Raw genomic sequence first — 226774 nt, 5'->3', positions numbered from 1 at the left:
TGCCCATCGCGAAGGAGACGCCGCTTCGCGCGAACATCGGCAGATCGTTCTGCATGTCCCCGATCGTGGCGACATTCTCGAGCGACACGCCAAGGCGTTTCGCGATGCCTTCGACAAAGGTGCCCTTGTCGTGGCCGGGCGGGGTGACGTCGAGATAGTAGGTCTGCGAACGGACCGCGGTCGCATCATTGCCGACCATCTGCTGCATCTCCGCCTCGCAGCGTTGCAGCAGGGGCGCGTCCGAGCTCGCGCCGACGATCTTGCAGGCCTGGTCGAGATAGGGCGTGAAATCGCTGACGATGGTCGGATCATGCTTGATCGTGTGCTGCTCATGGGCGGTGTATTCGCCGTCCGGATTGCGCGTCAGCCAGCGGTCATTGGTGAACAGCCAGATGTCGACGCCGCGCTCGCGGAGCAGATCGACGCAGCGCTTGGCCACGGCCGCGGGGATCAAATGCTGTTCGATCGGCGTGAACTGCGGATCGACGATCGAGGAGCCGTTGAAGGCGCCGATCGGCAGACTGATCGCGAGCGGCGGGACGAGGAAGCTCATTCCGATCGTCGGGCGGCTGGAAACGATGGTGAAGCCGATGCCGGCCTCATGCAGCCTGCGCACCGCTGCCCGGGCGCCGTCGGTCAAGGTCTTGTCCTTGGTGAGCAGCGTGCCGTCGACATCGGATACGACAAGGGCGATGCGGGGCGCGATACGGGTCATGGGCGGTCCAGTTTCAGTTGACTGACAATGTCTTCGACGATGGTCTCGACCGGACGGTCGATCGCGACCCTGATCGGGCGTTCCTCCGGGGTCGGCCGCTCCAGCGTCTTGAACTGGCTGGCGAGCAGCCCCGGCGGCATGAAATGGCCCTTGCGCGCGGCGAGCCGCGCGGCGATCAGCTCCTGCGTGCCGTCGAGGAAGATGATGCGGATATCGTCGCGGCCATGCACCAGGATGTCGCGATAGGCGCGCTTCAGCGCGGAGCAGGCGATGACGGCGCGCTCGCGGAGGCCGCAGGTGCGGTCGATCTCGGCGGCGATCGCGCGCAGCCAGGGCCGGCGATCCTCGTCGGTCAGCGGCTGGCCCGAATGCATCTTCGCGACATTGCTCGGCGGATGAAAACTGTCGCCGTCCTCGAAGCGCCAGCCGATCCTGATCGCGAGACGGTCGGCGATGGTGCTCTTGCCCGAGCCGGAGACGCCCATCACGACCAGTGCGCAGGGGTTTTGCCCTTCACCCAAGAAAGTCACCCGACAAAATCATCCAGTAAAATCCTCCGGCAGCGCGGCCTGATCGATCAGCCAGACGGTCTCACCCAGCGATCGCGCGCGGTTTGCCGGCAGGTTCTCGCCTGCGAACAGGCGCGTCAAGATCGCGCGCTTGTTTTCGCCTGATACTCCGAACAGCATCTCGCGGCAGGAGGCGAGGACAGGCAGCGTCAAGGAGACTCGCGGCACGAACGGCTCGACATTGGCCTTGGGCACCCCGACCACCCAGCGCTGGGTTTCCTCGACCGCGGGGTAGCCGGGAAACAGCGAGGCGGTGTGGCCGTCGGAGCCGATGCCCATCAGCACCAGGTCGAACAGCGGCCGCTGCGGATCGAGCTGCTCGGCGCCGTAGAACGCCATCAGCTCGTTCTCGTACAGCGCCGCGCTGACGTCGGGATCCCTGAGATCGGCGGTGTCGGTCGCGATCGGGTGAACATTCGCCGCCGGGGCGCAGCGGTCGAGGAAGGCCTGGCGCGCCATGCACATGTTGTGCAGTCTGTCCTTGCGCGGCACCAGGCGCTCGTCGCCGATGAACCAGTCGATGCGGTCCCACGGAATCCGCCCGCGATAGTCCGGCGTCGCCAGCAGTTGGTAGAGCGCCTTCGGGCTGGAGCCGCCGGTGAGGCAGACCGCGATCCGGCCGGGGTTCTCGTCGATCCTCGCGATCACCCGCTCGGCGGCCGTCGTCGCCAGCGCCGCCGGATCGGCGACGGTGATGATCTTGCGCTCGCCGCTCGTGGTCATGTCAGCCCAGCTTTCTCCAGCTGCGGCCGTCGCGCGTCAGCAGCGCGTTGGCGGCCTCCGGGCCTTCGCTGCCGGCCTTGTAGGGTTGCAGGCCGCGGCCGCCGGCATTCTTCCAGGCGTCGAGGAAAGGCTGCACCGCCGTCCATCCGGCCTCGACGCTGTCGGCGCGCTGGAACAGCAGATTGTCGCCGATCATGCAGTCATAGATCAGCGTCTCGTAGCCGGTCGACGGCTCGGCCTTGAAGTAGTCCTTGTAGCGGAACTTCATCTCGACGCCGTCGATGTTGATCGCCGGGCCCGGCACCTTGGTGTTGAATTGCAGCTCGATGCCCTCGGTCGGTTCGGTCGAGATGACGAGGTAATTCTGCGACAGGCGGTCGACCGCGGTGTCGCGGAACATCGCGAACGGCGCCTGCTTGAACTTGATCGCGATCTCGGTACGCTTGGTGGTCAGCGCCTTGCCCGTGCGCAAATAGAACGGCACGCCGGCCCAGCGCCAATTGTCGATGGTCAGCTTCAGCGCGGCATAGGTCTCGGTCGAGCTGTCGGGCCTGACGTCCGGCGTCTTGAGGTAATCCTCGATCTCGGCGTCGCCGATCCGTCCGCCGCGGTACTGGCCGCGCACCGAATTGGACAGCGCCTCCTGCTCGCTCTGGGTCTGGATCGCGCTCAGCACCTCGGCCTTTTCCGAGCGCACCGCATGGGCATCGAACCGCGCCGGCGGCTCCATCGTCACCAGCGACAACAGCTGGAACAGATGGTTCGGCACCATGTCGCGCAGCGCGCCGGTGGCGTCATAGAAACTGCCGCGATGGCCGACGCCGAGCTTCTCGTCGACGGTGATCTGGATATGGTCGATGTGGTTGCGATTCCAGATCGGCTCGAACATGCCGTTGGCAAAGCGCAGCACCAGGATGTTCTGGACGGTTTCCTTGCCGAGATAATGGTCGATCCGGTAGATCTGGTGCTCGTCCATCAGCTTCAGCAGCGCTGAATTCAGCGCCCTGGCCGACGCCAGGTCGGTGCCGAACGGCTTTTCGATGATCAGCCGCCGCCAGGCGCCGTTCTCCTCCAGCATGCCGGTGCGTCCGAGCTGCCGGCTGATCGGCAGGAAGGCGCTCGGCGGGGTCGCGAGATAGAACAGCCGGTTGCCGCCGGTGCCGCGCGCGGTCTCGAGCTTGTCGAGCCGCTCGTTCATGGCGTCGAACGACGCGGGATCGCTCGGATCGGCCTCGATCGAGGTGACGCATTCGAACAGGCGCGTGACGACCGCCTCGTCCATCGGACGGGTCGCGAACTTCCGTAGTCCTTGCAGCAGGCTGTCCTTCATCTGGTCGCTCGACATGCCTTTGCGGGCGATGCCGACGACGCAGAATTTGTCCGGCAGCAGATTGCCGGCGGCAAGATTGTAGAGGGCCGGGATGACCAAACGGTGCGTCAGATCACCGGTGGCGCCGAAGATGATGAAGGAACAAGGGTCGGGTTTCTTCTGCACGTGACCTCTTCAAGATTTTTTCGGCGGCTCCTTGTGGCCGCCGAAACCTGCGCGCATCGCCGAGAGGATCTTCTCTGCGAAGGTATGATCCTTGCGCGAGCGGAAGCGGGTGTAGAGCGCGGCCGTCAGCACCTCGGCCGGCACCGCCTCGTCGACCGCGGCATTGACGGTCCAGCGGCCTTCGCCGGAATCCTCGACAAAGCCGGAATAAGTGTCGAGCGTGTGGTTCTGCGCCAAGGCCGACGCGGTAAGGTCGAGCAGCCAGGACGGGATCACGCTGCCGCGCCGCCAGACTTCCGCGATGTCGGCGATGTCGAGATCGAAGCGATGATCCGGCGGCAGCGCGTCGATATTGGCGTTCTTCAGGATGTCGAAACCTTCGGCATAGGCCTGCATCAGGCCGTATTCGATGCCGTTGTGGATCATCTTGACGAAATGCCCGGCGCCGACGGGACCGGCGTGGATGTAACCCTGCTCGATCCTGACATCGCGGCCCTCGCGGCCCGGGGTGCGCGGGATGTCGCCGATGCCGGGCGCCAGCGCCTTGAAGATCGGGTCGAGCCGGTCGACGACACCCTTGTCGCCGCCGATCATCATGCAGTAGCCGCGCTCGATGCCCCAGATGCCGCCGCTGGTGCCGACGTCGACATAGTGCAGCCCGCGTTCCCTGAGCGACTTGCCGCGGCGGACGTCGTCCTGCCAGAAGGTGTTGCCGCCATCGATGATGACGTCGCCGGGCTGCATCAGCTTCGACAGCGCCTCGATGGTGGCTTCGGTGATCTTGCCGGCCGGCAGCATCACCCAGGCGGTGCGGGGCGGTTCCAGCTTGAGGACGAAATCCTCAAGCGACGAAGCGCCGGTGGCGTTGTCGGCGACGAGCGCCGCGACCGCCTTGGGATCCTTGTCGTAGACCACGGTGGTGTGGCCCTGGGTCATCAGGCGGCGGACGATGTTGCCGCCCATCCGCCCGAGGCCGATCATGCCGAGTTGCATTTTGGCCTCCGTCAGTTCAGTGCGGCCGAGATCGCGGCATCGAGCGCCGCGAGGCCTGAGGTGAGATCGCCCTTGAGATGCACCCGCAGCGCCCGCCGGCCGCGCTCGGTGAGCACGTCGAAATCGCCGCGCGCCTGCGCCGCCTTGATCACGCCGAAGCTCGCCTTCTGGCCGGGCACCGGCAGGTCCCTCGTATCGTCGGTCGTGACCTGGAGGAACACGCCGCTGTCGGGGCCGCCCTTGTAGGCCTGCCCGGTCGAATGCAGGAAGCGCGGGCCGAACTCGGCGCAAGTCGCAAGGTGCTTTGCGTCACGCAGCTTCAGCCGCATCGCCTGCATGGCGTCGATGGTGTCGCCGTCGCGCTCGATATAGGCGAGCAGGGCGACATAGTCGCCGCGGCCGGAACGCGACAGATGCGCCCTGATCCAGGAATTGAGATTGCCATTGGCGCCGGCCTTGCGCAGCTCCTCGGCATTCTGGGTATCGGTGTAGAGATCGACGCCGTCTGCCGACACGACAGGCTCTTCCGTCGGCAGCGACCCGGTCTTCTCGAACGCCGCCGTCAGCTCGCGGGTCTTGATCTTGGCCGCCTCGACGTCGGGCTGGTTGAATGGGTTGATACCGAGGATCGAGCCCGCCACCGCGGTCGCGATCTCGAAACGGAAGAACTCCTGGCCGATATGATCGATCGACTTCATCACGATCCGGACCACGGGGTGGCCGGCGCCTTCGAGCGCCGCGAGTTTCGCCTCATGCGCGGCGTCGTGCTCGCTCTCGGTACGGAGGTCGATGAAGAAGCGGTCGTTGCCGTAGACGGCGGCGTCGCCGATCGTCTCGCCCTCGATCGGGATCAGGCCCTTGCCGTCCTTGCCGGTCGATTCCGCGATCAGCTGCTCGGCCCAGGCGCCGAAATCGGCGACCTCGGGCGAGGCGAAGATAGTCACCTTGTCGCGGCCCTCGAGCCCGGCGATGCCCATCGCCAGCCCGAGCTGGACGCCCGGGTTTTGCTGCGGCGGCACGTCGGCGCCGCAGGAGCGCACCATCGCGAGCGTATGGCCGAGCAGGCTGCGGACGTCGATGCCGGCGGCCGCCGCCGGCACCAGGCCGAACGGCGACAGCACCGAATAGCGGCCGCCGATCGCCGGGTCGCCGTAGAAGATGCGGGCAAAGCCCTGCTTGATCGCGACCTTCTGCAGCGACGAGCCCGGATCGGTCACCGCGATGAAGCGGTGGCCGGCCTTGTCCCTGCCGATCGCCTTGGCCACCCGGTCGAAGAAATAGTCCTTCATCACGTTCGGCTCGGTGGTGCCGCCGGACTTGGAGGAGACGATGAACAGCGTCCTGGAGATGTCGACATACTCCTCCATCGCGCGCACCTGCGCCGGGTCGGTGGAGTCGAGCACGTGCAGCCGCGGGAAGCCGGATTTGTGCGGGAAGGTCTGCGCCAGCACCTCCGGCCCGAGGCTCGATCCGCCCATGCCGAGCACGACGGCGTCGGTGAAGTTCTGGCCCTTCACGCGCTTCGCGAAATCCTCGTAGTCGGCGACGTCGGCGGAGGCGGCGCTGGTCAGCCAGCCCAGCCACTTGTCCTCGTCATCGCCGGTCCAGACCGACTTGTCCTTCTGCCACAGCCTGCGGATCTTGGCCGTGGCGCGCCATTCCTCGGTGCTCTTGCCGACCGCCTTCTCGATCTCGGAGCCGAGCGCGAGCTTCTGGTGGTCGATGCCGCCGCCGAGCGAGGTAGCGCGCTTGTGGGCGACCGCGCCGTACAGCTTGTCGGCCGCGTCGGCGAACAGCTTGACGCCGTCCTTGACCAGCTCCTCGGTGATCGCATCGAGCGAGATGCCGGACTTCTCCAACTCCTCCAGCACGCGGCGGGCGTCCTCGACGTTCTCCTCGAGGCTGTCGCGGACCTTGCCGTGGTCGCGGAAGGCGTCGAGCGTTGCCGGCGGCACGGTGTTGACGGTGTCGGGGCCGATCAGCTCCTCGACATAGAGCACGTCGCTATAGTCCTTGTTCTTGGTGCCGGTCGAGGCCCACAGCAGTCGCTGCGGCTTGGCGCCCTTGGCCGCGAGCTTGTCCCAGCGCGTACCCGAGAACAGCCGCTTGTAATCCTGATAGGCGAGCTTTGCGTTGGCGATCGCGACCTTGCCTTTCAGTGCCGCGAGCCGTTCCTTTTCGTGCGGATCGTTGGCCTTGGCGATCTTCTCGTCGAGCTGCTTGTCGACGGCAGAGTCGATGCGGCTGACGAAGAAGCTCGCCACGCTCGCGACATGGGATGGATCGCCGCCCCTGGCGACGTACTTCTCCAGGCCCTTGAGATAGGCTTCGGCGACCTGGCGATAGACCTCCTGCGAGAACAGCAGCGTGATGTTGATGCTGATGCCTTCGCCGATCAGATGCTCGATCGCAGGCAGGCCCTCCGGCGTCGCCGGCACCTTGACCATCAGGTTCTTGCGGTGGACGTCCTTCCAGAGCCGCTGGGCCTCCGCGATCGTGCCCTTGGTGTCCATGGCGAGATAGGGCGACACTTCGAGGCTGACGAAGCCGTCGCCGCCATGGCTCTGGTCGTAGACCGGGCGCAGCACGTCGGCCGCGTGCTGGATGTCCTCGATCGCGAGATGCTCGAACAGGTCGGCGACCGAGCGGTCGCCCTTCCGGAGGGCCTGGCCGATCGCGCCGTCATACTCGTCCGAACTGCCGATCGCCTTCTCGAAGATCGAGGGGTTGGACGTCACGCCTTTGACGCCGTCGGTCTCGATCAGCCGCTTCAGGTCACCCTTGGCGACGAAGCCGCGGGCGAGGAAGTCCAGCCAGACGGCCTGGCGGTGATTTTCGAGTGCTTTGACGGGGTTCATGGGTGCCTGTTCTCGTTCGATCGAGGGTCGACTTTTGGGTTCCCGGGCAGCTTTCGGGGGCGGGGACGGATTGTCAACATGGGTGGGCCCGGGCGGAATATCAGCATTCCCAAGGGATAACGCCATTCACAACCGTTCGATCCCCCTGGACGCGGTCCGAGCAGACCCCGAACTCAGCACATTTTTATGACGCGTCTTTATGACGCGTCGCGGTGCGCGAGGCGCGTCAGGGCCGCAGGTAGAGGTAACCTTGGGATTGCAGCTCGGCGAGGCGGACCACGCCGCCGCGCTCGGCGGCGACGAAGCCGGGGAGCAGGTCCTTTAGCCCGATGTTCTGCGATTTCATGGTGTTGCGGCAGGCGGCAAGCTCGATCCCGTCCTTGCTCAACTGCCCGACATGCTTCGACATATCCGGGTTGGCGGCGGCCGCATGAAACGCCTTCAGCGCCTGGCCGTGCACCACCAGCGCGATCGTGACATTGCCGGGGCCGCCGACGCCGTCGAGGTGGTTCTGGATGTTGCCGATCACGAAGTTGACCTTGTCGAGGTCGTCGAGGTGATAGACCACCTTCAGCTTCTGCGGCGGCGCCTCGGTGGCGGCGTTCGCCCGTGACGCCGCGAAGGCGGCGCCGATCGCCGAGAGCGTGCCCCACAGGATGCTGCGTCGATGCATGGCGCGTCCCTTGCGCAATTCTTGTTGTTGACCGGGGGCGAGCCTATCACTTGTGGCGGAGAGCAGCGAGTTCCTTGCGGTCGGTCACAAGTTCGGCGCATTCGCTGGCGTCCACGCGGTCGACGCGAAAGATCTTGTCGTCGGCGCCGGCGAGCAGCGCTTCTTCCGCATCGTCGTCGGGCTTGTTGCGATTCCACACCCTGATGCGGCCGAGGCGTGCGATCGCGGATTTGTCGTCCTTTGACAGCGCCACGGAGATGCCGCCGCCTTCACAATCCACGCCGCATTCGAAACCCATTTCATGTCCGGAATCTATCGCGATCGCATGGTTGCAGAAGCCGCTGGAGTCGAAATTGCCGGAGCGATGGCGGTAGGTGACGCCGAGCCGGAACGAGTAGTTGGTGGTCTTGTCCTCCGGCGCGTCTTCGGCCGCGACCAGGAGCTTCATCGCGCGGACCTTCTGCTTCGGATGCTGCGCCAGATGATTTGCATCGTATCGCCGCACGAAGCAGGCATAGGCTTTCGCGCCGGGCGGGCCTGCGAACATCCTGTTGTCGAAGGCCGCGGCCTTCGCCTTGTCGACGCCTTCCTCCGCCTGGACGGTTGACGCCGCGCCGACACAGGCCGCGGCTGCGAGTGCGACAACGAGCAGCGTCTGCTTCATGACCGGCCTCGGGAATAGCCGGCGCCTCCCAGGTGTCATCTTAAGAGCTGTCATCTTCAAAGCGCGGCAATGGTGCCGCGCGGAACTGCGCGGGCTTGCTGCCTTAGTCGCGGCGACAAGGAGGCACGTTCAACGCTGTCTGTCAGTTTGTTCATGCAGCTTGTGAGCTGCGCATCTTGACGCCACGGCTGGACGGTCACACCTTTTCAGGGAAGCCCAACGTTCATCTTCCGGACGGGGAAGTCGCCCCGCTCGGATGTCCGCTTCGGAGGCGTGTTTGGAGGCCTGGGCCCCGGTAAACCACGGATGTGGCGAAGGGGCTACAACCGTCAAAAACAGGCCACCAACGGGGGATATTGATGAACCATTAAGCTTCCTGCCTGTTGATAAGGCAGAGGCTGCACGCGCCGTGCATTGCCGAAGGGAGTCGGTCGAGTGTCCAATGGACCCAGCGTGCCGACGCTGATTCGATCCTAGGACGCTCTTGTTACGACTCGTGTCAGTCGTGCGGCGATACATATCGTGGAGAGAGGGATCATGTACAACGATTCTTTGTTCAACGCCTTCGCAAGGTCGTTTGAAGCGCGAAGCCAGACCGACATGTCGATGGCCGAGTATCTGGAGTCGTGTCGAAGTGATCCGATGCGATATGCCAACGCGGCCGAGCGGTTATTGGCGGCAATCGGTGAGCCCCAGATGATCGACACGGCCAAGGACCCACGCCTTGGCCGTATCTTTTTGAACCGTACGATAAGGTCGTATCCGGCCTTCGCCGGCTTCCACGGCATGGAAGATACGATCGAGCGCATCGTCGGCTTCTTCCGTCACGCCGCGCAGGGTCTCGAGGAGCGCAAGCAGATCCTCTATCTGCTTGGGCCGGTCGGCGGCGGCAAGTCATCGCTCGCCGAGCGCATCAAGTCGCTGATGGAAATCCACCCCATCTACGTGCTGAAGGCCGGCGATGAGCTCTCGCCCGTGTTCGAGAGCCCGCTCGGCTTGTTCGATCCGGAAACGCTCGGACCGATCATCGAGGAGAAGTACGGCATTCCGCGGCGTCGCTTGAGCGGGCTGATGTCTCCATGGGCCTACAAGCGGCTTGAGGCCTTCGGCGGCGACATCTCGCAATTCCGCGTTGCGCGCATCCAGCCCTCGCGGCTGCGCCAGATCGCGGTTGCCAAGACCGAGCCCGGTGACGAGAACAACCAGGACATCTCCTCGCTGGTCGGCAAGGTCGACATCCGCAAGCTCGAGACCTACGCGCAGAACGATCCCGACGCCTACAGCTACTCCGGCGGCCTCAATCGCGCCAACCAGGGCGTGCTCGAGTTCGTCGAGATGTTCAAGGCGCCGATCAAGATGCTGCATCCGCTGCTGACGGCGACGCAGGAAGGCAACTATATCGGCACCGAGAACATCGGCGCGATCCCGTTCACCGGCATCATCCTGGCGCACTCCAACGAAGCCGAATGGCAGAGCTTCAAGACCAACAAGAACAACGAGGCCTTCATCGACCGCATCTGCGTCATCAAGGTCCCCTACGTCCTGCGGGTGACCGAGGAGCAGAAGATCTACGAGAAGCTGATCGAGAGTTCCGAGCTGGCCACCGCGCCGTGCGCGCCGGCCACGCTGGAAACGCTGGCCCGCTTCTCGGTGATGTCGCGGCTGCGCAAGCACGAGAACTCGACGCTGTTCGGCAAGATGCGGGTCTATGACGGCGAGAGCCTCAAGGAGTCCGATCCGAAGGCGCGCAGCGTGCAGGAGTACAAGGACGCGGCCGGCGTCGACGAAGGCATGGACGGCGTCTCCACCCGCTTTGCCTTCAAGGTGCTGGCCTCGACCTTCAACCACGACACCACGGAGGTCGGCGCCGACGCGGTGCATCTGATGTACGTGCTGGAGCAGGCCATCCGCCGCGAGCAACTACCCGACGAGACCGAGAAGCGGTATCTCGAGTTCATCAAGGCCGACCTTGCGCCGCGCTATGCCGAGTTCATCGGCAACGAGATCCAGAAGGCCTATCTGGAATCCTATGCCGACTACGGCCAGAACCTGTTCGACCGCTACGTCGACTATGCCGACGCCTGGATCGAGGATCAGGACTTCAAGGATCCCGACACCGGCCAGCTGATGAACCGCGAGCTCTTGAATCAAGAGCTGACCAAGATCGAGAAGCCGGCCGGCATCGCCAACCCGAAGGACTTCCGCAACGAGGTCGTCAAGTTCTCGCTGCGCTCGCGGGCGCACAATGGCGGGAAAAACCCGAGCTGGACCTCCTACGAAAAGGTTCGCGACGTGATCGAGAAGCGGATATTCTCGCAGGTCGAGGATCTGCTTCCGGTCATCTCGTTCGGCTCCAAGAAGGACGGCGAGACCGAGAAGAAGCACGGCGAGTTCGTCGAGCGGATGGTGGAGCGCGGCTATACCGAGCGCCAGGTCCGTCGCCTCGTCGAGTGGTACATGCGGGTGAAGCAGGCCGGCTAGTGCACGATCCGGAAAGCCGGTATCGGCTTTCCGTTTCGTCCCGTCCCGTCTCGTCCAAGAAAAATGCGATGCGACTGGTGATGATCGCATCCGGCGTGAGGCAGATGCAACGTGGTCATGCACATCGTCGATCGGCGGCTGAATCCGGGTAGCAAGAGCCTGGAGAACCGCCAGCGCTTCCTGCGGCGCGCCAAGGCGCTGGTTCAGGGGGCCGTCAAGAAGTCGTCGCAGGACCGGGACATCAAGGATGTCCTGGAGGGCGGCGAGGTGACAATCCCGCTGGACGGCATGGATGAGCCGCGGTTCCGGCGCGAGGGCGGCACGCGCGACATGGTGCTGCCCGGCAACAAGAAGTTCGTCGAGGGCGACTGGCTGCAGCGGCCGAACCAGAGCGGCGGCAAGGGCTCCGGCGCGGGCGAAGGCGACAGCGAGGATGCGTTTCGCTTCGTGCTCAGCCGCGAGGAGTTCGTCGACCTCTTCCTCGACGATCTCGAATTGCCCGATCTTGCCAAGCGCAAGCTCGCGGAAACCGAGAGCGAAGGCCTCCAGCGCGCCGGCTATGCGACCTCGGGCTCGCCAGCCAACATCTCGATCAGCCGCACGGTGAGCCGGGCGCTGGCGCGACGCGTTGCGCTACGCCGGCCGCGCAAGGACGACATCGAGGCGCTCGAGGCGGAGCTTGCGGAGTGCGAAGACGATACGCGCCGCCGCGAGCTGCTGGCACTGCTCGAAGCGCTGAAGGCCAAGGCCAAGCGGATTCCGTTCATCGATCCGATCGACATCCGCTACCGCCGCTTCGAGACGGTGCCGAAGCCGGTGGCGCAGGCCGTGATGTTCTGTCTGATGGACGTCTCGGGTTCGATGTCCGAGCACATGAAGGATCTGGCCAAGCGGTTCTACATGCTGCTCTACGTCTTCCTGAAGCGGCGCTACAAGCACGTCGAGATCGTGTTCATCCGGCATACCGACCGCGCCGAGGAGGTGGACGAGGATACGTTCTTCCACGGACCCGCCTCCGGCGGCACGCTGGTGTCGAGCGCGCTGGTTGCGATGAACGACATCGTCCGCACCCGCTTCCGCCCGGCGGACTGGAATATCTATGCCGCCCAGGCTTCGGACGGCGACAACATGACCTCCGACAGCGCGCTGACCGGTCATCTCCTGACCGAAAAGATCCTGCCGGTCTGCCAGTTCTTCGCCTATCTCGAGGTCGGCGAGGCCGCCAACTACACCTTCGACATGCCGGACTCCTCGCTCTGGACGCTCTATGAGCGCCTGCGCAACGAGGGCGCGCCGCTGTCGATGCGCAAGGTGAGCGAGCGCGGCGAGATCTTCCCGGTGTTCCAGGACCTGTTCAAGCGCCGCAGCAAGCAGGAGAGGGTGTAGCGTGATGGGTTCTTCCGACGACCGGCTGTTCGAGGGCGCCGACTGGGATTTCCAGATCTTGCAGCGGATTCACGACGCCTGCGAGAAAATCGCGCGCACCGAGCTCGGGCTCGACGTCTATCCCAACCAGATCGAGGTGATCACCGCCGAGCAGATGCTCGACGCCTATTCCTCGGTCGGCATGCCGCTGTTCTACAAGCACTGGTCGTTCGGCAAGCAGTTCGCCTTCCAGGAAGCGTCCTATCGCAAGGGTCTGATGGGCCTCGCCTATGAGATCGTGATCAATTCCTCGCCGTGCATCTCCTATCTGATGGAGGAGAACACGGCGACGATGCAGACGCTGGTGATCGCGCACGCGGCGTTCGGGCACAATCACTTCTTCAAGAACAATTATCTGTTCAAGCAGTGGACCGATGCCGACGGCATCCTCGACTATCTCGAATTCGCCAAAGGCTACATTGCGGTTTGCGAGGACCGTCATGGCCGCGAGACGGTGGAGCGCACGCTCGATGCCGCGCACGCCCTGATGTCGCACGGCGTCGACCGCTATCCCGGAAAGAAGACGCTCGACCTGCGCGCCGAGGAGAAGCGGGCCGGCGAGCGCCGTCAGCACGAGGAAGCCGTGTTCAACGATCTGTGGCGAACGGTGCCGAACACCAAGGCCAAGAGCAAGGCCACGCTCTCCGCCGAGCGCCGCCGCGCGCTGCTCGGTCTGCCGCAGGAGAACATCCTCTACTTCCTCGAGAAGACCGCGCCGCGGCTTGCGCCCTGGCAGCGCGAGCTCATTCGCATCGTGCGCCACATCGCGCAGTACTTCTACCCGCAGGGCCAGACCAAGGTGATGAACGAGGGCACCGCGACCTACGTGCATTACCGGATCATGAGCCGGCTGCATCAGCAGGGCCGGATCACCGACGGCAATTTCCTCGAATTCCTGCAGTCGCACACCAATGTGGTGTTCCAGCCCGAGTTCGACGACCGCCGTTATTCCGGCTTCAACCCTTATGCGCTCGGCTTCGCCATGATGCAGGACATCGAGCGGATCGTGAAGTCTCCGGAAGACGAGGATCGCGAGTGGTTCCCCGACATTGCCGGCAAGGGCGACGTCGAGGGCGTGCTGCGCGAGATCTGGAGCAACTACCGCGATGAGAGCTTCATCAACCAGTTCCTCAGCCCGGCGCTGATCCGGCGCTTCCGCATGTTCCATCTGCACGATGATCCCGCCGAAAGCCAGGGGATCAAGGTCGATGCGATCCATGACGAGCGCGGGTACCGGCGGGTGCGGCGCGAGCTGGCGCGGCAATACGACGTCGGCTTCGTCGATGCCAATATCGAGGTCATCGACGTCGATCTCGACGGCGATCGCCGCCTGATGCTGCGTCACACCACCGTGAAGGGCGCACAGCTCAACGAGACCGACGCGCGGCGCGTGCTGCAGCATCTCGCCGACCTGTGGTCCTATGACGTCGCGCTGACCGAAGTCGACGGCACCGACAAGGTGCTGAAGGAATACGTCGTCAGCCCGCGCGCGGCTGCGGTCGCAGCTTGAGCATCACGTGATCGAGAACATCTGCGCGCGGCAACCGCCGCGCGGAATGAGTGTCTCGCTTGGTGAACCTTCATTTCTATCGAAGGCTCACATCATGAACATCACGGCAACATTCCGGATTTGAAAGCGCATCATGTTCCCTGCGCGAACGTGATTGCCGGCGTGCGGAAATCGTCTTGGTGATTGCCTGCGCGGTCGCGATTGATAATGTGCGCCGCGTCAAGAAGACCAAGAAAAGGATATGCTCTTGTCAACTCGCTCTCGCCTGGCGGGCCTTCTCGCCTTTACCGCGCTCACGGCCGTGTCGATCTCGCCATCCATCGCAGCCGAAAGCGCAATCAAGATCGGAAACACCGCACCCTATAGCGGCCCCGCGTCCGCCTATGGCACGATCGGACGCGCCGAAGCCGCGTACTTCCAGATGCTCAACGATCAGGGCGGCATCGGAGGCCGCAAGATCGACTTCGAGAGTCTCGACGACGCCTATTCGCCGTCGAAGACCGTCGAGCAGACCCGCAAGCTCGTCGAGCAGGATGAGGTGCTCGCGATCTTCAGCGCGGTCGGCACCGCGCCGAACATCTCGGTGCAGAAGTATCTCAACATCAAGAAGGTCCCCCAGCTGTTCGTGTCATCAGGCGCGACGCGCTGGAACGATCCGAAGCAGTTTCCCTGGACGGTCGGTTTCAATCCGACCTACGAGCTCGAAGGCAGGCTCTACGCAAAGTACATCCTGAAGACCAAGCCGGATGCCAAGATCGCGGTGATCACGCCGAACGAGGATGCCGGCAAGGACTATCTCAAGGGGTTCAAGGACGGGCTCGGCGAACATGTCGGCCAGATCGTCGCGGAGACCACGTATCTCACGACCGACCCGACCATCGATTCCCAGATGGTGACGATGCGCGAGTCCGGCGCGGACGTGTTCTTCGCCGAAGCGACACCGAAATTCGCCGCGCAGGCGCTGCGCAAGGCGGCGAGCATGGGCTGGAAGCCGCTGATCATCCTGCCGAGCGTCTCCAACTCCGTCTCCGCGGTGCTCGAGCCGGCCGGGCTCGAGAACGTCATCGGTGTCGTGACCGGGCTCTATCTGAAGGATCCGACCGATCCGCGCTGGGCCGACGATCCCGCGCAGAAGGAGTTCTCGGCCTGGATGAAGAAGTATCAGCCGAATGCGAGCCCGGGCGATCTCTTCAACGTGCAGGGATACACCGTCGCGCAGGTGATGACTGCGGTGCTGAAGAACTGCAACGGCGACTACAGCCGCGCCAACATCATCAAGCAGGCGACCAATCTGAAAGCGCTGGAATTGCCGATGCTGCTGCCCGGCATCAAGGTGCAGACCGAGCCCGACAATGTGACGCCGATCCGCCAGATCCAGATGGCGCGGTTCGACGGCAAGTCCTGGGCGCTGTTCGGTGACGTGCTGAGCGACAAGTAGCTGTCACCAACTCCGCTGTCGTCCCTGCCTAGTGCGCAATTGCGCACGGGAGCAGGGACGACGCAGAGTTTGTTGGGCATCCCTCCCGCCTCATTATGACGGCGAGAATAGGTGCTTACCGCAGGCTGGCGTTGATCTTGTCCAGCACGGCTGAGCCGGGGCACAGCGCCTGCTCGCCCAGCGTGTTGAGCGGCGTCTCGACGGTGTCGAGATGGGTGTGCAGGTCCTCGGCATCCGGATCGACATAGAGCAGACCGGTGACGATCTGGCCCTTGGCCGCATGCTTCTGCAGGAAGGTCATCGCGCCCAGCCGATCATGCGGATCGTAGTCGGCGTCGAGCTTGCGCAGCGCGAGCCTGGAGCCGTCATGCTGCTCGACCACCTGCACGGTGCCGGGCGCATAGTCGACGCTGATCGGCTCCCGGCCGACCAGTACGTCGAGCCGGTTCACCGCGTCATTGTGCTCGCGGACGTAGTCGAAACTCTTGGTCGAGCCGGCGTGGTTGTTGAAGGCGATGCAGGGGCTGATGACGTCGATGAACGACGCGCCCTTGTGGCGGATCGCGGCGGCAATCAAGGGAACCAGCTGCGTCTTGTCGCCGGAGAAAGAGCGCGCCACGAAGGTGGCCCCGAGTTGCAGCGCGATCGCGACCAGGTCGATCGCATTGTCGGTGTTGGTGACGCCCTTCTTCGATTTCGAGCCGCGGTCGGCGGTCGCCGAGAACTGGCCCTTGGTCAGGCCGTACACGCCGTTGTTCTCGACGATGTAGGTCATGTTGACGGCGCGGCGGATCGAATGCGCGAACTGGCCGAAGCCGATCGAGGCGCTGTCGCCGTCGCCGGAGACGCCGAGATAGATCAGGTCGCGGTTGGCGAGGTTGGCGCCGGTCAGCACCGACGGCATGCGGCCGTGCACCGAGTTGAAGCCGTGCGAATTGCCGAGGAAATAGTCCGGCGTCTTCGACGAGCAGCCGATGCCGGAAATCTTCGCCACCCGGTGCGGCTCGATCGAGAGCTCGTAGCAGGCCTCGATGATCGAGGCGGTGATCGAATCGTGGCCGCAGCCGGCGCACAGCGTCGAGATCTTCCCCTCGTAGTCGCGATGAGTATAGCCCAGCTCGTTCTTCTTCAGGCCGGGATGATGAAACTTCGGCTTTGCAATGTAGGTCATGTCACGGCCTTGCGGAGAGGGGTCACCTTGAGATGATCCTGGTGGTCGCCGATGGCGTTGGCGATGAAGCGCGCGGTGATCGGCGTTCCGTCATAGTGCAGGATCGGCACCAGCCTGACGGGGTCGATGCCGTTCTCGTTGACGATCAGCTGGCGGAGCTGGGCATCGCGGTTCTGCTCGACCACGTAGACGAAGTCGTGGTCGGCGATGAAGCTCGCGACGCTGGAGTGGAACGGGAAGGCGCGGATGCGCATGCGGTCGAGCTGATGGCCGCGCGCCTCCAGAATCCCGATCGCCTCGTCCATCGCGGGCGAGGTCGACCCGAAATACAGCACGCCATACTTGGTCGGCTTCGCTGCATTGGCCTGCAACGGCCGCGGCACCGTGTCCTGCGCGGTCTCGAACTTGCGCACCAGGCGCTGCATGTTGTCGGCGTAGACGGCGCCTTCCTCGGAGTAGCGCGCATAGCGGTCGCGCGACGTGCCGCGGGTGAAATAGGAGCCCTTGGTCGGATGCGTGCCGGGATAGGTGCGGTAGGGGATGCCGTCGCCGTCGACGTCGAGATAGCGGCCGAAGTCGCGGCCTTCTTCCAGCATCTCCGCCGTCATCACCTTGCCACGGTCGTATTGCTTGGCGTCGTCCCACTTCAGCGGACGGCACAGCCGGTGATTCATGCCGATGTCGAGATCGAGCATCAGGAAGATCGTGGTCTGCAGCCGCTCGGCGAGATCGAAGGCGGCAGCGGCGAACTCGAACGCCTCTGCCGGATCTTCCGGGAACAGCAGCACGTGCTTGGTGTCGCCGTGCGAGGCATAGGCGCAGGCGATCACGTCGCATTGCTGGGTGCGGGTCGGCATGCCGGTCGAGGGACCGGCGCGCTGGATGTTCATGATCACGGCCGGGATCTCGGCGAAATAGGACAGGCCGATGAACTCGGTCATCAGCGAGATGCCGGGACCCGAGGTCGCGGTGAAGGCGCGGGCACCGTTCCAGGAGGCGCCGATCACGATGCCGATCGAGGCGAGTTCGTCCTCGCCCTGCACGATGGCGTATTTCGCCTTGCCGGTCTCGGGATCGTGGCGGTACTTGTTGCAGTGGCTAGTGAAGGCTTCCGCCACCGAGGATGACGGCGTGATCGGATACCACGCGCACACGGTGGCGCCGCCATAGACGGCGCCGAGCGCGGCGGCGCTGTTGCCCTCGATGAATATGCGGTCGCCGACCTTGTCTGACTTCTTCACCCGCAGCCCGAGCGGGCATTTCAGGTTCTGCAGCGCCCAGTCGCGGCCGAGATGCAGCGCGTGGACGTTCGACGAGAGCAGCTTCTCCTTGCCCTTGTACTGCTCGCCGATCAGCTGTTCGACCAGCTTGGGATCGAGATCGAGCAGCGCGCAGAGCGCGCCGAGATAGATGATGTTCTTGAACAGCTGGCGCTGCCGTGGATCGGTGTAGGTCGAGTTGGTGATTGCGGTCAGCGGCACGCCGATGACCGTGATGTCCTCGCGGAATTTCGACGTCGGCATCGGCTTGGTCGAATCGTAGAACAGATAGCCGCCTGGTTCGATCGAGGCGACGTCCTTGTCCCAGGTCTGCGGGTTCATCGCCACCATCATGTCGACGCCGCCGCGGGCGCCGAGATGGCCGTCCTCGGTGACGCGCACCTCATACCAGGTCGGCAGGCCCTGGATGTTGGACGGGAAGATGTTGCGTGGTGAGACCGGTACGCCGTGGCGCAGGATCGAACGCGCGAACAGTTCGTTGGCGGAAGCCGAGCCCGAACCGTTGACGTTGGCGAAGCGGACGACGAAGTCGTTTACGCTGCTGATCGGGCTTTGGACTGACATGTTGATCCCGCTTGAACCATATCGATGAGGTACTTCTGCATGTCCCAGGCGCCGGTCGGGCAGCGTTCGGCACACAGCCCGCAATGCAGGCAGACGTCTTCGTCCTTGACCATCACGCGGCCGGTCTTCAGGTCGCCGGAGACGTACAGCGCCTGGTCGTGATGCGGCGACGGCGCCTTCAGGCGCTGCCGCAAATCATCCTCCTCGCCGTTCTCGGTGAAGCTGATGCAGTCCATCGGACAGATGTCGACGCAGGCGTCGCATTCGATGCAGAGCGGCGCGGCAAACACAGTCTGCACGTCGCAATTCAGGCAGCGCTGCGCCTCGCCGAGCGCGAGCTTGAGGTCGTAGCCGAGCTCAACCTCGGCGCGGATGTCCTTCAGCGCGACCACCTTGTCGCGATGCGGCACCTTGAAGCGCTTGTCGCCGGAGATGTCGTTGTCGTAGCTCCACTCGTGGATGCCCATCTTCTGCGAGGAGACGTGCACCTCGGGCAGCGGGCGCTCGTTGATATCCTCGCCGGACAGCATCTTGTGAATGGAGAGCGCGGCGTCGTGGCCGTGCGCCACCGCCCAGATGATGTTCTTCGGCCCGAACGCCGCGTCGCCGCCGAAGAACACCTTCGGATTGGTCGAGACGAACGTCTTGGGGTCGACCTTCGGCATGTGCCACTTGTCGAATTCAATGCCGCAATCGGCTTCGATCCAGGGGAACGCATTCTCCTGGCCGACCGCAACGAGCACATCGTCGCAGGGGATCGTCTCGTCGGGCTCGCCCGAGGGCACCAGATTGCGCCGGCCCTTGGCGTCGTATTCGGCCCGCACCTTCTGGAAGATGACGCCGATCAGCTTGCCCGCCACGTGCTTGAACGCCACCGGCACCATGTAGTTGAGGATCGGGATGTCCTCATGGATGGCGTCTTCCTTCTCCCACGGCGAAGCCTTCATCTCCTCGAAGCCGGAGCGGACGACCACCTTGACGCTTTCGCCGCCGAGGCGGCGGGCGGTGCGGCAGCAATCCATCGCGGTGTTGCCGCCGCCGAGCACGATGACGCGGCGCCCGATCTTGTCGACATGGCCGAACGACACGTTGGCGAGCCACTCGATGCCGATATGGATGTTGGCGGCGGCCTCCTTGCGGCCGGGAATGTCGAGCTCGCGGCCGCGCGGCGCGCCGCTTCCGACGAAGATCGCGTCGTAGTTCTCGGCGAGCAACTGCTTCAAACTGTCGACGCGCTGGCCGCCCTTGAATTCGACGCCGAGGTCGAGGATGTAGTCGGTCTCCTCGTCGATCACGCTGTCGGGCAGGCGGAATTTCGGAATCTGGCTGCGCATCATGCCGCCGGCCTTGGGATCGCCGTCGAACACGGTGCAGTGATAGCCGAGCGGCGCGAGATCGCGCGCCACGGCGAGCGAGGCGGGGCCGCCGCCGACCAGCGCGATGCGCTTGCCGTTCTTCGGTCCCGGCTTCGGCAGGCGATGCTTGATGTCGTCCTTGAAGTCGGCCGCGACGCGCTTCAAGCGGCAGATCGCGACCGGATTCTCCTCGACCCGGCCGCGGCGGCACGCCGGCTCGCACGGACGGTCACAGGTGCGACCCAGAATTCCCGGGAACACATTGGACTTCCAATTGATCATGTAGGCGTCGCTGTAACGCCCCTCAGCAATCAACCGGATGTACTCAGGAACAGGGGTGTGTGCGGGGCAGGCCCATTGGCAATCGACTACTTTATGAAAGTAATCCGGCGCCGAGATATCAGTCGGTTTCATTCCTACCTTTGACCCGCGCGAAAATGCCTACCCGCGCGGCCTTATCGTTGACGACGAACGCTCACGTGGCGTTGTTCTGGTTTTTGAATTGGATCATAGGCTTATCTTATTAGAGCCATTCCAGAGAAGGCAAAGGCTAAATTGTCCGATCATCAGCTTTCGCGCGGCTGATGCGCGTGTAGCGTTAATCTCGATTGCGTTATGTGGCGGTGCAGCATGCGGCGCACCGCCGCGCGTGTTGGAGCATGATCTTTCTCGGAAAACCGCTTCGCACTTTGCGCTAACGCGGCCGTGCCGGTCCGGATCATGCTTTAGTCGCGCGGAAGATCGCTCTTCGCGATATCCCACAACAGCCTGTAGACGCCGCTGGTGACGACCAGCGGCTTCAAGGCTGCATTGCCGGTGATGGCGGCCGCGGCTGCGGGGACCGCGCCGACGTCGGTGGCGTCGATCAATGCGAACCAGTCGCCGGCGCCGGGATCGGCTTTGTCGGCGTCCGGTGTCAGCGGTTTCGACAGCACCGGATCATTCTCGAGCAGATGCGTCGAGATGATGCCGTCGCGTGCGGCCGGATCGAGTTGTTCCCGCAATGCAGCGCGGAGTTTGTCCGCTCCGTCGGCCGGCGGGCGCAGGCGGATGATGCCGAGCGCTGCGCCTCGGCCGACGCCGCGGCTGATCGTGATGCGCGCCACCCCGCGGATCATGTTCTGGAAGCGCGCGATGTTGGCCTTCGACCAGTCGGTCTGGTTGGCGAGTGCCGTGCGGTAGGCCGGGCTCTCCAGCACGTCGAATGTCGCGGTCGAATAGAGGCTGAGATATTTCGGCTTGCCGTCATGGGCGACGTAGCGGCGGGCTTCCAGGAAGCCGTCGATTGCTACGCGTTCTTCGAGATGCTCGCGGTCGTACCAGCGGTTGAATTCAGCCTCATGTAAGCTGTCGATGTCCATCGATGTCAGCAACATGCCTTGTCCGGCGATCGGCATCGCGTGCTCCTTTTTTGCGTGTTTTGTCGGCGTAATATCGCCTGATAGCGCGGGCCGGGGAAGCCGGTTCCGGGCGCCGCTGATGGTTCAGACCAAGGATTGCCACAATTGCCGCAATCCTGTTCAGCGCGGGTTCACGGAGGTAGCATTTCCATGCAACTCGCTAATTGCTGAAGAGAAAAGGACGGCCGCCATGGCGCGCATTTTGTGGGCATTGATCGTCGGTCTGGTGTCGTTCGCGTCGCTCCCCGTTCATGCTGAGGATCAGGAGAAGCGTCTCGCGCTCGTGGTCGGCAATGGCGCCTATGAGGCCGGCGCGCTGCAGACCGCTGCGAACGACGCCGGATTGATCGCACAGACATTGCAGGCCGCCGGCTTCGACGTGATCGGGGCACGCGATCTCGACGGCGAGACGCTGCGCAAGTCGTTCCGCGATTTTATCCAGAAGGTGCAGGACGCCGGTCCCAACACCGTCGCCTTCGTCTATCTCGCCGGCTACGGCGTGCAACTCACCGGCGAGAACTACTTCGTGCCGGTCGACGCCAAGATCGCCCGCGACACCGACGTGCCGGTCGAGGCGATCCGCATCTCGGATTACAGCCATCAGCTGTCGGCGCTGCCGATCAAGGCCGGCGTGATCGTGCTCGACGCGGCGCGCAGCAATTCCTTCGCCAAGGACAGCCAGCCGCTGGCCGGCGGTCTTGCGCTGGTCGATCCCGATCCGAAGATGCTGATCGCCTTCAACTCCGCGCCCGGCACCGTCGCCCCCGACGGCGCGCCGCCTTACGGGCCTTACGCGCAGGCATTGGCGGAAATGATCCGCGCCGGCGGCTTGACGCTGCCCGAAGTGTTCGACCGCGTTCGCCTGCGCGTCAACGAGATGACCAAGGGCGCCGAGATCCCCTGGAATGCGCAGAAGATCGACACCCCCTTCACGTTCTTCGAGCGTAAGCCGGATGCACCGCCGCAGCAGGTCGATGCCGGGCTGCGCACCAAGCCGATCCGCGATTTCCCGGCGCAGGATGCCTACGCCGCGGCGCTGGAGCGCGACACCCTGCAGGGCTACGAGGATTATCTGCAGGCCTATCCGAACGATCCGCTGGCCAAGCGCGTGCGCGCGATCGTGGCGGCGCGGCGCGAGTCCATCACCTGGCGGCGCACCTACAACGCCGATACGCCTGATGCATATTGGTCGTATCTGCGGCGTTATCCGCACGGGCCGCATGCCTACGACGCGCGGCGCCGGCTCGCTTATCTGTCGGCCGCGCTGGAGCCGCCGGCACAGTTCACGGCGCTCGATTACGACGTGCCGCCGCCGCCGCCCGACGAGGTCGTCTATGTCGACCGTCCGGTGCTCTACTACAGTGATCCGGTGTTCGACTTCGCGCCGCCGCCACCGCCGCCGGTGTTCTTCCTGCCGCCGCCGCCGCCGGACTTCGTCGTGTTGCCGCCGCCGCCGCCGCCGATCGGCCTGTACGTGCTGCCGACGCCGATGTTCGTGGCGATGCCGGCCTATGTCGCAGCACCGGCCTATGTGGTGCCGCCGCAGAACAACATCGTGTTCAACAACATCCACAACACGACAGTGATCAACACCGTCATCAACAATCCCAACCCGACGCCGGCACAACTCCACGCGGCCGGCGTGACGGCGGCGATGGGCGGCGCGCCGGTCACGGCGGCACCGCAACTGCCGGCCGCGGCGATGCAGCGCGCCAATCTGACGCGGCCGGGCGCTCCGCAAGGCGCGACGCCGGCACAGGGCGCGGCCATGGGAGCGCCCGCTGCTGCACCGAACGCAGCCATCGCGCCGAATGCGATGGGGGCGCCGGGTGCGCATACCTTGCCGGGCGCCAAGAACGGCCCGCCGCTGCCGCAGTCGGCGACCGCGCCGGCCACGGCCACGCCGCAGCATGGCGCCGTGCAGCCGGGGGCCGCGCAGCCTGGTGCCGGTGCAAAGCCGAATGCGGTCACGCCCGGCAAGCCGGCAACAGCCATGGCGCCCGCCAACGCGCAACCGGCCACTGCGGCCAAGCCAGGCGCTGCGCCTGCGACAAACGCGCCGGCCCCACCCGCGACCGCCGGCAAACCGGGCACGCGGCAACAGCTCAACCATGCCGCGACCGCGCCGACCACAAACGTGAAGCCCGCAACGGCGCCGTCGCCGGCGAGCCGCGCGACCCCGGCACGGCCGACGCCGGCTGCACGTACGGCGCCGGCGCGTGCCGCGGTGTCGCCGCCGCCGGTCTCCCGGCCCGCGCCGGCGCATGTCGCAGCTCCGCCGCGCGTGGCCGCGCCGCCGCCGCGCGCCGCAGCCGTTGCGCCGCGTCCGGCACCGGCACCGGCGCCGGCACCGCGCGCCGCGCCGCCGCCGCCACGGCCGGCGATGCAGGCGCAACGCGCCGCGCCGCCGCCGCGAATCGCGGCGCCGCCAAGGCCCGCCGCACCACGAGCAGCGGCGCCGGCATGCCCTCCCGGCAAATGCAAACACTGAGGGCACGACACCATGCGCCGAGCAGGTCAGCCTTCACGAGCATCACGGCTTCCGCAGGTGCGCGGAAGCCACCGATCTTTCAGGGAATCCGACTAGCCATCAGGAGCAAGGCAGCAAAGCAACCGATCGGTGCGAGATGGGAAAACTCCCGATGTCGCAGGACGGTCAAGGCTGCGGCCGTGAGAATGACGGCGCAGAGGATCAGACCTGCTGCACGGGTTTCCGGTATAGCGACCAGGATTGCGGCCGATATTTCCAATCCGCCCGTGACTCGGCACCACCACGCAGGATACCCCCATCGAACAAAGTTGCTCCGCGTCGTCGATGTCGCGATCGCATTGAACAGACCTGCACTGGCGAAGGCTGCGGCAAGCAGCCTAATGAATATGATGTGCATGGCTCAAGCGATCGCCAACGAGGAACGCAACTCGTCGATGATCGATGCCCGCGAGGGATTCCAGCCGAGTTCGCGCTTCGCCTTCTCGCCTGAGATGATCTGATCGGAGGCGATCGCATCGGCGAGGCCCCAGAGGACCTTGCGCGCCTCGTCGAGCGGCCATGCCGCTACTCGGCCCCCGGCGCCGCCTAACTCGCTCGCTGCGCGTGCGATCTCGACGAGCCGCGGCGCCGAACCGTGCGCGCCATTGAAGACGGATCGCGCCGGTGCCCGCTCGAGCGCGAGCGCATAGAGATCGGCCAGGTCTTCGGCATGCACGGTCGACCAGCGATTTTGACCGTCGCCGACATGAAGCGCCGCACCATGTTCCTTGGCCGCTGCGACCATCATCATCGCGGCGCCGCCCGAGTTGCCATATACCCAGGCAGGGCGGATGACGACCGGATGGACGCCCTCGGCTCCGGCCGCGAGGATCTCGTGTTCCAGCGCCTGGCGCCAGCGGACCATCTCCACCGGGTTCAATGGAGTGTCCTCGGTCGCTGGCGTGTCGCCCGTGGAGCCGTAGACCAGGCTGCCACTGGTATAGATGAAGCGCTTACCCGTTCCGTGCTGGGCTTCAAGGATTGCACGCGTCGCAATCTCGTCGAGAAACGCTGCGTTCTGGTCGTTGGGCGAAGCGGCATGGATGACGGCGTCCACGCCCCGCACCGCCGAGGCCAAGCTCACCGGGTCGGCAAGCTCACCTATCTCCGCCGCGAAGCCTCGGTCGAGCAGCTTGGCCGCGCTCGCTTCCGACCGGGCGAGCCCCACGATTTCATGACCTCCTTCTTTCAATCGATGCGCTACCGCACCGCCGATCAAGCCGGTCGCGCCTGTTACCAAAACTCGCATGTCGATCACCTCTTCAATTTCGGTGAAGCCAACAGAGCGGAACGGCAATGCGGATGGAAATCGCGAGTCCTGATGTGGCGCTATCGATCGCGCCGATGGCGTCAAGCCGAGGCGGCGATTTTGGTGATGGTGCCGCGCAGCCAGGCGATAGCCCCATGCGTATCCGCCCGCCGGTGCCACATCAAGTGGAGCGGCCAGGTGGGCAGTTCGAGCGGAGGATCATACATCGCTATGCCAACTCCGGTATCAGCGAACCTTCGCGCGACCCGGGAGGCCAACGTCGCGACGAGGTCGGTTCCGGCGATCACGAAGGGGGCGGCCAGAAATTGCGGCAAGCTCAGCACGACGCGGCGTTCGAGGCCGAGATCGGCAAGCCTTAGATCGACGATCCCGGAGTGGTCGCCTTCCGGAGAGACCAGGAGATGGGGTGCCGCTGCGAAGGCCTTGAGGCTCGGGCCACCTGCGAACGCCGGGTGTCCCTCCCGCACGACGCAGGCAAAACTCTCAAAAAACAGCGGGCTGCTGATAATGCGCGCCGACGTCTCGACGGGGAAACCGATCGCGAGGTTTGCCTCGCCGCTGTCGAGCAGCGTGATAGCTTCGTCTCGTCCGAACATCCCGCAGACGCGCACGTTGATGTACGGGGCATCGATGCTGAGGCGGGCCATGAGCGGCGGCAACAAGACGAACGCCGCATAGTCGGTCATCGCGAGCGTGACGGTATTGTCGGCCGTCGCAGGGTCGAAGCCATCGGCCTGTAGCGCGCTCCGGAGAAGCCGGAGCGCATCCGAGACGGGACCAGCAAGGTCATGGGCGCGGGGCGTCGGTTGCATGCCTGAAGGCGTTCGCACGAAGAGCTCGTCCCCAAGGAGCTCTCGCAAGCGCGTGAGTGCCCCGCTCATCGCCGACTGGCTGAGGCCGATCCGCGATCCGGCGCGCGTCACGTGACGCTCCGCGTACAGCGCATCGAAGGCCTTCATCAAGTTGAGGTCGAAGCCGGCTATGTCCATGTGGCCGATCATAAGCGGATGCGCTGAACGGGGATAGCGGCCTTACGTCAAGCGCACACCCCTCGACGGCCCCGGTTGCCGCGTGGCCAGCGAACCGATCCAGGCCGGGGGCGACACTGGTCCAGAACCCGCGACTATCCTGCCCGAGCGCGCAGGCGAACGATGTCGTCACCGACCTGGTGAACAACGTCGTTCTTGACTTGACCTGGGGCTGGTCAAGCAAACGGCGCTAGTCAATAGAGCGTCGGGACGGCTGGGGCGTGTATTCATAGATCCGCCCACCGAACGACCGTCCGCATTTCCGTCAGAAGCGGACAAGAGAGGCGCACTTCGCAATGTCAGCTAGAGCATGATCCGGAAAAGTGGAAACCGGTTTTCCGAAAAGATCATGCTCAAACAAAGAGATGAGATCATGATGCGATTCCGTGGAAACGCATCATGATCTAACGGCCAATTGCCGGCATTCAAACTGAAATCAGTCCCAGGGAATGCTCACGATTTTCGGCTGCGCGGCGTTGCCGCTTTGGAATGAGCCGTGATGCGATCGAGCAAGGCCCCGGCCTTGATCAGGTCCGAGCGTTCGCGGGCTGTGAGGCATGCGTCTATGGCTTCGGTGAGCCAGCGCTCGCCGCGGGCGCGGCTGTCATCGAGAAATCGCTGCCCGGCCGAACTAAGCCGAAGCCTGACCTTACGCCGGTCCTTCTTGTCCGGCGTCCGCACGATCAGCTTGCGCGCTTCGAGGGAGCGCAGCGCTGCAGCAGTATTTGAAGAGCGCATGCCTTCGTCGGCCGCGAGCACCGAAGGTGTGGCCGATTCGCCGTGGCGATCGATCGCACCCAGCACCAGCAACCGCGCCCAGGATCGATCGTCCGCGGTGGCTTCACGCCGCAGCCGGCGGGAAGTGTCCATCAACTGCTTTCGCAATTGCGTGATGTCGCGGTTCCGGCGTTGAATTCCCATATTGCTACTATCAAATAGCTATTGCCGGATAGCAATAGAGACGCAACGCGGTCTCGATGAGGCGGTCCGGCGTGGCGAAGCCTATCGCATTGATTTGGTTTTCAGGAGATGTGGGCTTTCGAGAAGAAGTACGCCTCACTTGCAGTGGATTGAGCCGCGACGCGACCGACCCATCTGGAAGTCAGCCGGAAGTCTATGACCGCACGACGATCACGCTGCACTGGGCGACCGCAATTCTCGTTGCGATCCAGTTCCTGATCGGCAGGACAACTAACCTTCTGCAGCGTGGCCCGCTTCGGGTCGACATCTGGTCCGTCCACGTCCTGTTTGGTTTTGCGTTCGCGAGCGTAGTGATCCTGGGAATATTCTGGCGCGCCACACGCGGCCGTAGATTGCGGCCGATCAGCCGCGGCGTCTTCCACGTGGCGGCGGTGGCAATGCACCGGCTGCTCGATCTGCTGCTCTTGATCATGGTCGCACTGGGCATTGCCAATGTGTTTGCGCATGGTTTCCCACTGTTCAACATTCTGCACTTTCCGAAATTCGGCGGTGACGAATTCATGCGCAGCGTCAATGCGTGGCACGGATTGCTCGCAAATATCATCGTCGCGGTGGCACTGCTTCATTCCGCGGCCGCGCTTTTTCACCGCTATGTGATCAACGACGGAGTTTTGCGCAGGATGTGGCCAACGCAGACTGAGCGGTGAGCGGCGCTATGCTGGAAGTCCACGCGCACTCGTGATGCGCTGCTAGCATGCAGGGCTGGCGATTCAGTCCCCCGCGCCGATCACGCCGGTCGCGTTAATCTCCACCTTGAGCGGCGGGCTGGCCTTTGGCGAGCCAACTCGTTTCACCTCGATTAAGGTCGAGCAGGGAAAGTCGCCAGTGAAGAACTCCCGCCGCGCGCGCCATACCTCGGTGTTTTCGTCGAGGTTGGTGACGTACACCGTGATCGACATGATGTCGTTCATCTTGCCGCCCGCGGCCTGCAGCAGGTCCTTGAACGTCTGGAATATCGACTTGGCCTGCGTGTACATGTCGTCGCCGGGATGCTCTCCCTTCGGCCCCGAGCCGGTCATCCCCGCGATGTGGAAATGACCGTTCACGACTTTCATGTTGGACCAAGTCTGCGGCGGCGCCTCGGCCACCTTGGGCGAGTGGATGGTTTTCATGCTCATGGGTCTCCCTCCTATGAAGCGGGTTGCATCGCGACAGCATAACGGGACCGTGTTCAGCTGCGCCCGAAGGTCGGAAACGGCATGTCGCCTTAGCGTCAATTGCGTCGATCTTGCCTATGCTCGGTGGGGCCGGTTTACCCTCGTCAGCCGACGTGCGGAAGAATGCCGGATTTCGTCGGTATGGGCCAGCAGCAAAACCTGACCTTTCCAAGCGCTTCCTCTGAAACGCTCCTTAAATGGAGCAAAGAAAACGGCGGCAAAATGCTTGAGCTTCTTGTTGACGGCCAGGTTGTTCATCGGGCGATGTTGAGGGAGCCGTTATACGGTGGGCATCTTCAATTCAATAATCCTGACTGGACGGACGAAGCGGCAAACGCCCTCGTGCGACAAATCTCAAAGACCCCGAACGGACAGGTTGAACTCCGGTCGTCATCAAAGTCCAATTAGTCCGACATGCGGGCGTTCCGGTTTATGAGTACGCACCCCAGTCATTGCAGCCAGATCGGCGATCGACTTCATCACGGCGTTGCGGATGCCGGGATCGTAGAGGATGTGGCCCGCGCCATCGACGATGCGGACCTCGCTGCCCGGCCAGCGCGCGGCGAGCGCGTGCGATGTCGCGGGCGGGCACAGCAAATCGTAACGGCCCTGCACCAGGATGCCGGGAATGCCGGCGAGCTTGCCGGCCTCGCCCATCAGTTGGTGCGGCCGCAGGAAGCAATTGTTGGCGAAGTAGTGCGCCTCCATGAACGGCGTCGAGGGCAGGGCGCCTGCGGCCTTGAGGTCGAGCCGCGTCTGCTTCGGCGTGTGTTCCGACAGTACGCGTTCGGTGTCGTGCCAGGCGCGCGCGGCCGGTGCGTGCACGGCGGCGTCGGGATCGAGGATGCGGCGGTAATAGGCCGCAAGCGGCGCCGCTCGCTCGTGCTCGGGCAGGAAGTTGAGGAAGTCCTCCGAGAGGCCGGGATAGAAGCGAGGCAAGGCGCGCAGGAAGACGTCTTCCAGCTCCTCGGCGGTGCCGAGAAAGGTCGCGCGCAGCGCGAGGCCACTGACCCGCTCGGGATGGGCCTCTGCATAGGCCAGCGCCAGCGTCGCACCCCAGGATCCGCCGACCACCATCCAGCGCGCAAAGCCGAACCGCTCACGGATCTTCTCCATGTCGGCAATCAGGTGCTGCGTCGTGTTGTTGTCGCGGCTGCCCTTCGGCCGGCTGCGGCCGCAGCCGCGCTGGTCGAACAGCACGGCGTGAAACCGCTCGGGATCGAACAGCCGGCGATGATCGGGCTGGCAGCCGCTGCCCGGGCCGCCATGCAGATAGACCGCAGGGATGCCGCCCTCGCGCCCGACGCTCTCGACGTGCAAATTGTGGCCGTCGCCGACATCGAGCCATTCCGACGTCAGGGGAGCAAACGGATCGGCGCGCCTGGCGGCCTTGCCGGCGTCGGCATCAGGAGCCATTAGGTTTTTCCTGGCGTTCGTCCGTCTCCAGCGTGCCGCCGGCGAAGTTGCGATACAGGAAACGGTTCTGCGTGCCGGCGGATTCCTGCTGGGCCTGCTTGAAGATCTCCTCGTGCCGCGGCGACAGCGCGCAGGCCGGGTCGGTGTTCCCTGCATCGCCGGTCAGCGCAAAGGCCTGGCAGCGGCAGCCGCCGTAATCGACTTCGCGGAATTCGCAGCTCTTGCAGGGCTCCGGCATCCAGCCTGTGCCGCGATAGCGGTTGAAGGCCTCCGAGTTCTGCCAGATCCAGGCGATCGAATGGTTCGAGCGCACCGACTCGAATTCGAGCCCGGTGATGCTCTCGGCGGCGTGGCACGGCAGCACCTTGCCGGCCGGCGAGATGTTGAAGAACTGGCGGCCCCAGCCGCCCATGCATTTCTTCGGCCGCAGCGCGTAGTAATCCGGCACGACATAGTCGATCGCGAGCGTGCCCTTCAGGCGCGCCTGGGCCTCCTCCACGATGCGGCTGGTCTCCTCGATCTGCGCGACCGTCGGCATCAGCGCGGCGCGGTTCTTCAGCGCCCAGCCGTAATACTGCACGTTGGCGACCTCGAGCCGGTCGGCGTCGAGATCGACCGCCATCTGGATGATGTCGGGGAGCTGATGCAGGTTCTGCCGGTGCATCACCGCATTCACCGTGAGCGGCAGTTCCAGCTCGCGCGTCCATTTCGCGACCTCGAGCTTCTTCCTGTGCGCGTCCTTCAGGCCCGCGACGCGGTCGGCAACCACGGGCTCATTGCCCTGGAAGCTGATCTGCACATGGCTGAGGCCGGCATCGGCCAGCGCCGAGAGCTTGTCCCTGGTCAGCAGCACGGCCGAGGTGATCAGGTTGGAGTAGAGCCCGACATCGGTCGCGTGCTGCACCAGCTCGACGATGTCCTTGCGCGCGGTTGGCTCGCCGCCGGAGAAATGGACCTGCAGCACGCCGAGCTCGGCAAGCTCGCTCAGCACCTTCTTCCATTCCTCAGTGGTGAGCTCGGTCGAGCCGCGGTCGAGCTCGACCGGGTTGGAGCAATAGGGGCATTGCAGCGGGCAGCGGTGGGTGACCTCGAGCAGCACCGCGAGCGGGATGCCGTAGGTCTCGGCTGCCGAGCGCGCTTGCTCGAGCACCGCGAGCCCGTCGGTTGGGCCTGCTGTCGTCGTCTTGTTGTCGGCGAGCGTGTCACTCATGCTGTGCTCTCGCGCGCTTCGGTGAGAAAGCCCTTGTCGGCCAGATCCTGCAGCATCGCGATCACATCGGTTGCGATCGCCTCGCGCGGCGCGGCGTATCTCTCCACGAGCTGGTCGACCATCTCGGCGACACTGCGCACGCCGTCGCAGAGCTGCAGCACCTCGACCGCGATCTCGTCCGGCGCCAGCACGCGCTCCGGCGCCAGGATCACCCAGACCTGCCGCGTCTCGTCGAATTTCAGCTTGGTGTGGCGCGGCAGTTTCGGCCGGCTGGTTTCGCTGACGCTGATGTTGCGGCTGGCCATGATGCTGTCTCTAACTCGTCTTCGGCACGAAGGCGCCCGGCGGAATCTGGCCGTCGACATAGGCGTGATAGAGCGCGTCGAGCTGCACCCACAAGACGTTGGTCTTGAAGATCAGCGCGTTGCAGACCGACTCGCGTTCGGCCGGCGTCTTGGCGTGCTGCTTGACGTATTCGAGCGCGAAGCCGGCGTCGCGCGGCGCCTGGGTCAGGCGGCGGCTGAAATAGCTCATGATGTCGGGGTTGACGAAGTCGTAGTGCTTCAGCATCCCCGAGATGCGCTCTTCATGCAGGTTCGGCGCGAACAATTCGGTGAGCGAGGAGGCGATCGCCTCCAGCGGCGTGCGGTCGCGGCAGAAGTGCACATAGGCTTCCACGGCAAAGCGCGTCGCCGGCAGAATGCCCTCGGTGGATTCCACATAGGCGGTGTCGAGGCCGAGCCCTTCGGTCAGCTTCAGCCAGCGCTCGATGCCGCCTTCATTGCCGAGATCGCCGTCATGATCCTCGATGCGGTGGCGCCATTCGATTCTTGTGTTGCGGTCGCGGAAGCGCGAGATCACCATCGCGTCCTTCAGCGGGATCGTGCTCTGGTAATAATAGCGGTTCAGCGCCCAGGCCTGGACCTGGCCCTTGTTGAGCTTGCCGCCGTGCAGCAGCCGGTGGAACGGGTGCAGGCTGTGATAGCGCGTCGCACCGATCGTGCGCAGCACAGATTCCATCTCCTCGGCGCTGTCGAGCGTGATGCCCTTGCCGATCGAGAGCGCGGTCATTCCTGAGGTCAGCATGACATTCACAGCACGATCTCCGTTCCGTCGGAGGGAATCTGCCAGCCCGCCTGTTCGGCCGCCTTGCGTTCGGCCGAGGTCCCAAGCAACGCCGGGTTGGAGTTGTTGATATGCAAAAACACTTTTTGCCCGATGTCGAGCCCGGCGAGGCTTGCGATCGCGCCCTGATCGCCGGACATCGCGATATGACCCATGCCCTGGCCGGTCTTGTTGCCGAGCCCCGCCGCGATCAGCTCGTCGTCGCGCCACACCGTGCCGTCGAAGAACACCAGCGGCGCGCCTTTCAGCCGTGATTTCAGGTCGTCGGTCACCCGGGCGCAGGCGGCCAGAAAGTAGAAATATTTGCTGCTGCGCTTGTCCGCAATACGCAGGCCGAGCGTATCGCCGACGCCGTCGGCGCCCGCCGGATGCGCCTTGCCCTCGAGATACCAGGCGCCCTTGCCGGGAACCTCGAACGGCAGCACCTCGAGGCCCGACGGCGATCCGTCGGACAGGGCCGGTTCGAAGGCCTGGTCGACCGCAATCGGCCGGCGGGCGACATTCTTCTCGCTCAGCACGTTGAAGATGCTGTTCGAGCGCAGGATCGCCAGCACCCGCTCATGCCCATAGATCGCAAACGGCGAGCCCTCGCGCATCGACAGCAGCCCGGCGACGGCATCGATCTCGCCATTGGTGAGGATGACGCCGGCGATCGGGCTATGGCGCAAGGCGCCGTGCTTCGGATGCAGCTGGGGCGTCGCGATCAACTGCTGGCGCAGATCGGGGGACGCGTTGACCAGGAACCAGTGCGCGCCGTCGCCGCTGACGGCGATCGAGGCTTGCGTGCTCTGCAGTTCGGGATGATCGGTTCGTGCCGTCCTGCAGACCGCACATCCGCAGTTCCACTGCGGAACGCCGCCACCCGCCGCGGCACCCAGGACGACGACACGAAGCATGATCCGTCCCCTGGAGAAGTTTAAACTCGGACCCAAAAACGTTACGAGGTGGACGCCGGATTTGAAACACGCCCCCCACCTTCGGGAACGCGTTACGCCCGGATGTCCACCTGCGCTAAAACGCTAAACGTGTATAGGCGCTGCCGCTTACTTGCGGGTCGCGCACATATACATGTTGATTTCCATGCCGACCGACACTTCAACGATCTTCGGTGCTTTCCAGGCCATTTGGCTCTCCTTGTTGCAACCGGACGAACTTTCCGCCCTGCACAGTAAATTACTGCGGTTGGAAAAGTTCGCCACTTAAATTTTTCGCAAGTTGCCCTGTGGAAACGCCATGCTGCACTGCGGAAGACAGCGGCGGCCCACTCACAAATTTGTGCGCGCGTTTCCGGTCAAAACCCGGTGGCATCAGACCTTTTTCCTGTTGTTCGCCACACGGTGAATGGTGATGTTGGATTAAGAAGCAGGGGCCGCGCGGTCCTCCGAAGGTCCTGGTGACGATTCCGTGCTTCCCGCGAAGGGGAGCGACTAACCGAGCCGAGTTCAGCCGATGCCACGCTATTTCTTCAATACCCGTATCGGCGACGAGCTGATTTCCGACCCCGACGGCGAGATCCTGCGGGATCCGGATCGTGCCTGGGAAATGGCGCGGGCGATGATTCGCGAACTGCTCAAGACCGAGGGCGCCGACGGCGCGCTGCTCAGCGCCGTGATCGAGGTGACCGACGACGAGGGCGAGATCGTGCTGGAGTTTCCATTCACCGAGGCGATCCTCGATCGCCCGGATCGCTCGATGACAAGGCACTGACGCACGCCGACACGGATGCATGGTCACAACCATGCGTTGGCCGATGTCGGCATGTTTCCGATTGCAATTGTCCGGACAAATTCGCAAGACTATGAACGGAAAGCCTGATAGCGCCGATCGACCTCAATGGCGCAAGCAACAACGGGCTTCCACCCAGGGGAGATCATCATGAAAAAACACTCATTCGCACCGCGCAGCCTGCTGCTTGCCGGGGCCATGCTGGGGGCGTTCACGCTCTCTGCTGCGGCGCAACAGCCCGCCGCGCCGGCCGCCGGTGCTGCGCCCGCCGCCCAGCCGCTGCCGCCGGGCTCGCCCTTGATCGGCCGTCCGGACAATGAAGCCGCCGCCAAGCTCGCGCCGGTGGCGCCGCCGCCGCTGCCGTCCGCGCCCGACAAGCTGCCGCTCGCCAAGCTCAAGGTCCCAGCCGGCTTCAATGTCGAGGTCTATGCCGCTGGGATGGCCAATGCGCGCTCGATGGCGCTCGGCGACAAGGGCACCGTGTTCGTCGGCAGCCGGCTCGTCGACAAGGTCTATGCGATCGTCAACAAGGACGGCAAGCGCTCGGTCAAGGTGATCGCCTCCGGCCTCTATCGCCCGAACGGCGTCGCCTTCAAGGACGGCACGCTCTACATCGCCGAGCTCTCGAAGGTCTCCAAGATCGACAAGATCGAGGACAATCTGGACAACCCGCCGAAGCCGACCGTGATCTACGACAAGCTGCCGAAGGACGAGGCGCATGGTTGGAAGTTCATCGCCATCGGTCCCGACAACAAGCTCTATGTCCCGGTCGGCCAGCCCGGCAACAACGTGCTGCATGACGCCGACCACGGCCAGATCCGCCGCATGAATCTCGACGGCTCCGGCGCCGAGGTCTATGCGCTCGGCGTGCGCAACTCGGTCGGCTTCGACTGGAATCCCGAGAACAAGCAGATGTACTTCACCGACAATGGCCGCGACTGGCTGTCGGAGACGGTGCCGGAGGACGAGCTCAACCGCATCACCAAGGCGGGCGAGGATTTCGGCGCGCCGTTCTGCTACCAGGGCAACATCATCGACCAGGAGCTCGGTTGGGGCAAGAACTGCAAGGACTACACCGCGCCGGTCGGCCTGATGGGCCCGCATACCGCCTCGCTCGGCATGCGCTTCTACACCGGAAGCCAGTTCCCGAAGACCTACAAGAATGCGATCTTCGTCGCGCGTCACGGCTCCTGGAACAAGTCGCAGAAGCAGGGCGGTGACGTCGTCGTGGTCAAGCTGAACAAGGACGGCACCGTGAAGTCGATGGAGCCGTTCCTGACCGGCTTCCTCGAGGACAACAAGTATGTCGGCCGCCCGGTCGACGTGATGCTGCTGAAGGACGGCTCGCTGCTGGTCTCCGACGACTGGAACGGCGCGGTCTATCGCGTCAGCTACGGCAAGCCGAAGGTCGCCAATCAGTAAGCCAGAGTAGCTCAGCCATCGTCATTGCGAGCGAAGCGAAGCAATCCATTCCTCCACTTGCGGAGAGACGGATTGCTTCGTCGCTTCGCTCCTCGCAATGACGGAATTTGCCCGGAGAGGCCAATGTACAAAACCATCACCGCAGCGCTGGCATTGGCCTTAATTGCGTTTCCGGTCGGCGCCGAGACCATCCAGGAGCGCGCCGTGGCGTGCTTTGCCTGCCATGGCGAGCATGGCACCTCGGAAACCGAGAACACGCCGTCGCTCGGAGGCCAGCAGGCGCCCTATGCGCTGATCCAGCTGTTCATGTTCCGCGAGAAGCTCAGGGTGTTCGACCCGATGAACGAGATGACGAAGTCGATGACCGACGACGATCTGCGCAGCTTCTCCGATTTCATCGCCACCCTGCCGAAGCCCACGCCGCCCACGGACGCCGGCGATCCGGCGCGGATGGCGAAGGGCCAGGCGCTGGCGCAGCAGAACCGCTGCAACAGCTGCCACAACACCGATTTCTCCGGCAAGGAGAACGTCCCCCGCATCGCCAACCAGCGCGAGGACTACCTCGCCAAGACGCTGGCCGAATACAAGGACAACAGCCGCCACGGCTACGACGCCACCATGGCCGACGTGATGCAGACCGTCACCAAGGAGCAGATCGGCGACCTTGCCTACTACATCGCTCACGTGCGCTGAAACATCAGGCGGCCGGCCGCTGGCCTTGTTCTCCGGGCGGCGCTAAAAAGCCTGCGTCATACGGAGTATCTCATGCAGGATCTTTGGCGTCTGTCGGCAGCCGAGCTCGCCGGCCTCATCAAATCGAAGAAGGTATCGGCGAAGGAGGCGGCCGAGGCCGGGCTCGCCCGGCTCGATGCGGTCAACCCGAAGATCAACGCGGTGGTCGATCACCGGCCGGACGACGTGCTGGCGCAGGCGGCATCGATCGATGCGGCTATTGCGCGCGGCGAGGCGGTCGGTCCGCTTGCCGGCGTGCCGATCACGATCAAGGTGAATGTCGACCAGGAGGGCTACGCCACCACCAACGGGTTGAAGGCACAGCGCGACCTGATCGCCAAGGCCGACAATCCGGTGGTCGCCAACCTGCGCAAGGCGGGCGCGGTGCTGCTCGGTCGCACCAATTGTCCGGCGGTCTCCTATCGCTGGTTCACCACCAACCTCATTCACGGCGATACCAAGAACCCGCGCGATCCAGCCATCACCCCGGGCGGCTCGTCGGGCGGCGCGGGCTCCGCGGTCGCGGCCGGCATCGGCCATATCGCGCACGGCACCGATATCGCCGGCTCGATCCGCTATCCGGCCTATGCCTGCGGCGTGCATGGCCTGCGGCCCAGCATGGGGCGCATCCCCGCCTTCAACGCGGCGCTGCCGGAGCGTCCGATCGGGCCGCAGATCAGCGCGGTGTCGGGCCCGCTGGCGCGCACCGTGAACGATCTGCGCATCTCGCTCGCGGCGATGTCGGCGCCCGACTATCGCGATCCCTGGTACGCGCCGGTGCCGCTCGAGGGACCGCCGCGCGAGAAGCGCGTTGCGATGTGCCTCAATCCCGATGGTCTCGACCCGGTGCCGGAGGTGGTCGCCGCGGTCGCCGACGCCGGCAAGCGCCTGCAAGCCGCCGGCTGGATCGTCGAGGAAATCGCAAACACGCCCTCCTTGCGCGAGGCGGCCGAGATCCAGACCCGGCTCTGGCTCGGCGACGGCTACGAGGCCCAGCTCGCCTTCGCCGAGCGCGAGGGCGATCCCGGTGCGCTGGCCTGCCTGCGCGGTGTCCGTGCCCGGGTGCATCCGTTCGACCTGTCGCAGGCGCTGACCCGCCGCGCGACGCTGACGCGGGAATGGTTCGCCTTCCTCGATAAATATCCGGTGCTGCTGATGCCGGTTTCCGGCGAGCTGCCGTTCCCCGATCATCTCGACCGCAAGGACGAGGCGTCGTTCGCGCGCGTGTGGCACGCGCAGCTGCCGCAGATCGCGATCCCCTTCATGGGGCTTCCCGGGCTTGTCGTCTCCACCGGCCTCGTCGGGCGGATTCCGGTCGGCGTGCAGCTAGTGGCCGGCCGCTACCGCGAGGATCTCTGCCTCGCCGCGGGCGAGGCGGTCGAGGCCGGCGGCACGCCGTCGGCTGCCATTGATCCGGTGAGCTGAGATGGCATCGGTCTACGATTTCACCGCCAAGTCGCTCGCCGGCGAGGACATGCCGTTGCGGCAGTTCGAGGGGCAGGTGCTCTTGATCGTGAATACGGCGAGCGCCTGCGGGTTCACGCCGCAGTACAAGGGCCTCCAGGAGCTCCATGCCGGACTGTCGCCGCGCGGCTTTGCCGTGCTCGGCTTCCCCTGCAACCAGTTCGGCGCGCAGGAGCCGGGGACGGCCGCGCAGATCGCCGCGTTCTGCGAGACCAACTATTCCGTGACGTTTCCGATGTTCGCCAAGATCGACGTCAACGGCAGCGGCGCGCATCCATTGTACGAACACCTGAAACATGAGAAGTCCGGCCTGCTCGGGCCGGCGATCAAATGGAACTTCACCAAGTTCCTGGTCGATCGCTCCGGCAAGGTCGTGGCGCGGCATGCGCCGACCGCCAGGCCCGAGGGATTGAAGAAGGAAATCGAGGCGCTGCTATGAGCGACGACAACGACACCAACGACCAATTCCCCGACCGCCTCTCGGTCGATCCGAACAGCCCGTACTACAACGCGGATATTCTCGCCCGCGATGTCGGCATCCGCTTCAAGGGCGTCGAGAAGACCAATGTCGAGGAATACTGCATCAGCGAAGGCTGGGTGCGCGTCACCGCCGGCAACGCCAAGGACCGCTACGGCAATCCGCTGACCATCAAGGTGCACGGGCCGGTCGAGCCGTATTTCCGGGATAAGGCGAAGTCCTGAGCCGACTCCACCACCGTCATTTGCGAGCGCAGCGAAGCAATCCATTCCTCCGCTTGTTGAGAAATGGATTGCTTCGTCGCTTCGCTCCTCGCAATGACGGTGCGCAGAGAAGCGGGCAGCCAAAATAGAGAGCAACAACAGCATGTCCGTCCGCATCGTCGACGTCCGCGAGGTCACAAAACCGATCTCCTCGCCGATCCGCAACGCCTATATCGACTTCACCAAGATGACCTCGAGCCTGGTTGCCGTGGTCACCGATGTGGTGCGCGACGGCAGGCGGGTGGTCGGCTACGGATTCAATTCCAACGGCCGTTACGGGCAGGGTGGTCTGATCCGCGAGCGCTTTGCGCCGCGCCTCAAGGAAGCCGATCCGAAATCGCTGCTCGATGCCAGCGGTGACAATCTCGATCCGGACAAGGTCTGGGCGACGCTGATGTCGAACGAGAAGCCGGGCGGCCATGGCGAGCGTTCGGTTGCAGTCGGCACCATCGACATGGCGGTGTGGGACGCGGTGGCGAAGATCGCCGGCAAGCCGCTGTTCCGGCTGCTCGCCGAGCGCCATGGCGTGAGCGCCAACCCGCGCGTCTTCGTCTATGCCGCCGGCGGCTACTATTATCCCGGCAAGGACCTCGGCGCGCTGCGCAGGGAGATGCGCGGCTATCTCGACCGCGGCTACAACGTCGTGAAGATGAAGATCGGCGGCGCGCCGCTCGCTGAGGACCGCGAGCGCATCGAGGCGGTGCTGAAGGAAATCGGCAGCGCAGCGCAGCTTGCGGTCGACGCCAACGGCCGCTTCGATCTGGAAACCGCGATCGCCTACGCCAAGATGCTGCGGGAGTACCCGCTGTTCTGGTACGAGGAGGCCGGCGATCCGCTCGACTACGCATTGCAGGCTGCGCTCGCCGAATTCTATCCAGGCCCGATGGCGACCGGCGAGAATCTGTTCAGCCACCAGGACGCGCGGAACCTGATCCGCTATGGCGGCATGCGGCCGGACCGCGACTGGCTGCAATTCGACTGCGCGCTGTCCTACGGGCTCTGCGAGTATCAGCGCACGCTCGAGGTGCTGAAGACCCACGGCTGGTCGCCGAGCCGCTGCATCCCGCATGGCGGTCACCAGATGTCGCTCAACATCGCAGCCGGCCTCGGCCTCGGCGGCAACGAGAGCTACCCCGACCTGTTCCAGCCCTATGGCGGGTTCCCGGACGGCGTCCGCGTCGAGAACGGCCATATCGTGATGCCCGATCTTCCCGGCATCGGCTTCGAGGGCAAATCCGACCTCTACGCAGAAATGAAGGCGCTGGCCGACTAAACAGCCGGGCCCGTGCCGATCCGGCGGTTCGGGGCATGCCTGAGTTCGCTCGCAAATTCCTGTGAGCAACGCTCAAGAAAATATTGAACGTTGCTCATGTTCGGTTATACTCATGAGGGAGAGACGCCATTCCGGGTCACCTGGACGGCGCTGAACCGATCATGAGGATAGCCGCATGCCATATTCGGCGAAGGATCTCCGCCAAGCCGCAGATGCCGGGGCGATCAGCCCGGCTGATCTGGAACGCCTGCTGGCCTTCCTGGCGAGCAGCGAAGGGCAGGGGGCGGCCGGCGACGCAAGCCCGGCCGCCAGGTTCGATGCCGCACACGTGCTCTGGTACGCCGGCGCGCTGATCGTGATCGGCGCCATGGGCCTGTTCTCGACCCTGGCCTTCACCCAGATGGGCGGCCGGGCACTGACGGTCTGCGCGCTGGCCTACGCCACCGCCTTCACGATGGCTGGCCACTATCTCTGGCACCGCAAAAACCTGCGGGTTCCCGGCGGCCTCTTGATCGCGATCGCGGTCTCGATGGCGCCGCTCGCGGTCTACGGCATCCAGGACGAACTGGGTTGGTGGGGCAAGTTCGGCAAGCCGGGGACCGTGCAGGATTTCTACATCTGGGTGAAGGGCAGCTGGATCTTCATGGAGATCGCAACGATTGCCGCCGGCGTCGTCGCGCTGCGTTACTTCCGCTTCGCCTTCATCGTCGCGATCATCGCGTTCGCGCTGTGGTTCATGTCGATGGATCTGGCGCCTTGGTTCAGCGGCACGGCTCATGCCGACTTCGAGACGCAGCGCCGGGTGTCGGTCTGGTTCGGACTGGCCGTCCTTGCGGTGGCATGGACCGTCGACTATCGCAGCCGCAATGCCGACTTTGCGTTCTGGCTGCATCTGTTCGGTCTGATGGCGTTCTGGGGCGGGATCACCGCGTCCTCGGGTTCAACCGAACTGGGCAAAGCGGTCTACTGTCTGCTCAATGTCGGCCTGATCGCGATCGCCGTGATCCTGATGCGGCGCGCCTATGCGGTGTTCGGCGCGTTCGGCATCTGCCTCTATCTCGGTCATCTCGCCGACGTCGTGTTCAAGGACTCGCTGTGGTTTCCGTTCTCGCTGTCGCTGATCGGGATTGCCGTGATCGCCGCAGGCCTGCTCTACCATCGCAACGAGCGTGCGATCGCCGGCTGGATCGACACGCATCTGCCGGCGGGGCTGCGGCCGCGATCCGCAACGGCGTGAGGGCATCCTCACGGCTTTAGAATCGATACAATCTGGAATCCCTACAAGGAGAGCGGTGCGCGAGCGCCGCTCTTCGTTTCCGGGCGCAAATCCGGAAGCCGACTGAAACCATTTGTATCCTTGACTTTTCCGACCGTGCGCTCGCTGCGAGCAGAACCTGCGGGCTTTCGTCGCGATTTTATTCCGTCGTCGCGCAAAAATTTTGTCAGGCCCGTCGTCTGGACGCACGGCACCTCACGTCTCTAGAGGACGACGCATCGCCTTTGGGCAAGGCGAGAGTTGCTTGGGGACGACGTCATGACATCAAGATCACAAAACAACCGTCGCACGGTTCTGCTTGCGAAACTCTCGCTGCTCACGGCGAGCTATCTCGCGCTGAGTGTTCCGCTCGTAACGTCCGCGGCGCAGGCGCAGTCGGCCCCGGCGCAAGGCGGCGCATCGTCGCTGCCGCCGGTCACCGTCACCGCGCCGGCCACGCAACGCCGCCGCAGCGCGCCGTCGTCGTCGCGCAACACGGCCGCCGCACGCGGCCGCCGTACCCAGACCGCACGGCGGATCGAGCCCACGGCCGCGCCGAAGCCTTTCACGGAATCGCAGGATGCCCGCACCGGCACATCGGGCTACTTCGCCAACAGCACCTCGGTTGCGACCAGGACCAACACCGCCATCGTCAACATCCCGCAATCGCTCAACGTCATCACGCGGGAGCAGATCCGCGACCAGAACTACCAGGGCCTCACCGACGTCACCCGCTACGTCCCCAGCGTTGCCGTGCATCAGGGCGAGGGCAATCGCGATGAGCTCGTGATCCGCGGCGTGGATTCCAGCGCCAACTTCTTCGTCAACGGCTTTCGCGACGACGTGCAGTATTTCCGCGACATGTACAACGCCCAGAGCATCGAGGTGCTGAAAGGGCCGAGCGCGCTGACCTTCGGCCGCGGCGCCGGCGGCGGCCTGCTCAACCGCACGCTGAAGGAGGCCGACGGCAACCGCGTCTACGAGGCGACGGCGCAGACCGGCTCGTGGGGCGATCGCCGCGTCACCCTCGATGCCGGACAGGCGATCAACGAGAACGTCGCAGCAAGGCTCAACGTGTTCTACGAGGGCGCCGACGCCTTCCGCGATTTCAATCATCTCGAGCGCTACGGCATCAATCCGACGGTGACGCTGAAGCCTGACGACAACACCAGGATCAAGCTGAGCTACGAGTATTTCCACGACGGGCGCACCGCCGATCGCGGCAATCCCTCACAGGGGCTGCCGGGTGGGGCGACCCGCTTCAACCCGACCACGCCGTTCGCGCCGAATGGCGACTTCTCGACCTTCTTCGGCAGTCCGGCGCTGAACACCGCGCAGGCGACGGTGCAGACCGGCATGGCAATCATCGAGCACGATTTCGAGAACGGGCTGACGGTGCGCAACGGCACCATCGCCGCCGACTACCAGAAGTTCTATCAGAACGTCTATCCGACCGGCGGCGCGCTCGCGGGCGCGGTCAACCCGGCGGACACCGCGGTCAACCTCGGCGCCTACCAGCACACGACGAACCGCGACAATTTCTTCAACCAGACCGATTTCACCTACAAGACCTGGACCGGTCCGCTGTTCCACACTGTCGGCTTCGGCACCGAGTTCGGCCGCCAGAGCGGTGTCGACATCCGCAACACCGGAATCTTTCCCAACGGCACCAACACCATCGTGCAGAATCCGTTCGCGCCGACTTACTTCGGCCCGGTGACGTTCATTCACCATTTCACCGGCACCAACACCGACGGCGTCACCACGCCCGACTCCAACAGCCGCTACGCGCTGAACATCCAGTCCGGTTATGTCAGGGACACCATCGAGATCTCGCGCGGGATGCAGATCGTCGCCGGTGCGCGGTTCGATCGCTTCGACATGTCGGCGACCGACATGAACACCAACATCAACCGTAATCGCGTCGACAATCTGGTGTCGCCGCAGGGCGCCCTGATCATCAAGCCGATCGATTCGATGTCGGTCTACACTGCCTACAGCATCTCCTACCTTCCGGCCTCGGGCGACCAGTTCAGCGCGCTGAACGACGGCACGCTGATCCTGCAGCCGCAGCGCTTCGAGAATGTCGAGCTCGGCATGAAGTGGAACATCAATCCGAAGCTGCTGTTCTCGACCGCGGTCTACAATCTGAACCGCACCAACCAGCCGATCGCCGACGGCAACAATCCCGGCTTCTTCTTTCCCTCGGGCAGCACGCTGACGCGCGGCGTCGAGGCGAGCCTGACCGGCTACATCACCGAGCAATGGCAGTCGTCGCTGGCTTATGCCTATACCGATGCGAAGATCACCGGCGCGACCTCGGCGACGGTGGTGCCCGGCAACCGCGTCCAGCTCGTGCCGTACAATCAGTTTGCCTGGTGGAACAAGTATCAGTTCACGCCGACGTGGGCGGCGGCGCTCGGCGTGATCTATTTCGGCGATTCCTTCGCCTCGTCCGACGACACCGTGCGGCTGCCGGGCTTCGTCCGCTTCGATGCGGCGGTCTATGCCAAGATCGACGAGACCTGGAGCGCGCAGCTCAATGTCGAGAACATCTTCGACAAGGGCTATTGGGCGTCCGCCGACGGCAACAACAACATCTCGCCGGGGCAGGGCCGCACGGTGCGGCTGACGGCGCGGGCGAGGTTTTAGGACGCCGAGGCGTCGAACGCCGTGCCGTCATTGCTATCGATGTTCATTGCCCCGTGACCCTGAGGAGCCGCGAAGCGGCGTCTCGAAGGATCGACGGCCACCGGCCGGGCCGTGCATCCTTCGAGGCTCGCTCCGCTCGCACCTTAGGATGACGGTGTTGGAATGCGGACGCTCTATGACGGGATAGAGCTGGGTCTCGTCACCCCAGCCGCATGTCTAGCAGCCGCCGGCCTTCGCCCTTCAAGAGCTTCTTCACCGCGCTCGAGGCGATCACCTCGCCATTGTTGGCGTAGGCTTCGTGGTTCTTCTCGATGTCGTCGAGGCGGTAGAGGTAGTTGACCATGACGCCGGCGGATTCGCGCAGGCCCTTGGGCGAGAGGTCGCCGAGCCAGTTGATCCGCTCCAGCCGCGCGCCGTTGCCGAGATGGAAGCGCGCGACCGAATCGATCAGCCGGCCCTTCGGCGTGCGCGCCTTCAGGAAGTAATAGGCGGCGAGCGGCTCCAGCAAGGCGCGGAGTTGCGTGGCGAGCTCGGCATTCTCGAACCAGTCGGGCTTGCCGAGGCTTTCCAGCAGCTGGCGGTCTTCCTCGGTCAGCGGCGCGTCATCGGCCTGCTTGACCCACTGCATGAAGCCCGGCACCGGCGACAGCGTCACGAAGTTGTCGAGCTTGGGCAATTCGCGGCGCAGCTCCTCGACCACCTGCTTGATCAGGAAGCTGCCGAAGGAGATGCCGCCGAGCCCGCGCTGGGTGTTGGAGATCGAGTAGAACACCGCGGTGCGGGCCCGCTCGACGGGCACCGGCTCGCGCTCTTCCGCGAGCAGCGGCGCGATCGCGCCCGGGATGGCTTCGGTCAGCGCGACCTCGACGAAGATCAGCGGCTCGTCGGCCAGCGCCGGATGGAAGAAGGCGTAGCAGCGGCGATCGATCGGATCGATACGGCGGCGCAGGTCGTCCCAATCGCGGATCTCATGCACGGCCTCATAACGGATGATCTTTTCCAGAATATTGGCCGGCGACGACCAGTCTATCCTGCGCAGCACAAGAAATCCCCTGTTGAACCAGGACGAGAGCAGGTGCACCACGTCGCGATCGAGCGCGGCGAGGTCCTTGTTGCCCTTCATCAATGAAAGCAGATCCGATCGGATCGACACCAGCTCGCCGGTGCCGCCGGGCGCACGATTGAGCCGGCGAATCAATTCCTGGCGGCGCGGCTCGGAGGCGAAGTGCAGGTCGCTGGCATCGTCGCCATTGGCTTTCGCGCGCCAGCTTTCGATCGCCTGCGTCAGTCTGGCCCGATCGGGTCCGAAATCGCGCGCCAGCGTCTGGAAGAACGACAGCCGGCCGGGCGCATCGAGGTGGTGGTAGCGATCGAGCACTTCGCGCGCCATCGCGGTGCCAGAGGCCTCGCCACGGCCGGACAGCAGCGCCTCGCACAATTCCAGCAGCTCGGACGCATCCTGCTTGTCGTTGGCCGGGCTGGCGCGGCCGAGCAGGACGCGGCCACGTTCGGAAATCGTCGAGAGCAGATCGGAGAAAAAGGCGTTGGCCATGAGCAGGTCGTATCCAGCGGGTCGTATCCAGTGAAGCCGGACCTTACACGGGATTTAAGGTCGGGAGCACTGCAATCAAGCGCAGGGATCGTACGGAAATATGTCGCAGCGCGACAACGGTATGATTCGTCGCTGCTGCGCCCGTTGACAAATCCCGTTCACCTTTTCTCGCACGTTTTCTCCGCGAACGCGGTCGGTGTCTTGCCGGTGACCTGGCGGAACGCATGGGAGAACGCCGGCACGCTGGCATAGCCGAGGTCGGAGGCGACCTGCTTGACCGAGACGTTGGCGTTGGTCGACAGGCGCTCGATCGCGGCCGCGATGCGGGCGCGCTGGCGCCAGCTCTTGAAGGAGAGCTGCGTCTCCGCCGCGAACAGGCGCGACAGCGTCCGCCCGGAGGTGCCGACGGTGCGCGCCAGCGCGTCGATCTCGTGGTCCTTGGTCGGATCGGCCAGCACGATGTCGGCGGCGCGGCGGCAGCGCGGCTCCTGCGGCAGCGGGATGAAGGTCGCGGAGTCCTCGGCCTGGTGCAGCTCCAGCATCACGAGCCGGATCAACAGGTCGGTGCGCTCGCGCCCGCAGGACGTGTCGAACAGCGCGAGGATCGCCTGGTGCACCAGCGGCGAGACCCGCACCACGAATTCGTGCTTGAGGCTGTCGCTGCGCTGCTCGCGCGCAAGCCAGGCCTGGTCGAAATACAACGTACGCATCTCGATATCCGCGAGCACGTCGATCGCGTGGGGAAGCAGGGCAGGGACCCACACCGCGCGGTCCGGCGGCACCAGCCAGCGGCCCTGCGGCGTGGTCACCTGCATGGTGCCGCTGGCGGCATAGACCAGCTGAGCCTCGCGGTGCATGTGCGCCTCGAGACGGACGCCTTTCTGGTAGCTGCGCGCGACCATATGGACGCCGTCGCCGGTGACGCGCCGGTCCTTGTGGAGGGCTCTTATTGGCGGTTCAGCGATAGTCATTGGCGACATCCCGTCAGGACAAGCACCTATAACCTATTTTGGAGCAATTGAAGAATCGCGTGAGAGACGTGCCCATGAACAGCCCCAGGAACAGTTCAAGCAACAGTCCCGGCCGGGTGATCACCTTCGTCAACGCCGCCCATTTCATCGACCACTATGCGATGCTGATCTTCGCCGCCGCGGTCATCATCATGGGCCCGGCACTCGGCATGGCCTACTCGGAACTGCTGCCCTATGCGACGCCGGGCTTCATCGCCTTCGGCGCCGGCTCGCTGATCACCGGCTGGCTCGGCGACCGCTGGAGCCGCCGCCACATGATGGTGATCTTCTTCGTCGGCATCGGGCTGTCGATGATCTCGGTCGGCTTCGTGCAGACGCCGCTGCAACTCGGCGCGGCGCTGCTTTCGATCGGCATCTTCGCCTCGATCTACCATCCGGTCGGCACCGCGATGATCGTGTCCTATGCCGAGAAGCTCGGCGCCCAGATGGGAATCAACGGCGTCTGGGGCAATCTCGGGGTCGCCTCGTCGGCGCTGGTCACCGGCGTGATCGGCCAGTATCTCGGCTGGCGCTGGGCCTTCATCGTGCCCGGCACGGTCACCGTGCTGATCGGCATCGCCTTCGCGATGACGGTGGTGCACGAGGACCGCAAGGGCTCCAAGCAGGCCGCTGCCCAGGTGCGCGTCGCCAAGGAGGACATGTGGCGCGTGGTGCTGTCGCTCCTGATCGTGGTGATCGCGATCTCGACGACGTTCAACGCGGTGACGGTGGCGCTGCCGAAGCTGTTCGCCGAACGGCTCGCCGACCTGACCAGGAGCCCGGCGCTGCTCGGCGTGATCGCGGCCGGGGTCTATGTATTCGGCGCGATGACGCAGTACACGATCGGCAAGCTGCTCGACAGGTACTCGCTGAAGACGGTGGCGCTGCCGCTGTCGTTCCTGCTGGCGCCGTTCCTCTATCTGGCGGCGAGCCTCTCCAACCTGCCGCTGATCGTGGTCTCGATCGGCATCGTGATGGGCGCGTTCGGCCAGGTGACGGTGAACGATGCGATGGTCGGCAAGTACACCACCGAGGAATGGCGCTCGCGCGCCTATGCGGTGCGCTATTTCGTCGGCTTCACCGCGGCGGGCGCCTCCGTCGGCCTGGTGGCCTGGCTGTACGACCAGGGCGGCTTCTCGATGATGCTGCGCGCGTTCGCCGCGCTGTGCCTGCTGGCAATTGCGGCCGCGATCATCCTGCCGCGCGAGATCCGGACCCCCGCGACGCAGACGGGCTGACGCAATAGTGTTTTGCCACCCGGTTTGCGGCTGAGATAGTACCCTCCGGCTCCTCGGCGGGTACGCGGCTCCTGCGCGGGCGGCAATCCGTGAGCTTGGTCACGCTTCGCGAACTTTGTTCCAATCCGCAGGTGTGGTAGGTTTGGCTGGGCCTCGGGGACGTGGCGCCGGTTGCGCCTCGAGCACACATCTCTTTGGAGCAACCGGAGCGCTATGGGAGAACTTCGCGACTTCAAGTCAGGTCGGTCACAGCCCGACAATACGCAGCCTCCTGGCAACTCAATGCCGCGGCGGCTCGCAGCGATCGTTGCTGGCGATATCGCCGGCTACAGCCGGCTGATGCAAATTGATGAAGAAGGCACGCATACGCGCGTCAAGCGGACCCTGCGCGACCTGATCGAGCCCACCATTGCCGAGCACCATGGCAAGCTGGTCAAGACCACCGGCGACGGCTTTATCGCGATGTTCGACAGTCCTGTCGAGGCCGTCCGTTGCAGCATCGTGATCCAGCAGAACATGATCGGCCGCAACGCGGCGATCGCGCGAGATCACTGGATCGAGTACCGGATCGGCGTCAATCTCGGCGACGTCATCATCGAGCCGGACGACATCTATGGCGACGGCGTCAACGTGGCCTCGCGTCTGGAAGGGATCGCGGCGCCGGGTGACGTCTTCATCTCCGGCGGCATCTATGAGCAGATCAAGCACAAGATGGTCTGCGGGTACGAATCGCTTGGCGACAAGAAGGTCAAGAACATCACCGATCCGGTCCGGGTCTATCGCGTGCTGCCGGACGCTGCCGCGTACCAGAGGACGCGCAGGCGTCGCGAGTCCATCCTGCTCACGCTGCTCGGATTGGCGGTCGCAATCATCGCGGGGGGCGTGCTGTGGTACATGCTGGCGCAACCGCGCGGCAAGCCCGCCGATTTGGCACAGGCGCCTCCGTCGCCGGCGGCGTCGCCTGCCGTTCCGCAGCCGGCACCGAGCCCGGCTCCAGGCCAAGCTGCAAGTCCGATCCCGCGCGCCGCACCGACGCAGCAAGCGTCGCCTCAAGCGGCGCCCTCCGCAAGTCCCGCCGTGTCGGTGCCGGAGCCTGAAATGGTCTCGCTGCAGGGCGGCAGCTTCTCGATGGGAAGCAATGACGACCCCTCGGAGCGGCCGATCCGCAAGGTGACGGTCAAGCCGTTCGCCATGGGCAAGTATCCGGTCACCGTGCGGGAATGGAATGCCTGCGCGGCGGCCAAGGCCTGCGGCTTCACGGCCAGCGGCAAGGACGACGTTCCCGTCACCAATGTGAGTTGGAGCGATGCGAAGCAATATCTGACCTGGCTCGCCGAGGCGACGAAGAAGGCCTACCGGCTTCCAAGCGAAGCCGAATGGGAATACGCGGCGCGCGGCGGCACGTCATCGAAATATTGGTGGGGCGACCAGATGCAATCGGGCAACGCCGGTTGCAAAGATTGCGGCGGCGACGCTGCCGCCGATCAGCCGGTCAAGGCCGGCAGCTTCAAGCCGAATCCGTTCGGCCTCTACGACATGGGCGGCGGGGTCGATCAGTGGGTCGAGGATTGCTGGCACAGGAACTACCAGGGCGCGCCGGCCGACGGCGCCGTGTGGTCCGGCGGCGACTGCGCCTCCCATGTCATCCGCTCCGGCTCCTGGAAGAATGACGCGCGCTATGTGCGTCCGGCCAATCGCGACAATTACGACACCAATGTTCGTTATCCGACCCACGGTTTCCGGGTCGCACTGTCTCCCTGAGCGGTCATCCCTGATCGCCAGGCTTCATGGAGGGGCTATGAAAAGTGCAGGCTTGATCATGCTCGCCGCGGCGCTGACGCTGTTCGCGGCTCCGGCCGACGCGCAGAACAAGCCGGCCGGCAAGGACACCAAGCTGTATTTCATCTGGCCACGCGACGGCGCCAAGCTCAAAAGCCCGTTCTGGTGCCGCTTTGGGCTGCGCAACATGGGCGTCACCCATGCCGGCGACGACTACCCGAACAGCGGCCATCACCATCTTCTGATCGACGTGAACGAGCCGCTGAATCCGAATGAGCCGATCCCCTCGGACAAGTCTCATTTGCACTTCGGTGCGGGCCAGACCGAGACGCAGCTCGATCTGGCGCCCGGCAAGCACACCTTGCAGCTCGTGCTGGGCGATGCCAAGCACTACCCATTCAACCCGCCGGTCGTCTCCGAGAAAATCACCATCCGGGTCAAATAGGCCGATACGGATGGCTCCCTTGCGCGAACCGCCGCTTGCGCAAGGCGGCCTCGTGCGGTTTGTTGCGCGCCGCCGGGCGCAAGACTTGGTGCAAGCAAGACCCGGTGTGGAGGGCCTCCGATGTTGTCTCGATTGCTGCGTCTGGCCGGCCTCGTTCTGGGAGTGATTGTGATGGCCACATCAGCCGACGCCGAAGCCTTGAAGGATCAGATCGCGCCGACCGGAAAGCTCCGGGTCGCGATCGCGATCAGCCCGGCGGGCGGCGCGTTCTGGTCGACCAAAACCGGGACTGGCTATGCCGGCGTTCCAGTCGATCTCGGCCGCGAGATGGCGGCGCAGCTCGGCGTGCCCGTCGAATACGTCGTGCACCAGAATTCCGGCCAGATTACCGACGCGGCGTCGAAGAACACCTGGGACGTCACCTTCCTGCCCAAGGATCCCGAGCGCGAGACCAGGATGACGTTCGGGCCGATCTACGAGGTCGCCGACGCCACCTACATCGTCAGGCCGGGCTCGAAGATCACCAATTTCGCCAGCCTCGACCAGGACGGCGTCAAGGTCGCCGCCGTCAACAACACTACGACCATGCGCGGCGCGATCGCGCATCTCAAGCGCGCCAAGGTCACCGGGTATCAGACCTATGACGAGATTTTCCATCTACTGGAGAATGGCGAGGTGGACGCCTTCGCACTGTCGCGCGACCAGCTGATGGCGATGGCGAAGAAGATTCCAGGCACCTGCGTGCTGGACGAGACCTTCAAGCAGACCGTGACCGCGGTTGCGGTGCCGCTCGACCATCCGCTCGCGGCCGCCTTCGTCACCAAATTCATGACCGAGGCGATCGCCAACGGCACGCTGCGCAAGGCCTATGACAGCAACGGGCTGAAGGATTCGCCGGTCCGCACCGAGGTGAAGTGAAGTAGCGGCGCGTATCGACGACCCTATCCCCGTGATCCTGAGGCGCGAGCGGAGCGAGCCTCGAAGGATCGACCGCCACCAGCCGGGGCCGTGCATCCTTCGAGACGGCCGCGATGCGGCCTCCTCAGGATGACGGGGAATAGAGAAGGGGCGCCGCAATGAGTGACATCTGGGCAAGCTGCATAAATCGGCGCCATTGTGCCGGTCGGCTCCCATGCCGAATGGATAAGCAGTTGTATTAGAATGGTTTTTTGTTCTGGCGCCGGCATCACCGGTTGGCATATCCATTGCTTTTGATTGCACCAGTCAATGACGACTGCCGTCCTCCGGATTGCCGAAGCCAGCGAAGGCCGAGGTGAGGGGATCAAGGCGCCCCGCCGGGGCGTCTCGAGCAATCGTTGCAACCCATCTTCCCCGGACGGACGAGCATTTCAACCAACCCGCGTCGCTTCCGGCAGGCAACCGGCGCGGCCGAATTGCGCAAGGGGACTTTATCAATGGCCTATCTCGCACCGTCCGAATTCGTCACCAAAATGGTGGACGCCGGCGAATCCAAGATCTTCATGTCGACGCGCGACACCGTGATCCGCGCCTACATGGCCGGTGCGATTCTCGCGCTGGCGGCCTGGTTTGCGGTGACGATCAACGTCAACACGGGCCAGCCGATCATCGGGGCGTTGTTGTTCCCGGTCGGCTTCGTCATGCTCTATCTGCTGGGCTTCGACCTCTTGACCGGCGTGTTCGTGCTCTCGCCGCTCGCGCTGCTCGACAAGCGCCCCGGCGTCACGCTCGGCGGCGTCCTGCGCAACTGGGGCCTCGTCTTCATCGGCAATTTCGCCGGCGCGCTCACGGTGGCGTTCATGATGGCGTTCGTGACCACCTTCGGCTTCACGCAGGAGCCCGACAAGGTCGGCATGACCATCGGCAACATCGGCGAGGGCCGAACGCTGGGCTACGCGGCGCATGGCGCGGCGGGCATGGCTACGCTGTTCATTCGCGGCATGCTCTGCAACTGGATGGTCTCGACCGGCGTCGTCGGCGCCATGATCTCCACCACGGTGCCCGGCAAGGTGATCGCGATGTGGATGCCGATCCTGGTGTTCTTCTACATGGTGTTCGAGCATTCGGTGGTGAACATGTTCCTGTTTCCGTCGGGACTGATGCTGCATGCCAAGTTCTCGATCATGGACTATTTGATCTGGAACGAGATCCCGACCGTGCTCGGCAACCTCGCCGGCGGCCTCGCCTTCACCGGGCTGACGCTCTACACCACCCACGTGAAGACGGCGCCGAAGCGCCAGCGCCTGGCCGCTTGATCCTGGCCGGCTGATGGGGCTCTCCTGTCGCGGAGGGCCCCATTCGCATCGGGACGGTCGATGCCGCGCGCGCTGAAAATATCGGTCGGGCAATTCTCTGATCAGGGCCGCAAGGACGCCAATCAGGATTTCCACGGCGTGCTGATCCCGGGCGAACCGCTGCTCGGCCTGAAGGGCATCGCCGTGGTGCTCGCCGACGGCATCTCCTCGAGCAGCGTCGGCCGCGTCGCTGCGGAGTCCGCGGTCAAGAGCTTCCTGACTGACTACTACTGCACCTCGGAATCCTGGTCGGTGAAGAGCTCGGCGCAGCGGGTGCTGGAGGCGACCAATTCCTGGCTGTACGCGCAGACGCGGCGCGGCCAGAATCCCTACGACAAGGACAAGGGTTACGTCTGCACGCTGACCGCCTTGGTCATCCGATCGACCATTGCGCATCTGTTCCATGTCGGCGACAGCAGGATCTATCGCGTCGCCGGCAACAGCCTCGAGCAACTGACCAACGACCACCGCGTCGTGATCTCATCGCAGCAGAGGTATCTCGGCCGCGCGCTCGGCGTGAGCCCGCAGCTCGAGATCGACTACCAGAATCTCCCGCTCGAGCGCGGCGACATCTTCCTGCTGGTGACCGACGGCATCTACGAGCACGTCCCGGCGCGGCAGCTGGCGAAGACGATCAAAGACGGCGCCGCCGACCTCGACGCTGCCGCGAAGGCGATCGTCGCCCAGGCCTATGAGAGCGGCAGCCCGGACAATCTCACCGCGCAGATCGTCCGGATCGACGAATTGCCCGACGGCGATGCCAGCGAGGTGTTCGGCCAGCCCAGTGAATTGCCGCTGCCGCCGCTGCTCGATGCGAGGATGCTGTTCGACGGCTACCGCATCGTGCGCGAACTGCATGCCTCACACCGCAGCCATATCTATCTCGCGGTCGACGAGGAAAGCGGCACCACGGTCACGATCAAGATCCCCTCGATCGACCTGCGCGACGACGGCGCCTATCTGAAGCGCTTCATGATGGAGGAGTGGGTCGCCCGGCGGATCGACAGTCCGCATGTGCTGAAGCCGTTTCTGCCGCAGCGCAGACGCAATTTCCTCTATGTCGCGATGGAATATATCGACGGCCAGACCCTGACGCAGTGGATCACGGACAATCCCGCGCCGGCGCTGGAGACCGTGCGCGACATCACTGAGCAAATTGCAAAAGGGCTGCGCGCGTTCCACCGCAAGGAGATGCTGCACCAGGACGTCAGGCCCGACAACATCATGATCGACAAGACCGGAACGGTGAAGATCATCGATTTCGGCTCGACGCGGATTTCGGGCGTCGCCGACGCCGCGCCTGTGGGCGTCGAGGACATTCTGGGCACCCAGCAATACACCGCGCCGGAATATTTCCTGGGCGAGGGCGGCACGGCGCGCTCCGACCTGTTCTCGCTCGGCGTCGTCACCTATCAGATGTTGACGGGACGCCTGCCCTATGGCGCGCAGATCGCCCGCGCCCGCACGCGATCCGACTTCAACCGGCTGGTCTACCGTCCGGCCGCGCATGGCGGCCGCGAGGTCCCGAACTGGGTCGACGGCACGCTGGAGCGCGCCGTGCACGCCAATCCGCTCAAGCGCTACGACAGCTTTTCCGAATTCCTGTTCGACCTGCGCAATCCCAACGCAAAGTATCTGACGAATTCATCGACCCCGCTGATCGAGCGCAACCCGGTGCTGTTCTGGAAGTCGACCACGCTGGTGCTGGCGGTCGTCGTGGTGCTGCTGCTGGCCTACGGCGCGCATCATTTGCGGTAGCGGGTCGGGTTGCGTTGACCTAACCCCGTCATCCTGAGGTGCGAGCTCTTGCGAGCCTCGAAGGGTGAATCGGCCCCGCTGGTGGCCGTGCATCCTTCGAGACGCGCGACGCGCTCCTCAGGATGACGGGGATAGAGGCGGAGGCGGTGCGCTGCTAATGCGTCGCGCCCGCGACGATCGGATCCAGCCCGCTCTTGACCAGCGCGTCGTGCGCGTCTGATGAGGCGAGGAAGCTGATCAGCGCCTTGCCGGCCTCACGCTCCTTCGAGACCGTCGCGATCCCGGCGGAGAACACCGTGATCTTCTGCAACGGCTCCGGCAGCGGACCGACGATGTCGATGCCGCTAACCGGCTTCAGTTCCGAGATCTGCTGCAGGCCGATCTCGGCCTCGCCCTTGGCGACGATTTCGCCGACCGGGGTCGCCGGGATCATCCGTGCCTTGTCCTTCATCTGGTCGGCGATGCCGAGTTTCTGGAACATCTCGGTCGAGACATAGACGCCGCTGGCGCTGTCGGAATAGGCGACCGATTTCGCCGCCAGCAGCGCCTGCTTGACGCTGTCGACCGAACTGATGTCCGGCTTCGGTGCGCCTGATTTGACCGTGATGCCGATCGGCGACTTCACGAGGTCGACGCGGCTGTCGGCCACCACCTTGCCCTGCTTGACGAGGTCGCCGAGCGCATAGCCGACCATGATCAGCACATCGGCCGGCTCGCCGCGCTCCAGCCGCACCGGAATGGCGTTGGTGGTCGTCCCCATCGACGGTCCGAAGGCGGTCACGACCTTGTGCCCGGTCTTGCGCTCGAACTCCGGTACCAGCGCCTTGTAGGCGGCGGTCAGCCCGCCGGAGATCATGACGTGGACTTCGGCGGCAGATGCGGCTGAGGTGAAGGCGAGGGCGCCGATGACGGCAAGCGTGAGGGCACGGAAGGCTGAGGCTGATCGCATGGAGTTTCTCCCTGGACGATTCTTGGGAAACGGGGTCGTCGTGGCCGGGAACACTACTGCGCGAGGGGATGCGTGGCTAGCCAACCACGGCCATCGCGAGGAGACGGAGCAATATGGGGAAAGGTGAGAGTTCGTAGCCCGGATGGAGCGAAGCGCAATCCGGGACCGGCTTCTCCGCGGAAGCACTTCCCGGATTGCGCTGCGCTTCATCCGGGCTACGGGATCCCGTCACGAATTCACATGCACGAAATCGCGCAGCAGCGGGTAGATCTCGTTGTTCCAGCGCTTGCCGGAGAACACGCCGTAATGGCCGACGCCGGCCTGCATGTGATGCACCTTGCGATAGGTGCGCACGCCGGTGCAGAGATCCTGGGCGGCGAGCGTCTGGCCGATCGAGCAGATGTCGTCCTTCTCGCCTTCCACCGTCATCAGGCCCATGCGCCGGATCGCCGCCGGGTTTACCGGGCGTCCGCGATGCATCAGCATGCCCTGCGGCAACAGGTGCTCCTGAAACACGTCGCGCACCGTCTCGATATAGAATTCCGCCGGCAGGTCCATGACCGCGAAATACTCGTCGTAGAAGGTCTTGATCACCTCGGCCTTGTCGGTCTCGCCCTTGGCGAGATGGTCGGCGAGATCGATGTGCTGCTTGATGTGACGCTCCAGGTTCATCGACACGAAGGCCGTGAGCTGCACGAAGCCCGGGTAGACCTGACGCAGCGCGCCCTTGCACTGCATGGGCACGTAATTGATCAGATTGTCCTCGAACCACTTGATCGGCTTGCTCTTGGCGAATTCGTTCACCTTGGTCGGCTGGATCCGCGTGTCGATCGGCCCGGCCATCAGGGTCAGCGACGCCGGCCGCGCCGGATGATTATCCTCCGACATGATCGCAGCCGCCGCCAGCGCCGACACCGAAGGCTGGCAGATCGCCACCATATGCGCGCGCGGGCCGAGCTGGCCGAGGAAATCGATCAGATGGTCGGTGTAGTCCTCGAGCCCGAAGCGGCCCTCGCTGCGCGGGATGTCGCGCGGGTTGTGCCAATCGGTGATGTAGACGTCGTGGTCCTGCAGCAGCGTCTTCACGGTGCCGCGCAGCAGCGTGGCGAAATGACCGGACATCGGCGCCACCAGCAAGAGCCGCGGCTGCTCCGGGCCGTCCACCTTCCTGAAATGCAAAAGCGAGCCGAACGGCGTCGCATAGGCGATCTCCTCGGTCACCTCCAATTCCCTGTTGCCGACGGTGACGCTGCCGATGCCGTAGTCGGGGCGGGCGTAGCTCAGGCTCGAGCGGGAGATCAGCTCGAGCGCGGCGGCGAGCCGGCCGAAGGTCCGGTCGGAGGTGCCCCGCGGCACCAGATTGAGATAGCGCAATGCCGCCGCGGCGCCGGTCCGCCACGGCGCGGTGAGGTCCATTTGGTTCTGATAGGCCTGGTACAGCATCGACATCATACGCATCCACCCGGTGGCCTGGTCTGCCAAGCAATATCGAGGCCAGAGGCGGGCCGGCTGCCCGGCAAATTGGCACGTGGCTTGCTGCAAAATGAACGGCGCCGGGGAGCGCGGCGGCTGGACCGGCGCGCGGCGCGGACGCGTTCAGGCGTGAGGAAACGATATGGCGAAAGCGACACTCACCATCAGCAGCAAGAACTATTCGTCCTGGTCGCTGCGCGGCTGGCTGCTGGCGAAATTCGCCGGGCTGGAATTCGAGGAGGTGGTCACCGCGCCCGATGATCCCGCGGCGCGGGCCGAACTGCTGCTGCTGTCGTCGTCGATCCTGGTGCCCTGCCTGCGCCACGACGGCGCGACGGTCTGGGACACGCTGGCGATCGGCGAGTATCTCAACGAAGTCATGCCGCAAGCCGGGCTGCTGCCGGAAGACCGCATCCAGCGCGCGCATTGCCGCTCGATCTCGGGCGAGATCCATTCCGGCTTCACCACGCTGCGCTCCTCGCTGCCGGTCAATCTCAAGGGGCATTTCCCCGGCTTCAAGATCTGGTCGCGGGCGCAGGCCGATATCGACCGGGTCTGCACCATCTGGCGCGATTGCCTCGGCGCCTCGGGCGGGCCGTTCCTGTTCGGCGCACGCCGCACCATGGCCGACGCGATGTATGCGCCGGTCGTGACCCGCTTCATGACCTATGACGTTAAGCTCGATCCTCTGCTGGCGGCGTATGCCGGGACCATCATGGCGATGCCCGAGATGCAGCAATGGATCGAGGCCGCGAAGGCGGAGCCTGCCGACGTCGAGGAGCTCGAGGTCGAATATTAGGCAGACGCGCCCCGGCCTGCCTGCGCCGGCGGCTCAAGCTCAAGGCAAGGCCTGCTCAATGGACATGCCGTCGGCGTCAGGCGTCGACGCGGCGCGACGATCGGGCGCAGCACGCGCCGAACGCAAATTCGCGCCGCGCGCCAGATGCTTCCGCTGCGATATCAGCACATGGCGAGACCGATCGCCGCAGCACAAGCGGGCTGGCAAGGATTTCGCATGGCGATGATCGAGCTGTGACCGCGACGATGCGACGCTGCCGAAAATTTGGACGCCGAGCCACGCCGCGATCTCGCGAACACGAGAACCGTGGAGGCTTGAATGAACCAGCACGCCGTCGTCAGCAAATTCTCCCACGTCAAACCCGGTGACACCGAGTTCAAGGGCGGAGGTCTGCGCGACTTCTTCCTGTATCGCGATCTTGGCATCGCTGATGCCACCAGCGGGCAGGTGATCTGCCATCTGGTCAAGGCCAATCCCGACATGCCGCCGGAGCAGGGCACCGGCTGGCACAAGCATCTGTGCGATTTTCAGATCGTCATCATGACCAAGGGCTGGGCGCGCTTCATGTACGAGGACAAGGAGACGCTGGTCGAGGCCGGCGACGTCATCCACCAGCGTCCCGGCATCACCCATTATCTGTTCGATTACTCGAAGGACATGGAATACCTCGAGATCGTCAGCCCAGCCGATTTCAAGACCGTGGATGTGCCGCCGGCGACCGAGACCGTGCCGCCGATCACGCCGTGGAAATGATCGCGAGGAGGAATAGCAAATGTCGTCGGCGGAGGAATTAACTTATGTTGTCGGCCGCTGGCTGCGGCCGATCGTCATGCTTCTGTATGTGGTGCGCCGGCTCGGGCTAATGACCACATCTAGCCGTGAACAACGGAGTACATAGCTCAATCAGTGATTCGGACGCGGTTCGTTCTATCCGCGTTCCAAATCTTAAGGAACGGCGTCTGCGCGTCGCGTTTTGAAACAACGCGCGTGCATGATCCTGAAGAATCATGTGCGCAAGCGCCTCCTGATCGGCTCAGGCCATGCCCGGTTGCTTCTCGCGCGGCTTCCGCCAGGCAATGACGTTGGCTTCCAGCGCACCGCCTGTCGTGTCATTGCGCCACTGGCCGTTGACGAAGCGGCAGGCGAACGGCAGCTGATACGTCCCGCTGTGATCCTCACAAAGCACTTCCACGCGTTGTTCCGGCGAAGGTTCGCCATTGCCATCGAATTGCGCCAGCCGTTTTTCGCGCGTTGCCATGCGATCTGTCTCCACTGCCCAAGGTCGAGCCAAAAGGGGTCGAACCAAACAAAGTTCCGAAGGCCCCCGTCCCCACGAGTAGTCCCCGTAATAAGTGAAGCACACCGCTCGAATACGGTTTCAGTGTGGTATGTGTGCCGTGCTTTCAGCGTCGCGAGCACAAAACTGTGAATGACGCATTTGCTTGGGGATGCCGATGATCGCTCGTTTCGCTCCTGTTCTGCTGATACCGCTTGCGCTCGGCGCCGTTGGAACCGCGCATGCGCAGGACGTGCCCGGCATCGAGATCTGCACCGTCGAGAAGACGATGGAGCGGCGCACGAGCTGTCTGCAGAGCAATGTCGATTTCCTGCAGAAGACCATCACCAAGCTCACATCAGATCATCAGCAGAAGCTCGACGCCGCCAACCGGCAGATCGAAAGCCTGAAGAGTTCGGTCGCGGGCTTGCAGAAGCTCGTCACCGATCTGCAGGCGGCGCAGGTCAAGCTGACGGAGGATCCGAAGAAGAAAGCCGACGCGCCGCCGGCGAAGGATGCGGCGCCTGCGGCAAAGGACGGGACGAAGTAGCAAATCGTCATTGCGAGAAGCTCGCGACAAAATTGCGAAGCAATTTTGCGCTGAAGCGACGAAGCAATCCATCTCACCGCACGCGGCACTATGGATTGCTTCGCGGAGCCTGTCATCGGGCGCGCGTACGCGTGACCCGTTGGCTCGCAATGACGGTGGAAAGAGTCGGGCTCGTCACGCCACCCGATACTTCTCCATCACGTCGCGATCCGGTTCGTAGCCGAGCCCGGGGCCCTGCGGCACGGCGACATGGCCCTTGGCGTCGACATTGATGCGGTCGCCCCACAGGCAGGCGGGGCGCTTCATGAAGAACACCTCGATCAGGCCTTCGTCGCGGATCGCCATCAGATGCAGCGTGGCGAGGAAGCCCGGTCCGAAATAGGGCGAGTGTGGAATCACCTGGACGCCGAACTCGTCGGCGAGCACGGCCACGCGCAAAAATTCGGTGACGCCGCCGACCTTGATCACCGACGGCTGCGCGTGACTGACCGCGCCCGCGGTCATCATCTGGCGGAATTGGTGCACGGTGCAGGCGTTCTCGCCGGCCGCGATATCGAGCCGGCCCTCCCTGCGCACCTCCGCGAGCGTCGTAAAATCTTCCGGCGGCCAGACCGGCTCCTCCAGGAACATCGGCGCGGCCTGCTTGCAGTCGCGGGCGAATTGGATCGCCGCGGGCCCGTCCAGCGGACAGTTCATGTCGACCATCAGCGGCACGCCGGGGCCGATCGCCTCGCGTGCGGCCGTAACCGCAGGCACGGTGGTCTCGTGCAGCTTGATCGCGGAGTAACCGAGCTTGATCGCCTTCTTGCATTCGGTCGCGATGTGCGAGGGATTGCCGATCCGCATCAGGCTCGCATAGGCCGGGATCGTGCTGCGCTTGGCGCCGCCGATCAGTTGATGCAGCGGCACGTCCTTCACCTTGCCGGCGAGATCCCACAGCGCAATGTCGAGCGCCGAGATCGCAAACATCGTGATGCCGTAGCGGCCGAACAGATGCAAGTTGCGCTGGATCTGCTCCATCGCGGCGGGGATCCTGGCGGCATCGGGCACCTCGAGGCCGCGTGCCTGCGGCGCGATCATCTCGGTCACCGCCGTGCAGCTCGTCTTCGGGCAGACATAGGCGAAGGCATCGCCCCAGCCGGTCAGGCCGGCATCGGTCGACACCTCGACCAGCACCATGTCGAGCGCCGAAATCGCGGATGCTCCCTGGCGGAAGCTCGCGGGCCCGGCGTCATAGGGAATGCGGATGTGGTGGGCGCGGACGTCGGTGATTTTCATTGTTGTTGTCCTTCCGATCGCAGGATGTGCCTGGGATTCGTGATGGCCGGACATTTTAACCTGAGTACGACTAGCTCGCCTGCGGCGTCGCTTCGGCTTGTCTGGGTTCCGGCCGTTCCAAGTCCTGTTCCTGACAAGTCTTGCTTGCAAAAACCTTGCGCGTGAATCGTGTCGAAGGCGTGGATGCCCGGCGCAGGGCCGGGCATCATGAAGCCCAAAGTTGTGGAGGAAAGCCCTAGCTGCTCTTCTCGCCGCTCATGATCGGGCCGAACCGCTCCCAGCTCTCGCCCTTGAAGCGCATCATCTGCAACTGCTCGATCGGTGCGTAGTCGTCCGCTCCGGTCTTGATCTTGGTGCCGGGCAGATAGATGCCGATCTCGAAGTTGAGGCTGGCCGCCTGCTTCATCAGGTTCTCGCGAGTGAGATTGTCGCCGCATTGCCGCAACACCTGCTCCAGCCCCTTGGCGACGCCGTAGCCGAACACGGTCGCCGCATCGTCGAGGTCGCCTTCAGGATACCACTTGGCCATGAAGGCGCGCCATTCATTCATGGCGGGATCGTTCTTCCATTCGGCGTCCTTGGGGTCCTTGAGGTACTGCGTGGACAGCACGCCCTGGCTTGCCTCATAGCCGGCCGGATGCATCACGCCGCCGATCGAGGCCGAGACGTTGGTCAGGAACTGGACCGGATGCCAGTCCAGTTCGGCGACCTTCTTGATCGCCTGCGCCGCGAATTTCGGCGTTGCGATGTTGATGAAGATGTCGGGGTTGGCGCCCTTGATCTGCACGATCTGCGAATCCACCGTCGGCGAGGAGGTCTCGTAGGAGGATTCGACGATGATCAGTTTCTTGGCCTGATCGCCGAGCCCGTCATGCAGGCCGATAAGATAGTCCTTGCCGAAATCGTCGTTCTGGTAGAGCACGCCGATGGTCTTGCCGGGATAGTTCTGCAAAATGTATTTGGCATAGATGCGCGCCTCGACCTGATAGCTCGGTTGCCAGCCCATGGTCCACGGGAAGTTCTTCGGATCGTTCCACTTGGCGGCGCCGGTGGAGACGAACAGCTGCGGCACCTTCTTGGCGTTCATGTATTTCTGGATCGCCGTGTTGCCCGGGGTGCCCAGCGGATTGAAGATCAGGAGCACCTCGTCGCTCTCGACCAGCTTGCGGGCCTGCTCGACCATCTTCGGCGGGCTGTAGCCGTCGTCGTAGGAGATGAACTTGACCTTGCGGCCGTTGATGCCGCCTTCGCTGTTGAGCTTGTTGAAATAGGCGGTTTCGGTCTTGCCGATCGTGGCGTAGGAGGACGCCGGGCCCGAATAGGGCATGATGTTGCCGACCTTGATCTCGGTGTCGGTCGCACCCGGATCGTATTTCTTCTGCGCGTTGGCGGCGGTTGCGACAGCGATCGTCAAAAGGGCCGCAAGCGCCGCGGACTTGGCGCAGTTGGCATAGCTCGAGCGGTGGTGGTGCATCATGGTCCTCCCTGACATGCTGGCCGCGGCTCGTGCAGTCTTGATTTTCGGGCAGCTTGATGAGCCGTCGGATCGATGCGTCAGCGAGTATGCACGATTGCAACGGTGTTGCCAGCGACGGCTTTGCGGTAAAATTTCGCAGAGCGGAACCGCGGTTTCGTCGCGCGCAGCAAGGACTGTCAAATGCCGCGCGTCGCAGCCGTGCATGATGCCGGAGCTTTGCAGGAGAGCCGTCGTCCATGAATCCAGCCCAGAAAGCGCTCTGGTACATCGAGGGCCACCTCCACAGGTCGCTGACGCTCGACGACATCGCTCTGGTCGCCGGGGTCTCGCGCTTCCATCTGGTGCGGGCGTTCGCGGAGGCGACCGGGTTCTCGGTGATGCGCTATTTGCGGGCGCGCCGCCTCAGCGAGGCTGCGCGCGAGCTCGCGGCCGGTGCGCCCGATATTCTCACGCTCGCGCTGGATGCGGATTATGGCTCCCACGAAGCATTCACCCGCGCGTTCCGCGACCATTTCGGCGTCACGCCGGAGACCGTGCGCGCAACGACGTGCCTGACCAAGCTCAAGCTCCAGGAGCCGATCTCCATGATCTCGACCGCTCTCGATCACATCGATCCGCCGCGCATTGCGACCGGCAGGGCCTTTCTCGTCGCCGGCATCGGCGAGCGCTACAACCACGCCAATGACAGCACCGCCGGCATTCCGAACCAGTGGAGTGGCTTCCACCAGCAATGCGCGCACATTCCCCGCCAGGTCGGCGATGTCGCCTATGGCGTCTGCTGCAACGGCGACGATGCCGGCAATTTCGACTACATCGCCGGTGTCGAGGTCGCCGATTTCTCCGACCTGCCGCGCGAGTTCGCGCGCGTCCGGATCCCGGCGCAGAAATACGTGGTGTTCACCCACACCGACCACATCTCCACCATCCGCCGCACCGTCAACACGATCTGGAATCGCTGGCTGCCGCAATCCGGCATGAAGGTCGCGGACGCGCCGAACTTCGAGCGCTACGACGAGAAGTTCGACGCGACGACCGGCAATGGCGGGCTGGAGATCTGGGTGCCGGTGGAGGGGTAGTCGCGCTCGGACAAGTCATGTCGCGAGAATGCGAAGCTGTGTTCACACTACAACCGTCATCGCCCGGCTCAATGCGCGGGTGATGGCACCCGCCATTTGATGGCTTGAATTGCGCCACACACTCACTGTCGTCCTGGCGAAAGCCAGGACCCATTACCCCATGTGTCGGTTGTCGTGCGACGCTGGGGCCATCTCCCGTTCGCAAGCAAACTCGGTGGCTGTGGGTCCTGGCTTTCGCCAGGACGACACCGTCTTTGGTGCTCGCAGGTGCCTAGATCAGTGCGACCTTGCCAGGCAGAACGCGACGACCTCTTCCAGCGCCGTCTTCATCGGCGAGGGCGGGAACAGGGCCAGTGCGTCGACCGCCATCGCGCCGTAGTGCTGGGCGCGGCTGATGGTGTCTTCCAGGGCGCGGTGCTTGGTCATCAGCCCGATCGCGTGATCGAGATCGGCCGCACCGATCTCGCCGCGCTCGAGCGCGCGGATCCAGAACTTGCGCTCGGTATCATTGCCGCGGCGGAAGGCGAGCACCACGGGAAGCGTGATCTTGCCCTCGCGGAAATCATCGCCGACATTCTTACCGAGTTTTGCGGATTTGCCGCCATAGTCGAGCACGTCGTCGACGAGCTGGAAGGCGATGCCGAGATTCATGCCGACCGAGCGGCACGCGGTCTGCTCGGCCTTGGGCCGGTTGGCGATCACGGGGCCGACCTCGCAGGCGGCTGCGAACAGCTCCGCCGTCTTGCCCCTGATCACGGCGAGATATTCGTCCTCGGTGGTCGCGGTGTTCTTGGCGGCGGCGAGCTGCATCACCTCGCCCTCGGCGATGGTGGCGGCGGCCGCAGACAGGATATCGAGCGCGCGCAGCGAGCCGACCTCGACCATCATCCGGAACGCCTGGCCGAGCAGGAAGTCGCCGACCAGCACGCTGGCCTCGTTGCCCCACAGCATGCGTGCGGACAATTTGCCGCGGCGCAGCTCGCTCTCGTCGACCACGTCGTCATGCAGCAGGGTCGCGGTGTGCATGAACTCGACCGCGGCGGCGAGCTTGATATGGCCGTCGCCTGTGTAGTCGGCGAGCTGGGCCATTGCCAGGGTCAGCATCGGGCGCAACCGCTTGCCCCCGGAGGAGATCAGGTGGTTGGCGACCTCGGGGATCATGGTGACCTCGGAGCCGGTCCGCGAGATGATCGTCGCGTTGACGCGCTCCATGTCGGCGGCGACCAGTCCCACCAGCCCGTCGATCGAAGCATTGGACGGGCTTTCGAAGGGTACAATAACCGCCACGCTGGTCTCCAATTTTGCCGAATACGCATTATGCTCAGCTATAACAATAGAAACTGCGCGGTGCAGCGGCAAGGCCTCGAAGTTGTTGACATGTGAGGCATTCGCTGCACTGCCGGGGCGACAGGAGAGCGTATTTTGCGGGAATTGGTACGGACCAATGACATTGTGCTGGTCTCCGCCGTCGGCGCGCTGCTCGACAGCGCTAACATCCATCATCTGGTGCTGGACCAGAACATGAGCGTCGTCGAGGGGTCGCTCGGCATGCTGCCGCGGCGGATCCTGGTGCATGAGGACGACAACCACGAGGCCCGCCAGCTGCTGACCGATGCCGGACTCGGCCACGAATTGCGCGCCGATGACTAGAGCGTTTTCAAGCCAAGTGGACCCCGGTTCGCGTGAAGAAAACGCGTCAAAAAGGGAGTCTCCGGCCGCCGAGATCACCGAAGATGGATTCCTCGGTGGGCAATTGCGCCTGCGGCAGCCCAAGAGCGGCCACCGCGCCGGCCATGATGCGATCCTGCTGGCCGCGGCGACGCCGGCTCGATCGGGCGACCGCGTCGTCGATCTCGGCTCCGGCGTCGGCGCGGCCGGGCTTTCGGTGGCGCGGCGGGTGAGCGGGGTCGATCTCCTCCTGGTCGAAATCGACCCTGCCTTGGCCGAGCTCGCCCGGAATAATGCCGGCGCCAACGCGATCATGGCCGAGGTGATCGTGCTCGATGTCGAGGCCGGCGCATCCGCGTTCGACGACGCCGGCCTTACGCCCGACAGTGCCGACGTCGTGCTGATGAACCCGCCGTTCAATGATCCCAGCCGGCATCGCGCCTCGCCGGACGGCGTGCGCGAGCGTGCCCACGTCGCGACCGCGACCACGCTCGCGGCCTGGGTTCACGCCGCGCGGCGGATTCTCAAGTCGAACGGCCAGCTTGCGTTGATCTGGCGGGCCGACGGGATCGCTGACGTGCTGGCCGCGCTGGAGCGCGGCTTCGGCAGTCTCGAGATCCTGCCGGTTCACGGCGAGTCGACGGCGCCGGCGATTCGAATCCTGGTGCGCGCCACCAAGGGCGGCCGGGCGCCGACGCGGTTGCATGCCGCGCTGCTGCTCAATGAAGAGTCAGGTGTGCCCAATAAATGGGTACAGGAGATTTTGGCTGGGAAGGGAGAATTGCCGCTGGCGCGGCGCTGACGGGCAAGCGCTGCCCGCCGTCACTGGCACCAAATCACTGCGAAGCCGTTTCCGACTGGCGCTCCGGCCTCGACGTGAAGCGGATCGCCGTCAGAAGTGTACCGATCAGCAAAATCAGCAGATAGATCTTCATGAGTCCCTCTCCGCCGCGAATTGCAACCCCAATGACAAAGCCCCAATGGCAAAATGCAAAACGCGTTCCACGGAATCCAATGACAGTGGCGTGATAAAAAGTGGTTAATTCGAGGTAACGGCATGAGTGAACAAATAAGTGATCGCCAGGGACATTCCGGAGCAGATTCCGGAGGACGTTCGGGAGTGCTCGATCGCGTGCAGGGAATGCTGCCGATGCGCTTCCGGCGTGGCGCGGCGGTCGTGCCAGTCGTGCGGTTGTCAGGCGTGATCGGTGCGGTGACGCCGCTGCGGCCGGGCATGACGCTCTCGGGTGTCGCCAAGATGCTGGAGCGCGCCTTTGGCACGCGTAATGCCAAGGCGGTGGCGCTGGTGATCAATTCGCCGGGCGGTTCGCCGGTGCAGTCGCGCCAGATCTATCTGCGCATCCGGCAGCTGGCGTCCGAGAAGAAGCTGCCGGTGCTGGTGTTCGTCGAGGACGTCGCGGCCTCCGGCGGCTACATGATCGCCTGCGCCGGTGACGAGATCTATTGCGATCCGTCCTCGATCCTCGGCTCGATCGGCGTGGTCGGCGGCAGCTTCGGCCTGGAGGGGCTGATCAAGAAGATCGGGGTCGAGCGCAGGCTCTATACGGCGGGCAGCCACAAGGCGATGCTCGATCCGTTCCTCCCCGAAAACCCCGACGACGTCGCCCGCCTGAAATCGATCCAGCGCGAGATCCACGCGATCTTCATTGCGCTGGTGAAGCAGAGCCGCGGCAGCCGCCTGAAGGGCGCCGACGACGTGCTGTTCACCGGCGAGTACTGGGCGGGCGAGACCGCGATCGGGCTCGGGCTGGCCGACAGCATCGGCGATCTCCGCTCCACGCTGCGGGCCCGCTATGGCGAGAAGGTGCTGACCCCGGTGATCGCGCCCGCGAGCGGGATGCTGTCCGGCCTGCTCGGCCGGCGGGCGGCGGGGGCGGGATCGCTGGCGACACTGGATGGACTGGCGGGCCTGCCGGACGATCTGATCTCGGCGCTGGAAACACGGGCGATTTGGGCCCGATTCGGGCTCTGAACACGGGGATGTGAGCGCGCCATTTAGCCCTAAAAGCGCGATTGCGGCGCAGGCCGCCTTGCGCGAGAATAGCGCCATTGGGGGCCTGACAGACGTGAACGACAAGGATCGACCGATGCCGCCGCTGATTGCATTCGCAGGCGTCCTGGGTGGCTTGACCGTGGTCCGCTGGGCTTACAAGACGGCCGTCCGGATCAACCAGGAACTGGAAGAGGCGCGATTGTCCCGCGTGGCCGAGGCCGCGCGCGCGAGCGAAATCAAGACCCTGCGCCGCGACCCCGTGACCGGGGCCTATCGCCCGGGCTAGGGCTCGTTCTCACTCCGGGGCGATGCGCCAGCATCGAACCTCAGATGCGCAATTGCGCATCTGAGAATCTCGAGATTCCGGGTCTGGTCCTTCGGACCATCCCGGAATGACACCAAACATCCCCCATCGCCTTGATTCCATTGGCTGCCGCCGATACGGTCCCGCGCGCTTCAAACCCCCTCGCGAGACCTGTACTGACGATGGACGCCCTGCCTGACCACATGCGCCCGGAACGTTCGTTCCAGGGCTTCATCCTGGCTCTCCAGCGGTTCTGGGCCGAGCAGGGTTGCGTCATCCTGCAACCCTACGACATGGAAATGGGCGCCGGCACTTTCCATCCCGCCACCACGCTGCGCGCGCTGGGGCCGAAGCCGTGGAACGCGGCCTATGTGCAGCCCTCGCGGCGGCCCAAGGACGGCCGCTACGGCGAAAACCCCAACCGGCTGCAGCACTACTACCAGTTCCAGGTGATCATGAAGCCGTCGCCGCCGAATCTTCAGGAGCTGTACCTGAAGTCGCTGGCCGCGATCGGCATCGATTCGGCCATCCACGACATCCGCTTCGTCGAGGACGATTGGGAGAGCCCGACGCTCGGCGCCTGGGGCTTGGGATGGGAATGCTGGTGCGACGGCATGGAGGTCAGCCAGTTCACCTACTTCCAGCAGGTCGCCGGCGTCGAATGCGCGCCGGTTGCAGGCGAGCTCACCTACGGCCTGGAGCGCCTCGCGATGTATGTGCAGGGCGTCGACCGGGTCTACGACCTCAACTTCAACGGCCGCGAGGGCGCCGAGAAGGTCACCTATGGCGACGTCTTCCTGCAGGCCGAGCAGGAATATTCGCGGCACAATTTCGAGCATGCCGACACCGCGATGCTGTTCGAGCAGTTCAGGATGGCCGAGGACGCCTGCCGCAAATATCTCGCCGCCGGCTGGCAAGAATCTAGGAGCCCGGGGGGCAATCAAAAGGAACATCTGATGGCCTTGCCGGCCTACGACCAGTGCATCAAGGCGAGCCACGTGTTCAACCTGCTCGACGCCCGCGGCGTCATCTCGGTGACGGAGCGGCAGAGCTATATCGGGCGCGTGCGCGACCTGGCGAAGGCCTGCGGCGAGGCATGGATCCACACTGAAACGGGCAGGGCGGTCTGATGCCCGATCTTCTCCTCGAACTGTTCTCCGAAGAAATTCCCGCGCGCATGCAGGCGAAGGCGGCGGACGATCTGCGCCGCTTGGTGACCGACAAGCTCGTCGCCGAAGGCCTGGTCTATGAGGGCGCCAAAGCGTTCGCGACCCCGCGCCGCCTTGCGCTCACCGTGCACGGCATTCCCGCACGCCAGCCGGACCTGAAGACCGAACGTCGCGGCCCGAAGATCGGCGCCCCTGACGCGGCGGTGCAGGGCTTTCTGAAAGCGACCGGTCTCAAGTCGCTGGATGAAGCAAAGATCCAGAAAGATGCGAAGGGCGACTTCTACATCGCGCTGATCGAAAAGCCGGGCAGCGCTGCGATCGACGTCATCGCCGAAATCCTGCCGGTCATCATCCGCACCTTCCCCTGGCCGAAGTCGATGCGCTGGGGCGCGCGCTCGGCCAAGTCGGGCTCGCTGACCTGGGTGCGCCCGCTGCACGCCATCACCGCGACCTTCGGTCTGGAGACCGAGGAGCCTGATATCGTCAAGTTCTCGGTCGACGGCATCGAGGCCGGGCAGACCACCTACGGCCATCGCTTCATGGCACCGGGCGCGATCTCCGTTCGCCGCTTCGAGGATTACGAAGCCAAGCTGAAAGCGGCCAAGGTCATCCTCGACCCGCAGGCGCGCAAGGACATCATCCTCGAGGACGCCAAGGAGCTGGCGTTCGCGCAGGGCCTCGAACTGGTCGAGGACCAGGTGCTGGTCGACGAGGTCTCCGGCCTCGTCGAATGGCCTGTGGTGATGATGGGATCGTTCGAGAAGGAATTCTTGTCGATCCCGGATGAGGTGATCCGCGCCACCATCCGCAACAACCAGAAGTGCTTCGTGGTCAGGGATCCCAAGACGGGCAAGCTGACCAACAAGTTCGTGCTCACAGCCAACATCGAAGCGCCCGATGGCGGCAAGACCATCGTCGCCGGCAACGAGCGCGTGATCCGGCCGCGGCTGAGCGATGCGAAATTCTTCTACGAGACTGATCTGAAGACCAAGCTCGAGGACCGGCTGCCGAAGTTCGAGCAGATCGTGTTCCACGAGAAGCTCGGCACCCAGGCCGCGCGGATCAAGCGGATCGAGCGTCTCGCCGCCGAGATCGCGCCGCTGGTCGGCGCCGACGTCGAAAGGACCAAGCGCGCCGCGCGCCTTGCCAAGGCGGATTTGCTGACCGAGGTCGTCGGCGAATTCCCCGAGTTGCAGGGCCTGATGGGCAAGTATTACGCGCTGGCGCAGGGCGAGGATGCGTCCGTCGCCGCGGCGAGCGAAGAGCACTGGAAGCCGCAGGGGCCGACCGATCGCGTGCCGACCGATCCGGTGAGCGTCGCGGTCGCGCTGGCGGACAAGCTCGATACGCTAGTCAGCTTTTGGGCAATCCTTGAAGAACCGTCCAGTTCGAAAGATCCGTTCGCGCTACGGCGAGCTGCGCTAGGCATTATTCGCATAATCGAGTCAGGTATACGGCTGAAGCTTGAGTCAGTATTTCTTGATCATCTCGGGAAGACGGTTAGGTATGAGACTGCGATTACTCCTGCGGGCAACGCAGTTGAGATCGTTATGATGTATCAGAACTTTGAGATGATCCGCGCGCACAAGGCAATTGATCGACCCATAACGGATGAAAAGATTTCCGCGAAGATCGCCGAATGCCAAATCGACTTCCGTAAGATTCTGGAAAATCGATCTAGTAGGCTCCTCACTTTCTTCGCGGAACGCCTGAAGGGCCAACTCCGCGAGCAGGGTGCGCGTCACGATCTCGTTGATGCGGTATTCGCACTTGGGGACCAAGATGATTTGTTTCTTGTCGTCCATCGTATCGCGGCGCTGAGCAAATTCCTTGAGACCGACGACGGTAGAAACCTGCTCGCAGGTACCAAGCGCGCGAACAATATTCTTGCCATTGAAGAAAAGAAGGACCAACGGAAATTCGACGGCGCTCCCGACCGCGCGCTTTATAGGCTGGAGGAGGAGGCTACGCTCGCATTTGAAATCGCTAGAGCCAAGCAAAGCACTGTCCGTGCCATCCAGGCTGAAGACTTTGAAGGTCTAATGACACATTTGGCGAGGCTGCGTCCGGCGGTCGACGCGTTCTTCGACAAGGTCAAGGTCAACGACGACGACCCGAAGGTGCGCGAAAACCGCCTGAAGCTGCTCAACGAGATCCGCGCCGCGACGCGTGCAGTGGCGGATTTCTCCAGGATCGAAGGCTGACCGATGGACCGCGCAACGCTCGCCGCTTACGACAAGGAGGCGGCGGCGTTTGCGCAGGACTGGCACGAGCAGCCGGCGCCAACCGATCTGCAGGAGATCGTCGGGCAATTCTTCATCAAGGGTGGCGCAACCGCCGATATCGGCTGCGGCAGTGGCCGCGAGGTAGCGTGGCTCAATGCCAATGGCTTTCCGGCCGAAGGCTATGACGCCTCCGAGGGCCTGCTCGCGGAAGCCCGCGCCCGCTATCCGGCGCTGCGCTTTGCGCGCGCCGAGCTGCCGGAACTCTCAGGGATCGCGGCCAACAGCTTCGACAATGTGCTGTGCGAGACCGTGATCATGCACCTCGATCCCGCGTGTCCGTAGCGGGTGAAGATGTCGTGTTTTTGTAGCTCGTGATCTGTCGCCTTCGTTTTGGAGTTTTAGGCGCCCCCGGAAGGCGTGGACGGGTGCGCCGAGTTTGTCATGCCATGGATAGAGGGGTCTGGTCAGCCCTGCGGGTCGGTTTCTTTGTTCGATTTGAAGCCCGTTTCTCCGTCCCGACCCGCGCTTTCTCGACGGCGGCGCGCGCAGGAGCGGTCAAGGACGCGCGCTTGCGCGCCCGCCAGGGCTTGTCCTTGACGGCTCCGAGCACGCTGCCAGGCTGAGGCGCGTCGGGGCTGAGCTGCTGTCCGTCAGGCGCAAACCTTGCCAATCGATGCGGGCCAAAGAACACGCTGAGGGTGCCATCGGGATACTCATGCACTCGCACCAAGGCCCTGACGAAGTGAGGCCTGAGCCGGCTCTGCGGCAGCTGCAGCCGCCGACCGTTCCATGCAACGGTATTGTCGTTGGCGACGGTTCGCTCCTCGATCACGCACAGCGCCTCGCGCCAGGCCTCGTGGCGGTCGGCCACGAAGGCGGTGCCTTGCTGTTCGGCCTTGATCGCAAATGCGGCGTTGTGCTCGGCGATGTAATGCGCCTTCAACCACGCATTGGCGGCTTCGACCGTCCTGATCCCGGCGAGCCGCAGCTCCTTTGGCAGGCGGTCCTGCAGCGTACCAAACAGCCGCTCGGAGCGCCCGCGCGCCTGCGGCGAATAGGCCGCAATATGCTCGATCCCAAGATGCGATAAAGCCCGTCCCACCTGGGTTTGTTGCGTCTTCGAGACCTTCTCGCCAGCTTTTGGGGTAAGGAAATAATGGCTGCCGCGATCGGTGTAGAGCGCACAGAACAAGCCACGCTCGCCAATCACTTCGCGCAAGGCCTGGAACGTCGAGGTCGTGCCTTCTTCCTCGACCAGCAGCATCGAGTAGACCTCACTGGTCGCATCGTCCATCGTCACGATCAGGTCCATCGCCGGCAGATCCTCGATCCAGACGTGGCGCGACCCGTCCTGGTGCAACAGCATCCCCGGCAGCGGCCGGCGTGGGCGCTTCTTGCGGTGCGCCGAACGCTTCGGCGCCTTCCGTACCAGGCCCGCCGCCTGCAGGGCGAGCTTCGTCACCGTATAGCCCAGCATATAGTCATGCCGCTTTTGCAGCTGCTCGTGGAAGTGCTTCACCGTGAAGTCCGCGTACTTGTCCCGGAACAGTCCCAGCATCCGCTCCAGTTCTTCCTCTGGAGCCCGCCGCGGCGATCGCCGTCCCATGCGTCGGTCGACCAGCCCCTCATCGCCCTCCGCCTCATAACGCTCCGCCCAGCGTTGGAAGGTCCGAACACTGATCCCGAGAACCTCCGCAGCAGCCTCCTGCGTCAGTTCCCTCGCCTCCGTCCGTTCCAGCAAATCTGAAAACCGCATCCGTCGTACACCCTCGTGAATGGATGCCGTGCCCATCGTGCCCCCCTCGTTCCGGGGCACCGAAAACACGACACTTCACGAGCTACAAACAGGCGACAGATCACGAGCTACTGACAGCACCTCGATCCCGCGTTGATCGCGCCGTCGGTGCGCCGCATGTTCGAACTCGTGAAGCCGGGCGGCGTGCTCTATCTGAGCTGGCGCGTCACGGCGGGTGACAATACGCGCGATGCGCACGGCCGGCTCTATGCGGCCTTCGATGCCGCGCAGGTGCGGGCTGAATTGGCGTCGGCCGAATTGCTGCTCGACGCGGAGGTCGTCAGCGCCTCGTCCGGCAAGGTCATTCACCGCATCGTGGCGCGCAAACGCGGCTGATCGGGCTGCCGGAAATATTTGGACACAATTTGCAATTTGTTAACCATGCCCTGCGAAGGTCGCACCGGGTCAACGATTTCTTAAGAAATCGCCCTTTGCGCCAATGCAGGGACCTCCCCGATGACCTCGATCGGCACCACGCCCAATCCCTACGCCCAATTTGGTTCGGCCTATGCACGGGCCGCCGCGACGCCGTCGCTGGCGGCGACCTTGTCGGGCGACGGCACGGCCGGCGATCTCTCGGCGTCCTCGACGTCTACGGCTGCGACCAACCTCACGTTGTCGGACGCCGCCCGCGCGCAGCTCGCCAAAACGCCGCTGCCGGATTTCGCGACCGTCACCAGCGACGTGCGCGTCACGCTCGACCGGCTCTACACGGTCGCCGGCGTGACGAAGCCTATCGTCGACGGCAAGACCACGATTGATCTCTCGACACTTGATCGCCGGTCGCTGTTTGCGATCTCGACCAACAATGGCGGCAAGTTCACGCCGGACGAGCAGGCGGTTGCCGCCACCGAACTGAAGCAGCGCTTCGACACGGCCTTGGCACCGTCGCTTGCGACCACGCGCCTGACCGGCGACTACAGCGTCAGCTACAAGGCGGCGCTCGACTATCTCGATGGCGCCAGCGACGAGGAGAAGGCGACCGCGACCTGGGCCAGCCAGCGCGCCGCGGTGCTGAAGGGCTATCAGGCGACGCAGCAGGATCCGAACACGGTGCCGACAGGGATTTCCGGAGACCCGATCGCGTCTGCGCTGGCGGGAACCACATCGCCCACGACCGGTAATACGCGCGACTTCTCTAGCGTGGCGAGCGACGTGCGCGCCTTCCTGGATCGGCAGAAGAGCGAGGCGGCGAAGAGCGGCAAGGAACTGGTCTATGATGCCAGGCGCAAGACCGGGCAGCTCGCCGACCTGTCCTCGCTCGACAACCGCTCGCTGTCGGCGATCTCGCTGAACCAGGACAAGAAATTTTCAGGCGAGGAGGTCTTCGCGGCCAAGCAGGAGCTCAGCACGCGGACGCGCCTTGCGGTGCTCGACGCATTGAAGCAGAGCCAGTCCGCCGGCGATCCGCGCCAGTTCTCGCTCGGCATCCTCAAGCAGTATTCCTCGATGAGTGCGGAGGAGCGGCAGGCGACCAACTGGACGCAGGATTTCCAGGACGCCGCGATCAAGAGCTACAAGTCGACCTCGACGCTGCTCTCGATCCTGAAGTCGTAGGGGCCGCAGAGCACAACAGAAAAGCCCCGCCTGGAGGGGAGGCCAGGCGGGGCTTTCTGGTCCGGTCGATCTTCGCGCACATCCGCTTGCGCGGCGCCCGGACTGTTCGTTCAGGCTATCGCGCTGGAAATGCTCTAGTCGACCACCTGAACGATCCGTCGCGAACGCGGCTCGACCAGGACGGTCTCACCATTCACGACGGTGTAACGATAGGGCGTCGCGCCGAACCGTTGCGGCACGTCGTAATAGGTCACGCCGGCATCCGGCAGCACGGTGCCGACCACGACGCGATCCGGAATGGTGTAGTCCGGTACGCGCTCGCGCACGATGTACTCACGGAACGCCGGCCGCTGTTCGGCCGCGATTCCTCCATCCTCCTCGACTGCGACCGGAGGACCACCGCGGACGATGCCGACGGTCTGGGCCTGTGCGGCAACAGCGGGCACCGTGATCGCGGCAGCAACCGCTGCAACGGTAAGAAATCTGTTTCGCATGGCTCGCTCCATTCTTTATGGCGCGCGCCGGCCTTCGCCGATGCGCACGTCGGGCCAATGCATCGGCCGCGGTGATGTTCCGGAAAAACCGCCGTCATATACGCGGCAATTTGGAGCAATTTTCATGAGTTGCGGGAACTCTCGGGCCGTGCGGGCGTCTTGATGTGGGAACCTCCTCAGCGGATAAACTGCCGCTCGATTCGCACCTCCAAAAACTGCCGGAGAAAACTTCAATGACCATCACCGCTGGGCATCTGCCTGCCATCGTGGCTCTGGTTGCAGGCGTCCTGATCCTGATCATGCCGCGGCTGCTCAACTACATCGTCGCGATCTACCTGATCTTCGTCGGGCTCGTGGGAATGGGGCTGCTGCGCTGGCTGCACCTGTAACTGGAAAGCGGGGTTTCGCGGCTTGCGCGGAACCCCTCAAAATGGTGTAAGGCGCGCATCTTCGACCCCTCTTTTCGGATTGTTGTCTGACATGGCCAAAGCCGTCGCGAAGTCCAAGAAAACTGTCGTGAAAACTGCCGAGAAAACTGCAGCGAAATCAAAGCCCTCCGCCGCAGCCCGCAAGGCCGCTCCGGCGCGCAAGGCGCTGAAGAAGAGCGCCCCGAAGGCGGCGCCGAAAACCGCCCCGAAATCGTCGGTGAAGCCGGCCGCAAAGCCCGCCGGCAAGGCGCCGGCGAAGGCCGTTGCGAAGAAAGCGGCCCCGGTGGCTATCAAGGCCGGCAAGTGGGTCTATACGTTCGGTGACGGCAAGGCCGAGGGTCAGGCGACCCTGCGCAATCTGCTCGGCGGCAAGGGCGCCAACCTCGCGGAAATGGCCAATCTCGGCCTGCCTGTGCCTCCCGGCTTCACGATTCCGACCTCGGTCTGCACCTATTTCTACGAGCACGACAAGACGTATCCGAAGGAATTGAAAGCTCAGGTTGAGAAGGCGCTCGACTATGTCGGCAAGCTGACCGGCAAGACCTTCGGCGACGCCAAGAATCCGCTGCTGGTCTCGGTCCGCTCGGGCGCGCGCGCCTCGATGCCGGGCATGATGGACACCGTGCTCAATCTCGGCCTCAACGACCGCACCGTCGAAGCGCTCGCCGAGCTCTCCGGCGACCGCCGCTTCGCCTATGACAGCTATCGCCGCTTCATCACGATGTATTCCGACGTGGTGCTCGGCTTCGAGCATCACCACTTCGAGGACATCCTCGACACCTTCAAGGATAGCCAGGGCTATTCGCTCGACACCGACCTCACCGGCGACGATTGGGTCGAACTGGTCGGCAAGTACAAGGAGGCGGTCGCCAAGGAGACCGGCCACGACTTCCCGCAGGATCCGCACGACCAGCTGTGGGGCGCGATCGGTGCGGTGTTCTCATCGTGGATGAACGCGCGCGCGGTGACCTATCGCAAGCTGCACGACATCCCGGAATCCTGGGGCACCGCCGTCAACGTGCAGGCGATGGTGTTCGGCAACATGGGTGAGACGTCGGCGACCGGCGTTGCATTCACCCGCAACCCCTCGACCGGCGAGAGCAAGCTGTACGGCGAGTTCCTGATCAACGCGCAGGGCGAGGACGTCGTCGCCGGCATCCGCACGCCGCAGGACATCACCGAGGAAGCGCGCCAGGAATCCGGCTCCGACAAGCTGTCGATGGAAGCTGCGATGCCGGCTGCCTTCAAGGAGCTGACGCGGATCTACACGCTGCTCGAGAAGCACTACCGCGACATGCAGGACATGGAGTTCACGGTCGAGCAGGGCAAGCTGTGGATGCTGCAGACCCGCGGCGGCAAGCGCACCGCGAAGGCGGCGCTGCGCATCGCGGTCGAGCTCGCCAATGAAGGTCTGATCTCGCGCAAGGACGCGGTGACGCGGATCGATCCGGCGTCGCTGGATCAATTGCTGCACCCGACCATCGATCCGGCCGCTAAGCGCGACGTGATCGCGACCGGCCTGCCGGCCTCGCCTGGTGCTGCCTCGGGCGAGATCGTGTTCTCGTCGGACGAAGCGGCCAAGCTGCAGGCCGACGGTCGCAAGGTCATCCTGGTCCGCATCGAGACCAGCCCGGAAGACATCCACGGCATGCACGCCGCGGAAGGCATCCTCACCACCCGCGGCGGCATGACCTCGCACGCGGCGGTGGTCGCGCGCGGCATGGGCAAGCCCTGCGTCTCCGGCTGCGGCACCATCCGTGTCGACTACGGCCGCGGCACCATGAGCGTCGGTTCGCGGACCTTCAAGACCGGCGACGTCATCACCATCGACGGCTCGGTCGGCCAGGTGCTGGCCGGCCGCATGCCGATGATCGAGCCGGAACTGTCCGGCGAGTTCGGCACGCTGATGGGCTGGGCCGACGAGGTCCGCAAGCTCGGCGTCCGCGTCAACGGCGACACGCCCGATGATGCGCGCACCGCGGTGAAGTTCGGCGCCGAGGGCATCGGCCTCTGCCGCACCGAGCACATGTTCTTCGAGGAGACCCGCATCCGCACCGTGCGCGAGATGATCCTCTCCGAGGACGAGCAGTCGCGCCGCGCCGCGCTGTCGAAGCTGCTGCCGATGCAGCGCGCCGACTTTGTCGAGCTGTTCGAGATCATGAAGGGCCTGCCCGTCACGATCCGCTTGCTCGATCCGCCGCTGCACGAGTTCCTGCCGCACACCCAGGCCGAGATCGAGGAAGTGGCGCGCGCCATGAACACCGATCCGCGCAAGCTCGCCGACCGCGCCCGCGAACTGTCCGAGTTCAACCCGATGCTCGGCTTCCGGGGCTGCCGTCTCGCGATCGCCTATCCTGAAATCGCCGAGATGCAGGCGCGCGCGATCTTCGAGGCCGCCGTCGAGGCCGGCAAGCGCACCGGCAACCCGGTCGGTCTCGAGGTGATGGTGCCGCTGATCGCGACCAAGGCCGAGTTCGATCTGGTCAAGGCCCGGATCGACGCGACCGCCAGCGCGGTGATGAAGGAAACCGGCGCCAAGTTGACCTACCAGGTCGGCACCATGATCGAGCTGCCGCGCGCCTGCCTGATGGCGGGCGAGGTGGCGGAGACCGCGGAGTTCTTCTCCTTCGGCACCAACGACCTGACGCAGACCACCTACGGCATCAGCCGCGACGACGCCGCGAGCTTCCTCGGCACTTATGTCGCCAAGGGCATTCTCGAGATCGATCCGTTCATCTCGGTCGATCGCGACGGCGTCGGCGAACTGGTCAAGATCGGCGTCACCCGCGGCCGCAAGACACGGCCGAGCCTCAAGGTCGGCATCTGCGGCGAGCATGGCGGCGATCCCGCATCGGTCGCGTTCTGCCACGAGGTCGGGCTCGACTACGTCTCGTGCTCGCCCTATCGCGTGCCGATCGCGCGCCTCGCCGCGGCGCAGGCCGCGCTCGGCACGGAGATTTCCAGCCAGGCGTAAGCGATCGTGCTGGTTCAGAGAGTGCAATGGCCGGGACCAATTCCCGGCCATTTTCGTATCTTGAGCGCTGTCAAAAGCCATCGTCATTGCGAGCGAAGCGAAGCAATCCATGTCTCCAATTGTCGGGAGATGGATTGCTTCGTCGCTGTCGCTCCTCGCAATGACGGGTGAGCGACGAGTAACGTCTCGTTCACCATCTCCGTTGACCCCGCGTTTACGACTCTCGTGCGCCGGGCATTTACCAAGGCGCGCGATCTGTCGCTCGAACGCATTGCGATCGCTTGAGTGTAGCGCGCGGGCAACGCCGATTAACTCCGCGGCAACCTAAACAAGTTAGCAACGAGAAAGGTCGAATTGCGCGGAAGTACCGCGTTCGATTGCACTCAGTAAGCGTTGCGTGAGCGTACGATGTTTGTGTCGCGTAACCAGCCGAAGGGCGCACGGCTCGCGCTCTTCGGTCTCGGTCTTGGCATCTTCGCACTGATGCCGACCGAGCTCGGATATCAGGATATTGCTTCGCTGCTGGCCCGCCAGCCCGGCGTCGCCGAGCGCTGGCAGAAGCGCGTATTCGCGTCCGCGGTCGGTTCCATCCAGGTCGCGACCTACAGCTTCGGCCGTCCGATCGGAACCTCCGCGCCGCAGGACCCGCAGATCCTGCTCGCGCGGCTGGACAATTCGAACGTCGACATCACCGGTGCGGTGACGCGCAATCCGATCACAGCACCGCCGCCGCGCTATCAGGCATCCGATTTTCCCAAAGTCGATCGTACCCTGAAGGGCGATCGCCTCGTCGTCAGGCGGCCTGACCAGGGCGATCCCGCGCAGCCCGCCAACACAACTCCGGCGAACGAAGATCCCGCGACATCCAATTCGTCTGTCAAGGGCATGAAGACCGCGACCGGGCCGGTCGACAACGCGCCGCTCGATCCCGAATTGCAGGAAGCGCTGCGTGCGCCGCCCTTGCCGCAATATGCGAAGCCGTCGCCGCAGCAATACGACGTGTCGATGTCACTCGAGGCCAATCCGCTCGACGATCTGACGCCGGCGCCCGTCAAGCCTGCTGCCGCGCCCGCCGATGCGGCGCGCGAGCGCGACCCGTTCGCATTCAAGACCGCGAGCCTGTTCTTCGGCTCGTCGCTCGGCACGCCGGAAAATCTCGAGCGCTGGCAGCCCGGCGAGGCGCCGGTCGTCGTGACGCCGGCTGCACAACCCGATCCCGACATGAAGGTGATGGCCTCACTGCCGGTCGATGCGGACGGTCCGGTGAAGGCCGGCGAGATGGGCGAGAGCATCGCGCCGAAGGGCGAGGTCAACGCCGACGACCAGCACTCCAAGACGCCGGCGGAGCGGCTCGGCCTGTTCGACGAGAAGTCGCGCGCCAAGTCGGAGAAGTGCCTCGCCGAAGCGGTCTATTTCGAAGCCCGCGGCGAAGCCGTGCGCGGCCAGATCGCGGTCGCCCAGGTGGTGCTGAACCGCGCCTTCTCCGGCAAATATCCGGAGACGGTGTGCGGCGTGGTCTATCAGAACAAGCACCGTCACTACGCCTGCCAGTTCACCTTCGCCTGCGACAACATCCCTGATGTGGTCCGCGAGCCGGACATGTGGGATCGCGCCAAGAAGATCGCGAAGGCGATGCTCGATGGTGAATTGTGGCTGCCGGAAGTCGATCGCTCGACCCACTACCACGCCTATTGGGTGCGGCCGTCCTGGGTCAGCGAGATGAAGAAGACGTACAAGTTCGGCGTCCACACCTTCTATCGCCCGCGCGCCTGGGGCGACGGCAGCGACGCGCCGAGCTGGGGCAACCCGGCCGAGACCGCCAAGATCTCGGCGCAGCTCGCCGAAGCGGCCCGGAGCTCGGCCGAGCAGGCCAGCGCCAAGCGATAGGATCGCCGACCCGAACCGTCATTCCGGGATGGCCCGCAGGGCCAGACCCGGAATCTCGATGAAATGGGCAATTCGCTAAAACCTCGAGATTCCGGGTTCGCGCTCCGCGCGCCCCGGAATGACAGTCGCTTAATCTGCAGGGCAGCCCTGCGGGCGAATATTTTTCTCCGGGCCCTCTTGGGCTTTTCATGCACATGCATTAACTCCCCGTAACGTTCAGCGGGGCGGTTCTCCCGCAGCAGTTGCGGGGGAAGGCAACATGTCCGTTACGACAGGGGATCTCCGACCGGCATCGGGCAGCTGGCGCACGCCGCTCGTGATCATCGTCTGCGGCTGCGCGATTGCGCTGCTGAGTTTCGGTCCGCGCTCCAGCCTCGGCTTCTTCGTGCAGCCGATGAGCCACGAATTCGCCTGGGGCCGCGACGTGTTCGGCCTCGCGCTGGCGCTGCAGAACCTGCTGTGGGGGCTCGGCCAGCCGATCGCGGGCGCGATTGCCGACCGTTTCGGCCTGTTGCGCGTGATGGTCGTCGGCGCGCTGCTCTACGCCGCCGGCCTGCTGCTGATGCGCTATTCGACGACGCCGCTGTCGCTCGACATCGGCGCCGGCGTCCTGATCGGTTTCGGCCTGTCGGGCTCCTCGTTCAATCTGGTGCTGTCGGCGTTCAGCAAGCTGTTGCCGCCTGCGCAGCGCGGCCTTGCGCTCGGCGCCGGCACCGCCGCGGGCTCGTTCGGCCAGTTCCTGTTCGCGCCGTTCGGCGTCGCGATGATCGACAATTTCGGCTGGCAGACCGCGCTTCTCGTGTTCGGCGCGCTGATGCTGCTGATCGTGCCGCTGTCGCTGGCGCTCGCGACACCGCCGGCGGAGACGAAAGATGACGCGCCCGCCGATCAGCAATCGTTCAAGACCGCACTGGCCGAGGCGTTCGGCCATCGCTCCTACGTGCTGCTGGTGCTCGGCTTCTTTACCTGCGGCTTCCAGCTCGCCTTCATCACCGTGCATCTGCCGGCCTATCTGGCCGATCGCGGCATTCCGGCATCGACCGGCGGCTGGGTGATCGCGGCGATCGGCCTGTTCAACATCGTGGGCTCGCTCAGCGTCGGCTGGCTGCAGAGCATCTTCCCGAAGCGCTACATCCTGTCGGTGATCTATTTCACCCGCGCGCTGTCGATCATCGCCTTCATCTCGTTTCCGATCACCACCTTCTCGGCGATTGCGTTCGGCGCGATCTCTGGCCTGACTTGGCTCTCCACGGTGCCGCCGACCTCGGCGCTGGTGGCGCTGATGTTCGGCACGCGCTGGTTTGCCACGCTCTACGGCTTTGCCTTCGTCAGCCATCAGGTGGGCGGCTTCCTCGGGGTCTGGCTCGGTGGCATCGTGTTCGAGCAGTTCGGTTCCTATACGCCGATCTGGTGGCTGTCGGTGCTGTTCGGCGTGCTGTCGGCGCTGATCAACCTGCCGATCGTCGAGGCGCCGGTCGCGCGCCCGGTTGCGCAGCCTGCCTGATGGGTTAAAAACCCCCGAAACCAAGATTTCGGGGAGTGCGCATCGTGGCAACGTTCAAGGCAATCAGGATCGACAAGGCGGACAAGGGTACCACCGCCGCGCTCACCCAGTTCGACGAAGCCGAACTGATGGATGGCGACGTCACCGTTCGCGTCGAATGGTCGACGCTGAACTACAAGGACGGCCTGGCGCTGACCGGCAAGGCGCCGGTGGTGCGCCGGTTCCCGATGATCGCCGGCATCGATTTCGCCGGCACCGTCGAGCAATCCAGCCATGCTGACTGGAAGGCGGGCGACAAGGTCGTCTGTAACGGCTGGGGCATGGGCGAAACCCATCTCGGCGCCTATGCCGAGAAGGCCCGCGTCAAGGGCGACTGGCTGGTGCGGCTGCCCGACGGCATTTCGGCGCGCGACGCAATGGCGGTCGGCACCGCCGGTTACACCGCGATGCTGTCGGTGCTGGCGCTGGAGAAGCACGGTCTCACCCCGAAGAGCGGCCCGGTCGTGGTGACGGGCGCCGCCGGCGGCGTCGGCTCGGTCGCGATCGCGGTGCTGTCGAAGCTCGGCTACCACGTCATCGCCTCGACCGGGCGGATGTCGGAGGCCGACTACCTCAAGGGTCTCGGCGCCACCGAGGTGATCGACCGCGCCGAATTGTCGGGTGCCCCGAAGGCGCTTGCCAGGGAGCGCTGGGCCGGCGGCGTCGACAGCGTCGGGTCGACCACGCTCGCGAATCTGCTTTCGATGACCAAGTACGGCGGCGCCATCGCGGCCTGCGGTCTGGCGGCCGGTATGGACCTGCCGTCGTCGGTCGCGCCCTTCATTTTGCGGGGTGTGTGCCTTCTCGGTATCGATTCAGTGATGTGCCCGATCGAGCTTCGCAGAACCGCCTGGCGGCGCCTTGCCAGCGATCTGGATAAGGACAAACTGGCTGATATCACTCACGAAATCGCCTTGGATGACGTCATGAATTATGGCGCGAAAATCCTTGGCGGTCAGGTCCGCGGGCGGATCGTGGTAAAAATAGTCTGAGGACGTTCAGACTTTACCAACCAACCTGCTCCAATCTTGCCACGGTTGATATGGTAAGCAGCGGGTAAAGAGACTTGCAGCATGATCCGGGGGGCCGGGTGTCCTCGCGCAGACGTCGAGAAGCGTTGGTGCGGGGATCATGCTCAAGAGGGAGCGGGTGCCCGCGCTCGTAAGTGGAGTAGCTCATGCTTGCGCGTTTGGTGTTGGGGGCCGTTACGGCCGGAGCAATGGTCGTCCCGGCTTTCGCGGGCAGTATGAACGCCGACGAGGCCCGCAGGTTCGTCGCCGGCAAGGTGTTCGCGTTCACCTGTTTCGATGGCACCCGCGGTGCCGGCCGCATCCTCGACGATTTGGGCGCGACGGGCTCGATCCAGTTCTCCGGCTCCGGTCCGATCCGCCACGTGCGCCTGCCCGGCAACACGCTGCAAATCCGCGGCCAGAGCGTTTGCGCTTCGCTGAAGGGCATCCCGTTCGAACCGTGCTTCAATCTCGACAAGCAGGACGACCGCTCGTTCCGCGGCTCGGTCTCCGGCATGGGCTTCGCCTATTGCGATTTCCGTCACCAAGGCGGCCAGCAGATGCTGATGGCGCGTGCGGTGGCCCGTCCGCACAGGCTGCACCCGCGTACCCGATCCGCCGATGCCTCGCAGACCGAAGTCTCGCGCGTTGAGACACCGCAGGTCGGAAGCTCGAAGCTCGAGCCGATCAAGGCCGAGCCCGCGAAGGTCGAGAGCGCGCCGGAATTGCGCCGCTCCACCGACTAAAGCGCGATCAGATTGGGACGAATCGTCATCGCGCTTTAGCTCCTTGTTTGAGCATGATCTTTTCGGAAAACCGCTTCACACTTTTCCGGATCATGCTCTGACGTTTCATCTGCGCGCTAACGGGAATACGCACCAAGCCGTAGTCATACGGATGGCGGTCTCCACGCGTTGATCGCTACTCAATAGCCTAGCGTTTCGCCGAGACGCCGGATGGTGGAGACACCGATTTGAGTAGTGATATGGCGCAATATTTTTTCCGCATCAGCGATGGCGATTACGCGGGTGCATCCGATCACGCGACCGAGTTCGAGAGCCGCGACGTGGCCTGGGCCGAGATGACCAAGGTCTGCGGTAATTTCCTCGGCAGCATTTCGCGCAACATGAAACAGAACAGCGAGTGGCACATGGAGCTGCTCGACGAGGGCAGAAAGCCGGTGTTCAGGATTCGCCTGGTCGCTGAATCCGTCGATCGATAGAAGCCGTTCGCCGCCACTGCGACCCAAAGCGCGATGAGATCAGATTGAATCATCATCGCGCTTTGGCTCTTTGTTTGAGCATGATCTTCTCGGAAAACCGCTTCGCACTTTTCCGGATCATGCTTTAGCTCCCGCCTGCGGTGCAGGCGGAGTGGCGCGCCTGCGAAACAGGATCCGCTGATACAGCCAGCCGATCGCGACCAGCACGACGCCGAGGCACATGAACGACAGCGCCCGGTAGACGCCCGTGAGCGTCGACATGTCGACAAGGAATGCCTTCAGGATCGTGAGCCCGATCACGACAGCGGATGCGAGCCGCGCCCGCTCCGAATTCACGACGATGCCGATGCCGAGCAGCGCAACGCCGAACATCAGCCACGCGATCGAATAGGTGTATTGCTCCGCGCCCGTCGTCTCGCCGCGCGACAGCACCGGTCCGTGATAGAGCCTGCGGATTTCGAACGTGACATAGGCCAGCGCAAGCACCAGCGCACCGGCTGCGATCGTGTTGCCGTAGGCAGCGGGACGATGCCCCGCCACCGCATAGGACAGCAGCAGCGCCAGCACGGCCGGCAGTGCGTAGCCGAGCAGTAGCAGATTGATGAAGCCGCCGCCGACGTCCTGCCACCACAGCATCGGGTTCTCCAGCCCCAGCAGCCCGAACAGGCTGGCAAGCCCGGCGAAGGCGGTCAGCAGGATCGCGCCGACATTGTGCACGATGCTGCCGCTGCGCAGGCGCAGCCGCTCCAGCCCGATCGCCATCGCCAGCGTCACGCCGACCTGCAATGCGACCTCGGTCAGCCCGGCGCTGGCATAGTAGACGTCGCCGCGATTGACCGCATGGCGGATCTCCATGAAGGCGAGCAGCACCGTGAACAGGATTGCGGCGGACTCGACCACGCGCAGCGGGACGTCGTCGCCGTTGCGGCGCAGGAAATAACTGCCGGCCCAGAATGACAGCGCCGGAATGCCGTAGCCCCACAATAGCCAGTTGAAGATCGGCGTGGTGCCGACGGCGTCGCCCGCGATCCGCGGCTCATAGCCGATGCGCAGCACCACGATGCCGGCGAGGATCGCGGCGAGCCAGCGCAGGAACGGGATCGGCCGCCGCACCGACAGCCACGCCGTGCCCATCGACACCAGCGCGAGCGCAATGGTGAGCCAACCCTTGTCGAGCGCAAACGTCAGCGCCAGCGCCAGCGAGGCGAGGGCGCCGGTCGCCGACAGCGCGATCGAGGGCGACAATTCCGGCCGCTCGCCGCGCCGGGTCAGCGCTTCGGTCGCAGCCGCATAGGCCGCAGCCAGCAGCACGGCGAGGATCGCGAACGGGATCGAGCGGTCGAGATGCGCAATCCGCGCATAGAGCGCGACCAGCAGCGCGACCGGCGTGAACACGGCCGCCGCGGCCCAGGTCACCGTGACCTTCGTGGTGGCAAAACGGAATTGCGCGAAAAGGCCGGAGATGCCGAAAGCGGCCGCGAACAGCGCCGCGGTGACGAGATGCAGCGACACCGAGCCGTCGGTCGCCGACGGACCGATGCCGGGGATAGCGCCGCCCGGCAGCACCAGCATGTCGACGTTGCGGCGGACAGCCCATTCGCCGAATACGATGAAGACGAAGATCGACGCGGCGCCGATCGCGCGGGTCGCAGCCGGCGCGCGCCAGGCGACGAAGAGGCTGCCGGCCGTCAGCAGCGCAAAGCCGATCATCGCGACATCGGCGTGCGCGCTGTTGAGCACGATCAGCATTGCGCCGAGCAGATAGGCCGCGAGCGAGCCGGACGAGATCGGCTCGATCTCCTCACCATCGCCGTCGGGCCCAAACATGAAGCCGCAAACCACGAGCAGCGCCGCCAGCACGAAGCCTGCGATGACGTGGAAGACGTGCGGCGCGATCATCTCCGGCCCGCATTGCAGGCAGGGCAAGGTCCACAGCAGCGCGAATGCGATCGTCGTGACCGCGAGCCAGCGCCACAGCCGGATGCGCGCGAGGCCGAACGCCGCCGCCGTCACGATGGCGAGGTAGATGTAGAGTGACCAGAAATCGGGCTTGTCGGAAGAGACCAGGATCGGCGTGGCGAAGGCGCCGACGATGCCGAGCCCTGCCAGCGCCGGCCCGTGCAACAATGCGGCCGCCAGCGTGCCGAGTGCGACCATGCCGAGCAGGATGAAGGCGGTCGCGGGAGCGAGGAAATCGTAAAGCGCGTAGGCGGCATAGACGGTGGCGAAGGCCACCGCGGTGCCGGCGGCGGTGAGGATCGCCGGGATGTTGGCGATCGGCAGCGACGCGATGCTGGAGATGCTCTCCTTGCGCCGGGTCCATTCACCGGCGCCGAGCAGCGCCAGCGCAAACAATCCGCCCAGCATCGTGCGTACGCCGGGGCCGAGCAGCCCGGCCTCGATCGAATAGCGCACCATGAAGAAGCCGCCGAGCGCGAGCGTCAGGCCGCCGATCCACACCACCCAGCGCGTGCCGAGCGTCTCCTCGAAGCCGGGCGCCGGCTGCGGCGGGGCCGGCGGTTCGGGCAGGGGCGGTGGTGCAGCGCTCGGCGCGTCCGCGGCCGGTTCTGCCTGCGCTTCGGGCTCGCTCGCAACGGCTTCCGGGAGCGGCGGCGGCGCGATCGGAGGCGCCGTCGGCAGCGTCTGCTCGAACTCCTGGAGCGGGGCCAGCGGCGGCGGCACGGCGGTCTGGGCGGCGGCAACGCCTGCGGCCTCGATCGCATCCAGCCGGCGCTGCAGCAGCGAGATCTGGCCCAGCGCCTTGCGCGCGAAGATGATCGCGACAATGGCGATGACCAGCGTCAGGAAATCGAACGGCGAATCGAACATTGGGCCTCCGGCGGGACGCGCCGGAGCATCGGCCAGCCAGTGACCCGTCGCAACCTAGTAGTGCAGTTGAGAGGACCGGAAGTTCAAGCCATCGTGCATGGCACGTTCGCGCTATTCCAGATCGATGCTGAAGGGCCGGCCTTCGACGCTCATGCTGCCGGGACCCATCGCATCGAGCGCGCGAAGCATCCGGCCCTCGCGCCCCAGCGCCTTGTCGGCGAGGCTCACGATCAGCCGGTTCGGTGCCGCGATCGGCGAGGCCTCGCGGATCAGCCGGGCGATGGACATTTCGTCACGGTGTGGATTGAGCGCGCAGACGGTGGCGAAGGCGCTCGCGGTCGAACGGCTGATGCCGGCGTAGCAATGCACCACCAACGGCGCGCTGCGATCCCAGCCGCGCACGAAGCTCAGCACCCGCTCGATATGCGTCTCGTTCGGCGCAACGAACCCGTCCATCTGTTCGACGATGTCGTCCATCGAGACCTTGAGATGGTTGGCCGGAAGCACAGAGGGCGGCCGCTGCACCTGGTCGACATTGGCCATCACGGTCAGCACATGGCTGGCACCGGTGGCACGAACCGTGTCGGAGAGCGCGGCAAGCGAGCAGACGTGAAGCATGATGGTCCTTGGCTGGCGGATGCGTCCGATTATAGCGGCTGCTCCCGGACGGGGCAAAGGCGCACGGCGCCATGGCCTTTGTTCGTTTTGCGGCGCAACCGCGGCAGGTGTGGCGGCGCCGCGCTTATGACGCGTGCAATGCGCTGAAGCGCTCGAGGAACTGCTTTTCGGCCCGCGCTGCGGTCCATGGCGTCAGATAGTCGCGCTCGGTCGCTTCGGGCAATTCCGGATCGCGGCCGAACAGCCGCTTGGCTTCGGCTTGCGAAAATCCCGCCAGATGCGTGGCTTCGAGATAGGCGGCGCCGCGATCGGCGGCCTTGATCTGCTGGGTGATCTCGTCCGCCAGCACCGCGGGCAGGCCGAAGCGGATATGGATCGCCGACAGCAGCCGCTTTTCCACCGCCTTGTACTCGCCCGCGAGCACCGCCTTGAACGGCGAGATCATGTCGCCGATGACATATTCCGGTGCGTCATGCAGCAGCGCAGCGAGGCGATGGCTGATGTCGACGCGCGGGATCTGCTGGCGCATCACGGCTTCGACCAGCAGTGTGTGCTGGGCCACCGAGAAGATGTGCGCGCCTGAGGTCTGGCCGTTCCAGCGCGCGACCCGCGCCAGCCCGTGCGCGATGTCGACGATCTCGATATCGAGCGGCGACGGGTCGAGCAGGTCCAGCCGGCGCCCCGACAACATGCGCTGCCAGGCGCGGGTTGTCTCGGTCGATTTGCGCGCCGTCATTTCTTCTTGAGCCGCGGCGTGCGGAGCTTGCCGCTGCAGGCCTCGTGGCAGAAGCAGGTGACGAGATGATCGTTGACCATGCCGGTCGCCTGCATGAAGGCATAGACGATGGTCGGGCCGACGAACTTGAAGCCGCGCGCGCCGAGCTCCTTGGAGACCTTGATCGAGACCGGCGTCGAAGCCGGCACGCTCGCGGTGGTCTTGAACTGATTGACCTTCGGCTTGCCGTCGACGAAGTCCCACAGGAATTTCGAGAAGCCGGGGCCTTTCTCCATGATCTCGAGATAGCCTTTCGCGCTCAAAATCGCGCCCTCGATCTTGGCGCGGTTGCGGACGATGCCGGCATCGTTCATCAGCGCGTGCACCTTCTTGTCGGTGTAGCGCGCGATCTTCTCGGGCTGGAAATCGTCGAAGGCTTTGCGGAAATTCTCGCGCTTGCGCAGGATCGTGATCCAGGACAGGCCGGCCTGGAAGCCGTCGAGGATCAGCTTTTCATAGAGCGCGCGGTCGTCATATTCCGGCACGCCCCATTCATTGTCGTGATAGGCGACGTAGAACGCGTCCTCGCCCGGCCAGGGGCAGCGCGTCTTGCCGTCGGGATGCAGTTTCGCGGTACGGCTCATGCGACGGTCTGTTTGGGGGTGGTGCGGACAGCGGTGGGATCGGCGAGGTGAAGCGACAGGCCGCCCGCGGTCAGCGCGAGGCCGGCGTCGAGCGCGTCGGCGACGCGGTCGATGCGGACCAGCGCCAGGCCGCTCTGTCCTGCGGTCGAGCCGATCGTGCCGACCTGCTTGTCGCCGGCGAGGATCGTTGTGCCAGCCTCAGGCGAGGGACCATCGAGAATGATCTTCACCGTGCGGGTGCGCGCCGTGCCGCGGTGCTGCATGCGCGACACCACCTCCTGACCGACATAGCAACCCTTGTCGAAATCGACGCCGTTGAGGCGGTCCATGTTGGTCTCGTGCGGGAAGGCGTCGCCATACATGAAGTCGAGCCCGCCGCGCGGCACGCCGGTCGCGATCCGGTGCGCCTCATAGTCGCTGGAGTCGACGAGATTGGCGCCGATCAGATCAGCAAGCTTCTGCTTCAGATCTTCCGGGATCAGGATGCGCCAGCCGAGCGCTGCGTTGCGCGGGTCGGCGAAAGCAAGATCAGGCGTCGCCGCCGGCTCGCCATCCCAGGCGGCCAGCACGCCGAGGCTGTCGGAGAGGTTCTCGACCACGACCTTGGCGCGCAGCTTGTAGAAGCCGAGCTTGTCGGCGAGCCCTTTGGCGAGCGCGCGCGGTGCGTCGATCAGGAAGCCGCCGCCATGGCCTGATGGCACCTCGGTGATCAGGAAATCGACGATGATCTTGCCCTGCGGCGTCAGCAGCGCGCCAAACCGGGCCTGACCCGGCTGCAACTGTTCGACGTCGGTCGTAATGAGGCCGTTGAGGAAGTTGCGGGCGTCCTCGCCAGAGACCTTGATCACGCCCCGATCTGGAAGAAACGCTGCTTTCATTCGCAAAATTGGCTCTTTTTCCAAGTTCTTCCAAGTTCCTTGGGAAACGCGCCGCTCGCGCATATCCCCTGCCAAGCTAAGGCGCTAGAGTGCGCCGAACAAGGCCCGTACGACTGTGGAAAGCGGGCGTCGAGGACCGATGAATCAGCATTTTGACACCATTCTAAAATCCGGCACCGTGGTCAATCAGGACGGCGAGGGCGTCCGCGATATCGGTATCGTGGGCGGCCGCATCGCCGCGATCGGCTCGTTCGGTCAGGTCTCGGCCGGCGAGGTGATCGACTGCAAGGGCCTGCACATCCTGCCCGGCGTGATGGACACCCAGGTGCATTTCCGCGAGCCCGGCCTGACGCAGAAGGAAGATCTCGAGACCGGCTCGCGTAGCGCCGTAATGGGCGGGGTCACCGCCGTGTTCGAGATGCCGAACACCAACCCGCTGACGGTCACCGAAGAAGCATTCACCGACAAGATCAAGCGCGCTCATCATCGCATGCATTGCGATTTCGCGTTCTTCATCGGCGGCACCCGCGAGAACGTGCAGGATCTGCCGGAGCTCGAGCGGGCGCCCGGCTGCGCCGGCGTCAAGGTATTCATCGGCTCCTCCACCGGCGCGCTGCTCGTCGAGGACGACGAGAGCCTGCGGCGGATCTTCCAGGTGATCAAGCGACGGGCGGCGTTCCACGCCGAGGACGAATATCGCCTCAACGAGCGCAAGCCGCTGCGGATCGAGGGCGATCCGCGCTCGCATCCGGTGTGGCGCGACGAGACCGCGGCGCTGATGGCGACCGAGCGGCTGGTCAATCTGGCGCGCGAGACCGGCAAGCGCATCCACGTGCTGCACATCTCGACCAAAGAAGAGATCCTGTATCTGCGCGACCACAAGGACGTCGCCTCCTGCGAGGCGACGCCGCATCACCTCACCATGGCCGCGCCCGAATGCTATGAGCGGCTCGGCACGCTGGCCCAGATGAACCCGCCGGTGCGCTCGGCCGATCACCGCGCCGGAATCTGGTACGGCATCGAGCAGGGCATCATCGACGTGCTCGGCTCGGACCACGCGCCGCATACGCTGGAAGAAAAGCAGAAAACCTATCCGGCCTCGCCGTCGGGGATGACCGGCGTGCAGACGCTGGTGCCGTTGATGCTCGATCACGTCAACGCCGGGCGGCTGTCGCTCGCGCGGTTCGTCGACCTCACCAGCGCGGGTCCGGCGCGCCTTTACAACATCGCCCGCAAGGGCCGCATCGCGGCGGGCTATGACGCCGACTTCACCATTGTCGATCTGAAGCGCAGCGAGACCATCACCAACAAATGGATCGCCTCGCGCGCGGCCTGGACGCCCTATGACGGGGTGCGGGTACAGGGCTGGCCGGTCGGCACCTTTGTGCGCGGCAAGCGGGTGATGTGGCAGGGCGAGGTGACGACGCCGTCGCTCGGCGAGCCGGTCCGTTTCCTCGAGACGCTGAAGGCCTAGCGCATCACATGCGCTAGTTTCTTGTTTGATGCGTTTTCTTCACGCGAACCGGTGCCCGCTTCGCTCGAAAACGTTTTGGGATTACTGCCGGGCCAATGCCAGCGAGAACTCGCCGTTGCGCACGCGCGCGGCGAGGCCTTCGGCGAACTTCGCCACCGCGTCCTCGCCATAGGTGCCGACGAGCTCGGCGAGCGCCGCAAACAGGCTCGCCTGCGCGAGGCAGTCGCCATCGACGCCGTCATGACGCGCCTCGGCCCAGGCCTCGTTCAAATAGCCCAGCGCGGCCTGCTTCTGCTCGTGGTCGGGACGGGGGTCTTCTTGATGATGGGGGAAGGACGCTGGATGGCGCATGAAACTCTGCAATATGAATGCGCGCGGTCCGAGGAGCGAACCACTGCGACGCGTGAGATGTATCACGCATGCGGATACCGCCTAGCCCACTTCTTTCGAAAAGGTTAACGGCCGTTTCGGCATTTAAAGGGGAATTCGGGATATCCCCGCCGCGGTCAGCCAAATGAGCTGTGGATATGGTCCAGCACCGCGCGCGGTGAGGCACAGAGCTGGCTGGCGCCGGCCTCGATCAGCTCCTCCGCCGTGCCATAGCCATAGGTGACGCCGACCGCGCGGATGCCATTTCGAGCAGCGCCGATCACATCGTGGCTGCGATCGCCGATCATGACGGCCCGCGCGGGATCGGCCCCGGTCTGCTCCAGCGCATAGGCGAGCAGGTCGACCTTGTTGACGCGGGTTCCGTCGAACTCCGAGCCGAACACGTGGTCGAAATAGCTGCCGAGGCCGAAATGCGCGATGATCCGGGTCGCGAACACGTGCGGCTTCGAGGTCGCCACGAACATCCGGCCTGGCCGCCCGCGCAGCTCGGCCAGCACCTCCGCGATATCGGGATACACGGCATTCTCGAACAGCCCGACGTCGCCGAACCGCTCGCGGTACAGCTCGACCGCGCGGTCCGCGAGTTCCTCGCCGCCGAGCAGCAGCGCGAAGCTCGCCCTGAGCGGCGGACCGATGCACCAGGTCAGCTCGTCCTGCGAGGGAACCGGCCGGCCGAGCTTTTCCAGCGCATACTGGATCGAGCCGGTGATGCCGGGCTTCGGGTCGGTCAGGGTGCCGTCGAGGTCGAAGAAGATCGCGCGGTCAGTTGGCATAGCGTGCCGTCAGGTCGCGCGAGATCTTCGAGCCTTCCTCGATGTAGCGGCGGATCGCGACGCTCGCGGCCGGCGTGCAGGTCCGGTAGGTCTGCTGGAAGCCGTTGTAGCCGCGGTTGAAGCCGGCGACCATGCGGGCGCGGCGGTCGCCGGAGGGGGTTTCGGCGTCGATCAGCGCCTGCATCTCGTTGCGCCATTTGGCGCCCTCATTGGCGTTGCAGATGCCGCGCAGGTAGTGCAGGGCGCCGAGGATCTCGGCCAGCCGCTGCAAATCGCCGTCGAACGGCGCAGCCGCGTCCTGCGCCCGGGCGGGCGTCGCAAGGCAAGCCGACATAAGGATCACAACGGCGAGAAAGGCTTTGATCATCAGGGGTTCCGGAATGGCCGTGGTATGCCCCCTCAATGCGCCCGAGGCAAGGCGGACGAGGTCCCCAAAGCACCCCGGAATCGGCCTCAAACCAGCCGCCGGGCGGCCGCAATCACCTCATGGAGACCGCCGGTGACCTTGAGGTCGCCGATCGCCTCCGGAGCCAGCCATTTGAAATCGTCGTGCTCGTCGTTCAGCACGGGGTCGCGGGAGGCCCACTTCGCCGCGAACGTCATGATCAGGTAGTGCCCGGTGCCGGGGCCGGTCGGCAGCACCTCGCGCCAGCCGGCGAGGCCGAGGATTTCGACCCGCAGCCCGGTCTCCTCGTCGATCTCCCGGTGCAGGGCGACGTGCAGGGTTTCGCCGAACTCGACCCGCCCCCCGGGCAGCGAATAGAAGCCTTTTCCGGGCGAGCGGGCGCGGCGCACCAGCAGCACCTTGCCGTCGCGGAAGATCACGCCGGAGACGGCAAGCTGGGGGCGGATCGGAGGTTCGGGAGAGGTCAAGGCAATCGGCAACCGGTTTCAGGACTTCATCTTGCCCGATATCTCAGGCGCCCGCCATGATGCTGTCGACATCGGCCTCTGCGGCGCCGTTGATGACGCCGGCGGTCTGCATCACCAGCGGCTTGACCCAGACGATCGCCTGCTCGGCGAGCGCGACCCGGCTCTTGTCCTGCTGCAATTGCCGCATCGCCGTGCCGACCTCGGTCAGGATCTTCGTCATGCTGTCGGTCAGCTGGTCGAATTCGGCCCGGATCCCGGCGTTCGCCATCTCATAGGCCTCGATCGCGAGGTCGCGGGCCTTGAAATTGGACGCGGTGAAATGCTCGGCATAGGACAGGGGCTGCCATTCCAGGAAATCGTCGGCGCATTCCGGCAGGTCCGGCACCATCTCGAGCAACATGATGGCTTCGTTGAAGTGATTGAGGTAGTCGGTCGCAAGCCCGGTGCGGGGATTGATGTTGGCGGCGCGCAACAGCGCCGCCCGCGCCTCGTCGGGGTACGTCGGTCGCGGGGAAGAGCCCGCTATGGCGGCCGTTGAGGTCATTGAGCGCAGTCTTTAACGGTCCAAGTTAAGGCTGAATAAACGGATACCACTCTGGACGGGATATGTGCGGACGCTTTGTCATAACCTCGCCGCCGGCGGCCTTGCGTGAGATGTTCGGCTATATCGAGCAGCCGAATTTTCCGCCACGGTACAATGTTGCGCCGACCCAGCCAATCCCGGTGGTGCTGCTGCAGAATGGCGGCCGGCATTTTCAACTGATGCGCTGGGGGCTGATCCCGTCCTGGGTCAAGGACCCCAGGACGTTCTCGCTGCTGATCAATGCGCGCTCCGAGACGGTGCGCGAGAAGCCGGCTTTCAAGAATGCGATCAAGCGGCGCCGCGCGCTGATCCCGGCCGACGGCTATTACGAATGGCAGGATGCCGGCGGGCGCAAGCGGCCGTTCTTCATCCACCGCCGCGACGGCCATCCGGTCGCCTTCGCCGCGCTCGCCGAGACCTGGATGGGGCCGAATGGCGAGGAGCAGGACACGGTTGCGATCGTCACCGCGCCGGCGAGCCCCGACCTCGCGCAACTGCATCACCGCGTGCCCGTGACGATCAGGCCCGATCAATTCGCGCGCTGGCTCGATTGCTTGCCGAACGATGTCGACGACGTGATGCCGATGCTGAGGGGACCCGACGTCGGTGAGTTCGCCTGGCACCAGGTGACGACGCGGGTCAATGCCGTCGCCAACGACGATGCGCAACTGCTGCTGCCGATGAGTGCGGAGGAGATCGCGGCGGAGGAAGCGCCGGCGGCGAAGAAGGCCGCACCGCGCAAGGCGACGCCGCGCGAGGACGACGGGCAGGGGTCGTTGTTTTGAGGGCGCACTGAAGCCGCGTGTGCGCGGCGAGGATAGCGCAAGTCCCTCTCCACATCGTCGTCCCGGCCTTCGCCAGGACGACGGCGATGGAAGGTCACCCCTTCACGTGCGCCACGCCCTCGATCTCGATCAGCATCTTCGGATTGGGCAGCGCGACGACGACGCAGGTGGTGCGTGCGGGATAGGGTGCGGGGCCGAACGCGCCGGCATAAAGTGCGTTCATCGCGGCGACGTCGCTGGCACGTGTCAGCAGGACGTTGACCTTGACGAGATCGCGCATCGTCGCGCCCGCTTCATTCAGCACGCGCTTGAAATTGGTAACGACATTGGCGAACTGCGCCTCGAAACCGTCGGGCAACTCGCGGTTGGCGTCGAAGCCGGGAATGCCTGATATGAACAGGAGATCGCCGACGCGGGCGCCGAACGAAAGTGGCGGCGCCTGGATGCCGGGCGGAGGAGGGAAGTGCTTGATCGTTGTCGTTTCAGTCATTTGGGTCACCCGTCTGCACGAGATGGAAGGGGAGAAGTTTCGATGGTGTGCGGCGCCGTCGTGCGCCGGCGCCAGAGATTCTTGCCGAACAGATTCTGGCCGATCATGCCTGCCAGCATCGCGATGACGAACACCACGATCGGCAGCGAGAGCCCGGCGAGGTTGACCAGCGCCGGGCCGGGGCAGATGCCGGCGAGGCCCCAGCCGATGCCGAACAGCACGGCGCCGGCAACCAGCGGTGGATCGATGTCGTTGCGGTCGGGCCAGAGGAAGCGCGCCGAGAGCGCGGGCGCAGCGCGCCGCCGCGCGAGCGCGAAGCCGGTTGCTGCGACCGCGACCGCACCCGCCATCACGAAGGCGAGCGTCGCGTCCCACGCGCCGAACAGGTCGAGGAAGCCGAGCACCTTCTGCGGGTCGGTCATGCCCGAGATCAGAAGGCCTGCGCCGAAGATCAGGCCGCAGATGAAGCTCGCGAGCACCGGCATGGCTAGCCTCCGATTCCGTGCCTGACGATCGCAACCGTTGCGACCGCCGCTGTCATGAAGATGAACGTGGCCACGATCGAGCGGCCGGACAGCCGCGCGAAGCCGCAGACGCCGTGGCCGGAGGTGCAGCCATTGCCCATCCTTGTGCCGAACCCGACCAGTACGCCGGCGATCGCGATCACGGCAAGGCTCGCGTTCATCGCCGGCCGTGGCAGCGGCGCACCGAACAGCGCCGCAATCAGGGGCACCGCGATCAGTCCCGCGATGAACGCGACGCGCCAACCACGGTCGGCGGTATCGGGCTGGAGCAGGCCGCCGACGATGCCGGTGACGCCGGCGATCCGCCCGGTCAGCAGCATCAAGAGCGCCGCGGCGAGCCCGATCAGCGCGCCGCCGGCGAAGCCTGACCATGGGGTGAAATCGTGCATCGATGCAGATACCTGTTGCGCAAACTCCTCAGCGGTCAGGCAAAGCGGTGGGCGTGCATGCGCCAATGGTCGCGCGACCGCACCGGCGATGATAGACTTTGCGATTGCAGGAACAAGCGCAATTCCGCATGTTTCGCAGGCATTTCAACGATGCCTGCCCGTCGGCTGGATTGGCGCGATTCGTTTCTCGCCTCACTTCGTTCGGAGAACACCCCATGAGATTGTCGTCCGCCGCCCGTGCCGCGCTGCTCGCGCTGGCGCTGCTCACCGGATCGTCCGCCGCGCTGGCTGACGAGGGGGCGGTGACGCTCGTGATCTTCAAGGGGGGCTGGGTGTTCGGCGGCTCCGCCGGCAAGGGCGTCATGACCTTCCACGGCAAGACCTACGGGCTCACCGCCGGCGGCCTGGACTATGGCCTCGTATTCGGCGGCTCGCAGACCACGCTGCAGGGGCGGGTGCGCAACATCCGCCGGCCCCAGGACATCGCCGGCGTCTATGCCGCGGCAGGCATGGGCGTTGCGTTCGGCGCCGGCGTGCGCGGCATCCTGCTGACCAACCAGAACGGCGCGGTGCTCGAGCTGGCCGGCAAGCAGGTCGGGCTGATGGCCAATGTCGACCTCAGCGGGCTCGCGATCACGTTGAAGGAATAACCGACCCTACGATCCGGCAATCCACTCGGCCAATTCGCGCCACGGCTGCAACGTCCAATGCCCCGACGCCGCACCTGACGGCGACGGCAGCACGAACACGTCAGGAAAACCGCTCATCGGCGGCTGCCGCCCGAACGCAAGCGCGCTGGTCGGCCTGTTGTAGAACAGGCTCGCCGCTTTCTTGCTGGTGAAGGCGATAGTCTTCGGCCGAAACGTCTCGATCTTCGTCCTGAAGCCGATCACATCGAACGACAGCCTGTTGATCTCGTGATCCATCCCGGCGCCGGTCTTGGAGAGATCGGTGAAGCCGATGCCGAGTTCGAGCAGGGCGGCGAACTCGTCCGGCCGATAACGCCGCGGCGTGATGCCGGCTTCATGCAGCGCGCGCCAGAAGCGATTGCCGGGATGCGCGTAATAGTGCCCGAGGGCCGCTGACCGCGTGCTCGCCGCGGTGCCGACGAACACCAGGCGGAGGTTGGCACGAAGCTGGTCGGGCAGGCGGTGGGAATTGTGATCGGGCATCTGACAGGAGACCGGGGAGAGCATGTGCGCGTTGCCGTGTGATGCGATCAGGTCGAATAGCGATGCGCGGGACCAAAATAGCGAAAACAACCCCATGCAAAGGAGCTGGCGGCTGCCGCCGTCCGATACGCACCTTGACACGTCGGGCAAATCAGGGGTACATTTCCAATATTCCGAAATCGTGGAAGCGCCCCCTCGCCCGCCAGGCTGGCGCATTGGCGTCCCAATACGCGTTACCGTGCCGGCTCCTTGATCTCTTCCTCCGCCGTCACCGCCTGCGCCGGCCCCGTCGAACGCACCATCAAAAAGTTTCCCGAGAACCGTGTGCCGCGGATGCTCCAGCGGCCGTCGATCTCGGTCGCGTCGGCATTGACCACGCCTTCATAGTGCACGGTGTCATAGCCATAGCCCGGCGGCTCGTAGCGTTTGACGAACGTGACCGCGCTGCCGGAGCGATGGCCCGCAAGCGATGCATTGTGGGTGCTGAGCGGGCAGCCCGGCGCCATGCAGGGCTCGGTCACGCTGCCGCCGAGCGCGCCGCCGGCGTCGATCAGCGTCGCCAGGAACGTGACCATGCCGCTTGGCTGAACATAGCTGCCGTCCCAGACGCCGGTGAGATTGTCGGTCATGTCGTTCGTGCGGGCTGCGCGTGTTGAATGGTAACGATCGATGTGGTGCAGGCAGCGCCTCAACGCAAGTCGCACCTGCCCGCGAGCGGTTGCCTGTACTGTCAAAAGGGTCTGTAATCCCTCCAACAGATCAAGAAGAATTTTGGAGCTGATATGACGGGAGAGGCGAAAACCCATTTCGAGGTGATTGTCGTCGGCGCCGGCGTCGCGGGCATCTACCAGATCAAGCGGCTCGCCGATCTCGGCATCGACGCCACCGTGCTCGAGGCCGCGCCCGATCTCGGCGGCACCTGGTACTGGAACCGCTATCCGGGCTGCCGCTTCGATTCCGAGAGCTACACCTACGGCTTCTCGTTCTCGCGCGAGCTGCTCGACGAATGGCACTGGAAGGAACGCTTCTCCGGCCAGCCGGAGAATCTGCGCTATCTCAATTACGTCGCCGACAAGTTCGACCTGCGCAAGCACATGCAGTTCAACTGCAAGGTCGAGACCATGCAGTTCGACGAAACGCGCGATCTCTGGCAATTGAAGCTTGGGGACGGCCGCGAACTGACCTGCCGCTTCGTGGTGCTCGCGATCGGGCTGCTCTCCGCGCCGACCATGCCGCGCGTCGAAGGCATCGACGACTTCAAGGGCCGCTCGTTCCACACCTATTACTGGCCGCATGAGCCGATCGATCTCACGGGCAAAAAGGTCGCCGTGATCGGCACCGGCGCCACCGGCATCCAGTTGATCGGCGAGATCGCGGACAAGGTCGCCGAGCTCACCGTGTTCCAGCGCCGGCCGAACTGGAGCGCGCCGCTCAACAACAGCGCGATCTCCGAAGCTGAGATGGCCGACATCCGCGCGCGCTATGACGAGATTTTTGCTGCCTGCGCGCTGACGCCCGGCAGCTTCGTGCACGGGCCAGACAAGCGCGGCTTCTACGAGGTGAGCCGCGAGGAGCGGCTGGCGCTCTGGAACAGGCTCTACGACGAACCCGGCTTCGGCATCTGGCTCGCGAACTTCCGCGAGATCTTCATGGATGAAGCCGCCAATGCGGAGCTCTCGGAGTATATCGCGGGCCGCATCCGCGGCCGCGTCAACGATCCGAAGGTTGCGGAAAAACTGATCCCGCGGGATCATGGCTTTGGCGTGCAGCGCCTGCCGCTGGAGACGCGATATTTCGAGGCGTACAATCGCGACAATGTGCAACTTGTCGACCTCTCCGAGACACCGCTGGTGCGGATCACCGAGACCGGCCTGCGCACCACGGCGCGCGACTACGACTTCGACATCATCGTCTACGCCACCGGCTTCGACGCCATCACCGGCGCCTATGATCTGATCGATATCCGCGGCATCGGCGGCGAGAAGCTCGCCGACAAATGGAAGCACGCGCCGTCCACCTTCCTCGGCATGCTCGTGCACGGCTTCCCGAACCTCTTGATGCCGACCGGCCCGCAAAGCGCATCGGCCTCGACCAACTTCCCGCGCGGCATCGAGAACGGCGTCAACTGGTGCACGAACCTGCTGCAATACATGTGGGACCGCGGCCTGACCCGCGCCGACGCCACGCTGGCGGCGCAGGAGCGCTGGACCGCGCATGTCGTCAAGATGTACGAGATCATGCTGATGCGCAAAGCCAAGGGCTGGTTCACCGGCTACAACTCCAACGTCCCCGGCCACGAAGAGGGCACGGTGCGATACTTCGTCTACAACGGAGGGACGCCGAAGTTCTTGGGCATCATCAACGGCGTGGCGGCAGGGGGATATCAGGAGATCGAGTTTGGCGCGGGGGCGCGGGGCGACGCCCAAGTGGCTGTTGGCGCGACGGCGTCGTAGGGCGGGTTCGCCAACGGGTCCGCGCAAAGCGCGACCCGATCATAAACTCCGCGTAACCCTCCATCTTCTCGCGGTCGAAGAAAGGGGCGAAGGACGGACGATGAGAAGCAATCCGGTGGAGTAGACGGCCATCTACAGCGTCCGCACTTAGGACCTTCGATGGCCGGATCATCCACTTTGGTCTCAAATCGTCGCCACCGCTATCACATCGAGCAGCGAACATACGGCGTTTCCACGGGCACCGGCTCCTTGGAACTGAGTATGATCTTGTTCTCGCCGGAGAGCTTTATGTCGAATGCCATGTCTGAAACGGCGACGCCGTCCGAGCACGCCGCAATCACGCGGACATTCTGCCCGTCATCATGCAGCGATTTGACGGTGCATTTCTGAAACGTGCCGGTGATTTGCTTGCCCTGGACGATCAAGCCGCCCGCGTTGAGATCGGCATCTTTCCTGAACGCGAGCTTGTTGTTCTCCTTGATGAAGACCTGGTTGCAGGCCGAGGCGTCGATCGTCCAGGCTCCGTTCAAATCCGCAGCCTGTGTCGAGGCCGATTGCGCAACGAGAAGTACGAATAGCACGGCGTTGAAGGTTCTCATGAAACTCTCCAATCAAATGGTCAATGGGCTGCTGGACTCTCTGCGAAACGAGCGTGGAATGGCGCTCAATCGTCTATTTGAGGGGAGCCATGATAACATGTCCGACGCGGCTTTCATCGCTTTTTGAGCATCGCAGCATGCGATGAGATGAAGGTTTTCGTTGATCCAGGTCAATGGTTCTGCGGGGCTCTTGGGCCGGTCGCTGTCGTGACCGGGCCATCCAGACACGCGCGATGGATTGAGTGAGTGCTCCAGAAGCAAAAAAGGCCGGGCTTTCACCCGGCCTTTCGTTTTCGATGGATGCCCAGGTTTTTGCCCGGGCATGACGAGCGCGAGGGTCAAAACACCCTGTTGCTCTCCTTCACCTTGTCTGCGTCGAGATACACGTTCTCACCCATTTCCTTGAACTTGGCGCTCATCTGCGCCATGCCCTGTTCTTTATCATTGAGCGTCGCGGCGTAGTCGCGGACGTCCTGGGTGATCTTCATCGAGCAGAATTTCGGGCCGCACATCGAGCAGAAATGCGCGACCTTGTGGGCTTCCTTCGGCAGCGTCTCGTCGTGGAAGTTCTTCGCGGTGTCGGGATCGAGGCCGAGGTTGAACTGGTCCTCCCAGCGGAAGTCGAACCGGGCACGCGACAGCGCATCGTCGCGGAGCTGCGCGGCGGGGTGGCCCTTGGCGAGGTCGGCGGCGTGGGCCGCGATCTTGTAGGTGATGACGCCGGTCTTGACGTCGTTGCGGTCGGGGAGGCCGAGATGCTCCTTCGGCGTGACGTAGCAGAGCATCGCGCAGCCGAACCAGCCGATCATCGCCGCACCGATGCCCGAGGTGATGTGGTCATAGCCCGGCGCGATGTCGGTCGTCAGCGGCCCGAGGGTGTAGAACGGCGCCTCGCCGCATTCCTTGAGCTGCTTGTCCATGTTGATCTTGATCTTGTGCATCGGCACGTGGCCGGGGCCCTCGATCATGACCTGGCAGCCCTTGTCCCACGCGATTTTTGTCAATTCGCCGAGCGTCTCCAACTCGGCGAATTGGGCGCGGTCGTTGGCGTCCGCGATTGATCCCGGGCGCAGGCCATCGCCGAGCGAGAATGAAACGTCGTATTTCCGCATCAGATCGCAAATCTCGTCGAAATGCGTGTACAGAAAACTCTCCTTGTGATGCGCGAGGCACCACTTCGCCATGATCGAGCCGCCGCGCGACACGATGCCGGTAACGCGGTTGGCGGTGAGGTGGATGTAGGGCAGCCGCACGCCGGCGTGGATCGTGAAATAGTCGACGCCCTGTTCGCACTGCTCGATCAGGGTGTCCTTGTAGAGCTCCCAGGTCAGCTTGACGGGATCGCCGTCGCACTTCTCCAGTGCCTGGTAGATCGGCACGGTGCCGATCGGCACCGGCGAGTTGCGCAAAATCCATTCGCGGGTGGTGTGGATGTTGCGCCCCGTGGAGAGGTCCATCACGGTGTCGGCGCCCCAGCGGATCGCCCACACCATCTTGTCGACCTCTTCCTCGACCGACGAGGTCACCGCCGAGTTGCCGATATTGGCGTTGATCTTGGTCAGGAAGTTCCGGCCGATGATCATCGGCTCGAGCTCGGCATGGTTGATGTTGGAGGGGATGATGGCGCGGCCGCGCGCGATCTCGTCGCGGACGAATTCCGGCGTGATGAAGGCCGGCACCGACGCGCCGAAGCTCTCGCCGTCGGCAAGCGCCGCCTCGGCACGCTCGAGCTTAAGCTTGCGGCCGAGGTTTTCGCGCTCGGCGACGTAGATCATCTCCTTGGTGACGATGCCGGCGCGGGCGAATTCGAGCTGGGTGATCTTGTGGCCGTCGAGGCCGCGCAGTGGCTTGTGGTGCGCGGTGAACGCCTTGGCGGCATGCGACGCGCCGACATTGCCGTTGTCCTCCGGCTTGATGGTGCGGCCGTCATATTCCTCGACGCCGCCGCGCTCCCTGACCCAGGCGAGCCGATTGCGCGGCAGGCCGGAGTTGACGTCGATCGTGACAGTCGGATCGGTGTAGGGGCCCGAAGTGTCATAGACCGGCAGGTTCGGCTCGCCGGCGCCTTCCGAGAGGATGATCTCGCGCAGCGGCACACGGACATCGGGTGCGGCCTCCGGCGTCGCAAAGAACTTGCGCGAGGCGGGCAGCGAACCTGTCGTCACGGCGGGGCGCGTGGTGTCGGGGTTGGAGCGAATGTTCATGAGGGGTCCTCCGTTGATTTCCTGTCAGTTGTTGTCGTCATTGCGAGGAGCGAAGCGACGAAGCAATCCATGCGTCCGCATATGCGGTGCCAATGGATTGCTTCGCTTCGCTCGCAATGACGGTGGAGAGAGTTGTCTGCATCACGCGGCCTCCGCGCTGAGGCCGAGCCATTGCCGCACCCGCGCATCGGGGTCGGCGTTCTGGGTGACGTCTGAGACGACGGCGATCGAATCGGCGCCGGCGGCGAAGATCTCGGCCGCGTGCTCGAACTTGATGCCGCCGATCGCGACAAGCGGGATCGCGCCGATCCGCTTCTTCCACTCGGTGATCTTCGCAATGCCCTGCGGCTCGAACCGCATCGACTTCAGCGTGGTGAAGAAGATCGGGCCCAGCGCGACATAGTCCGGCTTGGCGGCGAGCGCGGTGGCGAGCTCGGCATCGTCATGGGTCGAGATGCCGAGCGTCAGCTTGGCTTTGCGGATCTCGGCGAGGTCGGCTCCCGCGAGGTCCTCCTGGCCGAGATGCAGATGCTCGGCGCCGGCAACGATCGCCGCGCGCCAATAGTCGTTGACGACGAGTTTTGTCGGCGTGCCCTTGGTCACCGCGAGCGCGTCGCTGACGATCTGCAGGGCGCCTGCATCGTCGAGCTCCTTAGCGCGCAGCTGGATGGTGCCGACGCCGAGTTTTGTCAGTCGCTCGACCCATTTGACGCTGTCGACGACGGGATAGAATGGATCAGGATACGGCATGCCAGAACGGGGTCCCAACGACAGGGGTGGAGGGGGAGGCGAAGTCGCGGGCTTCCATCAGCCCGGCTTCATAGGCGGTGCGGCCGGCCTCGACTCCGAGGCGGAAGGCATTGGCCATGGCGACGGGATCGGCGGCCTTGGCGACTGCGGTGTTGAGCAGCACGGCGTCATAGCCGAGCTCCAGTGCTTCGGCGGCATGCGACGGCGCCCCCAGGCCGGCGTCGACCACCAGCGTGATGTCGGGCAGACGGTCGCGCAGCAGCCTCAAGGCGTCGCGGTTGGTGATGCCCTTTGCGCTTCCGATCGGCGCGGCCCACGGCATCACCACCTTGCAGCCGGCATCGACCAGCCGCGCGGCGACCGAGAAGTCCTCGGTGCAATAGGGGAACACCTCGAAGCCGTCCTTGATCAGGATCGTGGCCGCCTCGACCAGGCCGACCACGTCGGGCTGCAGCGTGTCGTTGTCGGCGATCACTTCGAGCTTGATCCAGGGCGTGCCGAACAATTCGCGCGCGAGCTTCGCGGTGGTCACCGCCTCCTTCACGCTGCGGCAGCCCGCGGTGTTCGGCAGCACGGTGACGCCGAGCTCGCGGATCAGCGACCAGAACGCATCGCCGGTCTTGCCGCCCGCCGCCTCGCGCCGCAGCGCCACCGTGACGATGCTGGCGCCCGAGGCCCGGATCGCGTTCTGCATGATCGCCGGCGAGGCGTAGAGCGCCGTGCCGATCAGGAGGCGGGAAGGGAAGGATTTGCCGTAGAAGGTGACCATGGTGTCAGTGTCTCTCCGCTCTCAGCCCTGCACTCAACTCGTCGTCCCGGCGAAAGCCGGGACCCATAACCACGACCGGCAATTGTCGGATGGAATGTCTCCCCGCGTGCTTCACGGACGGGCCGCGGAGTATGGGTCCCGGCTTTCGCCGGGACGACGTGGGGAGAGAGCCTGCATGAAACGGCATCACATCACCCTCCCTGCCGCGGCGTGATGATCTCGATCTCGTCGCCGGCTTTCAGCGCGGTCTCGGCCCAGCGGCCCTTCGGCACCACGTCGTAATTCACTGCGATCGCGAAATGGGTGCCCTCGTAGTCGAGCTCGGCCAAGAGCGCGTCGACGCTGGCTGCGTTGATCTCCCGCTGCTCACCGTTGACGATCACGCGCATTGCATCACCTCATTGTCGATTTCGCCGCGCGAAAGATAGGCGAGCGTCAGCTCGGCCAGCGCCGGCGCCAGCAGGAAGCCATGACGGTAGAGTCCGTTCACCGTGATGCGTTCCTGCTCGATCCTGATTTTGGGCAGATTGTCCGGAAACGCCGGACGCAGGCCGGCGCCGAATTCGACGATGCGGGCCTCGCCGAACGCCGGATGCACGACATAGGCGGCACCCAGCAGCTCCAGCGCCGAGCGCACGCTGACGCCATTGTCCTCGGCCTCGATCGTGGTCGCGCCCAGCATGAAGCGGCCGTCGCCGCGCGGGATCACGTAAAGCGGCCAGCGCGGATGGATCAGCCGCACCGGGCGCGACAGCTCGACCTCCGCGGTCTCGATGATGATCATCTCGCCCTTGACACCGCGCAGGCTCGGCTCGCGGTCGCGCGCGGCGAGACCCCGGCAGTCGATGACCAGGCCGTCGAGATCCTCTGCCTTGGCGTCGCTGCCAAACTTGATGGCACCGCCGGCCTTGGCGATCGCGGCATGCAGCCGCGGCAGCACGCGGCGCGGCTCGACGTGGCCCTCCTCGGGGTAGAACAGCCCCTCGCGGAAGCGGCCCTCGAGCGACGGCTCGAGCGCACGGACGCCTTCGGCATCGAGCCGGCGATGGCCGGTTGTGAGGCGCGCAAAGCGCTCGAAATCGGCGCGGTCGCGCGGATGCGCCACCACCAGCGAGCCGTTGAACGGCGTCTGCGGGAAATGCTGCCGCCAGAGCGCGAGCGAGCGGATACCGAGGCGGGTGATTACGGGCTCGGCGGCCTCCTCCTCGCACCACGGGGCCAGCATGCCGCCGGCGAAGTGGCCTGTGGATTCCGTCATCGCGGCGTCACCGCGCTCATGCAGTGTGACGGCACGTCCGGCCTCTGCGAGCAGCAGCGCATGCCAGGCGCCGGCTATGCCTGCGCCGATGATGGAGACGGGGGAATCCCCCCGCGGTCTTGACGTCTGATACATCCCTGTCCCTTCGCCGGCATGACCCGGATCAGGTTCAAAGGGTCACCGCGGTCCCGGACCAATCGCCATGATGGCGAAATCCAAGCTTGCGGTATCTCAGCTCCTCCTTCGGAGCACCCCTCGGAACGCCCCTAATGTAAGCGGATGGGCTTGCGTGTCAACGTGTATGCCAGGGGCTGCACCGCGGCGGGCGCAAAACTCTCGTGCGCCGGACGCAGCGCGACAGCGGTGCGCTGCTGAGCCGGGGGTTACCACCTGTCGAACATGGGTCCCGGCTCTGCGGAGCAACGCTGCGCGTTGCACCGCGTCCGGGACACGTAAGCACCTATTTATCGGCCTGTTCCGGCTTCGGTTCGACGGTATCGGCCGCCATCCGGTCCGACTTGGCGAGCTCCTTCGGCGGTGCACCCGAGCCGCCCAGTTTCGCCTCTTTCAGGTGATCGCCGCGCTGGCGCTTTGCGACGTAGTAATACCCGCCCGCGAAATAACGCACGGCTCGATCGAAATCGCCGTTGGCGGCGCGGTAGGCGCCGGCGAGGTATCTGATGCCGTATCGGAGGTTGGTCGCGGCGTCGCGCAGACCTTCGGCGGTACCGGTGTAGCCGACCCCGCGGGCGGTCGCGAGCTTGATCTGCATCATCCCGATGGCGCCGCCGCGCCCGATCAGCCGTGGCTGATACTTGCTCTCGCGGACGATGACGCGATGCACCAGCTCTTCCGGCACCAGATTGGCCTGGGCCTCGGCCGCCACCAACGCCTCATATTGCGCGCGCGATTGCGCGGCTGCGCTGCCGCAGGACGCCAGTACCGCGATGGCGGCGAGGCAGCTAAGGCTCTGAACGGTCTTCATCTCGGGTCGCTCGGGGTGATCAACGCGCGTCGGCTCTGCGGTCTCAATGGTACGGCGAGCGGGCAGGAATGTGGCAAAACCTTCGCATCAGCGAACGTTCTGCGTCCGTGAAGGTCCCGGTGCCGGTGAAGCGGATGACGTGATTGCGAGACAGATGCTTCAAATTGTTTGGTTCAATCGTCGCAGCCGAAAATTGTCGTCGACTCAAATCTGGCCGCCAATTTTCTCGATCGATTTTGCCGCACGCTATCCACAACAGTTTTTCGTGCAAACGACGGAGCGAAGGTTTACACTTCGTCTCACGGCAGAGTGGGCGCGTTCAGTCAGCACATCTGTCCAGTCCAAAGCACGCAAAAAACAACATCACTCGGGAGATGCGCCATGGTCCGTCAGGACACAGGCTATATGCCTCGCGAAAATCCCTGTGCGCAATGCGGCAAGCCGATCGCCCGGCCTGATTGGGTCGAGCACAGCGAAGGCCGCACGTCCTATCTCTGGAATTGCCGCGCGTGCAATTACCGCTTCGAGGCCATCGCGATCTACGAGCAAGCGCAGGTTACGCCGCTCGCCGCCTGATCAGGCCGCGGATTTCTGCAACGGCAGCTGACGCACCGGCAATTCGATCCGGACCACGAGCCCGTGCGGCTTGCGATCGTGCAGCGACAACGTGCCGGCATGTGCGAGCACGATGGCGTTGGCGATCGACAGGCCGAGGCCGAAGCCTTCGGCCTCGTCCATGTTGCGCGCCTGGTCGCCGCGCACGAACGGCTCCAGCACGCTCGCCTTGTGGGCGTCGGAAATGCCGGGGCCATCGTCCTCGATGTCGACGACGAGGCGATCGGGCTGGACGTCGAGACGGACGGTCACTTCGCCGCCGAACCGCGCGGCATTGTCGACCAGATTGGTGATGCAGCGGTGCAAATCGGCGGGCCGCGCGGTCGCCATCGCGTGCTGCGGGCCCTCGTAGTTGACCTTGTGTCCCATGTCGACGAACTGGTCGGTGACGAGGTGCAGCGTGCTCGCGATGTCGACCAGCGTCATCTCCTCGAGCTTGCGGTCGTTGCGCAGGAACGACAGCACCGATTCCAGCATCGAGCGCATCTGGTCGAGGTCGCGCAGCATGCGGTGGCGATTGGTCTCGTCCTCGATGAATTCGGCGCGCAGCCGCATCCGCGTGATCGGCGTGCGCAGATCATGGCTGATCGCGGCCAGCATCTTGGTGCGGTCGTCGATCAATGTGGTGATGCGCTCGCGCATCCGGTTCAGCGCCTTGGCCAGCGAGCGGATCTCCTCGGGGCCGCGTTCGGGCAGCGGGGCGGCGGCGCCGTTCAGGCTGAAGGTCTCGGCGGCCTTGACGAAGGACGACAGCGGCGCGGTCAGCGCCCATGCCGCCCACAGGCCGAGCAGGGTGACGCTGATGACGGCGAACAGCACCGTCATCATCCACGGCCCGCCCCAGAACGGCCGCATGTGCTGATCCGGCATCAAATTCGCGGCGAACATCGCGCCGTCGGGCAGGCGGATCGCGACGCGGCGAATCTCGCCGTCACGCGGCGCGCTGCCTGCCTCGCGCGGCAGCTGGAAGACGCGATAGCCGGCGCCGAGCCGGCGCAGCGCGTGCAGGCTCGGCGTGTCGGTCTCGGGTGAGCGCGCCGGTATCGGCCGTAAAGTCGCCGATCGCAAGCTGCGGGAAGGCGCTGATGATGTCGGCCTGGAGCCGCGGCCGCTCCAATGCCGGGGCATGTCCCAGCAGTTGCGCGGCGGCGGCGAGCTGGGTGTGCCAGCGATCGGACGGCTCAAGCCGGTCCGGGCGATGGATCAGGAAGGTCGCCGTGATGATCAGATGCAGCGCGATGATCGAGACGACGACCAGCGCCGCCATCTGGGCGCCGATCCCCCGCAGACTCAGCACGCGCGGCAGCTTCATCAGTTGCTCGTGGCGGCAACCGCCTCCACCCTCGGAGTGAACACATAGCCGCCGGAGCGCACCGTCTTGATCATGGTGGCTTCCTGCGGATCGGGCTCGATCTTGCGTCGGATGCGGCTGACCAGCACGTCGATCGAACGCTCGAACGAGCCGGCGCTGCGGCCCTGCGTCAGGTCGAGCAGGCTGTCGCGCGACAGCACGCGGCCGGGCCGTTCGCAGAAGGTGCGGAGCAGGTCGAACTCGGCGCTGGTCATGGCGACGCGCGCGCCTTCGGGGTTGCGCAGCTCGCGCAGGCGGATGTCGATGCGCCAGCCGAGGAAGGTCAGCGTGGTCGCGCCCTCGATTGCGCTGGCGTTGCGCGCGGCGGCCTGCCGGCGCAGCACCGCGTTGATCCGCGCCAGCAGTTCGCGCGGGTTGAACGGCTTTGCCAGATAATCGTCGGCGCCCATCTCGAGGCCGAGGATGCGGTCGACGTCCTCGCCGCGTGCGGTGAGCATGATGATCGGCGTCTGCGACTCCGCCCGCACCTTGCGGCACAGGCTGAGGCCGTCCTCGCCGGGCAGCATGACGTCGAGCACCAGCAGGTCCACACGGTGGTCGGTCATTGCCTTCGCCATCTCGCGGCCGTCGGAGGCGGTCGTGACATGACAGGAATTGGTCCGGAGATATTTTGCGATCAGAGACCGCGTTTCGCGGTCGTCCTCGACGACGAGGATATTGGGCGCAGCCTGGGTCATACCGATCTTTTGTCCGTGATTCGGGGAAAGCGGCTCAGGAATTTTGTTTCAGTGTATTTCTGAAATCTTGCCCGGCAGACCGGTTAACAGGTCGCCGCGGCGGTGAAAAGTTATCGTTCTGTCATCAAGCTAATGCGTTGAAACTCAGGCCGAACTCTTCCGGGCCGGGACCCCTCGGGGGAACGCATTCGCGGCAGCCGGGAAAGGGAAGGCTGGTTGTCGTACCTGGCCCGGAACCGGTTTCCCCGGCGACGCGTTATTTCCCTTTCAGGCCAGGGAGGGTGAGATGGCTGTCGACGCCAGAACCAGACCGCATCAACTCATTGCAAGCGACCGGGTCGAGGGGACGGCGGTGCGCCGGCCCAATGGCGACATGATCGGCCACATCGAACGGCTGATGATCGACAAGACCTCCGGCAAGGTGTCCTACGCGGTGCTGAGCTTCGGCGGATTCCTCGGGATCGGAACCAACCTCATTCCGCTGCCGTGGGGCCGGCTGCACTACAACCCGAAGTTCGAGGCTTACGAGCTCGACATCGAGGATGATGAGTTGAAGCGCGCACCGTCGTTCCGCGCCGACAAGGATTTCGACTGGGGCGATCGCTCGCAGGAAGTCGAGCTGCATCGCTTCTACGGCGTGCCGCCCTATTGGGGCGGCTTCTGATCGCGCGTCGGCAGGCGCGCAGGATCGACGTGTGTCGATCAATGATGTGGTAGCGGCGAGCGCCGTGCGGCGCGGTTCGCCGGAACGACTTGGTGAGCCAAATATCGTCCATCAGGGACTGCGCGTCCGGCGCAGTGGTGAGGCTCAACCGCAGCCTGCTCGAAAAGCGGCGAGCGTGTTCGTCAGGGACCAGCGCTTCATTGTCGGAAAGTCCCGCCCTGCCGCATCGCGGCCATGGCGTTCCTCCGTATGGAGCGGCCTTTGAGCGCACGTTCCGCTAGGAACGGTTGCGAAGATGACGGGTTCTCCTTGCATCTGATTCTGCGAGAGGAGAGCCATCAATGTTGGTCAAATCCGTCATCGCCGGCCTCGCCGGCACCGCGCTGCTTGCAACCGCAGCCTTCGCGCAGACGCCGACCGAAAAGGGCGACAAGATGTCTCCCGCGGCGTCGACGTCGACATCAACCACATCGTCGAGTGAGTTCAAGGGTAACTGGCGCGCGTCCAAGGTCGTCGGCCTCAGCGTGTACAACGATAAGAACGAGAGCGTCGGTTCGATCAACGATCTCCTGATGGACAAGGGCGGTGCCATCAAGGCGGTCGTGATCGGCGTCGGCGGATTCCTTGGCGTCGGCGAGCATCTCGTCGCCGTGCCACTCGACAAGGTGAAGTTCGTCAGCGAGCCGATCGCCTATACCGGTGCCTCGAACACCGGCGCCGGCGCCAGCAGCACCAGCAAGACGACCACCACGGGCGCGGCGCCAGCGGCACCAGCGGCGACGGCGAAGCCGAATCCCTGGTACCCGGATCACGCCGTGTTCAATGCGACCAAGGATGAGCTGAAGGCGATGCCCGAGTTCAAATACGCGACCGAGTAACGCGCATCGCATGCGAAAGACCAACGCGCCCGGTGCCGCCGGGCGCGTTGGTTTGCGCGGATCAGGCCACAAGACCGATGCGAAAGACCACGAACTGCGTTGAAGGATTCCTAGTTGAGCCAATGCGGGACGGGCAGGTTTTTCCCGCGCAGGAAATCCGGATTGAAGAGCTTGGACTGGTAGCGCTGGCCGCCGTCGGCGAGGATCGTCACGATCGTCTTGCCCGGGCCGAGATCGCGCGCCAGCCGCATGGCCCCTACGATGTTGATCGCGCTTGAGCCTCCCAATATCAATCCCTCATGCGCGATGAGGTCGAACAGCACGGGTAGCGCCTCCTCGTCGGTGATCTGATAGGCGATGTCGATCGGCGTGCCGTCGAGATTCTTCGTGACGCGCACCTGACCGATTCCCTCGGTGACTGAATCACCCTCCGCCGTCAGCTCGCCTCTCGTAAACCAGCTATAGAGCGCGGCGCCCATCGGATCGCTGAGCGCAATCTTCACGTCGGGATTGCGTTCCTTGAGCGCGCGGGCGACGCCACCCAGCGTTCCGCCGCTACCGACGGCGCACGTGAAGCCGTCGACCTTTCCGTTCGTCTGCTGCCAAATCTCGGGACCGGTCGTGCGATAGTGTCCATCGCGGTTGGCGACGTTGTCGAACTGATTTGCCCAGAACGCGCCGAGTTCTTCGGCGAGGCGACCCGAATAGCGCGCGTAGTGGCCGGGATTGGAGGAGGGCACGGCGGGTATCAGGCGCAGATCGGCGCCGCATAACCGCAGCATGTCCTGCTTCTCCCGGCTCTGCGTGTCAGGCATCACGATGATGGAGCGATAGCCGCGGACGTTGGCTACCAGCGCGATACCAATGCCCACATTGCCGGCCGTACCCTCGACGATCACGCCGCCCGGCTTGAGCAGACCGCGTCGCTCTGCGTCGTCGATGATGGCGAGAGCCGCGCGATCCTTGATCGAGCCGCCGGGATTGAGAAACTCGGCCTTGCCGTAGATATCGCAACCCGTGACATCCGATGCCCTGCGGAGCTTGATCAAGGGCGTATTGCCAATCGCTTCCAGAAGACCCGACCGAACATTCATGGCGCCCCGCCTTTCGTTCCTTCTGCCATTCTACGCGAGGCTGTTCAGCGCGTTGATGCTGTTCTCATGGCGATTTCGGCAACATCCTTGTCGCTTGGGTTGCGATATTGGCGGCCTTGTTCTTTTTCCGGCCGGGAGTCGTGCGTCTGCTATCGCTTGAGATGACAGCGCGGATTGGAGCCGGGGATTGCTTCAACCCGCGCTCGTTTCACATTGCTTGCGGCATCACCAGCCGAGTTCACGCAAGTAAGCCGCGCGGGCGGCAACGCCGGTGTGGGTGAAATCGGTGAAGACGCCATCGACGCCGAGACGGAAGAACTTCAGATATTCCTGGGCCGGGTCGCCGCGATAGTCGGCCGCGAGATATTTCTTCTCGTTCCGGAACGTGAAGACGTGCACGAACAGGCCGAGCTTGTGCGCGTCGGCAATGACGCTGGTTGCGTCCTGCGTCGAGGCATCCGCCGTCGATCCCTTGTAGGGCTTGCCGTCGGCGCCGGCGTCCTTCCAGGGCGAGACCTTGTACGGCACGATGTAGGCCTTCCACGGACCGATGCCGTCGGCATAGGTCTTGATCTCGGCGAGGCCGTCGGGGGTCAGCATCGCATCGAAGGTGCGGCCGTCACCGGCGATGGTCCAGTCGTAGGGGCGGGAATTGGCGATGTTGTTGAGCAGGACCTTGCCGGTCTTGAAGTCGACGCCATTGCCGTCGATGAGCTGGACCTGCCGCGTCTCGAGGCCATGGCTGCGCATGTATTTCAGGCTGCCGGGCTCGAAGCTCTGCACGATGATGGGAGCGTCCTTCGAATTGAGGCCGTTGTCCCTGATGATCTTGATCAGGGCGTCCTCGAGCGGGCGGCTGCCGGGCGCGCCGCAGCCATTGGCAATGGCCTGGGCATTATTCCAGGTCGGGTTCTTGGTTTCCGGATAGACCGAGATCGTGCGCCCCGTCGCCTTGCTCTTGGCCTTGGCGATGTCGATGATGTCCTGGAAACTGATGATCGGAAACTTGCCGTTGAACAGTTTCGGCCGCTCGTTGGCCGCATCATAGGTCGTGCCGGCGATCCACTGCCTCAGCTCGTCCATGGTGAAGTCGGTGATCGACCAGTCGTTGGTATGGTCGTCGCCGTCGACGATCAGCGCTTTCAGCACCGACTTGGGATCGGCCGGATCGATGAGATCGGTGGGGTATTCCGCAGGTCCGCTGCCGGTGGTCTGCGCCCATTTCACCTTGACCGGGACGCCCGGTGCCGTGCGCTTGCGGGCTGCGACTTCCGGGTTGGTCTTCGCCACCTCGGCGACGTTGGTGTTGTCGCCGAGCCATGGATTGTGTCGCGCCACCAGCACGCAATCCCTGGTCAGATGCAGGTCCTCTTCGAGCGAATCCGTGCCGAGGTCGGCGGCGAGCTCATAGGATGCCTCGGTCTCCTCGGGCACCAGGCCGGGCACGCCGCGATGTCCGATCACGAGCGGCAATTTTCCATCAACGGTCAGGAACGGCTTGGCGCCGGCCGGCGCCGGGCCGGATTGCGCCGACGCCAGCGACGGTGCGAGGACCATCAAGGCCGCCGCACCGAGCAGCATCGCTCCAACATGTACCTTCCGTCGTGAACGAATCTGCTTCACCGCCAAGACTCCATCTTATGTGCAGTATCAGGTCGAATGCCACTGGGGCGGAGCCGGATCAGGCCGGCCCGGCCGCCTTCTTAGTCTCAATCTCCTGACAGGCGGATGACTGCCGGGCGCCGCACGTTTCAGCGCTCGATCTGGACGCTCATGCCGGGTTCGAGACCTTCCGCGGCGCCGTCGGGATCGAGGCGCAGACGCAGCGTGTTGCGGTCGTGATCGCCGATCACGCGCTCGGCCTGCCAGGTGGCGAAGACGCCGAGCGGGCGCAGCTCGGTGACGAGCGCCTTGGTCGCGCCGCCGGCGGCATTCCGCATCACGCTCACGGCCTTTCCGATCGCAAGACCGTCGAGATGGTCCTCACGCACGTTGAACGAGAGCCATTGCTTGCCGGCCGCAGCAATCGCCATGATCGGCTGACCCGCGCGAACGTTCTCGCCCACTTCCGCGGCGATCACGCTGACTATGCCGTTGGCCGGCGCGCGCAGGACCATCTTGTCGAGCCGGCGCTCGAGCACTGCGACCGCGGCCGCGGCGGCCTGCGCCTGCGCGTCGGCGATCGCGCGCTCCTCCTTGGTCGGCCCGGCCAGCGCGGCATCGTAATTGGCCTGCGCCGCCGCTACGCCGGCGCGCCCGCTGGCAACGTCGTTCTCGGCCTGGTCGAGCGCCTGCTGGGTTTCGAAATTCTGCCCCGCCAGCGTGCTGATCCGCTTGAGTTGGGTCTCGACATATTCGAGGCGCGAATTGGCCTTGGAGATCGCCGCCTCCAGCGAGGCGACCTGCTCGCGGCGGACGCCGGCATAGACATTGTTGCGGTTCGCGACCGCGGCGGCGAGCGCAGCCCGCGCCTGGTCGGCCTGCGCCGTCAGTTCGACGGCGGAGAGCCTGGCGAGGACATCGCCGGCATGCACCTGCGCGCCCTTTGCGACCGCGATCGACACCAGCTGGCCGTTCACTTCCGGCTCGATTCGGACCTCGGTCGAACGGACGACGCCGACGATTGCGGGGGCCGGCGTCCCGCGGCTCTCTGCATAGATCAGCGCGCCGGCGACGAGTACGAGCGGGATCACGATGAGGCCGACGCGCCTAGCGTTGGACATGTTGCTGTTCTCCCTTGAGCAGCCGCGCGGAGATCACGGCAAGCGCGAAATAGCCGAGCGCAAGACACCACAGCCAGAGCCAGTCGTGCCCGACCTCCCAAATGCTTGCGCCGAGCTGGTTGACGCGCACCAGGCCGTCGATCGCGGAGTCGGCGGGGAACAGCCGCCCAAGTGCCTTGGCCGCGTCGGGAATGGCCTCGCGCGGCCATGCGAAGCCGGCGGTGAAGAATTGCGGCAGGCTGGTCGCGAGCAGCAGGATGGTGGCGTTCTCCGGCCGCGTGAACCAGGCGCCGATCGCCTGTCCAAGAAAGCTTGTCGCCAGGATGAAGACGGCCGCCAGCGCGAACAGTTGCGGCAAATGCCCAAGCGCGGAAAAACCGTAGACGCGCGGCAGCACGATCAGGTAGAGCGCGAGCGCCGGCAGATAGATCGTCAGATGGGCGATGCCGCGTCCGAACACGCCTGACAATGCGCCGCCGGAGCCGGCCAGCGCAGCGCGGGTCAGCATCGCCGCGCCGATCAGCAGCGTCTGCTGCAGGATCAGGATGAAGGCCGCCGGGACGATGTAGCTCGCGTAGCCGCCGACCGGATTGAAGATCGGTTGCAACAGGACGTTGCCCGGGCTGAGGCTCGCCAGCCTTGCCTTGGCAAGACTTCCCTCGGAACGGCCGCCGCGCGAAGCCAGCTCCGACGTCAGCGTGCCGATCGCGGTGGCGACGCTGCTCGCGGTCGATCTGAAGACGAACAGATAGGTGGCATCGGCATAGACCGGGATGTGAGCGGTGATGCCCTTGAGCACGTCGCGCTCGGTGCCGGGCGGGATCTGGATCGCGGCCAGCGCGTCGCCGCGATCGATCGCGGTGCGCGCCTCCGCAAGCGTGCGGGCGCGCACTTTCACGCTCAACGTTCCGCTGGCATCGAGCGTCTCGACGATCTGGCGAGACAGTTCGCTCAGATCGTCGTCGACGATCGCGATAGGCAGCTTGCGGAGGATCTGGTTCAGATAGGGCTGCGGATAATAGATGCCGTAGATCAGGGGGGCCAAAAACAGCAGGGTGAAGGCGCTGCGCGTTCCGAGCACGCGCCGCCACTCCGCCAGGAAAGCGCCGCCGACGCCCGGCGGTGTCGGCTCACTCGCGGGCTCATCGGCGGGCCGCGCCGTCTCGAACCAGCCCCTGCGCGTGAGGCTCGCCATGCGCAGCCATGCGAGGCCGGCAAACAGCAATGTGAGGCCCGCGAGCGCCGCAAAAGGCATAGCGGATTCCGAAACCGGCAAGCCGCGCGCCGCCTGTCCCATCAGGACCGCCATATACCACCGCAACGGCAGGATCGTGCTCCAGACCTGCGCAAACGTGTTCATGCCGATGGTCGGGAAGCCGACACCCGCATAGCCGAAGGCAGGGGAGGCGATCAGTCCGGCAAGTCCCAACCCCGTCGCGAGGTCGCCGACCAGAAGCTGCAACAGCGCGCCGATCGACAGATAGGCGATGATCAGGAGCGAGCCGGCGGCGATCATCAGCAGCGCGTCGCCTTTGAAGGGGATTTGCAGCACGCCCTCCAGCGCAAGCGTCACTGCCAGCATGATCACGACGAAGATGCCAAACAGCGGCGCCAGCTTGCCGGCCAGCGCTGCGACCGGATCGCCGCCGGCGCTTGCGAGCCACTCCCTTGCGTTGCGGCGGCGGAATTCGGAGCCGACCGAATAGCCCGCGGCGAGCGTGATCACGACGTGGATGATGGTCGGCAGCAGCGCGCGCAGCAGGAATTGCGCGTAATTCTTCTGCGGATTGACCAGCGCGATGGTCTCCGCGCTCAGCGTGCCGATGGAGGCCGGCGCTGCCGCGGCGCGCCGGGCGGGCGCGGCCGCGTTCGCCGCTGCGGTCAGTCCGTCGCTCAGCCCCGAGGACGCGATGCCGGCGGCAGTCAGGAATTGCTGGTTGTAGAAGCCGACGACCTGCGGGCGGCGATCGGCCTTCAGGTCGCGCTCGAAATTCGGCGGGATGAAGATCGCCGAAATCGCCTTGCCGGAGCGGATGTCCTGCACGGCTGTCGACAGCGATCCGGAGTCGTCGACGATTCTCAGGTTCGGCGACGCCGCCACGAGCTGCGTCAGCGCGCGCGAGGCATCCGACTTGTCGGCGTCGACGATGGTGACGCCGAGGCCCCGGATCACCGGCTGGCTGAACACCGTGGTGAGCACCACGAAGGCAAACAGCGGCACGCCGAAGATCAGCAGCAGTGCGACGCGGTCGCGGAGCAGCCAGCGGCACTCGCGCTGCGCGACCCGCCAGAATCCGGGCGCCGACGCCGGCCTCATTGGCGCGACCGCCAGTCGAGATAGGCGCTCATGCCCGGCCGCAGCTCGGGCACCGGCTGAACCGGATAGGCGCGGATCGAGAACGTTCTCAGGTCGAAATCGCCGGTGGCGCGCGTCGCCCGCCAGCTCGCATATTCGCCCTTGGTCGCGATCAGCTTGACCTCGACCGTGACTTGGCGGTCGTCGAGCGCGGGAATGCGGACATCGAATTTGTCGCCGACCTTGAGGCCCTTGACCAGATCCTCGCGCAGATCGAAATGGACCCACAGATCGGCCAGATCGATCAGCGTCACCAGCGGCACGCCCGGCGACACATATTCGCCCGGCTCGACGTTGCGCTGATAGATCTGCGCGCCGACCGGCGCGTAGACCGCGAGCTGGTCGATCACCGATTGGACGCTCTGGATGTCCGTTTCGGCCTTCTCGACGTTTGCTTTCGCGATTGCGCGTTCTTCCTTGGTGTAGCCATTGACCGCCTGCTCATAGGCCGACTTGGCCTGGTCGAGCCCGCGCTCGGCCTCGTGCAGCGCATCGGTGGTCTGGTCGAGGCGGGCCTGCGGCGCGTTGCCTTGCTCGGTCAATGTCTTGGCGCGATCGAAGGTCTTCTTGGCCAGCACCTGCGCCGCCTCGGCGCGCTCCATCTCCGCCTTCCGCGCCGCAATGGTTTCGACGCGCGTTCCGATCAGCACATTGGCGAGCTGCGCATCGGCCACGGCCTTTGCTGCACGCATTTGATCTTGTTTTGCCAGCGTCTCCGGGTTGTCGATGCGCACCAGCACGGCGCCCGCGGTCACGTTTTGTCCGCGCTCGACCGGAATCTCCTTGACCCGTCCGTCGACGCGCGCCGCGATATCGAGCCGCGTCGCATCGACCTCGCCCTGCACGAGCAGCGGCTCGGGCCGCAGCAGATAATAGGCGGACAGCGCGACGATGACGGCTGCAACGACGCCGACAATGATCGCGGGTGTGCGCGTCGCAGCGTGTGCGTTCTCCTGGCGCACAGGCTGTGGCGGCTCCGACGTGCTTTGGTTCTCGCTACCAGAAGGTGACACGGCTGACCCCACATCGGCTCACGACCCAGGATAGTCGTTCACTATGGCGCGGATGTTAAATCCTGCCAACCTCGGCAGCTTGTCCGATCTTGCTCGAATTTGACCGGTTCGAAGGCGAGCGCATCCGGAGCCGGCGAAGCAATCTCGTTCTCGATCTCGATGTACCGGTCTCCTCACGTGATCGCCGGCACGCGAGCTGACGCGACGTTGGCGGCAGCACCGCCGCGCGAACAGGCCGGCCTTGCCGGCCGCGCATGGCCGCGCTGACGACACGGATATTTGAAGCCATGCGCCCGAATAAATCGCATCCGATTAAATCGGGATACTTGAAGCCGGGCGGTTCCGTGCCTTCATCTGGCGGGAACGAATTAATCGTATGCGATGTAAATCGCGGGAGCGTTACCATGACGACCAGGATTTCCCATTTCGCAAGTACCTTCAAAGCCATCGCGCTGGCTGCGGCATTGTCCGCCGTCACGGTGACGGCGGCCTCGGCCCAGGCCGCGATTTCCGAGCCGGCCGCCTACCAGGCCCTCTATCCATATCGCGACGTGCTCAACAACGGCGCGCCGACGCCTGCCGCCAAACTGGTGCTGGAGCCGCCCGCGGTGCTGCAGGCGCTGCAGGCGCAGGAGAGCGGCATCGGTGTCGTTCACGGGCCGCGCCACCGTGCATATCGCGCCGGCCGTTGAAGCTCTCGCGCCTGTTATTAAATGACCATCATCATTCTACTGACCGCAGGCGCGCCTCGACTACGTCGAAATACAGCGACTTTCATTGACGACGGAGATGGACCATGACCAAGCAGTTCGACGACCTCTCAAGGTACTATCGCTATGAGCTGGTGCACGGCGACCATGCCGATTTCATCGCCTATCAGCGCAATCTCGGCGATGGCGTCTGGCAGACCTATTCGACGTGGATGATCCCGGGTGCGAACGGCGAATAGCGCGCCTCGACGCGGCCATCACCGGGATCTGCCGAAGAAAAAGAAAACGCGCCCGGTGTGGCCGGGCGCGTTTTTGTTTGGCTGCTATTCGGGTGATCCGGCCGCTCGCAGCGGCGCGCGTCAGTTCGACTTCACCAGCGGGCAGCCGCCCTTGTCGATCGGACGGAACGCCTCGTCGCCGGGCACGGTGGCGATCAGCTTGTAGAGATCCCACTCGCCCTTGGATTCCTCGGGCTTCTTGGTTTCGAACAGGTACATGTCGTGCACCATGCGGCCGTCGATGCGGATATGGCCGTTCTTGGCGAAGAAGTCGTTGATCGGGGTCTTGCGCATCTGCTCCATCACCTTCGGCGCCTCGTCGGTACCGATCGCCTCGATCGCCTTCAGGTAATGCATGGTGGCCGAGTAGAGGCCGGCCTGGATCATGGTCGGCATGTGGCCGACCTTCTCGTTGAAGCGCTTCGAGAAGGCGCGGGTCTCGTCGTTCATGTCCCAGTAGAAGGCGTCGGTGACGATCAGGCCCTGCGTCGCCTTCAGGCCGAGCGAATGCGTGTCGGTGATTTCCTGCAACAGCGCGATCATCTTCTGGCCGCCCTGGGTCAGGCCGAACTCCGAAGCCTGCTTGAGCGCGTTGGTGGTGTCGCCGCCGGCGTTCGCCAGCGCCACGACCTTGGCCTTGGAGGCCTGCGCCTGCAGCAGGAAGGACGAGAAATCCGACGAGTTGAGCGGATGACGCACGTCGCCCAGCACCTTGCCGCCGCTCGCCTTCACGACATTGGCGGCGTCGCGCTCCAGCGCCTGGCCGAAAGCGTAGTCGGCGGTGACGAAGAACCAGGTGTCCTCGCCGCGCTTGACCATCGCCTTGCCGGCGACGTTGGACAGCGCATACGTGTCATAGGTCCAGTGCACCGTGTTGGGCGAGCATGCGGTGCCGGTGATGTCGGACGAGCCGCCACCGGAATTGATGTTGATCTTGTTCTTCTCGCGCGTCAGCGCCGAGATCGGCAACGCGACCGAGGAGGTCGGGACGTCGAAGATCGCATCGACCTTGTCGTTATCGTACCAGTTGCGCGCGATGTTGACGCCGACGTCGGGCTTGTTCTGGTGATCGGCCGCGATCACCTGCACCGGCTTGCCCTTCACCTTGCCGCCGTAATCCGCAACCGCCATCTCGACGGCGGCGACCGAGCCCTTGCCGGTGGCGTCCGCATAGAGGCTCGACATGTCGGTGAGCACGCCGATCTTGACGACGTCGTCGGAGATCTGGGCGTTCGCCGCGGTGCCGGAGGCCGCAAGCGCGAGGCCGGCCGCTGCTGCGGCCAAGAGCGATTTCATCGTGTTCTCTCCCTTATTGTTCTTGGGGGTTGCTTCCACGGGGCACCTTCTATCCGGTGCGGCAAGCTGTCGCAAAGACGACTTTTTGGGCATGCAAGGGCCGAGCGGGCGGATGGAACGGCGGGATCCGCGGCCCTTACAGCGCCGGTAATGCGGTGACGGCGGCCTTGATGGTGCCTTCGGTTTCCACGATCACCCGGAGCGTCTTCGAATCGAAGTCGATGCCGGCAAGGCGGATGCTGGTGACGTCGGCGTCGATGCGGATGCCTTCCTCGTTCTTCTGCAGGTCGGCGATGGCGGTGGCGATCTTCCGCTGCGCGTTGGTCGCGAACGGCTTCAGGTCGACGACCAGCCGGTCGCTGAGAGCCTGCTGCATGTGGGGAATCGCCGCGCGCGCGGCGGCGCCGAGCAAGCCGAACGCGGCCTCCGACTCGACCGCCAGCTCGACGTCGGTCAGCCGCAGCGTCTGCGCCTGCTGGTCGAGCCGCGGCCGGCCCCAGACATGCACGGTCGCTTCGGCGCCGAGACCGAAGAAGCTCTTCTTCTCCTTGGCGTGCACCAAGAGCGAGATCAACAGCCGGTCGCCGGAGGCGGCGATGCTCGCGCTCTTGACGGTCACGTCGACCGGGCCGGAACCGTCCTCGGGGAAGGTCTTGCCCTTCAGCTGCGCCTCGACGAGCTGCGTCAGCGTGGTGAAGGACATGTCGACGGGCAGGCCGACCGAGACCTGGCTCGGCATCGGCGGAACGATCGAGAGCTTGTCGGGGAACGGGCAGTTCGGGGTGGTCTGGGTCTCCGTGATCCGGGTCTCAGCCTCGATCCCCATGGTCAGGATCACCGAGGACGCGTCGACCTTCGGCTGCGCGGCGATCGCGCGGGTCGGCCGCAGCTCGAGCCACATCGGCGGCATCGACGCGGTGCCGCCGGTGCCTTGCAGCGGGATCGAGCGGCAGGCCTTGGCCCATTGCGCGCGGGCGCTGTTCTGGAACACCGGGTCGTTGTGCAAGCGCGCTTCGAGCGCGGAAATCTGGTCGGCGACGGCCTTGTCGATGACCGGCTTGACCTGCGCCGGCACGCTGATGCGGACGCCGGCGGCCGACAGGCCGGTGTCGCCGAGATTGACCTGCGCCTGCAGGTTCGGCTCGATCCGCCAGGACGCGCCGAGCTTCGGCCGCGCGGTCAGGGTGATGTTGCCCTTGATGTCGGCATTGGCGTTGACGTTCTTGATGTTCACAGAGCCGATCTGCTTGGCGACATTGCCGCCGAGCAGGCTGCCGAGCGCGTTGGTGACGGCGCCGGTCGCCTTGTCCGACAGCGAGCCGGTAACCTTGAGCGTGCCGTTGATCGGGGTCGTCAGCGTCAGCACGTCCTGCGCGCCGGTGGCCGCGATCGGCCCGCGCGATGCGGTCCAGCCGATGTCGGCATTTTGCAGGATTTGCTGGACCGGGTTGTCGGCCTTGCCGCTGAAGGTCTTGGGTGCGCCGCGCTCGGCGGCATCGCGGATCGCCGACAGTGCGACCGAAACCTGCGCCACGATCGTCGAGGAACGCGGCGCCGGCGCCAGCGGCGGCAATTCTGCGAGCTGCGGTTTCTGCACGGTGACGCTCGGTGCGAGCCAGTCCATGGCCTTGAGGCTGATCACGAACGAGATCAACACCACCGTGAGCCCGAGCGCGATCGTCCTTGGATGCATCGGTAGACGCATCATTCCCCCGGATGAAAATCAAACTTGACGGGTTGTACAGGCCCCCCGACGAGGGCGCCAGTATGGCGGGATCAAGCTGCTTCGGGGGCGGAAGCAGGCCGTTCGCCCGCGATCACTCAGACGTTAACGATCCGGCCGTTAACAAACATGAACGCGACAACGGCCCCGGCACGCTGCCGGAGCCGTCGTCATTGCCTGGATGTATCGGCCTAGCGGACGGCGGAGCCGAGGTCGGCGCGGCGGTCGGTCATCGGCAGCACGATCACCTTGGTGCCGACGCTGACCCGCGAATACAGGTCGGTGACGTCCTGATTGGTGAGGCGCAGGCAGCCCGAGGACACGCGGGTGCCGATCGTCTCGGGCGCGTTGGTGCCGTGGATGCGGTAGATGGTGCCGCCGAGATACATGGCGCGGGCGCCGAGCGGGTTGCCGGGGCCGCCGGCCATGTGGCGCGGCAGATAGGGCTGGCGGGCGATCATTTCCGGCGGCGGGGTCCAATCCGGCCACTCTGCCTTCTTGGTGATGGTCTGGGTGCCCGACCAGGTGAAGCCGTCGCGGCCGATCCCGATGCCGTAACGCATCGCCTGACCATTGCCGAGCACCAGATATAGATAGGTATTCGGCGTATCGATGATGATGGTGCCGGGGGCCTCGCGGGTCGGATAGTTGACGACCTGGCGGCGGAGGCGGGCGGGCAGCTCGACCGAGCGGTCTTCCTCCTGCGCCTGCGGCATCGACTGCACCGGCGGCTGCACCGCCTGGGTCGGCGGCGTCAGGATGAAGGGGAAGATCGGCAGCGGAGCGGCCGCGGCGGAATTCGAGAAAGCAACGGTGCCAATCGCCAGCGCACCGAAGGCGGCGGCAGCGAGACGCGAGTTCAGCTTGATGGAATTGAACATTGTCGACCCCTGTTGTTTGCGCCCTGCGCGCCAGTTCCGGCGCGTCGTTGGGTCAAACCAGTACAGGTGAGGCGTTTCAGGACGTTTGCACGAAATCGCCAAAATGGTTTCGTGGCGTTAGGGAATTGTTTCGTGCCTGTTTCGTCGCGCGGTTAACGACACATTGCCGGAACGGGCCGTCCCATCCCAAGACATCATTCCTGGCACAGCGCTTGCTGTCCGAAGCCGTTGTCTCGGAATGGAGTGGAAAGGATGCCAGCGCCTTCGATCGGGAGCATGCTGGATCGGCAGAAAGGCTTTGGTCCCGGGTTTGATTTTCTCCGTATTGCGCTTGCAGTCTCCGTGGTCGCAGGACACACGTCCTATGTCGCCACCGGCGCCGGCAACTCCGATCAGATGGCGATCCTCTGGTTTCCGCAATTCGCGATCCTCGTGATGTTCTTCGCGCTGAGCGGATTTCTGATCGCCGCCAGCGGGCTGCGGCTCAACCTGAAGGAATTCCTGATCAATCGCGCGATGAGGATCATGCCGGCGCTCACGGTCGAGGTTCTGCTGTCGGCGTTCATCCTGGGACCGATCTTCACGAAGCTGCCGATTGCCGACTATTTCGCCAGCGCCGGCACCTACAAATATTTCACCAACGTCGTCGGCCTCGTGAACTACACCCTGCCGGGCGTGTTCAGCGGCAATCCGGCGCCCGAGGTCAACAGTTCGCTTTGGACCGTGCCGTTCGAATATGCCTGCTACGCAGTGATGGCGGCCATCATGATCCTGGGCCTGCTGCGCAGGCCGGGACTGATCGTGGCCGGTGTCGTCGTGCTGGTGGGCTTCGGCCTCGCGCTGGACTTCACGGGGCATGTTGCTGCTCCGTCCCAGCTCCCCGCCGGCGTCGCGGGCTCGTTGCATGACAAGATCTTCAGCACGGCGCCGTTTCTCGGCCGCGGTGCAAAATTGCCGGTCGGCTGCCTGCTCGGGATCGCGATCTATCTTTACCGCGACCGCATTCCCTATGACGGGCGCATTCTCGCTGTCTGCTGCGCGCTCTGCCTCGGGGCCGCCGTACTCGGGCCGGCAGATTGGATGACGCAGCCCGTCCTCAATGCCGTGATTGCGCCGGCGCTGGTCTATGTCACCGTGTTCCTCGGCGTATCGAAGTTGCCGCGGCTGCCGCTGTTTTCGAAGGGCGACTATTCCTACGGCATCTATCTGTATGGCTTTCCGATGCAGCAGGTGGTGAAGGTGTGGCTGCCGAACGCATCGCTGATCGTCCAGTTCGCAGTCGCCCTGGTGTTGATCACGGCCTTCGCGGCGTTCTCCTGGCACTGGATCGAGAAGCCGGTCCTGAGGCTGCGCAGCCGCTTCTCCTTCGTCGCGCGGACGCGGCTTGCCTCCGATGATGCGGTCGAGCCGCCGCAGGGCAGGGCACCGCTTGGCGTTGCTGCCGACCGCATCGCGGTCAAGCGCTCCGCCGGCGCCTGACGGCAACCGGCATGCGCGGAAGATGTTGCAAGAGCCTTAGAGCCGGATATATCCGGACAATCCGTCCCACAGCAGCTTCGCCGCGATGATGACGAGGATGGCGTAGCAGAGGCGGTACAGCGCGCGCTGATCGAGGCGCTCGTGCAGCCGCCATCCGGCCCAGACGCCCACCGGCACCGCCGGCACGCAAAGCGCCATCAGGATCCACAGGCTGCGCGACGGCGTGGCGAGCACGAGCCACGGCCCGGCCTTCAGGAAGTTGCCGACCGTGAAGAACAGGCTGGTGGTGCCCGCGTAAAGCGCCTTCGACATGCCGAGCGGCAGCAGATAGATCGCAAGCGGCGGCCCGCCCGAATGCGCCACCATCGTCGTGACGCCGGAGGAGAGGCCGGCGAACGTCGCCTTGATCGTCGAGCGCGGCCGCGGCTTGATCTCGCCGCCGCCGAGAAACCACAGCGCGGCGAACACCAGCGTCACCACGCCCATCACGATCTCGACGGCATGCCGGTCGAGATCACGCAGCACGAAAAAGCCGAGGCCGACGCCGACGACGAGCGCGGGCAGCAGCATCGTGAGGTCGACGCGCGACCATGTAGCGGGACGCCAGAACCGCAGCGCCGTCACGTCCATGACGACGAACAATGGCGCGAGCAGCGCGCCTGCCGTGATCGGATCCATCGCCAGCGAGAGCAGGGGGATGCCGACGATGGCAAAGCCGCCGCCGAACGCGCCCTTCATGAAGGCGATCAAGAAGACGCCGGCCAATGCGACCGCGAGCACATACGGCGCGGGCATGTCGGTCATGGCGGAGGCGATCATCTTGGGTCGTCGTGGCTGGTGTTGGGATTGCGTGCACCATGGCGGCGGGTACATCCGCACGCAATCCAAACATTGCTCTCGGTGCACCAAGCATTGCTCTCGGTGCAATCGAAGCGAGTGGGCTTGCGCTGTGAGTCTTCGTTTCAAGCGAAGCGGCTGCCGGTTCGCTCGAAAATGCCCTAGCCGGCGCGCATCCTCGGCAGGCCGGCCCTGTCGCCGCTGATCACGGCGCGGCGGTCGGAGACGGCGTGGTGGAATTGCTCGAGCGTCAGGCCGATCACCGAGAGATCGCCTTCCTCGATCGCGCCGTCGTCGTAGCAATCGAGCGCCTCGCGCAGCAGCGCGTCCGCATCGCCCTGCATCGCCGCGAGTTGTTCCGGCGTCTCGGCGCTGCGCACCCGCGCGATCAGCGTCAGCAGATTGTCGCGATGGGTGATGTAGTGCTCGCGCTCGTCGCGCTTGAGATAGTGGCGCAGCCAGGCTCCCGCCGAACCGAGGCCGGAGATCAGCAGGATGCCGCCCCAGATGTAATCGGAATATTTCTCGAGGAAGGTGCGTTCGGTGCCGTCGATATAGGCGGCCGCGCCCTGATGCGCCGGCAGTGCCGCGTCCTTGTCGGTGTCGGGCTTCTCGATCCTGGCCGCCGCCGGTACGTCGCGCGCGACCTGGAGGCGCTGCGTGAACAATTGCCGGTCGAGCTCGCCGACGGTCGCTTCCTCCAGCCTGTGCTGCGCGATGATCAGGTGGTTGACACTGACGGTCTCGACCTTGTCCTCGGGCCGCGCCGGCGACGACGAGAAGATGCTGCCGGCGATCTCCTCGGACTCGTAGCGCGGATGCTTCTGCGCGATCGCTTCGGAGACATCGACCGGGAGGAAGACCGGTTCGCCGCGCGTCGCCGCCGTCGCGGTGATCGCGTCCGCCGTCACCTTGCTGTCGAGCGGGCCGACCGTCATGTAGGCGTCGAGCGAGGGATCGCGCGCGAGGTCGGCGATCTGGTTGGTCTTGAACTGGCTGACCGCAACCTTGTCGGGGGCGACGCCGGACTCGGTCAGGATCACACGCAGCAGCGTGACATTGGCCTGGGTGCTGCCGACCACGCCGACCTTGTGGCCGGCGAGATCGTCGATGCTCTTGATCTTCGCGGACCGCCGCTTGCCTTTGCCACCGGAGGGCGCCCAGAGCACGACGACGTTCTTGCGCAGGATCGCCACCGACTCGGCGCTCGCAGGCAGATCGAGATCGCCGCGCACGACCGCGAGGTCGACCTTGTTCGCGGTGAACAGCGCGATGCTTTCGGCCGAGCCCTGCGTCGTCACCGGCTTCAGCCGCACCGAACTGCCGTCGTGCGCAAAGGCCTGTGCGAAGCCCTGGATCAGCTTGACGTCCTCGCTGCCGGTCGGGCCGACCGCGATCGAGAGCGTCACCGGACGCAGCGCATAGAACAGCACGCCGGCGGCAAGTCCGAACAGGAGCATGCCGACCGCGAGAATCAGCAGCGAGGAGTTTCGCCGTCTCAGTCTGCGGCGCGTGACGCCGGGATTTTCACTCTGCTCTGACATCTGATTGTCATCTTACACGAGAAACCGGCCGGTTGCCGCGAAAAACAACCTAACATTTCGATGACGTCATACGTTTGAAACATCCATGTCAGAACGTCGTGCGAGCAGAATCGAAGATTAACGATTTGGATCTCCTGCGATGCGCATTCTTGTTGCGACCGATGCCTGGCATCCGCAAGTCAACGGCGTGGTCCGGACGCTGACGTCGCTCGCGCGTAGCGCAGCGACCCTCGGCGCCGAGATCGAATTCCTCACGCCCGACGGTTTCCGTTCGGTCGGCGTGCCGACCTATCCGGGGCTGCGTATGGCCTTGCCGAACCGCCGCGAGATCGCGCGCCGGATCGAGGAGGCCGCGCCCGAGGCGATCCACATCGCGACCGAAGGGCCGATCGGCTGGGCGGTGCGCGGCTATTGCCAGCGCAACAAGCTCGCCTTCACCACATCCTACACCACGCGCTTCCCCGAATATGTGTCGGTACGCACCGGCATTCCCGACAGCGTCGGCTACGCGGTGCTGCGCCACTTCCATGCGGCCGGATCCATGACGATGGTCGCGACCGACTCGTTGCGGTCAGAGCTTGCCGAGCGCGGCTTCCGCAGGCTCGGGTTCTGGACCCGCGGCGTCGACACCAGGATTTTCAATCCGGACCAGCCGGCGATGCTCGATCTGCCGCGGCCGATCTTCATGACCATGGGCCGCGTCGCGGTGGAGAAGAACCTCGACGCGTTCCTGTCGCTGGACCTGCCGGGCTCCAAGGTCGTGGTCGGCGACGGCCCGCAGAAGGCGGCGCTGGAACAGAAATATCCCGACGCGATTTTCCTTGGCGAGAAGAAGGGCCAGGATTTGACCTCGCATCTCGCCGCCGCCGACGTCTTCGTGTTCCCGAGCCTCACCGACACCTTCGGCGTCGTACAGCTCGAGGCGCTGGCCTGCGGCACGCCGGTTGCGGCGTTCCCGGTCACCGGCCCGAAGGACGTCATCGCCGGTCACCCGATCGGCGCGATCGACAACGACCTGCGCAGCGCCTGCATGCGTGCGCTGAACATGTCGCGCGCCGACTGCCGCAATTTTGCGTTGGAGCGTTCCTGGGAGAACAGTGCGCGTCAGTTCATCGGCAATCTGGCCACGTTGCAGCCGAGCCGCGCCCCGCGGCCCGCCCGCCGCGTCGCCGGCCGCAGTGCGGTTCCGAATTAACAGCTCAATCGAACGAGAGACGAGAAACTATCTATGGCTGAAATCATCAAGCTGGGTGCCGACCGTTCCATGGACTTCGACCGCGAGACGGTCGAGCAGGCCTATGACCGCTGGGCGCCGATCTATGACCTCGTGTTTGGCGGCGTGTTCAGCAAGGGCCGGCAGGCCGCGATCCAGGCCACCAACAAGATCGGCGGCCGGGTGCTGGAAGTCGGCGTCGGCACCGGCATCTCGCTGCCGCTCTACAGCCAGAATGTCCGCATCTTCGGCACCGACATCTCGGAAGCGATGCTGGAGAAGGCCAAGAAGCGGGTTACCGAGCAGGGCCTGAAGAATGTCGAGGGCCTCGCGGTGATGGACGCCGAGAAGCTCGAATTCCCCGACAATTCGTTCGACGTGGTGATGGCGCAGTACGTGCTGTCGGCTGTGCCGAACCCGGAAGCCGCCCTCGACGAGTTCGCCCGCGTGGTGCGCCCGGGCGGCGAACTGATCATCCTGACCCGCGTCAGCGCCGACGCCGGCGTCCGCCGCTTCATCGAGCAGAAGCTGCAGCCGGTGGTGCGCCCGCTCGGGTTCCGGACCGCCGAATTCGCCTGGTCGCGCTACACCAAGTGGCTGGCCGGCGCGCGTGGCATGGAGCTCGCGGAACGCCGCCTGATCCCGCCGCTCGGCCATTTCTCGCTGGTCCGCTTCCGCAAGTCGGATGTTGCCAAGGCCGCCTGAGGGCGCCGCTGCGCGGCGGCCTGGCCAGACGGCCCGGCCCGCCGGTCCTCCCGAGTGAGGTAGCGCGCAGTGCGCCCGAACCGGGAGGCTACGATACCCTCCGCCTCATCCCCCTGAACCCTTTCGGGATGAGGCGAGACCCTTCTCCGGTTGCGTCAAGGCGTCGCTCCGCGTTGTCATATGTCATTATGATGATGTCACACGCCATACATCGAATCCCTGTAAACCCTGTTCCGAAAGATGTTGGGGGAACCAATGATCAAGAACTTCCTGCAAGAGCTGCGTACCCAGCGCTGGGATGACCATCGCTTCTACCATCACAGCCGGATCAACCAGAGCCTGCATTTCGTCAGCGCGCTGAGCTTCCTGTTCGCCTATGTGATGCTGTTCTTCGATCCGGTCGTGTCGGCGCTGGTCGGCTGGCTGGTCTCGATGACCTCGCGCCAGGCCGGTCACTTCTTCTTCGAGCCGAAGGGCTATGACCACGTCAACCAGGCGACCCACGAGCACAAGGAAGACATCAAGGTCGGCTACAATTTGCAGCGCAAGGTCGTGCTGATGGCGATCTGGGCCCTGTCGCCGATGGTGCTCTACTTCGATCCGACCCTGTTCGGCCTGTTCAAGCCCTGGGTCACGATGGGCGACTTCACCCGCCAGGTCGCCAAGATCTGGCTCGTGGTCGGCGTCGGCGGCCTCCTGTTCCGCACCATCCACCTGTTCTTCATCCGCGACGTCGAAACCGGTCTCGTCTGGATGACCAAGATCATCACCGACCCCTTCAACGACCTGAAGCTCTATCACAAGGCGCCGCTGTTCCTGATGAAGGGCGAGCTGATCGATCCGGGTCTCGAGAAGCACGTCAAGCACGCCTGATCGTTGCGCCCAGCGTCTTCAAACTGCGTGATGCCCGGGCTGGTCCCGGGCATCGACGTTCTTAGAGCTACGGCGGATAATCAATTGTCGAGCGCTTTCGGTTGCGCGCACACTTCACCTCGCCCCGCTTGCGGGGAGAGGCATAGGCCGCCTTTGGCGGCCGTCCGAAGTGACGCCGAAGCGAAGCTTCGGCTACGTTGCATCGCTAGATGCAATCCGGGTGAGGGGGGCTCACCGCGAGTCCGTCTGTTACCGGTTTTGTGGATGGAGCCCGTCACCCCGACCCTCTCCCCGCAAGAGCGGGGCGAGGGAGCACGCGGGCGGTCGGTCGCCTCAGCGGCCGAACCGCACGGCGACCATCTCTTTCAGGATCTGCCGCTTGATGTTCTTGTTGGTAAGGCCTTCCTTGTGCCACCACCAGCCGTCGCGCTTCATCTTCTCGGCCGCCGCGACGAAGCGGTCGCTGACCTCGGCGAAATCGGCGTCGGTGTAGTTCAGCGTGAAGATCAGGCGGCCGGTGCCGACCCAGCTCAGCGCCAGACCTTCCGCGCGCAGATAGTATTGCAGCATCCAGTTGTAGCGGGACGGCTCGGTGTAATAGACGGTCCAGATCGACGAGATGTTGCTGACGCGAACCGGCAGGCCTTGCGCTTCGAGCCGGTCGTTGAGCGACTTGGCGCGGCCGTTCCAGGTCTCCTCCAGCCCGTTGTAGATCGAGCGGAAGTTCGGGCTGGCGAGCCGGCTCAGGAACTCGTCCATCGCCGTCATCACATAGGGATGCGAGTTGAAGGTGCCGCGAGCGAAGCAGATGTCGGCCGGACGGTCGTCGCGGAAGCGGCGCATCAGGTCCTTGCGGCCGCACACCACGCCGATCGGCAGGCCGCCGGCGAGGCTCTTGCCGTAGGTCGCCATGTCAGCCTTGACGCCGAAATATTCCTGGGCGCCGCCGGCGGCGAGCCGGAAACCGACGAACACCTCGTCGAAGATCAGCACGATGCCGCGCTCGGTGCAGACCTCGCGCAGCTTCTTCAGCCATTCGGTGTAGGCGGCGCGGTCGTATTTCGAGGAGCGCGACGAATCGACCAGCGCGGAATCGCCGGGCGCGTTGGAGTTCGGATGCAGCGCCTGCAACGGATTGACCAGCACGCAGGCGATGTCCTTGCGGGTGCGCAGCACGTGCAGCGTCTTCTCCGACATGTCGGCGAGCGTGTAGGTCTCGTGCGGCGACACCGGATTGCCGACACCGGGCTGCACCTCGCCCCACCAGCCGTGATAGCTGCCGGCGAAACGGACCAGATGCGTCTTCTTGGTGTGGTAACGCGCGAGCCGCACCGCCTGCATCACCGCCTCGGTGCCGGACATGTGGAACGAGACCTCGTCGAGGCCGGAGAGCTCGCAGAGCCGCTTCACATTGTCGGCAATGATCGGGTGGTAGGGACCGAGCACGGGACCGAGCGCATGCGCGCGCTTCTCACCCTCGGCGATGCACTCCTTGTAGAAGTCGTTGCCGAAGATGTTGACGCCGTAGGAGCCGGTCAGGTCGTAGGACACGTTGCCGTCAAGATCGGTGACGGTGACGCCGCTGGAGGCCTCGACGAACGCGGAGGTGCCGAGATGCTCGCGCACCAGGCGGCTGTACTGGAACGGCACGCGGTAGGATTCGGTGAACTGCAGGTCGGAGATGCGTTCCGTCACCTCGGCAGTGAGCGCGCGGCCCTTGGGGTAGCGATCCCCGTAGAGGCCGGCGAGGCGGAAGAAGCCGTCCTGCCGCTGCATCGCGATGTCCTTCGGCGCTCCGTCGGAGCGGAAGAACTCGTCGATGTCGAATTCGTAGTGCGGCACCATGCGCGCGACCATCTTGGACACCTTGGAATGTCCGGTCAGCGAGCGGTGCTTGGCACGCGACAGCGCGATACGGGCCTGAATTTTGGGGAAAGCCGCGGCGGCGCCGGCAAGTGCGGCGGCGGACAGCGAGAGAATCGGAAGGGATGTTTCCATGACAGAAGCGCTAGCCTCAGCACCTAACAGATTCATGACAGTCAAGGGCCTGATCTCGGCATTCACCCAGCAGGAAGACCTCAATTTCCTGCTAACCAACCGGATTCCGCGGGCGGCGCTGACCCGCTTCATGGGCTGGTTCTCCAAGGTCGAGAACCCCCTGGTGCGCGACGCCTCGATCGCCTGCTGGAAACTGTTCTCCGATCTCGATCTGTCGGAGGCGAAGAAGACCGAGTTCAAGAGCCTGCACGATTGCTTCACCCGCGAGCTGAAGCCCGGCCTGCGCCCGGCGGCGGCCGATCCCGCCATCATCGCAAGCCCGTCGGACGCGATCATCGGCGCACACGGGCGGATCGAGGACGGCCAATTGTTCCAAGTCAAGGGCGCGCCGTATTCGCTGCTCGACCTGCTCGGCGATCCCGCACTGGTCGAGCAGCACAGGAACGGCCGCTTCGTCACGCTGCGGCTGACCTCGAGCATGTATCACCGCTTTCACGCGCCGTATGATCTCGCCATCGACAAGGTCACGTTCATTCACGGCGACGTCTGGAACGTCAATCCGATCGCGCTGAAGCGGATCGAGCGATTGTTCTGCAAGAACGAGCGCGCGGTGCTGCGCGCGAAACTCCCAACCGGCGAGGCGCTGACATTGGTTCCGGTCGCCGCGATCCTGGTCGCCAGCCTTCGCCTGCATTTTCTCGACATCACGCTGAACGCGCAGTCGCGAGGGCCGGTGGATTTTCCATGTGACGTCCATGTGAAGAAGGGCGATGAACTCGGCTGGTTCGAGCATGGCTCGACCATCATCGTGCTTGCGCCAGATAATTTCGAGTTCTGCGACAGCGTCGCGGAGGGAGCGCGGATCAAATGCGGTGAGCCGCTGTTGCGAAAACCTGTGATGTGACGGCGTTTTTTCCTCGCGTGTCATTGTTTGAGCATGATGTCTGCGCAAACGCATTTTGCGCTTGTCGCGACGGAAAAGCGGTTTCCACTTTTCCGGATCATGCTTTAGAATGGCTGCGATCGTCGTGCGACGATCCTAAATCGCAAACCTTTGGGACACGGGATGGCGCGAACGCCTGTTATGGCGGCGGGAGGCATTGTGCTGCGGCGGGAGACGCCGCCGCGCTTCGCCGTCGTGCGTCTGCGCAAGCGCAACGAGTGGGTGCTGCCGAAGGGCAAGCTCGATGACGGCGAGACGGCGCGCGCCGCGGCCGAGCGCGAGGTGCTGGAGGAAACCGGCCACGACGTCGACGTGCACGAGTTCCTGGGCACGCTGGTCTATGATTCAGGCGGGCGCTCGAAGGTGGTGCATTACTGGCGCATGGATGCCGGCGGCAAGCCGGTGCGCGAGTTGATGAGCGACATCAGGGAGGTCGACTGGCTGCCGCTCGATGAGGCGCTCGAGCGCCTGTCGCGCGGCTATGAGCGTGCGTTCCTGGAGAATGTCGGGCCGATCGCGTTGCAGTCCGCGGCGCAGGCCGAGCGCGAGCGGCGCGCGCGGTTGCGGGCCGCGGCCGCGGAGCGCCGCCGCGTGCGCGTTGCCGCGGAAGAGCCGGTCGTTGACACGCCCGAGGTCGTTGACACGCCCGAGGTCGTTGACGCGTCCGAGGTCGTTGACATGCCCGCGGTCGCTGAAGCACCTGTTGCCGAAGAGACGCTCGAGGTTGCCGAAGCTCCCGCAGTTGAGGAAGAGCCGGGCTCTGTTGAGCTGGGTAGGGCTGACATGTCCGATAGCGCGGAAACGGCGGCCGCAGAAGCCGAACCGGATCAGCCGGCCACGGTGCCAGAGCACGCCACGGTGGATGCCGAAGAAGTGGTCGAGACCGCGCATGTCGTGGAAGCGACGGCATCCGATGCGCCGCAATCATCCGCGCGCGAGATCGAACCCGTTGCCACGGCCGTCCAACCGATCCCGCGCAAGAACCTGATCGACCGCGTGCGCGACTGGCTGCGCCGCGCCGCGTGATCACCCGCACATCTGACGTCGTGCGGTCGGCCGCCACGCGTCGATGTCACGCTGCAAGGCGACGCACTCGGCCACGCGCTTGGGAGAGCCCAATTCACTTGCCAGAAGCTGTGCGGCATGAAGTTCGGCCGTGGCGCCGCGAACGTCGCCATGCTCCAGCTGGAGCCTGCAAATCTGCAGCCTCAGCCTTACGATCTGGACCCGCCCTTCGATGCTCGACCACAATTGGCGGGCGAGATGGAGATGCCGCATGGCTGCTTCATGATCCTGCCGTCCGAGGGCGAGGATCGCCTGCGCTTCGTTGGTGAGTGCCCGGATCGAGGGCATCGGCCAGCGATCCGGATTGCCCGAAAGCTCGCAGATCAATGCTTTTGCCCGGCCGGTCCGATGCGTGTGGGCCGCAACCAGCGCCAGATGCGCGAGCAGGATTCCCCGCCGTTGCAGCGTCCACCAGGTCTTGCCGATCAAGCTCCGTTCGAGGCTCGCATAGGCGGCTTCGGCTTCGCCTCGTGCGAGCAACAGCATGGCGCGGCCCGGCTCTGGGCACCAGCCCAGCGTGTAGGCCCTGTCGTAGGCTTCAAGCGCTGCGTCGTCATTGCCGATCGCGGCCAGGATATCGCCGAGCACCCGATTCGCATCGCCCATCGACCATGGCGCATCGCTCGTCAGGCGTGCGAGCGCGTCCTGGATGCGGGCCAGCGCCTCGTCCAGCGAGCCCCTGATGCCGAGCACCTCGGAGCGATGCAGCTGGCATGAACCCGTCAATTCCATGCCGCTGCCCGAGCAGAAATTCTGGTAGCTCCGCGTCCACTGGTCGGCCCGCGCCCAATCTCCGAACATGCGGGCGGCCCAGAGAATGTTGCAGTAGAGGCTGCCGCCCATGATCGGATCCAGATTGTTGCTGGACAGTGCGACCGCGGCGGCATGGTCCTGATCGGCAAGTCCGCCATGTGTCTCGCCGAGGCATAGCCGATAGAAGCCGCGATAGGCCAGGCTCAGCGCTTCGATGTTGAGCGCGTCCTTGTATCTGACGGACGTGTAGGCAGCGTCGGCCAGCGCGAGCGCCTGTTCCGGCTCGCCATCGAACGCAGCCAGTTTCGACTTCATCCATAGCAGCAGCGCAGTCGTCGGCGGATCGTCGAGCCTTGAAGCCCAATCTTCCGCACGCGCGAGCCAGCCTTTTCCGATCGCGGCCTGACCGCTCTCGAAATGCAGGCCCGAGAGCGTGATCGCGTCGACCGCGGCTCCGGCGGCATCGCCCGCTTCACTGCGCGCAGCGACTGCGCGAACCAGTATAGGAATGGCTGCCGCGGCTCTGCCGAGGCATTGCAGGGCAAGCGCCCAATCGTGCAGATCTTCGGCGCTCAGCTGGCCGTCGTCCTTGGCGCTCTCGAACAGGGTTGCCGCCTGCAGCCACAATTGCGCGGCCGCCGCGCGGCGGGCGAGGCCGATGGTGCCGTCGGCCTGCCTTTGGGCAGTACGTTCCGGCTGCCTGATCTCGGAATCGACGAAGAAGCGATATCCCTTGCCCGGCAGATTTCGGATAGCGCCGTCCATGCCGCCCGTGCGCAGCGCGGCGCGCAACGAACTCACCGCCCGCTGCAGCGAGTTGTCGGTGACCGTGACGTCGGGCCACACGGCGTCGAGGAGTTCTTCCTTGGAGATGACGCGGTCGCGGTGCCGAACAAGGTAGACCAGCAAGTCGAACACACGCGGCTGCAATGGGATCTCTTGGCGCGCGCACAGCAGCACGCGTCCAGCTTCATCAAGCTCGAACAGTCCAAACGAGAACGCCATGTGTATGGGTCCGGGGTCGCCGGAAAAGGTTCAGGCAAAGATCAGACAATGATCAGCCCGCGGTAAGGACAGTTGGCGTGGACGGCGTCTATAGCTGACCGTGGCCGCGATCACCGCAGCCCGCTGTTCGTCGCAACCGAGGAGATTTCGATGGAACTCTATGTCATTCGTCGTCCAAGCGCCTGGGCGAACATGGGCGAACTGGAACTCGCCGGCGCAACGTCCGCCAGGATCGGCGATGAGCAGATGCCGGACCGGATCCGCTGGATCCGCAGCTATGTGGTGCATGAGGCAGACGGTCGCATTGGCACGTTCTGCATATACGAGGCGCGCGACGGTGACTCGATCCGTGAGCATGCGCGCTGCGTCGGCATGCCCGGCGAGGAATTCTACAAGGTCGCGGCAACCGTGGTGGTGCGTGGTGATCCGGTCGAACCGCCCATTGTCGCCGAATGACGCCTGCGAGGCGTCGCATGGCGCGATCACGGTCAAGTGATTTTTCCGGTGCGCCATCACTACTCGATCAAGGAAACCATTATGCCGATTTCATTCATGGAGTCCGTTTCAAGTTCGGTGCGGAGGAATTTTTCCTTTTTGTTTTTGCGCGTCCGTCGAATCGTCAATCAAACGGTCGCAGGCATGCTCGCACACCGCGAGCGGCAGGCCAGTCGCTTGATGCCTCACGAGCCCGGCGGCCGGCAGTCGACGGCCGCCGGCATCCGCTGCTCTCGACCGGTCGTTCGAAGCGCAGTCCTCGGGCTGATGATCGCGGGCTTGTCCTCACCCATGTTCACGAGAGCAGAGGAGCCTGCCGTTCGGGAGCATCGTGCAGCCCTGACGCAGCACGCCGCCACGTCTCAGCGCAGCGGGCACGGCTGCAGGCATCGCACAGATTGGAGCATTGTCGCCGCATCCAGCATCCCGGCCCTTCTCGGCTATCGCACGTAATTCGCAGCACATTGACGTCATAGCACTGCACGACGCCCTTTTTGGCGCAACTCGCGGAGTTTCGGCGAAGCCAGCGGCTTCGCCGCGCGCCGCACGACATTTTCAAAGGAGATGTACATGAACGTTCAGACCGAAATGCCGACCGTCGATCTCGCCGCCGTCAAGGCGCGCCAGCAGGCCACCTGGAGTTCGGGCGACTATGCGATCGTCGGCACCACGCTTCAGATCGTCGGCGAAACGCTCTGCGAGGCCGTCGACCTGCGCAGCAATCAGATGGTGCTCGACGTCGCCGCCGGCAACGGCAATGCGACGCTGGCCGCCGCGCGGCGATTTGCCGACGTGGTCTCGACCGACTACGTCGCGGCGTTGCTCGAACGTGGCCGCGAGCGGGCGGCCGCGGAACGCCTGTCCGTGACGTTCCAGGAAGCGGACGCGGAGAAGCTGCCGTTTGCCGACGCGAGCTTCGACGTCGTGCTGTCGACCTTCGGCGTCATGTTCACCGCCGACCAGCAGCAGGCGGCGAATGAACTGCGCCGCGTCTGCCGCGTCGGCGGCAAGATCGGCCTTGCGAGCTGGACGCCGGAGGGATTCATCGGCCAGCTGTTCAAGACCATCGGGAAATATGTGCCGCCGGCGCCGGGCGTGAAATCTCCTGCGCTGTGGGGCACCGAGGCGCATGTCGGCGCCTTGTTCGGCCCGCAGGCGACGGTTGATGCCAAGCGCAGGCACTTCAATTTCCGCTACAGGTCGCGCGAGCATTTCCTCGAGATCTTCCGGACCTATTACGGCCCGGTGCTGAAAGCCTTCGGGGCGATCGATGCAGTCAAGCAGCAATTGCTCACCACCGACATGTTCGGCCTGATGGACAAGTTCAATGTCGCCAGGGACGGTACGCTGGTCATTCCCGGCGAATATCTGGAGGCCGTGATCACCAGGCAGCGTTGATCTGCAGCTCGCTATTCGTCGATCCGAGCATGGCGCCGGCGTTCTCGCCGGCGCCATCTTCGTTCGTCTGATCGTCGGAGTTCGCCGCAGAAGCGACCGATGCGAACGCGACATTGATGCGATCGCTCAGTTATGGCGCTTGTCATTGGGCTGCGGCCTTGCCGCGCGCGGCGGCGGCGCGCGTCGTTGCTGGAAGCCGGGCCGCGCCTGAACTGCTGGCCGTTGCAGGCCGGGATGCGCGCCCGGCGCGGCCTGCCGAATGCCCGGTCGGGCCTCGCCTGGTGCCTGCGGCACAGGCTGCGCCGTACCCTGTCGCGGGCCGCCCGGCTGGCCTTGTCCCGACTGGCGTACGCCGCCCGGTGCCTGTGTGCGTCCGGGCTGCACACCGTCTTGACGCGCCGGCGACTGCTGTCCGCCGGGCAGCGTCGCGCCGCGGCGTCCGGGCTGTTGCCCCACAGGCTGTTGTCCGCCCGGCGTCTGGGCGCCGGGCGCGTGCGGCAGCGTCGCGCCGCCGGGCTGGCCGGGCAGCGCATGCTGTGCGCCGCCTTGCTGCTGCGTGCCGGGCTGCTGCGAGCCTGGCTGCTGCGAGCCCTGCCTGCCGGGCGTGCCTGGTTGCGGCGGCTGACCCGGACGGTTCGGCTGACCGGGCTGCTGCAACCGACCCGGACGGTTCTGCTGGCCCGGCTGCTGCGGCGCGTTGCGGTTCTGGCCCGGCAAGCCGTTCTGGCGCTGCGGGTTCGGCTGCACCGGCTGGCCGCGGTTCGGATACGGCGCGGCTGGATTGCCCCTGCGGAAATCAGGATTGGCGCGGCGGAAGTCGCGCTGCTCGGTCACGACCTGGCGGCCGAGCGCCTGCGCGCTGTGGACCTGGCGCACAAAACCCTGGTCGCGCGTGATCTGCTGCGGCGAGATCGTCAGCGGCACCGCGGCGAAACGTGCGCCGCCGGAGCCCGGACGAATCGCAAAGCCGCTGGCGCCGCGCGTCAGCACGCCGAGGGAGGCGCCGCTGCGGTCGTTGACCTCGATGCGGCCGACATGGCCGTCGGCGTCGGGATAGAGCTTGATGCCGACATTGTTGCTGGTCGCGGTCGCGCCTTCGGGCACCTCGACAAGGCCGGTGGTGCCGCGGATGCCGAGGGTTGCGGTCGGCGTCGAGATCTTCATGTCGCCGGTCTTGGCGACGGCGGCGGCGACGAAGGCTGCCGTTCCCTTGGCGACGTTGAACAGCGCGCTGTTCTGCGCACCGCCGTCCTCGTAGACGTAATTGTCGATCGTGATCCTGGCGTTGGCGCGCAGGTTGAAGGTGGTGCCGTCGTCGAAGGTGATGCCGAGCGACGAGGTCGCTGCCGTGGCGACCTCGTCATTGGCAAAGATGTCGTCGCGGATCTGCAGCGGCGTCGTGGTGTTGTTGCGCGTGACCGTGGCGCTTCCGGTCATCGTCGCGACGTTGCCGATCGGCTCGGGCGCGGCGGGTTGCGCACTCGCGGCCGGCGCCGGTGTTGCGGGCGCAGGCGTGGCAGGCAAGGGTGTTGCTTGCGCAGGTACAGCCGGTGTCGCGCTCGGCGCCGGAGCGGACGAGGGCGCCGGTGCAGGCTGTGCCTGCGCGAGCCGCATCAGGTCCGGCGCCGCATTGGCCTTTGCATGCCAACCTAGCGTGACGCCAGCACCAAGCAGAAGCGCAAACAGATAGGTGCGGCGCATCACCATCGATTCCCGGGGAGGCATTGGCTTCTTGATTTGACGCGTTTTCTTCACGCGAACCAGTGCCCCACTTCGCTCGAAAACGCTCTCGGACCGGCAATTGAGCCGCGTCAGGCTGAATGCCGAATGAACGGTCCTGCCTTGTTGTCATGGCGGACCAAAACGATCAAGCACCGCGCTCCGTTGCCGGAGGCGCGGTGCCTGGTCGCTGTTGGGGTTTTGCTTAGCCGCGCTTGTGAGGAGTGATGTTGAGTGGTTTCGCCGGCTTGGCCGCGGGTGCGTAGCTCGTGGGCTGCGCGGCCGCAGCCGGCGGTACATAGTGGAACACCGCCTTGCAACCGTCGCTGAGCTGCGCGCGCTGGCGGATCATGCATGTGGTGACGCGATCGACGTCGGGAATTTCCGAGCTGCACAGCCGCATAGCATCGCCGGTGCACATCTGCTGCTGCTCGTCGGTGTAGGCGTGGGACGCCGAGGTCAAGAGACCAAGCGCGAATGCGGTTGCCGCCAGCAGTTTGCCGTGACGAAGCGCGGAAGCGGTGAAAGCCATGATGTCCCCCTTGTGATCGCGCCGAAGCAGCGCGTCGCCAGACACATCACTAGGGAGGCTCGGTTTCGGCGATTCTTCGTCGCGGCCGCAAAATGGTTTCGTCGCGCGCCCGTTTGTTTCGTTGACCAGATGCGGATGCTTACGGTACCGCCGTCGCCGGCGCTCCCTCGAGCGCGAGCACGGCCTCGCGCTGGGCTTCGGGCATGGCGCGGATGCGGCGCCTCGCGATGAGGCGGAGCGCGGCAAAGCCGCCCACGAACACCACGATCTTGCTCACGATGCCGTAGATCGGCATCACGACGGCCCATGTCGTGATCTCGCAGGCCAGCGCGACGAAGGCGTTCACGGCGGCAGACACGAACATCAGGCCCGACCAGGCATAGCCGACCATGATCGCGACGTCGGGCACGACCTGCTGCGCGATCGCGGGGAGATAGCGGTTCAGCCAGCCGGGCTTCAGCATCACGACGCCGACGATCGCGTAGATCACGCTCGGCTTGAACAGCACGAAGCGCGGGTCGCGGGTGAGTAATGTCGCGGTGCCGGCGCCGACGACCAGGACCAGGCTGAGCCATTCCATCGTGCCGATCCGCTTGCCGCGCATCATCTGGATGCCGATCTGTGCGACACCGAAGGCGATGCCGAGGCCGACCGCGAGCGCGGTGTTGTGCGTCAGCAGGAACAGGACGAGAAAGACCAGCGTCGACGCCAGGTCGAGCGCCAGCAGCCTTGCTGCAGTGAGGAAATGCTTCATCGGTCGTTGTGCTCCGCATGCCGTGGCGCAACTAGCGCCAGCGTCGGCCCAGCTAGGCAGATCGTACGGCTGAAAGCCTATCAATTTCAGAAATCGAGGAGTGAATTGTCAGTTCGAACGGGCGATTTCCACGTCGTTGGCCACATTCTGCCCGCCAGTCGCCCTGCGGCGAAACGCGCTCGGCGTCAGCCCGGTGTCCGCCTTGAAGGCGCGGTTGAACGGCGCGAGCGACTGGAATCCGGCGTCGAGCGCGATCGTCAGCACCGGCACCTCGGCCTGACCGGGATCGCCGAGCGCCGCCTTGGCGTCGTCGAGCCGGTAGCGGTTGACGAAGGCGTTGAAGTTGCGGTGGCCGAGCCCGTCATTGATCAGCGTTCGCAACCGGTATTCCGGCATGCCGATCCTGGCCGCGAGCAGGCCGATGGTCAGCCCTTCCTCCCGGTAGGCCCGCTCGGTCGCCATCAGGTGCTTGAGGCGATGCAGCGACGCACGGTCCGGAGCCGACAGGTCGGCCGGCGCCTGCGACGCGGCGACTCGGCCGGCCTGGCTGCCGACGTCCGGCCCGGCCACGGCCGGTTGGCTCTCGGGCGGATCGAACAGCATCATCCAGATCGACAGCAGCCCGAATGCACCAAGGCCGAGCGCGATGCTCAGGCTGATCGACCGGGCGGGAATTGCAGCCAGCCCTGCCACGGCGGCCAGCGTCATCTGCAGGCCGATGCCGACCACCAGCGCGATCAGGATTCGGCCGCGTGCCGTTGTCACGGCAGTTCGCCATGCTTTCCGGATCTCAGCGATCCCGAGCAGGGCGAAACCGATCGTCGCCAGTGCCAGCATGCGGCCGCAGGTGCCGGCGAGACCGGGCCAGATCGTCCAGCCGTTGTGGCTCACGAGGCCAAGGCCAGCGAGCAGCGTCCACAGGGCCGCATGCCACGGGTGAAGGGCAAACTGCTCATCGAACATCGCGCGCGCCCACAACCAGAAAATCACCGGCGAGCCCATCGCGAAGGCGACGAACGGAGAGCTCCAGCCGAATGACGATGCGGGAAAAAAACGGCGCGGTCGAGATCGCGTAGGCTGCGCCCGCGACACCCATCGTGGCACCGAGATACGCGGCGCGATGCACCGCCGCGTAGCGCAACAACAGCACCGCGCAAACCTCCAGGAACAGTGCGACCACCGCGCCGCGGAGACCGAGTTCAAGAGCCGTCATCGCCATCGCAAGCCGCCCGCAGGTTAAAGTCGACCGTGCGACGCTTATAGCGTGTCCGGCTGTTCACATGAAGCGACCGGCGAGCGGGCAAAAGCCTGATGTCCGCCGGCCGATCGCGCGGCAGTGGACATCAGAGCGATCTTGACATGTCAGGCCTAGCATCGCGCCGCGTATGCGGAAGAATGGATTGCTTCGTCGCTTCGGCGCAAAATTGCTCCGCATTTTTTGTCGCGAGCTCCTCGCAATGACGGGGAGAGTACGTGGGTCTCAAAGCAACAAAGCGCCCGGCGGGGGCGGCCGCCGGGCGCTGAACTCAATGCCTGTCGAATGTCTTAGAACACGCCGAGAATGATGGCGCCGACGAAGGCTAACGCGATGTACGCGGCCACAATGCTCAGCTTGCTCAGCAGAGGACTCGCGAAATCCATTGGGAAACTCCCTCGGTTCACAACGCTGCCCGCATTAACGCCAAAGCTAGCAAGGGGTTCCCGGCCGAAAAAGTAAGCCCTGCTGTCGGGCCCGATGTTCCCGGGCGATGCCGCATTGCGATGCGAGGTTCAAAAAGACGCCGAATCAACGCGTTGAAGCGGCTGCAAATATATTCCGCGCCGGCGCGAATTGCGGATGCGCCATCGGTACGAGATACCGTCGGACGGCATCCCAATTTCGATTGTGAATTCGGAGATTGCTACTTTTAGATGAATGGCGATGCCGGACTCGAAGGTCGACACATTCTCGATCACAACATGAGCCGCGGCCATCACCTCACGCTCACGGTGCGGAGCATTCGTCGCGTTGATGATGCAACAAGCCTCACGCACGAGCGCACGTCGCCCTGCCGGGTTCCAGCGCATGGTTAAAAGCGCCTGAAACCAATCGGTCGAAATGCGTTGAAGAGTCTTTAATCAAATTCGCAGAACCTCCGCGCCATGACGCGTGGAGTTCGTTTGTATCTCGTCGGCTCCCTTGTCCTTGTGTCGCTGGCTGGTTGTGGTCGCGGTCTGTTTCAGACTGCAGAGCGTGAACCGTGGCGAGCCGAGGCTGAGGCCGCTTGCCTGAAATCAGGTGCGGTCAAGGAAGGCCCCGACCTCGTCCGCATCGATCCGATCTCGGGTCCCGGTGTCTGCGGCGCCGAGTTCCCCCTCAAGGTCGCCGCACTCGGTGAAGCGAGTTTGGCTTACGGATTTGCCGACGACAGCCTGCGTCCGCCGGCGTCGATCGGCAACAGCCAGCCGCGCTGGCCGATCAACCGGCAGCCGAGCCCGCCACCCGCGCAGGCGCCGTATTCCGATCAGGCCGTCCGCCAGCCGAGCTATGGCAGCCAGCCCAACGGACCGGTCTCGCTGTCGGCGCCAGGCGTGCCGCTGCAGCAGGGTGAGATCGACCTGCCGCCGGAAGGCTCAGCCGACGCGCAAGGCGAGCGGCCTTACTATCCGGGCCTGCCCTCCAATTCGCAGCGCGAGGGCGCGGCGGCGCCCTATTCACCTGCACCTTATTCCCAGCAACCCCGCGAAGCCGCGCCGCCGCCGCGGCTCGGTCCGTCGAACGGCAACCCCGTGATGGCCGTCGGCCCGGTCGCGGTGAAGCCGGCGGCAACGCTGGCGTGCCCGATCGTCTCGGTGCTCGAACGCTGGCTCGCTGATTCCGTGCAGCCGGCAGCACAGCGCTGGTTCGGCGCGCGCGTCGTCGAGATCAAGCAGATCTCGGCCTATTCCTGCCGCGGCATGAACGGCAATTCGCGCGCGCATATTTCCGAGCACGCCTTCGGCAACGCGCTCGATATCGCAGCCTTCACGCTCGCCGACGGCCGCCGCATTTCGGTGAAGGATGGCTGGAAGGGTCTGCCGGAAGAGCAGGGCTTCCTGCGCGACGTCCAGGCCGCCGCATGCGAGCACTTCACCACGGTGCTGGCACCGGGATCCAACGTCTATCACTACGACCACATCCATGTGGATCTGATGCGCCGGGCCAGCCGGCGTCTGATCTGCCAGCCCGCCGCCGTCTCCGGCGAAGAGGTCGCGGCGCGCGCCGGCGGCCGTAACCCCTATGCAACGCGCGAACCTTATGTCACAGGATCGCTCGGCGGCAGAAAGCCGGCCCCGCGGGGTAAGGCGGGGGTCAACGAAGAAGACGAGTTCGCCGACGAATAGGGACGCGTCTGATATCCGTATTTTTACTGGGTGACACCGCGCAAACGGTAGCCACTTTTGTTGCATACGCTCGCTGAGTCGGGCGCACCCGGCTGATTGTTTGGGGGATGGCTTTGCAAGACGCGCCGATCATTCTCGTCATCGAAGACGATCGTGATCTTCAGATGATGGTGGAGGACGCCCTGAAGGACGGCGGCTATGAGCCGGCGATCGCTGGCTCCGGCGAGGAAGCGTTGACGCTGCTGAAGGCGTTTCGCACCAAGTACAGCGCGCTGGTCACCGATATTCGTTTGCTCGGCCGGCTCGACGGCTGGCGCGTGGCGCGCGGCGCCCGCGAGATCGATCCGTCGTTTCCGGTGCTCTACATCACCGGCGGCGGCGGCGACGAGTGGCCGACCAGGGGCGTGCCGAACAGCGTGCTGCTCAACAAGCCATTCTCGCCCGACGAGCTGGTCGCAGCCGTGGCCAAGCTGGTCAAGGGCGGGGCGCAGGCCTGACGTTCGCTTAGATCGGCCTGTCACGCGGTTGCTGGTTCGAGCAGGCGCCTATTCCGTCCTTATAGGATCTCAGGGCAATTCTTCTCGAATTCATACGCCGGCGCGGTCACCTTCGTCCCAGCTATCCCTGCGAACGGATTTCGCAGCAGCCGGAGAACGAAGATGACGACCTATCGCGCCTATATTGTCGGACCGCACAGCCGATCCATCGGCGTCGTGAACATGGATTGCAACGACGACGACCAGGCCGTCACGTCGGCCAGCCGTCTTGTCGATCACCACGATATCGAACTGTGGCAGATGGACCGGCCGGTCGCCAGGCTCTATGCCGGGTCGAAGCAGGTATTCTGCAAGTAGTGCGACATCACGCGGCAGGCCGGGTGTCGCGCGCTGCGTTCCCTGATGATAGACCTTGCGCCAGCTTCGTCATCAACAGGGATATCGGTCATGGCAGCGGACAAGGTCGCACTCGTCACCGCAGGCGGCAGCGGCATGGGAGCGGCGGCGGCGAGGCGGTTGGCCGCCGATGGCTTTCGCGTTGCGATCCTGTCGTCGTCGGGCAAGGGCGAGGCGCTGGCGAGCGAGCTCGGCGGCCTCGGCTTCACCGGCTCGAACCGCTCGAACGATGATCTGAAGCGCGCCGTCGACGGCGTGATCGCGCGCTGGGGCCGCATCGATGCGCTGGTCAACAGCGCCGGCCACGGCCCGCGCGCCGGCGTGCTCGAATTGACCGACGAGCAGTGGCACGCCGGCCTCGATGTCTATTTGATGAACGTGATCCGCCCGACGCGTCTCGTCGCACCTCACATGCAGGCGCAAAAGTCCGGCGCGATCGTCAACATCTCGACCGCCTGGGCCTTCGAGCCGAGCGCGATGTTTCCGACATCTGCGGTGTTCCGCGCCGGGCTCGCCGCCTTCACCAAACTGTTCACCGACAGCTACGCCGCAAGCAATGTCCGCATGAACAATGTGCTGCCGGGCTGGATCGACAGCCTGCCGGCAACCGACGAGCGCCGCGACAGCGTGCCGATGAAGCGTTACGGCAAGGCGGAGGAGATCGCCGCGACCATCGCCTTCCTCGTCTCCGACGGCGCGGGCTACATCACCGGCCAGAACATTCGCGTCGACGGCGGCCTGATGCGGTCTATCTGAGGCCTTTACACGCGACTGGGCCGCATGCTCATGGACAACGGACCCCGGGAGCAAAGCAGGAATTGCCAGCTTTCCCGCTCACTCCTGGATATCGAGCGGTACTCGCGCCTTTGTTCCGGACGGGAGTTAGCGTTAACGACGCTTGGTGATTTCCTCCCTGACCGAAATCGCTTCGAAGTTTGTTAAAATCTACTGGGTACCTCCTCCGGGCATAGCAATCCGGGGACAGATATGGGTAAGCGGGCCAAACGTAAAAAGACAGAGACGCTCGCACTACCGGTGATCGGAAGAGTCGCAGTTGGCGCCATGGCCGCTGCCGCTTTGGGATACGGTTTGCTGTCTCGCCCGGCGAGCGTTCAACCGATACGCAAGCCGTCCGCGCAGCAAGTCCAGGCACCGTCAACGCCAGCTCACATATCAACTCCAGTTCGTGTCGCAGCGTCAGCTGCGACTCCAATCCCGGCCCCGGCCCCGGCTCCAGTCTCGGCCCCGGCGCCTCTGGTCGAACCACCCAAAGCTGCTGATGGTCCGGGCAGATTTGTTCGGCAGGTGGTTGATTATGCCAGTCACCAGGCGCCAGGCACCGTCGTGATCGATACCGGAAGCACCTTCCTTTATCTCGTTCTGAACGACAGACAGGCGATGCGCTACGGCATCGGTGTTGGCCGCGAAGGTTTTACATGGTCCGGTGAACAGACCGTGGCCCGCAAGACAGAATGGCCGGATTGGCGTCCGCCTGCGGAGATGCTTTTGCGTCAGCCTTACCTGCCGCGGTTCATGGCAGGCGGTCCCGGCAATCCGCTCGGCGCCCGGGCAATGTATCTGGGCGATACCGAATATAGAATTCACGGCACCAACAAGCCCGATACGATCGGGAGGCGGGTTTCGTCAGGCTGCATCCGGCTGACCAATGACGACGTCGTGGATCTGTATGAGCGGGTGAAAGTCGGAGCGAAAGTGATCGTGCTTCCGGCAGCCCATCGACCATCCCAGGCAGCGCCCGACGCCGCCTCCCGATCGCCGGACCCGGCATCGCCGTCGAACCGGCCCACGGCAGCCAACGCGCAGATGCCGTCATCCGGACCGAAGGTGGCCGAAGTCCAGTGACTCGATTGCTCTCGGTCCGGAATTGAGGACAAGCAGACATCTCGCGCGCTTTGGCCTCGCGACAAGCCACTTGCGTCCACACGCTGCGCATCCTGCTCCAGGCTGCGCGCGTCACAATTGCGGCGACCTCTGATTGCGTTTGTCGTGATGACAAACCGAAAGCGCAGGACTAGCCTTCCGTCAAATCAAAACATACGGGAGGATTGGCATGCCAGACGCAGCAGTTGCAGCACGCGCTTCGGACTCCACGCAGAGCGGAACCACACAGCAAGTCGACGTCGCGGTCGTCGGCGCCGGTTTCGCCGGTCTTTATCTGCTGCATCGGCTGCGCAAGGCGGGCTTCTCGGCGGTTGCGCTCGAAGAGGGCGCTGATGTCGGCGGCACCTGGTACTGGAACAGATATCCGGGCGCGCGCTGCGACATTCAGACCATCGACTACAGCTACACGTTCGATCCCGAACTCGATCAGGCGTGGACCTGGTCGGAGAAATACGCCACCCAGCCGGAAATCCTGCGCTATCTCGGCTTCGTCGCCGACCGCTACGATCTGCGCCGCGATATCCGCTTCGGCACCAAGGTCACGAAAGCGACCTGGGACGATGCGACTTCGCGCTGGCTGATCTCGACCAACAACGGCGCCAATGTCTCGTGCCGTTACTACATCATGGCGACCGGCTGCCTGTCTTCGCCGAAGCCGCCGGAAATCGACGGCGTCAAGGACTTCAAGGGCGAGATCTATTTCACCGGCCGCTGGCCGCATCAGGGCGTCGATCTGAAGGGCAGGCGCGTCGCCGTCATCGGCACCGGATCGTCGGGCATCCAGTCGATCCCGCTGATCGCCGAACAGGCCGCGCAACTCACCGTGTTCCAGCGCACGCCGAACTTCGCGCTGCCTGCGGGCAATGGCCCGGCGCCGCAGGATCGCAAGACTTACTTTGAAAGCGACCGCGCGGCCTATCGCGAGCAGGCGCGCCTGTCGATGGCCGGCGTGCCCTATCCGGTGCAGACCGTGGTGAGCTGGCAATTGAGCGACGCGGAGCGCCGCGAGCGGTTCGAGAAGGCGTGGGCGGCAGGCGACCTCGTCCACATCCTGACTCAGCTCTGGGCCGACCAGGCGGTCGACGTCGACGGCAACAGGCTGGTCGCCGACCTGATCCGCGAGAAGATCGGCGCCGTCGTCAAGGATCCGGAGACCGCCGCAGCGCTGGCTCCGCACGACCATCCGTTCGGCGCCAAGCGTCCCTGCCTCGATACCAATTACTACGCGACCTACAACCGCCCCAACGTCACGCTGGTGAACCTGCGGCAGGAGCCGATCAAGGCGATCACGGCCAGCGGCATCTCGACCGGCGGGCGCAGCTTCGATGTCGACGTCATCGTGTTCGCCACCGGCTTCGATGCGATGACCGGCGCGATCATGGCGGTGCATCCGATCACAGGCCGCGGCGGCAAGTCGCTATCGGATGTCTGGGCGCACGGACCGCAGACCTATCTCGGCGTCACCGTCGCGGGATTCCCCAACCTGTTCATGATCACCGGCCCCGGCAGCCCGTCGGTGCTGTCCAACATGGCGGTGTCGATCGAGCAGCATGTCGGCTGGGTGGTCGAGCGGATCGCCGCGCTGCGCGACGCCGGCTTCACCACGATGGAAGCCACCGAGACCGCGCAGGCCGGCTGGGAACGGCACATGGCCGATTGCGCGACGCTGACGCTGCACCGGCTCGCCAACACCTGGTACACGGGCGCCAACGTGCCCGGCAAGCCGCAGGGCGTGATGCCCTATACCGGCGGCGTCGGACCCTATCGCAGCATCTGCAACGAGGTGGTCGGCCGCGGCATGCTCGGCTTCAGGCTCTCGGGTCCAGGCGTAGCCGAACAGTGCAATGACGGCGAGGTCGTACGCTTGCAGCCGGATGTGCGGCTGGTGTTGAACCTGCTCGGCGAGATGAACCTGCCGCCGCTCGAGACGATGGGCGCGCAGGGCGCGCGCGGCTTCCTCAACGAGTTCAACAAGGGCCGCCCGGCTGGGCGGCCGGTCGGTGAGGTCGGCACCGGCATGCTGCAGGGCGCGGACGGTCCGCTGCCCTACAAGCTCTACCGGCCGGCGACGCCGGGGCCGCATCCGATCGTGGTCTATTTCCACGGCGGCGGCTGGGTGCTCGGCGACGAGCTGTCCGACGATCCGTTCTGCCGCGACCTCTGCCGGCGTACCGGCATGATCGTCGTCAGCGTCGGCTATCGCCACGCGCCCGAGCATCGCTTCCCGGCCGCGGCCGAGGACGGCTATGCGGCGACGCGCTGGATCGCCGCCCACACCGCCGAGCTCGGCGGCAGGACAGGGCCGTTGCTGGTCGCGGGCTGGAGCGCCGGCGGCAACATCGCAGCCGTCACCTGCCAGCTCGCGCGCGATCGCGGCGGGCCGGAGATCGCGGGCCAACTCCTGATCTGCCCGGTCACCGACTCGACCTTCGACCGGAAGTCCTATGTCGACAATGCGACCGGCTACTTCCTGACCCGCGGGCTGATGTTCTGGTTCTGGGATCTGTACTGCTCGCCGGCCGACCGCACCGATCCGCGCGTCGCACCGCTGCGCGGCAAACTGGAAGGCCTGCCGCCGGCGTTCATCGCGACCGCGGAGTTCGATCCGCTGCGCGACGAGGGCATTGCCTACGGCGATGCGCTCATCAAGGCCGGCGTCAAGGTCGAGCAGCTCAAGGCGCACGGCCACTTTCACTCGTCGTTCGTGATGGTCGACGTCATCATCACCGGCGTCAGCGGCCGCGTGAAGATGGCGAAGGCGCTGCGCCGCTTCGCCGGACTGCCGGAGGAGATCGAGCAGGACAACGCAGCACGGCCGGAGGTCAACGCTGCGGCGAACTAGGTTGGGATTGAATTGCAGCCGCAACTGCGGTGCGCTCCCTCTCCCGCTTGCCGGCGCTTGCGGGGGAGGCGCGTTGCGAAAATATCGAAAACAACCCCATGCAAAGGAGCCGGCGGTGGCCGACGTTCGACCGGGCTACTTGACACGTCGGGCAACTCACGGGTATATTTCTAATATTCCGAAATCGCGCAGACGCACGCTCGATTCAATCTCGCGACATCTTGCACTAACCGAGCTCGAACGTCGTGACGCCGAACACGCGATCGATCCGCAATGGCGGGATCGGGCCGGTATACATCCGCGCGGTCTCGAACACCGGTAGCAGCCCGAGGCCTAGCGCCAGCGCGACGGCGTCGCGGTTGACCGCGGGGACATCGAGGAAAATCTCGCCGCCGCCTGCACTCGCGAGCAATGCCGCCAGAATGGTCTCGGCGCTGGCGCGGTCATCGGCAATCAGCGGACCGATCTTGCGGCCGGTGCGGCACGGCCGGATCACGCCCCAGCCGGCCAGCCTGCCGTCGCGCAGCAGCGCGCGTCCGATATGTCCTGCTGTATTGATCCAGGCGTTTAGGAAGGCCAGGCGCGGCGCGGGAAATACCGTGGCATCGTCGGCCTCGATCAGCGCCAGCGGTACGTCGGTCAACGCAACGATGTGCCCGTTCGGCGCCGGCGGTGCGGCGACCGTGCCGCCGTAGCGCACATTGGCGTAAGCGAGCGTGAAGCCGGACTTGCTGTAGTTCGCCTGCTGCGCCACCACGCCGTCGAGCCCGATCACGCGCGGCCGCGCATGCGCGATCGCCGCATTCCAGATCTTCAGGCCATGGCCGCGGCCGCGCAGATCCGGACGCACGATGTAGAAGCCGAGGAAGGAAAACTGCGCGCCGTAATTGACGCAGGAGATCACCGCGGCAGGTTCGCGGTCGAGCTCGCCGACGAAAAATCCGTGCGGGTCCTCGGCGGCAAAACAGGGCGCATCGGCGAGCCCGGGATTCCATCCCTCCGCCGCCGCCCAGTCCACCGCGAGCGCGATTTCGTCCGGCTGCATCGTACGGATACTGAGTTCGCCCACACCTGATCTCCTTGTGTCGGGCCATCGATCGGCTCGTGGCACGTCGTGCTCATGCGTTGGGCAGCGCGCATCCGCCAAGGCGAACCGGCGGCCGTAGACAGTGTACGACAAAATCCGCTTCGGCAGACGGTCTTATGCAGTTTGTGCCAGGCACGAGCTGCGCTCCTTGTCGCCGCACGGGATGAGAGGCCGTATCAACAGCTCACGGTTGCCTCGTTCCATGCACACGTCACAATTGTGATGACAATGAATCGTGTCGCGCTGATTTGGCGTGGCGAGAAAGATGTCGTTTGGCTCGCTGGAGGGGCAATGGAGCAGTTGGTAACCGTGCGGACCGATCACGTCCGGGATTTCGAGGATCTCGGCGCGGTCGTTGCCGACGCGCCCCGCACGATCGTTCAACTCGGACGGGGCAAGCTCGAGGGGCGGCTGGTGCACGCATCGGTCGGCGGTCTTGCGCTCGACGTTGCGTCGTTCAATCTTGGTTTGAGATCGCGAGGCGCGACGTCCAATCGCGACCGGGTCTCGATCAGCATGCTCACCGAGTGCGGCGATCGTGTCTCGCGTTCGTCGTTCGAGTCGCGTCCCGGCGACGTATTGATCACGCCGCCAGGCCAGGAACATGAGAATCGCTACCATGGAAGCGCATCCGTTGCGGTGATCTCCATGACCGAAGATGACATCCGGTCGGCTTTCGGCAACGAAGCATGGCTGGCGGACATGATGTACCGGCAGAGAAGCCATTATCGAGCCAATGCAGCGACGGTCGAACGCGCTATTCCCGTGCTGCGATCGTTCATCGAGCGCCTTGTCGCGCATGAGACGGTCTTCACCAAGGACTCAGCCATGTTTTGGAGGCGCGCGATCATCGAGGCCATGACGGCGCCGTTGCTGGGCGGTTTGCGGTCGACACAGGATGGCCCGCGGCCGTCGGCATCGAAGATCGTCAACCGGGTCGAGGAATTCCTCGACGCTCGCGCGCCGGCGCCGATCCACATCTCCGAGATATGCAGTGGCGTCGGCGTCTCGCGGCGGACACTGCATCGTGCATTCAACGAAGTCCTCGGAATGGGGCCGATCGCATTCCTGCGCTATCGGCGACTATGCACGATCCACACGATCATCAGCTGCGGATTGCCCGACGACGTCACGATCGCCGACCTGGCGATGCAATACGGATTTCTCGAGCTCGGGCGCTTTGCCGCCAACTACCGGCAGCTGTTCGGCGAAAACCCGTCGCAGACGCTGCGCCACCGGCGCGCGCAGCTTTCCCTTGCCGAGGCGCGCGACCGATTGCGCGCGGGGCGGGTTACCGGCCTGCTGATGTGACGCGCGCTCTTCTGCGGCCTCAGTTCGCCTGCTTCGGCCGGTACGCCGCGAAGAACACGCGCGTGGCGCTGTCGACCACGGTCGCGATCCGCTCGGGCGAGGGCGCCGGCTTGGCCTGGAAGATGAACGCCTGGAACAGCGTCGCCTGGCACATCTGCATGAACTGCCAGGCCGCCAGCTGATAGTCGTCGACCACGAGCTCGCCCAGCGCGGCGCGCGCCTCGAGATAGGCGGCGAAGCGGTCGACGGTGTGGGCGATCACATGGGTGTAGAACCGGCTGCCGAGCTCGGGCATCCGCTCGGCGATCGCCATCACGGTGCGGATCGCCGAACCGCCGCCGGGCCGGCACAGCACGGCGACATAGGCGCGGCCAAATTCGGGGAGGGTGGTGTCGACGTCGCGCGCCGGATCGAAATTGAAGGCGACCTTGCCTTGCTCGAGCTTCTCCTCCTCGACGATCGCCGCGAACAGCCCCGCCTTGTCGGGGAAGTAGACGTAGAGCGTGCCCTTGGAGACCGCGGCGGCGCGGGCGATCTCGCCCATGCTGGCGCCGTCGAAGCCGAGCTCCAGGAACACCTTGCGGGCGCCGTCCAGGATCTGGCGGCGTTTCGATGATTCCTCCTCGCCAACCGAGGCGGGAGAGGTTCGGGGCACTGCAACCATTGATTTAGCTTCTCGCGAAAGAACTCAACCCAGAATCAGCAAAGGGGAGAATCGAAGCCTTATAATCTATGGCGCAGGAATGTATATTGACCGAACCGTTCGGTCAATGGTATTGGTGGGGTGACGATGCGCCGCATGGCGCTTATTTCCGCCATTGCGGGCGTCAAGATTTTTGTGGGGAGCCACGGCTATGGCCGCAGCACGAGATCAGGCTGCACGCATTGTTCGGCCCGGGCCCGAGACGGCCGAGGACGCGATGGCGCGCGATGCATCCGGCGAGCAGGCGAGGGCCGAGGAGGCCAAGGGCCTGGAAGCCAAGGGGCCCGGCGACAAGCGTCCCGCCGAGGCGCCGCCCGCTTCGGCACCCGAACAGCCGGCGGCTTCGCCCGCCGCGGCACCGAAATCCGGCAAGCGCAAATTCGTGATGATGGGCATCGTCGGCCTGCTTGCGATCGCCGCCGCGAGCTATGCCGCCTATTACCTGATGGTCGGACGCTTCTACGTCTCGACCGACGACGCCTATGTCCGCGCCAACAACACCATGCTCGGCGCGCGCGTCGCGGGCCACATCGCGGCGATCCTGCCCGGCGACAATTCGCTGGTGCGCGCCGGCGACGTGATCTTCCGGATCGATGACGGCGATTATCGCATCGCGGTCGACGCAGCGCGGACCCGGATCGGGACCCAGCAGGCGACGATCGAGCGCATCGGCCGCCAGGTCGCCGCCGCCGTCAGCGCCGTCGAGCAGGCGCAGGCCCAGCTGGTGTCGGCCCAGGCCGGCCTGAAGCGCGCCGATCTCGATTTCGATCGGCAGCAGGCGCTCAGCACCAAGGGCTTTGCCTCGCGCGCCACTTTCGAAGTGTCGGAAGCCGGCCGCGACCAGGGCGCGGCCGCGGTGCGCTCGGCGCAGGCGGCCTATGATGCCGCCAAGGACAATGTCGAGGTGACCAAGGCGCAGCAGGCGGAAGCCAGCGCCCAGCTCGCCGAATTGCAGACCCAGCTCGCCAAGGCCGAGCGCGATCTCGAATTCACCAAGGTGCGCGCGCCGGTCGACGGCACCTTCTCCAACCGCCTGATCAACACCGGCGACTACATCACGGTCGGCCAGCGGCTCGGCAATGTGGTGCCGCTCAACGGCGTCTTCATCGACGCCAATTACAAAGAGACCCAGCTCAAGCGCATCCGCACCGGCCAGCGCGTGACGATCAAGGTCGACGCCTACGGCTTCCGCAAATTCACCGGCATCGTCGACAGCATTTCGCCGGCGGCGGGCTCGGTGTTCACGCTGCTGCCGCCCGACAACGCCACCGGCAATTTCACCAAGATCGTGCAGCGCCTGCCGGTCCGCATCCGCGTCCCCGATAGCGTCGCCAGGCAGGGCCTGCTGCGCGCCGGCATGTCGGTCTACACCACGGTCGACACCAGCGAGGGCGCGGCCGATGCCGACGCCGATACCGACCTCGACTCGCCGATGATGATCCATCCGCAGTGATGTCATGATGCCTCGGACGTTGTCCGAGGCCCGGAGCTTGATGAGCCCATGGCCGACGCGACCACTGCTTCGCCCTCGATGATGACCGGCGCTTCGGAGTCCGAGCGCATCCAGCCGAAGCGGCTGGTTGCCTTCATCATCATGGTGTTCGGCATGTTCATGTCGATCCTGGACATCCAGATCGTCTCGGCCTCGCTGTCCGAGATCCAGGCCGGCCTGTCGGCATCGTCGACCGAAGTGTCGTGGGTGCAGACCGCGTATCTGATCGCCGAGGTGATCGCGATCCCGCTGTCCGGATTCCTGTCGCGTGCGCTCGGCACGCGGCTGCTGTTTGCGATCTCGGCGTTCGGCTTCACGATGTCGAGCCTGCTCTGCGGCTTCGCCTCCACGATCGAGCAGATGATCCTGTGGCGCGCGCTGCAGGGCTTTCTCGGCGCCGGTATGATCCCGACGGTGTTCGCTTCGGCCTACACGATCTTCCCGCGCAGCAAATTTTACATCGTGGCGCCGATCATCGGTCTCGTCGCGACGCTGGCGCCGACGGTTGGACCCACGGTTGGCGGCTACATCACCGACCTGATGTCGTGGCACTGGCTGTTCTTCATCAACATCGTGCCCGGCGTCATCATCACCGTTGGCGTGCTGGCGCTGGTCGATTTCGATCAGCCGAACTTCGCGCTGCTCGATCGGTTCGACTGGTGGGGCCTGATCTTCATGGGCGGCTTCCTCGGCTCGCTCGAATATGTGCTGGAGGAAGGTCCGCAATATGAGTGGCTGCAGGACACTTCGGTCGCGGTCTGCGCCGCGATCGGCTTCGTCTCGGCGGTCGCCTTCTTCTGGCGGGTGCTGACCGTGGAGGAGCCGATCGTCGATCTCTACGCCTTCAACAACCGCAACTTCGCGGTCGGCTGCGTGCTGCAGTTCTGCATCGGCATCGGGCTCTACGGCCTCACTTACGTCTATCCGCGCTATCTCGCGGAGATCCGCGGCTACAGCGCGCTGATGATCGGCGAGACCATGTTCGTCTCCGGCGTCACGATGTTCTTCATGGCGCCGGTGGTCGGCCGGCTGATGCAGAAGGTCGATCTGCGCTACATCATCGCCTTCGGCCTCGTCACCTTCGCGCTCGGCTCGTGGCAGATGACCTGGATCACCCGCGACTATGATTTCTACGAGCTGCTGCTGCCTCAGATCCTGCGCGGCATCGGCATGATGTGCGCGATGGTGCCGACCAACAACATCGCGCTCGCGACGCTGCCGCCGGACCGCGTCAAGAACGCCTCCGGCCTGTTCAACCTGATGCGCAATCTCGGCGGCGCGGTCGGGCTCGCCGTGATCAACGAGGTGCTCAACGACCGCACCGACCTGCACATCTCCCGGCTGCATGACCGCGTCACCTGGGGCAACACGACAGCTGTGGAGACGCTCAACACATTCACCCAGCGCATGCAGGGCATGGGCGATGCCGCTGTCATGGCGATGAAGCAGCTCTCGCAGATCGTGCACCGCCAGGCCGCTGTGATGGGCTATGGCGACGCCTTCTTCATGCTGTCGCTGTTCTACGTCGCGCTCAGCCTCCTGGTGCTGTTCGTCAACAAGCCGCCGTCGATGACCGCGGCCGGCGGCGACGCGCATTGAGCGCATCGCCTCGCGCGCGTGTGGTCTGCACCCGGTCGCGTGAATAGCTGATATCGCCGACACATTGACGCACTCACGCTGATGTCATCTTGCCAATCGCACGTGGTGCATTTATGAGCACCGCTTCCTTACTCGAACCGGGGAGATGCGCATGAAGTCGTTTGTTTCGCAGGTCGCGCGCCCGCGTTCGAAGGTGCTGGACGCGCTCACGCGTTAGCTCCCGGCGCTGATCGGGCCTGATCCCCGATCATCAAAACTTCCCAACACGTTACCGATTGTTTTCAGCGACATCCGCGGCCGGATTCCGCCCGCCCGTCGCCTCAGATGGAGCCGGCCGGCGCGACAGACGCGTGGCCGGAATGTGCCATGACCGCTCTACCGACCAAGCGACCGGCTGCGATCCGGATCGTGCTCCCCTTTGTGTTCCGCCACTGGCTGGAACAGCCGCTCCGCGCGTCCGCCGTGACCGCGGGATTCCTCGGCGCGACCGCGGCCGACCTGTTCATGCCGGTGTTTTCCGGCCATCTGGTCGACGCGCTGACCGCGGGCGCGACCGATGCCGTCGCACGCCATGCGGCGCTGCTGGCGTTCGGCGCCATCGTCGGTCTCGGCGCGCTGTCGCTGCTGCTGCGGCTGGTCGGCATCGAGACCATCGTGCCGTTCACGCTGAAGACGATGTCCGATGTCGGGCAGCAGGCCTTCATGCGGGTGCAGCGGTTCTCCACCGACTGGCACGCCAATTCGTTCGCCGGCTCCACCGTGCGCAAGATCACGCGCGGCATGTGGGCGCTCGATTTGCTGAACGACACCATCCTGATGGCGCTGTTGCCGTCGGTCGTGGTGCTGATCGGCTCGATGATCCTGCTCGGCGTGCATTGGCCGCAGCTCGGCGCCGTGATCGCCGTCGGCTCCGTGATCTATGTCGCGATGACCATGGTGTTCCAGGTGCGCTACGTCGCGCCGGCCGCGCGCGTCTCCAATGCGTGGGACACCAAGGTCGGCGGCACCCTGGCCGATGCCTTGACCTGCAACGCGGTGGTGAAGTCGTTCGGCGCCGAGACGCGCGAGGATATCAGGCTCGACGGCGTCATCAGCCGCTGGCGCCGGCGGGTGCAGCGGACCTGGTTCCGCTACAATCACACCTCGACGGCACAGCTACTGGTGCTGCTGTGCTTCCGCGCGTCGGTGATCGGCGGCGCGATCCTGCTGTGGGCGGCCGGCCGCGCCACGCCGGGCGACGTCACCTATGTGCTGACCAGCTACTACATCATCCACGCCTATCTGCGGGATGTCGGCATGCACATCAACAACCTGCAGCGTTCGGTGAACGACATGGAGGAGCTGGTGCAGATCCATGGCGAGCCGCTCGGCATTGTCGATGCCGTCGACGCCAGGACGATCGACATCGAGGGCGGCCGCATCGTGTTCGACGACGTCACGTTCCACTATGGCGGCCATCGGCGGCCGCTCTATGACGGGCTGTCGGTCGACATCGATGCCGGCGAGCGCGTCGGACTGGTCGGACGCTCCGGCTCCGGCAAGACGACCTTCGTCAAGCTGGTGCAGCGGCTCTACGACGTCTCCGGCGGCACAATCCTGATCGACGGTCAGGACATCGCCAGGGCGACGCAGCAATCGCTGCGCAGCCAGATCGCGATCGTGCAACAGGAGCCGATCCTGTTCCACCGCACGCTGGCGGAGAACATCGCCTACGGCCGGCCGGGCGCCGGCATGGAGGCGATCGAGCAGGCGGCGCGGCTTGCCAATGCGCACGACTTCATCATGCGGCTGCCGAAGGGTTACGGCACGCTGGTGGGCGAGCGCGGTGTCAAGCTGTCGGGCGGCGAGCGGCAGCGCGTGGCGCTGGCGCGCGCCTTCCTGGCGGATGCGCCGATCCTGATCCTGGACGAGGCGACCTCGAGCCTCGATTCGGAATCCGAGGCACTGATCCAGCAGGCGATGGAGCGGCTGATGAAGGGCCGGACCTCGATCGTGATCGCACACCGGCTGTCGACCGTGCGCAGCATGGATCGCATCCTGGTGTTCGATCGCGGCGAGATCGTCGAGCAGGGCACGCACGAGGTGCTGGCCGCGCGACCCGGCGGCATCTATCGCGGCCTGTTCGAGCGTCAGGCGACGGAGTTCGGCCAGGCTGCGGCGGAGTGAAACAGCATGGTCCGGAAACGTGCGAAGCGGTTTTCCGAAAAGACCGCTTAAACAAGAAGCTAAAGCGCGATGACGATGCACCCTGACCTCATCGCGCTTTTGCGGCGCGTGGCTGATGGATCATGTCCGTCAGCCGCGCGCCGGCGCTTTATCTCGGCGCGAGTCCATTCCACACCAGCGCCACGCCGGAGAGGAACAGCAGCACCAGCACGACGTCGGAAAAATTGCGGTCGCTGAGCGCGTGATAGAGCCGCGCGCCGAGCCAGGCGCCGATCAGCGTTCCCGGAAACGCGCAGGCCGTGAGCCAGACCAGTTCCGGCTTCACCAGGCCGCTTGCGATCTGGACCAGCAGCGCGGCCGCCAGGATCGTGAAGTTGAAGATCTGGAACACGCCGCGGCGTTGCTGCTTGCCCCAGCCGCGCAGGCTTGCCCACAGGATCGGCAGCGGGCCGGACAGTCCGGCGAGGCCGCCGAGGATGCCGCCGGCAAATCCGATCGCGCCGTCGGCCCATTTGCCGCCGAACGAAATCGACATCGGTTTGCGCTGCAGGAACAGCAAGGTCGGAAACAGCAGCAGGAAAACGCCGACCGTCAGCTTGAAGACTTCGGGGTCGGCCTGCGCGATCAGCAGGATGCCGATCGGCACGCCGGCGAGGCCGCAGATCACGAACGGCCAGACCAGACGGAAATCGATGCTCTTCCAGATCGTCGGCAGCGTCGAGACCTGCGCGATGACCGAGCAGACCAGCACCAGCGGCACCGCAAGCGTCGGCGGCAGCACGTAGAGCCAGATGCCGAGCGCCATCAGCGCGGTGCCGAAGCCGGCCAGCCCGGAGACGAAACCGCCGGCAAGCGCGCCGAAGAACAGGATGGCGTAGCTCGCCGGGTTCATTTTTTCTCCTTCGTCGTTCCGGGATGGTCCGAAGGACCGGACCCGGAATCTCGAGATTCCGGGTTCGATGCTGCGCATCGCCCCGGAATGACGCGGTGTTTGACGCAACGTTTACACAACGCACATCGCAGGTACTATTCAAAACCGCGGCTCATCAACGATAATTGGAATGGAAGCATCCCCATGACGGCGAGTTCATCCAAAACATTTCTGGTCTGTCACGGCGCCTGGTCGGCAGGATGGGCGTGGAAGAAGATGCATCCCCTGATGCAGGCCGCGGGGCACCGGCTGATCACGCCGAGCTACACCGGGCTCGGCGAGCGCGCGCACCTTGCGCATCACGGGCTCGATCTGGACGCGCATATCCAGGACATGCTCAACGTCATTTCTTATGAAGATCTGCGCGACATCGTGCTGATCGGCCATTCCTATGGCGGCATGGTCGCAACCGGCGTTGCCGACCGGGTCCGCGAGCGCATCGCGCAGATGATCTATCTCGACGCCTTCGTGCCCCGCGACGGCCAGTCGCTGTTCGATCTCAACGAAGTGGCCATCGAGACCATGCGTGAGCTCGCGGGTGACGGCGACGGCTGGCGTGTTCCGCCGATGCCGACGCCGCCGGACACATCTCCGACAGATCTCGAATGGCTAACCGCACGCCGCGTCGACATGCCGATCAAATGCTTCGAGCAGAAGCTGAGGCTGCAACACGGCGAGACCAGCCTGCCGCGCAGCTACATCTACGCCACCCGCGCAACGCAGGCCGACACGTTCCGGCAGTTTGCCAAACGCACGAAGAATGAGGCCGGCTGGCGTTACTTCGAGATCGACGCCAGTCACTCGCCGAACGTCACCGCGCCGGAGGCACTGATGGCGATGCTGCAGGAAATCGTCTCCTGACGAGCCGTTGTTCCGGGCGATGCCAGGCATCGCCGGGATCAATCAGACGCGCTGGTTCGGGTCATGCACCACGCGCGTCGCGCACGGCCTGAGCAACTTTCGTCGCCTGCGACACCCGGCCGATTTTCGCGCCTGCAACGATCTTCCGCCGGCGTTCGCTCGGCTTCGGCGTCATGCCTTCGCCGGCGGTCGCTCCAGCCGGCGGACGCGTCGTGAAGTTCGCGGCCCGGTGCAGCGCGAGCGCCTTGCGGGCGGCTTCGACATGCGCGGTCCGGGCCGCCAGATTGTGCTGACGCCTGAGCTCGGTGTTCACCCGCTTCAGCGCCGCCGCGAACACCTGCTTCCGTTCCGACGCATGCGTGGCGGTTCCCGGAAAGCTGGTCCCGCGAGGCTCGGCCTTTCCGCGGCTCTCGCGCTGCTTGTGCCGGCCGACCGTTCGTTCCTTGTCACGCATCTTGCGCAAGCGGGGCCGCATCGCCTCGAGCTCGGCCACCTCGACGCCGTAGATGGCCGGGTGATGCGTCAGGTGGATGGCCTCATATTCTTCGTGGCTGAGAATGCTGCGCTCGAACTTGCAGGCGACCGACATTACCACTCCTCCTCTTGATTGCTTGAATCTCGGGCAGAAGGACACGTCCAGCTCCAGCAGATCATAGCGCCAATGCCGTCGGATGGCTAATTTGCCAGCCACTCGCCGACCGTCACGGCGCGCGGCGGGCCGACTGGTCTGCTCTCGGAGGCGGACGCCATAACTTGGTCTCGCATGTTCGATCGAACTGCGACATAATCGGACCTCGGGTGGTCAGCTGGTGAATGTGGTCGTATGAACCGAAGCCCCGTGCTCATAGATCTGGCCCTGCAGGGCGGAGGATCGCACGGCGCATTCACGTGGGGCGCGCTCGACCGGCTTCTTGAAGAGCCATGGTTTCAGATCGCGGGTATCTCCGGCACATCGGCCGGGGCGATGAATGCCGCAGTGCTGGTGGACGGCTGGACCGCGGGCGGTGCGGCCGGCGCCCGCGAGGCGCTTGAGAAATACTGGCGAAACGTCTCGCGCGCCGCCGCATTCAGTCCACTGCAGCGCTCGCCGCTCGATCGCTTCCTGGGGCGATGGTCGCTCGACAGTTCTCCGGCCTATCTCTTCACCGATTTGATGTCGCGGATGCTGTCGCCTTATGACCTCAACCCGCTCGGCTTCAACCCGCTGCGCAAGATCCTGGTCGAGAGTATCGATTTCGAACGTCTGGCGCGGTCGCCGATCAAGCTGTTTGTGACCGCCACACGCGTGCGGACGGGCCGCGGACGAATCTTTCGCAACGCGGAGATCACGGCGGACGTGCTGCTCGCATCGGCCTGCCTGCCTACCATGTTCCGTGCGATCGAGATCGACGGCGAGCCCTACTGGGACGGCGGTTATGCGGGCAACCCGACGATCACGCCGCTGGTTCGCGAGACCGACGCGCACGACACCGTGGTCGTGCAGATCAACCCGAGCGAGCGGCCGGAAGAGCCGCGCACGGCTGCTGACATTCTCAACCGCCTGAACGAAATCTCGTTCAATTCGCCGCTGGCAAAGGAACTGCGCATGATCGCGCTGCTGCGCCAGGTTGCCGATCCCGGCACCGGAGAGGGCGCGCGCTGGGCGCAAATGCGGACGCATCGCGTCAAGAGCGACATGCTCGCGACGTTCGGGTCGTCATCCAAACTCAATGCGGAATGGGCGTTCGTGACCAAGCTGCACGAGGAAGGGCGACGCGCGGCCGGCGAATTCCTCGACAGGCACGGCGCCGATCTTGGCGAGCGCTCGACGGCCGATCTGGACATCCTGCTGGCGGAGTGCTGAAGCGATGGGGCTTCTCGGCATTCTCGTCGGGCTTGGACTGCTCGTTTGCCTGGCCTTCCGTGGCTGGAGCGTCCTGCTGCTGGCTCCGCTCTGCGCGCTGGTGGCTGCGGCCTTCGGCGGCGAGCCGTTGCTCGCCAGCTGGACCCAGACCTTCATGGGTAGCGCGGCGGGGTTTCTCGCGCAGTTCTTTCCGATTTTCTTGCTCGGCGCGCTGTTCGGGAAGTTGATGGACGATAGCGGCGCCGTGGCGGCGGTCGCAAGCTTCATCACCCGCAGCGTGGGCGAGGGCCGGGTCATTCTTGCGGTCGTGCTGGCGGGTGCCCTGGTGACCTATGGCGGCGTCAGCCTCTTCGTGGCGTTCTTCGTCATTGTCCCGATGGCCCAGTCGCTGTTTCGTGCGGCCGACATCCCGCGCCGCCTGGTGCCGGCGGCCGTCATCCTCGGCACCTCGACATTCACGATGTCGGCGCTGCCGGGCACGCCGTCGATTCAGAATGCGATCCCGATGCCCTTCTTCGGCACGACGCCGTTCGCTGCACCGGGCCTCGGCGTCATCGCGTCGATCATCATGCTGGGCGTGGGATTGTGGTGGCTGCTGCGCGCGGAGAAATCGGCGCGCAGCGCGGGGGAGGGCTACGGGAACGAATCGTCATCCGCTCTCGAGGATGCCGCCGACGATGAGTTGGTGCGCGAGCGGGCAACGACGGCGCGCGAGTTCGACCCGGCGGAGTTACGCCACGGACATCACAGCGAAGCCGAGGTCCCCACCTTCAACGCCGTACTGCCTTTGGTCGTCGTCGTCGCCGTCAATCTGGCGATGTCGCTCGTCATCCTGCCTCGGCTTGATTTCTCGTTCCTGGCCGAACAGCGGTGGGGAAACACCTCATTGGCTGCCGTTGCCGGCGTCTGGTCGGTGGTGGTCGCATTGGCGGGAGCAATCGTGACCGTCATCCTCTGCAACTGGACACGACTGCCGGCGCTGCGGCAAACCATGGACGCCGGCGCCAACGCGTCCGTCCTGCCGGCCCTGAGCGTCGCGAGCCTGGTCGGGTTCGGCGCCGTGATCGCCTCGCTTCCCGCCTTCGGCATGGTGCGCGAGTGGGTGCTGCAGATCGAAGGCGGCCCGCTGGTGTCGCTTGCCGTCGCGACCAACCTGCTCGCGGCGCTGACCGGATCGGCGTCCGGCGGCTTGACCATCGCGCTCGATGCGTTGGGCCGAACCTATATGGATCTCGCAGCGCAGGCGGGCATCGATCCCGGTCTTCTGCATCGCGTCGCGGTGATCGGTTCGGGAACGCTTGACATCCTGCCCCACAATGGCGCGGTGGTAAGCCTGCTCGCGATCTGCGGCCTCACGCATCGCGACAGCTATCTCGACATTGTCATGGTCGGGATCGTGAGTTCCGTCATCGGGCTCGCCGCCGTGATCGCAATCGGAACCGTATTCGGGTCGTTCTAGGGCGCCATGGGGCCTGGTTGAATCGTCGTGTGGCCCTGCGCCCGTTCGTCAGGTCTCCTTGTCCGCGAGTCGAATCCCTTCATCTCTCAGCGCCTTGAGAATCGCCTGGACGTCCTCAAGCGAGAGCTCTTTCGGGCACAGGTTGTTGAGCTGATCAGAGGTGACGACACCGGTCTGGTCGCTGATTTCACGCGCAGCCTCGATGATCTTGCGCAGGTCCATCGGTGATCCTTCCGAAATGGGGTCCCGAGATGGGGAATGTCATCTTGGCGCCGCCACGATGTCAGAAGCAAGAAGCGTTACGGACCGGCAAGGCATCAGCGGCAATCGATGAGCGGTCAACGCCGCGTCGGATCTCTGCATATCAAGTGCAGCGACCGACCGAATGGCGAGGGGCCCGGCGTGTTACGCCGAGCCCCCCATACTCCAGGATATCAGCCGGCCTGTAAGCCGGGTTCTGTAGGGCACCATTCTCGCGAATGGTACGCGACGGCCATTCCTCTGGGACAAGGTTTGCACCTTGCCTCGGGCAACCTACCCGGACAGCGGGCCTGACATCGCCCTGCGGTGTTATCGCGCATGCGCGAACTAACCGCGTTGCCGTCCCTATTCGGTTTTGCTCCCGGTGGGGTTTGCCCTGCCATTTCCGTTGCCGGAAACGCGGTGCGCTCTTACCGCACCTTTTCACCCTTACCTCGCCGAAGCGGGGCGGTTCGTTCTCTGTGGCACTTTCCCTGGGGTCGCCCCCGCCGGATGTTATCCGGCACCGCATGTCGATGGAGCCCGGACTTTCCTCCCCCGCGGCCTTTCGGCACCAGCGGGAGCGGCCGTCCGGCCGACTGACGGCTTACGCATGCGGGCTTTGGCCGCCCACGTCAAGCGATTGCGATGGTTAACCTTGGCCCAGCGCCCAGGCCGGTCCTCGATTTTGACATTCGCAGAGGAGGGGCCTTTGATATCGATTTGATCGATCCAAAGGTCGAGGCGCCATGGATACCGAACTGGCCCGGACGTTCCTGACGGTGGTGAGCGCCGGCAACTTCATCACCGCGGCGGAGCGGCTGCACGTCAGCCAGTCGACCGTCAGCACCCGCATCCACACGCTCGAGCAGCAGCTCGGCTGCGTGCTATTCGTGCGCAACAAGGCCGGCACCACGTTGACGCCGGCGGGCCGGCAGTTTCAGCGCCACGCCTCGGTGCTGGTCCGCACCGTCGAGCAGGCGCGCCATGATGTCGGAATCCCCAAGGGGTTTTCCGCGACGCTGGTGGTCGGCGGCCGCATCGGACTTTGGGAAGAGTATCTGCTGCGCTGGCTGCCGCTGATGACGCGGGCGCATCCCGACATCTCGATCCGTGCCGAAAGCGCGCTCGAGCCCGAGTTGATGCAGGGGCTGGTCGAGGGACGCATCGACATTGGCGTGATGTACACGCCACAGAGCCGCCCCGGCCTCAAGGTCGAGCAGCTGTTCGAGGAGCAGCTCATCCTGGTGTCGACCGATCCGAAGAGCGCGCCGGAGCCGGGGCCCGGCTATGTCTACGTCGATTGGGGACCCGAATTCTACGCGCGTCACGCCACGCTGTTTCCGAATTTCGCCGGCCCCGCGCTGACGGTGAATATCGGCTGGCTCGGATTGCAGCATCTTTTGGAGAATGGCGGCTCCGGATTCTTTGCGCGTCGTATCGTCGAGCCGCTCCTGAAGGCGCGGCGGCTGCACGCCGTTGCCGGTGCACCTGGCTTTGCGATGCCGGCCTATGTCGCCTATCCGGCTGACGCCCAGGACGACCATCTGGCGCGCGCGGTCGAGACCATGCATCGGCTCGCCGCATCCCAGGTTAATCCGAGCGCGGACCTCCCGCGGGCCAAGCCCGCCACGCGGCGGCGGCGCTGACCGCGATTGCTATCGGCATCACCGATCCGTTCCATCGGCTTTCTTCGCTTGTCAGCGCAAACGTCCGCGTTCACAGCAGGATCGGCATCAGCAGGAGGTCAAACGATGGATATTGCGGCAGAAGTGGGAGACGCGTTGCTCAAGGGCGCCTCCGACGCGATCGTTGCGACCGATGTCGAAGGCCGCATCATCTTGTGGAATCCCGGCGCGGTCAGGATGTTCGGCTTCAGTGCCGAGGAGGCGATCGGACAATCGCTCGATTTGATCATTCCGGAGAATCTGCGCGAGCGTCACTGGGCCGGCTTCCGGCACGCGATGGCGACCGGGACGAGCCGCTACGGTCAGGGCGATCTGCTGTCGGTGCCGGCGCTGACCAGGCACGGGACGCGCATCTCCGTTGAATTCACCATCGTGATGCTGCACGATACGGCGCACAAGGTCGCCGGCACCGTCGCCGTGATGCGCGACGTGACCAAGCGTTTCGAGGAGCTCAAGGAGTTGCGGCGCCGCGCCGCGCAGGCCGGGACATCGTCGTAAAGGCTGGGAAGCCATGCCGTCTTCGCGAGGAGCGGTAGCGACGCAGCAATCCATCGCTCCGCACATGCGAACAGATGGGTTGCTTCACTTCGCTCGCAATGACACGGATAAGACTACAGGCACATGCCAGGTTCTCGGTCATCCCTCCGGAACCGGTCACGGCAGCTGGAGTTACTTTCCCGATCGCAGGCGGGTCTCCGCCAGCGCGGTCACGAGGCCGATGACCAGCATCGAGGCCACGATGTCGGCTTCCGCACCGAAACCAAATGCGATCACCGTGGCTGCGCCAACCGCCGCAAGGATCGCGATGGTCAGCCCTTCGTCGGCGATCAGCCGACGCAACGCCTTCAGGCGCGTGGGGCCCCGTTGCATCGCCTGCTCACACGCCGAGCGGATTGCCGCCCGCGGCGATGCTCGAGGCGACCTGACCGGCGTGGTGGCGCGGCTTCGCCACGATCCGGCTGCGCAGGATTCGGTACAGCATCGACAGCAGGAGCCGGGAAAGGCGTGTTGCTGTCTGCGGCAGTGGTGTCATGGCGAAGTCCTCCGGGCATCCCGACGCCAAGGCTACGCGCTGCCATGAATTTAACAAACGAATAATAATGGCGATTACTATCGGAATATCCAATATAAGCCGGCCCGCCGGGGCCGGCGAGGCATTCACGGCGGGCGGCCAAAATAATTTATCCTGACGATGTCGTCCTGCGTGTCGCCCGTTCGACTGGATGTCGGCGATCCAGCCGATGAAGAGGAGTTCTCAAGATGCAATACCTGTTGCTGATCTACCGGAGCGACGCGGAATATGGCCGCATGAATGCCGACGACCGCAAGGCCCTGTCGGCGGAATATGCCGTCTACACCCAGTCGATCATCCAGAGCGGACACTTCAAGGCGGGTGACGGGCTGCAGCCGGTGTCGACCGCAACCACCGTGCGGGTGCGCGACGGCAAGACGCTGACCACCGACGGGCCGTTTGCGGAAACCCGCGAACAGCTCGGTGGCTACTATCTCGTCGATGCCAAGGATCTCGACACCGCGCTCAGCCTCGCGGCGCGGATTCCCGGCGCCAAGACCGGCTCGATCGAAGTCAGGCCGGTGATGATCTACGACAACCCGCGATAAGACCAACGGTCATCCGGGGCGCGAAGCGAACCCGGAATCTCGAGATTCCGGGTTCGATGCTTTCGCATCGCCCCGGAATGACGGTGAAACTCATGACCCCGAGCCAGATCGAAAAAGTGTTTCGCGACGAGGCGGGCCGGGCGCTCGCAACGCTGATCCGTCTCGTCGGCGATTTCGATCTGGCCGAGGATTCGCTTCAGGATGCCTTCGCGGTCGCGCTCGAGCGCTGGCCGATCGGCGAATTCCCTTCCAATCCGCGCGCCTGGCTGGTCAATGTCGGCCGCAACAAGGCGATCGACCGCGTCCGCCGCGCCGCCAGCTTTCGCGGCAAGCAGCAGGAGCTGACGCATCAATTGCTGCTCGATGCGGACGCGCTGCCCGAGCCCGCCGATGCGACGCTCGACGACGACATGCTGAGGCTGATCTTCACCTGCTGCCATCCGTCCTTTGCCGCGGAGGTGCAGGTCGCGCTGACCTTGCGCACGGTGTGCGGGCTGACGACGGCGCAGGTCGCGCGCGCATTCCTGGTGAGCGAGGATGCGATGGCGCAGCGCCTCCTGCGCGCCAAGCAAAAGATCAAGCTCGCCGGCATTCCCTATGAGGTGCCGGAGCGCGAGGCGCTGGAGCCGCGGCTCACCGGCGTGCTCGCGGTGATCTACCTCGTCTTCACCGAAGGCTATGCCGCAACCGCAGGCGAGGATTTGATGCGGCCGGATCTCGCGCGCGAGGCGATCCGGCTGGCGCGGCTGCTCGATGCGCTGATGCCGGCGCGCGGCGAGATCAAGGGGCTGCTGGCGCTGATGCTGCTGCACGATGCGCGCCGCGCCGGCCGCCAGACCGCCGGTGGCGACATCGTGCTGCTCGAGGAGCAGGATCGTTCGCTGTGGGATTTTAACCAGATCGCCGAAGGCGTGAAGCTGGTCGAGGAGGCGCTGCGAATGCCGGGCCGTCCGCAATCCTACGCCGTGCAGGCCGCGATCGCGGCACTGCACGCGCGGGCGCCGAGCTTTAAGGGCACCGACTGGCCGCAGATCGCCGGTCTCTACGAGGTGCTGCTCCGCATCAGCCCGTCGCCGGTGATCGAACTCAATCATGCCGCCGCGGTGTCGATGGTCGACGGCCCGGCGCGCGCGCTCGATCTGATCGACGCGCTGGACGCGCGCGGCACCTTGAAGGGATACGACCAGCTGCCTGCGGTGCGCGCCGACCTGCTGCGCCGCCTCGGCCGCAAGGAGGAAGCGCGGCAGGCCTATCTTGCCGCAACCGCCGCGACGCAGCTCGAACCGCTGCGGCGGCTTTACGCGCGCAGGATCGCCGAGATGGGGTGAACAACTCACCTCATCCCGTGCGTGGTTTGCGCGGGCACGCCTCTGCAATCAGGGATCGTCAGCGTGCCGTTCGGCGTTGAACGCGCTCAGTATCCGGTCTTTGCCTTGGTGTCGCCGGTCGATTTGGCGGTTGTCTTTCCAGTCGACATGCCGGTCGTGGTGCCGGGTGCCATCTTCTTCTGCGCATGATGGACTTTTTGAGTCTTGTGCTGGGTCGACGTAGTCTTGCCCTGGGTCGACATGGCGACTGCGGCTGCCGGAGCGACGATGAGGCCGATGCCGACAGCTCCCGCGATGAGTGCTTTGAACATGGACGAATCTCCACTCAAACCGCCCCAACTAAGAAAACGGCACATGGTGAAAAGTTCCTTTTGCGCGCACGCGCATTTGGTCGGAAAGGGAACACGTAACAGGCCGACCTCAACCGTCGTTGCGCGGAGCGAAGCGACGAAGCAATCCATCTATCCCGGCGTGGAGAAATGGATTGCTTCCCGGAGCCCGTCATCGGGCGCGCCTTCGCGCGACCCGTTGGCTCGCAATGACGGAGAGAGCCTGCCTTGTCACCACCGGGCCTACTGCGCCGCATCCGGCGGCAGGCTCTCGAGCAGCGCGTGCAGCGTCGCCATGGTCGAGCGGTCCGCGATCCCGTCGACGCGCTCGGGGCGGAAGTGTCGCTGGAACGCGGTGACGACCTCCATGGTCGGGCCGTCGAACTTGCCGTTGGTCGGGATGTTGTAGCCGTAGCGCCGGAACGCGGCCTGCATGTTGGAGACGCTGTCGCTGATCGCGCCGAGTTGCAGCGCGTCGCCGCGCACGATCGGCGCCGGCTGCACCCAGTGCCCGACGCCGGAATTGGCCAGCGAGTGCCACGGGAATTTCTCGCCGGGATCCTTCTTGCGCCCCGGCGCCACGTCGGAATGGCCGAGCACGCGATGCGCGACCACCTTGCGGCGAAGCATGATGCCGCGGCACAGCGCGATAACCGCCGCGATCTGGCGCAGCGGGAAGTCGGGATAGCCCCAATCGTGGCCGCGATTGATGATCTCGACGCCGATCGAGCAGGAATTGATGTCGTCTTCGCCGGCCCAGGCGGACACGCCGGCGTGCCAGGCGCGCTTGCTCTCCGGCACGCACTGCACGATGCGGCCGTCCTCGAGCACGATGTAATGTGCCGAGACCTCCGTGCCGGCGGTGCAGAGCTGGGTGATCGCGCCCTCGACGTCGGGCATTCCGGTGTAGTGCAGCACGATCATGTCGGGCTGCCGGCCATCGGCGCGCTCGCCGAAGTTCACCGACGGGATCACGTCGGAGGCGACCGAGGAATCCGGCGTGAAGGTCTTCGCGTCGGCCACGCCCTTTGGAACAGGCAGGACGCGCTGACGCTTCGAATCAGCGTTGCCGGACGAGGACGAACCAGAAGCCATACGAATCACTCAAACCCGAACAAGGAGAAAGCATTTTGACATATGGATAAACAAAGTGGGCGTTTACTATTCCTTTACCCTGACGGCCCGCAATCGGCCTGCGGTTCCAATGGGGCGCATTATGCCCGGACGGCGCGTCGAGGGCATCACTCGAATGCGGATCAAAGGCGTGCGATTCCGCTAACCGATCATCAACGTTTTCTTAACGCTAAGTGCCGTTACTGAGAGGTGAAGTGCCGAACCGGTTTCGGGGGACGGCCAAAGGACGCTGAGCCCCGCTGTTTGCGCGAAATCCCATGGAACTGCTCCCATTTCCGGTCGGATATCAGGATTTGCGGCCGAGAACGGGAGTTGGCGCTGGTATCGCGCGGCGGCTTTTTCACCGGAATCGACAGCCAAGGCGCGAGGATTCGAGACGCAATGAGTCGGCGCGCAGCCAGCTTCCATGCCAGTCACGCGGCCCCTCGCGGGGGCGGCGCATGAGCGAGCGTGCACCGCGTCACATTTCCGTGCTGGGCCGCGAGGCGGTCACCTATCTCGATCCGCACGCTGGCGGCATCTATGTCGACGCGACCTTCGGCGCCGGCGGCTACAGCCGCATGATCCTCGACGTCGCCGACACCCGCGTCATCGGCATCGACCGCGACCGCACCGCGATCACAGGCGGCTTCGATCTGGTCGACGGCGCGGGCGGCCGCCTGACGCTGGTCGAGGACCGCTTCTCCAATCTCGCCGAGGTCTGTGCCGCGCAGGGCATGGGAACCGTCGACGGCGTCGTGATGGATGTCGGCGTCTCCTCGATGCAGCTCGACCAGGCCGAGCGCGGCTTTTCGTTTCGGCTGGGTGGACCGCTCGACATGCGGATGGCCCAGAGCGGCCCGACCGCGGCCGATGTGGTCGCGACCGCATCCGAGAAACAGCTCGCCGACATCATCTATATCTTTGGCGAGGAACGCCATTCGCGCGGCGTCGCGCGCGCCATCGCCGCCGCGCGCAAGGACGCGCCGATCACGACGACGGAGGCGCTCGCCGATATCGTCGCCAAGGTCGTGCGCGCCAAGCCGAACGAGATCCATCCGGCGACGCGGACCTTTCAGGCGCTGCGCATCTTCGTCAATGAAGAGCTCGATGAACTGCACCGCGCGCTCGCCGCCGCCGAGCGCGTGCTGAGGCCAGGCGGCCGGCTCGCCGTGGTCTCGTTCCATTCGCTGGAAGACCGCATCGTCAAGAATTTCCTCAGCGAGCGCGGCAAGGTCTCGGCCGGGTCACGGCATCTGCCCGAGGTCGCACAGGCCGCGCCGAGCTTTCGGATCCTGACCAAGCGCCCGGTCGTGCCAGGCGAGGCCGAGATATCGGCCAATCCGCGCGCGCGCTCGGCGAAGCTGCGCGCCGCCGAACGCACTGCGGCGCCCGCGCATGCCGACGACGAGCTGCCGTCATGGCCGCGGCTGTCTGACCTGAAGCGGGGAGGGTGACGATGCGCCTTCTCCATCTCCTCGTCATCGGCATGCTGATCTTCGCGGCGTCCTACGTCTATCGCATCAAGATGGAATCGACCGCGCGCGTCGAACGCGTGCTGCAGCTCAATGCCGAGATCCGCGAGCAGCGCAACGCGATCGCCGCCTTGCGCGCCGAATGGGCCAAGCTCGATGCGCCGCTGCGATTGCAGGGGCTTGCCGAGCGGCATCTGCCGCTGAAGCCGCTCAACGCCAACCAGTATGATTTCCTGAAGAACCTCCCGGAACGGCCGCCGAGCTTCACGCGGCCGGGTTCGCGCGATCCGATCGGCGCGATGATCGACACCATCGAGGCTGCCGCCGCGCCCGACAGCACGACCGGATCGATCGACAGACCGGCGACCGGCCAGCCGGCCGCCGACCAGCCCGCGCCCGAAGACTCCGAGCAGGGCGGGGGAGATCAGCAATGACCGGACCAGCCATGACCAATCCGGCGCCCGCCAACAAACCCGCCGAGCCCTGGAGCCAGCGTCTGATCCGCTCGCTGCTGTACGGCAGCAATGTCGACCGTGCCGCGAAAGCGCGCGCGCGCGTCGGCCTTGCGATACTCGCCTTCGCCGCGGTCTATTGCGTGCTGGCCGGCCGGCTGGTGCTGTTCGCCATCGGCGCCGACAGCCATGGCGCGCGGCGCACCGCCTCGCAGGACGCGATCGCGACCGCCAGGCCCGACATCACCGACCGCAACGGCGAAATCCTCGCCACCGACGTCAAGGCGCCGAGCCTGTTCGCCGAGCCGCGCCGCCTGATCGACAAGGACGAGGCGATCGAGCTCCTGACCGGGGCGCTGCCCGATCTCGACACCTCAGAGGTGCGCGACCGCCTGTCGTCGCGCAAGGGCTTCGTCTGGCTGAAGCGCGAGATCACGCCGAAGCAGCAAAGCGACATCCATCGCCTCGGCCTTCCCGGCGTCGGCTTCCTGCGCGAGAACAAGCGCGTCTATCCGACCGGCAACGAGGTCGCCCATTTGATCGGCCTGGTCAACATCGACAACCAGGGCATCGCCGGCATGGAGAAGTGGCTGGACAGTAACGGTCTGGCCGATCTGCATCGCGCAGGCTTCGCCACCGACCGGCTGCAGAAGCCGGTGGAACTGTCGGTCGACCTGCGCGTCGAGCACGCGCTGCGCGACGAATTGCTCAAGGCGAAGGAGAAGTTCAAGGCCAAGGCCGCCTCCGGCCTCGTCTCCAACGTGCGCACCGGCGAGATCGTGGCGATGGTGTCGCTGCCGGATTTCGATCCGAACAATCCGAGGGAGGCGCACGATCCCGACCGCATCAACCGCCTGACCACCGGCGTCTACGAGATGGGCTCGACCTTCAAGGCGTTCACGCTGGCGATGGCGCTGGACAGCGGCAGGTTCGACCTCAACTCGATGTGGGATGCGCGCGGCCCGCTGCACTACGGCAAGTTCGCGATCCACGACGATCACAATCTGGGCCGCATGATCAACATGAAGGAGGTGTTCTACTATTCCTCCAACATCGGCGCCGGGCGCATTGCGCTGGCAATGGGCGTCGACGCGCACAAGGCGTTCCTGCGCAAGATGGGGCAGCTCGAGCGGCTGCGCACCGAATTGCCGGAGAGTGCCTCGCCGATCGTGCCGAAGAAGTGGGGCGAACTGAACACCGTCACGATCTCGTTCGGTCACGGCATCGCGGTTGCGCCGCTGCAGGCGGTGATGGGCATCGACGCGCTGGTCAATGGCGGCTATCTGATCCCGCCGACCTTCCTGAAGCGCACCGAGCAGGAGGCGATGGCGCTCGCCAAGCGCGTCATCAAGCCCGAGACCTCGGACAAGATGCGCTATCTGATGCGGCTCAACGCCGAGATCGGCACTGCCAAGAAGGCCGACGTCAAGGGCTATTATATCGGCGGCAAGACCGGCACCGCGGAAAAGGTGATCAACGGCCGCTACGCCAAGAAGCGCGTGCTGAACGCCTTCACCGCGATCCTGCCCGCCGACAATCCGAAATATCAGCTGCTGATCATGCTCGACGAGCCTCAGCCGTTGAAGGAAACCTACGGTTTCATCACCTCGGGCTGGAACGCGGTGCCGACCGGCGGCAACGTGATCGCCCGAATTGCGCCGCTTTTGGGCGTCGAACCGCGGTTCGACCTGCCGCCGTCCGACCGCCTTATTCTTGCGGCATCCAGAACAACCCAGTAAGGCGTAACATCATGCGGCGCCAGAACGGCGCCGGCCAGACTGGAAGATCATGAGACTTCGCGACCTCTTCAGCGCCGATGCCACGATCGATCCGAATGCTTCCTCCGTCGTTGTCGGAGGGCTTGCGGTCGACAGCCGTGCGGTGAAGCCGGGCGACCTGTTCTTCGCGCTCGCCGGCAGCCGGACCGACGGTGCGCGCTTCGTCGATGCGGCGATTGCCGCAGGCGCGGTCGCGGTGGCCAGCGACCATCTGCCGCAAGGTCACGCCCGCGCTCCCTTCGTCATCACGCCCAATCCGCGCCGTGCGCTGGCGCTTGCCGCCGCCGCGTTCTATCCGCGGCAGCCCGCGACGATCGCGGCGGTGACCGGCACCAGCGGCAAGACCTCGGTTGCGGCCTTCACGCGCCAGATCTGGCAGCGGCTCGGTCACTCCTCCGCGAGCATCGGCACCATCGGCCTCGTCTCGGACAAGCGCACCGTCTATGGCTCGCTGACCACGCCCGATCCGATTGCGCTGCATCGCCAGCTCGACGAGATCGCGGGCGATGGTGTCACGCATCTGGCGTTCGAGGCGTCGTCGCACGGCCTCGATCAGTATCGTCTCGACGGCGTGCGCATCGCAGCCGGCGGCTTCACCAACCTGTCGCGCGACCACATGGATTACCATCCCGATGTCGCGCATTACCTCAACGCCAAGCTCCGGTTGTTCCGCGATCTCGTCGCCGACGGCGGCGCTGCAGTGATTTCGGCCGATCATGATTGCTCGCCACAAGTCATCGATACGGCGCGGGCGCGCGGCCTGCGCATCATCACGGTCGGCCGCAACGCCGATGCAGGCGAGGGCATCAAGCTCACTGACGCCGCGATCGATGGCTTCGCCCAACAACTCGCGATCGAGCATCGCGGACGCAAATACGCGGTCCGGCTGCCGCTGGTCGGCGAATTCCAGATCGAGAACGCGCTGGTCGCGGCAGGTCTTGCGATCGGCACGGGCAGCGCCGCCGATGAGGTCGTCGGCTGCCTCGAACATCTCGAGGGCGCCAAGGGCCGGCTGGAATTCGTCGGCGAGCACAATGGCGCGCCGATCTTCGTCGACTACGCCCACAAGCCCGATGCGCTCGCCAAGGCGCTGCAGGCGCTGCGGCCCTACGCCAAGCGCAGGCTCGTCGTGATCTTCGGCGCCGGCGGCGACCGCGACGCCGGCAAGCGCCCGATCATGGGGGCGATCGCCGCCGAGAATGCCGATCACGTCATCGTCACCGACGACAATCCGCGCAGCGAGAAGCCCGAGGCGATCCGCGCCGCGATCATGGCCACCGCAAGGGGCGCGCGCGAGATCGGCGATCGCGCCGCCGCGATCCGCGCCGGCATCGCCGGCCTCGCGCCGGGCGATGCGTTGGTGGTCGCCGGCAAGGGCCACGAGGTCGGACAGATCGTCGGCAACACGACGCTGCCGTTCAGCGACCACGAGGCGGTCGCCAGCGCACTGGCTGCGGAGGGCGCATGAGCACGATGTTATGGACCGCGGATGCGATGGCGACGGCGATGCGCGCCACGAGGCAAGGCACGCTGCCGGACGGCGTCACCGGGCTCTCGATCGACAGCCGCACAATCGCACCGGGCGAGGCGTATTTCGCGATCAAGGGCGATATCCATGACGGCCATGCCTTCGTCGAAACCGCGCTGAAGGCCGGCGCGGCGCTTGCCGTGGTCGAGACCGCGCAACGCGACAAGTTTCCCGCCGACGCGCCGCTCATGGTGGTCGACGACGTGCTCGCCGGTCTCGTCGAACTGGCGCATGCCTCGCGCGCGCGGCTCAATGCGCAGATCATCGCGGTGACCGGCTCGGTCGGCAAGACCTCGACCAAGGAGGCGCTGCGCCGCGTATTGTCGGCGCAGGGCGAGACCCACGCCTCGGTGGCATCGTTCAACAATCACTGGGGCGTGCCGCTGTCGCTGGCGCGCTGCCCGGCGAGCACGCGCTTTGCGGTGTTCGAGATCGGCATGAACCATGCCGGCGAGATCACGCCGCTGGTGAAGATGGTGCGGCCGCACGTCGCCGTCATCACCACGGTCGAGCCGGTGCATCTGGAATTCTTCGCCAGCGTCGAGGCGATCGCCGACGCCAAGGCGGAGATCTTCACCGGCGTCGAGCCCGATGGCGCCGTCGTGCTGAACCGCGACAATGAACAATTCGCCCGGCTGCAGAAGCAGGCGAAGAAGGCCGGCATTTCGCGCATCGTTTCGTTCGGTGCCGACAAGCGCGCCGAAGCGCGGCTGCTCGACCTCTCGCTGCATGCGACCTGCTCGGCGGTGCATGCGGATATTCTGGATCACGACATCACCTACAAGATCGGTATGCCCGGCCGCCACATGGCGATGAACTCGCTCGCGGTGCTCGCCGGGGCATCGCTGCTCGGTGCCGATATCGCGCGCGCGGCGCTGTCGCTGTCGCAACTCGCGGCGCCGACCGGCCGCGGCTTCCGCCGCACGCTCGAGGTCGGCAATGGCGAGGCGACGCTGATCGACGAGAGCTACAACGCCAACCCGGCCTCGATGGGCGCAGCTCTCAACGTGCTCGGCCAGGCCCAGACCGGGCCGCATGGCCGGCGCATCGCCGTGCTCGGCGACATGCTCGAACTCGGGCCGACCGGGCCGGAATTGCACCGCGGCCTCAACGAGGCCGTGACCGCCAACCGCATCGACCTCGTATATTGTTGTGGTCCGCTGATGCGGAATCTGTGGGATGCCCTTTCCACCGGCAAGCGGGGAGGCTATGCCGAGAGTTCGGCGGCGCTCGAAGCGCAGGTGGTCGCCGCGGTCCGTGCCGGTGACGTGATCATGGTGAAGGGCTCGCTGGGATCGAAGATGAAGCTGATTGTCAGCGCGCTGGAAAAACGCTTCCCCGACAAGGCCGCGCACGAAGAAGCGGTATAGGACCCTTTGAATGTTCTACTGGTTGATCGAACTGTCCAACACCGTTCCGGGGTTTGGGGCATTCCGCAGCGGCCTGAACGTGTTCCGCTACATTACCTTCCGCACCGGCGGCGCGATGGTGACCGGCGCACTGTTCGTGTTTCTGTTCGGGCCCTGGATCATCGATCATCTGCGGCTGCGGCAGGGCAAGGGCCAGCCGATCCGCACCGACGGCCCGCAGTCGCATCTGATCTCCAAGAAGGGCACGCCCACCATGGGCGGGCTGATGATCCTGTCCGGGCTCGTGGTGTCGACGCTGCTCTGGGCCAATCCGCTCAATCCCTATGTCTGGATCGTGCTGGCGGTGACGCTCGGCTTCGGCTTCGTCGGCTTCTACGACGATTACTTGAAGGTCACAAAGCAGTCACACAGCGGCTTCGCCGGCAAGCTCAGGCTGCTGATCGAGGCGGTGATCGGGCTCGCCGCCACCTATGCACTGGTCCGGCTCGGGCGCGACGTGTCCTCGACCTCGCTCGCGATTCCCTTCTTCAAGGACATCGTGATCAACTTCGGCTGGTTCTTCGTGATCTTCGGCGCCTTCGTGATGGTCGGCGCCGGCAATGCGGTGAACCTCACCGACGGCCTCGACGGTCTGGCGATTGTGCCTGTCATGATCGCGGCCGCGAGTTTCGGCATGATCTCCTATCTCACCGGCAACGCGGTGTTCTCGGATTATCTGCAGATCAATTACGTCGCCGGCACCGGCGAACTGGCGGTGCTATGCGGCGCGGTGCTAGGCGCAGGTCTCGGCTTCCTCTGGTTCAACGCGCCGCCGGCCTCGATCTTCATGGGCGACACCGGCTCGCTCGCGCTCGGCGGCATGCTCGGCGCGACCGCGGTCGCGGTGAAGCACGAGATCGTGCTCGCCGTGATCGGCGGCCTGTTCGTGCTGGAGGCGGTCTCGGTCATCGTCCAGGTCACCTCGTTCAAGCTCACCGGCAAGCGCGTGTTCCGGATGGCGCCGCTGCACCATCATTTCGAGCAGAAGGGCTGGACCGAGCCGCAGATCGTGATCCGGTTCTGGATCATCTCGGTGATGCTGGCGCTCGCCGGCCTCTCTACCCTCAAGCTGCGCTGAGCGCCGCCATGATCCCGGTCACTTCCTTCGCGGGCAAGACGGTCGCAGTGTTCGGGCTCGGCGGCTCCGGGCTTGCGAGCTGCCACGCGCTGAAGGCCGGCGGCGCGGAAGTGATCGCGGCCGACGACAATGCCGACAACGTCGTCAAGGCAGCGCAGGCCGGCTTCACCACCGCTGATCTGCGCACCGTGTCGTGGGCGAATTTCGCCGCGCTGATCCTGACCCCCGGCGCGCCGCTGACCCATCCGGCGCCGCACTGGAGCGTGCTGAAGGCGCGCGAGGCGGGCTGCGAGGTGATCGGCGACGTCGAACTGTTCTGCCGCGAGCGGCGCCGTCACGCGCCGAACGCGCCGTTCGTCGCCATCACCGGCACCAACGGCAAGTCGACCACCACGGCGCTGATCGCGCATCTGATGAAGGTCGCCGGCTACGGCACCCAGATGGGCGGCAATATCGGCACCGCGATCCTGTCGCTGGAGCCGCCGCGGATGGGCCGCGTCCACGTCATCGAGATGTCGTCCTATCAGATCGACCTCTCGCCCTCGCTCGCTCCCTCGGTCGGCATCCTGATCAACATCAGCGAGGATCACATCGATCGCCACGGCACGCTGGAGCATTACGCCGCGGTGAAGGAGCGGCTGGTCGCGGGCGTGCAGCAGGGCGGCACGGCGATCACAGGCGTCGACGACAGCTGGTGCCGCAACATCGCCGACCGGCTCGACCGCGCCGGCAAGCGCGTGGTGCGCATCTCCGTCAAGAACCCGCTGCCCGACGGCCTCTATGTCGAACACGAGACCATCGTGCGCGCGCAAGGCGCGGCGCGCAGCGAGATCGCACGCCTCGGCGGCATCGGCTCGCTGCGCGGCCTGCACAATGCGCAGAACGCCGCCTGCGCCTCGGCCTGCGCGCTGGCGATCGGCGTCGCGACCGACGTGCTGCAGAACGGGCTGCGCAGCTTCCCGGGCCTCGCGCACCGCATGGAGCAGGTCGGCCGCCGCGGCAACGTGCTGTTCGTCAACGACTCCAAGGGCACCAATGCGGACGCGGCCGCGCACGCGCTGTCGTCGTTCGCCGACATCTACTGGATCGCCGGCGGCAAGCCGAAGGCCGGCGGCATCACGGGCCTCACTGAATATTTCCCGCGCATCCGCAAGGCCTATCTGATCGGCGAGGCGGCGACGGAGTTTTCCGGCACGCTCGGCGAGCGCGTCCCGCACGACATGTCCGGCACGCTCGACGTCGCGATTGCAAGCGCCGCGCGCGATGCGGAAGCGTCGGGGCTCAGTGAAGCCGTGGTGCTGCTGTCGCCGGCCTGTGCCTCGTTCGACCAGTACCGCAATTTCGAAATCCGCGGCACCGCCTTCCGCGACATCGTTCAGGCGCTGCCCGGCGTCAAGCCGGTGGTGTGACGTTTCACCCGCTTTCGCGGCTGATGACACCGCGCTGTTTGGCGTCTTGAATCGAGACCCATCCTCATCGTCGTCCCGGCGCAGGCCGGGACCCATTACCCCGAATGTCAGTTGTTGCAGGACGCTGGGGCCGCGACCCCTCTCACAATCCAATGCGGTGGTTATGGGTCCTGGCTTTCGCCAGGACGACAGCTGGGCTTGGGGCGCCATTCACCTCCCTTAAAAGTTACCCAACCCGTTAACCCCTTGGAAACCATCCTGCGCCACGAATGGACGTTATCTCTGCCATCTGGGGACGCCCATGCTCGCCCGTGACCAACGCACCCCGTTCTCGGACTGGTGGTGGACCGTCGACAAGCTGCTGCTTGTGGCGATCGCCGCGTTGATGCTGGCCGGCGTCATCCTGTCGCTGGCGGCGAGCCCGCCGGTGGCGACCCGGATCGGGCTCGATCCGTTCCACTTCTTCAACCGCCACGTCATGTTCCTGGTGCCGTCGCTGATCGTGCTGATCGGGGTGTCGTTCATGACGCCGCGGCAGATCCGGCGCACCGCGCTGATCGTGTTCGCGGTCTCGATCGCGCTGATCGTGCTGACGCTCCTGGTCGGGCCCGAGGTCAAGGGCTCGCGGCGCTGGATCACGCTGCTCGGCGTCAACATCCAGGCCTCCGAAGCTGCAAAACCCGCCTTCGTCATCGTCGCGGCCTGGCTGTTTGCGGAATCGACCAAGCGGCCGGAGATGCCGGCGACCTCGATGGCGCTGGTGCTGCTGCTGACGCTGGTCACGCTGCTGGTGATGGAGCCCGACTTCGGTCAGACCATGCTGATCCTCACCGTCTGGGGCGCACTGTTCTTCATCGCGGGCATGCGGATGATCTGGGTGTTCGGGCTCGCCGGCGCGGCCGGCGCCGGCCTGTTCGGCGCCTATCTGCTGGTGCCGCACGTCGCCGGCCGCATCAAGCGCTTCATGAATCCCGCCTCGGGCGACACCTTCCAGGTCGACACCGCGATGGAAGCGTTCTGGAACGGCGGCTGGTTCGGCTTAGGGCCGGGCGAGGGCATCGCCAAGCGCAGCCTGCCGGACAGCCACACCGATTTCGTGTTCGCGGTCGCGGCGGAAGAATTCGGCATCATCCTCTGCCTGATGCTGGTCGCGCTGTTCGGCTTCATCGTGATCCGCACGCTGACCCGCGCCTATGCCACCGAGGATATGTTCTCGCGCTTTGCGGCGTCGGGACTTGCGATCCTGTTCGGCGTGCAGGCGACGATCAACATGGCGGTCAATCTGCAATTGATCCCGGCCAAGGGCATGACGCTGCCGTTCATCTCCTATGGCGGCTCGTCCTTCGTCTCGCTCGCCTATGGCGTCGGCATGATGCTGGCGCTGACGCGGCAGCGGCCGCGCACCGAGATCGAATCGATGGAGGGCGCGAGCTCCCAGCGCGCCTACGCGTAGGTGACCCTTGTCGTCATTGCGAGGAGCGAAGCGACGAAGCAATCCATCCATCCGCTTTGCGGCGCTATGGATTGCTTCGCTTCGCTCGCAATGACGATGTAAAAGGCGAACATGGACAACGCGCCCCTGATTCTGCTGGCGGCCGGTGGCACCGGCGGCCATCTGTTCCCGGCCGAAGCGCTCGCCGTGGAATTGATCAGGCGTGGCCTGCGCGTCCGGCTCGCCACCGACGGCCGCGCGCTGCGCTATTCCGGCCTGTTCGGCCGGGAAAGCATTGACCTCGTGCCGAGCGCGACGGTGCGCAGCCGCAATCCGATCTCGCTGGCGCAGACCGTGCTGATGCTCGGCTACGGCACGCTGGTTGCCGCCAACCTGGTGCGCCGGCTGAAGCCCGCGGCCGTCGTCGGCTTCGGCGGTTACCCGACCCTGCCGCCGCTGATGGCGGCACGGATGCTCGGCGTTCCCGGCATCATCCACGATGCCAACGCGGTGCTCGGCCGCGCCAACCGTTTCCTCTCCGGCCGCGTCAGTGCGATCGCGACCTCGCTGCCCGGCGTGCTCGATCGAGATCCCGCGCTCGCCGGCAAGGCAACCACAGTCGGCACGCCGATGCGCCCGGCGATCCTCGCGGCTGCTGCGGTGAAATACACGGCGCCCGAGGTCGACGGGCCCCTGCGCCTGCTCGTCGTCGGCGGCAGCCAGGGCGCGCGGGTGATGAGCGACATGGTGCCGCCGGCGGTCGAGAAACTCGATCCCGCGCTGTGGAGCCGGCTGATCATCACCCAGCAGGTGCGCGAAGAGGACATGAATCGGGTGCGCGAAGTTTACGACCGGCTCAAGGTCAATGCCGAGCTCGCGCCGTTCTTCCCGGATTTGCCGGCGCGGCTGGCGTCGAGCCAACTCGTGATCTCGCGCTCCGGTGCGGGCACAGTGGCCGAGCTCGCCGCGATCGGCCGGCCCTCGATCCTGGTGCCGCTGCCGGGCGCGATCGATCAGGATCAGTTCGCCAATGCCGGCGTGCTGTCGGAGGCGGGCGGCGCACTCCGCATCAAACAGGGCGACTTCACGCCCGAATGGCTGGCGGCCGAAATCTCGGCCTTCGCCGCGGAGCCCGCGAAATTGACCGCGATGGCGGAGGCCGCGCGCGGCGTCGGCCGGCTCGATGCCGCCGAGCGGCTCGCCGATCTGGTGGCGAAAGTGGCAGGAATTTAGGCCGCTTTCGAGGAATTTTCGGCCATGGGAGGCCATGGCCGGGCTTGTCCCGGCCATATCAGTCTTTCATAAGTCGGAGGATTGCCGGGTGAGCCGGACACGATGAAGGTGCTAGCAACATGAGACTGCCGCGCGAGATCGGACCCATTCACTTCGTCGGGATCGGCGGCATCGGCATGAGCGGCATCGCCGAGGTGCTGATCAATCTCGGCTACACCGTGCAGGGCTCCGACGCGTCTGACAATTACAACCTCGACCGGCTGCGCAAGAAGGGTGCCAAGGTCTCGGTCGGACACACCGCCGAGAATGTCGATGGCGCCGATGTCGTCGTGGTCTCGACTGCGATCAAGCGCGACAATCCCGAACTGATGGCGTCGCGCGCGCGGCGCATTCCGGTGGTGCGGCGCGCCGAGATGCTGGCGGAACTGATGCGGCTGAAGAGCTGCGTTGCGATCGCCGGCACCCATGGCAAGACCACCACGACCACGATGGTCGCGACCCTGCTCGACGCCGGCGGGCTCGATCCGACCGTCATCAACGGCGGCATCATCAATGCCTATGGCTCCAACGCGCGGCTTGGCGCCGGCGACTGGATGGTGGTCGAGGCCGACGAGAGCGACGGCACCTTCCTCAAGCTGCCGTCCGACGTCGTCATCGTCACCAACATCGACCCCGAGCATCTCGATCACTTCAAGACCTTCGAGGCGATCCAGGATGCATTCCGCAATTTCGTCGAGAACGTTCCATTCTACGGCTTTGCCGTGATGTGCACCGATCATCCTGTGGTGCAAACTCTTGTCGGAAAAATCGAGGATCGCCGCATCATCACCTACGGGCAGAACCCGCAGGCCGATGCGCAGCTCCTGGATCTGACGCCGATGGGCGGCGGCTCGAAATTCAAGGTCGCGATCCGCGATCGCAAGTCCGGCACGATCCATGAGATCGCCGATATCATGCTGCCGATGCCGGGGCGCCACAATGCGTCGAACGCGACGGCGGCGATCGCGGTCGCGCATGAGCTCGGCGTGTCCGACGACGTCATCCGGCAGGCCATGGCCGGCTTCGGCGGCGTCAAGCGGCGTTTTACGAAGACCGGCGAGACCAACGGCGTTACCGTGATCGACGATTACGGCCATCATCCGGTCGAGATCGCGGCGGTGCTGAAGGCGGCGCGGGAATCCACCAATGGCAAGATCGTCGCCGTGGTGCAGCCGCATCGCTTCACCCGGCTGCAATCGCTGTTCGAGGAGTTCTGCACCTGCTTCAACGACGCCGATGCGGTCGTGGTCGCCGAGGTCTATCCGGCCGGCGAGGCGCCGATCGCAGGCATCGACCGCGATCATTTCGCCGCCGGGCTTCGTGCGCACGGACATCGCAATGTTGTGCCGCTGCCGAATGCCGGCGAGCTCGCGACGATCGTGCACGGCCTCGCCAAATCCGGCGACCTCGTCGTCTGCCTCGGCGCCGGCAACATCACGCAATGGGCCTACGCGCTGCCCGGCGAATTGAAGGCGCTGGAGTGATGGTGTTGCTCGCTCGCGACGAACACCGCCCGTGCGGCTCACCCCTCTCCCTAACCCTCCCCCGCAAGGGGGGAGGGAACCCATCCGCCGGTGCCTTCCTGACTCCTTCAAGGGGGCAGAGCACAGTTGTGACTCGCGGTAAGGTGAGCACATTGGTCAGGCTCCCTCCCCCCTTGGGGGGAGGGTTGGGGAGGGCGATGGCCGAAAAAGCAATGCGACGTTCTCTCAATCAAGTTCGCCCATCGACTAGCGCATCATGACCTTTCCCGACGTCACGCCCGACCTGAAAGCCGCGATGCCGGAGCTGCGCGGGCGGCTGCTGGCCAACCAGTCGCTGGCGGAGCTGACCTGGTTTCGCGTGGGCGGTCCCGCGCAGGTGCTGTTCACGCCGGCCGATGAAGATGATCTCGCATACTTCCTGAAGCACCTGCCGCACGAACTGCCGGTCTATGTCGTCGGCGTCGGCTCCAATCTGATCGTGCGCGATGGCGGCATGCCGGGTGTCGTGATCCGGCTCGCGCCCCGTGCGTTCGGCGAGGCCAGTGCTGACGGCGATGTCGTCACTGCGGGTGCCGCGGCGCTCGACAAGCGCGTAGCAGAGACCGCGGCGGCGGCTGGTATTGGCGGCATGGAATTCTTGTTCGGCATTCCCGGCACGGTCGGCGGCGCGCTGCGCATGAATGCCGGCGCCAATGGCGGCGAGACCAAGGATGTGCTGGTGGAGGCCACCGGCATCGGTCGCGACGGAACGATGCATACGTTCGACAATGCCGACATGAAGTTCGTCTATCGCAACAGCGGCGTCGATCCGTCTGTTGTCTTCACCTCGGCGCGCTTCCGCGGCAGGATCACCGATCCTGAGGCGATCCGTGCCCGCATGACCGAGGTGCAGACCCATCGCGAGACCGCGCAGCCGATCCGCGAGAAGACCGGCGGCTCGACCTTCAAGAATCCGCCCGGCAACAGCGCCTGGAAGCTGATCGATGCCGCCGGCTGCCGCGGCCTCAAGGTCGGCGGCGCGCAGGTGTCGGAGATGCACTGCAATTTCCTGATCAACACCGGCAACGCCACCGGGCACGACATCGAGACCCTCGGCGAGACGGTGCGGGAGCGCGTGAAGCAGACCAGCGGAATCGAGCTGCACTGGGAAATCAAGCGGATCGGGGTCTCTTCATAGTCGTCATTCCGGGGCGCGCAGCGAACCCGGAATCCAGAGGTAATGAAACGAAATTCCCCGATGCGCAATTGCGCATCTGCGGTCTGGTCCTTCGGACCATCCCGGAATGACAGGATAGAGTAGAGCTGATGCAGGTAACCATTCTGTTCGGCGGCACCAACAAGGAGCGACTGGTCTCGGTGGCGAGCGCGCAGGCGCTGCACCGCGCGCTGCCTGAGGCCGATCTCTGGTTCTGGGACGTCGACGACACCGTGCATGCGGTGACGTCCGAAAAGCTGCTTGGCCACGAACGCCCGTTCGAGGTCGATTTCAAGCCCGACGGTCGCGGCATCGCGCTCGACCAGGCGCTCGACAAGGCAAGCGCCGAGCGGCGCGTGCTGGTGTTCGGTTTGCACGGCGGCCGTGCCGAGAATGGCGAATTGCAGGCGATGTGCGAGATGCGCGGCGTCGCGTTCACCGGCTCCGGCTCGGCGTCGTCGCATCTGGCGTTCGACAAGCCGTCGGCGAAACGCTTCGCTGCGATCGCAGGTCTCAATGCGCCGCAGGGCATCACCGTAGAGCAGATCGACGATGCCTTTGCGAAGTACGGCAAGCTGATCGCAAAGCCCGCCAAGGATGGATCGAGCTACGGGCTGATCTTCGTCAACGCCAGGCAGGATTTCGTCGCGGTCCGCAATGCGGCGAAGCACGAAGAGTATCTGATCGAGCCGTTCGTGTCGGGCGCGGAGGCGACCTGCGGCGTGCTCGAGCAGTCCGACGGCACGGTGTTCGCGCTGCCGCCGATCGAGATCGTGCCGGCGGAGGGGGGATTCGACTACACAGCCAAGTACCTTCTGAAGTCGACGCAGGAGATTTGTCCCGGCCGCTTCGCGCCCGAGGTCAGCGCCGCGATCATGGACCATGCGTTGCGCGCGCACCGCGCGCTGTCCTGCACCGGCTACTCGCGCAGCGATTTCATCGTCTCGGCCAATGGCCCGGTCTATCTCGAGACCAACACGCTGCCGGGGCTGACCGCGGCATCACTGTACCCTAAGGCCTTGAAAGCACAGGGCATCGCCTTTGCCGACTTCCTCAATGACCAGATCGAGCTCGCCCGCCGCCGCGTCAGGAGTTAAGGCCGATCGGGATGGAACCCGCCCGATTCGGCCGGATGGAACCCGGGCGCTGTTGCTAAAATGCTAACGGGTTCGCGGCAAAGTACTCATAGCGTTGATCAAAACACGCTCCAGGCCGAACTCATTTACTGTTTGTTTACCAGGAAGCCCGAAGGTTAACGCTGGCGGCGCATGTAGCGCTTGGCTGCCGGGGCGTGAGCTGTCGCGGATTTCCGCTTCGAGGATCGCAACCAGGGAACAGGGGGCCACTCTAATCCCAACCGGTCTAGCCGAGACGTGAGTTGTGCCGGGACCCGCGGGGTTTGCGGGCACAACATGTGACGAGCTCGTGCAATGGACGGTGCAGGACGCCTCACTCGATCGCTGCGATCGCTGGGGCCTCAAGCTGACCTGAGGGCAGCCGCTATTGGAGCGGCGGTGCTGCTGCGCGAGTATATCGGCGCCCATCTGGCGCGCCGCAGGCGGGCTCCCGCGAGGCGGCCGCAGGTGATCGATCGCGAGCCGCCGAACCGCTACGTCCTGCTGGTCGAACGCTATCTGCCGCGCCGTATCGGCCTGGTCGCGACGCTCGCGATCCTGTTCGGCAGCCTGGGCTTCGGCATCGTCCGGGGCGGCCATGTCGAGGAATTCACCACCGCGCTCAGCGACACCCGCAACGCGCTGGCCAATGCCGCGGGTTTCCGCATCACCACCGTCGGCATCAACGGCCGCAAGCAGCTGAGCCAGGACGAGGTGCTTGCGATCGGCGGCGTCAACGGCCGCTCCTCGCTGCTGTTCCTCGATGCCGATACCGTGCGCGCCAAGCTGAAGGCCAATCCCTGGATCGCCGACGCCACGATCCTCAAGCTCTATCCGGGCCGGCTGCAGATCGACATCGTCGAGCGCACCGCCTTCGCGCTGTGGCAGCAGAACGGTCGCCTGTCGGTGATCGCCTCCGACGGCGCGGTCCTCGAACCCTACGTCACGCGCCGCTTCCTTAACCTGCCGCTGGTGGTGGGGAAGGGCGCAGACACCCGCGCCCAGGACTTCCTGGCGCTGCTCGATCGCTACCCGCAGGTGCGCTCGGTGACCAAAGCCGCGATCTTCATCGGCGAGCGGCGCTGGAACCTGCGCCTGAAGGACGGTCTCGACATCCGCCTGCCCGAGAACGACGTCGGCAACGCGCTTGCTGCGCTGTCCAAGCTCGACAAGGACGAGAAGCTGTTCACGCGCGACATTGTCGCCGTCGACATGCGCCTGCCCGATCGCCTGATCGTGCAATTGTCCGAGGAAGCCGGCAAGGCGCGCGACGAACTGTTCAAGGACAAGAAGTCCAAGAAGAAGCCGGGTGACTCCGCATGACCGGCCTCGATCGCAATTTGACCCCGAAGACCCGTCCGATGCAGAAGCGCACCGCGATGGTGGCTTCGCTCGACGTCGGCTCCAGCAAGATCGCCTGCATGATCGCGCGGCTCAGGCCGTCGCCGCCTAACGAGGCGCTGCGCGGCCGCACCCACGCGGTCGAGTTGATCGGCTACAGCCAGATCCAGTCGCGCGGCGTCAAGGCCGGCTCGGTCGTCGATCTCGCCGAATGCGAGAAGGCGGTGCGCCATGCCGTGGCACTGGCCGAGCGCATGGCCAAGGTCCGTGTCGAATCCGTGCTGCTGTCGGTCTCCGGCGGCAGGCAGCATGGCCAACTGGTCGAAGCCGCAGCCGATATCCGCGGCGGCTCGGTGACCTCTGATGATATCAGCCGGATCACCTCGGCCGGCATGCGCCACGCCGCAGGCGCCGGCCGCACCGTGCTGCACGCGCTGCCGGTCGGCTACGCGCTCGACGGCGTCAAGGGCATCCGCGATCCCAAAGGCATGGTGGCGCGTCAGTTCGGCGTCGACATGAACGTCGTGACGTCGGATGCGACCGTCGCCAAGAACCTGATGCTGGTGGTCGAGCGCTGCCATCTCAACGTCGAAGCCATGGCGTCGAGCCCCTATGTCGCGGGCCTGTCGGTCCTGACCGACGACGAGGCGGATCTGGGCGCTGCCGTCGTCGAGATGGGCGCGGGCTCGACGACGATCGCAACTTACTCCGGCGGGCGTCTCGTGCACGCATCCGGATTTGCGCTCGGCGGGCTACACATCACGATGGATCTCGCGCGCGGCATCGGCGCGTGCATTGCGGATGCCGAGCGAATCAAGACTTTATACGGCACAGTGCTGACCGGCGGCTCGGACTCGCGCGAGCTGATGTCCGTTCCCAATGCAGGCGATGATCGGGACACACCGCAGATCGTGTCCCGCGCCACGATCGCGAACATTGTCCGGCATCGCGCCGAGGAGATTTTCGAAATGATCCGTGACCGGCTCGCGGATTCCCCCTTTGCGGCAGAGCCGAGGGCGCGCGTCGTGCTGAGCGGCGGCGCGTCGCAGCTCACCGGCACCGTCGAGCTCGCCACCCGCATCCTGAACCGTCAGGTCCGCATCGGCCGTCCGCTCGGCTTCGGGCGGCTGCCGAACGAGGCGAAGGGCGCCTCGTTCTCGGTGCCGACGGGCCTGCTGGTCTATCCGCAATACGCTCACCTTGAACATGTCGAACCGCGGCGCACGCGGCAGCTCAGGACAGGGACAGACGGTTACTTCGGAAAGGTCGGACGATGGCTTCGCGAGGGCTTCTGATGACCGCACCCCGGCTCATTGCATTTTCACCAGCTCCCGCGGCCAGCGGCGGGGACGAACCAACGCGCGCATAATCGAGAGAGGCAACCATGGCACTCAATCTGACCCCCCCTGACATCAGCGAGCTGAAACCGCGGATCACCGTCTTCGGCGTCGGCGGCGCGGGTGGTAATGCCGTCAACAACATGATCACCGCCGGGTTGCAGGGCGTCGACTTCGTCGTCGCCAACACCGACGCGCAGGCGCTGACCATGTCGAAGGCGCAGCGCATCATTCAGATGGGCACCCAGGTCACCCAGGGCCTCGGCGCCGGTTCGCAGCCCGATGTCGGTGCCGCGGCCGCGCAGGAGGTGATGGACGAGCTGCGCGATCATCTTACCGGCGCCAACATGGTGTTCGTCACCGCCGGCATGGGTGGCGGCACTGGCACGGGCGCTGCGCCCGTGATCGCCAAGGCCGCCCGCGAGATGGGAATCCTCACCGTCGGCGTGGTGACGAAGCCGTTCCACTTCGAAGGCCAGCGCCGCATGCGCACTGCCGAGCACGGCATTTCCGAGCTCCACAAGGTGGTCGACACGCTGCTGATCATCCCGAACCAGAACCTGTTCCGGGTCGCCAACGAGAAGACCACCTTCGCCGACGCGTTCGCGATGGCCGACCAGGTGCTGTATTCGGGCGTCGCCTGCATCACCGACCTGATGGTCAAGGAAGGCCTGATCAACCTCGACTTCGCCGACGTCCGCGCCGTGATGCGCGAGATGGGCAAGGCGATGATGGGCACCGGCGAGGCCACCGGCGAGAAGCGCGCGCTGACCGCCGCCGAAGCTGCGATCGCCAACCCGCTGATCGACGACTCGTCGATGAAGGGCGCCCGCGGCCTGTTGATCTCGATCACGGGCGGCAAGGACCTCACTCTGTTCGAGGTCGACGAAGCCGCGACCCGTATCCGCGAGGAAGTCGATGCCGACGCCAACATCATCGTCGGCGCCACCTTCGACGAATCGCTCGACGGCGTCATTCGCGTCTCGGTGGTCGCGACCGGTATCGAGCAGGCCGCGATCGCGTCCCGCGCCCAGGCTCCCGCGCAGCAGTCCGGCGGTTCGCCGGAGAGCCGGCTGGCCGATCTGACCGCCCGCCTGCGTGCCGACAATCAGCGCATGGCCGAGCGCGCCCAGAAGGTGGAACCGCCAACCGGCGTGACCGTCGCTCCGATCGCGCCGCAGGCCGCCGCGCCCCAGGGGCGCCCGGCCGTCGAGCGCGCGGCGCTGGCGGCGATCGCCGCCGCGGTTGCCCCGGACAGCGCACCGGTTGCCCAGGCGCCGATGCAGCCAGCCTCCTACGGCGATGTCACCGTGCGCCCGATCGCCCAGAAGCCTTCGCTGTTCCCGGACCACGAGGCGGCCAAGGCCGAGCATCACGAGCCGATGCCGCCCGAGACCTTCATTCCGCAGGCGGCCGAGCGGTCGCCGGTCCGTGCCCCGCGGATGCCGAAGTTCGAGGATTTGCCGATGCCGGCGCAGGCCGAAATTCGCCAGGCCAGCGGTGACGGCGAGGTGGAACATCCACAGAAGACCCGGCTGTCGCTGCTGCAGCGGCTGGCCAATGTCGGCCTCGGCCGCCGCGACGAAGAGACCGAGCCGCCGATCGCGGCCCGTTCCTCCGGTCCGGCGATGCCGACGATGCCGCCGCTGCCCGAACGCAAGCCGGCCCGCAGCGTCGCCCAGCAGATCTCGGCGAACGAATCGCCGGTATCGGAATATGCGAAGCGCCCGGCACCGCAGGGATTGGATGCCCATGGCCGCCAAGCGCCTGTTGCCCCGGCGCCACAGGGCGACGACCATCTTGATATCCCGGCCTTCCTGAGGCGGCAGGCCAACTGAAGTTTGTTACAACATTGGCGACGATGAAGGCCCCGGCGGGGAACCGCTGGGGCCTTTTCCTATTGCCGGGATGGCGGTTGCGCTCAGCAAACAAGCGACTGATTTTAAATGATTAATTATTCTTTCGGTGGTCAGATGGCCACCGGCCGAGGGCCGTTTTCGATGCCGCAATTTGGTTAACCTTGGGCGTGAATGCGGCGGAGATGGGGTAACAATCGGTAAAGAAGCGTGAGTTGGCGCGGTTTAGGAAATCACTATGGTCTGCCGTGACTTGGGGAGCTCAAGCGAGTCGGCCTTGGGGAAATTTGGCCTCTCGAATTGAGCGAAGTCGGGTAGTGGGCATTATCGAATGAAGTTCAGCCGTCAAACAACGCTTCGGTCGCAAGCCACCGTGACTGGCGTAGGCGTTCATTCCGGTCTTCCTGTCAGTCTCACGCTGGGACCTGCACCTGTTGATGCAGGTTATATTTTTGTCCGCACCGGTCTCGACGGTGCCGATCGCGAAGTTACCGCCACCGCCGATGCTGTGATCGCAACGGAATTTGCGACGGTGCTGGGTGACCGCGAGGGGCCGCTGGTTTCGACCGCGGAGCATGTTCTCGCCGCGCTGCGCGGCATGGGCGTCGACAACGCCACCATCGAAATCGACGGAGCGGAAGTTCCGATCATGGACGGCAGCGCTGCGGCGTTCGTTGCGGCCATCGATCAGGCCGGCATCGTGACCCAGCCCGGCGTTCGCCGCTTCATCCAGGTGCTGAAGCCGGTGCAGGTCAAGATCGGCGATGCGATGGGCGAGTTGCGTCCGTTCGCCGGCGGGTTCCGCGCCGAAGTCGAAATCGATTTCACCAACAAGGTGATCGGTCACCAGACTTTCTCCTTCGACCTGTCGCCGGAAGGCTTCCGCCGCGACGTCGCGCGCGCCCGTACGTTCGGCTGCATGAATGACGTGGCGCGGCTGTGGGGCGCGGGCTTCGCGCTCGGCGCCTCCTTTGACAACACCGTGGTGTTCGACGAGGCCCGCCTGCTCAATGCCGAGGGCCTGCGCTACGCCAATGAGTGCGCCCGCCACAAGGTGCTCGACGTGATCGGCGATCTCGCGCTGGCCGGCCTGCCGCTGCTCGGCAGCTACCGTTCGGTGCGGGGCGGTCACAAGCTCAACAACGCGGTGCTGAAGGCGCTGCTGGCCGACCGCAGCGCCTGGCGGGTGGTCGAATCGGAAACCGCTCGGCGGCCGGTCCGCGGCCATGTCGAAGCCGGTGCGGGCACGGTGGGTGGTCTGGTCGCCCCGGCCTACGGCCCGGACGTGTCCTGATCGCCGCAGGCGGTCGGGCCCGATTTCCGTAATAACCACAGCAGGCTGTGCGCAACGTCGGGTCGCCTTATTCCGGGCGGATTGGCTCCGTATTCGGTTGGTCCACGGTCATTTTTCGGTTAAACAAGCCTGCGGTTGCGAGTGAGGCAGCCAATGGCACGGGAATTATTGCATCCATGGCTGCGGTTCATGGGTGGAGTGGGGTCGCCGTTAACCGCATCAAAGGCGTCAGGTTTTACAATTCATGTCGGCAATGCGTATGGCGCTCAAACCACGCGAATCTTCTGACGTCTCCGGCCTGACCAAGGCCGCGCGCACGCTGCGCTTTGCGGCGGGCCTGATCGTGCTGGCGATGCCGCTCAGCGGCTGCGGCACCGGCGCGCTGTGGGACAAGTTCATGGCCAAGGACGATACGTTCGTCGATGAGCCCGCGGACAAGCTCTACAATGAGGGCTTGTACATGATGAACGAGAAGAAGGACCTGAAGGCCGCTTCGAAGAAGTTCGAGGAAGTCGACCGTCAGCACCCGTATTCGGATTGGGCGCGCAAGTCGCTTCTGATGTCGGCCTATTCGTACTACCAGGCGGGCGACTACGACAGCTGCATCGGCTCCGCCACCCGCTACGTCACGCTGCATCCCGGCAGCCCGGACGCGTCCTACGCCCAGTATCTGATCGCGGCATCGCATTTCGACCAGATCCCGGACATCTCGCGCGACCAGAGCCGCACCGAGAAGGCGATCGCGGCGCTCGAAGAGGTGGTGCGCAAATATCCGACCTCGGAATACGCCACCCAGGCCAAATCCAAGATCCAGGCCGCGCGCGACCAGCTCGCCGGCAAGGAAATGGCGGTCGGGCGCTATTATGTCGAGAAGCGCGACTACACCGCCGCGATCAACCGCTTCAAGACCGTGGTGACGCAGTACCAGACCACGCGCCACGTCGAAGAGGCGCTCTACCGGCTCACCGAGGCCTATATGGCGATCGGCATCGTCGGCGAGGCGCAGACCGCGGCCGCGGTGCTCGGCCACAATTTTCCAGACAGCCGCTGGTACAAGGACGCGTATAATCTAGTAAAGTCCGGCGGTCTCGAGCCGAGCGAGAATCAGGGATCCTGGATCAGCAGGACCTTCAAGAAGATAGGTCTCGGCTAGGAATTGTCCTCGCATGCTGGCGCGTCTGTCGATCCGTGACATCGTCCTGATCGAACGGCTCGATATCGAATTTTCCCGTGGCCTGGCGGTGCTGACCGGCGAAACCGGCGCCGGCAAATCCATCCTGCTCGATGCCTTTGCGCTGGCGCTCGGCGGCCGCGGCGATGCCGGACTGGTGCGCCATGGCGCCGAGCAGGGGCAGGTGACCGCCATGTTCGATGTCCCCAAGGGGCATCCGACGGCCAGGATACTGGCCGAGAACGGCCTCGACGACACCGGTGAAATGATTCTCCGCCGCGTGCAGCTCGCCGACGGCCGCACCCGCGCCTTCATCAACGACCAGGCGATCAGCGTGCAGACCCTGAAGGCGGTCGGCGCCGCGCTGGTCGAAATCCACGGCCAGCATGACGAGCGCGCTTTGGTCGATGCCTCGACCCATCGCCAGCTGCTCGACGCCTTCGCCGGCCACGAGAAGGACGTCACGGCGCTGGAAGCGCTGTGGGGCTTCAGGCGAACCGCCAATGCCGCCCTCGACGAGCATCGCGCCGGGATGGAGCGCGCCGCGCGCGAGGCCGACTATCTGCGCCATGCCTCCCAGGAGCTGAAGACGCTGGCGCCGAAGGAGGGCGAGGAGACCGAGCTCGCCAACCGGCGCACCACCATGATGCAGGGGCGAGAAGGTCGCGACCGATCTGCGCGAGGCGCAGGAGGCGATCGGCGGCCCGCATTCGCCGGTGTCGGCGCTGTCGGCCGCGGTGCGTCGGCTGGAGCGGCGTGCCGCCAATGCGCCCGGACTGATCGAGCCGGCGGTCAAGGCGATCGATGTTGCGATCAATGCGCTGGAAGAGGCCGACCAGCATCTCAACGCCGCGCTGGCGGCGACCGATTTCGATCCGGCCGAGCTCGAGCGCATCGAGGAGCGGCTGTTCGCGCTGCGCGCCGCCTCGCGCAAATATTCGACGCCGGTGGATCTGCTGGCCGCGCTGGCGACGCAATACGCCAATGACGTCGCGCTGATCGATGCCGGCGCCGACCAATTGAAGAAGCTGGAGGCCGCCGCCGCTGAAGCCGACCAGCGCTACGCGGCTGCTGCGGCAAAATTGTCGGCGGCGCGCAGCAAGGCGGCCGAAAAGCTCAACAGGGCCGTCAATGCCGAGCTCGCGCCGCTCAAGCTCGAGCGCGCCAAATTCATCACGCAGGTCGAGGGCAACGCAGCCTCGCCGGGGCCGCAGGGCATCGATCGCGTCGAGTTCTGGGTCCAGACCAATCCGGGCACCAAGCCGGGTCCGATGATGAAGGTCGCCTCCGGCGGCGAGCTGTCGCGCTTCCTGCTGGCGCTGAAGGTCGTGCTGGCCGATCGCGGCTCGGCACCGACCTTGGTGTTTGACGAAATCGACACCGGCGTCGGCGGTGCGGTGGCGGACGCCATCGGATCGCGGCTGGCGCGGCTCGCCGGCAAGGTGCAGGTGATGGCGGTGACGCACGCGCCGCAGGTCGCGGCCCGCGCCAGCCAGCATCTTCTGATCTCCAAGGATGCGCTCGACAAGGGCAAGCGGGTCGCCACCCGCGTCAACGCGCTCGCCGCCGACCACCGCCGCGAGGAGATCGCGCGCATGCTGGCCGGCGCCGAGATCACCGCCGAGGCGAGGGCGGCCGCGGAACGCCTGCTGCGGGCGGCGAGTTAGTTCGCCGATGGCCACCAAGGCGAAGAAAGCGCTGGTCGACGTCGACAAGCTCACCAAGCCCCAGGCCAGGGTCGAGCTGACCCGGCTTGCGCTCGAGCTCGAGGGCCACGACAAGCGCTACTACCAGGACGATGCACCCACCGTCACCGATGCCGAGTACGACGCGCTGCGGCAGCGTTACAACGCGATCGAGAAGCGCTTCCCGGAATTCGTCACCGCGGCATCGCCGTCGCAGAAGGTCGGCGCCGCGCCGTCGGGGCGCTTCAAGAAGGTCCGCCATTCGCTGCCGATGCTGTCGCTCGACAACGCGTTCGCGGAAGCTGACGTGGTCGACTTCGTCGGACGCATCACCCGCTTCCTGAAACTGCCGGACGACAAGATCGATTTCTCGGCTGAGCCGAAGATCGACGGGCTCTCGATGTCGCTGCGCTACGAGGGCGGCGAGCTCGTCACCGCGGCGACCCGCGGCGACGGTGCCGAGGGCGAGGATGTCACCGCCAATATCCGCACGCTGGAAGACGTGCCGCAGAAGCTGAAGGGCCGCAAAGTGCCCGACATCTGCGAGGTGCGCGGCGAGGTCTACATGACCAAGCAGGCGTTCCTGGCGCTCAACGAGCGGCAGAAGGCTGCCGGCGACACCATCTTCGCCAATCCACGCAATTCGGCGGCGGGCTCGCTGCGGCAGAAGGACCCGACCATCACCGCCTCGCGGCCGCTCGGTTTCTTCGCCTATGCCTGGGGCGAAATGAGCGCGATGCCGGAGGAAACCCAGACCGGCATGATCCACTGGTTCGAGCGCTGCGGCTTCAAGACCAATCCGTTGACAAAACTGTGTCACTCGGTCGAGGAGCTGATCGCTTTCCATCGCAAGATCGAGGAGCAGCGCGCCGAGCTCGACTACGATATCGACGGCGTCGTCTACAAGGTCGATCGCATCGACTGGCAGGAGCGGCTCGGCTTCGTGTCGCGCACGCCGCGCTGGGCGATCGCGCACAAATTCCCGGCCGAGCGCGCCATGACCGTGCTGCGCGACATCGAGATCCAGGTCGGGCGCACCGGCTCGTTCACGCCGGTCGGCAAGCTCGAGCCGGTCGGCGTCGGCGGCGTGATCGTGCAGAATGTCACGCTGCACAACGAGGACTACATCAAGGGCATCGGCAACAAGGGCGAGGTGCTGCGCGAGGGGCGCGACATCAGGATCGGCGACACCGTGGTGATCCAGCGCGCCGGCGACGTGATCCCGCAGGTTGTCGATGTCGTGATCGACAAGCGGCCGAAGAGCGCCAGGGAATTCCACTTCCCGAAGAAATGCCCGTGCCCGCTGCACACCGACGTGGTGCGCGAGGAGACCGCGACCGGCGAGGAGGGCTCGCGGCTGCGCTGCAGCGGCGAGTTCGCCTGTCCGTTCCAGAGGATCGAGCACCTCATTCTGTTCGTCTCGCGACGGGCGTTCGACATCGACGGCCTCGGCGTGAAGCAGCTGCAATATTTCTTCGACGAGGGCTGGGTCAAGGAACCCGCCGACATCTTCACGCTGCCGAAGCGCAACGCGAAGCTCAAGCTGGAGGACATCGAGGGCTACGGCGAGACCTCGGTGCGCAATCTGTTCGCCGCGATCGACAGCCGCCGCAGGATCGGGCTGGAGCGCTTCATCTATGCGCTCGGCATGCGCCATGTCGGCGAGACCACCGCGCTGGCGCTGGCGCGCGGCTACGGCTCGTGGGATGCGTTCCACGAGGCGTGCCTCAAGGTCGCCAAGGGTGACGAAGAGGCCATCGCGGAGATGGATGCGCTCGACCAGATCGGCGATACCGTGATCAAGAGCATCGCCGACTATTTCGGCGAGAGCCACAATCGCGGCATCGTCGAGCGACTGACCACCGAGCTCGACGAGATCATCGACGCCGAGAAGCCGAAGAGCAATTCGGCGGTGGCCGGCAAGACCGTGGTGTTCACAGGCTCGCTCGAAAAGATGACGCGCGACGAGGCCAAGGCGACGGCCGAGCGGCTGGGCGCCAAGGCGGCAGGCTCGGTGTCGAAGAAGACCGACTATGTCGTCGCGGGGCCGGGCGCCGGCTCGAAGCTTGCCGAAGCGCAGAAGCATGGCGTCCAGGTGCTGACCGAGGACGAGTGGCTGAAGCTGATCGGGGAGTAGCGAGCTTGTGATTCCGGGATGGTTCGATGCTTCGCATCGCCCCGAAATGACGAAGCAAGTCACATCATCCCCTGCTCATCCTCCTCGGCCTGCGCGATCAGCTGTTCGCTCACCACCACGTTTCGCCGCGGCACGATGAAGATCATGGTGCAGGCGCAGGCGATCGAGATCGCAAAGATCGCCGAGGTCAGCGGCAAGGTCGTGGTGGAGTGGCCGCCGAGATAGGCGCCGAACTGCGAGATCAGCGAGCCGATGCCCTGCTGCAGGAAGCCCATGGCGCCTGAGGCCGTGCCGGCCGCTTCGGGACGGATGCTGATGGCGCCGGCGGCCGAATTGGCCATCACGAAGGCATTGGCGATCATCACGATCATCTGGGTGCCGAACAGCCAGATCGGGGTCTGGTTCACTCCGGTAAAACTCCAGATCAGGTTCAGCAGGCTGCCGCCGAGCTGCAACGCGAGGCCGAACCAGATCAGCCGCTCCAGCGAGTGCCGCGGCGCGAAGCGCACGCAGAGCAGATTGCCGATGAAGTAACCGAAGCCCGTCATCGCGAACCACGCGCCATATTCGGCGCTGCTGCGGCCCATCTGGGTCACCACGATATAGGGGCCGCCGCCGGCGAAGGCGAAGATGATCTGAGACGCCAGCACCTGGCACAAGAGATAGCCGACGAAGGCGCGGCTTCGCAGCAGCCTGCCGAGGTCGCCGCGAAAGCTCGAGCTGTCGGCGCGGTCGCGGCGGGTCTCGGGCAGCGCCAGCGCGATGAAGATCGTGACCGTCAGCGACGCCGCGGTGATGAGCCAGAGGATGGCGCGCCAACCGAATGTGGTCTCCAGCAGACCGCCGGTCAGCGGGCTCACCATCTGCGCGATCATCAGCGCGGCGACGACCAGGCTGATCATGGCGCCGACCCGCTCGCGCGGATAGAGATCGCGGATGATGGCGCGGCTGATCACCATGCCGCTGGCGCCGCCGAGCGCCTGGAAGAAGCGCGCCGCGATCAGCTGCGGCAGTGTCTCGGCGAAGTCAGAGCCGATGCCGGCCACCACCATCAGGCCGAGGCCCGACAGCAGCACCGGGCGTCGGCCGAACTTGTCGGACAGCGGTCCCATGATCAGCTGCGACAGCGCGATGCCGACCATGTAGAGCGACACCGTCATCTGCGCGACGGAGATGTCGCGGCCGAACGTGGTCGCGAGCACCGGCAGCGCCGGGACCAGCATGTAGAGCGAGATCGGCGCGACGCCCGTCATCACGACGAGCATCAGCAGCATGACCTTCGATGTCGCGATGTTGTCCTTGATGTTGTCTTTGGTCTTGTCTTGGGCCGCGCCGGGCGGCTTGCCCATCACGCCGTGCATTCAGGTCCGATCCAGCATTGTGGAAAAGACTGTAGCGTGCTCGTGCGCGCGGAATACGGGTGTTTCGGCATACGCCCATGCGATTCCGGGCGAGGCGGCGGTGGATGTTTCGCCTCGCGCAATAATCACCGTCGTCCCGGCGAAGGCCGGGACCCATAACCACAGGCGTGCATTGTTGAAGCGCGCTGTGGCCCCAGCGTCATGCGACAGCAGAAGCGGTGGTTATGGGTCCCGGCTTTCGCCGGGACGACGTCGAGTGTGTGGATGCTTGCGACGCCGCTACTTCAGCGCCGCCGTCGCCTCGTCGAGCCACAGCTTGGTGGCGTTGTCGTCGAGATGCGGGCGTACCGTGCGCGCGACGCGGGCGTGATAGTCGTTGAGCCAGGCCAGCTCCGCTCCGCTCAGCATGCCGACCTCGATCAGGCGGCGATCGATCGGCGCCAAGGTCAGCGTCTCGAAGGCGTTGACCGGCTTCTCGGCGCCGGCAATGTCGGTGCCGATCACGAGCTCGAGGTTCTCGATCCGGATGCCGTAACCGTCGGTCTTGTAGTAGCCCGGCTCGTTGGACAGGATCATGCCGCGCTTCAGCGGCGTGGTGCCGAGTTTCGATATCCGCGCCGGCCCTTCATGGACGCTGAGATAGCTTCCGACGCCGTGGCCGGTGCCGTGCTCGAAATCGATTCCGGCCTGCCAGAGATATTGCCGCGCCAGCGTGTCGAGCTGCGCGCCGGTGGTGCCGTCGGGGAAGATCGCGCGGGCGATCGCGATATGGCCGCGCAGCACGCGGGTGAAGCGGTCGCGCATCTCGTCGGTCGGCTTGTCGATCGCGATGGTGCGGGTGACGTCGGTGGTGCCGTCCTCGTATTGCGCGCCGGAATCGATCAGCAGGAGGTCGCCGGGCTCGATGCGGCGGTTGCTCTTGCGCGTGACGCGATAATGCACGATGGCGCCGTTCGGCCCGGTGCCGGCGATGGTCGGGAACGAGACGTCCTTCAGCGCGCCGGTCTGGCGGCGGAAGGTTTCCAGCGCCTCGACGGTGTCGATCTCGGTGAGATGGCCGGAGGGCGCCTCGCGGTCGATCCAGGCGAGGAAACGCGTCAGCGCCACCGCGTCGCGCTGATGCGCCGTGCGGGTGCCCTCGATCTCGGTGATGTTCTTGACCGCCTTCAGCAGGCTGACCGGGTCGTTGCCGCGCACCGGCTTGCCGCCGGCGCCCGCGATCAGGCGGCTCAGGGCGTCGGCGGCGGTCGCGCTGTCGAGCGCGATCGAGGCGCCGCGCTTGGCGAACTCGGTGAGTTTTGGCGCCAGCGCCGCCGGCTCCTCGACATCGGCGGACTGCTCGAGATGGTCGCGCGTCGAGTTCGACAGCTTGCGGTGATCGATGAACACCACCGGCCGGCCGTCCTTCGGCACCAGCGCGTAGGACAGCGGCAGCGGCGTATGCGAGACGTCGGCGCCGCGGATGTTGAAGGTCCAGGCCACCGCGTGGCTGTCGGACAGCACCAGCGCATCGACGCCGAGCCTGCTGATCTCGAGCCGGATGCGCTTCAGCTTCTCGGCCTCGATCTCGCCGGAAAACTGCGTGCCGTGGATGGTGACCGGGCCGAGCGGCGGGGCCGGCCGTTCGTGCCAGATCGCATCGATCGGGTTGCTGTCGACGGCGACGAGTTCGGCGCCGGCCTTGGCGCAGGCCGCCGCCAGTCGTTCGGCTGCCGCAGAAGTGTGCAGCCACGGGTCAAATCCCAGGCGGTCGCCGGCCGAAAGATGCCGCGTCAGCCAGTGCTCCGGCGGGGGCTCGACCAGCGGCTCGATCTGCCAGGCCTTGCGGTCGACCTGCTTGCCGGCCTGCAGCGTGTAGCGGCCGTCGACGAACAGGGCGGCTTCCTTGCCCAGCACGATCGCGAGCCCGGCCGATCCGGTGAAGCCGGTCAGCCAGGCGAGCCGCTCCTCGGCCGCGGCAACATACTCATTCTGCTGCTGGTCGGCGCGCGGAACCACAAATCCCGCCAGCTTGCGCCGCGCCAGTTCCTCGCGCAGCGCGCTCAGCCGTGCGGTCAGCGCGACGCCGCCTTCGGGCTCTTCGAACGTCTGGAAATGGGCCTCGAACATCGCCTTCGTTCTCTCTTCGGGTCGACATGATCTTCCTTCGGGTCGAACATGATCTTCGCGCAAGCGCAGTCAAGCCTGACCATATTTTTGGCATAACTTATGCTTGAATCATGGCATAGTAGAACCGGCCTGACGATGTCCACTGCACGTCGCCGGTCAAGCGTACGGGGAGTGTCCAGGAGTGTCTCAACTCAACGGTGAGGAGATGCACGATGCCTGCATTCACGTTTGAGAAGATCTCGCCGCCGGTGCCCCCCGGCCCGATCGCGCCGGTCGAGCAGAAGCAACGCGGCGTCATCGTCCAGATGCTGGATCGCTTTGTCGAGGCGCGTGCCAGGCGCGCGGCCGCGCAGGACAAGGCCGAGACTCCCGGCCGCGAGTCTCCGGCGCCCGAATAGTTAACCCGGGCATCACGGTTACTGTTCCAGATCGGACGCCTTCACCACGGTCGCATTGACGACCCTGGTGCCTTCCAATTCGCGCACGATCCGCTCATCGGGGCCGACGATGCCGAGATCGAACTCGCGCTCAGGCGTCAGCAGCGTCATGCGCTGACCGACGATGACGACGACGGTCATGTCGAGCGTCTCGCCGGATATCGCCCATTCCCTGAGCTCGTTGCGATACGGGTCCCTGCGCCAGGCGTCCGGGAAGCCCGGATCGCATCGGACCTCGAGGCCGTCGTCGGACGTGGTCAGGACCAGCTTCGATCGGGAGGGCTTCCAGTGCTGCTCCAGCAGTTCGTTGACCAGCCAGACGCAGCTGAACGCGCGGCACTCCGCCGGCCTGCCCGGATAGATCCGGCAGCCGCGCCCCGGCTTGCAATGCGGGCACCACGCGTTGACGGGCTTGGCCAGTTCCTCGATCGCCATCACCTTGCAGCAGAGCGTGCAGTCGCCGCACTGTCTGCCGGTCGCGGTGATGCGATTTCCTCGCATCATGATCTTGAGCGCAGCAGCAGGCTGCTCCAGCCCTCGATCCTCAGATGCCGCAGCGGCACCAGCCCGCGGGCGCGATAGGCGGCGATCACCGCCGGCGCTTGGTGCGTCAGCAGGCCGGAGAGGATCACCTGTGCCGACGACGCGAGATGGCGGGCCATCGGCCCGGCCAGCTGCCGCAGCGGGTTGGCCAGGATATTGGCGAGCACGAGGTCGAACGGCCCGTCCTCGGCAAAGCGCGGCGAGGCAAAGCCAGTGGCGCGGATCACGTCGACCAGATGTCCGGCTCCATTGAGCCGGGCGTTCTCCTCGGCCACCCGCACCGACGGCGGATCGATGTCGCTGGCCAGCACCCTGCCGTGCAGCGCCTTGGCGGCGGCAATCCCCAGCACGCCGGTCCCGGTGCCGAGATCGAGCACGCGCCGGGGCTGGTAGGCCTTCAGCACGTGGTCGAGCAGCAGCAGGCAGCCCCGCGTGGTGCCGTGATGGCCGGTACCGAAGGCGAGCGCCGCCTCAATCTCGATCCCGAGCTTGTTCGGAGGTACCCTGTGCCGGTCGTGCTGGCCGTGGACGATGAAGCGGCCGGCCGCAACCGGGACGAGGTCCTCCAGGCTGGCCTTCACCCAGTCCTTGGCCTCCACGGTGTCAAAAACTAAAGTAGATGCGACATCCTGCCGCACCGTCTGGCCGACCAGCTCGCGGATCAAGATTTGGTCCGGCGGCTCGGCAAAATGGACGGTAACGTCCCAGCGGCCGTCCGGCCGCTCGAAGGCCGCAAAAGCCGCCTGATCCTCGAAAAACAGCTCGGAAAGCGCGTCTACCACGCGTTTTGCGGTCGATTCGTCTGAAAGCGTGACGCTGGCGCGGTGCGTGGACGGGGTCATCGGAGGCCGGTAGCGCGGTTTTTGTTAAAATTTCAAGCCGGATTCAATCGAATATCGCGAGAATTGATAGGTTCCCGATTCAGACAACCTTAGATGCCGCCGTACTAGTACGGTGGCGGAACTCGGGAAAACCCTTCGTTCCAAGGCATCACAACCAAGGGCAGGGCTGCAATGAAGGCCATTTTCGTTAAGTTTTTGAAGAATGAATCCGGCGCGACCGCCATCGAATACGGACTGATTGCGACCGGTATCGCCATCGCCATCATCGCTGCGGTGAATGGTGTCGGCTCGTCGCTGAGCGGGACCTTCAACTCGATCAGCGGCTCGCTGAAGTAATTTCGCAGACGGCGTTCTCAAGCAGGCACCGGGCAACGACGCCCGGTGTTTTCTTTTTAAGCGGTTGCCCACAGGGCCCCACGCGGCTTGTCGACAGGACATCAACTGCGTTGTCCCGGAGTTGCGAACCCCTGCTGCACAGCCAGTCCACAGGGGTGCTCACCGGCTTTCTCGCAAGGCGACACCCGGTCTGACCACAGTCGACCCACAGCTTCTCAACAGACCTGTCCACAGCTTGCCGCGCCATGATCCGCGGCGCGTGGCGCGTCGCCCGCTCTATGCGAACAGCGCGCGATGGTCGGCCAGGATGGCCCGCGCGGCGTTGTGGCCGGGGGCGCCGGTGACGCCGCCGCCGGGATGGGCGCCGGAACCGCAATGGTAGAGACCACGCAGCGGTCCGCGGTAGTTGGCATGGCCGAGCATCGGCCGCGCCGAGAACAACTGGTTCAGCGTCAGCGCGCCGTGGAAGATGTCGCCGCCGAGCAAGCCGAATTGCCGCTCGAGGTCGAGCGGCGACAGGATCTGGCGGCCGACCACGCTCCCCGCGAAGCCGGAGGCGTAGCGGTCGACGGTTGCGATCATCAAATCGGCGACCTCCTCGCGATGGTCGTCCCAGGATTTGCCGTCGGGCAGTTGCGGCGCGACGTGCTGGCAGAACAGGCTCGCGACATGCTGGCCCGGCGGGCTCAGGCTGTCGTCGAGCGTCGAGGGGATCAGCACCTCGACCACCGGCGCGCGGCTCCAGCCGAATTCGCGCGCATCGTGCCAGGCGCGATCCATGTAGCCGAGGCTTGGTGCGATGATGATTCCAGCGGTGAGGTGATCGCCGGGGCCGGACAGCGCGGTGAAGGAGGGCAGCGCGCTCAGCGCCACGTTCATCCTGAACGTGCCTGAGCCGTTCTGCCATCGCGAGATGCGCGCGAGGAATTCGCGCGCCAGTGCGCCCTCCGGCACCAGGCGCGTGTACAGCAGCTTCGGATTGACGTTCGAGACGATATGTCTGGCGCGAACGGTTTCGCCATTGTCGAGGACGACGCCGGTGGCGCGATCCTTTGCGACGATCACTTCGCGGACGCCGGCGTCGGTTTCGATCTCGACGCCGTGGCTGCGTGCGGCGCTCGCCATCGCCTGGGTGATCGCGCCCATGCCGCCGATCGCGTGGCCCCAGACGCCTTTCTTGCCGTTCACCTCGCCGAACGCATGGTGCAGCATCACATAGGCCGAGCCCGCCGCGTAGGGGCTGGCATAATTGCCGACGATGGCGTCGAAGCCGAACAGCGCCTTGACGAGGTCGTTCTCGAAACGCTCGTCGAGCATCTCGCCGGCCGAGCGCGTGAACAGGTCGAGCAGATCGCGCTGCTGTTCCAGCGACAGCCGCCGCAGGATGTTGGCGGTGCCGAGCGCGTTGAAGGCTTCGCTCACCGCGCCGATGCCGAAGCCCTCGACGAGGTTCGGCGGCGCACGCAGCACGAATTGGCGCAGCACGTCGGCGATGGCTTCGAGTTCCCCTGAGAACGCGCCGATCGTGGTCGCGTCCCGCTCGCTGAGCCTTGCGACCGACTGCTGGGTGCGGCCTTCGCCGGTTAGGAGATAGCTGCCGTCGGGCGCCGGGAGGAAGTTCTGGGCGCGCCGCTCGACGATCCTGAGGCCGTGATCGGCAAGCTTCAGGTCAGAAATGATTTGCGGGTTAAGCAGGCTCACCGTGTAGGCGGCGACCGAATTGCGGAAGCCCGGACAGAACTCTTCGGTGACGGCGGCGCCGCCGACCACCTTGCGGCGTTCCACAACCTTCACCCGCAGCCCCGCCATCGCGAGATAGGCCGCGCAGGTGAGGCCGTTATGCCCCGCACCGATGATGACGACGTCTGGTTCGTTCATGTCCGCTTCAAGAAGGAGTGATTAGAGCATGATCCGGAAAGAAGGAAACCTTCGTTTCGAGAAAGACAACCAAAAGATCCTGCGTGCTGTGGCGCCGCAGCGCCGCGTCGTCAAGTCCACGTGACCGCGGTTTCTTCTCCGTGATACTGCCGTATGCTCGCTTCAAATCCTCCGGTGCGCTGCCGCCGGACCGTCCGCCCCCGGCGCCCGCCGGGTCCATGCCGGAGCTTTCATGACATCTGAGCCGTCCGCCTCGCGAAACCGGCTGGTGCTGGTTGTCTACACCGCGGCGATCTTCGTCAGCGCATTGCTGCTGTTCTCGGTGCAGCCGCTGTTCACCAAGATGGTGCTGCCGCGGCTCGGCGGCTCGCCGGCGGTGTGGTCGGTGGCGATGGTGTTCTTCCAGTCATTGCTGCTCGGCGGTTACGCCTACGCACATCTGCTGATGAAGCTGAAGCGCCGTGTCGTGCCGGTCGCGGTGCATCTGGTGCTGCTGGTCGTCGCGTTGCTGACATTGCCGTTGTCGATCAGGAGCGGCTGGGGCGAGCCGCCGACCTCGGGCTATGCGGTCTGGCTGCTCGGCCTGTTCGCGGTCTCGATCGGCCTGCCGTTCTTCGCGCTCGCCGCCAACAATCCGCTGCTGCAGGCCTGGTTCGTGCGCACCGGCCACCCCAATGGCCCGGACCCCTATTTCCTCTACGCGTCCTCGAACATCGGCAGCTTCCTCGCGCTCTTGTCCTATCCGGTGCTGCTGGAGCCGATGTTCGCGTTGCGCACGCAGAACCTGATCTGGACCAGCGGTTACGGCCTCCTGATCGTCCTGATCGCGGGCTGCGGCATCCTGCTGTTGCGGTCGCCGGCCAATGCCGCCGTCCTCGACATGCAGGTCGACGATAGCAAAGCGCCGGCGCCATCCTGGTCGCTCCGCGCGCGCTGGATCTTCCTCGCCGCCGTGCCGTCCGGCCTGCTGATCGCGGTGACGGCGCATATCTCGACCGACGTCGCGGCGGCTCCGCTGCTTTGGGTGCTGCCGCTGTCGCTGTATCTTTTGACCTGGGTGCTGGTGTTCCAGTCGCGGCCGCTGCTGCCGCACAAATGGATGCTGCTGGCGCAGCCGCTGGCGATTGCCGGCGTCGTGATCCTGCTCGCGGTCGGCGGCGAGCAGAACCTGCTGCTGACGCTCGGCGGCCATCAGCTCTGCTTCTTCATCATCGCGATGGCCTGTCATGGCGAGCTCGCACGCACCCGCCCGGCCGCGAAATATCTCACCGGGTTCTACGTCGCGCTGTCGTTCGGCGGCATGGTCGGCGGCCTGTTCGCGGGGCTTATTGCGCCCTTTACTTTCTCCTGGGTGGCCGAATATCCGATCCTGCTGGCGCTCGCGGCGCTGTGCCGTCCGCCGGGCGCGGAGCGGCTGCCGCGCTGGAGCGGCTGGTACTGGCCGTTCCTTGCGGTGCTGGCGGTGGCGCTGCTCGCGCCGAGCTATTCGGCCGGCGGCATCTTCAACTGGCTGGTCGACCACCGGGTTCGGGTGATCGGCGCGGTCGGCGTGCTCTCGGCGCTGCTCGCGCTCGCGCTGAACGGCAATCGCTGGAAGATCTTCGCCACCGTCGTCGTCGCGCTGGTGGCGCTGCGCGCCTATCCGTCCGACGACGGCCGGGTCGAAACGGTGCGCAGCTTCTTCGGCGTGCACAAGATCGTGGTGACGGCGAACGGGCAGTATCACGTGCTGATGCACGGCACCACGATCCATGGCGCCGAGAAGTTCAAGAACGACGACGGCACGCCGGTCACCGGAAGGCCCGAACCGATCAGCTATTATCACAAGGATGGCGGCATCGGGCAGGCGATATCGGCAATCCGCGAGCGCAAGGGCGCGCCGCTGAAAGTGGCTGTCATCGGGCTCGGCTCGGGGACGCTGACCTGCGCCTCAGTGCCGGGCGAGGACTGGCGATTCTTCGAGATCGACCAGTCGATGGTCGATACCGCGCGCGACCCGAAATATTTCACCTACATCCAGAACTGCGAGCCGAACCTCAGGCCCGTGATCGGCGATGCGCGGCTGACCTTCGCCAAGGAACCGGACGGCGTCTACGATCTCATCATCGTCGACGCCTATTCGTCGGACGCGATCCCGATCCATCTTGCGACCGAAGAGGCGATGGCGATCTACAAGGCGAAGCTGGCGCCGCAGGGCGCGGTCGTGATGCACGTCTCCAACCGCCATCTCGAGCTTGCCAGCGTCGTGGTCGGCATTGCCGATGCCAACGACATGAAGAGCTGGGTCTACAGCGAGGATTCCGGCCGCGACAACGAATACATCTTCTCGACCTCGGTCGTGGTCTCCGCGCGCGAGGAGGAAGACGTCGGCAGGCTCGCATCGTCCGACGTCTGGACCGAGACCGAAGCCGACGAGAAGCAGCGGGTGTGGACCGACGACTATTCGAACGTGCTGGGCGCGGTCTATCGCCGCCTGCGCGACGGCGAGCAGTAGGTCGACAATTCTCTAGCGATCCGATGCCAGCAGCTTGGCGATCTGCGGCTTGACGATTGCGGCAAACACCGCGGGATCGTCGAAAGCTCTTGCAGAGAGCATCGCGCCATGGACCGATGCCATCAGCATCTGGGCCTCCTCTTCCGGCCGCTTGTCCAGCCGGAGCAGGTGCTGTTCTGCGCCGGCCCGCAGCACCGAGGTGAGCCATGCCGCGAGATGATGGAAATGGGCGCGGACGCGGGATGCGACCTCGTCCGGCAACATCGGCATCTCGCCGGCAAGCATCGCGCAAACGCAGAACGGCAGTGTGGCATCTCGAATGCACGCCTGCCAGAAGTTCACGTAAGCCTGCAGTTGATCGGCCGGGCTTGCGGACTGCTCCCGAAGAGCCTTCAGGCCCAGCTCGGTCTGCTGCCTGTAGCGATCCACCAGCGTCGAAACCAGCTCGGCCTTGGTCGGGAAGTGATGATGGATGCTCGCCTTCCGGATGCCGATCGCATCCGAGATGTCGGCGTAGCTGAAGCCGTTGTAGCCTCCCGCGACGATGAGAGACTGCGCGACATCGAGAATTTTTTCAGAGGTCGAAATCATCGCATCCATGTCTGACCTACCTTCCAGTAGGTAAATTACCGAGAGATATCAAGGCTTTCGTCTCGCACACAGGGACGTGTCCGGCTACCCGATTGACTTGAATCCGTCATCTACCTACTAGTAGGAAGGTAAATATGGAGCCTGTCAATGCAAAGCCACCTTTCGACCAAATCCACTTGGCTGCGATCCTATTATCTCGGGCGCGCCATCTTCTCGATCGCCTGGGTTGCGGCCGCCGTTCTGTTCAGCGGGCACGCCGGCCCAGCTGCGTTTCTGCTCGTGATCTATCCGGCATGGGACGCCGTCGCCAATCTGGCCGACGCGCGGGTCAATGGCGGCCTGAAGGCCAATCCATCTCAGGCATTGAATCTCGTCGTCAGCGCGATAACCGCGCTCGCCGTGATCGTCGCGATCGGTCGCAACAGCTATGCCGTTCTCGCCGTGTTTGGAGTTTGGGCGATCCTCTCGGGCGTGCTGCAATTGGTCACCGGGGCGAGGCGCTGGCGTGACTATGGCGCGCAATGGGCGATGATCCTGAGCGGCGCGCAGTCGGCACTTGCCGGCGGCTACATGATCAGCCAATCGATCGGCACCGTGGCGCCGACGATTCTGGACGTCGCTCCCTATGCGGGCTTCGGCGCGTTCTATTTCCTGCTGTCCGCAATCTGGCTCGCTGCCACGGCCTATCGCAGCGCACGTGCGTGACGCGCGCCCGGCTGAATCGGTGCCCGCGGGCGCCAGCCTGGTTCAACGCGACGATTACTTCTGCTCCGGCGGCGCTGTATTCTCCGGCGGCGCCGTAGCTGCGGAGGCGGGTGTCGAAGCGGCGAGCAGCGGCATCGTCGGCGGGCTCTGGCCGTCGTCTTCGTCGAGGAATTGCTCGACGCCCGCCTGGATCGACGACTTGGCGTTGTCGGGGCCGCGATCGCTGAGGTCGTTGTGCTGGAATTCGGTCCTGACCACCTTGATGCCGAGCCGCGCGCAGGTCTCGTCGTCAGGCACGACGCCCGGATCGGCCTTGAACACCGGATCCTTGGAGCGGAACGAGAGGATCTTGATCTTGCCATTGGTGATGAACGGAACGCGCAGATTGTCCAGCGTCACGACCTTCTTGACCAGATCAGGATGCTGCTTGGCGAAGAACATCGAGATGTCGCCGCCGTTGGAGTGGCCGATCAACGTCAGCTGGCGATAGTTTGCGTTCGGATAGAGCTTCTTGAGCTCGTCGATCGCATACATGATGTTGAAGGCGCCGCGATTGTATTGCATGCGGCGGCCGACATATTCCTCGCCGACCTTGGTCACCATCGGGGCATCGGTGTCGAGATCATGCTGAATGCTGATCACGAGGTAGCCGCGTGATGCGAAGACGTTGGTGAGGAACGAGTACTCGGTGTTCTTGACGGTGTTGCCGTGGCTCAGGATCGCGACCGGCAGCTCGATCATCTCGGCCATGGCCTGCATCTGCCGGTCGCGGCGGACTGCCACCTCGACCGTGACGTCGCGGTCGCCGCGCAGAACGTCATGGAACGTCAGCGTGGTGTGCCGGATGGCCCATCTGTCCGTCGTGAAATAGCCCGCCATCGCCACGATGCACAGGCAAAGGACAATGAAGCCCCGTTTCATTTTGACCTCTGATACTGCCTACGTGACCCGCGCTCTGGCCCTGATTTCACCGGGCATTCCGCGTGAATCGGCCTTCAGGGGCCAGGCGGGCGCTTTTGCCGCCGAATATCGGGCTAATCTTACAATCAGATGACGGTGCGACGACGAGCCACCGCGCCCGGCGACGCTGGCCATTTGTGACGGTCACAAGCGGGTGAGGGAGCCGTGAACTGACGGCGCGCGGGCTGTGGCGCCGTCAGCGGATCAGGAGAGCAGGCGTCTCAGTTCTGATAGCTGTTGCCGTAGAAGTCGCGCTGCTGCTGGTAGTACGGCCGCGGCTGATAGTAGCCCTGCGGCGCCGGCGCGTAGCCCTGATTGCCGTAATACTGCTGCTGGCCATAGGCCTGTGCATCGTAGACGCGGCGGCCTGACGGCGGCGCCGGGTAGCGCCGGTCGGTCGAACTGCCGTCGGCCGGATAGATGTAGCCGTCGTCGGCGCGGGCCTGCGCCGGATATTCGCGCGGCTGCGGTGTCAGGACCACGGGGTCGCCGGCGGCGGCGGTGCCGTACTGCGCGTCATCCTGCTGCGGCGCGCGGCGGGCGACCGCGGTGCCGTTGCGCCCGCGCGGATTGCGCGCGCCAGCGCGACCTGGGACGAGCCGGTCAGCGTAACGGTGGTGTTGAGCACGCCTTCCTTCTGCACCAGCGCGTAGAGCGTCGTTGCATTGTCGCGCGACAGCCGCACGCAGCCATGCGAGGCCGGCGTGCCGAGACGGTTCACCGAATCGGTGCCGTGGATCGCGTGCCCGATCTTCGTGAAGAAGATCGAGTGCGGCATCGGCGCGTCGTCGAATTCCTTGGAGAAGTGATCCTCTTCCATGCGGAAGGCGCGGAAGCTGCCGTTCGGTGTCTCGCGCGAGGGAATGCCGGTCGAGACCGGCCAGCGATAGCGCGCGACGCCGTCGACCGCGACGGTCATCTGCTGGTTGTCCTTGTCGATGGTGATATCGACCTTGGCCTGCGCGGCGCCGGCGGTGAACAGCGTCACGGTAGTGAACGCAATGAGGAACGAACGCATTTTACCTTTGGCCTCCAGGCCCTGATCGCAGCAGCGGCTCTCCGTCCCCGCAACCAATATGCACGGAATCCGAGTTTGGTTCCAGTCGCGGACCCGGTGCATCGTTCATCCCGCGCGCGGCGCAAACAAGGCCGAAGCCGGGCCTGGTCGTCACGACCGGCTGACTTTTTCGCGAGTAGGCCGCGACGACGGCCGCCAATTGGCCATCGGCACGCAACCATTTGGCCGCAAGGGCGTTTCAACACTCCCGCCCAGCGGCGCATTCGCGTCGCGCATCAAGGAACCCAGATGAACAATACCAAGGTTAAGACCGCGGCCGTCGTCCCAGCCGGCCTCTCCGCGCGGCTCCTGCTTGCGGCCGCAGGCCTCGCTTTGGCGCTGGTGGCAGTTCCCTATGCCGGCCATGCCCAGGGCATCGTCCGCGGGGCCCATGAGGGCGCGTATGAGGGCAACCGGGTCGCCGGCCCGGTGGGTGGCGTGGTTGGCGGCGCGGTCGGTGCCGGCGTCGGCGGCGCCATGGGCGCGGTCAAGGGCGTGTTCGGCATCCCGGATCGCGGCTACCGCCGTGGTCACCGCTGCCGCGGCTATTACCGCCACGGCCACTTCCATTGCTACTGAGCGGGATCGTCATTCCGGGGCATGCGAAGCATGAACCGGAATCTCAGGTGCTGCCCGAGATCCCGGGTTCGCGCTAAGCGCGCCCCGGGATGACTCGCTTTCGCGAGTCAGTTCTTCAGGCGGTAGCCGGTCCTGAAGATCCAGGCCACGATCACCATGCAGGCGACCAGGAAGGCCGTGGTCATGCCGAGGCTCAGCCCGACGCTAACATCGGCGATCTCGTAGAAGCTCCAGCGGAAGCCGGAGATCAGATAGACCACCGGGTTGAACAGCGTGATGGTGCGCCAGCCCGCGGGCAGCATGTTCACCGAGTAGAAGCTGCCGCCGAGGAAGGTGAGCGGCGTCACCACCAGCATCGGAATCATTTGCAGCTTCTCGAAGCCGTCGGCCCAGATGCCGATGATGAAGCCGAACAGGCTGAAGGTGACGGCGGTCAGCACCAGGAAGGTTAGCATCCACACTGGATGCTGGATATGCAGAGGTACGAACAGTCCGGCCGTCGCGAGGATGATCAGGCCGAGGATGATCGACTTGGTGGCGGCCGCGCCGACATAGCCGATGACGATTTCGAAATACGAGATCGGGGCCGACAGGATCTCGTAGATCGTGCCGGCGAATTTCGGGAAGTAGATGCCGAACGAGGCATTGGAGATGCTCTGCGTCAAGACCGACAGCATCACGAGCCCCGGCACGATGAAGGTGCCGTAGCTGACGCCCTCGACCTCGGTGATGCGCGAACCGATCGCGGCGCCGAACACCACGAAATAGAGCGAGGTCGACACCACGGGCGAAACGATGCTCTGCAGCAGCGTGCGCCAGGTGCGCGCCATTTCGAACAGGTAGATGGCCCGGATTGCGCGGTAGTTCATGGCGCCCTCACTAGCGCACTGATTTCGAAGTTCGCATGCATTTGCGGAGCCCCCGATGCGAACTTCGAAATCGAAGGGGCGCTAGAAAATCTATGATGCTGGTGCGGCATTAGAGTTTGAAGTTCCTATGAAGAGGGTGCGGCGAAACTGATAGGAACTTCAAACTTGCCGCACCAGGCTGACGAAGATGTCTTCAAGCGAGGACTGCCTGGTGTCGAGATCGGAGATCCGGATGCCGGCACTGCGGAGATCGTTGAGCAGGCTGGTGATGCCGGTACGATCGCCCTTGGTGTCGTAGTCGTAGGTCACGGTGTGGCCGTCGTCGGATAGTCCGAGATTGTAGGCGGCAAGCGCGGGCGGAATGGCATCGAGCTTGTTCTGCAGTTGCAGCGTCAGCTCCTTCTTGCCGAGCTTCTGCATCAAGGTCGCCTTGTCCTCGATCAGGATGATCTCGCCGTTGTTGATGACGCCGATGCGGTCGGCCATCTCCTCGGCTTCCTCGATGTAGTGCGTGGTCAGGATGATGGTGACGCCGGAAGCCTGCAGCGTGCGGACCACTTCCCACATGCCCTTGCGCAATTCGACGTCGACGCCGGCGGTGGGCTCGTCGAGGAACAGGATCTGCGGCTCATGCGACAGCGCCTTTGCGATCATCACGCGGCGCTTCATGCCGCCGGACAGCGTGATGATCTTGTTGTCCTTCTTGTCCCACAGCGACAGGTCCTTCAGCACCTTCTCGATATGGGCGGGGTTCTTCGGCTTGCCGAACAGGCCGCGGCTGAAGCTGACGGTCGCCCAGACCGATTCGAACGCGTCGGTGTGCAGTTCTTGCGGAACCAGCCCGATCATCGATCGCGCCGCGCGATAATCCCTGATGATGTCGTGCCCGCCGATCGAAATGCGGCCCTCGCTTGGATTGGCGATGCCGCAGATGATGCTGATCAGCGTGGTCTTGCCGGCGCCGTTCGGCCCGAGCAGCGCAAAGATCTCGCCGCGATTGATATCGAGATTGATGCCCTTCAGCGCCTTGAAACCGGAGCCATAGGTCTTTGAAAGATTGGATACGGAAATGATCGGCGGCATGGAGGATCGGAAGCGTGAGGAAGGGGGCTCGCGCGGATTGCAGCCCGGGCGACGCCATGATGCGGGGTCAACCGCAGATAGGGACGCATATTCCGTTCTGCAATCACCCGCCGGGGCAGAAAATTCGTTCTGCGGTGTGGCGGAATAGCCGCTCTTAGCGCTTCTTCATTGATTTTGGCGGCTTCTTGGCCGCCGCTGCCGGGGCGGGGTGCGCAGCCGGCTCGGTGTCGGCGACCTTCGCGACCAGCAGGATCTGCACCTGGTTGTTGACCGGCGCGTTGGGGCGGGCGAGGTCGAGCAATTGCTCTTCGCCGAGTCCGACGGACTGCAGGCGCTTCGGCGCGATCTTGAAGGTGTTGACCAGGATGTCGCGGATCGCGTCGGCGCGGCGCTGGCTCAACACCGCATTGCTCTCGCGCCTGCCGGTCGATTCGATATGGCCGACGACCAGAAAGGTGTAGGGCAGCAGCGAGGAATGGGTCAGCGCATCGGCGATGCGTCCGACGGTCTGATACGACTCCGGCATCACGATCGGCGTGTCGACGTCGAACGTGATGTCGGCATTGAATGCCGGCAGGTTGGTGAGGTCGGGCGCGATCGGCGGCCGCTTCGAGGGCGGCGGCTCGTTCTTCGAGCGCGACTTCGATCGTTCGGCCACCTGCTGGCGCAGCGCGGGGACGTCGATCTCGGCGGCGGTCTCGAAATGATTGAGCTTGGCGATGACGTCGTCGCGCGTGATGGCGGTCTGCGCATGCGCCGGCACGAGCGGCATCGCCAGCAGAACCAGCGTGCCCAGCAGGCTGACGTCGCGCAAGCCTCGCATCGACGGGCGCATCATTGATACCCCGCGTCGTTGATCGCCTGGGCGCAATTGCGGCTGAGGCCCTTGGCGCCGACGAGGCAGGGCACCGACTTGCTGGTCTCCTTGGTCGAGCCGCCGCAGACCTTGACGATCTCGCGGCTGCACGCGTTCGCAACGGTGACGCGCGCCGCGATCCGCTTCTGGATCGCATCGAGGGTGGAGAAATAGCTCTCCTTGCACTGCGGCGATATCACGTCGCGGTTGCGCGAGAGGCATTCCTTGAGGCGGTTGGAGTCGAGATTGACGCCGCGGCAGTTGGCGGTGATGTCGGCGCCGCAGGCCTTGGCGAGCTGCGCCGCCGAATCGCCAAAGCTCATCGTCTCCGCGACCGCCAGCGACGGCGCGGTGAGCGCGATGACAAAAAGGAAAAACCCTCCCCGGACCATGGGGCCATCTCAACCCATGAAATCAACCGGGGTCAAGGGCTACCAACAGAGAAGGCCCCTCTGTCACGCCCGTTCCACAAAGCTGTCGACCACTTTCTTCTCGCCGGCCTTTTCGAAGGCGATGGTCAGCTTGTTGCCGTCGATCTTCACCACATGGCCGTAGCCGAATTTCTGGTGAAACACCCGATCGTCCAGCGAAAATTCCGACGTCGTGCCGGTGGACTTCGCCACCAGCTCGCCCTCGATCACGACAGGGCCGCGCTTGGTGCGATTGAAGCCTTCGGAGGCAAAGGAGGATTGCCGCTCCTCGAAACCGCTGCCGCCGCGTCCCTGGCCGCCGCGGCCGCGGTTGGCCTGGGCGCGCTGCCAGCCCGGCGTCGAATAGCTCGAGCCGAATGATTCGAGGTTGTCGAAGCGCGAGGCGCCGTAGCCGCCGCTGCCGCCCCAGCCCGAACCGCCCTTGGATTCCGTGATCTCGACATTGTGCGCCGGCAGCTCGTCGAGGAAGCGCGACGGGATCGTGGTCGACCAGGTGCCATGGATGCGGCGGTTGGTGGCGAAATAGATCTTGGCGCGGCGACGGGCGCGGGTCAGCCCGACATGGGCGAGGCGGCGCTCTTCCTCGAGCCCGGCACGGCCCTGTTCGTCCAGCGTGCGCTGGCTCGGAAACAGGCCTTCCTCCCAGCCCGGCAGGAATACGTTGTCGAATTCCAGGCCCTTGGCCGAATGCAGCGTCATCAGCGACACCGCCTCGTCGCCGGCCTCGCCGTCGCGGTCCATCACCAGCGAGATATGTTCGAGAAACCCTTGCAGGTTCTCGAATTCCTCCATCGAGCGCACCAGTTCCTTGAGGTTGTCCAGGCGGCCCGCGGCGTCCGCCGAGCGGTCCTTCTGCCACATCTCGGTGTAGCCGCTCTCGTCGAGCACGATCTCGGCGAGTTCGGTGTGCGAGGTGACCTCGCGCTGGGCGCGCCAGCGATCGAACTGCATCACGAGATCGCGCAACGACCCGCGCGCCTTCGGCTTCAGCTCATCGGTCTCGACTACGGCGCGCGCCGCCTCGAACAGCGGAATGCGGCGCTTGCGGGCATGGTCGTGCAGCAGCTGCACCGTGGCGTCGCCGAGGCCGCGCTTCGGCACGTTGACGATGCGCTCGAAGGCGAGATCGTCGGCCGGCGAGTTGATGGTGCGCAAGTACGCCAGCGCATCGCGGATTTCGGCGCGCTCATAGAATCTCGGGCCGCCGATCACGCGATAGGGCAGGCCGAGCGTGACAAAGCGGTCCTCGAATTCGCGCATCTGGAACGAGGCACGGACCAGGATGGCGACGTCGTTGAGGTTTTCGCCCGATCGCTGCAGCTCCTCGAGCTCCTCGCCGATCGCGCGCGCTTCCTCCTCCGAATCCCAGGAGCCGGTGACGGTGACCTTTTCGCCGTCGACATCCTCGGTGCGCAGCGTCTTGCCGAGCCGGCCTTCATTGTGCGCGATCAGGTGCGAGGCCGCGGCCAGGATGTGGCCGGTGGAGCGGTAATTGCGCTCGAGGCGGATCACCTTGGCGCCGGGGAAATCGTGCTCGAAGCGCAGGATGTTGTCGACCTCGGCACCGCGCCAGCCATAGATCGACTGGTCGTCGTCGCCGACGCAGCAGATGTTCTTCAGTGGCGCGATACTCTCCGTCATTCCAGGATGCGCCGCAGGCGCAGACCCGGAATCTCGAGCTGAGTCCTCGGTCAGAGATTCCGGGTTCGCGCGTTCGGCGCGCCCCGGAATGACGGGGGAATTGGGCGCTCCCGGAATCACGTCGGAGAGTGCGCGCCCCGGCCGCGACGGCGCCTGCGACAGCAGGCGCAGCCACAGATACTGCGCGACGTTGGTGTCCTGATATTCGTCGACCAGGATGAACTTGAAGCGGCTCTGGTACTGCCGGAGCACGTCAGGATTCTCGCGGAACAGGCGGATGTTCTCGAGCAGCAGGTCGCCGAAATCGGCGGCGTTGAGAATCTTCAGCCGCTCCTGATAGGTCGCGTAGATCTTGCCGCCCTTGCCGTTGCCGAACGAGGCGGCCTCGCCCGCAGGGACCTGCGACGGCGACAGTCCGCGGTTCTTCCAGCTGTCGATCAGGCCGGCCAGCATCCGCGCCGGCCAGCGCTTGTCGTCGATGTTCTCGGCCTGCAACAGCTGCTTCAACAGCCGCACCTGGTCGTCGACGTCGAGCACCGTGAAATTGGATTTGAGCTGCACCAGCTCGGCATGGATGCGCAGGATGCGGCCGCCGATCGAGTGGAAGGTGCCGAGCCACGGCATGCCCTCGACCGCCTGGCCCAGCATCTGGCCGAGCCGCAGCTTCATCTCGCGCGCCGCCTTGTTGGTGAAGGTCACCGACAGGATTTCGTGCGGCCGCGCGCGGCCCTGGCTCAGGATATGCGCGATGCGCGTGGTCAGCACGCGCGTCTTGCCGGTGCCGGCGCCGGCGAGCACTAGCACGGGACCGTCGAGCGTCTCGACCGCCTCGCGCTGCTCCGGATTGAGGCCGTTGAGATATTGCGGAACGCCGGCCGCCGCCCGCGCACGCGCGGCGATGCCGCCAGCCACCGGCTGGTGCTCGGGAACGCCGTGATGGGGCAATTTGCTCGGCTCGGTCATTGGCGAATCGTCTCGGCCCCACGATGGCACCGCGGGACGGTGAAGGGGAGCCTTCTTAACAGGGATTGAAGGCCATATAGGGCCTGATCGGCCGTTTCGACAGGTTTTATCGCCCGCGACGGGAACGGTTTTGGCAGCAGTCTACTGTGAGCTTGGTTCCCGAAATCGACGAAAATTTCGCGGTTTCGGGCTCAGGAACCAGCGTTCCGCTGTTGGTTTGTTTCCTCAGGCTATGGCGCCGGCGAGAGGCGGCGCGAGGAAACCAAGCAGAGGATTGATCATGTTGAGCTGGGTCGTCACATTCCTGGTCATCGCCCTGATCGCGGGCATTTTGGGCTTCGGCGGCATCGCCGGGGCCTCGATCGAAATCGCCAAGGCGATCTTCTTCATCGCCATCATCCTGTTCCTGGTGACGGCCGTGCTCGGATTGGTGCGCGGCCGCACAAGGGTCTAGAGCATGATCCGGAAAAGTGCGAAGCGGTTTTCCGAAAAGATCATGCTCAAACAAGAACCATAGCGCTTCACTTCGCGGAGGGCATCGCCACGTTGCGGCCGATGCCCTCGGGACGCGGCACGGCCGCATAGCTATCCACGATCGCCTGCGCCCGGGCGCGGATATCGGACGGAAATGGCGCCACCTTGCGCGCCTCCATGTCGATATGCAGCGTGAGGTTTTCCGAGGTCGCCGACAGCCAGCCCTCGGTGGCGTGGCGCAGCTCCTCGAACGTATGCAGGCGCTTCTCGTCGGCGCCGAGCAGGAAGACCGAGACCTGCACGGGATCGCCGAGATTTATCTCCCTGAGATAGCGGACGTGGCACTCGGCGGTGAAGGTCGAGCAGCGTCGCGCTTCCATGTAGGCGGGCCCGATGCCGAGTTGCAGCCACATCTCGTCGATGGCGCGGTCGAACATCACATTGTAATAGGCCATGTTGAGATGGCCGTTATAATCGATCCATTGCGGCTCGATCTGCATCACAGACGATCTGAACGGAGCTGATGGAATCGGCATCTCGCTGGTAGCAGTCACTGAAGTCATCTTCCATCCCCGGTTCGTTGGCGTTCGAGCATGAACGTTTCTGCGGCTCCGGCGTCCACAATTTTCAAGTCAGGCTCTCTTGACCCCTTATACAAGCTTTGCCACGGTCGGCTAAAGCCGGGAGGAAATTTGACGTGGCGACAACGATTTCGAGCAATGTGACGCGACCTGAGCCGCAGGCCCTGAGGCGCGCGATCGACGCGCTGGCGGCGCGGTTCGGCAACCGGCTCGTCACGTCGCAGGCGGTGCGCGAGCAGCATGCCCATACCACCACATGGCTGCCGAACCAGCCGCCGGACGCGGTCGTCATGGCCCAGGAAACCGCCGACATCCAGGACGTGGTGCGGATCTGCGCCGCCAATCGCGTGCCCGTCATCGCCTTCGGCACAGGAACTTCGCTGGAGGGCCAGGTCAACGCGCCCGCAGGCGGCGTCTCGATTGATCTGCGCGACATGAACAAGGTGCTCGAGGTGCATGCCGAGGACCTCGACTGCGTGATCCAGCCCGGCGTGACGCGCAAGGCCCTGAACGAGCATCTGCGTGACCAGGGCCTGTTCTTCCCGATCGATCCCGGCGCCGATGCCTCGCTCGGCGGCATGACCTCGACCCGCGCCTCCGGCACCAACGCGGTGCGCTACGGCACCATGCGCGAGAACGTGCTGGCGCTGAAGGTGGTGCGCGGCGACGGCGAGATCATCACCACAGGCACGCGCGCCAAGAAGTCGTCGGCCGGTTACGACCTGACGCATCTGTTCGTCGGCGCCGAGGGCACGCTCGGCATCATCTCCGAGCTGACCATCCGCCTGCGCGGCATTCCCGAAACGATCGCGGCGGCTGCCTGCTCGTTCGAGACCGTAGGCGGCGCCTGCCAGGCCACGATCCTCGCGATCCAGACCGGCATTCCGGTCGCTCGGATCGAGCTGCTCAATGCCGCGCAGGTCAAGGCCTGCAACAGCTATTCGAAACTGTCGCTGCCGGAGACGCCGCTGCTGCTCTTGGAATTCCACGGCAGCGAGGTCGAGGTCGCCGAGCAGTCGAAGAATTTTCGCGACATCGCCGCCGAATGCGGCGGCGGCGACTTCACCTGGACCACCAAGCCGGAAGACCGCACCAAATTGTGGCAGGCCCGGCACGACGCCTACTGGTCGGTCAAGGCGCTGCGCCCCGGCGACAGCATCGGCGTCGTCGCAACCGACGTCTGCGTGCCGATCTCGCGGCTTGCCGACTGTGTCACCGAAACCGAGGACGATCTGACGCGGCTCAATCTGCTGTCGCCGATCGTCGGCCATGTCGGCGACGGCAATTTCCACTGCTCGCTGCTCTGCGATGTGAACGACAAGGACGAGATGGCGCGCGGCGAGGAGTTCATGCATCGTCTGGTCGAGCGCGCGCAGTCGATGGACGGCACCTGCACCGGCGAGCACGGCATCGGCCAGGGCAAGCAGAAATATCTGAAGGCCGAGCTCGGCCCGGAGGCGCTCGACGCGATGCGGGCGCTGAAGCAGGCGCTCGATCCGCAGAACATTTTCAATCCCGGAAAGATCGTTCCCGCCGCCTGAGGCGTCGTCACGTCGCGCAGCGTCCGCGTGGACCGGTCGCGCGTTCGGTGTGGCCGCCGCGCCATAGTTCGCCGCTTGCTCGGCGTCGAGCGGACTCTGCCATTCCCAGGTTGCACCAGGGCCAGCTATGCTTGCCGCGCTTTCAGGGTACGGTAATGTGGTTGTTCAACAAGGCCAAGCGGAAGGACATCTGGGATGATCCCGTCGCGCAGCCGCTCGGCGACATCGAGGCCGCGCAGCGGATCCGCGCGATCTGCCGCGAGGCCGCCGGCTGCGCCGAGGCGATCGGCTCGCCCGACAAGCGTTCACCGAAGCAGCCGCAGATCGAGCGCGATCGCTACGAGCGTGCCGCCAAGGCCGCGATGGAGACCGCGATGAAGATCTCCGACGAACTGGTGCGGGATTCCGCGGTGCGCGAGATCGTGGGTCTCTGCATGAAGGCCAACAACATCAAGACCGGGCGGGCGCTGTTCCGCGCCATCCACGCCAATTCGATCAAGGCCGAGGTGCTGAAGGAGCATCCGAGGCTCGCGGGCGAGTAGGGATGAGTGGTCCCAGTAGCCCGGATGGAGCGCAGCGAAATCCCGGACGATTCATCAACGCGCGAAAGAATCCCGGATTACGCTTCGCTTCATCCGGGCTACGTAACTTCTGATCTAGCCTTGGCCCAGCGTGCGGACCGCCTCGTCGACGCTGCGGAAGACGTGGTCCTTTTGCAGGACATCGTAGAGGTCAAAACGCTCGAAGGCGTCCTGCGCGCGGGAGGATTCGAGCCGCGCGACGGCTACCGTCACGCCGTCATCGCGGCACTCGCGGAACAGGTCGCGCAGCGCCTGCGCCGCCGTGAAATCGATCTCGATCATGCCGCTGGCCTCGATCACCAGCAGCCGCGGCTTGGGTGACGCCCCGCCGATGGCCTCGAGCACATCGCTGTGGAAGCCCTCGGCGTTGAGGAACGACAGCGGCGCCTGCAGGCCGACGACAGCGATGCCGGGCTTGCGCTCGCCGGTGACATGCGGACCGGCCGGCCACCAGATCGTGGTGCCGGGCACGTGGACGAATTCCACCAGCCGGCCGCGCGTCGTGGTCCAGATGCCGTGCAGCAACGACAGCGCGATGCCGACCGCGACGCCTTGCTCGATCGGCAGCACGATGATCGCGGCAGCCGTCGCCGCCACCAGCAGGAATTCGTAGAATGACTGGCGGTAGATCGCTGCGATCTGCGTCACGCGGATGATGCGCAGCGCCACGAACAACAGGACGCCGCCGAGCGCCGCATCAGGCACGTGCTGCAGCAGCGTCGCGCCGAACGCGAGCAGCGCGAGCACAATGGCCGCGGCAACCAGCCCGGCAAGCTGCGTGCGTCCGCCGGTCTCCGACACGATGCCGGTCCGTGGCGGACTGGCGTTGACGGGAAAGGCGCCGAACAGCCCGGACAGCACGCTGCCGGCACCGGCGCCGAGGAAGTCGCGGTCGACGTCGGCCGGCTTGTCCGGATCGGACAGGAACGAGCGCGTCGTCGCTGCGGTCTGCACCATGACGACAACGGCGATCAGGATCGCCAGCGCCAACAGCTTGATCCATCGCTCCGGCGCGATATCCGGAAATGACGGCCTTGGCAGCGTGCCCGGCACGGTGCCGACCACCTTGACGCCCTTGCTCTCGAGATGGCCGGCGATCACGGCGATGGTGGCCACGACAAGGCCGATTAGCGCGCCGGGAATGCGCGAGCTGACCTTCTCCGATCCGGCGACCAGCGCCAGCACGCCGAGGCCGATCGCCAACGTGTAGAAATTGGTCTGGTCGATCTTTCCGGCGAGCACCCCGAGCTTGTAGAGCGTCGGCCCGTCCGGCGTGGTCAAGCCGAGCACGCCGGGCAGTTGCGAGACCAGGATGTGGACGGAAATGCCGGCGAGGAAGCCGACCGTCACCGGGGTCGACAGCAGATTGGCGATCCAGCCGAGCTTGAACAGGCTGCCGGCGATCATGATGACGCCGACCATCAGCGCCAGCGCCATCGCGAATGCCTGATAGTCCGGCGAGCCCGCGGTCGCCATCAGCGCGAGCCCGCCCGCGAAGATCGGCGTGATCGTGGAGTCGGCGCCGCAGGACAGGAAGCGGTTGGCGCCGAACATCGCAAAGCCGAGCGAGCCGGCCATGAAGGCGAAGAAGCCGATCTGCGGCGAGAAGCCGCCAAGCCGGGCGGTTGCCATCTGCTCCGGGATCGCGATTGCGGCGAGCGTCAACCCGGCGATCAAGTCACCGGGCAGGTTGCTCGGCCGGAAGCCGGCCAGCGAACGGAAGATCGGCCAGCTGGCGCGCGTCGCGGGTATTTGGACCATCGGTCTCCGACTCATCTGGCGGCGAAGGGTCGGGAATAGTCCGCCATCGCGTGGCCAAAAGCCAGCGGACGCGCGCGTGCAGGCGCGGACAGTCAGCCGATATTCTGGAGTGCCGGGAAGGTCTCCAGCAGCCAGACGCTCACACCAGAGACCGCGCCGGTCAGGAAGCCGATGCCGGTGACCACCATCAGCACGCCCATCACCCATTCGACGGTGTCGAGATGACGCTTCATCCTCGCGAACAGCGAGGAGAACTGCTTGACCATGAAGGCCGCGAGCAGGAACGGGATGCCGAGCCCGGCGGAATACACCGCGAGCAGCCCGGCGCCCTTTGTCACCGTGGCTTCGGCGGCCGCTATCGAGAGGATCGCGGCCAGGATCGGCCCGATGCACGGCGTCCAGCCGAAGGCGAACGCCAGGCCCATGACATAGGCGCCCCACAGCCCGACCGGCTTGGGCGCGGTGAGCCGCCCCTCGCGCATCAGGAGGCCGATCCGGGTGATGCCGAGGAAGTGCAGGCCCATGATGATGATGACAATGCCGGCGAGGATCGAGAGCTCGGCCGACCAGGCGCGCACCAGCCCGCCGACGAAGGACGCGCTTGCCCCGAGCGCGACGAACACGGTGGAGAAGCCCAGCACGAACATCAGCGCCGCCGTCATCACCGCGCGCTTGGAGGCTGCGGTGTCGCCGTCCTGGTTGACCTGCTCGATGGTCGCACCGGTCAGGTAGATCAGATAGGGCGGCACCAGCGGCAGCACGCAGGGCGACAGGAAGCTGACTAGGCCGGCAATCAAGGCCGCCGGGATCGAGACGTCGTGCATCAAGGGACCTTCGCAGGAGAACCGTTCTGTCTTGGCGTCTACGCCGCCAACAATCCAGAAGTTTCGTCGCGGAAGCCTTCAACTATGGTCACAGGCCCGTGTGCGGGGGCTCTCGGGCGGGTAAAGACGAGCGCCGAACCGCTTCGCGACGTTTGGTGTGTTCCGGCATTCGGCGCCACACACTCACGGTCGTGCCGGCCTAGTGCGCGATTGCGCACGGGGGGCCGGGACCCATTACCCCAAATCTCAATTGTTGCACGACGCTGGGGCCGCGATCCCGTTCATCAGCAAATGCGGTGGTTATGGGTCCTGGCTTTCGCCAGGACGACGCGTGGGTGAGAGCCTGGCGCCCAACTACTGCTTGCGGCCGGGGCGGGCCGGCGGCTTCTCGAACTCGCGGCCGCGGATTCGCACCAGATCGTCGGCGGAATTGGTCAGCAGCACGACGGTCGCCGCGCGCGCGGCCTCGGCATCACCGGCCACGATCGCGTCCAGTACCGCGCGGTGCTCGATCAGCGCGCGTGGGCGGTGCGAGCCGGGGGCTGCGATCGTAAAGCTCTGGCGCAGCGTGATCTCGAACATCTGGGCGATCGGCCAGAAGAACTCGTTGCGGGTCGCGAAATAGATCGCCTGGTGGAATTTGATGTCGGCGGCGACGAACTCCTCGTTGGTCCTTGCCGCGTCCATGCCGTCGCATCCGACGCGGATGTGGGCGATGTCGTCCTCCTCGGCATGGGTCGCCGCCAGCGCCGCCGCGGCCGGCTCGACTGCGGAGCGCAGCTGGAACAGTTTTGCCAGATAGCGATCGATCTCCGCGGTCTCGAGGTGCCAGCGCAGCACGTCCGGATCGAGCTGATTCCACTGCTCGGGCGGTCGCACCCGCGTGCCGCTCTTCGGCCGCGACTCGATCAGGCCCTTGCCGGTCAGGGTGCGGATCGCCTCGCGCACCACGGTGCGGCTGACATCCATCATCTCGCAGATCCGCATTTCCGGCGGCAGCGTCTCGCCGACGCCGATCTCGCCGCGCACGATGCTGCTGCCGACCCGGTCGGTGACCTGGCTGTGCACACTCCGACGCAATGCGTTGGATGTCTGGAACATCGGAAGCCTCGCTGCGGTTGAAGCCTGCGCAGCCGCCGCGCCGCGCTCTTGCACAACCGTATGGCTTTTGTCATACATTATGACAAAAGCGCTGCCAAGCTCGCGCCAGCGGGCGGGCGGCGAGAACAACGTCGAAGACAATAACGATCCGTTCCTGGGGAGGAGCACCATCATGACATCGACGCGCGTGAGCCGCCGTATCGTGTTGCGGTCATCGGTCACATCGGCGGCGTGGCTCGCGGCCGCGCCCGCCATCATCGGCCGCGCCGCGGCCGCGACCATGAAGATGCGGTGCTCGTCGTCGCTTCCGAACGATCCCAAATATGCCAACGGCCGCGTCTACTACGACAATCTGATCAAGAGCCTGAAGGCGAACGGGCTCGGCGAGCAGATCGAGGTGACCTTCTTCCCCGACAACCAACTCGGCCAGGAGATCGACGTCATCAACTCGGTGAAGCTCGGGGTGATCGACCTGATGGTCTCGGGCTCGTCGATCTCGGCCAATCTGGTACCGCTGGTCGGCACCTTCGACCTCGGCTACCTCTTCACGAGCTACCAGCAGCAGACCAAGGCGTTCGACGCCGGCGCGGCGAAGCCGATCGAGGATGCGCTGCTCAAGGGCGCCAACATCCACATCATCGGGTGGGCCTATAATTTCGGCGCGCGCAGCGTGCTGGCGAAGAAGCCGGTGAAGACGCCGGAGGATCTCGCCGGCCTGAAGATCCGTACGCTGCCCAACCCGATCATCACCGAATGCCTGCGGCTGATGGGGGCCGCGGCGACGCCGCTGGCGTTCGGCGAGATCTACACGGCGCTGCAGGCCGGCGTGCTCGACGGCCTCGAGCACGATCCGCCGACCATCATGGCCAGCAAGTTCTACGAGACATCGAAAAACTATGCGCTGACCCAGCACATCTTCTCGCCACTCGCGATCTATTTCAGCGACACCAGCTTCAACCGGATGGCTCCGAAGCTGCGCGAAGGCTTCCTCGATGCGGCAAGGAAGGCCGCGACCGACACCCGCGCGCACGGCCTCGCGGTGGAGAAGGAGGCGCTGGCGTCGCTGGCGGAGAAGGGCGTCACGGTCGTCGAATGCGACAAGGAGGCGTTCCGCAAGCGCGTGCTGCCGCAGACCGACAATTTCATCAAGGCGCGGCCCGAGGCCAAGGCCGTCGTCGACCTGATCCGCGCCACCCAAGCCTGAGGCCGGCGCATGTCCGTTGCTGCAATAGCGACGAGCCGGAGCAGCGATCGGATCACGACGCCGTTGCTTGTTGTCAGTGATGCGATCGCCGCGATCCTGCTCGCCGCCGATCTTGTGGTGGTCTGCGTTTCGGTGCTGGCCCGCTTCCTGTTCAATGCGCCGGTCGAGTGGTCCGACGACGTCGCCCGCGGCCTGATGGTCGGGTCGAGCTTCTTCGGCGCGGCGAGCGCGCTCGCACGCAGCGAGAACCTCGGCGTCGCTTTCTTCGTCAACATGCTGTCGCCGGACGTGCGGCGGGTCGTCGACGCCGTCGGCGCGTTGCTTGTCACGATCATTGCCGGCTATGTCGCGTTCAACGCCATCAAGATGGGCTGGCTGACCACCGGCCAGACCTCCGGTTCCGGCCTGCCGCTGGAATGGACGTTCTATCCGATGGGCGTCGGTGCCGCGTTCATGACGATCTTCGCCTTCGAGACGTTCTGCGGCCGGCCGTTGCGCGACATGATGGCTGGCATCGTCGCGACGGCCGTCATCGTTGGCCTCTATCTGGCCTGGGACGCCTTCGCGCCGTCATCGGTGCCGTCGTCGCAGGCGCTGATGCTGATCGGCTTCTTCCTGACGCTGTTCGGCGGACTGCCGATCGGCTTTGCGCTGGCGCTGGCGGCGCTGATCTTCATCTGGGTGGAGGGGACGCTGCCCGGCGTGATCTTCGCCCAGCAGATGGCGCGCGGCATCGACAATTTCGTGCTGCTGGCGATCCCGTTCTTCATCCTGGTCGGCTATTTGATGGAAGCCAACGGCATGTCGGTCCGGCTGATCGAGCTGTTGCAGCGAGCGGTCGGGCGGATGCGCGGCGGGCTCAACGTCGTGATGGTGATGTCGATGGTGCTGTTCTCCGGCATCTCCGGCTCCAAGATGGCCGACGTCGCCGCGGTCGGTTCGGTGCTGATCCCGGCGGCGCGCCGCTCGCGGCAGAACCCGGGCGGGGCGGTGGCGCTGCTCGCGGCCTCCGCCGTGATGGCGGAGACCATTCCGCCCTGCATCAACCTGATCATCCTCGGCTTCGTCGCCAATCTCTCGATCGGCGGCCTGTTCGTCGCCGGCATGCTGCCTGCCGCGCTGATGGCCTTGGCGCTGATCGCGGTGTCGATCATCTTCGGCAGGCGTCCCGCGGCGAACGCGGAAGCAGGCCCGCGCGTCGCGGTGTCGGGCCTGTGGACCGGGGCGATCGCCTCGTTCGGGCTGATCTTCATGATCTTCTTCGGCTTCAAGAGCGGCTTCGCCACCGCGACCGAGATCTCCGCCTTTGCCGCGGTCTACGCGATTGCCGTCGGCAGCCTGTTGTTCCGTGAGTTCGGCGTGAAGAGCCTCGCGCACTGCTTCGTGCAGTCGGCCGTTCGCTCGGGACTGGTGCTGTTCATCGTCGCGGCCGCGCAGTCGCTTGCCTTCATCCTGACCTTGCAGCAGGTGCCGCATGCGGTCGGCGAGCTGATGTTGGCGATCTCGGGCAGCCACGGCGTCTGGCTGTTCATGCTGCTCTCGATCCTGGTGCTGGTGGTGATGGGCTCGGTGCTCGAAGGCGCCGCGGCGCTGATCATCTTCGGACCGCTGCTGCTGCCGGTCGCCGTCAAGCTCGGCATCGATCCGCTGCATTTCGGCGTCGTGCTTGTCATCGCGATGGGGCTTGGCCTGTTTGCGCCGCCGCTCGGGCTCGGCCTCTACGGCGCCTGCCTGATCGGCAATGTGCCGATCGAGCAGACCATCAAGCCGATCGCCGGGTATCTCGGGCTGCTGCTGCTGTGCCTGCTGGTGATCGCCTTCGTGCCGGCCATCAGCACTGCGTTGCCGCATGCGCTCGGCTATTAGGGGACTGATCCGTGAAGGTGTTGCTTGCCCATACCCCGCAGATGCGCCGCGACTATTACGGCGAGCGCAGCCTGAATGGCCTGCGTGCGGTCGCCGATGTCAGGCTGCACGAAGGTGACGAGGTGCTCGACGCGGCGGCGCTGGTCGAGGCCGCGGCCGATGTCGACATCATCGTCGCCGATCGCATGACGCAGGGGCCCGGCGAAATCTTTCCCAAGCTGCCGAAACTGCGCGCCTTCGTGCGTTGTGCGGTCGATATCCGCAATATCGACGTTCCTACGGCTTCAGTCGCCGGCGTGCTGGTGACGCAGGCGAGCGCCGGCTTCGTCCAGTCGGTCGCCGAGCTCGCGCTCGGCTTCATGGTCGATCTGTCACGCGGCGTTTCGCGGGCGACCGCGGACTATCACGCGGGCAGGGCGCCCGAGGTCGTGATGGGCCGGCAGCTTGCGGGAAGCACGATCGGCATAATCGGCTATGGCAGCATCGGCCGCTATCTTGCAGGGATCGCAAAGGTGCTCGGCATGAATGTGCTGGTCGCCGATCCCTTCGTGACCATTGATGATACGGCGTTCGCGCACCTGCCGCTCGACGATCTCCTGGCGCGCGCCGACTACGTCGTCTGCCTCGCGATCGCCAATGCGCAGACCGAGAATTTGATCGGGCAGGCCGCGCTGGCGCGGATGCAGAGGCACGCGTTCTTCATCAACCTGTCGCGCGGCAATCTCGTCGACGAAGCGGCGCTCGCGGCCGCGCTGCGCGACGGCCGCATCGCGGGCGCAGCGCTCGATGTCGGCCGCGCGCCGGACCAGATGCCGACGCCGGAACTGGCGAATCTGCCCAATGTGATCGCAACGCCGCATGTCGGCGGCCTGACGCCGCAAGCGATCGAGCATCAATCGTCGGAGACCGTGCGCCAGGTCGCGAAGATTGTTTCCGGCGAGATACCTGTCGGCGCTGTCAATGCCGAGCACTGGACGCGGCGGCCATGAAAGTTCGGCGACGCCCAATGTCGCCGGAGGGGCTGGACAAGAGGTTCGCATCCAGCCCAAACTTGAGCTTGCAAAACCGCGGCCCTGAGCGCGCGGACAATCAATGAACGGACGTTCCGCAGCAAACGACGGGCGCCGAGAGGGAAACAGGGAGTGCATCACATGGCCATTTCACGGCGTGACGTGTTGTTGGGCGGCGCCGGCGCATTGGGCGCCGCATCATTTTCCTTCCCGGCCCCTGCCATCGCACAATCGGAACCGATCAAGATCGGTTGTCTCGCGGCGATCACCGGGCCGAGCTCGGCGCCGACCGTCGGCTTCAACCGCGGCGTGAATTTCGCCGTCGATGCCATCAACGGCGCGGGCGGCGTGAAGGGCCGCAAGATCGAGCTTGTCATGCGCGACACCCAGGGCGACCCGACCAAGGCGGTCAACGCCACGCAGGAGCTGATCAGCCAGGCCAAGGTTCATGCGATCTGGGGCCCGCTGAATTCGGGTGAGGCGCTGGCGACGACGCCGATCATGGCGCGCGCCAAGATGCCTGATCTCCATCCCTGCGTCGTCGAGACCCTGATTGACCCGGTCAAGTTCCCCAATGCGTTCCGCATCGCGCCGTCGAACAATCAGTGGGACGATGCCGTGCGCAATTACTGCCTCAAGATCCTCAAGGTGAAGAAGGTCGCCGTGATCGGCGACACCACCGGCTACGGTGTCACCGCGGTCGGCGCCTCCGTCGCGGCGTTCAAGAAGGACGGCGCCGAGGTGGCCTATCAGGCCAATGTCGACGCCACGCAGCCCGACATGACGCCGGACATGCTGCGCGCCAAGAACGCCGGCGCCGAGGCGATCGTGGTGTGGAGCGTCTCGACCGGCATGGAAGCGCGCATGTTCAACACCCGCGCCGCCATGAACTGGGACGTGCCCTTCGTCGGCCACCCCTCGATGGCGTCCGGCGAGCTCGCGGGCCTGGTCGCCAAGCCGGAGAACTGGAAGAAGGTCTATGCGATCGGCTACAAGAGCTGCAGCTATGACAGCGCCGGCAAGCTGCCGCCGAAGAGCGAGGACCTGGTCGCGCGGCTCGCCAAGGCCAATATCGCGCTGAACGATACGCTGTTGTGGTGGGTCGCGGGCGGCATCGACTGCATCGAGCTGATCGCGAAAGCCGTCGCCGAAAGCGGCTCGACCGACAGCGCCGGCATCATCAAGTACTGGAATTCGCTGTCGACCTATCCGGGCTATTTCGGCAATTACCGCTTCTCGCCGACCGAGCATAACGGTTATTTGACCGAAGAGATCGTGATGTCGGAATCCTCGACCGCCAAGAACGGCACCTTCGCGCTGGCGCCGGGGTACACATAGAAGGGCGAGGGCGCAGCCGATGCTGGCCTCGATCCTTGCATCCGGTCTCGCGGCGGGCGCGATCTACGCGCTGGTCGGCGTCACCTACAACACGATGTTCTCGACCTCGCGGGTGATGAGCTTCACCGCCGGCCAGCTGGCGATGCTGGGCGGCGTGTTCGGCTCGATGTTCACGCTGAAGCTCGGCCTGCCGATCATCGCAGGCTTCGTGCTGACGCTGCTGTGCTGCGCGGTGATCGGGATCGTCACCGAATTCGTCGCGGTGCGGCCGGTGCTCAAGAGCCTGGACCAGCATCTCTACGTGCTCTCGACGCTTGCGGTCGCGCTGATGATCCAGCAGGTCACCGCGATCAAATGGGGCACCGAGCCGCAGCCGTTCCCACGCATCGTCGGCGAGGGCGTGCTCGACGAGAAGTTCTGGCTGCCGGTCGCGGCCTGCGCCGTCACCATCATCGGGCTTGAATATCTCTACCGCCGTACGCTGGTCGGCCGCGCGTTCCTGGCCATCGCGGAGGACAATTTCGCCGCGCGAGCGCTCGGCCTGCCGGAGCGCAATCTGCGCGTCGCAAGCTACGCGCTCGCCGGAATGGTCGGTGGCATCGCCGGATTTTCCGGCGGGCAATTGCTGCTGGCGTTCTTCGCGAATGGTGCGCTGCTGAACTTCTACGGCTTTGTGCCGGTGGCACTCGGCGGGCTCGGCAACAACAGGGGCGCGATCATCGGCGGATTGGCGCTCGGCCTGTTCCAGCAGGCCGCGAACTTCCTGGTCGGCGGCATCTTCTCCTCGGTTGCGGTGTTCACGCTGTTCATCGTGGTGCTGCTCGCCGCGCCGCAGGGGCTGTTCGGCGGCTCGACCGCGCGGAGGGTGTGATGACGTCGGTCGCAGACGCTTCGCCCCGAACCGACAGCGGCGCCTGGCGCGCCGCGCTGCCGCACGTCCTGCCGTTCCTCGGCATTCTGGTGGCCGCCATGCTGCTGCCCTTCGTCAGCAATGATTACTGGGTGCTGATCGGCACCCGCATGGCGATCTACTGGGTGCTGGTGTCGGGCCTCAATCTCGTGGTTGGTTTTGCCGGCCACCTTGCGATCGGCTATGTCGCGCTGCTGACGCTCGGCGCCTACGCGACCAGCGTGCTGGTCGCGGGCAACGTCATGCCGGCCATTCCGGTGTTTGCCGCTCTGCCGGTCGCGGGCCTCATCGGCGCGATCTTCGGCGTGATCGTCGGCTTGCCGGCGTTGCGCCTGCGCACCTTCTACTTCGCGATGTCGACGCT

At 65.0% G+C, this 226774-nt stretch carries 211 protein-coding genes, 1 other RNA gene, 3 pseudogenes and 1 riboswitch (2 of these 216 only partly in view); of the genes and pseudogenes, 111 read left to right on the top strand and 104 right to left on the bottom strand.

Annotated elements, in window-relative coordinates; genetic code table 11:
* The 8 genes from ACVILL_RS02945 to ACVILL_RS02910 form a co-directional block, all read right to left on the bottom strand.
* On the bottom strand, positions 1 to 715 hold the 5' portion of the coding sequence (locus ACVILL_RS02945; RefSeq protein WP_456727770.1) for an HAD family hydrolase. 101 nt of this gene lie to the left of the window's left edge; the window shows 715 of its 816 coding nt (coding positions 1–715); it begins with the start codon at positions 713 to 715; its stop codon lies beyond the left edge, outside the window.
* A complete protein-coding gene (locus tag ACVILL_RS02940) occupies positions 712 to 1200 on the bottom strand; it encodes a gluconokinase (protein WP_456734154.1) in 489 nt (162 codons plus the stop codon). The genes ACVILL_RS02945 and ACVILL_RS02940 overlap by 4 nt, the downstream gene beginning before the upstream one ends.
* A gap of 54 nt (positions 1201 to 1254) precedes the next feature.
* Positions 1255 to 2007, bottom strand: a complete 753-nt coding sequence (gene pgl / locus ACVILL_RS02935) for a 6-phosphogluconolactonase (protein ID WP_456727769.1) — start codon at positions 2005 to 2007, stop codon at positions 1255 to 1257.
* A 1-nt stretch (position 2008) separates the two neighbouring features.
* The gene (zwf, locus tag ACVILL_RS02930; protein ID WP_456727768.1) at positions 2009 to 3502 is read right to left on the bottom strand and encodes a glucose-6-phosphate dehydrogenase; all 1494 of its coding nucleotides are present in this window, start codon (positions 3500 to 3502) and stop codon (positions 2009 to 2011) included.
* Between the two features lie 9 nt (positions 3503 to 3511).
* Positions 3512 to 4495: a phosphogluconate dehydrogenase (NAD(+)-dependent, decarboxylating) gene (gnd, locus tag ACVILL_RS02925; RefSeq protein ID WP_456727767.1), complete on the bottom strand. Its 984-nt coding sequence runs from the start codon at positions 4493 to 4495 to the stop codon at positions 3512 to 3514.
* An 11-nt stretch (positions 4496 to 4506) separates the two neighbouring features.
* Positions 4507 to 7353, bottom strand: coding sequence for a bifunctional transaldolase/phosoglucose isomerase (locus tag ACVILL_RS02920; RefSeq protein ID WP_456727766.1), 2847 nt, complete (start codon positions 7351 to 7353; stop codon positions 4507 to 4509).
* A gap of 226 nt (positions 7354 to 7579) precedes the next feature.
* Entirely contained in the window at positions 7580 to 8026 is a 447-nt protein-coding gene (locus tag ACVILL_RS02915) for a DsrE family protein (protein ID WP_456727765.1), read from the bottom strand.
* 46 nt (positions 8027 to 8072) lie between these two features.
* Complete coding sequence (locus tag ACVILL_RS02910) at positions 8073 to 8690, bottom strand: hypothetical protein (RefSeq protein WP_456727764.1); 618 nt, start codon at positions 8688 to 8690, stop codon at positions 8073 to 8075.
* A gap of 537 nt (positions 8691 to 9227) precedes the next feature.
* On the opposite strand from ACVILL_RS02910, the gene ACVILL_RS02905 reads away from it, so the two are divergent.
* The 4 genes from ACVILL_RS02905 to ACVILL_RS02890 all read left to right on the top strand — a co-directional run bounded on the left by ACVILL_RS02905 (position 9228) and on the right by ACVILL_RS02890 (position 15544).
* Positions 9228 to 11171, top strand: a complete 1944-nt coding sequence (locus ACVILL_RS02905) for a PrkA family serine protein kinase (RefSeq protein ID WP_456727763.1) — start codon at positions 9228 to 9230, stop codon at positions 11169 to 11171.
* A 117-nt stretch (positions 11172 to 11288) separates the two neighbouring features.
* Positions 11289 to 12557: a YeaH/YhbH family protein gene (locus ACVILL_RS02900; protein WP_456727762.1), complete on the top strand. Its 1269-nt coding sequence runs from the start codon at positions 11289 to 11291 to the stop codon at positions 12555 to 12557.
* A gap of 4 nt (positions 12558 to 12561) precedes the next feature.
* Positions 12562 to 14106 (top strand): SpoVR family protein, encoded by a 1545-nt coding sequence (locus ACVILL_RS02895; protein ID WP_456734153.1) that lies wholly within the window; start codon positions 12562 to 12564, stop codon positions 14104 to 14106.
* Positions 14107 to 14353: 247 nt separating this feature from the next.
* On the top strand, positions 14354 to 15544 hold the full coding sequence (locus tag ACVILL_RS02890) for an ABC transporter substrate-binding protein (RefSeq protein WP_456727761.1): 1191 nt from the start codon (positions 14354 to 14356) through the stop codon (positions 15542 to 15544).
* 115 nt (positions 15545 to 15659) lie between these two features.
* Here the strand turns inward: ACVILL_RS02890 and ACVILL_RS02885 are convergent, their stop codons facing one another.
* From ACVILL_RS02885 to ACVILL_RS02870, 4 genes are all read right to left on the bottom strand, one after another.
* A complete protein-coding gene (locus tag ACVILL_RS02885) occupies positions 15660 to 16715 on the bottom strand; it encodes a 2-oxoacid:ferredoxin oxidoreductase subunit beta (protein ID WP_456727760.1) in 1056 nt (351 codons plus the stop codon).
* Entirely contained in the window at positions 16712 to 18559 is a 1848-nt protein-coding gene (locus ACVILL_RS02880; RefSeq protein WP_456727759.1) for a 2-oxoacid:acceptor oxidoreductase subunit alpha, read from the bottom strand. The genes ACVILL_RS02885 and ACVILL_RS02880 overlap by 4 nt, the downstream gene beginning before the upstream one ends.
* Entirely contained in the window at positions 18529 to 20328 is a 1800-nt protein-coding gene (locus tag ACVILL_RS02875) for an FAD-dependent oxidoreductase (RefSeq protein ID WP_456727758.1), read from the bottom strand. The genes ACVILL_RS02880 and ACVILL_RS02875 overlap by 31 nt, the downstream gene beginning before the upstream one ends.
* A 311-nt stretch (positions 20329 to 20639) precedes the next feature.
* Positions 20640 to 21311 carry a hypothetical protein gene (locus ACVILL_RS02870; protein WP_456727757.1) on the bottom strand — a complete coding sequence of 224 codons (672 nt, stop codon included), beginning with the start codon at positions 21309 to 21311 and terminating at the stop codon, positions 20640 to 20642.
* A gap of 193 nt (positions 21312 to 21504) precedes the next feature.
* Between ACVILL_RS02870 and ACVILL_RS02865 the strand changes: the two genes are divergently transcribed.
* Complete coding sequence (locus ACVILL_RS02865) at positions 21505 to 23805, top strand: caspase family protein (RefSeq protein WP_456727756.1); 2301 nt, start codon at positions 21505 to 21507, stop codon at positions 23803 to 23805.
* Between the two features lie 79 nt (positions 23806 to 23884).
* Here the strand turns inward: ACVILL_RS02865 and ACVILL_RS02860 are convergent, their stop codons facing one another.
* From ACVILL_RS02860 to ACVILL_RS02845, 4 genes are all read right to left on the bottom strand, one after another.
* Positions 23885 to 24202 (bottom strand): DoxX family protein, encoded by a 318-nt coding sequence (locus tag ACVILL_RS02860; RefSeq protein WP_456727755.1) that lies wholly within the window; start codon positions 24200 to 24202, stop codon positions 23885 to 23887.
* Between the two features lie 3 nt (positions 24203 to 24205).
* Positions 24206 to 25141 (bottom strand): NAD-dependent epimerase/dehydratase family protein, encoded by a 936-nt coding sequence (locus tag ACVILL_RS02855; protein WP_456727754.1) that lies wholly within the window; start codon positions 25139 to 25141, stop codon positions 24206 to 24208.
* A gap of 53 nt (positions 25142 to 25194) precedes the next feature.
* Entirely contained in the window at positions 25195 to 26103 is a 909-nt protein-coding gene (locus ACVILL_RS02850) for a LysR family transcriptional regulator (protein WP_456727753.1), read from the bottom strand.
* Positions 26104 to 26595: 492 nt separating this feature from the next.
* Positions 26596 to 27063, bottom strand: coding sequence for a MarR family winged helix-turn-helix transcriptional regulator (locus ACVILL_RS02845; RefSeq protein ID WP_456727752.1), 468 nt, complete (start codon positions 27061 to 27063; stop codon positions 26596 to 26598).
* Between the two features lie 71 nt (positions 27064 to 27134).
* Here ACVILL_RS02845 and ACVILL_RS02840 point away from each other — a divergent pair, with 71 nt between their 5' ends.
* Entirely contained in the window at positions 27135 to 27770 is a 636-nt protein-coding gene (locus ACVILL_RS02840; RefSeq protein WP_456727751.1) for a cytochrome b, read from the top strand.
* A gap of 63 nt (positions 27771 to 27833) precedes the next feature.
* Here ACVILL_RS02840 and ACVILL_RS02835 read toward each other — a convergent pair whose 3' ends face one another.
* Entirely contained in the window at positions 27834 to 28241 is a 408-nt protein-coding gene (locus ACVILL_RS02835) for a RidA family protein (protein ID WP_456727750.1), read from the bottom strand.
* A gap of 162 nt (positions 28242 to 28403) precedes the next feature.
* On the opposite strand from ACVILL_RS02835, the gene ACVILL_RS02830 reads away from it, so the two are divergent.
* Positions 28404 to 28688 carry a hypothetical protein gene (locus ACVILL_RS02830; protein ID WP_456727749.1) on the top strand — a complete coding sequence of 95 codons (285 nt, stop codon included), beginning with the start codon at positions 28404 to 28406 and terminating at the stop codon, positions 28686 to 28688.
* On the opposite strand, the gene pip is transcribed toward ACVILL_RS02830, so the two are convergent.
* The 6 genes from pip to pqqA form a co-directional block, all read right to left on the bottom strand.
* Positions 28674 to 29696 (bottom strand): prolyl aminopeptidase, encoded by a 1023-nt coding sequence (gene pip, locus ACVILL_RS02825; protein ID WP_456727748.1) that lies wholly within the window; start codon positions 29694 to 29696, stop codon positions 28674 to 28676. The two genes, ACVILL_RS02830 and pip, sit on opposite strands and share 15 nt — an antisense overlap.
* Positions 29686 to 30906: a pyrroloquinoline quinone biosynthesis protein PqqE gene (gene pqqE / locus ACVILL_RS02820; protein ID WP_456727747.1), complete on the bottom strand. Its 1221-nt coding sequence runs from the start codon at positions 30904 to 30906 to the stop codon at positions 29686 to 29688. Before pqqE ends, pip begins: the two co-directional genes overlap by 11 nt.
* On the bottom strand, positions 30903 to 31211 hold the full coding sequence (pqqD, locus tag ACVILL_RS02815; RefSeq protein ID WP_456727746.1) for a pyrroloquinoline quinone biosynthesis peptide chaperone PqqD: 309 nt from the start codon (positions 31209 to 31211) through the stop codon (positions 30903 to 30905). The genes pqqE and pqqD overlap by 4 nt, the downstream gene beginning before the upstream one ends.
* Positions 31212 to 31221: 10 nt before the next feature.
* Positions 31222 to 31992, bottom strand: coding sequence for a pyrroloquinoline-quinone synthase PqqC (gene pqqC / locus ACVILL_RS02810; protein WP_456727745.1), 771 nt, complete (start codon positions 31990 to 31992; stop codon positions 31222 to 31224).
* A 5-nt stretch (positions 31993 to 31997) separates the two neighbouring features.
* Positions 31998 to 32927, bottom strand: coding sequence for a pyrroloquinoline quinone biosynthesis protein PqqB (pqqB, locus tag ACVILL_RS02805; RefSeq protein ID WP_456727744.1), 930 nt, complete (start codon positions 32925 to 32927; stop codon positions 31998 to 32000).
* Positions 32928 to 33074: 147 nt separating this feature from the next.
* Positions 33075 to 33155 carry a pyrroloquinoline quinone precursor peptide PqqA gene (gene pqqA, locus ACVILL_RS02800; protein ID WP_035635412.1) on the bottom strand — a complete coding sequence of 27 codons (81 nt, stop codon included), beginning with the start codon at positions 33153 to 33155 and terminating at the stop codon, positions 33075 to 33077.
* Positions 33156 to 33480: 325 nt separating this feature from the next.
* On the opposite strand from pqqA, the gene ACVILL_RS02795 reads away from it, so the two are divergent.
* The 9 genes from ACVILL_RS02795 to ACVILL_RS02755 all read left to right on the top strand — a co-directional run bounded on the left by ACVILL_RS02795 (position 33481) and on the right by ACVILL_RS02755 (position 43295).
* Positions 33481 to 33738, top strand: coding sequence for a DUF6894 family protein (locus ACVILL_RS02795; RefSeq protein WP_016839844.1), 258 nt, complete (start codon positions 33481 to 33483; stop codon positions 33736 to 33738).
* A 168-nt stretch (positions 33739 to 33906) separates the two neighbouring features.
* The gene (locus tag ACVILL_RS02790) at positions 33907 to 35178 is read left to right on the top strand and encodes a PQQ-dependent sugar dehydrogenase (protein ID WP_456727743.1); all 1272 of its coding nucleotides are present in this window, start codon (positions 33907 to 33909) and stop codon (positions 35176 to 35178) included.
* A 123-nt stretch (positions 35179 to 35301) separates the two neighbouring features.
* Positions 35302 to 35871, top strand: coding sequence for a c-type cytochrome (locus ACVILL_RS02785; protein ID WP_456727742.1), 570 nt, complete (start codon positions 35302 to 35304; stop codon positions 35869 to 35871).
* Positions 35872 to 35943: 72 nt separating this feature from the next.
* Positions 35944 to 37335 carry an amidase family protein gene (locus tag ACVILL_RS02780; protein WP_456727741.1) on the top strand — a complete coding sequence of 464 codons (1392 nt, stop codon included), beginning with the start codon at positions 35944 to 35946 and terminating at the stop codon, positions 37333 to 37335.
* A gap of 1 nt (position 37336) precedes the next feature.
* Positions 37337 to 37813 (top strand): glutathione peroxidase, encoded by a 477-nt coding sequence (locus ACVILL_RS02775; RefSeq protein WP_456727740.1) that lies wholly within the window; start codon positions 37337 to 37339, stop codon positions 37811 to 37813.
* Positions 37810 to 38076 (top strand): DUF3297 family protein, encoded by a 267-nt coding sequence (locus ACVILL_RS02770; RefSeq protein ID WP_106320564.1) that lies wholly within the window; start codon positions 37810 to 37812, stop codon positions 38074 to 38076. Before ACVILL_RS02775 ends, ACVILL_RS02770 begins: the two co-directional genes overlap by 4 nt.
* 142 nt (positions 38077 to 38218) lie before the next feature.
* Positions 38219 to 39388: a mandelate racemase/muconate lactonizing enzyme family protein gene (locus tag ACVILL_RS02765; RefSeq protein WP_456727739.1), complete on the top strand. Its 1170-nt coding sequence runs from the start codon at positions 38219 to 38221 to the stop codon at positions 39386 to 39388.
* 175 nt (positions 39389 to 39563) lie between these two features.
* Complete coding sequence (locus ACVILL_RS02760) at positions 39564 to 40625, top strand: hypothetical protein (protein ID WP_456727738.1); 1062 nt, start codon at positions 39564 to 39566, stop codon at positions 40623 to 40625.
* Positions 40626 to 40922: 297 nt separating this feature from the next.
* Positions 40923 to 43295, top strand: coding sequence for a TonB-dependent receptor (locus ACVILL_RS02755; protein ID WP_456727737.1), 2373 nt, complete (start codon positions 40923 to 40925; stop codon positions 43293 to 43295).
* Positions 43296 to 43494: 199 nt separating this feature from the next.
* On the opposite strand, the gene ACVILL_RS02750 is transcribed toward ACVILL_RS02755, so the two are convergent.
* Together ACVILL_RS02750 and ACVILL_RS02745 are read right to left on the bottom strand one after the other, a co-directional pair.
* Entirely contained in the window at positions 43495 to 44847 is a 1353-nt protein-coding gene (locus ACVILL_RS02750; protein WP_456727736.1) for a malonyl-CoA decarboxylase, read from the bottom strand.
* Between the two features lie 158 nt (positions 44848 to 45005).
* On the bottom strand, positions 45006 to 45818 hold the full coding sequence (locus ACVILL_RS02745) for an AraC family transcriptional regulator (RefSeq protein ID WP_456727735.1): 813 nt from the start codon (positions 45816 to 45818) through the stop codon (positions 45006 to 45008).
* A 74-nt stretch (positions 45819 to 45892) separates the two neighbouring features.
* Here ACVILL_RS02745 and ACVILL_RS02740 point away from each other — a divergent pair, with 74 nt between their 5' ends.
* The 6 genes from ACVILL_RS02740 (at position 45893) to ACVILL_RS02715 (ending at position 53350) form a co-directional block, all read left to right on the top strand.
* Positions 45893 to 47095, top strand: a complete 1203-nt coding sequence (locus tag ACVILL_RS02740; protein ID WP_456727734.1) for an MFS transporter — start codon at positions 45893 to 45895, stop codon at positions 47093 to 47095.
* Between the two features lie 213 nt (positions 47096 to 47308).
* Positions 47309 to 48856 carry an SUMF1/EgtB/PvdO family nonheme iron enzyme gene (locus tag ACVILL_RS02735; RefSeq protein WP_456727733.1) on the top strand — a complete coding sequence of 516 codons (1548 nt, stop codon included), beginning with the start codon at positions 47309 to 47311 and terminating at the stop codon, positions 48854 to 48856.
* Positions 48857 to 48893: 37 nt separating this feature from the next.
* On the top strand, positions 48894 to 49319 hold the full coding sequence (locus ACVILL_RS02730; protein WP_456727732.1) for a DUF4399 domain-containing protein: 426 nt from the start codon (positions 48894 to 48896) through the stop codon (positions 49317 to 49319).
* 171 nt (positions 49320 to 49490) lie between these two features.
* On the top strand, positions 49491 to 50237 hold the full coding sequence (locus ACVILL_RS02725; RefSeq protein WP_456727731.1) for a transporter substrate-binding domain-containing protein: 747 nt from the start codon (positions 49491 to 49493) through the stop codon (positions 50235 to 50237).
* A gap of 497 nt (positions 50238 to 50734) precedes the next feature.
* Positions 50735 to 51553, top strand: a complete 819-nt coding sequence (locus ACVILL_RS02720; RefSeq protein WP_456727730.1) for a formate/nitrite transporter family protein — start codon at positions 50735 to 50737, stop codon at positions 51551 to 51553.
* A 60-nt stretch (positions 51554 to 51613) separates the two neighbouring features.
* Positions 51614 to 53350 (top strand): protein kinase domain-containing protein, encoded by a 1737-nt coding sequence (locus tag ACVILL_RS02715; protein ID WP_456727729.1) that lies wholly within the window; start codon positions 51614 to 51616, stop codon positions 53348 to 53350.
* A gap of 154 nt (positions 53351 to 53504) precedes the next feature.
* Here the strand turns inward: ACVILL_RS02715 and ACVILL_RS02710 are convergent, their stop codons facing one another.
* Positions 53505 to 54299, bottom strand: coding sequence for a substrate-binding domain-containing protein (locus ACVILL_RS02710; RefSeq protein ID WP_456727728.1), 795 nt, complete (start codon positions 54297 to 54299; stop codon positions 53505 to 53507).
* A 228-nt stretch (positions 54300 to 54527) separates the two neighbouring features.
* Positions 54528 to 55751 carry a polyhydroxyalkanoate depolymerase gene (locus ACVILL_RS02705; protein ID WP_456727727.1) on the bottom strand — a complete coding sequence of 408 codons (1224 nt, stop codon included), beginning with the start codon at positions 55749 to 55751 and terminating at the stop codon, positions 54528 to 54530.
* A 163-nt stretch (positions 55752 to 55914) separates the two neighbouring features.
* On the opposite strand from ACVILL_RS02705, the gene ACVILL_RS02700 reads away from it, so the two are divergent.
* Entirely contained in the window at positions 55915 to 56571 is a 657-nt protein-coding gene (locus ACVILL_RS02700) for a glutathione S-transferase (RefSeq protein WP_456727726.1), read from the top strand.
* 39 nt (positions 56572 to 56610) lie between these two features.
* On the opposite strand, the gene ACVILL_RS02695 is transcribed toward ACVILL_RS02700, so the two are convergent.
* A complete protein-coding gene (locus ACVILL_RS02695) occupies positions 56611 to 56901 on the bottom strand; it encodes a hypothetical protein (protein ID WP_456727725.1) in 291 nt (96 codons plus the stop codon).
* On the opposite strand from ACVILL_RS02695, the gene ACVILL_RS02690 reads away from it, so the two are divergent.
* Positions 56890 to 57324 (top strand): cupin domain-containing protein, encoded by a 435-nt coding sequence (locus tag ACVILL_RS02690; RefSeq protein ID WP_016848368.1) that lies wholly within the window; start codon positions 56890 to 56892, stop codon positions 57322 to 57324. The two genes, ACVILL_RS02695 and ACVILL_RS02690, sit on opposite strands and share 12 nt — an antisense overlap.
* Before the next feature lie 280 nt (positions 57325 to 57604).
* On the opposite strand, the gene ACVILL_RS02685 is transcribed toward ACVILL_RS02690, so the two are convergent.
* Entirely contained in the window at positions 57605 to 57829 is a 225-nt protein-coding gene (locus tag ACVILL_RS02685) for a hypothetical protein (RefSeq protein WP_456727724.1), read from the bottom strand.
* Between the two features lie 196 nt (positions 57830 to 58025).
* On the opposite strand from ACVILL_RS02685, the gene ACVILL_RS02680 reads away from it, so the two are divergent.
* The gene (locus ACVILL_RS02680) at positions 58026 to 58397 is read left to right on the top strand and encodes a hypothetical protein (protein ID WP_456727723.1); all 372 of its coding nucleotides are present in this window, start codon (positions 58026 to 58028) and stop codon (positions 58395 to 58397) included.
* 174 nt (positions 58398 to 58571) lie between these two features.
* On the opposite strand, the gene ACVILL_RS02675 is transcribed toward ACVILL_RS02680, so the two are convergent.
* Entirely contained in the window at positions 58572 to 59675 is a 1104-nt protein-coding gene (locus tag ACVILL_RS02675) for a mandelate racemase/muconate lactonizing enzyme family protein (protein ID WP_456727722.1), read from the bottom strand.
* A 235-nt stretch (positions 59676 to 59910) separates the two neighbouring features.
* Positions 59911 to 61152 (bottom strand): ABC transporter substrate-binding protein, encoded by a 1242-nt coding sequence (locus ACVILL_RS02670; protein ID WP_456734152.1) that lies wholly within the window; start codon positions 61150 to 61152, stop codon positions 59911 to 59913.
* A gap of 236 nt (positions 61153 to 61388) precedes the next feature.
* Between ACVILL_RS02670 and ACVILL_RS02665 the strand changes: the two genes are divergently transcribed.
* The gene (locus tag ACVILL_RS02665; protein WP_456727721.1) at positions 61389 to 62228 is read left to right on the top strand and encodes an AraC family transcriptional regulator; all 840 of its coding nucleotides are present in this window, start codon (positions 61389 to 61391) and stop codon (positions 62226 to 62228) included.
* A gap of 276 nt (positions 62229 to 62504) precedes the next feature.
* On the opposite strand, the gene ACVILL_RS02660 is transcribed toward ACVILL_RS02665, so the two are convergent.
* Positions 62505 to 63515 (bottom strand): polyprenyl synthetase family protein, encoded by a 1011-nt coding sequence (locus ACVILL_RS02660; protein ID WP_456727720.1) that lies wholly within the window; start codon positions 63513 to 63515, stop codon positions 62505 to 62507.
* Between the two features lie 135 nt (positions 63516 to 63650).
* Between ACVILL_RS02660 and ACVILL_RS02655 the strand changes: the two genes are divergently transcribed.
* The 7 genes from ACVILL_RS02655 to ACVILL_RS02625 all read left to right on the top strand — a co-directional run bounded on the left by ACVILL_RS02655 (position 63651) and on the right by ACVILL_RS02625 (position 69950).
* Positions 63651 to 63878: a putative signal transducing protein gene (locus tag ACVILL_RS02655; protein ID WP_456727719.1), complete on the top strand. Its 228-nt coding sequence runs from the start codon at positions 63651 to 63653 to the stop codon at positions 63876 to 63878.
* Positions 63841 to 64698 (top strand): tRNA1(Val) (adenine(37)-N6)-methyltransferase, encoded by an 858-nt coding sequence (locus ACVILL_RS02650; protein ID WP_456727718.1) that lies wholly within the window; start codon positions 63841 to 63843, stop codon positions 64696 to 64698. Before ACVILL_RS02655 ends, ACVILL_RS02650 begins: the two co-directional genes overlap by 38 nt.
* A 255-nt stretch (positions 64699 to 64953) precedes the next feature.
* Positions 64954 to 65889: a S49 family peptidase gene (locus ACVILL_RS02645; RefSeq protein ID WP_456727717.1), complete on the top strand. Its 936-nt coding sequence runs from the start codon at positions 64954 to 64956 to the stop codon at positions 65887 to 65889.
* A gap of 115 nt (positions 65890 to 66004) precedes the next feature.
* The gene (locus ACVILL_RS02640; RefSeq protein ID WP_456727716.1) at positions 66005 to 66196 is read left to right on the top strand and encodes a hypothetical protein; all 192 of its coding nucleotides are present in this window, start codon (positions 66005 to 66007) and stop codon (positions 66194 to 66196) included.
* 200 nt (positions 66197 to 66396) lie between these two features.
* The gene (locus ACVILL_RS02635; RefSeq protein ID WP_456727715.1) at positions 66397 to 67344 is read left to right on the top strand and encodes a glycine--tRNA ligase subunit alpha; all 948 of its coding nucleotides are present in this window, start codon (positions 66397 to 66399) and stop codon (positions 67342 to 67344) included.
* On the top strand, positions 67344 to 69587 hold the full coding sequence (gene glyS / locus ACVILL_RS02630; RefSeq protein ID WP_456727714.1) for a glycine--tRNA ligase subunit beta: 2244 nt from the start codon (positions 67344 to 67346) through the stop codon (positions 69585 to 69587). Before ACVILL_RS02635 ends, glyS begins: the two co-directional genes overlap by 1 nt.
* A 3-nt stretch (positions 69588 to 69590) precedes the next feature.
* Positions 69591 to 69950, top strand: coding sequence for a class I SAM-dependent methyltransferase (locus ACVILL_RS02625; protein ID WP_456727713.1), 360 nt, complete (start codon positions 69591 to 69593; stop codon positions 69948 to 69950).
* Between the two features lie 97 nt (positions 69951 to 70047).
* Here ACVILL_RS02625 and ACVILL_RS02620 read toward each other — a convergent pair whose 3' ends face one another.
* Entirely contained in the window at positions 70048 to 71364 is a 1317-nt protein-coding gene (locus tag ACVILL_RS02620; protein ID WP_456727712.1) for an ISNCY family transposase, read from the bottom strand.
* Between the two features lie 156 nt (positions 71365 to 71520).
* On the opposite strand from ACVILL_RS02620, the gene ACVILL_RS02615 reads away from it, so the two are divergent.
* Positions 71521 to 71739 (top strand): hypothetical protein, encoded by a 219-nt coding sequence (locus ACVILL_RS02615; RefSeq protein WP_456727711.1) that lies wholly within the window; start codon positions 71521 to 71523, stop codon positions 71737 to 71739.
* A gap of 120 nt (positions 71740 to 71859) precedes the next feature.
* Positions 71860 to 72960, top strand: coding sequence for a hypothetical protein (locus ACVILL_RS02610; RefSeq protein ID WP_456727710.1), 1101 nt, complete (start codon positions 71860 to 71862; stop codon positions 72958 to 72960).
* A 134-nt stretch (positions 72961 to 73094) separates the two neighbouring features.
* On the opposite strand, the gene ACVILL_RS02605 is transcribed toward ACVILL_RS02610, so the two are convergent.
* Positions 73095 to 73454 carry a DUF1236 domain-containing protein gene (locus tag ACVILL_RS02605; protein WP_456727709.1) on the bottom strand — a complete coding sequence of 120 codons (360 nt, stop codon included), beginning with the start codon at positions 73452 to 73454 and terminating at the stop codon, positions 73095 to 73097.
* A 233-nt stretch (positions 73455 to 73687) separates the two neighbouring features.
* On the opposite strand from ACVILL_RS02605, the gene ACVILL_RS02600 reads away from it, so the two are divergent.
* The 7 genes from ACVILL_RS02600 (at position 73688) to ACVILL_RS02570 (ending at position 82518) form a co-directional block, all read left to right on the top strand.
* A complete protein-coding gene (locus ACVILL_RS02600; RefSeq protein ID WP_076865695.1) occupies positions 73688 to 73843 on the top strand; it encodes a DUF3096 domain-containing protein in 156 nt (51 codons plus the stop codon).
* Between the two features lie 91 nt (positions 73844 to 73934).
* Positions 73935 to 76856, top strand: a complete 2922-nt coding sequence (ppdK, locus tag ACVILL_RS02595) for a pyruvate, phosphate dikinase (protein ID WP_456727708.1) — start codon at positions 73935 to 73937, stop codon at positions 76854 to 76856.
* A gap of 408 nt (positions 76857 to 77264) precedes the next feature.
* The gene (locus ACVILL_RS02590; protein WP_456727707.1) at positions 77265 to 78743 is read left to right on the top strand and encodes a cell wall hydrolase; all 1479 of its coding nucleotides are present in this window, start codon (positions 77265 to 77267) and stop codon (positions 78741 to 78743) included.
* A gap of 259 nt (positions 78744 to 79002) precedes the next feature.
* Complete coding sequence (locus ACVILL_RS02585) at positions 79003 to 80247, top strand: MFS transporter (RefSeq protein ID WP_456727706.1); 1245 nt, start codon at positions 79003 to 79005, stop codon at positions 80245 to 80247.
* Positions 80248 to 80291: 44 nt separating this feature from the next.
* Positions 80292 to 81278 carry an acrylyl-CoA reductase (NADPH) gene (gene acuI / locus ACVILL_RS02580; protein WP_456727705.1) on the top strand — a complete coding sequence of 329 codons (987 nt, stop codon included), beginning with the start codon at positions 80292 to 80294 and terminating at the stop codon, positions 81276 to 81278.
* A gap of 185 nt (positions 81279 to 81463) precedes the next feature.
* Positions 81464 to 82042 (top strand): hypothetical protein, encoded by a 579-nt coding sequence (locus ACVILL_RS02575; RefSeq protein WP_456727704.1) that lies wholly within the window; start codon positions 81464 to 81466, stop codon positions 82040 to 82042.
* Positions 82043 to 82281: 239 nt separating this feature from the next.
* On the top strand, positions 82282 to 82518 hold the full coding sequence (locus ACVILL_RS02570) for a DUF6894 family protein (protein WP_456734151.1): 237 nt from the start codon (positions 82282 to 82284) through the stop codon (positions 82516 to 82518).
* 117 nt (positions 82519 to 82635) lie between these two features.
* Here ACVILL_RS02570 and ACVILL_RS02565 read toward each other — a convergent pair whose 3' ends face one another.
* The 5 genes from ACVILL_RS02565 to ygfZ form a co-directional block, all read right to left on the bottom strand.
* The gene (locus tag ACVILL_RS02565; protein ID WP_456727703.1) at positions 82636 to 85347 is read right to left on the bottom strand and encodes a DUF2339 domain-containing protein; all 2712 of its coding nucleotides are present in this window, start codon (positions 85345 to 85347) and stop codon (positions 82636 to 82638) included.
* Between the two features lie 111 nt (positions 85348 to 85458).
* Positions 85459 to 85965 (bottom strand): tyrosine phosphatase family protein, encoded by a 507-nt coding sequence (locus tag ACVILL_RS02560; RefSeq protein WP_456727702.1) that lies wholly within the window; start codon positions 85963 to 85965, stop codon positions 85459 to 85461.
* A 124-nt stretch (positions 85966 to 86089) separates the two neighbouring features.
* A complete protein-coding gene (locus ACVILL_RS02555) occupies positions 86090 to 86701 on the bottom strand; it encodes a YfbR-like 5'-deoxynucleotidase (protein WP_456727701.1) in 612 nt (203 codons plus the stop codon).
* The gene (locus ACVILL_RS02550; protein ID WP_456727700.1) at positions 86698 to 87324 is read right to left on the bottom strand and encodes a DNA-3-methyladenine glycosylase I; all 627 of its coding nucleotides are present in this window, start codon (positions 87322 to 87324) and stop codon (positions 86698 to 86700) included. Before ACVILL_RS02550 ends, ACVILL_RS02555 begins: the two co-directional genes overlap by 4 nt.
* A complete protein-coding gene (ygfZ, locus tag ACVILL_RS02545; protein WP_456727699.1) occupies positions 87321 to 88202 on the bottom strand; it encodes a CAF17-like 4Fe-4S cluster assembly/insertion protein YgfZ in 882 nt (293 codons plus the stop codon). Before ygfZ ends, ACVILL_RS02550 begins: the two co-directional genes overlap by 4 nt.
* A gap of 139 nt (positions 88203 to 88341) precedes the next feature.
* On the opposite strand from ygfZ, the gene ACVILL_RS02540 reads away from it, so the two are divergent.
* A complete protein-coding gene (locus ACVILL_RS02540; protein WP_456727698.1) occupies positions 88342 to 89676 on the top strand; it encodes a dihydroorotase in 1335 nt (444 codons plus the stop codon).
* Positions 89677 to 89757: 81 nt separating this feature from the next.
* On the opposite strand, the gene ACVILL_RS02535 is transcribed toward ACVILL_RS02540, so the two are convergent.
* The 5 genes from ACVILL_RS02535 to ACVILL_RS02515 form a co-directional block, all read right to left on the bottom strand.
* Positions 89758 to 90027, bottom strand: a complete 270-nt coding sequence (locus ACVILL_RS02535; RefSeq protein ID WP_076865683.1) for a hypothetical protein — start codon at positions 90025 to 90027, stop codon at positions 89758 to 89760.
* A gap of 155 nt (positions 90028 to 90182) precedes the next feature.
* Positions 90183 to 90839: an HAD family hydrolase gene (locus ACVILL_RS02530; RefSeq protein WP_456727697.1), complete on the bottom strand. Its 657-nt coding sequence runs from the start codon at positions 90837 to 90839 to the stop codon at positions 90183 to 90185.
* Entirely contained in the window at positions 90829 to 91206 is a 378-nt protein-coding gene (locus tag ACVILL_RS02525; protein WP_076865681.1) for a TIGR02301 family protein, read from the bottom strand. The genes ACVILL_RS02530 and ACVILL_RS02525 overlap by 11 nt, the downstream gene beginning before the upstream one ends.
* Positions 91207 to 91292: 86 nt before the next feature.
* Positions 91293 to 91712 (bottom strand): NUDIX hydrolase, encoded by a 420-nt coding sequence (locus tag ACVILL_RS02520; protein WP_456727696.1) that lies wholly within the window; start codon positions 91710 to 91712, stop codon positions 91293 to 91295.
* A 43-nt stretch (positions 91713 to 91755) separates the two neighbouring features.
* Positions 91756 to 92256, bottom strand: a complete 501-nt coding sequence (locus tag ACVILL_RS02515) for a hypothetical protein (RefSeq protein ID WP_456727695.1) — start codon at positions 92254 to 92256, stop codon at positions 91756 to 91758.
* 62 nt (positions 92257 to 92318) lie between these two features.
* On the opposite strand from ACVILL_RS02515, the gene ACVILL_RS02510 reads away from it, so the two are divergent.
* Positions 92319 to 93080, top strand: coding sequence for an SOS response-associated peptidase (locus tag ACVILL_RS02510; protein ID WP_456727694.1), 762 nt, complete (start codon positions 92319 to 92321; stop codon positions 93078 to 93080).
* A 94-nt stretch (positions 93081 to 93174) separates the two neighbouring features.
* Here the strand turns inward: ACVILL_RS02510 and ACVILL_RS02505 are convergent, their stop codons facing one another.
* Genes ACVILL_RS02505 through ACVILL_RS02495 form a run of 3 tightly spaced genes read right to left on the bottom strand, consistent with a single transcriptional unit; the run spans position 93175 to position 94606 of the window.
* Positions 93175 to 93570, bottom strand: coding sequence for a RidA family protein (locus tag ACVILL_RS02505; RefSeq protein ID WP_456727693.1), 396 nt, complete (start codon positions 93568 to 93570; stop codon positions 93175 to 93177).
* 5 nt (positions 93571 to 93575) lie between these two features.
* Complete coding sequence (locus tag ACVILL_RS02500) at positions 93576 to 94055, bottom strand: DUF6691 family protein (RefSeq protein ID WP_456727692.1); 480 nt, start codon at positions 94053 to 94055, stop codon at positions 93576 to 93578.
* A gap of 2 nt (positions 94056 to 94057) precedes the next feature.
* Positions 94058 to 94606: a YeeE/YedE family protein gene (locus ACVILL_RS02495; protein ID WP_456734150.1), complete on the bottom strand. Its 549-nt coding sequence runs from the start codon at positions 94604 to 94606 to the stop codon at positions 94058 to 94060.
* A gap of 92 nt (positions 94607 to 94698) precedes the next feature.
* Here ACVILL_RS02495 and ACVILL_RS02490 point away from each other — a divergent pair, with 92 nt between their 5' ends.
* Complete coding sequence (locus ACVILL_RS02490; RefSeq protein WP_456727691.1) at positions 94699 to 95133, top strand: hypothetical protein; 435 nt, start codon at positions 94699 to 94701, stop codon at positions 95131 to 95133.
* A 6-nt stretch (positions 95134 to 95139) separates the two neighbouring features.
* Here ACVILL_RS02490 and ACVILL_RS02485 read toward each other — a convergent pair whose 3' ends face one another.
* Together ACVILL_RS02485 and ACVILL_RS02480 are read right to left on the bottom strand one after the other, a co-directional pair.
* Positions 95140 to 95655, bottom strand: coding sequence for a mismatch-specific DNA-glycosylase (locus ACVILL_RS02485; RefSeq protein ID WP_456734149.1), 516 nt, complete (start codon positions 95653 to 95655; stop codon positions 95140 to 95142).
* A 233-nt stretch (positions 95656 to 95888) separates the two neighbouring features.
* Entirely contained in the window at positions 95889 to 96284 is a 396-nt protein-coding gene (locus ACVILL_RS02480) for a hypothetical protein (RefSeq protein ID WP_456727690.1), read from the bottom strand.
* Between the two features lie 153 nt (positions 96285 to 96437).
* Here ACVILL_RS02480 and ACVILL_RS02475 point away from each other — a divergent pair, with 153 nt between their 5' ends.
* Positions 96438 to 98108 carry a flavin-containing monooxygenase gene (locus ACVILL_RS02475; RefSeq protein WP_456727689.1) on the top strand — a complete coding sequence of 557 codons (1671 nt, stop codon included), beginning with the start codon at positions 96438 to 96440 and terminating at the stop codon, positions 98106 to 98108.
* 203 nt (positions 98109 to 98311) lie between these two features.
* Here ACVILL_RS02475 and ACVILL_RS02470 read toward each other — a convergent pair whose 3' ends face one another.
* The 7 genes from ACVILL_RS02470 to ACVILL_RS02440 form a co-directional block, all read right to left on the bottom strand.
* On the bottom strand, positions 98312 to 98707 hold the full coding sequence (locus ACVILL_RS02470) for a hypothetical protein (RefSeq protein WP_456727688.1): 396 nt from the start codon (positions 98705 to 98707) through the stop codon (positions 98312 to 98314).
* Positions 98708 to 99045: 338 nt separating this feature from the next.
* Positions 99046 to 100911 carry a phosphomethylpyrimidine synthase ThiC gene (gene thiC, locus ACVILL_RS02465; RefSeq protein WP_456727687.1) on the bottom strand — a complete coding sequence of 622 codons (1866 nt, stop codon included), beginning with the start codon at positions 100909 to 100911 and terminating at the stop codon, positions 99046 to 99048.
* A gap of 141 nt (positions 100912 to 101052) precedes the next feature.
* Positions 101053 to 101661: a thiamine phosphate synthase gene (locus tag ACVILL_RS02460; RefSeq protein WP_456727686.1), complete on the bottom strand. Its 609-nt coding sequence runs from the start codon at positions 101659 to 101661 to the stop codon at positions 101053 to 101055.
* Positions 101648 to 102430 (bottom strand): thiazole synthase, encoded by a 783-nt coding sequence (locus ACVILL_RS02455; protein ID WP_456727685.1) that lies wholly within the window; start codon positions 102428 to 102430, stop codon positions 101648 to 101650. Before ACVILL_RS02455 ends, ACVILL_RS02460 begins: the two co-directional genes overlap by 14 nt.
* Positions 102431 to 102621: 191 nt before the next feature.
* Positions 102622 to 102819, bottom strand: a complete 198-nt coding sequence (thiS, locus tag ACVILL_RS02450) for a sulfur carrier protein ThiS (RefSeq protein ID WP_050629944.1) — start codon at positions 102817 to 102819, stop codon at positions 102622 to 102624.
* Positions 102810 to 103823 carry an FAD-dependent oxidoreductase gene (locus tag ACVILL_RS02445; protein ID WP_456727684.1) on the bottom strand — a complete coding sequence of 338 codons (1014 nt, stop codon included), beginning with the start codon at positions 103821 to 103823 and terminating at the stop codon, positions 102810 to 102812. Before ACVILL_RS02445 ends, thiS begins: the two co-directional genes overlap by 10 nt.
* A riboswitch (TPP riboswitch) is annotated at positions 103811 to 103954 on the bottom strand. (Overlaps the previous gene by 13 nt.)
* A gap of 194 nt (positions 103955 to 104148) precedes the next feature.
* Positions 104149 to 104673, bottom strand: coding sequence for a transglycosylase SLT domain-containing protein (locus ACVILL_RS02440; RefSeq protein WP_456727683.1), 525 nt, complete (start codon positions 104671 to 104673; stop codon positions 104149 to 104151).
* Between the two features lie 381 nt (positions 104674 to 105054).
* On the opposite strand from ACVILL_RS02440, the gene ACVILL_RS02435 reads away from it, so the two are divergent.
* Positions 105055 to 105249, top strand: a complete 195-nt coding sequence (locus ACVILL_RS02435) for a hypothetical protein (protein WP_456727682.1) — start codon at positions 105055 to 105057, stop codon at positions 105247 to 105249.
* On the opposite strand, the gene ACVILL_RS02430 is transcribed toward ACVILL_RS02435, so the two are convergent.
* The 3 genes from ACVILL_RS02430 to ACVILL_RS02420 are packed head-to-tail and all read right to left on the bottom strand — an operon-like array spanning position 105250 to position 107337.
* A complete protein-coding gene (locus tag ACVILL_RS02430) occupies positions 105250 to 106296 on the bottom strand; it encodes an ATP-binding protein (RefSeq protein ID WP_456734148.1) in 1047 nt (348 codons plus the stop codon).
* On the bottom strand, positions 106220 to 106600 hold the full coding sequence (locus tag ACVILL_RS02425) for a hypothetical protein (protein WP_456727681.1): 381 nt from the start codon (positions 106598 to 106600) through the stop codon (positions 106220 to 106222). The genes ACVILL_RS02430 and ACVILL_RS02425 overlap by 77 nt, the downstream gene beginning before the upstream one ends.
* A complete protein-coding gene (locus tag ACVILL_RS02420) occupies positions 106600 to 107337 on the bottom strand; it encodes a response regulator (protein ID WP_021079973.1) in 738 nt (245 codons plus the stop codon). Before ACVILL_RS02420 ends, ACVILL_RS02425 begins: the two co-directional genes overlap by 1 nt.
* A 286-nt stretch (positions 107338 to 107623) precedes the next feature.
* Here ACVILL_RS02420 and ACVILL_RS02415 point away from each other — a divergent pair, with 286 nt between their 5' ends.
* Both ACVILL_RS02415 and ACVILL_RS02410 read left to right on the top strand, forming a co-directional pair.
* Positions 107624 to 108001, top strand: a complete 378-nt coding sequence (locus ACVILL_RS02415) for a PRC-barrel domain-containing protein (RefSeq protein WP_456727680.1) — start codon at positions 107624 to 107626, stop codon at positions 107999 to 108001.
* Positions 108002 to 108342: 341 nt separating this feature from the next.
* Positions 108343 to 108879: a PRC-barrel domain-containing protein gene (locus ACVILL_RS02410; RefSeq protein ID WP_456727679.1), complete on the top strand. Its 537-nt coding sequence runs from the start codon at positions 108343 to 108345 to the stop codon at positions 108877 to 108879.
* A 110-nt stretch (positions 108880 to 108989) separates the two neighbouring features.
* Here the strand turns inward: ACVILL_RS02410 and ACVILL_RS02405 are convergent, their stop codons facing one another.
* From ACVILL_RS02405 to ACVILL_RS02385, 5 genes are all read right to left on the bottom strand, one after another.
* A complete protein-coding gene (locus ACVILL_RS02405; RefSeq protein ID WP_456727678.1) occupies positions 108990 to 109973 on the bottom strand; it encodes a cysteine synthase A in 984 nt (327 codons plus the stop codon).
* 225 nt (positions 109974 to 110198) lie between these two features.
* Complete coding sequence (locus tag ACVILL_RS02400) at positions 110199 to 111596, bottom strand: glycerophosphodiester phosphodiesterase family protein (RefSeq protein WP_456727677.1); 1398 nt, start codon at positions 111594 to 111596, stop codon at positions 110199 to 110201.
* 128 nt (positions 111597 to 111724) lie between these two features.
* Positions 111725 to 112696, bottom strand: a complete 972-nt coding sequence (locus ACVILL_RS02395; protein WP_456727676.1) for an HlyD family secretion protein — start codon at positions 112694 to 112696, stop codon at positions 111725 to 111727.
* Positions 112683 to 115013, bottom strand: coding sequence for an ABC transporter permease (locus tag ACVILL_RS02390; RefSeq protein ID WP_456727675.1), 2331 nt, complete (start codon positions 115011 to 115013; stop codon positions 112683 to 112685). The genes ACVILL_RS02395 and ACVILL_RS02390 overlap by 14 nt, the downstream gene beginning before the upstream one ends.
* Positions 115010 to 116014 carry an HlyD family secretion protein gene (locus ACVILL_RS02385; protein ID WP_456727674.1) on the bottom strand — a complete coding sequence of 335 codons (1005 nt, stop codon included), beginning with the start codon at positions 116012 to 116014 and terminating at the stop codon, positions 115010 to 115012. Before ACVILL_RS02385 ends, ACVILL_RS02390 begins: the two co-directional genes overlap by 4 nt.
* 455 nt (positions 116015 to 116469) lie before the next feature.
* Here ACVILL_RS02385 and ACVILL_RS02380 point away from each other — a divergent pair, with 455 nt between their 5' ends.
* Both ACVILL_RS02380 and ACVILL_RS02375 read left to right on the top strand, forming a co-directional pair.
* Complete coding sequence (locus ACVILL_RS02380) at positions 116470 to 116757, top strand: hypothetical protein (RefSeq protein WP_456727673.1); 288 nt, start codon at positions 116470 to 116472, stop codon at positions 116755 to 116757.
* A gap of 104 nt (positions 116758 to 116861) precedes the next feature.
* On the top strand, positions 116862 to 117014 hold the full coding sequence (locus tag ACVILL_RS02375) for a hypothetical protein (protein ID WP_456727672.1): 153 nt from the start codon (positions 116862 to 116864) through the stop codon (positions 117012 to 117014).
* A gap of 120 nt (positions 117015 to 117134) precedes the next feature.
* On the opposite strand, the gene ACVILL_RS02370 is transcribed toward ACVILL_RS02375, so the two are convergent.
* The 3 genes from ACVILL_RS02370 to ACVILL_RS02360 all read right to left on the bottom strand — a co-directional run bounded on the left by ACVILL_RS02370 (position 117135) and on the right by ACVILL_RS02360 (position 120953).
* Positions 117135 to 118349, bottom strand: coding sequence for an ABC transporter substrate-binding protein (locus ACVILL_RS02370; RefSeq protein WP_456727671.1), 1215 nt, complete (start codon positions 118347 to 118349; stop codon positions 117135 to 117137).
* A gap of 136 nt (positions 118350 to 118485) precedes the next feature.
* Positions 118486 to 120054 carry a DUF4403 family protein gene (locus tag ACVILL_RS02365; protein ID WP_456727670.1) on the bottom strand — a complete coding sequence of 523 codons (1569 nt, stop codon included), beginning with the start codon at positions 120052 to 120054 and terminating at the stop codon, positions 118486 to 118488.
* A 209-nt stretch (positions 120055 to 120263) separates the two neighbouring features.
* On the bottom strand, positions 120264 to 120953 hold the full coding sequence (locus ACVILL_RS02360; protein WP_456727669.1) for a L,D-transpeptidase: 690 nt from the start codon (positions 120951 to 120953) through the stop codon (positions 120264 to 120266).
* A gap of 252 nt (positions 120954 to 121205) precedes the next feature.
* Between ACVILL_RS02360 and ACVILL_RS02355 the strand changes: the two genes are divergently transcribed.
* Positions 121206 to 122432: an acyltransferase family protein gene (locus tag ACVILL_RS02355; protein WP_456727668.1), complete on the top strand. Its 1227-nt coding sequence runs from the start codon at positions 121206 to 121208 to the stop codon at positions 122430 to 122432.
* Positions 122433 to 122468: 36 nt separating this feature from the next.
* Here the strand turns inward: ACVILL_RS02355 and ACVILL_RS02350 are convergent, their stop codons facing one another.
* Both ACVILL_RS02350 and ACVILL_RS02345 read right to left on the bottom strand, forming a co-directional pair.
* Entirely contained in the window at positions 122469 to 123251 is a 783-nt protein-coding gene (locus ACVILL_RS02350; protein WP_456727667.1) for a sulfite exporter TauE/SafE family protein, read from the bottom strand.
* Between the two features lie 179 nt (positions 123252 to 123430).
* Positions 123431 to 124813 carry a TAXI family TRAP transporter solute-binding subunit gene (locus tag ACVILL_RS02345; RefSeq protein ID WP_456727666.1) on the bottom strand — a complete coding sequence of 461 codons (1383 nt, stop codon included), beginning with the start codon at positions 124811 to 124813 and terminating at the stop codon, positions 123431 to 123433.
* Between the two features lie 139 nt (positions 124814 to 124952).
* Here ACVILL_RS02345 and ACVILL_RS02340 point away from each other — a divergent pair, with 139 nt between their 5' ends.
* The 3 genes from ACVILL_RS02340 (at position 124953) to ACVILL_RS02330 (ending at position 127604) form a co-directional block, all read left to right on the top strand.
* Positions 124953 to 126008: a glycosyltransferase family 4 protein gene (locus ACVILL_RS02340; protein ID WP_456727665.1), complete on the top strand. Its 1056-nt coding sequence runs from the start codon at positions 124953 to 124955 to the stop codon at positions 126006 to 126008.
* A 33-nt stretch (positions 126009 to 126041) separates the two neighbouring features.
* Positions 126042 to 126731 carry a methyltransferase domain-containing protein gene (locus ACVILL_RS02335; RefSeq protein ID WP_456727664.1) on the top strand — a complete coding sequence of 230 codons (690 nt, stop codon included), beginning with the start codon at positions 126042 to 126044 and terminating at the stop codon, positions 126729 to 126731.
* Positions 126732 to 126986: 255 nt separating this feature from the next.
* Positions 126987 to 127604 carry a hypothetical protein gene (locus tag ACVILL_RS02330; protein ID WP_016841638.1) on the top strand — a complete coding sequence of 206 codons (618 nt, stop codon included), beginning with the start codon at positions 126987 to 126989 and terminating at the stop codon, positions 127602 to 127604.
* A 333-nt stretch (positions 127605 to 127937) separates the two neighbouring features.
* On the opposite strand, the gene ACVILL_RS02325 is transcribed toward ACVILL_RS02330, so the two are convergent.
* The gene (locus ACVILL_RS02325) at positions 127938 to 129602 is read right to left on the bottom strand and encodes an aminotransferase class III-fold pyridoxal phosphate-dependent enzyme (RefSeq protein WP_456727663.1); all 1665 of its coding nucleotides are present in this window, start codon (positions 129600 to 129602) and stop codon (positions 127938 to 127940) included.
* A gap of 34 nt (positions 129603 to 129636) precedes the next feature.
* Here ACVILL_RS02325 and asd point away from each other — a divergent pair, with 34 nt between their 5' ends.
* Positions 129637 to 130506 (top strand): archaetidylserine decarboxylase, encoded by an 870-nt coding sequence (gene asd, locus ACVILL_RS02320; RefSeq protein ID WP_456727662.1) that lies wholly within the window; start codon positions 129637 to 129639, stop codon positions 130504 to 130506.
* A gap of 162 nt (positions 130507 to 130668) precedes the next feature.
* Entirely contained in the window at positions 130669 to 131571 is a 903-nt protein-coding gene (locus ACVILL_RS02315; RefSeq protein WP_456727661.1) for an NUDIX domain-containing protein, read from the top strand.
* Here the strand turns inward: ACVILL_RS02315 and ACVILL_RS02310 are convergent, their stop codons facing one another.
* On the bottom strand, positions 131572 to 133368 hold the full coding sequence (locus tag ACVILL_RS02310) for a winged helix-turn-helix domain-containing protein (protein WP_456727660.1): 1797 nt from the start codon (positions 133366 to 133368) through the stop codon (positions 131572 to 131574).
* A 150-nt stretch (positions 133369 to 133518) separates the two neighbouring features.
* On the opposite strand from ACVILL_RS02310, the gene ACVILL_RS02305 reads away from it, so the two are divergent.
* From ACVILL_RS02305 to ACVILL_RS02295, 3 genes are all read left to right on the top strand, one after another.
* Positions 133519 to 133824 carry a nickel-binding protein gene (locus ACVILL_RS02305; protein WP_456727659.1) on the top strand — a complete coding sequence of 102 codons (306 nt, stop codon included), beginning with the start codon at positions 133519 to 133521 and terminating at the stop codon, positions 133822 to 133824.
* 36 nt (positions 133825 to 133860) lie between these two features.
* The gene (locus ACVILL_RS02300; RefSeq protein ID WP_456727658.1) at positions 133861 to 134316 is read left to right on the top strand and encodes a hypothetical protein; all 456 of its coding nucleotides are present in this window, start codon (positions 133861 to 133863) and stop codon (positions 134314 to 134316) included.
* Between the two features lie 117 nt (positions 134317 to 134433).
* Positions 134434 to 135261, top strand: coding sequence for a class I SAM-dependent methyltransferase (locus ACVILL_RS02295; protein ID WP_456727657.1), 828 nt, complete (start codon positions 134434 to 134436; stop codon positions 135259 to 135261).
* A gap of 126 nt (positions 135262 to 135387) precedes the next feature.
* On the opposite strand, the gene ACVILL_RS02290 is transcribed toward ACVILL_RS02295, so the two are convergent.
* From ACVILL_RS02290 to ACVILL_RS02265, 6 genes are all read right to left on the bottom strand, one after another.
* Positions 135388 to 136986 (bottom strand): FecR domain-containing protein, encoded by a 1599-nt coding sequence (locus tag ACVILL_RS02290; RefSeq protein WP_456727656.1) that lies wholly within the window; start codon positions 136984 to 136986, stop codon positions 135388 to 135390.
* A 199-nt stretch (positions 136987 to 137185) separates the two neighbouring features.
* Positions 137186 to 137512, bottom strand: a complete 327-nt coding sequence (locus ACVILL_RS02285; protein ID WP_456727655.1) for a hypothetical protein — start codon at positions 137510 to 137512, stop codon at positions 137186 to 137188.
* A 139-nt stretch (positions 137513 to 137651) separates the two neighbouring features.
* Positions 137652 to 138266, bottom strand: coding sequence for a septation protein IspZ (locus tag ACVILL_RS02280; RefSeq protein ID WP_456727654.1), 615 nt, complete (start codon positions 138264 to 138266; stop codon positions 137652 to 137654).
* Between the two features lie 108 nt (positions 138267 to 138374).
* Positions 138375 to 139268: a helix-turn-helix domain-containing protein gene (locus ACVILL_RS02275; RefSeq protein ID WP_456727653.1), complete on the bottom strand. Its 894-nt coding sequence runs from the start codon at positions 139266 to 139268 to the stop codon at positions 138375 to 138377.
* Complete coding sequence (locus ACVILL_RS02270; RefSeq protein ID WP_456727652.1) at positions 139219 to 139485, bottom strand: hypothetical protein; 267 nt, start codon at positions 139483 to 139485, stop codon at positions 139219 to 139221. The genes ACVILL_RS02275 and ACVILL_RS02270 overlap by 50 nt, the downstream gene beginning before the upstream one ends.
* 551 nt (positions 139486 to 140036) lie before the next feature.
* Positions 140037 to 140333 carry a hypothetical protein gene (locus tag ACVILL_RS02265; protein ID WP_456727651.1) on the bottom strand — a complete coding sequence of 99 codons (297 nt, stop codon included), beginning with the start codon at positions 140331 to 140333 and terminating at the stop codon, positions 140037 to 140039.
* A 75-nt stretch (positions 140334 to 140408) separates the two neighbouring features.
* Here ACVILL_RS02265 and ACVILL_RS02260 point away from each other — a divergent pair, with 75 nt between their 5' ends.
* From ACVILL_RS02260 to ACVILL_RS02235, 6 genes are all read left to right on the top strand, one after another.
* Positions 140409 to 141629, top strand: coding sequence for an extensin-like domain-containing protein (locus ACVILL_RS02260; RefSeq protein ID WP_456727650.1), 1221 nt, complete (start codon positions 140409 to 140411; stop codon positions 141627 to 141629).
* A 113-nt stretch (positions 141630 to 141742) separates the two neighbouring features.
* Complete coding sequence (locus ACVILL_RS02255; RefSeq protein ID WP_456734147.1) at positions 141743 to 142126, top strand: response regulator; 384 nt, start codon at positions 141743 to 141745, stop codon at positions 142124 to 142126.
* Positions 142127 to 142288: 162 nt separating this feature from the next.
* Positions 142289 to 142483 carry a hypothetical protein gene (locus ACVILL_RS02250; protein WP_456727649.1) on the top strand — a complete coding sequence of 65 codons (195 nt, stop codon included), beginning with the start codon at positions 142289 to 142291 and terminating at the stop codon, positions 142481 to 142483.
* Positions 142484 to 142573: 90 nt separating this feature from the next.
* Entirely contained in the window at positions 142574 to 143278 is a 705-nt protein-coding gene (locus ACVILL_RS02245) for an SDR family oxidoreductase (protein ID WP_456727648.1), read from the top strand.
* 231 nt (positions 143279 to 143509) lie between these two features.
* Positions 143510 to 144385 (top strand): L,D-transpeptidase, encoded by an 876-nt coding sequence (locus tag ACVILL_RS02240; protein ID WP_456727647.1) that lies wholly within the window; start codon positions 143510 to 143512, stop codon positions 144383 to 144385.
* A gap of 208 nt (positions 144386 to 144593) precedes the next feature.
* Positions 144594 to 147266 (top strand): flavin-containing monooxygenase, encoded by a 2673-nt coding sequence (locus tag ACVILL_RS02235; RefSeq protein ID WP_456727646.1) that lies wholly within the window; start codon positions 144594 to 144596, stop codon positions 147264 to 147266.
* 226 nt (positions 147267 to 147492) lie between these two features.
* Here the strand turns inward: ACVILL_RS02235 and ACVILL_RS02230 are convergent, their stop codons facing one another.
* Positions 147493 to 148335: a GNAT family N-acetyltransferase gene (locus ACVILL_RS02230; RefSeq protein WP_456727645.1), complete on the bottom strand. Its 843-nt coding sequence runs from the start codon at positions 148333 to 148335 to the stop codon at positions 147493 to 147495.
* 246 nt (positions 148336 to 148581) lie between these two features.
* Between ACVILL_RS02230 and ACVILL_RS02225 the strand changes: the two genes are divergently transcribed.
* Positions 148582 to 149664 carry a helix-turn-helix domain-containing protein gene (locus ACVILL_RS02225; protein ID WP_456727644.1) on the top strand — a complete coding sequence of 361 codons (1083 nt, stop codon included), beginning with the start codon at positions 148582 to 148584 and terminating at the stop codon, positions 149662 to 149664.
* A gap of 19 nt (positions 149665 to 149683) precedes the next feature.
* Here the strand turns inward: ACVILL_RS02225 and ACVILL_RS02220 are convergent, their stop codons facing one another.
* A complete protein-coding gene (locus ACVILL_RS02220; RefSeq protein ID WP_456727643.1) occupies positions 149684 to 150328 on the bottom strand; it encodes a TetR/AcrR family transcriptional regulator in 645 nt (214 codons plus the stop codon).
* A gap of 190 nt (positions 150329 to 150518) precedes the next feature.
* Between ACVILL_RS02220 and ACVILL_RS02215 the strand changes: the two genes are divergently transcribed.
* The 3 genes from ACVILL_RS02215 to ACVILL_RS02205 all read left to right on the top strand — a co-directional run bounded on the left by ACVILL_RS02215 (position 150519) and on the right by ACVILL_RS02205 (position 155624).
* Positions 150519 to 151820: an HlyD family secretion protein gene (locus ACVILL_RS02215; RefSeq protein ID WP_456727642.1), complete on the top strand. Its 1302-nt coding sequence runs from the start codon at positions 150519 to 150521 to the stop codon at positions 151818 to 151820.
* A 48-nt stretch (positions 151821 to 151868) separates the two neighbouring features.
* Entirely contained in the window at positions 151869 to 153458 is a 1590-nt protein-coding gene (locus ACVILL_RS02210; RefSeq protein WP_456727641.1) for a DHA2 family efflux MFS transporter permease subunit, read from the top strand.
* Between the two features lie 366 nt (positions 153459 to 153824).
* The gene (locus ACVILL_RS02205) at positions 153825 to 155624 is read left to right on the top strand and encodes an ABC transporter ATP-binding protein (RefSeq protein ID WP_456727640.1); all 1800 of its coding nucleotides are present in this window, start codon (positions 153825 to 153827) and stop codon (positions 155622 to 155624) included.
* Positions 155625 to 155772: 148 nt separating this feature from the next.
* Here ACVILL_RS02205 and ACVILL_RS02200 read toward each other — a convergent pair whose 3' ends face one another.
* On the bottom strand, positions 155773 to 156516 hold the full coding sequence (locus ACVILL_RS02200; RefSeq protein WP_456727639.1) for a sulfite exporter TauE/SafE family protein: 744 nt from the start codon (positions 156514 to 156516) through the stop codon (positions 155773 to 155775).
* A gap of 183 nt (positions 156517 to 156699) precedes the next feature.
* Between ACVILL_RS02200 and ACVILL_RS02195 the strand changes: the two genes are divergently transcribed.
* Positions 156700 to 157416, top strand: a complete 717-nt coding sequence (locus tag ACVILL_RS02195; RefSeq protein ID WP_456727638.1) for an alpha/beta fold hydrolase — start codon at positions 156700 to 156702, stop codon at positions 157414 to 157416.
* A gap of 61 nt (positions 157417 to 157477) precedes the next feature.
* Here the strand turns inward: ACVILL_RS02195 and ACVILL_RS02190 are convergent, their stop codons facing one another.
* On the bottom strand, positions 157478 to 158005 hold the full coding sequence (locus ACVILL_RS02190; protein WP_456727637.1) for a hypothetical protein: 528 nt from the start codon (positions 158003 to 158005) through the stop codon (positions 157478 to 157480).
* Between the two features lie 234 nt (positions 158006 to 158239).
* Between ACVILL_RS02190 and ACVILL_RS02185 the strand changes: the two genes are divergently transcribed.
* Positions 158240 to 159259: a patatin-like phospholipase family protein gene (locus tag ACVILL_RS02185; protein WP_456727636.1), complete on the top strand. Its 1020-nt coding sequence runs from the start codon at positions 158240 to 158242 to the stop codon at positions 159257 to 159259.
* A gap of 4 nt (positions 159260 to 159263) precedes the next feature.
* Positions 159264 to 160718, top strand: a complete 1455-nt coding sequence (locus ACVILL_RS02180) for a GntP family permease (RefSeq protein ID WP_456727635.1) — start codon at positions 159264 to 159266, stop codon at positions 160716 to 160718.
* Positions 160719 to 160766: 48 nt separating this feature from the next.
* Here the strand turns inward: ACVILL_RS02180 and ACVILL_RS02175 are convergent, their stop codons facing one another.
* A complete protein-coding gene (locus ACVILL_RS02175; protein ID WP_456727634.1) occupies positions 160767 to 160940 on the bottom strand; it encodes a hypothetical protein in 174 nt (57 codons plus the stop codon).
* A 208-nt stretch (positions 160941 to 161148) separates the two neighbouring features.
* An RNA gene (gene rnpB / locus ACVILL_RS02170) (RNase P RNA component class A) lies at positions 161149 to 161561 on the bottom strand.
* Positions 161562 to 161707: 146 nt separating this feature from the next.
* On the opposite strand from rnpB, the gene ACVILL_RS02165 reads away from it, so the two are divergent.
* Positions 161708 to 162607: a LysR family transcriptional regulator gene (locus ACVILL_RS02165; protein WP_456727633.1), complete on the top strand. Its 900-nt coding sequence runs from the start codon at positions 161708 to 161710 to the stop codon at positions 162605 to 162607.
* Positions 162608 to 162712: 105 nt separating this feature from the next.
* Positions 162713 to 163144 carry a PAS domain-containing protein gene (locus tag ACVILL_RS02160; protein ID WP_456727632.1) on the top strand — a complete coding sequence of 144 codons (432 nt, stop codon included), beginning with the start codon at positions 162713 to 162715 and terminating at the stop codon, positions 163142 to 163144.
* Positions 163145 to 163315: 171 nt separating this feature from the next.
* Here the strand turns inward: ACVILL_RS02160 and ACVILL_RS02155 are convergent, their stop codons facing one another.
* Both ACVILL_RS02155 and ACVILL_RS02150 read right to left on the bottom strand, forming a co-directional pair.
* The gene (locus ACVILL_RS02155; RefSeq protein ID WP_456727631.1) at positions 163316 to 163516 is read right to left on the bottom strand and encodes a hypothetical protein; all 201 of its coding nucleotides are present in this window, start codon (positions 163514 to 163516) and stop codon (positions 163316 to 163318) included.
* Between the two features lie 7 nt (positions 163517 to 163523).
* On the bottom strand, positions 163524 to 163679 hold the full coding sequence (locus ACVILL_RS02150) for a hypothetical protein (protein ID WP_456727630.1): 156 nt from the start codon (positions 163677 to 163679) through the stop codon (positions 163524 to 163526).
* Between the two features lie 227 nt (positions 163680 to 163906).
* Between ACVILL_RS02150 and ACVILL_RS02145 the strand changes: the two genes are divergently transcribed.
* Positions 163907 to 164266 carry a YciI family protein gene (locus ACVILL_RS02145; protein ID WP_456727629.1) on the top strand — a complete coding sequence of 120 codons (360 nt, stop codon included), beginning with the start codon at positions 163907 to 163909 and terminating at the stop codon, positions 164264 to 164266.
* Positions 164267 to 164358: 92 nt separating this feature from the next.
* A complete protein-coding gene (locus tag ACVILL_RS02140) occupies positions 164359 to 165594 on the top strand; it encodes an RNA polymerase sigma factor (RefSeq protein ID WP_456734146.1) in 1236 nt (411 codons plus the stop codon).
* A gap of 86 nt (positions 165595 to 165680) precedes the next feature.
* On the opposite strand, the gene ACVILL_RS02135 is transcribed toward ACVILL_RS02140, so the two are convergent.
* Positions 165681 to 165905 carry a hypothetical protein gene (locus ACVILL_RS02135; protein ID WP_456727628.1) on the bottom strand — a complete coding sequence of 75 codons (225 nt, stop codon included), beginning with the start codon at positions 165903 to 165905 and terminating at the stop codon, positions 165681 to 165683.
* A gap of 261 nt (positions 165906 to 166166) precedes the next feature.
* On the bottom strand, positions 166167 to 167018 hold the full coding sequence (locus tag ACVILL_RS02130; protein WP_456727627.1) for an N-acetylmuramoyl-L-alanine amidase: 852 nt from the start codon (positions 167016 to 167018) through the stop codon (positions 166167 to 166169).
* Between the two features lie 479 nt (positions 167019 to 167497).
* Here ACVILL_RS02130 and rsmH point away from each other — a divergent pair, with 479 nt between their 5' ends.
* The 20 genes and pseudogenes from rsmH to ligA all read left to right on the top strand — a co-directional run bounded on the left by rsmH (position 167498) and on the right by ligA (position 193484).
* Positions 167498 to 168493 (top strand): 16S rRNA (cytosine(1402)-N(4))-methyltransferase RsmH, encoded by a 996-nt coding sequence (gene rsmH / locus ACVILL_RS02125; protein ID WP_456727626.1) that lies wholly within the window; start codon positions 167498 to 167500, stop codon positions 168491 to 168493.
* A 2-nt stretch (positions 168494 to 168495) separates the two neighbouring features.
* Positions 168496 to 168945, top strand: a complete 450-nt coding sequence (gene ftsL / locus ACVILL_RS02120) for a cell division protein FtsL (protein ID WP_456727625.1) — start codon at positions 168496 to 168498, stop codon at positions 168943 to 168945.
* A gap of 11 nt (positions 168946 to 168956) precedes the next feature.
* Positions 168957 to 170702 (top strand): peptidoglycan D,D-transpeptidase FtsI family protein, encoded by a 1746-nt coding sequence (locus ACVILL_RS02115; RefSeq protein ID WP_456734145.1) that lies wholly within the window; start codon positions 168957 to 168959, stop codon positions 170700 to 170702.
* Positions 170703 to 170751: 49 nt separating this feature from the next.
* Entirely contained in the window at positions 170752 to 172209 is a 1458-nt protein-coding gene (locus ACVILL_RS02110) for a UDP-N-acetylmuramoyl-L-alanyl-D-glutamate--2,6-diaminopimelate ligase (RefSeq protein WP_456727624.1), read from the top strand.
* On the top strand, positions 172206 to 173639 hold the full coding sequence (locus ACVILL_RS02105; RefSeq protein ID WP_456727623.1) for a UDP-N-acetylmuramoylalanyl-D-glutamyl-2,6-diaminopimelate--D-alanyl-D-alanine ligase: 1434 nt from the start codon (positions 172206 to 172208) through the stop codon (positions 173637 to 173639). The genes ACVILL_RS02110 and ACVILL_RS02105 overlap by 4 nt, the downstream gene beginning before the upstream one ends.
* A 10-nt stretch (positions 173640 to 173649) precedes the next feature.
* Positions 173650 to 174756, top strand: coding sequence for a phospho-N-acetylmuramoyl-pentapeptide-transferase (gene mraY, locus ACVILL_RS02100; protein ID WP_456727622.1), 1107 nt, complete (start codon positions 173650 to 173652; stop codon positions 174754 to 174756).
* 8 nt (positions 174757 to 174764) lie between these two features.
* Positions 174765 to 176165: a UDP-N-acetylmuramoyl-L-alanine--D-glutamate ligase gene (gene murD / locus ACVILL_RS02095; protein WP_456727621.1), complete on the top strand. Its 1401-nt coding sequence runs from the start codon at positions 174765 to 174767 to the stop codon at positions 176163 to 176165.
* 301 nt (positions 176166 to 176466) lie between these two features.
* Positions 176467 to 177618 (top strand): putative lipid II flippase FtsW, encoded by a 1152-nt coding sequence (gene ftsW / locus ACVILL_RS02090; protein ID WP_456727620.1) that lies wholly within the window; start codon positions 176467 to 176469, stop codon positions 177616 to 177618.
* A 111-nt stretch (positions 177619 to 177729) separates the two neighbouring features.
* On the top strand, positions 177730 to 178830 hold the full coding sequence (gene murG, locus ACVILL_RS02085) for an undecaprenyldiphospho-muramoylpentapeptide beta-N-acetylglucosaminyltransferase (protein WP_456727619.1): 1101 nt from the start codon (positions 177730 to 177732) through the stop codon (positions 178828 to 178830).
* A 119-nt stretch (positions 178831 to 178949) separates the two neighbouring features.
* Positions 178950 to 180353, top strand: a complete 1404-nt coding sequence (gene murC, locus ACVILL_RS02080) for a UDP-N-acetylmuramate--L-alanine ligase (RefSeq protein ID WP_456727618.1) — start codon at positions 178950 to 178952, stop codon at positions 180351 to 180353.
* Between the two features lie 256 nt (positions 180354 to 180609).
* A complete protein-coding gene (murB, locus tag ACVILL_RS02075) occupies positions 180610 to 181530 on the top strand; it encodes a UDP-N-acetylmuramate dehydrogenase (RefSeq protein ID WP_456727617.1) in 921 nt (306 codons plus the stop codon).
* Positions 181531 to 181658: 128 nt separating this feature from the next.
* A complete protein-coding gene (locus tag ACVILL_RS02070) occupies positions 181659 to 182645 on the top strand; it encodes a D-alanine--D-alanine ligase family protein (RefSeq protein ID WP_456727616.1) in 987 nt (328 codons plus the stop codon).
* A 98-nt stretch (positions 182646 to 182743) separates the two neighbouring features.
* Positions 182744 to 183039 (top strand): annotated as a pseudogene (locus tag ACVILL_RS02065) (D-alanine--D-alanine ligase); the annotation flags it as partial.
* Complete coding sequence (locus ACVILL_RS02060; RefSeq protein ID WP_456727615.1) at positions 182979 to 183986, top strand: cell division protein FtsQ/DivIB; 1008 nt, start codon at positions 182979 to 182981, stop codon at positions 183984 to 183986. The pseudogene ACVILL_RS02065 and the gene ACVILL_RS02060, both read left to right, overlap by 61 nt.
* On the top strand, positions 183983 to 185299 hold the full coding sequence (gene ftsA / locus ACVILL_RS02055; protein ID WP_456727614.1) for a cell division protein FtsA: 1317 nt from the start codon (positions 183983 to 183985) through the stop codon (positions 185297 to 185299). Before ACVILL_RS02060 ends, ftsA begins: the two co-directional genes overlap by 4 nt.
* Positions 185300 to 185388: 89 nt before the next feature.
* Positions 185389 to 187179 carry a cell division protein FtsZ gene (ftsZ, locus tag ACVILL_RS02050; RefSeq protein ID WP_456727613.1) on the top strand — a complete coding sequence of 597 codons (1791 nt, stop codon included), beginning with the start codon at positions 185389 to 185391 and terminating at the stop codon, positions 187177 to 187179.
* A 349-nt stretch (positions 187180 to 187528) separates the two neighbouring features.
* Complete coding sequence (gene lpxC, locus ACVILL_RS02045; protein ID WP_456727612.1) at positions 187529 to 188491, top strand: UDP-3-O-acyl-N-acetylglucosamine deacetylase; 963 nt, start codon at positions 187529 to 187531, stop codon at positions 188489 to 188491.
* A 244-nt stretch (positions 188492 to 188735) separates the two neighbouring features.
* Positions 188736 to 189644, top strand: coding sequence for an outer membrane protein assembly factor BamD (locus ACVILL_RS02040; RefSeq protein ID WP_456727611.1), 909 nt, complete (start codon positions 188736 to 188738; stop codon positions 189642 to 189644).
* A gap of 13 nt (positions 189645 to 189657) precedes the next feature.
* Positions 189658 to 191329: pseudogene (recN, locus tag ACVILL_RS02035) on the top strand (DNA repair protein RecN).
* Positions 191330 to 191336: 7 nt separating this feature from the next.
* Positions 191337 to 193484 carry an NAD-dependent DNA ligase LigA gene (gene ligA, locus ACVILL_RS02030; RefSeq protein WP_456727610.1) on the top strand — a complete coding sequence of 716 codons (2148 nt, stop codon included), beginning with the start codon at positions 191337 to 191339 and terminating at the stop codon, positions 193482 to 193484.
* A gap of 59 nt (positions 193485 to 193543) precedes the next feature.
* Here the strand turns inward: ligA and ACVILL_RS02025 are convergent, their stop codons facing one another.
* Both ACVILL_RS02025 and ACVILL_RS02020 read right to left on the bottom strand, forming a co-directional pair.
* On the bottom strand, positions 193544 to 194845 hold the full coding sequence (locus tag ACVILL_RS02025) for a multidrug effflux MFS transporter (RefSeq protein WP_456727609.1): 1302 nt from the start codon (positions 194843 to 194845) through the stop codon (positions 193544 to 193546).
* A gap of 279 nt (positions 194846 to 195124) precedes the next feature.
* Entirely contained in the window at positions 195125 to 196954 is a 1830-nt protein-coding gene (locus ACVILL_RS02020; protein ID WP_456727608.1) for an aminopeptidase P family protein, read from the bottom strand.
* Positions 196955 to 197166: 212 nt separating this feature from the next.
* Here ACVILL_RS02020 and ACVILL_RS02015 point away from each other — a divergent pair, with 212 nt between their 5' ends.
* A complete protein-coding gene (locus ACVILL_RS02015; RefSeq protein ID WP_456727607.1) occupies positions 197167 to 197352 on the top strand; it encodes a hypothetical protein in 186 nt (61 codons plus the stop codon).
* Positions 197353 to 197370: 18 nt separating this feature from the next.
* Here ACVILL_RS02015 and ACVILL_RS02010 read toward each other — a convergent pair whose 3' ends face one another.
* Together ACVILL_RS02010 and ACVILL_RS02005 are read right to left on the bottom strand one after the other, a co-directional pair.
* Positions 197371 to 197892, bottom strand: a complete 522-nt coding sequence (locus ACVILL_RS02010; RefSeq protein WP_456727606.1) for a hypothetical protein — start codon at positions 197890 to 197892, stop codon at positions 197371 to 197373.
* Positions 197892 to 198776 (bottom strand): 50S ribosomal protein L11 methyltransferase, encoded by an 885-nt coding sequence (locus ACVILL_RS02005; RefSeq protein ID WP_456727605.1) that lies wholly within the window; start codon positions 198774 to 198776, stop codon positions 197892 to 197894. The genes ACVILL_RS02010 and ACVILL_RS02005 overlap by 1 nt, the downstream gene beginning before the upstream one ends.
* Positions 198777 to 198947: 171 nt before the next feature.
* Between ACVILL_RS02005 and ACVILL_RS02000 the strand changes: the two genes are divergently transcribed.
* A complete protein-coding gene (locus ACVILL_RS02000) occupies positions 198948 to 199112 on the top strand; it encodes a Flp family type IVb pilin (protein ID WP_456727604.1) in 165 nt (54 codons plus the stop codon).
* Positions 199113 to 199388: 276 nt separating this feature from the next.
* Here the strand turns inward: ACVILL_RS02000 and ACVILL_RS01995 are convergent, their stop codons facing one another.
* Complete coding sequence (locus ACVILL_RS01995; RefSeq protein ID WP_456727603.1) at positions 199389 to 200990, bottom strand: phytoene desaturase family protein; 1602 nt, start codon at positions 200988 to 200990, stop codon at positions 199389 to 199391.
* A 232-nt stretch (positions 200991 to 201222) separates the two neighbouring features.
* Here ACVILL_RS01995 and ACVILL_RS01990 point away from each other — a divergent pair, with 232 nt between their 5' ends.
* On the top strand, positions 201223 to 203484 hold the full coding sequence (locus ACVILL_RS01990; protein ID WP_456727602.1) for a spermidine synthase: 2262 nt from the start codon (positions 201223 to 201225) through the stop codon (positions 203482 to 203484).
* 12 nt (positions 203485 to 203496) lie between these two features.
* Here ACVILL_RS01990 and ACVILL_RS01985 read toward each other — a convergent pair whose 3' ends face one another.
* On the bottom strand, positions 203497 to 204084 hold the full coding sequence (locus tag ACVILL_RS01985) for a TetR/AcrR family transcriptional regulator (protein WP_456727601.1): 588 nt from the start codon (positions 204082 to 204084) through the stop codon (positions 203497 to 203499).
* 138 nt (positions 204085 to 204222) lie between these two features.
* Between ACVILL_RS01985 and ACVILL_RS01980 the strand changes: the two genes are divergently transcribed.
* Positions 204223 to 204780 carry a DUF308 domain-containing protein gene (locus tag ACVILL_RS01980; protein WP_456727600.1) on the top strand — a complete coding sequence of 186 codons (558 nt, stop codon included), beginning with the start codon at positions 204223 to 204225 and terminating at the stop codon, positions 204778 to 204780.
* 54 nt (positions 204781 to 204834) lie between these two features.
* Here the strand turns inward: ACVILL_RS01980 and ACVILL_RS01975 are convergent, their stop codons facing one another.
* Together ACVILL_RS01975 and ACVILL_RS01970 are read right to left on the bottom strand one after the other, a co-directional pair.
* Positions 204835 to 205701 (bottom strand): alpha/beta fold hydrolase, encoded by an 867-nt coding sequence (locus ACVILL_RS01975; RefSeq protein ID WP_456727599.1) that lies wholly within the window; start codon positions 205699 to 205701, stop codon positions 204835 to 204837.
* Positions 205702 to 205961: 260 nt separating this feature from the next.
* Positions 205962 to 206758 (bottom strand): annotated as a pseudogene (locus ACVILL_RS01970) (L,D-transpeptidase).
* Between the two features lie 288 nt (positions 206759 to 207046).
* Between ACVILL_RS01970 and ACVILL_RS01965 the strand changes: the two are divergent.
* Entirely contained in the window at positions 207047 to 207376 is a 330-nt protein-coding gene (locus ACVILL_RS01965; protein WP_456727598.1) for a hypothetical protein, read from the top strand.
* Positions 207377 to 207483: 107 nt separating this feature from the next.
* Here ACVILL_RS01965 and ACVILL_RS01960 read toward each other — a convergent pair whose 3' ends face one another.
* From ACVILL_RS01960 to ACVILL_RS01940, 5 genes are all read right to left on the bottom strand, one after another.
* Positions 207484 to 208245, bottom strand: a complete 762-nt coding sequence (locus ACVILL_RS01960) for an ABC transporter permease (protein ID WP_456727597.1) — start codon at positions 208243 to 208245, stop codon at positions 207484 to 207486.
* Between the two features lie 159 nt (positions 208246 to 208404).
* A complete protein-coding gene (locus ACVILL_RS01955; protein WP_456727596.1) occupies positions 208405 to 209328 on the bottom strand; it encodes an ABC transporter ATP-binding protein in 924 nt (307 codons plus the stop codon).
* Positions 209329 to 209482: 154 nt separating this feature from the next.
* On the bottom strand, positions 209483 to 210151 hold the full coding sequence (locus ACVILL_RS01950; protein ID WP_456727595.1) for an OmpA family protein: 669 nt from the start codon (positions 210149 to 210151) through the stop codon (positions 209483 to 209485).
* 11 nt (positions 210152 to 210162) lie between these two features.
* Complete coding sequence (locus ACVILL_RS01945) at positions 210163 to 210576, bottom strand: hypothetical protein (RefSeq protein WP_456727594.1); 414 nt, start codon at positions 210574 to 210576, stop codon at positions 210163 to 210165.
* Between the two features lie 63 nt (positions 210577 to 210639).
* Positions 210640 to 213219: an ATP-dependent helicase gene (locus tag ACVILL_RS01940; protein WP_456727593.1), complete on the bottom strand. Its 2580-nt coding sequence runs from the start codon at positions 213217 to 213219 to the stop codon at positions 210640 to 210642.
* 280 nt (positions 213220 to 213499) lie between these two features.
* Between ACVILL_RS01940 and ACVILL_RS01935 the strand changes: the two genes are divergently transcribed.
* Complete coding sequence (locus ACVILL_RS01935; protein ID WP_456727592.1) at positions 213500 to 213673, top strand: DUF1328 domain-containing protein; 174 nt, start codon at positions 213500 to 213502, stop codon at positions 213671 to 213673.
* Between the two features lie 67 nt (positions 213674 to 213740).
* Here ACVILL_RS01935 and ACVILL_RS01930 read toward each other — a convergent pair whose 3' ends face one another.
* On the bottom strand, positions 213741 to 214229 hold the full coding sequence (locus ACVILL_RS01930; RefSeq protein WP_456734144.1) for a thioesterase family protein: 489 nt from the start codon (positions 214227 to 214229) through the stop codon (positions 213741 to 213743).
* Between the two features lie 161 nt (positions 214230 to 214390).
* Here ACVILL_RS01930 and ACVILL_RS01925 point away from each other — a divergent pair, with 161 nt between their 5' ends.
* Both ACVILL_RS01925 and ACVILL_RS01920 read left to right on the top strand, forming a co-directional pair.
* A complete protein-coding gene (locus ACVILL_RS01925; RefSeq protein WP_456727591.1) occupies positions 214391 to 215815 on the top strand; it encodes an FAD-binding oxidoreductase in 1425 nt (474 codons plus the stop codon).
* Positions 215816 to 215970: 155 nt separating this feature from the next.
* A complete protein-coding gene (locus ACVILL_RS01920) occupies positions 215971 to 216357 on the top strand; it encodes a hypothetical protein (protein ID WP_456727590.1) in 387 nt (128 codons plus the stop codon).
* Positions 216358 to 216471: 114 nt separating this feature from the next.
* On the opposite strand, the gene ACVILL_RS01915 is transcribed toward ACVILL_RS01920, so the two are convergent.
* The 3 genes from ACVILL_RS01915 to ACVILL_RS01905 all read right to left on the bottom strand — a co-directional run bounded on the left by ACVILL_RS01915 (position 216472) and on the right by ACVILL_RS01905 (position 220082).
* Complete coding sequence (locus ACVILL_RS01915; protein WP_456727589.1) at positions 216472 to 218157, bottom strand: SulP family inorganic anion transporter; 1686 nt, start codon at positions 218155 to 218157, stop codon at positions 216472 to 216474.
* 92 nt (positions 218158 to 218249) lie between these two features.
* Positions 218250 to 218981: a cytochrome c biogenesis CcdA family protein gene (locus ACVILL_RS01910; protein ID WP_456727588.1), complete on the bottom strand. Its 732-nt coding sequence runs from the start codon at positions 218979 to 218981 to the stop codon at positions 218250 to 218252.
* Positions 218982 to 219335: 354 nt separating this feature from the next.
* The gene (locus tag ACVILL_RS01905) at positions 219336 to 220082 is read right to left on the bottom strand and encodes a FadR/GntR family transcriptional regulator (protein WP_456727587.1); all 747 of its coding nucleotides are present in this window, start codon (positions 220080 to 220082) and stop codon (positions 219336 to 219338) included.
* Between the two features lie 172 nt (positions 220083 to 220254).
* Here ACVILL_RS01905 and ACVILL_RS01900 point away from each other — a divergent pair, with 172 nt between their 5' ends.
* From ACVILL_RS01900 to ACVILL_RS01875, 6 genes are all read left to right on the top strand, one after another.
* Complete coding sequence (locus ACVILL_RS01900; protein ID WP_456727586.1) at positions 220255 to 221286, top strand: TRAP transporter substrate-binding protein; 1032 nt, start codon at positions 220255 to 220257, stop codon at positions 221284 to 221286.
* A gap of 9 nt (positions 221287 to 221295) precedes the next feature.
* Positions 221296 to 223152, top strand: a complete 1857-nt coding sequence (locus ACVILL_RS01895) for a TRAP transporter large permease (RefSeq protein WP_456727585.1) — start codon at positions 221296 to 221298, stop codon at positions 223150 to 223152.
* Positions 223153 to 223163: 11 nt separating this feature from the next.
* The gene (locus tag ACVILL_RS01890; protein WP_456727584.1) at positions 223164 to 224141 is read left to right on the top strand and encodes an NAD(P)-dependent oxidoreductase; all 978 of its coding nucleotides are present in this window, start codon (positions 223164 to 223166) and stop codon (positions 224139 to 224141) included.
* 162 nt (positions 224142 to 224303) lie between these two features.
* Positions 224304 to 225500 carry an ABC transporter substrate-binding protein gene (locus ACVILL_RS01885; RefSeq protein ID WP_456727583.1) on the top strand — a complete coding sequence of 399 codons (1197 nt, stop codon included), beginning with the start codon at positions 224304 to 224306 and terminating at the stop codon, positions 225498 to 225500.
* Between the two features lie 19 nt (positions 225501 to 225519).
* A complete protein-coding gene (locus tag ACVILL_RS01880; RefSeq protein ID WP_456727582.1) occupies positions 225520 to 226371 on the top strand; it encodes a branched-chain amino acid ABC transporter permease in 852 nt (283 codons plus the stop codon).
* Positions 226371 to 226774, top strand: the 5' end (the start) of a protein-coding gene (locus tag ACVILL_RS01875) for a branched-chain amino acid ABC transporter ATP-binding protein/permease (RefSeq protein ID WP_456727581.1). The gene runs 1396 nt beyond the window's last position; 404 of the gene's 1800 nt are visible here — the first part of the coding sequence; its start codon is at positions 226371 to 226373; the stop codon falls past the right edge of the window. Before ACVILL_RS01880 ends, ACVILL_RS01875 begins: the two co-directional genes overlap by 1 nt.

The sequence above is a fragment of the Bradyrhizobium sp. USDA 3364 genome, from assembly GCF_054056355.1.
The sequence above is the reverse complement of the archived record's forward strand: the minus strand, read 5'-3'. Positions and strand labels throughout refer to the sequence as shown.

Coding starts and splice junctions, on each gene's coding strand:
- ACVILL_RS02940 (WP_456734154.1), bottom strand. CDS start 1,200: ATGGGCGTCTCCGGCTCGGGCAAGAGCACCATCGCCGACCGTCTCGCG.
- pgl (WP_456727769.1), bottom strand. CDS start 2,007: ATGACCACGAGCGGCGAGCGCAAGATCATCACCGTCGCCGATCCGGCG.
- gnd (WP_456727767.1), bottom strand. CDS start 4,495: ATGCAACTCGGCATGATCGGCCTCGGGCGGATGGGCGGCAACATCGTC.
- ACVILL_RS02920 (WP_456727766.1), bottom strand. CDS start 7,353: ATGAACCCCGTCAAAGCACTCGAAAATCACCGCCAGGCCGTCTGGCTG.
- ACVILL_RS02915 (WP_456727765.1), bottom strand. CDS start 8,026: ATGCATCGACGCAGCATCCTGTGGGGCACGCTCTCGGCGATCGGCGCC.
- ACVILL_RS02910 (WP_456727764.1), bottom strand. CDS start 8,690: ATGAAGCAGACGCTGCTCGTTGTCGCACTCGCAGCCGCGGCCTGTGTC.
- ACVILL_RS02905 (WP_456727763.1), top strand. CDS start 9,228: ATGTACAACGATTCTTTGTTCAACGCCTTCGCAAGGTCGTTTGAAGCG.
- ACVILL_RS02900 (WP_456727762.1), top strand. CDS start 11,289: ATGCACATCGTCGATCGGCGGCTGAATCCGGGTAGCAAGAGCCTGGAG.
- ACVILL_RS02895 (WP_456734153.1), top strand. CDS start 12,562: ATGGGTTCTTCCGACGACCGGCTGTTCGAGGGCGCCGACTGGGATTTC.
- ACVILL_RS02885 (WP_456727760.1), bottom strand. CDS start 16,715: ATGACCTACATTGCAAAGCCGAAGTTTCATCATCCCGGCCTGAAGAAG.
- ACVILL_RS02880 (WP_456727759.1), bottom strand. CDS start 18,559: ATGTCAGTCCAAAGCCCGATCAGCAGCGTAAACGACTTCGTCGTCCGC.
- ACVILL_RS02875 (WP_456727758.1), bottom strand. CDS start 20,328: ATGAAACCGACTGATATCTCGGCGCCGGATTACTTTCATAAAGTAGTC.
- ACVILL_RS02870 (WP_456727757.1), bottom strand. CDS start 21,311: ATGCCGATCGCCGGACAAGGCATGTTGCTGACATCGATGGACATCGAC.
- ACVILL_RS02865 (WP_456727756.1), top strand. CDS start 21,505: ATGGCGCGCATTTTGTGGGCATTGATCGTCGGTCTGGTGTCGTTCGCG.
- ACVILL_RS02860 (WP_456727755.1), bottom strand. CDS start 24,202: ATGCACATCATATTCATTAGGCTGCTTGCCGCAGCCTTCGCCAGTGCA.
- ACVILL_RS02850 (WP_456727753.1), bottom strand. CDS start 26,103: ATGGACATAGCCGGCTTCGACCTCAACTTGATGAAGGCCTTCGATGCG.
- ACVILL_RS02845 (WP_456727752.1), bottom strand. CDS start 27,063: ATGGGAATTCAACGCCGGAACCGCGACATCACGCAATTGCGAAAGCAG.
- ACVILL_RS02835 (WP_456727750.1), bottom strand. CDS start 28,241: ATGAGCATGAAAACCATCCACTCGCCCAAGGTGGCCGAGGCGCCGCCG.
- ACVILL_RS02830 (WP_456727749.1), top strand. CDS start 28,404: ATGCCGGATTTCGTCGGTATGGGCCAGCAGCAAAACCTGACCTTTCCA.
- pip (WP_456727748.1), bottom strand. CDS start 29,696: ATGGCTCCTGATGCCGACGCCGGCAAGGCCGCCAGGCGCGCCGATCCG.
- pqqE (WP_456727747.1), bottom strand. CDS start 30,906: ATGAGTGACACGCTCGCCGACAACAAGACGACGACAGCAGGCCCAACC.
- pqqD (WP_456727746.1), bottom strand. CDS start 31,211: ATGGCCAGCCGCAACATCAGCGTCAGCGAAACCAGCCGGCCGAAACTG.
- pqqC (WP_456727745.1), bottom strand. CDS start 31,992: ATGCTGACCTCAGGAATGACCGCGCTCTCGATCGGCAAGGGCATCACG.
- pqqB (WP_456727744.1), bottom strand. CDS start 32,927: ATGCTTCGTGTCGTCGTCCTGGGTGCCGCGGCGGGTGGCGGCGTTCCG.
- pqqA (WP_035635412.1), bottom strand. CDS start 33,155: ATGGCCTGGAAAGCACCGAAGATCGTTGAAGTGTCGGTCGGCATGGAA.
- ACVILL_RS02795 (WP_016839844.1), top strand. CDS start 33,481: ATGCCACGCTATTTCTTCAATACCCGTATCGGCGACGAGCTGATTTCC.
- ACVILL_RS02790 (WP_456727743.1), top strand. CDS start 33,907: ATGAAAAAACACTCATTCGCACCGCGCAGCCTGCTGCTTGCCGGGGCC.
- ACVILL_RS02785 (WP_456727742.1), top strand. CDS start 35,302: ATGTACAAAACCATCACCGCAGCGCTGGCATTGGCCTTAATTGCGTTT.
- ACVILL_RS02780 (WP_456727741.1), top strand. CDS start 35,944: ATGCAGGATCTTTGGCGTCTGTCGGCAGCCGAGCTCGCCGGCCTCATC.
- ACVILL_RS02775 (WP_456727740.1), top strand. CDS start 37,337: ATGGCATCGGTCTACGATTTCACCGCCAAGTCGCTCGCCGGCGAGGAC.
- ACVILL_RS02770 (WP_106320564.1), top strand. CDS start 37,810: ATGAGCGACGACAACGACACCAACGACCAATTCCCCGACCGCCTCTCG.
- ACVILL_RS02765 (WP_456727739.1), top strand. CDS start 38,219: ATGTCCGTCCGCATCGTCGACGTCCGCGAGGTCACAAAACCGATCTCC.
- ACVILL_RS02760 (WP_456727738.1), top strand. CDS start 39,564: ATGCCATATTCGGCGAAGGATCTCCGCCAAGCCGCAGATGCCGGGGCG.
- ACVILL_RS02755 (WP_456727737.1), top strand. CDS start 40,923: ATGACATCAAGATCACAAAACAACCGTCGCACGGTTCTGCTTGCGAAA.
- ACVILL_RS02750 (WP_456727736.1), bottom strand. CDS start 44,847: ATGGCCAACGCCTTTTTCTCCGATCTGCTCTCGACGATTTCCGAACGT.
- ACVILL_RS02745 (WP_456727735.1), bottom strand. CDS start 45,818: ATGACTATCGCTGAACCGCCAATAAGAGCCCTCCACAAGGACCGGCGC.
- ACVILL_RS02740 (WP_456727734.1), top strand. CDS start 45,893: ATGAACAGCCCCAGGAACAGTTCAAGCAACAGTCCCGGCCGGGTGATC.
- ACVILL_RS02735 (WP_456727733.1), top strand. CDS start 47,309: ATGGGAGAACTTCGCGACTTCAAGTCAGGTCGGTCACAGCCCGACAAT.
- ACVILL_RS02730 (WP_456727732.1), top strand. CDS start 48,894: ATGAAAAGTGCAGGCTTGATCATGCTCGCCGCGGCGCTGACGCTGTTC.
- ACVILL_RS02725 (WP_456727731.1), top strand. CDS start 49,491: ATGGCCACATCAGCCGACGCCGAAGCCTTGAAGGATCAGATCGCGCCG.
- ACVILL_RS02720 (WP_456727730.1), top strand. CDS start 50,735: ATGGCCTATCTCGCACCGTCCGAATTCGTCACCAAAATGGTGGACGCC.
- ACVILL_RS02715 (WP_456727729.1), top strand. CDS start 51,614: ATGCCGCGCGCGCTGAAAATATCGGTCGGGCAATTCTCTGATCAGGGC.
- ACVILL_RS02710 (WP_456727728.1), bottom strand. CDS start 54,299: ATGCGATCAGCCTCAGCCTTCCGTGCCCTCACGCTTGCCGTCATCGGC.
- ACVILL_RS02705 (WP_456727727.1), bottom strand. CDS start 55,751: ATGATGTCGATGCTGTACCAGGCCTATCAGAACCAAATGGACCTCACC.
- ACVILL_RS02700 (WP_456727726.1), top strand. CDS start 55,915: ATGGCGAAAGCGACACTCACCATCAGCAGCAAGAACTATTCGTCCTGG.
- ACVILL_RS02690 (WP_016848368.1), top strand. CDS start 56,890: ATGAACCAGCACGCCGTCGTCAGCAAATTCTCCCACGTCAAACCCGGT.
- ACVILL_RS02685 (WP_456727724.1), bottom strand. CDS start 57,829: ATGGCAACGCGCGAAAAACGGCTGGCGCAATTCGATGGCAATGGCGAA.
- ACVILL_RS02680 (WP_456727723.1), top strand. CDS start 58,026: ATGATCGCTCGTTTCGCTCCTGTTCTGCTGATACCGCTTGCGCTCGGC.
- ACVILL_RS02675 (WP_456727722.1), bottom strand. CDS start 59,675: ATGAAAATCACCGACGTCCGCGCCCACCACATCCGCATTCCCTATGAC.
- ACVILL_RS02670 (WP_456734152.1), bottom strand. CDS start 61,152: ATGATGCACCACCACCGCTCGAGCTATGCCAACTGCGCCAAGTCCGCG.
- ACVILL_RS02665 (WP_456727721.1), top strand. CDS start 61,389: ATGAATCCAGCCCAGAAAGCGCTCTGGTACATCGAGGGCCACCTCCAC.
- ACVILL_RS02650 (WP_456727718.1), top strand. CDS start 63,841: ATGCCGGACTCGGCCACGAATTGCGCGCCGATGACTAGAGCGTTTTCA.
- ACVILL_RS02645 (WP_456727717.1), top strand. CDS start 64,954: ATGAGTGAACAAATAAGTGATCGCCAGGGACATTCCGGAGCAGATTCC.
- ACVILL_RS02640 (WP_456727716.1), top strand. CDS start 66,005: ATGCCGCCGCTGATTGCATTCGCAGGCGTCCTGGGTGGCTTGACCGTG.
- ACVILL_RS02635 (WP_456727715.1), top strand. CDS start 66,397: ATGGACGCCCTGCCTGACCACATGCGCCCGGAACGTTCGTTCCAGGGC.
- glyS (WP_456727714.1), top strand. CDS start 67,344: ATGCCCGATCTTCTCCTCGAACTGTTCTCCGAAGAAATTCCCGCGCGC.
- ACVILL_RS02625 (WP_456727713.1), top strand. CDS start 69,591: ATGGACCGCGCAACGCTCGCCGCTTACGACAAGGAGGCGGCGGCGTTT.
- ACVILL_RS02620 (WP_456727712.1), bottom strand. CDS start 71,364: ATGCGGTTTTCAGATTTGCTGGAACGGACGGAGGCGAGGGAACTGACG.
- ACVILL_RS02615 (WP_456727711.1), top strand. CDS start 71,521: ATGTTCGAACTCGTGAAGCCGGGCGGCGTGCTCTATCTGAGCTGGCGC.
- ACVILL_RS02610 (WP_456727710.1), top strand. CDS start 71,860: ATGACCTCGATCGGCACCACGCCCAATCCCTACGCCCAATTTGGTTCG.
- ACVILL_RS02605 (WP_456727709.1), bottom strand. CDS start 73,454: ATGCGAAACAGATTTCTTACCGTTGCAGCGGTTGCTGCCGCGATCACG.
- ACVILL_RS02600 (WP_076865695.1), top strand. CDS start 73,688: ATGACCATCACCGCTGGGCATCTGCCTGCCATCGTGGCTCTGGTTGCA.
- ppdK (WP_456727708.1), top strand. CDS start 73,935: ATGGCCAAAGCCGTCGCGAAGTCCAAGAAAACTGTCGTGAAAACTGCC.
- ACVILL_RS02590 (WP_456727707.1), top strand. CDS start 77,265: ATGTTTGTGTCGCGTAACCAGCCGAAGGGCGCACGGCTCGCGCTCTTC.
- ACVILL_RS02585 (WP_456727706.1), top strand. CDS start 79,003: ATGTCCGTTACGACAGGGGATCTCCGACCGGCATCGGGCAGCTGGCGC.
- ACVILL_RS02575 (WP_456727704.1), top strand. CDS start 81,464: ATGCTTGCGCGTTTGGTGTTGGGGGCCGTTACGGCCGGAGCAATGGTC.
- ACVILL_RS02570 (WP_456734151.1), top strand. CDS start 82,282: ATGGCGCAATATTTTTTCCGCATCAGCGATGGCGATTACGCGGGTGCA.
- ACVILL_RS02565 (WP_456727703.1), bottom strand. CDS start 85,347: ATGTTCGATTCGCCGTTCGATTTCCTGACGCTGGTCATCGCCATTGTC.
- ACVILL_RS02560 (WP_456727702.1), bottom strand. CDS start 85,965: ATGCTTCACGTCTGCTCGCTTGCCGCGCTCTCCGACACGGTTCGTGCC.
- ACVILL_RS02555 (WP_456727701.1), bottom strand. CDS start 86,701: ATGACGGCGCGCAAATCGACCGAGACAACCCGCGCCTGGCAGCGCATG.
- ACVILL_RS02550 (WP_456727700.1), bottom strand. CDS start 87,324: ATGAGCCGTACCGCGAAACTGCATCCCGACGGCAAGACGCGCTGCCCC.
- ygfZ (WP_456727699.1), bottom strand. CDS start 88,202: ATGAAAGCAGCGTTTCTTCCAGATCGGGGCGTGATCAAGGTCTCTGGC.
- ACVILL_RS02540 (WP_456727698.1), top strand. CDS start 88,342: ATGAATCAGCATTTTGACACCATTCTAAAATCCGGCACCGTGGTCAAT.
- ACVILL_RS02535 (WP_076865683.1), bottom strand. CDS start 90,027: ATGCGCCATCCAGCGTCCTTCCCCCATCATCAAGAAGACCCCCGTCCC.
- ACVILL_RS02530 (WP_456727697.1), bottom strand. CDS start 90,839: ATGCCAACTGACCGCGCGATCTTCTTCGACCTCGACGGCACCCTGACC.
- ACVILL_RS02525 (WP_076865681.1), bottom strand. CDS start 91,206: ATGATCAAAGCCTTTCTCGCCGTTGTGATCCTTATGTCGGCTTGCCTT.
- ACVILL_RS02515 (WP_456727695.1), bottom strand. CDS start 92,256: ATGACCTCAACGGCCGCCATAGCGGGCTCTTCCCCGCGACCGACGTAC.
- ACVILL_RS02510 (WP_456727694.1), top strand. CDS start 92,319: ATGTGCGGACGCTTTGTCATAACCTCGCCGCCGGCGGCCTTGCGTGAG.
- ACVILL_RS02505 (WP_456727693.1), bottom strand. CDS start 93,570: ATGACTGAAACGACAACGATCAAGCACTTCCCTCCTCCGCCCGGCATC.
- ACVILL_RS02500 (WP_456727692.1), bottom strand. CDS start 94,055: ATGCCGGTGCTCGCGAGCTTCATCTGCGGCCTGATCTTCGGCGCAGGC.
- ACVILL_RS02490 (WP_456727691.1), top strand. CDS start 94,699: ATGAGATTGTCGTCCGCCGCCCGTGCCGCGCTGCTCGCGCTGGCGCTG.
- ACVILL_RS02485 (WP_456734149.1), bottom strand. CDS start 95,655: ATGCCCGATCACAATTCCCACCGCCTGCCCGACCAGCTTCGTGCCAAC.
- ACVILL_RS02480 (WP_456727690.1), bottom strand. CDS start 96,284: ATGACCGACAATCTCACCGGCGTCTGGGACGGCAGCTATGTTCAGCCA.
- ACVILL_RS02475 (WP_456727689.1), top strand. CDS start 96,438: ATGACGGGAGAGGCGAAAACCCATTTCGAGGTGATTGTCGTCGGCGCC.
- ACVILL_RS02470 (WP_456727688.1), bottom strand. CDS start 98,707: ATGAGAACCTTCAACGCCGTGCTATTCGTACTTCTCGTTGCGCAATCG.
- thiC (WP_456727687.1), bottom strand. CDS start 100,911: ATGAACATTCGCTCCAACCCCGACACCACGCGCCCCGCCGTGACGACA.
- ACVILL_RS02460 (WP_456727686.1), bottom strand. CDS start 101,661: ATGCCGTATCCTGATCCATTCTATCCCGTCGTCGACAGCGTCAAATGG.
- ACVILL_RS02455 (WP_456727685.1), bottom strand. CDS start 102,430: ATGGTCACCTTCTACGGCAAATCCTTCCCTTCCCGCCTCCTGATCGGC.
- thiS (WP_050629944.1), bottom strand. CDS start 102,819: ATGCGCGTGATCGTCAACGGTGAGCAGCGGGAGATCAACGCAGCCAGC.
- ACVILL_RS02445 (WP_456727684.1), bottom strand. CDS start 103,823: ATGTATCAGACGTCAAGACCGCGGGGGGATTCCCCCGTCTCCATCATC.
- ACVILL_RS02440 (WP_456727683.1), bottom strand. CDS start 104,673: ATGAAGACCGTTCAGAGCCTTAGCTGCCTCGCCGCCATCGCGGTACTG.
- ACVILL_RS02435 (WP_456727682.1), top strand. CDS start 105,055: ATGGTCCGTCAGGACACAGGCTATATGCCTCGCGAAAATCCCTGTGCG.
- ACVILL_RS02425 (WP_456727681.1), bottom strand. CDS start 106,600: ATGAAGCTGCCGCGCGTGCTGAGTCTGCGGGGGATCGGCGCCCAGATG.
- ACVILL_RS02420 (WP_021079973.1), bottom strand. CDS start 107,337: ATGACCCAGGCTGCGCCCAATATCCTCGTCGTCGAGGACGACCGCGAA.
- ACVILL_RS02415 (WP_456727680.1), top strand. CDS start 107,624: ATGGCTGTCGACGCCAGAACCAGACCGCATCAACTCATTGCAAGCGAC.
- ACVILL_RS02410 (WP_456727679.1), top strand. CDS start 108,343: ATGTTGGTCAAATCCGTCATCGCCGGCCTCGCCGGCACCGCGCTGCTT.
- ACVILL_RS02405 (WP_456727678.1), bottom strand. CDS start 109,973: ATGAATGTTCGGTCGGGTCTTCTGGAAGCGATTGGCAATACGCCCTTG.
- ACVILL_RS02395 (WP_456727676.1), bottom strand. CDS start 112,696: ATGTCCAACGCTAGGCGCGTCGGCCTCATCGTGATCCCGCTCGTACTC.
- ACVILL_RS02390 (WP_456727675.1), bottom strand. CDS start 115,013: ATGAGGCCGGCGTCGGCGCCCGGATTCTGGCGGGTCGCGCAGCGCGAG.
- ACVILL_RS02380 (WP_456727673.1), top strand. CDS start 116,470: ATGACGACCAGGATTTCCCATTTCGCAAGTACCTTCAAAGCCATCGCG.
- ACVILL_RS02375 (WP_456727672.1), top strand. CDS start 116,862: ATGACCAAGCAGTTCGACGACCTCTCAAGGTACTATCGCTATGAGCTG.
- ACVILL_RS02370 (WP_456727671.1), bottom strand. CDS start 118,349: ATGAAATCGCTCTTGGCCGCAGCAGCGGCCGGCCTCGCGCTTGCGGCC.
- ACVILL_RS02365 (WP_456727670.1), bottom strand. CDS start 120,054: ATGCGTCTACCGATGCATCCAAGGACGATCGCGCTCGGGCTCACGGTG.
- ACVILL_RS02360 (WP_456727669.1), bottom strand. CDS start 120,953: ATGTTCAATTCCATCAAGCTGAACTCGCGTCTCGCTGCCGCCGCCTTC.
- ACVILL_RS02355 (WP_456727668.1), top strand. CDS start 121,206: ATGCCAGCGCCTTCGATCGGGAGCATGCTGGATCGGCAGAAAGGCTTT.
- ACVILL_RS02350 (WP_456727667.1), bottom strand. CDS start 123,251: ATGATCGCCTCCGCCATGACCGACATGCCCGCGCCGTATGTGCTCGCG.
- ACVILL_RS02345 (WP_456727666.1), bottom strand. CDS start 124,813: ATGTCAGAGCAGAGTGAAAATCCCGGCGTCACGCGCCGCAGACTGAGA.
- ACVILL_RS02340 (WP_456727665.1), top strand. CDS start 124,953: ATGCGCATTCTTGTTGCGACCGATGCCTGGCATCCGCAAGTCAACGGC.
- ACVILL_RS02335 (WP_456727664.1), top strand. CDS start 126,042: ATGGCTGAAATCATCAAGCTGGGTGCCGACCGTTCCATGGACTTCGAC.
- ACVILL_RS02330 (WP_016841638.1), top strand. CDS start 126,987: ATGATCAAGAACTTCCTGCAAGAGCTGCGTACCCAGCGCTGGGATGAC.
- ACVILL_RS02325 (WP_456727663.1), bottom strand. CDS start 129,602: ATGGAAACATCCCTTCCGATTCTCTCGCTGTCCGCCGCCGCACTTGCC.
- asd (WP_456727662.1), top strand. CDS start 129,637: ATGACAGTCAAGGGCCTGATCTCGGCATTCACCCAGCAGGAAGACCTC.
- ACVILL_RS02315 (WP_456727661.1), top strand. CDS start 130,669: ATGGCGCGAACGCCTGTTATGGCGGCGGGAGGCATTGTGCTGCGGCGG.
- ACVILL_RS02310 (WP_456727660.1), bottom strand. CDS start 133,368: ATGGCGTTCTCGTTTGGACTGTTCGAGCTTGATGAAGCTGGACGCGTG.
- ACVILL_RS02305 (WP_456727659.1), top strand. CDS start 133,519: ATGGAACTCTATGTCATTCGTCGTCCAAGCGCCTGGGCGAACATGGGC.
- ACVILL_RS02295 (WP_456727657.1), top strand. CDS start 134,434: ATGAACGTTCAGACCGAAATGCCGACCGTCGATCTCGCCGCCGTCAAG.
- ACVILL_RS02290 (WP_456727656.1), bottom strand. CDS start 136,986: ATGCCTCCCCGGGAATCGATGGTGATGCGCCGCACCTATCTGTTTGCG.
- ACVILL_RS02285 (WP_456727655.1), bottom strand. CDS start 137,512: ATGGCTTTCACCGCTTCCGCGCTTCGTCACGGCAAACTGCTGGCGGCA.
- ACVILL_RS02280 (WP_456727654.1), bottom strand. CDS start 138,266: ATGAAGCATTTCCTCACTGCAGCAAGGCTGCTGGCGCTCGACCTGGCG.
- ACVILL_RS02275 (WP_456727653.1), bottom strand. CDS start 139,268: ATGGGCTCGCCGGTGATTTTCTGGTTGTGGGCGCGCGCGATGTTCGAT.
- ACVILL_RS02270 (WP_456727652.1), bottom strand. CDS start 139,485: ATGGCGATGACGGCTCTTGAACTCGGTCTCCGCGGCGCGGTGGTCGCA.
- ACVILL_RS02265 (WP_456727651.1), bottom strand. CDS start 140,333: ATGCGCTGGAACCCGGCAGGGCGACGTGCGCTCGTGCGTGAGGCTTGT.
- ACVILL_RS02260 (WP_456727650.1), top strand. CDS start 140,409: ATGACGCGTGGAGTTCGTTTGTATCTCGTCGGCTCCCTTGTCCTTGTG.
- ACVILL_RS02250 (WP_456727649.1), top strand. CDS start 142,289: ATGACGACCTATCGCGCCTATATTGTCGGACCGCACAGCCGATCCATC.
- ACVILL_RS02245 (WP_456727648.1), top strand. CDS start 142,574: ATGGCAGCGGACAAGGTCGCACTCGTCACCGCAGGCGGCAGCGGCATG.
- ACVILL_RS02240 (WP_456727647.1), top strand. CDS start 143,510: ATGGGTAAGCGGGCCAAACGTAAAAAGACAGAGACGCTCGCACTACCG.
- ACVILL_RS02235 (WP_456727646.1), top strand. CDS start 144,594: ATGCCAGACGCAGCAGTTGCAGCACGCGCTTCGGACTCCACGCAGAGC.
- ACVILL_RS02225 (WP_456727644.1), top strand. CDS start 148,582: ATGAATCGTGTCGCGCTGATTTGGCGTGGCGAGAAAGATGTCGTTTGG.
- ACVILL_RS02220 (WP_456727643.1), bottom strand. CDS start 150,328: ATGGTTGCAGTGCCCCGAACCTCTCCCGCCTCGGTTGGCGAGGAGGAA.
- ACVILL_RS02215 (WP_456727642.1), top strand. CDS start 150,519: ATGGCCGCAGCACGAGATCAGGCTGCACGCATTGTTCGGCCCGGGCCC.
- ACVILL_RS02210 (WP_456727641.1), top strand. CDS start 151,869: ATGGCCGACGCGACCACTGCTTCGCCCTCGATGATGACCGGCGCTTCG.
- ACVILL_RS02205 (WP_456727640.1), top strand. CDS start 153,825: ATGACCGCTCTACCGACCAAGCGACCGGCTGCGATCCGGATCGTGCTC.
- ACVILL_RS02200 (WP_456727639.1), bottom strand. CDS start 156,516: ATGAACCCGGCGAGCTACGCCATCCTGTTCTTCGGCGCGCTTGCCGGC.
- ACVILL_RS02195 (WP_456727638.1), top strand. CDS start 156,700: ATGACGGCGAGTTCATCCAAAACATTTCTGGTCTGTCACGGCGCCTGG.
- ACVILL_RS02190 (WP_456727637.1), bottom strand. CDS start 158,005: ATGTCGGTCGCCTGCAAGTTCGAGCGCAGCATTCTCAGCCACGAAGAA.
- ACVILL_RS02185 (WP_456727636.1), top strand. CDS start 158,240: ATGAACCGAAGCCCCGTGCTCATAGATCTGGCCCTGCAGGGCGGAGGA.
- ACVILL_RS02180 (WP_456727635.1), top strand. CDS start 159,264: ATGGGGCTTCTCGGCATTCTCGTCGGGCTTGGACTGCTCGTTTGCCTG.
- ACVILL_RS02175 (WP_456727634.1), bottom strand. CDS start 160,940: ATGGACCTGCGCAAGATCATCGAGGCTGCGCGTGAAATCAGCGACCAG.
- ACVILL_RS02165 (WP_456727633.1), top strand. CDS start 161,708: ATGGATACCGAACTGGCCCGGACGTTCCTGACGGTGGTGAGCGCCGGC.
- ACVILL_RS02160 (WP_456727632.1), top strand. CDS start 162,713: ATGGATATTGCGGCAGAAGTGGGAGACGCGTTGCTCAAGGGCGCCTCC.
- ACVILL_RS02155 (WP_456727631.1), bottom strand. CDS start 163,516: ATGCAACGGGGCCCCACGCGCCTGAAGGCGTTGCGTCGGCTGATCGCC.
- ACVILL_RS02150 (WP_456727630.1), bottom strand. CDS start 163,679: ATGACACCACTGCCGCAGACAGCAACACGCCTTTCCCGGCTCCTGCTG.
- ACVILL_RS02145 (WP_456727629.1), top strand. CDS start 163,907: ATGCAATACCTGTTGCTGATCTACCGGAGCGACGCGGAATATGGCCGC.
- ACVILL_RS02140 (WP_456734146.1), top strand. CDS start 164,359: ATGACCCCGAGCCAGATCGAAAAAGTGTTTCGCGACGAGGCGGGCCGG.
- ACVILL_RS02135 (WP_456727628.1), bottom strand. CDS start 165,905: ATGTTCAAAGCACTCATCGCGGGAGCTGTCGGCATCGGCCTCATCGTC.
- ACVILL_RS02130 (WP_456727627.1), bottom strand. CDS start 167,018: ATGGCTTCTGGTTCGTCCTCGTCCGGCAACGCTGATTCGAAGCGTCAG.
- rsmH (WP_456727626.1), top strand. CDS start 167,498: ATGAGCGAGCGTGCACCGCGTCACATTTCCGTGCTGGGCCGCGAGGCG.
- ftsL (WP_456727625.1), top strand. CDS start 168,496: ATGCGCCTTCTCCATCTCCTCGTCATCGGCATGCTGATCTTCGCGGCG.
- ACVILL_RS02115 (WP_456734145.1), top strand. CDS start 168,957: ATGACCAATCCGGCGCCCGCCAACAAACCCGCCGAGCCCTGGAGCCAG.
- ACVILL_RS02110 (WP_456727624.1), top strand. CDS start 170,752: ATGAGACTTCGCGACCTCTTCAGCGCCGATGCCACGATCGATCCGAAT.
- ACVILL_RS02105 (WP_456727623.1), top strand. CDS start 172,206: ATGAGCACGATGTTATGGACCGCGGATGCGATGGCGACGGCGATGCGC.
- mraY (WP_456727622.1), top strand. CDS start 173,650: ATGTTCTACTGGTTGATCGAACTGTCCAACACCGTTCCGGGGTTTGGG.
- murD (WP_456727621.1), top strand. CDS start 174,765: ATGATCCCGGTCACTTCCTTCGCGGGCAAGACGGTCGCAGTGTTCGGG.
- ftsW (WP_456727620.1), top strand. CDS start 176,467: ATGCTCGCCCGTGACCAACGCACCCCGTTCTCGGACTGGTGGTGGACC.
- murG (WP_456727619.1), top strand. CDS start 177,730: ATGGACAACGCGCCCCTGATTCTGCTGGCGGCCGGTGGCACCGGCGGC.
- murC (WP_456727618.1), top strand. CDS start 178,950: ATGAGACTGCCGCGCGAGATCGGACCCATTCACTTCGTCGGGATCGGC.
- murB (WP_456727617.1), top strand. CDS start 180,610: ATGACCTTTCCCGACGTCACGCCCGACCTGAAAGCCGCGATGCCGGAG.
- ACVILL_RS02070 (WP_456727616.1), top strand. CDS start 181,659: ATGCAGGTAACCATTCTGTTCGGCGGCACCAACAAGGAGCGACTGGTC.
- ACVILL_RS02060 (WP_456727615.1), top strand. CDS start 182,979: ATGGACGGTGCAGGACGCCTCACTCGATCGCTGCGATCGCTGGGGCCT.
- ftsA (WP_456727614.1), top strand. CDS start 183,983: ATGACCGGCCTCGATCGCAATTTGACCCCGAAGACCCGTCCGATGCAG.
- ftsZ (WP_456727613.1), top strand. CDS start 185,389: ATGGCACTCAATCTGACCCCCCCTGACATCAGCGAGCTGAAACCGCGG.
- lpxC (WP_456727612.1), top strand. CDS start 187,529: ATGAAGTTCAGCCGTCAAACAACGCTTCGGTCGCAAGCCACCGTGACT.
- ACVILL_RS02040 (WP_456727611.1), top strand. CDS start 188,736: ATGTCGGCAATGCGTATGGCGCTCAAACCACGCGAATCTTCTGACGTC.
- ligA (WP_456727610.1), top strand. CDS start 191,337: ATGGCCACCAAGGCGAAGAAAGCGCTGGTCGACGTCGACAAGCTCACC.
- ACVILL_RS02025 (WP_456727609.1), bottom strand. CDS start 194,845: ATGCACGGCGTGATGGGCAAGCCGCCCGGCGCGGCCCAAGACAAGACC.
- ACVILL_RS02020 (WP_456727608.1), bottom strand. CDS start 196,954: ATGTTCGAGGCCCATTTCCAGACGTTCGAAGAGCCCGAAGGCGGCGTC.
- ACVILL_RS02015 (WP_456727607.1), top strand. CDS start 197,167: ATGCCTGCATTCACGTTTGAGAAGATCTCGCCGCCGGTGCCCCCCGGC.
- ACVILL_RS02010 (WP_456727606.1), bottom strand. CDS start 197,892: ATGCGAGGAAATCGCATCACCGCGACCGGCAGACAGTGCGGCGACTGC.
- ACVILL_RS02005 (WP_456727605.1), bottom strand. CDS start 198,776: ATGACCCCGTCCACGCACCGCGCCAGCGTCACGCTTTCAGACGAATCG.
- ACVILL_RS02000 (WP_456727604.1), top strand. CDS start 198,948: ATGAAGGCCATTTTCGTTAAGTTTTTGAAGAATGAATCCGGCGCGACC.
- ACVILL_RS01995 (WP_456727603.1), bottom strand. CDS start 200,990: ATGAACGAACCAGACGTCGTCATCATCGGTGCGGGGCATAACGGCCTC.
- ACVILL_RS01990 (WP_456727602.1), top strand. CDS start 201,223: ATGACATCTGAGCCGTCCGCCTCGCGAAACCGGCTGGTGCTGGTTGTC.
- ACVILL_RS01985 (WP_456727601.1), bottom strand. CDS start 204,084: ATGGATGCGATGATTTCGACCTCTGAAAAAATTCTCGATGTCGCGCAG.
- ACVILL_RS01980 (WP_456727600.1), top strand. CDS start 204,223: ATGCAAAGCCACCTTTCGACCAAATCCACTTGGCTGCGATCCTATTAT.
- ACVILL_RS01975 (WP_456727599.1), bottom strand. CDS start 205,701: ATGAAACGGGGCTTCATTGTCCTTTGCCTGTGCATCGTGGCGATGGCG.
- ACVILL_RS01965 (WP_456727598.1), top strand. CDS start 207,047: ATGAACAATACCAAGGTTAAGACCGCGGCCGTCGTCCCAGCCGGCCTC.
- ACVILL_RS01960 (WP_456727597.1), bottom strand. CDS start 208,245: ATGAACTACCGCGCAATCCGGGCCATCTACCTGTTCGAAATGGCGCGC.
- ACVILL_RS01955 (WP_456727596.1), bottom strand. CDS start 209,328: ATGCCGCCGATCATTTCCGTATCCAATCTTTCAAAGACCTATGGCTCC.
- ACVILL_RS01950 (WP_456727595.1), bottom strand. CDS start 210,151: ATGCGAGGCTTGCGCGACGTCAGCCTGCTGGGCACGCTGGTTCTGCTG.
- ACVILL_RS01945 (WP_456727594.1), bottom strand. CDS start 210,576: ATGGTCCGGGGAGGGTTTTTCCTTTTTGTCATCGCGCTCACCGCGCCG.
- ACVILL_RS01940 (WP_456727593.1), bottom strand. CDS start 213,219: ATGACCGAGCCGAGCAAATTGCCCCATCACGGCGTTCCCGAGCACCAG.
- ACVILL_RS01935 (WP_456727592.1), top strand. CDS start 213,500: ATGTTGAGCTGGGTCGTCACATTCCTGGTCATCGCCCTGATCGCGGGC.
- ACVILL_RS01930 (WP_456734144.1), bottom strand. CDS start 214,229: ATGCCGATTCCATCAGCTCCGTTCAGATCGTCTGTGATGCAGATCGAG.
- ACVILL_RS01920 (WP_456727590.1), top strand. CDS start 215,971: ATGTGGTTGTTCAACAAGGCCAAGCGGAAGGACATCTGGGATGATCCC.
- ACVILL_RS01915 (WP_456727589.1), bottom strand. CDS start 218,157: ATGGTCCAAATACCCGCGACGCGCGCCAGCTGGCCGATCTTCCGTTCG.
- ACVILL_RS01910 (WP_456727588.1), bottom strand. CDS start 218,981: ATGCACGACGTCTCGATCCCGGCGGCCTTGATTGCCGGCCTAGTCAGC.
- ACVILL_RS01905 (WP_456727587.1), bottom strand. CDS start 220,082: ATGTTCCAGACATCCAACGCATTGCGTCGGAGTGTGCACAGCCAGGTC.
- ACVILL_RS01900 (WP_456727586.1), top strand. CDS start 220,255: ATGACATCGACGCGCGTGAGCCGCCGTATCGTGTTGCGGTCATCGGTC.
- ACVILL_RS01895 (WP_456727585.1), top strand. CDS start 221,296: ATGTCCGTTGCTGCAATAGCGACGAGCCGGAGCAGCGATCGGATCACG.
- ACVILL_RS01885 (WP_456727583.1), top strand. CDS start 224,304: ATGGCCATTTCACGGCGTGACGTGTTGTTGGGCGGCGCCGGCGCATTG.
- ACVILL_RS01880 (WP_456727582.1), top strand. CDS start 225,520: ATGCTGGCCTCGATCCTTGCATCCGGTCTCGCGGCGGGCGCGATCTAC.